This is a genomic window from Prevotella sp. PTAC, from assembly GCF_013166535.1.
Classification (GTDB): Bacteria; Bacteroidota; Bacteroidia; order Bacteroidales; family Bacteroidaceae; genus Prevotella.
In genome coordinates, this window is sequence record NZ_JABKKK010000005.1 from 1 (window position 1) to 230686 (window position 230686).

The 230686-nt window shown below is 44.3% G+C and carries 183 protein-coding genes, 1 tRNA gene, 2 other RNA genes and 1 pseudogene (1 of these 187 cut by a window edge); 73 read left to right on the forward strand and 114 right to left on the reverse strand.

Translation table 11 applies throughout. The annotated features are described in order from the left end of the window. Positions 1-482: 482 nt before the first annotated feature. The 3 genes from HPS53_RS04515 (at position 483) to HPS53_RS04525 (ending at position 4882) form a co-directional block, all read left to right on the forward strand. The gene (locus HPS53_RS04515; RefSeq protein WP_172204677.1) at positions 483-1922 is read left to right on the forward strand and encodes an alpha-amylase; all 1440 of its coding nucleotides are present in this window, start codon (positions 483-485) and stop codon (positions 1920-1922) included. 653 nt (positions 1923-2575) lie between these two features. Continuing rightward, entirely contained in the window at positions 2576-4141 is a 1566-nt protein-coding gene (locus HPS53_RS04520; RefSeq protein WP_172204679.1) for a sensor histidine kinase KdpD, read from the forward strand. A gap of 45 nt (positions 4142-4186) precedes the next feature. Then, positions 4187-4882, forward strand: a complete 696-nt coding sequence (locus HPS53_RS04525; protein ID WP_104368780.1) for a response regulator transcription factor — start codon at positions 4187-4189, stop codon at positions 4880-4882. 108 nt (positions 4883-4990) lie between these two features. Here the strand turns inward: HPS53_RS04525 and HPS53_RS04530 are convergent, their stop codons facing one another. Beyond that, on the reverse strand, positions 4991-5170 hold the full coding sequence (locus HPS53_RS04530) for a hypothetical protein (protein ID WP_172204681.1): 180 nt from the start codon (positions 5168-5170) through the stop codon (positions 4991-4993). A gap of 128 nt (positions 5171-5298) precedes the next feature. On the opposite strand from HPS53_RS04530, the gene rpsF reads away from it, so the two are divergent. The 3 genes from rpsF to rplI are packed head-to-tail and all read left to right on the forward strand — an operon-like array spanning position 5299 to position 6465. Beyond that, positions 5299-5643 carry a 30S ribosomal protein S6 gene (rpsF, locus tag HPS53_RS04535; RefSeq protein WP_104368782.1) on the forward strand — a complete coding sequence of 115 codons (345 nt, stop codon included), beginning with the start codon at positions 5299-5301 and terminating at the stop codon, positions 5641-5643. Between the two features lie 3 nt (positions 5644-5646). Next, a complete protein-coding gene (gene rpsR / locus HPS53_RS04540; protein WP_104368783.1) occupies positions 5647-5913 on the forward strand; it encodes a 30S ribosomal protein S18 in 267 nt (88 codons plus the stop codon). Between the two features lie 15 nt (positions 5914-5928). Continuing rightward, complete coding sequence (gene rplI, locus HPS53_RS04545; protein ID WP_172204683.1) at positions 5929-6465, forward strand: 50S ribosomal protein L9; 537 nt, start codon at positions 5929-5931, stop codon at positions 6463-6465. Between the two features lie 507 nt (positions 6466-6972). Here the strand turns inward: rplI and HPS53_RS04550 are convergent. Further along, complete coding sequence (locus HPS53_RS04550; RefSeq protein WP_172204685.1) at positions 6973-7146, reverse strand: hypothetical protein; 174 nt, start codon at positions 7144-7146, stop codon at positions 6973-6975. A 290-nt stretch (positions 7147-7436) separates the two neighbouring features. Between HPS53_RS04550 and mtaB the strand changes: the two genes are divergently transcribed. Together mtaB and HPS53_RS04560 are read left to right on the forward strand one after the other, a co-directional pair. Next, on the forward strand, positions 7437-8801 hold the full coding sequence (mtaB, locus tag HPS53_RS04555; protein ID WP_172204687.1) for a tRNA (N(6)-L-threonylcarbamoyladenosine(37)-C(2))-methylthiotransferase MtaB: 1365 nt from the start codon (positions 7437-7439) through the stop codon (positions 8799-8801). Beyond that, complete coding sequence (locus HPS53_RS04560) at positions 8789-9820, forward strand: glycosyltransferase family 2 protein (RefSeq protein ID WP_172204689.1); 1032 nt, start codon at positions 8789-8791, stop codon at positions 9818-9820. The genes mtaB and HPS53_RS04560 overlap by 13 nt, the downstream gene beginning before the upstream one ends. A 336-nt stretch (positions 9821-10156) precedes the next feature. Here the strand turns inward: HPS53_RS04560 and HPS53_RS04565 are convergent, their stop codons facing one another. Continuing rightward, positions 10157-11380 carry a DUF4861 domain-containing protein gene (locus HPS53_RS04565; protein WP_104368965.1) on the reverse strand — a complete coding sequence of 408 codons (1224 nt, stop codon included), beginning with the start codon at positions 11378-11380 and terminating at the stop codon, positions 10157-10159. 758 nt (positions 11381-12138) lie between these two features. On the opposite strand from HPS53_RS04565, the gene HPS53_RS04570 reads away from it, so the two are divergent. After that, entirely contained in the window at positions 12139-12942 is an 804-nt protein-coding gene (locus HPS53_RS04570; RefSeq protein ID WP_104368966.1) for a gliding motility protein GldB, read from the forward strand. On the opposite strand, the gene HPS53_RS04575 is transcribed toward HPS53_RS04570, so the two are convergent. The 9 genes from HPS53_RS04575 to HPS53_RS04615 all read right to left on the reverse strand — a co-directional run bounded on the left by HPS53_RS04575 (position 12936) and on the right by HPS53_RS04615 (position 23326). Continuing rightward, the gene (locus HPS53_RS04575; protein ID WP_172204691.1) at positions 12936-13859 is read right to left on the reverse strand and encodes a TIGR01212 family radical SAM protein; all 924 of its coding nucleotides are present in this window, start codon (positions 13857-13859) and stop codon (positions 12936-12938) included. The genes HPS53_RS04570 and HPS53_RS04575 overlap by 7 nt on opposite strands. Positions 13860-14181: 322 nt before the next feature. Then, complete coding sequence (locus HPS53_RS04580) at positions 14182-14523, reverse strand: hypothetical protein (RefSeq protein WP_172204693.1); 342 nt, start codon at positions 14521-14523, stop codon at positions 14182-14184. A gap of 220 nt (positions 14524-14743) precedes the next feature. Beyond that, positions 14744-15913, reverse strand: a complete 1170-nt coding sequence (locus HPS53_RS04585) for a GDP-L-fucose synthase (RefSeq protein ID WP_172204695.1) — start codon at positions 15911-15913, stop codon at positions 14744-14746. Next, complete coding sequence (gmd, locus tag HPS53_RS04590; protein WP_172204697.1) at positions 15913-17007, reverse strand: GDP-mannose 4,6-dehydratase; 1095 nt, start codon at positions 17005-17007, stop codon at positions 15913-15915. The genes HPS53_RS04585 and gmd overlap by 1 nt, the downstream gene beginning before the upstream one ends. Positions 17008-17041: 34 nt before the next feature. After that, entirely contained in the window at positions 17042-18109 is a 1068-nt protein-coding gene (locus HPS53_RS04595; protein WP_104368971.1) for a mannose-1-phosphate guanylyltransferase, read from the reverse strand. A gap of 21 nt (positions 18110-18130) precedes the next feature. Continuing rightward, positions 18131-18766, reverse strand: coding sequence for a DedA family protein (locus HPS53_RS04600; protein ID WP_104368972.1), 636 nt, complete (start codon positions 18764-18766; stop codon positions 18131-18133). A gap of 4 nt (positions 18767-18770) precedes the next feature. Then, complete coding sequence (locus HPS53_RS04605) at positions 18771-20192, reverse strand: lipopolysaccharide assembly protein LapB (RefSeq protein WP_172204699.1); 1422 nt, start codon at positions 20190-20192, stop codon at positions 18771-18773. A gap of 22 nt (positions 20193-20214) precedes the next feature. Further along, a complete protein-coding gene (locus tag HPS53_RS04610) occupies positions 20215-21930 on the reverse strand; it encodes a glutamine--tRNA ligase/YqeY domain fusion protein (RefSeq protein WP_172204701.1) in 1716 nt (571 codons plus the stop codon). Between the two features lie 109 nt (positions 21931-22039). Continuing rightward, positions 22040-23326, reverse strand: coding sequence for a clostripain-related cysteine peptidase (locus HPS53_RS04615; RefSeq protein ID WP_104368975.1), 1287 nt, complete (start codon positions 23324-23326; stop codon positions 22040-22042). 78 nt (positions 23327-23404) lie between these two features. Here HPS53_RS04615 and HPS53_RS04620 point away from each other — a divergent pair, with 78 nt between their 5' ends. Next, complete coding sequence (locus HPS53_RS04620) at positions 23405-24124, forward strand: GH25 family lysozyme (protein ID WP_172204703.1); 720 nt, start codon at positions 23405-23407, stop codon at positions 24122-24124. Between the two features lie 3 nt (positions 24125-24127). Beyond that, the gene (locus tag HPS53_RS04625) at positions 24128-25270 is read left to right on the forward strand and encodes a zinc ribbon domain-containing protein (RefSeq protein ID WP_172204705.1); all 1143 of its coding nucleotides are present in this window, start codon (positions 24128-24130) and stop codon (positions 25268-25270) included. 484 nt (positions 25271-25754) lie between these two features. Here HPS53_RS04625 and HPS53_RS04630 read toward each other — a convergent pair whose 3' ends face one another. The 4 genes from HPS53_RS04630 to HPS53_RS04645 form a co-directional block, all read right to left on the reverse strand. Beyond that, positions 25755-26876, reverse strand: a complete 1122-nt coding sequence (locus tag HPS53_RS04630; protein WP_216651885.1) for a nucleotidyltransferase family protein — start codon at positions 26874-26876, stop codon at positions 25755-25757. After that, on the reverse strand, positions 26873-28147 hold the full coding sequence (locus HPS53_RS04635; RefSeq protein ID WP_172204707.1) for a Na+/H+ antiporter NhaC family protein: 1275 nt from the start codon (positions 28145-28147) through the stop codon (positions 26873-26875). The genes HPS53_RS04630 and HPS53_RS04635 overlap by 4 nt, the downstream gene beginning before the upstream one ends. Positions 28148-28151: 4 nt before the next feature. After that, on the reverse strand, positions 28152-29645 hold the full coding sequence (locus HPS53_RS04640) for a UxaA family hydrolase (RefSeq protein WP_172204709.1): 1494 nt from the start codon (positions 29643-29645) through the stop codon (positions 28152-28154). A 137-nt stretch (positions 29646-29782) separates the two neighbouring features. Then, positions 29783-30850, reverse strand: a complete 1068-nt coding sequence (locus HPS53_RS04645) for a substrate-binding domain-containing protein (RefSeq protein WP_172204711.1) — start codon at positions 30848-30850, stop codon at positions 29783-29785. 189 nt (positions 30851-31039) lie between these two features. Between HPS53_RS04645 and HPS53_RS04650 the strand changes: the two genes are divergently transcribed. The 7 genes from HPS53_RS04650 to nth all read left to right on the forward strand — a co-directional run bounded on the left by HPS53_RS04650 (position 31040) and on the right by nth (position 42000). Then, the gene (locus HPS53_RS04650) at positions 31040-32062 is read left to right on the forward strand and encodes a sugar kinase (RefSeq protein ID WP_104368981.1); all 1023 of its coding nucleotides are present in this window, start codon (positions 31040-31042) and stop codon (positions 32060-32062) included. 53 nt (positions 32063-32115) lie between these two features. Then, complete coding sequence (locus HPS53_RS04655; RefSeq protein ID WP_104368982.1) at positions 32116-32784, forward strand: bifunctional 4-hydroxy-2-oxoglutarate aldolase/2-dehydro-3-deoxy-phosphogluconate aldolase; 669 nt, start codon at positions 32116-32118, stop codon at positions 32782-32784. 91 nt (positions 32785-32875) lie between these two features. Further along, entirely contained in the window at positions 32876-36247 is a 3372-nt protein-coding gene (locus HPS53_RS04660) for a DUF5112 domain-containing protein (protein ID WP_371741773.1), read from the forward strand. Between the two features lie 25 nt (positions 36248-36272). Beyond that, entirely contained in the window at positions 36273-36998 is a 726-nt protein-coding gene (locus HPS53_RS04665) for a DUF5932 domain-containing protein (RefSeq protein WP_104369122.1), read from the forward strand. Beyond that, positions 36988-37590, forward strand: a complete 603-nt coding sequence (locus HPS53_RS04670; protein WP_172204715.1) for an AbgT family transporter — start codon at positions 36988-36990, stop codon at positions 37588-37590. Before HPS53_RS04665 ends, HPS53_RS04670 begins: the two co-directional genes overlap by 11 nt. Before the next feature lie 882 nt (positions 37591-38472). After that, positions 38473-41112 carry a valine--tRNA ligase gene (locus HPS53_RS04675; RefSeq protein ID WP_172204717.1) on the forward strand — a complete coding sequence of 880 codons (2640 nt, stop codon included), beginning with the start codon at positions 38473-38475 and terminating at the stop codon, positions 41110-41112. A 237-nt stretch (positions 41113-41349) separates the two neighbouring features. Beyond that, positions 41350-42000: an endonuclease III gene (nth, locus tag HPS53_RS04680; RefSeq protein ID WP_104369123.1), complete on the forward strand. Its 651-nt coding sequence runs from the start codon at positions 41350-41352 to the stop codon at positions 41998-42000. Positions 42001-42178: 178 nt separating this feature from the next. On the opposite strand, the gene HPS53_RS04685 is transcribed toward nth, so the two are convergent. The 5 genes from HPS53_RS04685 to HPS53_RS04705 form a co-directional block, all read right to left on the reverse strand. Beyond that, positions 42179-42628 (reverse strand): hypothetical protein, encoded by a 450-nt coding sequence (locus tag HPS53_RS04685; protein ID WP_104368986.1) that lies wholly within the window; start codon positions 42626-42628, stop codon positions 42179-42181. Positions 42629-42643: 15 nt separating this feature from the next. Then, positions 42644-43012: a hypothetical protein gene (locus HPS53_RS04690; protein ID WP_172204719.1), complete on the reverse strand. Its 369-nt coding sequence runs from the start codon at positions 43010-43012 to the stop codon at positions 42644-42646. Between the two features lie 41 nt (positions 43013-43053). Further along, a complete protein-coding gene (locus tag HPS53_RS04695; RefSeq protein ID WP_371741774.1) occupies positions 43054-43605 on the reverse strand; it encodes an RNA polymerase sigma factor in 552 nt (183 codons plus the stop codon). A 120-nt stretch (positions 43606-43725) separates the two neighbouring features. Further along, positions 43726-45201 (reverse strand): L,D-transpeptidase family protein, encoded by a 1476-nt coding sequence (locus tag HPS53_RS04700; RefSeq protein ID WP_172204721.1) that lies wholly within the window; start codon positions 45199-45201, stop codon positions 43726-43728. Between the two features lie 74 nt (positions 45202-45275). Further along, positions 45276-45590, reverse strand: a complete 315-nt coding sequence (locus tag HPS53_RS04705; protein ID WP_233210169.1) for a T9SS type A sorting domain-containing protein — start codon at positions 45588-45590, stop codon at positions 45276-45278. Between the two features lie 209 nt (positions 45591-45799). On the opposite strand from HPS53_RS04705, the gene HPS53_RS04710 reads away from it, so the two are divergent. Continuing rightward, positions 45800-48052 carry an inorganic phosphate transporter gene (locus HPS53_RS04710; protein ID WP_172204723.1) on the forward strand — a complete coding sequence of 751 codons (2253 nt, stop codon included), beginning with the start codon at positions 45800-45802 and terminating at the stop codon, positions 48050-48052. A gap of 466 nt (positions 48053-48518) precedes the next feature. Here the strand turns inward: HPS53_RS04710 and HPS53_RS04715 are convergent, their stop codons facing one another. From HPS53_RS04715 to HPS53_RS04765, 11 genes are all read right to left on the reverse strand, one after another. Further along, on the reverse strand, positions 48519-49940 hold the full coding sequence (locus tag HPS53_RS04715; protein WP_253942815.1) for a cell wall metabolism sensor histidine kinase WalK: 1422 nt from the start codon (positions 49938-49940) through the stop codon (positions 48519-48521). Between the two features lies 1 nt (position 49941). Next, positions 49942-50625, reverse strand: coding sequence for a response regulator transcription factor (locus tag HPS53_RS04720; protein WP_172204727.1), 684 nt, complete (start codon positions 50623-50625; stop codon positions 49942-49944). Between the two features lie 86 nt (positions 50626-50711). Next, positions 50712-51626, reverse strand: a complete 915-nt coding sequence (locus HPS53_RS04725) for a ribonuclease Z (RefSeq protein WP_172204729.1) — start codon at positions 51624-51626, stop codon at positions 50712-50714. A gap of 29 nt (positions 51627-51655) precedes the next feature. Then, the gene (locus HPS53_RS04730) at positions 51656-52258 is read right to left on the reverse strand and encodes a lipocalin family protein (protein WP_172204731.1); all 603 of its coding nucleotides are present in this window, start codon (positions 52256-52258) and stop codon (positions 51656-51658) included. A 29-nt stretch (positions 52259-52287) separates the two neighbouring features. After that, positions 52288-53145, reverse strand: coding sequence for a nucleoside triphosphate pyrophosphohydrolase (gene mazG / locus HPS53_RS04735; RefSeq protein ID WP_104368995.1), 858 nt, complete (start codon positions 53143-53145; stop codon positions 52288-52290). Positions 53146-53152: 7 nt separating this feature from the next. Beyond that, the gene (dapA, locus tag HPS53_RS04740) at positions 53153-54040 is read right to left on the reverse strand and encodes a 4-hydroxy-tetrahydrodipicolinate synthase (protein WP_172204733.1); all 888 of its coding nucleotides are present in this window, start codon (positions 54038-54040) and stop codon (positions 53153-53155) included. A 187-nt stretch (positions 54041-54227) separates the two neighbouring features. Beyond that, a complete protein-coding gene (locus tag HPS53_RS04745; RefSeq protein WP_104368997.1) occupies positions 54228-55178 on the reverse strand; it encodes an SPFH domain-containing protein in 951 nt (316 codons plus the stop codon). Then, a complete protein-coding gene (locus HPS53_RS04750; RefSeq protein ID WP_216651886.1) occupies positions 55169-55582 on the reverse strand; it encodes an NfeD family protein in 414 nt (137 codons plus the stop codon). The genes HPS53_RS04745 and HPS53_RS04750 overlap by 10 nt, the downstream gene beginning before the upstream one ends. Before the next feature lie 175 nt (positions 55583-55757). After that, complete coding sequence (locus tag HPS53_RS04755; RefSeq protein WP_104368999.1) at positions 55758-56675, reverse strand: DMT family transporter; 918 nt, start codon at positions 56673-56675, stop codon at positions 55758-55760. Positions 56676-56693: 18 nt separating this feature from the next. Then, complete coding sequence (gene truA, locus HPS53_RS04760) at positions 56694-57422, reverse strand: tRNA pseudouridine(38-40) synthase TruA (RefSeq protein WP_104369000.1); 729 nt, start codon at positions 57420-57422, stop codon at positions 56694-56696. An 84-nt stretch (positions 57423-57506) separates the two neighbouring features. After that, positions 57507-57580, reverse strand: a tRNA-Arg gene (locus HPS53_RS04765). A gap of 373 nt (positions 57581-57953) precedes the next feature. Between HPS53_RS04765 and asnA the strand changes: the two genes are divergently transcribed. Then, the gene (gene asnA / locus HPS53_RS04770) at positions 57954-58991 is read left to right on the forward strand and encodes an aspartate--ammonia ligase (RefSeq protein ID WP_104369001.1); all 1038 of its coding nucleotides are present in this window, start codon (positions 57954-57956) and stop codon (positions 58989-58991) included. 121 nt (positions 58992-59112) lie between these two features. On the opposite strand, the gene HPS53_RS04775 is transcribed toward asnA, so the two are convergent. Next, the gene (locus HPS53_RS04775; RefSeq protein ID WP_172204735.1) at positions 59113-61002 is read right to left on the reverse strand and encodes a DNA polymerase III subunit gamma/tau; all 1890 of its coding nucleotides are present in this window, start codon (positions 61000-61002) and stop codon (positions 59113-59115) included. Between the two features lie 419 nt (positions 61003-61421). Here HPS53_RS04775 and HPS53_RS04780 point away from each other — a divergent pair, with 419 nt between their 5' ends. From HPS53_RS04780 to HPS53_RS04795, 4 genes are all read left to right on the forward strand, one after another. Beyond that, the gene (locus tag HPS53_RS04780) at positions 61422-61676 is read left to right on the forward strand and encodes a type B 50S ribosomal protein L31 (protein ID WP_104369003.1); all 255 of its coding nucleotides are present in this window, start codon (positions 61422-61424) and stop codon (positions 61674-61676) included. A gap of 797 nt (positions 61677-62473) precedes the next feature. After that, positions 62474-63025 (forward strand): glutathione peroxidase, encoded by a 552-nt coding sequence (locus HPS53_RS04785; RefSeq protein WP_104369004.1) that lies wholly within the window; start codon positions 62474-62476, stop codon positions 63023-63025. Positions 63026-63144: 119 nt separating this feature from the next. Next, a complete protein-coding gene (gene trxB / locus HPS53_RS04790; protein WP_172204737.1) occupies positions 63145-64095 on the forward strand; it encodes a thioredoxin-disulfide reductase in 951 nt (316 codons plus the stop codon). Positions 64096-64145: 50 nt separating this feature from the next. After that, on the forward strand, positions 64146-64586 hold the full coding sequence (locus HPS53_RS04795; RefSeq protein ID WP_104369006.1) for a hypothetical protein: 441 nt from the start codon (positions 64146-64148) through the stop codon (positions 64584-64586). Positions 64587-64823: 237 nt separating this feature from the next. On the opposite strand, the gene HPS53_RS04800 is transcribed toward HPS53_RS04795, so the two are convergent. Further along, positions 64824-65456, reverse strand: a complete 633-nt coding sequence (locus HPS53_RS04800) for an HAD family hydrolase (RefSeq protein ID WP_172204739.1) — start codon at positions 65454-65456, stop codon at positions 64824-64826. A 60-nt stretch (positions 65457-65516) separates the two neighbouring features. Beyond that, on the reverse strand, positions 65517-66950 hold the full coding sequence (locus HPS53_RS04805; protein WP_172204741.1) for a sodium:solute symporter: 1434 nt from the start codon (positions 66948-66950) through the stop codon (positions 65517-65519). 388 nt (positions 66951-67338) lie between these two features. Between HPS53_RS04805 and HPS53_RS04810 the strand changes: the two genes are divergently transcribed. After that, on the forward strand, positions 67339-68703 hold the full coding sequence (locus HPS53_RS04810; protein WP_172204742.1) for a TrpB-like pyridoxal phosphate-dependent enzyme: 1365 nt from the start codon (positions 67339-67341) through the stop codon (positions 68701-68703). Positions 68704-68822: 119 nt separating this feature from the next. On the opposite strand, the gene mfd is transcribed toward HPS53_RS04810, so the two are convergent. Both mfd and HPS53_RS04820 read right to left on the reverse strand, forming a co-directional pair. After that, positions 68823-72239: a transcription-repair coupling factor gene (gene mfd / locus HPS53_RS04815; RefSeq protein ID WP_172204906.1), complete on the reverse strand. Its 3417-nt coding sequence runs from the start codon at positions 72237-72239 to the stop codon at positions 68823-68825. A gap of 200 nt (positions 72240-72439) precedes the next feature. Continuing rightward, a complete protein-coding gene (locus tag HPS53_RS04820) occupies positions 72440-73207 on the reverse strand; it encodes a carboxymuconolactone decarboxylase family protein (protein ID WP_371741775.1) in 768 nt (255 codons plus the stop codon). Between the two features lie 849 nt (positions 73208-74056). On the opposite strand from HPS53_RS04820, the gene HPS53_RS04825 reads away from it, so the two are divergent. Then, positions 74057-74806, forward strand: a complete 750-nt coding sequence (locus HPS53_RS04825) for a polyprenol monophosphomannose synthase (protein WP_104369012.1) — start codon at positions 74057-74059, stop codon at positions 74804-74806. Positions 74807-74981: 175 nt separating this feature from the next. On the opposite strand, the gene HPS53_RS04830 is transcribed toward HPS53_RS04825, so the two are convergent. The 7 genes from HPS53_RS04830 to HPS53_RS04860 all read right to left on the reverse strand — a co-directional run bounded on the left by HPS53_RS04830 (position 74982) and on the right by HPS53_RS04860 (position 80727). After that, positions 74982-75710, reverse strand: a complete 729-nt coding sequence (locus HPS53_RS04830; RefSeq protein ID WP_172204746.1) for a 1-acyl-sn-glycerol-3-phosphate acyltransferase — start codon at positions 75708-75710, stop codon at positions 74982-74984. Between the two features lie 13 nt (positions 75711-75723). Beyond that, complete coding sequence (locus tag HPS53_RS04835; protein ID WP_172204748.1) at positions 75724-76902, reverse strand: metallophosphoesterase; 1179 nt, start codon at positions 76900-76902, stop codon at positions 75724-75726. 46 nt (positions 76903-76948) lie between these two features. Next, positions 76949-77743, reverse strand: coding sequence for a vitamin B12 dependent-methionine synthase activation domain-containing protein (locus HPS53_RS04840; RefSeq protein ID WP_172204750.1), 795 nt, complete (start codon positions 77741-77743; stop codon positions 76949-76951). Between the two features lie 25 nt (positions 77744-77768). Next, positions 77769-79088: a dihydroorotase gene (locus HPS53_RS04845; RefSeq protein WP_172204752.1), complete on the reverse strand. Its 1320-nt coding sequence runs from the start codon at positions 79086-79088 to the stop codon at positions 77769-77771. A 10-nt stretch (positions 79089-79098) separates the two neighbouring features. Then, positions 79099-79899: a DUF4369 domain-containing protein gene (locus tag HPS53_RS04850; RefSeq protein ID WP_104369016.1), complete on the reverse strand. Its 801-nt coding sequence runs from the start codon at positions 79897-79899 to the stop codon at positions 79099-79101. A gap of 95 nt (positions 79900-79994) precedes the next feature. Further along, positions 79995-80396 (reverse strand): hypothetical protein, encoded by a 402-nt coding sequence (locus HPS53_RS04855; protein ID WP_104369017.1) that lies wholly within the window; start codon positions 80394-80396, stop codon positions 79995-79997. Then, positions 80380-80727 carry a septum formation initiator family protein gene (locus HPS53_RS04860; protein ID WP_104369018.1) on the reverse strand — a complete coding sequence of 116 codons (348 nt, stop codon included), beginning with the start codon at positions 80725-80727 and terminating at the stop codon, positions 80380-80382. Before HPS53_RS04860 ends, HPS53_RS04855 begins: the two co-directional genes overlap by 17 nt. 324 nt (positions 80728-81051) lie before the next feature. Between HPS53_RS04860 and HPS53_RS04865 the strand changes: the two genes are divergently transcribed. Both HPS53_RS04865 and HPS53_RS04870 read left to right on the forward strand, forming a co-directional pair. Beyond that, positions 81052-84177, forward strand: a complete 3126-nt coding sequence (locus HPS53_RS04865; RefSeq protein WP_253942816.1) for a glycoside hydrolase family 98 domain-containing protein — start codon at positions 81052-81054, stop codon at positions 84175-84177. Between the two features lie 41 nt (positions 84178-84218). Next, positions 84219-86264, forward strand: coding sequence for a hypothetical protein (locus tag HPS53_RS04870; RefSeq protein ID WP_172204753.1), 2046 nt, complete (start codon positions 84219-84221; stop codon positions 86262-86264). Positions 86265-86418: 154 nt separating this feature from the next. Here HPS53_RS04870 and HPS53_RS04875 read toward each other — a convergent pair whose 3' ends face one another. The 4 genes from HPS53_RS04875 to HPS53_RS04890 form a co-directional block, all read right to left on the reverse strand. Beyond that, positions 86419-87360 carry a DNA/RNA non-specific endonuclease gene (locus HPS53_RS04875; protein WP_172204755.1) on the reverse strand — a complete coding sequence of 314 codons (942 nt, stop codon included), beginning with the start codon at positions 87358-87360 and terminating at the stop codon, positions 86419-86421. A 165-nt stretch (positions 87361-87525) separates the two neighbouring features. Beyond that, positions 87526-88878, reverse strand: coding sequence for a hypothetical protein (locus tag HPS53_RS04880; protein WP_216651887.1), 1353 nt, complete (start codon positions 88876-88878; stop codon positions 87526-87528). 40 nt (positions 88879-88918) lie between these two features. After that, the gene (locus tag HPS53_RS04885) at positions 88919-89845 is read right to left on the reverse strand and encodes a DUF5689 domain-containing protein (RefSeq protein WP_172204757.1); all 927 of its coding nucleotides are present in this window, start codon (positions 89843-89845) and stop codon (positions 88919-88921) included. A gap of 13 nt (positions 89846-89858) precedes the next feature. After that, positions 89859-92411 carry a TonB-dependent receptor gene (locus HPS53_RS04890; RefSeq protein ID WP_104369023.1) on the reverse strand — a complete coding sequence of 851 codons (2553 nt, stop codon included), beginning with the start codon at positions 92409-92411 and terminating at the stop codon, positions 89859-89861. 156 nt (positions 92412-92567) lie between these two features. On the opposite strand from HPS53_RS04890, the gene HPS53_RS04895 reads away from it, so the two are divergent. From HPS53_RS04895 to udk, 3 genes are all read left to right on the forward strand, one after another. Then, complete coding sequence (locus tag HPS53_RS04895; protein ID WP_172204759.1) at positions 92568-93623, forward strand: endonuclease/exonuclease/phosphatase family protein; 1056 nt, start codon at positions 92568-92570, stop codon at positions 93621-93623. A 20-nt stretch (positions 93624-93643) separates the two neighbouring features. Next, a complete protein-coding gene (locus HPS53_RS04900) occupies positions 93644-94228 on the forward strand; it encodes a uracil-DNA glycosylase family protein (RefSeq protein WP_104369129.1) in 585 nt (194 codons plus the stop codon). Positions 94229-94304: 76 nt separating this feature from the next. Further along, on the forward strand, positions 94305-94919 hold the full coding sequence (gene udk / locus HPS53_RS04905) for a uridine kinase (protein ID WP_104369024.1): 615 nt from the start codon (positions 94305-94307) through the stop codon (positions 94917-94919). Positions 94920-95048: 129 nt separating this feature from the next. Here udk and HPS53_RS04910 read toward each other — a convergent pair whose 3' ends face one another. Then, positions 95049-96014, reverse strand: coding sequence for an IS110 family transposase (locus tag HPS53_RS04910; RefSeq protein ID WP_172204761.1), 966 nt, complete (start codon positions 96012-96014; stop codon positions 95049-95051). A gap of 693 nt (positions 96015-96707) precedes the next feature. Continuing rightward, complete coding sequence (locus tag HPS53_RS04915) at positions 96708-97367, reverse strand: HdeD family acid-resistance protein (RefSeq protein ID WP_172204763.1); 660 nt, start codon at positions 97365-97367, stop codon at positions 96708-96710. 122 nt (positions 97368-97489) lie between these two features. Between HPS53_RS04915 and HPS53_RS04920 the strand changes: the two genes are divergently transcribed. Further along, the gene (locus tag HPS53_RS04920; protein WP_104369026.1) at positions 97490-97996 is read left to right on the forward strand and encodes a histidine phosphatase family protein; all 507 of its coding nucleotides are present in this window, start codon (positions 97490-97492) and stop codon (positions 97994-97996) included. Between the two features lie 18 nt (positions 97997-98014). Here HPS53_RS04920 and HPS53_RS12590 read toward each other — a convergent pair whose 3' ends face one another. Beyond that, the gene (locus HPS53_RS12590) at positions 98015-99043 is read right to left on the reverse strand and encodes a hypothetical protein (protein ID WP_253942817.1); all 1029 of its coding nucleotides are present in this window, start codon (positions 99041-99043) and stop codon (positions 98015-98017) included. Between the two features lie 253 nt (positions 99044-99296). On the opposite strand from HPS53_RS12590, the gene HPS53_RS04930 reads away from it, so the two are divergent. Together HPS53_RS04930 and HPS53_RS04935 are read left to right on the forward strand one after the other, a co-directional pair. Continuing rightward, complete coding sequence (locus HPS53_RS04930; RefSeq protein ID WP_172204765.1) at positions 99297-100883, forward strand: capsule assembly Wzi family protein; 1587 nt, start codon at positions 99297-99299, stop codon at positions 100881-100883. 6 nt (positions 100884-100889) lie between these two features. After that, positions 100890-101315, forward strand: a complete 426-nt coding sequence (locus HPS53_RS04935; protein ID WP_104369028.1) for a lipocalin-like domain-containing protein — start codon at positions 100890-100892, stop codon at positions 101313-101315. 172 nt (positions 101316-101487) lie between these two features. Here the strand turns inward: HPS53_RS04935 and HPS53_RS04940 are convergent, their stop codons facing one another. The 9 genes from HPS53_RS04940 to HPS53_RS04980 form a co-directional block, all read right to left on the reverse strand. Beyond that, complete coding sequence (locus HPS53_RS04940; protein ID WP_172204767.1) at positions 101488-102069, reverse strand: sugar transferase; 582 nt, start codon at positions 102067-102069, stop codon at positions 101488-101490. Then, positions 102056-103183 (reverse strand): glycosyltransferase family 4 protein, encoded by a 1128-nt coding sequence (locus HPS53_RS04945; protein ID WP_104369030.1) that lies wholly within the window; start codon positions 103181-103183, stop codon positions 102056-102058. The genes HPS53_RS04940 and HPS53_RS04945 overlap by 14 nt, the downstream gene beginning before the upstream one ends. Before the next feature lie 205 nt (positions 103184-103388). Next, positions 103389-104162 carry a glycosyltransferase family 2 protein gene (locus tag HPS53_RS04950; protein ID WP_104369031.1) on the reverse strand — a complete coding sequence of 258 codons (774 nt, stop codon included), beginning with the start codon at positions 104160-104162 and terminating at the stop codon, positions 103389-103391. 38 nt (positions 104163-104200) lie between these two features. Then, positions 104201-104911, reverse strand: coding sequence for a glycosyltransferase family 2 protein (locus HPS53_RS04955; protein WP_172204769.1), 711 nt, complete (start codon positions 104909-104911; stop codon positions 104201-104203). Then, the gene (locus tag HPS53_RS04960) at positions 104908-105678 is read right to left on the reverse strand and encodes a glycosyltransferase (protein ID WP_172204771.1); all 771 of its coding nucleotides are present in this window, start codon (positions 105676-105678) and stop codon (positions 104908-104910) included. Before HPS53_RS04960 ends, HPS53_RS04955 begins: the two co-directional genes overlap by 4 nt. Before the next feature lie 101 nt (positions 105679-105779). After that, positions 105780-106970 carry an O-antigen polymerase gene (locus HPS53_RS04965; protein WP_104369034.1) on the reverse strand — a complete coding sequence of 397 codons (1191 nt, stop codon included), beginning with the start codon at positions 106968-106970 and terminating at the stop codon, positions 105780-105782. A 19-nt stretch (positions 106971-106989) separates the two neighbouring features. Next, positions 106990-108327, reverse strand: coding sequence for a lipopolysaccharide biosynthesis protein (locus HPS53_RS04970; protein WP_172204775.1), 1338 nt, complete (start codon positions 108325-108327; stop codon positions 106990-106992). Beyond that, positions 108305-109357, reverse strand: a complete 1053-nt coding sequence (locus HPS53_RS04975; protein WP_104369036.1) for a chain-length determining protein — start codon at positions 109355-109357, stop codon at positions 108305-108307. Before HPS53_RS04975 ends, HPS53_RS04970 begins: the two co-directional genes overlap by 23 nt. Positions 109358-109395: 38 nt before the next feature. Continuing rightward, positions 109396-111939: an SLBB domain-containing protein gene (locus tag HPS53_RS04980; protein WP_172204777.1), complete on the reverse strand. Its 2544-nt coding sequence runs from the start codon at positions 111937-111939 to the stop codon at positions 109396-109398. 167 nt (positions 111940-112106) lie between these two features. Between HPS53_RS04980 and ssrA the strand changes: the two genes are divergently transcribed. Next, positions 112107-112507, forward strand: a transfer-messenger RNA (tmRNA) gene (gene ssrA / locus HPS53_RS04985). Between the two features lie 168 nt (positions 112508-112675). Here the strand turns inward: ssrA and HPS53_RS04990 are convergent. From HPS53_RS04990 to rho, 4 genes are all read right to left on the reverse strand, one after another. Continuing rightward, entirely contained in the window at positions 112676-113917 is a 1242-nt protein-coding gene (locus HPS53_RS04990) for a M64 family metallopeptidase (RefSeq protein WP_104369038.1), read from the reverse strand. Then, the gene (locus HPS53_RS04995; RefSeq protein WP_104369039.1) at positions 113914-114291 is read right to left on the reverse strand and encodes a 2-amino-4-hydroxy-6-hydroxymethyldihydropteridine diphosphokinase; all 378 of its coding nucleotides are present in this window, start codon (positions 114289-114291) and stop codon (positions 113914-113916) included. The genes HPS53_RS04990 and HPS53_RS04995 overlap by 4 nt, the downstream gene beginning before the upstream one ends. Next, positions 114291-115892, reverse strand: coding sequence for a GH25 family lysozyme (locus HPS53_RS05000; protein WP_253942818.1), 1602 nt, complete (start codon positions 115890-115892; stop codon positions 114291-114293). The genes HPS53_RS04995 and HPS53_RS05000 overlap by 1 nt, the downstream gene beginning before the upstream one ends. A 115-nt stretch (positions 115893-116007) precedes the next feature. Next, on the reverse strand, positions 116008-117966 hold the full coding sequence (gene rho, locus HPS53_RS05005; RefSeq protein ID WP_172204779.1) for a transcription termination factor Rho: 1959 nt from the start codon (positions 117964-117966) through the stop codon (positions 116008-116010). A 954-nt stretch (positions 117967-118920) separates the two neighbouring features. On the opposite strand from rho, the gene pyk reads away from it, so the two are divergent. Then, positions 118921-120372 carry a pyruvate kinase gene (gene pyk, locus HPS53_RS05010; protein WP_104369041.1) on the forward strand — a complete coding sequence of 484 codons (1452 nt, stop codon included), beginning with the start codon at positions 118921-118923 and terminating at the stop codon, positions 120370-120372. Positions 120373-120492: 120 nt separating this feature from the next. Here the strand turns inward: pyk and HPS53_RS05015 are convergent, their stop codons facing one another. The 16 genes from HPS53_RS05015 to HPS53_RS05090 form a co-directional block, all read right to left on the reverse strand. After that, positions 120493-120936 (reverse strand): RpiB/LacA/LacB family sugar-phosphate isomerase, encoded by a 444-nt coding sequence (locus HPS53_RS05015; protein WP_172204781.1) that lies wholly within the window; start codon positions 120934-120936, stop codon positions 120493-120495. Between the two features lie 65 nt (positions 120937-121001). After that, on the reverse strand, positions 121002-123017 hold the full coding sequence (locus tag HPS53_RS05020) for a transketolase (protein WP_172204783.1): 2016 nt from the start codon (positions 123015-123017) through the stop codon (positions 121002-121004). A 56-nt stretch (positions 123018-123073) separates the two neighbouring features. Next, positions 123074-124642 carry an alpha-N-arabinofuranosidase gene (locus HPS53_RS05025; protein ID WP_172204785.1) on the reverse strand — a complete coding sequence of 523 codons (1569 nt, stop codon included), beginning with the start codon at positions 124640-124642 and terminating at the stop codon, positions 123074-123076. A 5-nt stretch (positions 124643-124647) separates the two neighbouring features. Next, the gene (locus HPS53_RS05030; RefSeq protein WP_172204787.1) at positions 124648-126246 is read right to left on the reverse strand and encodes a xylulokinase; all 1599 of its coding nucleotides are present in this window, start codon (positions 126244-126246) and stop codon (positions 124648-124650) included. Positions 126247-126377: 131 nt separating this feature from the next. Then, on the reverse strand, positions 126378-127919 hold the full coding sequence (araA, locus tag HPS53_RS05035; RefSeq protein ID WP_172204789.1) for an L-arabinose isomerase: 1542 nt from the start codon (positions 127917-127919) through the stop codon (positions 126378-126380). Positions 127920-127946: 27 nt separating this feature from the next. Continuing rightward, positions 127947-128651, reverse strand: a complete 705-nt coding sequence (locus HPS53_RS05040) for an L-ribulose-5-phosphate 4-epimerase (protein WP_104369047.1) — start codon at positions 128649-128651, stop codon at positions 127947-127949. A gap of 21 nt (positions 128652-128672) precedes the next feature. Further along, positions 128673-129350 carry an NUDIX domain-containing protein gene (locus HPS53_RS05045; RefSeq protein ID WP_172204791.1) on the reverse strand — a complete coding sequence of 226 codons (678 nt, stop codon included), beginning with the start codon at positions 129348-129350 and terminating at the stop codon, positions 128673-128675. Positions 129351-129409: 59 nt separating this feature from the next. Then, on the reverse strand, positions 129410-131086 hold the full coding sequence (locus tag HPS53_RS05050; protein WP_172204793.1) for a sodium:solute symporter: 1677 nt from the start codon (positions 131084-131086) through the stop codon (positions 129410-129412). Between the two features lie 34 nt (positions 131087-131120). Next, positions 131121-132287, reverse strand: coding sequence for an aldose epimerase family protein (locus tag HPS53_RS05055; RefSeq protein ID WP_172204795.1), 1167 nt, complete (start codon positions 132285-132287; stop codon positions 131121-131123). 286 nt (positions 132288-132573) lie between these two features. After that, positions 132574-133734, reverse strand: a complete 1161-nt coding sequence (galK, locus tag HPS53_RS05060; protein WP_104369051.1) for a galactokinase — start codon at positions 133732-133734, stop codon at positions 132574-132576. Between the two features lie 36 nt (positions 133735-133770). Continuing rightward, positions 133771-135006, reverse strand: a complete 1236-nt coding sequence (gene gluP, locus HPS53_RS05065) for a glucose/galactose MFS transporter (protein ID WP_104369052.1) — start codon at positions 135004-135006, stop codon at positions 133771-133773. Between the two features lie 37 nt (positions 135007-135043). Continuing rightward, a complete protein-coding gene (locus tag HPS53_RS05070) occupies positions 135044-136135 on the reverse strand; it encodes an aldose epimerase family protein (protein WP_172204797.1) in 1092 nt (363 codons plus the stop codon). A 108-nt stretch (positions 136136-136243) separates the two neighbouring features. Further along, entirely contained in the window at positions 136244-137542 is a 1299-nt protein-coding gene (locus tag HPS53_RS05075) for a folylpolyglutamate synthase/dihydrofolate synthase family protein (protein ID WP_104369054.1), read from the reverse strand. Positions 137543-137592: 50 nt separating this feature from the next. Next, positions 137593-138747 (reverse strand): molecular chaperone DnaJ, encoded by a 1155-nt coding sequence (gene dnaJ, locus HPS53_RS05080; RefSeq protein ID WP_104369055.1) that lies wholly within the window; start codon positions 138745-138747, stop codon positions 137593-137595. Between the two features lie 4 nt (positions 138748-138751). After that, positions 138752-139351, reverse strand: coding sequence for a nucleotide exchange factor GrpE (locus tag HPS53_RS05085; RefSeq protein WP_172204799.1), 600 nt, complete (start codon positions 139349-139351; stop codon positions 138752-138754). A 64-nt stretch (positions 139352-139415) separates the two neighbouring features. Next, positions 139416-141032: an ABC-F family ATP-binding cassette domain-containing protein gene (locus HPS53_RS05090; protein WP_104369057.1), complete on the reverse strand. Its 1617-nt coding sequence runs from the start codon at positions 141030-141032 to the stop codon at positions 139416-139418. Positions 141033-141818: 786 nt separating this feature from the next. Here HPS53_RS05090 and HPS53_RS05095 point away from each other — a divergent pair. The 3 genes from HPS53_RS05095 to HPS53_RS05105 all read left to right on the forward strand — a co-directional run bounded on the left by HPS53_RS05095 (position 141819) and on the right by HPS53_RS05105 (position 144406). Continuing rightward, positions 141819-143264, forward strand: coding sequence for a lipopolysaccharide biosynthesis protein (locus HPS53_RS05095; protein WP_172204801.1), 1446 nt, complete (start codon positions 141819-141821; stop codon positions 143262-143264). A gap of 77 nt (positions 143265-143341) precedes the next feature. Further along, on the forward strand, positions 143342-144238 hold the full coding sequence (locus tag HPS53_RS05100) for an RluA family pseudouridine synthase (protein ID WP_104369060.1): 897 nt from the start codon (positions 143342-143344) through the stop codon (positions 144236-144238). A 15-nt stretch (positions 144239-144253) separates the two neighbouring features. Continuing rightward, a complete protein-coding gene (locus HPS53_RS05105; RefSeq protein WP_172204803.1) occupies positions 144254-144406 on the forward strand; it encodes a hypothetical protein in 153 nt (50 codons plus the stop codon). 121 nt (positions 144407-144527) lie between these two features. On the opposite strand, the gene menA is transcribed toward HPS53_RS05105, so the two are convergent. Then, positions 144528-145439, reverse strand: coding sequence for a 1,4-dihydroxy-2-naphthoate octaprenyltransferase (gene menA, locus HPS53_RS05110; RefSeq protein WP_172204805.1), 912 nt, complete (start codon positions 145437-145439; stop codon positions 144528-144530). 73 nt (positions 145440-145512) lie between these two features. Here menA and HPS53_RS05115 point away from each other — a divergent pair, with 73 nt between their 5' ends. Then, complete coding sequence (locus HPS53_RS05115) at positions 145513-146157, forward strand: HD domain-containing protein (protein WP_104369062.1); 645 nt, start codon at positions 145513-145515, stop codon at positions 146155-146157. A 214-nt stretch (positions 146158-146371) separates the two neighbouring features. On the opposite strand, the gene HPS53_RS05120 is transcribed toward HPS53_RS05115, so the two are convergent. The 4 genes from HPS53_RS05120 to HPS53_RS05135 all read right to left on the reverse strand — a co-directional run bounded on the left by HPS53_RS05120 (position 146372) and on the right by HPS53_RS05135 (position 150606). Further along, positions 146372-148735, reverse strand: a complete 2364-nt coding sequence (locus HPS53_RS05120) for a putative porin (protein ID WP_172204807.1) — start codon at positions 148733-148735, stop codon at positions 146372-146374. Beyond that, positions 148736-148963 carry a hypothetical protein gene (locus tag HPS53_RS05125; RefSeq protein WP_172204809.1) on the reverse strand — a complete coding sequence of 76 codons (228 nt, stop codon included), beginning with the start codon at positions 148961-148963 and terminating at the stop codon, positions 148736-148738. Positions 148964-148970: 7 nt separating this feature from the next. After that, positions 148971-149576 carry a DUF4468 domain-containing protein gene (locus tag HPS53_RS05130; RefSeq protein ID WP_104369065.1) on the reverse strand — a complete coding sequence of 202 codons (606 nt, stop codon included), beginning with the start codon at positions 149574-149576 and terminating at the stop codon, positions 148971-148973. Between the two features lie 106 nt (positions 149577-149682). Beyond that, positions 149683-150606, reverse strand: a complete 924-nt coding sequence (locus HPS53_RS05135) for a site-specific tyrosine recombinase (protein WP_104369066.1) — start codon at positions 150604-150606, stop codon at positions 149683-149685. Between the two features lie 49 nt (positions 150607-150655). Between HPS53_RS05135 and aroQ the strand changes: the two genes are divergently transcribed. Then, complete coding sequence (gene aroQ, locus HPS53_RS05140; protein ID WP_172204811.1) at positions 150656-151078, forward strand: type II 3-dehydroquinate dehydratase; 423 nt, start codon at positions 150656-150658, stop codon at positions 151076-151078. Between the two features lie 337 nt (positions 151079-151415). On the opposite strand, the gene uvrB is transcribed toward aroQ, so the two are convergent. Continuing rightward, positions 151416-153458 (reverse strand): excinuclease ABC subunit UvrB, encoded by a 2043-nt coding sequence (uvrB, locus tag HPS53_RS05145; protein WP_104369068.1) that lies wholly within the window; start codon positions 153456-153458, stop codon positions 151416-151418. Positions 153459-153583: 125 nt separating this feature from the next. Between uvrB and HPS53_RS05150 the strand changes: the two genes are divergently transcribed. Genes HPS53_RS05150 through HPS53_RS05160 form a run of 3 tightly spaced genes read left to right on the forward strand, consistent with a single transcriptional unit; the run spans position 153584 to position 155271 of the window. Continuing rightward, positions 153584-154408 carry an outer membrane protein assembly factor BamD gene (locus tag HPS53_RS05150; protein ID WP_172204813.1) on the forward strand — a complete coding sequence of 275 codons (825 nt, stop codon included), beginning with the start codon at positions 153584-153586 and terminating at the stop codon, positions 154406-154408. A 36-nt stretch (positions 154409-154444) separates the two neighbouring features. Beyond that, positions 154445-154792, forward strand: coding sequence for a DNA-directed RNA polymerase subunit omega (locus tag HPS53_RS05155; RefSeq protein WP_104369070.1), 348 nt, complete (start codon positions 154445-154447; stop codon positions 154790-154792). A 17-nt stretch (positions 154793-154809) separates the two neighbouring features. Continuing rightward, entirely contained in the window at positions 154810-155271 is a 462-nt protein-coding gene (locus HPS53_RS05160) for a DUF4293 domain-containing protein (RefSeq protein ID WP_104369071.1), read from the forward strand. 77 nt (positions 155272-155348) lie between these two features. On the opposite strand, the gene HPS53_RS05165 is transcribed toward HPS53_RS05160, so the two are convergent. Beyond that, the gene (locus HPS53_RS05165) at positions 155349-156686 is read right to left on the reverse strand and encodes an NADP-specific glutamate dehydrogenase (RefSeq protein WP_172204815.1); all 1338 of its coding nucleotides are present in this window, start codon (positions 156684-156686) and stop codon (positions 155349-155351) included. 245 nt (positions 156687-156931) lie between these two features. Further along, a complete protein-coding gene (locus HPS53_RS05170) occupies positions 156932-159229 on the reverse strand; it encodes an NADP-dependent malic enzyme (protein WP_104369073.1) in 2298 nt (765 codons plus the stop codon). Positions 159230-159392: 163 nt separating this feature from the next. Between HPS53_RS05170 and HPS53_RS05175 the strand changes: the two genes are divergently transcribed. The 3 genes from HPS53_RS05175 (at position 159393) to HPS53_RS05185 (ending at position 162921) form a co-directional block, all read left to right on the forward strand. Further along, the gene (locus tag HPS53_RS05175; protein ID WP_172204817.1) at positions 159393-160022 is read left to right on the forward strand and encodes a TetR/AcrR family transcriptional regulator; all 630 of its coding nucleotides are present in this window, start codon (positions 159393-159395) and stop codon (positions 160020-160022) included. 110 nt (positions 160023-160132) lie between these two features. Next, positions 160133-161431, forward strand: a complete 1299-nt coding sequence (locus tag HPS53_RS05180) for a hypothetical protein (RefSeq protein WP_253942819.1) — start codon at positions 160133-160135, stop codon at positions 161429-161431. A 2-nt stretch (positions 161432-161433) separates the two neighbouring features. Then, positions 161434-162921, forward strand: a complete 1488-nt coding sequence (locus HPS53_RS05185) for an MBOAT family protein (protein ID WP_172204915.1) — start codon at positions 161434-161436, stop codon at positions 162919-162921. Positions 162922-163043: 122 nt separating this feature from the next. On the opposite strand, the gene HPS53_RS05190 is transcribed toward HPS53_RS05185, so the two are convergent. The 6 genes from HPS53_RS05190 to HPS53_RS05215 all read right to left on the reverse strand — a co-directional run bounded on the left by HPS53_RS05190 (position 163044) and on the right by HPS53_RS05215 (position 169958). Beyond that, a complete protein-coding gene (locus HPS53_RS05190) occupies positions 163044-163868 on the reverse strand; it encodes a hypothetical protein (protein ID WP_104369076.1) in 825 nt (274 codons plus the stop codon). Beyond that, a complete protein-coding gene (locus tag HPS53_RS05195) occupies positions 163792-165750 on the reverse strand; it encodes a YgiQ family radical SAM protein (RefSeq protein WP_172204821.1) in 1959 nt (652 codons plus the stop codon). The genes HPS53_RS05190 and HPS53_RS05195 overlap by 77 nt, the downstream gene beginning before the upstream one ends. Positions 165751-165855: 105 nt before the next feature. Further along, entirely contained in the window at positions 165856-166164 is a 309-nt protein-coding gene (locus tag HPS53_RS05200; RefSeq protein ID WP_172204823.1) for a hypothetical protein, read from the reverse strand. Positions 166165-166195: 31 nt separating this feature from the next. Further along, positions 166196-169015, reverse strand: coding sequence for a xanthan lyase (locus HPS53_RS05205; RefSeq protein WP_371741778.1), 2820 nt, complete (start codon positions 169013-169015; stop codon positions 166196-166198). Between the two features lie 91 nt (positions 169016-169106). Beyond that, on the reverse strand, positions 169107-169661 hold the full coding sequence (locus tag HPS53_RS05210; RefSeq protein WP_172204825.1) for a 1-acyl-sn-glycerol-3-phosphate acyltransferase: 555 nt from the start codon (positions 169659-169661) through the stop codon (positions 169107-169109). A 24-nt stretch (positions 169662-169685) separates the two neighbouring features. Then, positions 169686-169958 (reverse strand): hypothetical protein, encoded by a 273-nt coding sequence (locus HPS53_RS05215; RefSeq protein ID WP_104369080.1) that lies wholly within the window; start codon positions 169956-169958, stop codon positions 169686-169688. Between the two features lie 204 nt (positions 169959-170162). Between HPS53_RS05215 and HPS53_RS05220 the strand changes: the two genes are divergently transcribed. Beyond that, the gene (locus tag HPS53_RS05220) at positions 170163-171806 is read left to right on the forward strand and encodes a diphosphate--fructose-6-phosphate 1-phosphotransferase (protein ID WP_172204827.1); all 1644 of its coding nucleotides are present in this window, start codon (positions 170163-170165) and stop codon (positions 171804-171806) included. An 84-nt stretch (positions 171807-171890) separates the two neighbouring features. Beyond that, the gene (locus HPS53_RS05225) at positions 171891-172790 is read left to right on the forward strand and encodes a glycoside hydrolase family 25 protein (RefSeq protein ID WP_104369082.1); all 900 of its coding nucleotides are present in this window, start codon (positions 171891-171893) and stop codon (positions 172788-172790) included. A 570-nt stretch (positions 172791-173360) separates the two neighbouring features. On the opposite strand, the gene prmA is transcribed toward HPS53_RS05225, so the two are convergent. Continuing rightward, positions 173361-174236 carry a 50S ribosomal protein L11 methyltransferase gene (gene prmA, locus HPS53_RS05230; RefSeq protein ID WP_172204829.1) on the reverse strand — a complete coding sequence of 292 codons (876 nt, stop codon included), beginning with the start codon at positions 174234-174236 and terminating at the stop codon, positions 173361-173363. Positions 174237-174372: 136 nt separating this feature from the next. On the opposite strand from prmA, the gene HPS53_RS05235 reads away from it, so the two are divergent. Both HPS53_RS05235 and HPS53_RS05240 read left to right on the forward strand, forming a co-directional pair. Then, a complete protein-coding gene (locus HPS53_RS05235; RefSeq protein ID WP_172204831.1) occupies positions 174373-175275 on the forward strand; it encodes a hypothetical protein in 903 nt (300 codons plus the stop codon). Positions 175276-175308: 33 nt separating this feature from the next. Further along, positions 175309-176898: an OmpP1/FadL family transporter gene (locus HPS53_RS05240; RefSeq protein ID WP_172204833.1), complete on the forward strand. Its 1590-nt coding sequence runs from the start codon at positions 175309-175311 to the stop codon at positions 176896-176898. A gap of 146 nt (positions 176899-177044) precedes the next feature. Here the strand turns inward: HPS53_RS05240 and HPS53_RS05245 are convergent, their stop codons facing one another. The 6 genes from HPS53_RS05245 to HPS53_RS05270 all read right to left on the reverse strand — a co-directional run bounded on the left by HPS53_RS05245 (position 177045) and on the right by HPS53_RS05270 (position 181807). Beyond that, positions 177045-177311, reverse strand: coding sequence for a PqqD family protein (locus HPS53_RS05245; protein ID WP_104369086.1), 267 nt, complete (start codon positions 177309-177311; stop codon positions 177045-177047). Between the two features lie 16 nt (positions 177312-177327). Further along, the gene (locus tag HPS53_RS05250) at positions 177328-177780 is read right to left on the reverse strand and encodes a S24/S26 family peptidase (protein WP_172204835.1); all 453 of its coding nucleotides are present in this window, start codon (positions 177778-177780) and stop codon (positions 177328-177330) included. 220 nt (positions 177781-178000) lie between these two features. Continuing rightward, positions 178001-178894: a hypothetical protein gene (locus HPS53_RS05255; RefSeq protein WP_172204837.1), complete on the reverse strand. Its 894-nt coding sequence runs from the start codon at positions 178892-178894 to the stop codon at positions 178001-178003. Then, positions 178891-179325: a hypothetical protein gene (locus HPS53_RS05260; RefSeq protein WP_172204839.1), complete on the reverse strand. Its 435-nt coding sequence runs from the start codon at positions 179323-179325 to the stop codon at positions 178891-178893. Before HPS53_RS05260 ends, HPS53_RS05255 begins: the two co-directional genes overlap by 4 nt. Before the next feature lie 7 nt (positions 179326-179332). After that, a complete protein-coding gene (locus HPS53_RS05265; protein ID WP_172204841.1) occupies positions 179333-180196 on the reverse strand; it encodes an RNA polymerase sigma factor RpoD/SigA in 864 nt (287 codons plus the stop codon). Positions 180197-180355: 159 nt separating this feature from the next. After that, positions 180356-181807, reverse strand: coding sequence for a Do family serine endopeptidase (locus tag HPS53_RS05270; protein WP_172204921.1), 1452 nt, complete (start codon positions 181805-181807; stop codon positions 180356-180358). 353 nt (positions 181808-182160) lie between these two features. Here HPS53_RS05270 and rnpB point away from each other — a divergent pair. Then, an RNA gene (gene rnpB / locus HPS53_RS05275) (RNase P RNA component class A) lies at positions 182161-182528 on the forward strand. Positions 182529-182563: 35 nt separating this feature from the next. After that, positions 182564-183883: a YihY/virulence factor BrkB family protein gene (locus HPS53_RS05280; RefSeq protein WP_172204843.1), complete on the forward strand. Its 1320-nt coding sequence runs from the start codon at positions 182564-182566 to the stop codon at positions 183881-183883. 177 nt (positions 183884-184060) lie between these two features. Here the strand turns inward: HPS53_RS05280 and thrC are convergent, their stop codons facing one another. The 3 genes from thrC to thrA all read right to left on the reverse strand — a co-directional run bounded on the left by thrC (position 184061) and on the right by thrA (position 189175). Next, positions 184061-185362, reverse strand: a complete 1302-nt coding sequence (thrC, locus tag HPS53_RS05285) for a threonine synthase (RefSeq protein WP_172204845.1) — start codon at positions 185360-185362, stop codon at positions 184061-184063. A 21-nt stretch (positions 185363-185383) separates the two neighbouring features. Continuing rightward, the gene (locus HPS53_RS05290) at positions 185384-186655 is read right to left on the reverse strand and encodes a cofactor-independent phosphoglycerate mutase (RefSeq protein ID WP_172204847.1); all 1272 of its coding nucleotides are present in this window, start codon (positions 186653-186655) and stop codon (positions 185384-185386) included. Positions 186656-186727: 72 nt separating this feature from the next. Beyond that, positions 186728-189175, reverse strand: a complete 2448-nt coding sequence (gene thrA, locus HPS53_RS05295) for a bifunctional aspartate kinase/homoserine dehydrogenase I (protein ID WP_172204849.1) — start codon at positions 189173-189175, stop codon at positions 186728-186730. Between the two features lie 187 nt (positions 189176-189362). Here thrA and HPS53_RS05300 point away from each other — a divergent pair, with 187 nt between their 5' ends. The 4 genes from HPS53_RS05300 (at position 189363) to HPS53_RS05315 (ending at position 194447) form a co-directional block, all read left to right on the forward strand. Continuing rightward, complete coding sequence (locus tag HPS53_RS05300; RefSeq protein ID WP_172204851.1) at positions 189363-189539, forward strand: hypothetical protein; 177 nt, start codon at positions 189363-189365, stop codon at positions 189537-189539. Positions 189540-189574: 35 nt separating this feature from the next. Further along, complete coding sequence (locus tag HPS53_RS05305; protein WP_172204853.1) at positions 189575-191140, forward strand: NAD(P)/FAD-dependent oxidoreductase; 1566 nt, start codon at positions 189575-189577, stop codon at positions 191138-191140. 101 nt (positions 191141-191241) lie between these two features. After that, positions 191242-193704 (forward strand): phenylalanine--tRNA ligase subunit beta, encoded by a 2463-nt coding sequence (gene pheT / locus HPS53_RS05310; RefSeq protein ID WP_172204855.1) that lies wholly within the window; start codon positions 191242-191244, stop codon positions 193702-193704. A gap of 11 nt (positions 193705-193715) precedes the next feature. Then, positions 193716-194447 carry a YebC/PmpR family DNA-binding transcriptional regulator gene (locus HPS53_RS05315; RefSeq protein WP_104369098.1) on the forward strand — a complete coding sequence of 244 codons (732 nt, stop codon included), beginning with the start codon at positions 193716-193718 and terminating at the stop codon, positions 194445-194447. 103 nt (positions 194448-194550) lie between these two features. On the opposite strand, the gene HPS53_RS05320 is transcribed toward HPS53_RS05315, so the two are convergent. Next, positions 194551-194940 carry a hypothetical protein gene (locus HPS53_RS05320; protein ID WP_104369099.1) on the reverse strand — a complete coding sequence of 130 codons (390 nt, stop codon included), beginning with the start codon at positions 194938-194940 and terminating at the stop codon, positions 194551-194553. Between the two features lie 234 nt (positions 194941-195174). On the opposite strand from HPS53_RS05320, the gene HPS53_RS05325 reads away from it, so the two are divergent. The 10 genes from HPS53_RS05325 to HPS53_RS05370 all read left to right on the forward strand — a co-directional run bounded on the left by HPS53_RS05325 (position 195175) and on the right by HPS53_RS05370 (position 211458). Continuing rightward, positions 195175-197112 carry an ABC-F family ATP-binding cassette domain-containing protein gene (locus HPS53_RS05325; RefSeq protein WP_104369100.1) on the forward strand — a complete coding sequence of 646 codons (1938 nt, stop codon included), beginning with the start codon at positions 195175-195177 and terminating at the stop codon, positions 197110-197112. A 12-nt stretch (positions 197113-197124) separates the two neighbouring features. After that, a complete protein-coding gene (locus HPS53_RS05330; protein ID WP_172204857.1) occupies positions 197125-199164 on the forward strand; it encodes a M13 family metallopeptidase in 2040 nt (679 codons plus the stop codon). 183 nt (positions 199165-199347) lie between these two features. After that, complete coding sequence (locus HPS53_RS05335; RefSeq protein ID WP_172204859.1) at positions 199348-200214, forward strand: zinc ribbon domain-containing protein; 867 nt, start codon at positions 199348-199350, stop codon at positions 200212-200214. Next, positions 200207-203161: a protein kinase family protein gene (locus HPS53_RS05340; RefSeq protein ID WP_104369103.1), complete on the forward strand. Its 2955-nt coding sequence runs from the start codon at positions 200207-200209 to the stop codon at positions 203159-203161. Before HPS53_RS05335 ends, HPS53_RS05340 begins: the two co-directional genes overlap by 8 nt. Positions 203162-203172: 11 nt before the next feature. Further along, positions 203173-206484 carry an AAA family ATPase gene (locus tag HPS53_RS05345; protein ID WP_172204861.1) on the forward strand — a complete coding sequence of 1104 codons (3312 nt, stop codon included), beginning with the start codon at positions 203173-203175 and terminating at the stop codon, positions 206482-206484. A 34-nt stretch (positions 206485-206518) separates the two neighbouring features. Next, the gene (locus tag HPS53_RS05350) at positions 206519-207001 is read left to right on the forward strand and encodes an FHA domain-containing protein (RefSeq protein ID WP_172204863.1); all 483 of its coding nucleotides are present in this window, start codon (positions 206519-206521) and stop codon (positions 206999-207001) included. Further along, entirely contained in the window at positions 206998-207741 is a 744-nt protein-coding gene (locus tag HPS53_RS05355) for a PP2C family serine/threonine-protein phosphatase (protein WP_104369106.1), read from the forward strand. The genes HPS53_RS05350 and HPS53_RS05355 overlap by 4 nt, the downstream gene beginning before the upstream one ends. A 17-nt stretch (positions 207742-207758) precedes the next feature. Continuing rightward, positions 207759-208676: a homoserine O-succinyltransferase gene (gene metA, locus HPS53_RS05360; RefSeq protein WP_172204865.1), complete on the forward strand. Its 918-nt coding sequence runs from the start codon at positions 207759-207761 to the stop codon at positions 208674-208676. Further along, positions 208673-210490, forward strand: a complete 1818-nt coding sequence (locus HPS53_RS05365) for a U32 family peptidase (RefSeq protein ID WP_172204867.1) — start codon at positions 208673-208675, stop codon at positions 210488-210490. Before metA ends, HPS53_RS05365 begins: the two co-directional genes overlap by 4 nt. Continuing rightward, positions 210487-211458 (forward strand): beta-carotene 15,15'-monooxygenase, encoded by a 972-nt coding sequence (locus HPS53_RS05370; protein ID WP_104369109.1) that lies wholly within the window; start codon positions 210487-210489, stop codon positions 211456-211458. Before HPS53_RS05365 ends, HPS53_RS05370 begins: the two co-directional genes overlap by 4 nt. 129 nt (positions 211459-211587) lie before the next feature. On the opposite strand, the gene HPS53_RS05375 is transcribed toward HPS53_RS05370, so the two are convergent. Genes HPS53_RS05375 through HPS53_RS05385 form a run of 3 tightly spaced genes read right to left on the reverse strand, consistent with a single transcriptional unit; the run spans position 211588 to position 214338 of the window. Further along, positions 211588-212724, reverse strand: coding sequence for a TlpA disulfide reductase family protein (locus HPS53_RS05375; protein ID WP_104369110.1), 1137 nt, complete (start codon positions 212722-212724; stop codon positions 211588-211590). A gap of 31 nt (positions 212725-212755) precedes the next feature. Beyond that, positions 212756-213694 (reverse strand): ribose-phosphate pyrophosphokinase, encoded by a 939-nt coding sequence (locus HPS53_RS05380; protein WP_172204869.1) that lies wholly within the window; start codon positions 213692-213694, stop codon positions 212756-212758. A 35-nt stretch (positions 213695-213729) separates the two neighbouring features. Next, positions 213730-214338 carry a thiamine phosphate synthase gene (locus tag HPS53_RS05385; RefSeq protein ID WP_104369112.1) on the reverse strand — a complete coding sequence of 203 codons (609 nt, stop codon included), beginning with the start codon at positions 214336-214338 and terminating at the stop codon, positions 213730-213732. Positions 214339-215230: 892 nt separating this feature from the next. On the opposite strand from HPS53_RS05385, the gene HPS53_RS05390 reads away from it, so the two are divergent. From HPS53_RS05390 to HPS53_RS05400, 3 genes are read left to right on the forward strand one after another with little or no spacing between them, the layout of a single operon-like run. Further along, positions 215231-216505, forward strand: a complete 1275-nt coding sequence (locus HPS53_RS05390) for a replication-associated recombination protein A (RefSeq protein WP_172204871.1) — start codon at positions 215231-215233, stop codon at positions 216503-216505. Between the two features lie 55 nt (positions 216506-216560). Continuing rightward, on the forward strand, positions 216561-217517 hold the full coding sequence (locus HPS53_RS05395; RefSeq protein WP_172204873.1) for a D-2-hydroxyacid dehydrogenase: 957 nt from the start codon (positions 216561-216563) through the stop codon (positions 217515-217517). Next, on the forward strand, positions 217514-218134 hold the full coding sequence (locus tag HPS53_RS05400) for a trimeric intracellular cation channel family protein (RefSeq protein ID WP_172204875.1): 621 nt from the start codon (positions 217514-217516) through the stop codon (positions 218132-218134). The genes HPS53_RS05395 and HPS53_RS05400 overlap by 4 nt, the downstream gene beginning before the upstream one ends. 138 nt (positions 218135-218272) lie before the next feature. Here HPS53_RS05400 and HPS53_RS05405 read toward each other — a convergent pair whose 3' ends face one another. From HPS53_RS05405 to HPS53_RS05425, 5 genes are all read right to left on the reverse strand, one after another. Beyond that, a complete protein-coding gene (locus tag HPS53_RS05405) occupies positions 218273-219532 on the reverse strand; it encodes a DEAD/DEAH box helicase (protein WP_172204877.1) in 1260 nt (419 codons plus the stop codon). Continuing rightward, the gene (locus HPS53_RS05410; RefSeq protein ID WP_104369117.1) at positions 219532-220740 is read right to left on the reverse strand and encodes an LptF/LptG family permease; all 1209 of its coding nucleotides are present in this window, start codon (positions 220738-220740) and stop codon (positions 219532-219534) included. The genes HPS53_RS05405 and HPS53_RS05410 overlap by 1 nt, the downstream gene beginning before the upstream one ends. 17 nt (positions 220741-220757) lie before the next feature. Next, positions 220758-221885, reverse strand: coding sequence for a tRNA guanosine(34) transglycosylase Tgt (gene tgt, locus HPS53_RS05415; RefSeq protein ID WP_172204879.1), 1128 nt, complete (start codon positions 221883-221885; stop codon positions 220758-220760). Then, complete coding sequence (gene lon, locus HPS53_RS05420; protein WP_253942820.1) at positions 221885-224332, reverse strand: endopeptidase La; 2448 nt, start codon at positions 224330-224332, stop codon at positions 221885-221887. The genes tgt and lon overlap by 1 nt, the downstream gene beginning before the upstream one ends. A 250-nt stretch (positions 224333-224582) precedes the next feature. Beyond that, positions 224583-226100: a DUF4301 family protein gene (locus HPS53_RS05425; RefSeq protein ID WP_104369119.1), complete on the reverse strand. Its 1518-nt coding sequence runs from the start codon at positions 226098-226100 to the stop codon at positions 224583-224585. A gap of 116 nt (positions 226101-226216) precedes the next feature. On the opposite strand from HPS53_RS05425, the gene HPS53_RS05430 reads away from it, so the two are divergent. The 3 genes and pseudogenes from HPS53_RS05430 (at position 226217) to HPS53_RS05440 (ending at position 230009) form a co-directional block, all read left to right on the forward strand. After that, complete coding sequence (locus HPS53_RS05430) at positions 226217-228427, forward strand: bifunctional (p)ppGpp synthetase/guanosine-3',5'-bis(diphosphate) 3'-pyrophosphohydrolase (RefSeq protein ID WP_104369120.1); 2211 nt, start codon at positions 226217-226219, stop codon at positions 228425-228427. A 238-nt stretch (positions 228428-228665) separates the two neighbouring features. Next, on the forward strand, positions 228666-229028 hold the full coding sequence (locus HPS53_RS05435; RefSeq protein WP_253942821.1) for a transposase family protein: 363 nt from the start codon (positions 228666-228668) through the stop codon (positions 229026-229028). 133 nt (positions 229029-229161) lie between these two features. Beyond that, positions 229162-230009: pseudogene (locus HPS53_RS05440) on the forward strand (transposase). A gap of 281 nt (positions 230010-230290) precedes the next feature. Here the strand turns inward: HPS53_RS05440 and HPS53_RS05445 are convergent. After that, positions 230291-230686: the final stretch of a virulence RhuM family protein gene (locus HPS53_RS05445; RefSeq protein ID WP_172204885.1), read on the reverse strand. The gene runs 603 nt beyond the window's last position; only the last 396 of its 999 coding nucleotides appear in the window; its start codon lies beyond the right edge, outside the window; it ends in the stop codon at positions 230291-230293.

The following is a 230686-nucleotide window of genomic DNA, read 5'->3' on the forward strand; positions in this document are numbered from 1 at the left end:
GGCAAGGACTTCGAGGACGGCCGTCTTACTCTTGAGCAGATCTACGAGTATGGCAGGCAGGTCGAGGAGCCTAAGCAGACGAGCGGCAAGCAGGAGAAGTATGAGACGATAGTGGCTCTTTACACGAAGTGATAAACATATAGTTTTTATAGCAATAAAATCTCCGCAAGCATGTCGGCTTGCGGAGATTTTATTTTGTCGTTGATCTTAACGTCCATACAACAATTGCGCTTTTGTGGTGCGTTAATTTGTTTTTCGGTTTCTGAAAAAGAGGCGTCCAATGGTTTTTTCTTATGAAAAAGGATTAAGACGTAACATCCGTTATGCTTTTTTATCTCGTTGTTTTTAGTATGTAAGGCTGTTTCGGGATATATTTGTACCTGTGATATCTGCCGGTGTGTTTTTGTGCGACCGTCGGTTATCGTTGGGACATTCCCTTGTGTATTATATAATAATGTGTAACATATTAAAATCAATGTACTATGAAAAATGGAGTAATGATGCAATATTTCGAATGGAATTTGCCGGACAACGGAGAATTGTGGAAACAGTTGAAAGAAGATGCCCGTCATTTGCATGACATAGGAGTTACCGCTGTATGGATACCGCCGGCATACAAGGGCTGCGGAAGCGAAGACGTGGGTTACGGCACTTACGACCTGTATGACCTGGGAGAGTTCGACCAGAAAGGGACAGTGCGCACGAAATACGGTACGAAGGAGGAAATGAGAGAGATGATAGACGCTTTGCATGAATGCGGCATATCCGTATATCTGGATGCGGTGATGAACCATAAGGCGGGAGCCGATCGTGTGGAAACCTGCATGGCCCGCCTTGTTGATCCCGACGACCGTGACCAGCCGCTTTGCGAGCCGTATGAAATAGACTGTTGGACCGGATTTGATTTTCCGGGACGAGGTGAACAGTATTCCGGCTTTAAATGGCATTGGTTCCATTTTTCCGGTACCGACTATAACGAGCGGGATAAAAAGACGGGAATATACCAGATTGTTAGTTACGGCAAGGCGTGGAGCGTCGGAGTGGATTGCGAAAACGGAAATTATGATTATCTTATGTTTTCAGATATCGATCTTGACCATCCCGATGTTATAGCCGAGTTGAACCGTTGGGGAGTATGGGTGACAAAGGAGATGAAACTTGACGGAATGCGTCTTGATGCCGTGAAACACATGAACGACAGGTTTGTGAAGCGGTTTCTCGAAGCCGTGAGAGCCGAGTGTGGAAAAGACTTCTATGCCGTCGGAGAATATTGGATAGACGATATAGACACGTTGGAAGGTTATTTGGCCAATGTAGGATATGGAATAGATCTTTTCGACGTATGCCTGCATTATAATATGAGCAAGGCCTCGAAAGAGGGGGCTGACTATGATTTGCGCACCCTTCTCGACGGCACTCTCGTGTCTCGTCATCCGGAGCTGGCGGTGACATTTGTCGATAATCATGATTCGCAACCGGGCAGTTCGTTGGAATCCTGTATAGATGATTGGTTCAAGCCTTCGGCATACGCCCTGATATTGTTGATGGAAAACGGCTATCCGTGTGTATTCTATGGCGACTATTACGGAATGTCAGGAAACGCGTCGCCACATAGGGAGGTGATAGACGCACTGCTGTCGGTGCGCAGGAGGTGTGCACATGGCATGCAGACTGATTATTTTGATTATCCGTGTACGATCGGTATCACTCGCCAGGGAGTGGAGGATAAACCTGGCTCAGGCCTTGCGTTGCTGATATCTAACGGAGAGGATGGCGAGAAGCTGATGAATGTGGGAGTACAGCATGCCGGAGAGGTATGGCGTGAAGTTACAGGAAACCGGACGGAAGAAGTGACTATCGATGCCGACGGTAACGGCATGTTCCTTGTGTCTGGAGGTAAAGTGGCGGTGTGGACGCCTTGATTGTGTAATGATAATATCATAAAAAACGTGCTTTCAATTTTTGTGAAATAGAAAATCAACTGTATATACATTGCGATATGCGATACGATATCGTGGTTGTCACATTGTGCCGGGAAGATGATTTTACCTGCAACGGGATACCCGTTGGAGAGTGTTTGGCAGGTGATTGCACGCCGTTTAGCCGCCCGTTGCAATCCAACGGGCGGCTAAATGCAGGGCAACGGGCATCTAAATGCAAAAATGGCTCATGCCGGAGAATTCAAATATGACAGTGACGTAAATGCTTTTGATGTATAGTGTTGATATTCAGGTTGTTGTGTGTGGATAGAAAATACGGAGATATTTCAGGCCGTCGTTTTTTTAAATTTTAAATGATTGAAATATAAAAGGCTTTTTGTAAATATTATTCATGACAACCGTTTTTATTTAGTTACGTGTATTTGCTCATGTCTTTATATGGAATACACAGCGAAGAACTTGTCTTTCCGGTATGGCTAAGGATTTTTTTTGATAAATAAAAACAAGTGTTTTTAACTGGTTTTAGTTTATTATTTATAATTAAAATGCTGTTTTTGGGTTAATAAGATAAAAATTAAAGAAATGTTTTAACTAAAATATTTTGACTTGCGATAAAAACATATACCTTTGCCGACATGAAGAAATCAACGATATGGACAATAGCGATAGTGATGGGATTTTCGTTCCTCGGACTACTCTTCATGCAACTGTCATATATAGAGGATATGGCAAAGATGAAGAAGGAGCAGTTTGATGAGTCTGTAAATCGCAGTCTGTATCAGGCATCGCGAAATCTGGAACTCACAGAGACGCTGCGTTTTCTTGAGCGGGATGTCAATGATACTGAGCGCAGAACATTCCGTCGCGATTCGGCAAGGCTGAGTCGTAGCGGCAAGGCCGGTTCGGTGGTTCCGCCCCGGCAGTATACACTGACAGGCAAGACCGGTGCCGTATATCCTTCGTTCCAGTTGAAGACGATAGCGACAAGTCCATCGTCTGTTCCTAAAGCGATGATATTGCGACCCGAAAAAGACGAGCATTTCGCCGTGTCGGAATCGTTGCGTGAAGTTGTCAGAAACAGGTATGTGTACCAGAAGGCACTGCTCGATGAGGTGGTATATAATATATTGTACACGGCAAGCGAGCGTTCGCTGAAAGAGCGTGTGAACTTCAAGTTGCTCGACCGTGACATTAGAACCGAGCTGCTCAACAACGGAATAAGCATACCTTATCATTTTACGGTCTCTATGTCGGACGGGCGTGAGATATACCGTTGTCTCGACTATACGGACGAAGGCAAGGAAAACAGCTATTCGCACGTGCTTTTCCGCAATGACCCCTCGTCTAACATGGGACTTGTGACAATACACTTTCCCGGAATAAACAACTATATATTTTCGAGTGTGAGGTTCATGATACCTTCGATAGTCTTCACGGGGGTACTTTTGATAACGTTTGTGCTCACGATAGTGCTCACTTTCCGCCAGAAGCGCTATTCGGAGATAAAGAACGACTTTATAAACAATATGACGCATGAATTGAAGACACCGATAGCGAGCATTTCGCTCGCGGCGCAGATGCTGAACGACGAAAGCATATCGAAGAGTCCGAGGATGCTCAAACATTTGGGAGGAGTGATTAACGACGAGTCGAAGCGTCTGAGGTTTCTTGTCGAAAAGGTGTTGCAGATGTCGATGTTCGAGCGCAAGAAGGCGGTACTCAAAAAGAAGGAGCTCGACCTGAACGAGCTGGTGGAGAGCGCGGCACACTCATTTTCTCTGCGTGTGGAGCATACCGGAGGTAAGATATATACACAGATAGAAGCGGTCTACTCGACCATATACGTGGATGAGATGCACTTCCAGAACGTGATTTTCAACCTGATGGACAATGCCGTGAAGTATTGTGACCCCAACAGGCCGCTCGACATATATCTAAAGACATGGAACGATGCCAACCGCCTTTACCTGTCGGTTCGGGATACCGGTATCGGAATAAAACGGGATAATCTGAAAAAGATATTCGATAAGTTTTACAGGGTCCACACCGGAAACAGGCATGATGTCAAGGGATTCGGCCTTGGTCTGGCCTATGTGAAAAAGATGGTGGACATGCATCAGGGAGAGATTTCGGTTGAAAGCGAGTATGGCAACGGTACAACGTTTGTAATATCGCTTCCGATAATAAAAAACGATAAATGAGAGAAAAAATAATATTATCATCAAACCATTAAAAATTTTATGATTATGGATGAAAATTTGAAGATTCTTCTTTGTGAAGACGATGAGAACTTGGGAATGTTGCTTCGTGAGTATTTGGCTGCAAAGGGCTACTCGGCAGAGTTGTGTCCCGACGGAGAGGCCGGATACAAGGCATTCTTGAAGAGCAAGTTTGATATTTGCGTGCTTGACGTGATGATGCCTAAGAAAGACGGTTTCACGCTGGCGCAGGAGATACGTTCGGCCAATGCCGAGATACCGATAATATTCCTTACAGCCAAGACACTGAAAGAGGATATTCTCGAGGGATTTAAGATAGGTGCGGATGACTATATAACAAAACCGTTCTCTATGGAAGAACTGGTGTTCCGTATAGAGGCTATTCTACGTCGTGTGCGTGGAAAGAAGAACAAGGAAAGCTCGGTATATCACATCGGCCGATTCACGTTCGACACACAGAAGCAATTGCTGTGTATCGGTGACAAGCAGACAAAGCTGACAACCAAGGAGAACGAACTGCTTGCGCTTCTTTGCAGCCATGCCAATGAGATTTTGCAACGCGATTTCGCTTTGAAGACTATCTGGATCGATGACAATTATTTCAACGCACGCTCAATGGATGTGTATATCACCAAACTGCGCAAGCACTTGAAAGACGATGATCAGATAGAAATCATAAACATTCACGGCAAGGGTTATAAATTGATTACTCCGGAAGAGTAAGCGGGATGCAGCTTCATTTAAGCCGATAGAATAGATAAAATGTAATGCCGCAGGTAAGCTTGTCTGACCTGCGGCATTTTCTATGTATTCCGTTTAGCGGCAGATTTTTCAGTATTTGCTGCCGTTTTTCATGAACGCTACATGTATTATTATACCTGCCGCTATTAGTGACAATGCCGCCAAAAGTATTCCATTGTCGTCTGACGAAAAGACTTTATCTTTTACGGCGAGTAATAAAACACCTGCCGACAAAAGCACGATACCTGCATGTTTTATATATTTATTCATGTAAAAAGCCGAATTTAGCGGCAAAAATAATAAAATAATTCGTAATCAGGTGCTTGTTATTCAATAATATTTAGTAACTTTGCACCGCAATTTTGCAAATTAACATTTAATTTTTTTATTTAAACAGTATGAATCAATACGAAACCGTTTTCATTTTGACTCCCGTTTTGTCTGATGAACAGATGAAGGAAACGGTCGCTAAATTCAAGAAGGTTCTCACCGACAACGGTGCGGAAATCTTGAACGAGGAGGCTTGGGGATTGAAGAAGATGGCTTATGCTATTCAGAAGAAATCTACCGGCTTCTATTGCTTGGTGGAGTTCAAGGCAGAGCCGACAGTAATCAAGACTCTTGATGTGGCCTATCGCCGCGATGAGAAAGTGATCCGTTACATGACGGTAAAACTCGATAAGTATGCTGCACAGTATGCTGAGAAGAGAAGAAACAAAACAGGTAAAAAAGAGGAGGCATAAGCAATGGCACAAGAATCAGAAATCAGATATTTGACTCCGCCCTCAGTGGACACAAAGAAAAAGAAGTATTGCCGTTTCAAGAAGAGCGGTATAAAGTATATCGACTATAAGGATCCTGAATTCCTGAAGAAATTTCTTAACGAGCAGGGTAAGATTCTTCCCCGTCGTATCACAGGTACTTCTTTGAAGTATCAGCGTCGTGTGGCTCAGGCTATAAAGCGTGCACGTCAGATAGCTTTGCTGCCTTATGTAACTGACTTGATGAAATAATAAGGAGGAGACAGAATGGAATTAATATTAAAAGAAGATATAATCGGACTTGGATTCAAGAACGATATCGTGGATGTAAAGCCAGGATACGGTCGTAACTACCTTATCCCCACTGGCAAGGCTATCATCGCTTCGGCATCTGCAAAGAAAGTTCTTGCTGAAAACCTCAGACAGCAGGCTCACAAGATCGCAGCTTTGAAAGCGGAAGCCGAGAAAAAAGCGGAAGCAATTAAGGATGTGGCTCTCGTGATTACCGCCAAGGTAAGTGCGACAGGTGTGACTTACGGCTCTGTAAATGCCGCTCATGTAGCAGAGGAATTGAAGAAGTTAGGACATGAGATAGACCGCAAGATTATTGTAATGCGCGATATCAAGACTGTTGGCGACTATATCGCTACTGTTCATTTCCATAAGGAAGTGGCCGTTGAGGTGCCTGTAAAGGTTGTAGCCGAGAACGCTCCCCAAGCAGAGAAAGCAGAAGAAGCTCCAGTGGCAGAGACTGTTTCTACAGAAGTTCCCGCTCAGGAAGTTGAGTCTCAGGAAGCAGAATAATTTTCGCTGTAAAGCAAAATCATTTTTATTATACGATAAAATCCCCGTCACCGTAAAGGATGGCGGGGATTTTTTTTGACTCATTTCATAATGTCTGTTTATATTGTGGCTGTGATTTTGTCTACTTTTTTTATGATATGACCGGTATTGTTATAGTCTGATATTTATTTCCCGGTCTTTAATGAATTATATTTGCTTGCAGAAATCATTTTCAATGAGAGGAAATTCGATAAATTATATATAATAAGCCGGTACTGTTGGATTTGGTGATTTGTCTTCAGGCTAGGATACGATGCTTCTGATTTATAAAAGGGGTACTCTTAATCTTGGTAGAAGTATTTTTGGGGTCTTGAATTAGGATTTTTTGTCCGATGAATAAGTATCTGTCTTGCTGTTAAGAAGAGTTCGTCTTGTGGATGGTAATGGGTTCTCGGGTATAAAAAATCCGCCGAGTATCATCTACTCAGCGGATTCTCTGTTCTTTCTTAGTTAGTTTGTAGCTAACAATTAAGCAACTGTATCAGCGGCAACTGTATCAGCGGCAACTGTATCAACAGCAGCGCTATCAACGTCAACAACAACAGTATCAGAATCTACGGGAGCAGCCTGATTTGTTTTGTTACCACAAGATGCGAAAGAGATAGCTGCAACAGCTACAAACATAAATACTAATTTTTTCATTTTCTTTGCTTTTTTAATTTCTGTAAAACAATCATTTGTTTATTAAAACGTTGCAAAGGTATACATTTTTTTGATACGTTGTTTGTTTTTTTATGACTTTTTTATGCCTGTAGTTGTAACTTTTTGGTAATGCACTGAAAATCAGTATGTTGCGAAGTGTTAAAAATGATGTATTTGTGATTGTTTGTGATAAATAGTATCATTTATATGTTGATTGGTAAAAAATGCGTATCTTTGTCTTGGTTAAATGACCCATCGACAGGATTTAAGATATACATTATTTTATATATATGATAGATACATCAGCTTTTCAAGGCAAAAAAGCGGCTTATTTCACTTTGGGGTGCAAGTTGAATTTCTCCGAGACATCTACATTTGGTAAGATGTTGCAGGATATGGGAGTATGCACGGTGAAGAAGGGGGAACAAGCTGATTTATGTCTTATAAACACATGTTCGGTCACAGAGGTGGCAGACCATAAATGCAGGCAGGCCATTCACCGGCTTGTGAGAAACAATCCGGGCGCGTTTGTCGTTGTGACCGGATGCTATGCACAGTTGGAGGCGGAGACGGTCAGCAAGATAGATGGCGTGGATCTTGTGCTTGGCTCAAATGAGAAAGCCAATCTTATACAGTTTCTATCTGAAGCGTGGAGTGGTAGATTGGCTATGAGTGATACTGGGTGTGAGAGTCTTCACCGTTTTCATAGAGTTAAGACAAAAGATATTAAGAGTTTTGCCCCAAGTTGTTCGCGTGGCAATCGCACACGATATTTCCTGAAAGTGCAGGACGGATGTGATTATTTCTGCACTTACTGCACCATTCCGTATGCCCGAGGGTTCAGTCGTAATCCCTCGGTGGCCTCTCTTGTGGCACAAGCGGAGGAAGCTGCCCGTGACGGGGGGCGGGAGATTGTGCTTACGGGTGTGAACATTGGAGATTTCGGCAAGACGACAGGCGAGAGTTTCACAGATCTTGTCATGGCGTTGGATAAAGTTGATGGAATAAAACGTTTCAGGATAAGCAGCCTTGAACCGGATTTGCTTTCAGACGAACTTATCGGCTATTGTGCGTCGAGCAGGGCTTTTATGCCTCATTTTCATATTCCGTTGCAGAGTGGCAGTGACACGGTGCTGAAACTCATGCACCGTCATTATGACACCGCATTGTTTGCGGATAAGATAGCTAAGATAAAGCAGGCCATGCCGGACGCATTCATTGGGGTAGACGTGATGGTGGGATGCAGAGGGGAGACTCCTGAGTGTTTTGAGGAAACTTACTGTTTTCTGAAATCACTTGATGTGACACAGTTGCATGTGTTTCCATACTCCGAGCGTCCTGGGACATCGGCTTTGAGCATCCCGTATATAGTGGACGACAAAACCAAGAAGCTGCGTAGCAAGCGTTTGCTCGAACTGTCGGAAGAGAAAACCCGTTCGTTTTATTCGCGTTATATAGGCCGTGAGGTCGAAGTTTTGTTTGAGAAAGCTCCTCGTGGAAAAGCCATGCATGGGTTTACTGATAATTATGTGCGTGTCGAGCTTTCTCCAGCCGATGCCAGGCCGGAATATGACAATATGCTGATGAGAGTGAGACTTGGTGATTTTAATCATGATAAAACGGCCTTAAAGGTTGATGGGATATGGACAAAATAGCTATAGTGATACTCAACTGGAATGGGGCTGATATGCTGAGGAAATATCTTCCTTCCGTGTTGGCAAATTCGGGAGATGGGGTGTCGGTATACGTGGCCGACAACAAGTCTTCCGATGACTCGTTGACTCTTTTACGCAATGAGTTTTCCGAATGCAGGATAATAGAACTTGAAAAAAACTGGGGCTTTGCCGAGGGATATAACAAGGCTTTGGCCGGGATAGATGCAGAGTACTATCTGTTGCTCAACTCAGATATTGAAGTGACGGAAAACTGGCTTCGTCCTCTTGTCACTTTCATGGATTCTCATCCTGATGTTGCGGCATGCCAGCCCAAGTTACTGTCCATATGCGACAGGGGAACTTTTGAATATGCCGGCGCGAGCGGCGGATTTATAGATAAGTATGGCTATCCTTTCTGTCGCGGACGCATATTTGACACCGTGGAGCGTGATGAAGGGCAGTATGACGGCAATATTGAGATTTTTTGGGCCACGGGAGCGGCGTTGATGGTGAGGGCCGACGATTATAATACTGTTGGCGGTCTTGACGGCCGGTTCTTTGCCCATAACGAGGAGATAGACCTGTGTTGGCGTCTTCGTATGCTCGGAAAGGGGATATATTGCATTCCGGAAAGCAAGGTATATCATGTGGGTGGAGGAACGCTTCCAAAGAGTAATCCGATGAAGACATACCTTAATTTCAGGAATAACCTTACCATGTTGTATAAATGTCTGCCGGAAGCAGAGATCAGACGTGTGATGCGTATTCGTATGTTACTCGACTATCTGGCGGCGTTCGAGATGTTGCTGCTGAAGCGCAGTCCCAAGGATTTTATGGCCGTGCTGCGTGCCCGCAGGGAGTTTGGCAGGTGGAAAAAGGATTTCAAGGCCGAAAGGGAACACATAATGGAAGCATGTATGGTGAAAAAAATACCAGGCAGGTTTGATTTCTCTATTCTTTGGCAGTATTATGTTAAAGGATATAAGCGTTTTTCCGATTTGCCCATGGCTGATGGATAGTGGGACACTGCCGATGGTTTATGATAATGGAATTACGGATTTAACACCTTGTTTTAGTGAAATATAATTGTCCGGTTCCTACATGCCACTATATTTAGTGTGGTGTTCCCGCCTATGTATGAGTTTGATATTCAACAGGATTAATTCAATAGGCCAAATCATTATGATTTGACCTATTGAATTAATTGTCCGGTACTTGTGTATATTGAAACGTTCAAGATACGTTTATTTGTGTCCGTGTGGATTTTATTCCAGAATTATCGAGGCTTGAAGTACCTTAATAATAATGGTATTTCTCGAATTCATATTTTGGGATAATTCTCTTTTCTTTCCTTGTCATTTGATTTCTATGGGAGTTTCAAGTTCTTTCTTCCACGCTTTCAGATGCTCGAACCATGCGTCGGCACTGTGAAAACCGAAAGTCTCGTTGGCAGAGCCGAAGGTTATGTTGTAGTGCAACTCGTCTGTTGCGTTTCCGATGACGTATGGGTAGTTGTCCTTGTTTGCGGGCAGTTCGCTTATCACGTTTGCCGCAGGAATGCAGATGCCGAGACCCACGGTCTCGCGCTTGTGGCCGGCCGAGTCTTTCTCGGATACGGGCCAGTCTGTTCCCCAGCAACCGCGCAGACCTTTGTTGTCGCTCATCTCAACCGAGTTTTTAACGTTTATGATACCGGTGGCAAATTGGTATTCCGGCACCGGTTTGTTGAACTTCACGTCCACGAAACAGTCGCGTCTTCCGGCGTAGAGCGTATATCTCATTGTCATGTCTATTTTGTCTTTGCCCGGGTTCATAGTATTCCATCCTTTGTCTATGACTTCTACAATGGTGCGCAACGGTCCGCGTGCCACGAGGCGCAATGTTCTGTGGTCTACGTCTTTGAGCATTTGGGGCGCGTTGCCGTTCCATCCGCGCAGCGTTCCCAGTCCGAGTGTCTCGCCGACCCACAGGATGTCATCTCCGAAACCGGCTGCTTTCTGAGCCTTGTCGGGGTAGAACTGTGTCTCTTTCAGTTCCAGTCCTTTCTTGTATTTGCCATATATGTCTACTGTCTGGCGGTGATCGAAGTATATCCTGTACGCCACCATTTCATTTTCGAATGCCGGGCCGTGGTGATGCAGCATCCAATATGGGTTCGTGCCGTTGTCTACGGTCAGGCTGCTAATGTAAAGGTTCTGCTTGTTGGAACTTTTCACCTTTTTGTTTGACATCAGCATCTCGGCGTATACCTGCGGCTTGTACTCGCGGGGCTTGCCGTCCGGCATCAGTCGCACGCTGAACTTAAGCTCGCTTTTCTTGCTTATGTCTGTTATGAAGCACAACTCGTCAAATATTCCGTCGCCGTTCAGATCATCGAGCTGAGACGGTATCTCAGTGCCGTCGCTCTGTACCAAGGCTGATTTAACGTCCATGCCGTATTTTTTGAGGTCCAAGACCACCGGAACGGCCTTACGGTCTGTCTTTGATTTGTTGATTACATTCACGTCGAATGTTTTTTGTGCCATTGTCGCCGATGCCATGACGGTCAGCAATGCAGTCACAAGAAAAGTTCTTTTCATAATTATATAAAATGCTTTAATAGTTAGTATTAATCAGAATACAAAGTTAAGGAAAATAGCTTGAAAAGCCAGTTCGTTTTTGCGGAAATAAACAATGGAATAGGTTTCGTATGTTCTTTTTTCACTTTTTTTAGCTTACTTCTTTGTTAATGATTTTTTTATTCGTATATCTACCCGCATAATAAAAAACTTGTTTCCTTATGATATAATACGGACAGAGCAATATCATAGCAGATTATAAATGCCGGTTTTCATCAATTCTCGTTCCCCGATGTATGTAAATCATATATGAGGAACAGGAAAACAACCGTTCAACTCAGCATTAATATCTTATCATTTGCCTACAATTAGTTTTATTTATAGTCTTAGAGTTGAAGACAAGTAATATTTTAAACTTAATATAGTATTTTACTGGTTTGGGTGTTTTGTGTCAGAATAGTGGATTGTTAGTGACTTTTGTATTATCTAATGTTTCTTAAAGTTTTTTATTTTATTTATGTTGTAAGACTGAGATTCGCAAATGGGAAAACGTATATATCCATAATGATATTATGGTAGATCCTGCAATCTGAACTGTATGTAACAATCATAGTCTTGACATGCCACGTATTGGCATGTACCACTATCTTTCGGTTTCATAAATTTTAATCGGGTGCCGATGTCTTTTAAAAAAGCGGCGGATTGTGCCGTATTTAATATTTTTTTACTATATTTGCGGTAGCTTTACGATTTAGCCAGGAATAGAAATCAAATATCAGGTGCATAGGATATATTATATATTGCTTATCGTTTTATTCACTTGTGTAGGTTGCGAGTGGAAGATGAAATGGGGAGACAGTGATACGGATTTGCTGTTGCGGGTGGAGCGATATGACAAAGTGGAGACAAAATATCTCACTACAGGGGATTTTTCCGCATTGCAGCAGATGAATACCGGATATCCAATGCAGACATGTACTTTGATTGAGGATGTGTTGAGGATTGGTTATGTGAATGAGCCGCAGATAAACGCCAGATTTTTGAATTACTATCAGGACAGCACGCTCCAAGGTGTTTTGGGTGAGGTTGGGGAGCAATATGCCGATATGACTGATATAGACAAAGATTTGTCAGATGCTTTCGGGCGTTTGAAAAGCATACTTCCAGACATGAAGATACCTTTAATCTACACCCAGATAGGTGCTTTTGACCAAAGTATTGTGGTAAACAATGGGATGATAGGCATATGTCTGGATAAGTACTTGGGTACCAAGTATCCTGTTTATTATAAGTATTATCCGGAGTCGCAACGCAAGCATATGGTGCGCTCGATGATTGTTCCTGATTGCGTTATGTTCTATGTTCTCAGTCTTTTTCCCGTTTCTCCAGAGGAAGATACATCCCATGCTCTTCATGATATGCACATAGGGAAAATACAGTGGGTGACGAACAAGATTGTCAGGCGGAATGTATTTGGAGGCAAATGTGTGTCAAAGGTGGAGAAATACATGCACAAGAACAGGCAGGTGACTCTGGAACAGTTGCTCAGACATGACAATTGTGCGTATATCTCGACCTATTGACCGTAATGTTTTTGCCCCTGAAATATGTTATTCCTTTTCAGATGATTGTTCAGAAGGTTGGTAAACTCGTGGTTTTTCAATCCCCACTGCGGGGCGACGAGCAGTTCTTTGGGCGATTGCGACACAAATCTTTCCAGTATCAGGTCGCTTCTCAGCATACTGATATACTCCGATATAAGTGTTACGTATTCCCCGGCAGTGTAAAGATGAAACGGTTTTTTATCGTAAATATCGGCCAGTCTTGTTCCTTTTATTATCTGCATCTGATGAATTTTAAGAATGTCGAGACGCAGGTCCGATATTAAAGGTGCTTGTCTGAGACTTTCGGCGCGGTCTTCTCCAGGCAGTCCTATGATGATATGTCCGCCGGTTGTTATCCCTCTTTCTGCCGTTCTCTCTATCGTTTCCTTTGCGCATTCAAACGTGTGGCCTCTGTTTATCTGCTTCAGGGTGTCGTTGTTGGCCGACTCTATGCCGTATTCCACGATGAGAAATGTCTGCCGGCTGAGCTGTTCCAGGTAGTCGAGCAGTTCTGTGGGCATGCAGTCGGGGCGCGTGCCGATTACTATTCCCACCACATCTTCCGTGCCCAGCGCCTCTTCATACAGCTCTTTCAGCTTGTCCACAGGGGCATAAGTATTCGTATATGCCTGGAAATAAGCCAGATATTTCATGTCGGGATATTTCCTTCCGAAAAACTTCTTTCCCTCTTCGAGTTGCAGCTTTATCGAGTCTTTCTTGTCGCAATACGACGGGTTGAAGGTACGGTTGTCGCAGAATATGCACCCGCCATGGCCTGTAAGCCCGTCTCTGTTGGGGCAGGAGAATCCGGCGTCGATGGATATTTTCTGTACTTTGAACGGGAATTTTGAGCGTATCCATGTCCCGAAGTCATTGTAGTGTGCGTCTGTTGTCATTGTCGCTTTGAAAAGAACAAAGTTACCGGTTTTTTCCTTAAAACTTGCATTCCGCTTCAAAATTTTGTATCTTTGCCACAGATATTAAACTATATATAATATTTACGATGTCTTTCAACAGACTGTCGTATTTATATGCCTTGAGATGTGCTTGCAGGGCTTCTTTGTAAAGATATTGCTTGCTGAAAATATATCCTTCTGTACGTTTATATTGCTTAAAAGCCGGTAGTTTCTGTTTTTGTTTAATTTATCTTCCGCCTTTTGATAGAAATCGATGGCGCGTGGAGCGTCGTTCAAATCACGGTATATGCTTCCGGCATAGTTATGCTTCGGGGAGAAAGCGTGTGTCGCCGGCGTTCTCGTAGTAGTCTACGAGTTTCATTATTGTGCTGTCCGACTTATGAGTTATGTATGTCTTGTCGGCAGCTTTGACGCGCAGCAACTCGTATAACATCCGTTCATGCTCCGGAGCTGCCGGCATTTCGGCTCTCATCGAGTCGAGCATGGATACCGGTTTTTCGGGATTTTCGGCCATGATGCTGTCTGCCGTGAGCAAATCCCGGCAATATTCGTAGTTGGTGCATGCATGCAATAACGACATGGCAGCAACAGCCGACACGGTATATAGTATGTGTATGATATGTTTGTAAAGCTGCGTTTTCATTTCGTCAGACCATTAATAGCCGTTCATCAGTATGCAAAGATAGTAAAAAAACGGACAACGGCAACTTCTTGTTGTTGTCATGCAATATGGGCTTAGAGTTTTCTTGTTCCGTTTTTTTATTCTTTTTCGTTAATAAAAAAGTCCTGTCGCAGTGGTCTTGGTTGAGATAACCTTTGCGACAGGACTTTCGTCTTATGCGTAAATAAATCTTTTGCCGGTGCTATTTCAGACTGTCTTTGTACCAATCGAAGAGTTTTTGCACTCCGTCCTCAATCTCAACCTTGTGTGTCCAGCCGAGAGAGTGCAGTTTTTCGACATCAATCAGTTTGCGGGGAGTGCCGTCCGGTTTAGAGCTGTCAAACTCAATGACTCCCTCGAAGCCCACCGTTTTCACCACGAGTTCCGATAACTCGCGTATGGTAAGCTCTTTTCCTGTGCCCACATTGATGTGGCAGTTGCGTATCTCGCCGAGTGCCGGTATCGCCCCGCCACGCCCTTCGCTGTTGTTGCGGTCTACATCGCCGTCGACAGATGCTCCGTGGAATACAGATGAGTATTTTTCTATGCCTATGATGTCTTTGAAATCAACGTTGAGCAGCACGTGAACGCTGGCATCCGCCATGTCTTCGCTCCACAGGAACTCGCGCAGCGGAGTGCCGGTGCCCCATAGTACGACCTTGTTATCTCCGATACCGTATTTTGCGAGCACGGCGAGTATATCGTCTTTTGTGTTGCTGCCAGTGACGCTTTCCACCGGCCGCTTGTCCATGTCGGTCTTGATGGCGTCCCAATTACTGTCGTGTATGAGTTTCGCCAGATACACTTTTCGCATCATTGCCGGCATCACATGACTGTTTTCCAAGTGGAAATTGTCATTCGGCCCGTAGAGGTTGGTCGGCATTACGGCGATGTAGTTCGTGCCGTATTGCAGGTTATAGCTCTCGCACATCTTCAATCCGGCAATCTTTGCTATCGCATATTCCTCGTTGCTGTATTCGAGTGGCGATGTCAGGAGGGCGTCTTCTTTCATCGGTTGCGGTGCGTTTTTGGGATATATGCACGTTGAACCGAGGAAAAGGAGTTTCTTCACACCGTGTGAGTAGGCGTTTCCAATGACGTTGCACTGCATCATCATGTTTTGCATGATGAAGTCGGCGCGGTATAATGAGTTTGCCATTATTCCGCCTACGAATGCAGCCGCAAGCACGACGGCATCAGGCCTTTCACTGTCGAAAAACTCTTTTACGGCTTTCTGGTCGGTGAGGTCGAGCTCTTTATGCGATCTGCCGATGAGATTTTTATAGCCTCTTGCATGCAGGTTATTCCAAATTGCGGAACCCACAAGCCCGTGGTGTCCCGCAATATATATCTTACTGTTCTTGTCCAACATTATTTCACGACTCCTTTTTCAAGATATTCGGCAAGGTTTGTTCTCATGACGCTGGCCACGTGGTCTGCCGCCACTTTCTGCATGTCATGCTTTACCATTATGTTGACGAGCTCTTCAAACGTGGTCTTCATCGGATCCCAGCCCAGTTCTTTCTTGGCTTTTGAGGGGTCGCCCCAAAGATTGACGACATCGGTAGGTCTGTAAAAGTCGGGTGACACCTCGATGAGGCATTTGCCTGTCTTGATGTCGTACCCTTTCTCGTCCATTCCTTCTCCTTTGAATTCCAGTTCTATTCCTGCGGCCTTGAAAGCGTATTGACAGAACTCACGCACCGAGTGCTGTACGCCCGTGGCTATTACGAAATCTTCCGGGGTGTCGTGTTGAAGAATCAGCCACATGCACTCCACATAATCTTTCGCATATCCCCAGTCGCGAAGTGACGACAGGTTGCCGAGATATAATTTCTCTTGTTTTCCTTGCGCGATACGTGCTGCGGCAAGGGTTATCTTGCGTGTGACGAAGGTCTCGCCACGGCGTTCGGACTCGTGATTGAACAGTATTCCCGAACAACAGAACATGTTGTATGCTTCCCGGTATTCCTTGATAATCCAAAAACCGTAGAGTTTTGCCACGGCATAGGGAGAGTACGGGTGGAAAGGTGTGTTCTCGTTTTGCGGTACCTCTTCTACTTTTCCATATAGTTCGGATGTGGATGCCTGATAGATACGGCATGTTTGTTCGAGATGATTGGCTCGAACGGCTTCCAAAACGCGAAGAACGCCGGTGGCATCAACATCAGCGGTGAACTCAGGAGAATCGAACGATACCTGGACGTGACTTTGGGCGGCAAGGTTATAAATCTCGGTCGGTTGTACTTTGCCAACCACTTTCACGAGAGACATCGAGTCACCCATGTCGGCATAGTGCAGGTGGAACTGCGGATGACCTTCAAGGTGGGCAATCCGTTCTCTGTAATCTACAGAGCTGCGGCGGATGATGCCATGTACATCGTATCCTTTCTTTATTAGAAATTCAGACAGGTAAGAGCCGTCCTGGCCTGTGACACCTGTGATTAATGCGACTTTTTTATTCATAATGCTTTGTTGATTGTTATTCTGTTGATATTGTTTAATTCTGTCCTGAGAATTGTTTTATGCGTTGTTCTTCCGATAGTTTACATATAAGGAGAGTGTCGTTGTTCTCCGCCACGATATAGCCGTCGAGCCCTTGGATGACCACTTTCTTTTCCTGCATGGTGTGGATCATGCAGTTGTGTGTCTCAAACAGGTTTATGTCTTTTCCTATGCAACTGTTTCCGTATAGGTCTTTCTTTGTCTGTGTGAGTAGGGATCCCCATGTGCCGAGATCGCTCCACCCGAAATCTGCCGGACAGATGAAAATCTCTTCGGCCTTTTCCATTATAGCGTAATCCACTGATATGTTCTCACACTCAGGAAACAGCCGGTTGATTTCTTTTTGCTCATTATCCGTATTGTATACAGGTATAAGCGATTCGAATATTTTTGCCATGGTTGGCTGGTATACTCTGAATGCGTTTACGATAGTGTTTACGTTCCAAATGAAGATACCTGCATTCCAGAAATAGTTTTTCTTCTGTATATATTGCTGTGCGGTTTGCAGATCGGGCTTTTCACGGAAAGAGTCTACTTTGTATATTTCTTTGTTTCTCAGTGAACTTGAAGACAGGTCGGCCTGTATGTATCCGTAGCCAGTTTCAGGACGTGAAGGTTTTATTCCAAGCGTGACTATGGCGTCGTTCTCGCTCGTGAACTTCATGCATCCGGAGATTACACGTGTGAATTCCGCTGTGTTTGTGACAATGTGGTCGCTTGGCGAAATCACGATATTGGCTTTGGGGTCTTTCGATTTTATTCTCCAACTTACATAAGCGATGCATGGTGCTGTGTTTCTTCTGCACGGTTCGCAAAGAATGTTGCTTTCGGGTATATCCGGAAGCTGTTCTTTCACGATGCCAATATATTTCTCGTTGGTTACAATCCATATATTGTCATGGTCGCATATATCTTTAAATCTCTCTACCGTGAGCTGTAACAGCGATTTTCCCACACCGAGGACATCGATAAACTGTTTCGGATTGTCCGTTGTGCTCATGGGCCAAAAACGGCTGCCTACGCCGCCTGCCATGATAACCAAGTGATTGTTGTTGGCTGCCATAATGATTAATTTGTTTAATTGTTATTTGGTGGATTTGCCGCGTTTGCTCATCATTCTTTTAATTACGAAGTAACCTACGGCGATGATAAACGCTACAATAATGAATAATTGAATCTGATGTGAGTATTCCGATATTTTATCATTGAGTTCGTTTTCCGGAACGATCGAATGCAGATACCAGCCGAGTGCGGCTAATATGCCGTTCCAGCAACCGGCTCCTATTGTTGTATAGAGCAGGAATTTCCAATAGTTCATCTTTGCCAGTCCGGCCGGAATGGATATTAATTGCCTTATTACAGGCAGCAGTCTTCCGGTCAGTGTCGCTACCGTGCCGTGATCATAAAAGTATTTTTCGCTTTTTTCCACTTTCTCCTGATTCAGTAAGCACATCTTTCCCCATCTGCTGTTGACAAATCTGTATATTATAGGTCTGCCTAGAAAATAAGCGGCAACATAATTTGCGGTAGCTCCAAGGTCAGCTCCGATGGTCGCAAATAGTATTACAAGAAAAATATCCAATTCACCTGCCGCGGCATGATATGCCGCTGGTGCCACCACTACCTCCGACGGAAAAGGTATGGCACTGCTTTCGATGAACATTAAAAAGAGAATCGTTCCGTAATTAAGGTTGTCTAACAGTGTCGAGATAATATTCATTCTATTATTTAATATTTAATTTGTTAATCATGTAATCAAAATAATTCTCAGGCTTGATATCTTTCGGGAAGATATTTGAAAGCACGTTTTCCGCTTCTTTCGGATTACGTTTTACTGCAATTTTAAGATAGTATAAAAACTCATCCGCTTTTTTCATATCCCAGCAGCAACGTGCCATATATGCGTATCCTTGATTGAAACCGTCTTCCGTTACTTCAAATAACTTTTTGAACATATTGTATGCCGCTTCGATGTATTTGTTATCGTATAATGATACTGTGATGCGTAATACAATCTCGGGATTGCTCTCAGATTTTATGATTGCTTGTTTGTATATGTCTTCCGCCTCTTCCAATCTGCCGTTTTCCAGTAATATATGTCCTTTAAGCACGTCTATATCAGCATGATTGCAGTCAATGCTTTTTGTCTTGTCGAGGACCTCCAGCGCTTTGTCTGGCATTTTTTTTGCGCTGTACGCAAAAGCGAGTTCCTGATAAATCTGCACTCTGTATGGTGAACTGGACTGTGCCGCGGCCTCAGCTTTAAGCAGGGCCTCTATTGCTTTGTCATATAAATCAAGATATGCGAGGCATGTACCAGTGTTTAGCCATCCGAATTCGTCATCGGGAACCACGTCGCAATATCTTTCATAATACTTCAATGCCTCTTCATAATTACCAAGACGGTACAGGCCGTTGGCCTTGGCTATCAGTCCGTCGGGGTCTGTCGGGTCGATGGCAATCGCATATTCGCTGCTCGTTATGGCATCGCTGAACTTCTCTTCCATGAACTGTGCGCTGGCCAAGGCATTCCAATAGTTCTTGGAATACGGATTTTCATCAATAAGCTCATTGAAAATATCGGCGCTGTCGCTGAATTTTCCCATTCCGAACAGTGCCCTTGCCATAAGTTCCTTATAGTCGGAACTGTGATGATTTTTTGCCCGCGTCATCCATTGATACGCCTTGTCGTTTATTCCATAGTCTATGTATATGTTTGCTATGTCAAGTACAAAATCGTCGTAATCATCCGGTTCAACGGTCATGAAATACTCATGAAGGAATTTTTCCGCTTTGTCGATTTCGTTTTTGGCTATCAATATTTCCGCTTCAAGATATTTATAGTCAGGTGTTTCTTTATCTGTGACACAGCCGGCAAGCTCTTCCGCATTTTCAATCCGGCCGTTTCTCAATTCTTCGCATGCTTTGAATATTAGCGGCGATGCGGCCTCGGGATACAATTCGAGCGCAAGCCCTATTGCTTCCCGAGACTTTGCCGCTTTGCCTTTGTAGTTATAATAGTCGGCAATATCAACCAAATCGTCAACATCCATAAAGGGAGTATCGCCCGATTCGATTGATTCTTCGTATGAGTTTAATACTTCCTTAAACTCTTTACTGTCGAAGTATTCGTCGTCTATTTGCATTACTTAAATATTCTTCGAGGCCTTATTTGTTCATTTTTGCCCATGTGTCTTTAAGTCCCACTGTGCGGTTGAATATCAACTTATCTTTTGTGGTATCCTTATCTATCGTGAAATATCCGATTCTCTGGAATTGCAGGAAGTCACCGACATTTTTTTCCGTGATGAATCTCTCCACATAACAATTGTTGAGTACTGTCAGTGATTTCGGATTGAGCAGTTCTCGGAAGTCACGATCATCGGCCGACGGATTTTCCACGCTGAACAGTCTGTCGTATAGGCGCACTTCGGCAGGCACACAGTGACCTGCGCTTAGCCAATGTAGCGTGCCTTTCACTTTTCTGTTTGCCCCGTCCATGCCGCTTTTACTCTGCGGGTCATACTCGGCATAGATTTCTTCTATCTCCCCGTTTGCGTTTTTTTTGCATCCGGTGCACATTATTATATAGGCGTTTTTGAGTCTCACTTCCTTTCCTGGTGTCATGCGGAAAAACTTCTTCGGAGCGTCTTCCATGAAGTCATCCCGTTCTATCCACAGTTCACGGCTGAACGTGATGGTATGGGTTCCCTCGGCTTCGTTTTCCGGATTGTTCACCGCTTCCATCTCTTCCGTCTTTCCTTCGGGATAGTTTGTGATGATAAGTTTCACGGGATTTATCACTGCCGATATGCGTGTAGCTCTCTTGTTGAGATCATCTCGAACGGCTGCTTCGAGCAGTGCGTAGTCGTTCAGTGCGTCAAACTTGGTGTAACCGATTGAGCGTATGAAATTTCTTATGCTCTCTGATGAATACCCGCGTCGTCTCATACCGCAGATGGTGGGCATTCGCGGGTCGTCCCATCCGTTTACGAGTTGTTCGTCCACGAGAGTGTGCAGTTTGCGCTTGCTCATCACTGTGTACGTGATGTTCAGGCGGTTAAACTCAATCTGTCTCGGACGGTAGCCTGACTCGTTTTCCGTTTTGTTTTCCGACTCTTTGAGCAGGTCTATGAACTTGTCGTATAGAGGGCGGTGAGGCACAAACTCCAGCGTGCATATAGAGTGGGTGACACCCTCGAAATAGTCGCTCTGTCCGTGTGCGAAGTCGTACATCGGGTAGGCGTGCCATTTCGTTCCGGTGCGGTGATGCGGAGTGTGGATGATGCGATACATTACCGGGTCGCGGAAGTGCATGTTGGGATTTGCCATGTCCATTTTGGCTCTCAGTACCATTGAACCTTCCACGGCCTCGGGTGTGTTCATCTTGGTGAACAGTTTGAGACTTTCCTCTATCGGGCGGTCACGGTACGGACTCGGCTTTCCCGGAGTGGTCGGAGTGCCTTTTTGTTCGGCAATCTGCTCCGATGTCTGTTCGTCTATGTATGCGAGATTGTTTTTTATCATCCATATTGCGAAATCCCAAAGTTGTGGGAAATAGTCGGATGCATAATAAACGTTGCCCCATTTAAAACCGAGCCACTTGATGTCGTTGAGTATCGAGTCAACATATTCGGTGTCTTCTTTCGAAGGATTGGTGTCGTCGAAGCGCAGATTGCATACTCCGCCGTATTTTTCCGCCACTCCGAAGTCCATACAGATGGCCTTGGCGTGTCCGATATGGATATATCCGTTTGGCTCGGGAGGAAATCGTGTCTGTATTTTTCCTCCGTTTTTCCCTTCCGCAAGGTCGTTTTCAACCATCTGTTCAACGAAGCTCAAGCTTTTTTTCTCTTCGTTTTCACTGCAATTTTTCTCAACCATAATAATCTTATGTTTTTTGTATTTGTGAATGCAAAGTTACTAAATATCATGGCACAAAGCCATCGTCATATAATAAAATATGTGGGATGCAAAGATACGAAATAAATGTCTAATAGATATTGTCAATATCTTTTTTTATGGATTTATTATAATAAAAATCCATTCCGGCGGCATAATACCATTCCAACCGTTTTATATCATTGTTGTAATCGTACCGTAAAACCCTGTCGTCATATATCTTTTGCGGCACGAAGACACTCATTCCGCCATATAGGCCTTCCGCGTCTTTGAAATCGAAATCAATATTGTATGACGTGGTCCATTTCCTCGTCCATTTCTTGTACACTACCGTTCTGTTGAGCTGTGCTTTCCATTCGTCGTATGCTTCGGCATACCGTATGTTTCCGCTCATTATGCAGTCTATATCGGTTAGAATCTTGATAACATCCGCTCTTGAACGTTCTCCATAATAAAAGATAGCATCTTCTGTTTTTATCGTTCCGTCTTCCGGCAGCAGTGCTATAATCCTGTTTGTGATGTAGGCCAGATACTCCATCTCGTTTGTCTTTATCACAGAGAGTGGCACTTTATTGCCGTAATAATCTTCTTGTTCGAAATATGTGTCTACGATTTTCTTATAGAAATCGTCTGATGTGCCGAACAGTAATGGCACTATTTTGTCGTAAGGCGCGCCGATAGCCGGTATTTCTGCCGGTGATCCTATTATGAAATCCGCGGTGTTGCGCAGTTCGTATGCGACTTCGGCCGACTGGAAGTTGCATATATCTGCGAGGATGAATTTGAATCGTATTCGAAGTCCTTCGAGAACATTTGCGAGAGTGGGTATGTTGATCCATTTTCGTCCGCCATTTCCGTCCATGTCCGCACCAGTATCATATCCGTAGGCCCTGCGTACCGTTTGGGAGGCTTGATGAGCGGTGCGGTATGCTATCGTGTCTTGTTCTATCAGCCATCCGCTTGCATGTCCCCATAGTACCAGTCCGTATTCTTCTGCCGGATACTCCGTAATGATTCTGCTCAGTATCTCGCTCATCTTTTGCGGGTCAGAGGCATAAAACTCATTTCCGGCACTGTTGTATCCCGTGTTCTTGCATATCTTTCCGCCTGCAATTCTTGCGATGTATGGAGGGTTGTTCCTGTCTGTATTGTCTACGAATGCCACCAGGTTTACATCGTCTGGAATGTTCTTCGACCCGGCTGCCATTTCTGTCAGGTCGGCAGTGGCGTTACCGGACAGATTGTTTTCAGCTATCATATATACAATCACTGTTTTCCTTGCGGCAGACGGGGGCTTGTGATTGTTAGGTATTTCATTATCATCGTTGCATGATATGAGCAGAAACACAGCCCAAATCATGGTTAATAAATACTTCATATATTAATATTTTTCGGCAAAGTTACATTTATTTTGTCAATAGTTAGTATCTTTGCAACCTAATTTTGCTATCATATAATGAAATATTTGACGATTATATTACTGCTTTTAATGTCCCTATACATGCGTGGTCAGGATTTTTACGAGCAGTGTGAGGATACTTGTACACACGTTCACGGAATAGACATGAGCCACTATCAGGGAGAAGTGTTCTGGGAGGCGGTGGGAGAAAACACCAAGATGGCATACGTGTACCTGAAAGCCACTGAGGGCGGTGACAGGATAGACTCGAGATATGAGCGTAACATAGAATTGGCCCACAGGCACGGACTGAAAGTGGGAAGCTATCATTTTTACCGCCCGAAGACCGAGCAGGCCAAGCAGTTGGAAAATTTCAAGACACAGTGTCTGCCGGGAGAACAGGATCTTATACCTATGATAGATATAGAGTCGACCGGCGGATACGGCACAGATGAGTTCTGCGACTCGCTTTTTAAGTTTCTTCGGCTTGTGGAAGAAGCATACCATCAGAAACCACTATTGTATACATATACCAATTTTTACAACAAGCATCTGTGTGGAAAAGTGGATGACTATCTTCTGATGATAGCCCAGTACACGGAGCGTGAGCCGGTATTGGCAGACGAGCGGGATATAGCCATGTGGCAGTATACCGGAAAAGGAAGCCTGAACGGGGTTAACGGGTATGTGGATAAAAGCAGGTTCATGGGAAATCACGGCCTGCGTGAAATCAGATACAGGCATAATGTCAAAGTTTCGGAAAAAATAAAAGAGTAGAATATGGCAATAATAAAGTGTCCGGAGTGTGGCCATCAGGTTAGCGACATGGCCAAGACGTGCCCGAGTTGTGGCATAGAGATAGCCGGAAAGGTGATGAAATGCCCCGATTGCGGAGAGGTCGTTTTTAATGATTTGGACTTGTGTCCGGGTTGTCATCATCAGTTGCACACCGTCAAGGCAACCCGAAATGATGGTGCCGGCAATGTAGGTGCACAGTCATCGGATGATTCAGTGGAATCTGTCGGTGCGGTTAATGCACCGAAGAAAAAGAAAACAGGGTATACTGTTTTTGCCGTTTGTTTTGTCATAGTTCTGATAGCCGTGTTCGTTGGCGTGTATTTTTATACTGGCGAGCAGCAGCGCAATGAGTTGGAGGCATACGAGAATGCCGTTTCGAGTGAAGAACCGGCTGTGTTGCAGACATATCTTGACATGTATGAGGACGCTCCGGCAGAGCATCGCGACTCGGTGAAAGCCTGTCTCGACAGGTTGGGCAAGATCGACGCAGAGTGGACCGATGCGGTTGTAAACGGAACGAAAACAGCTTTCGAGCGTTACATGAGGTTGCATCCTGGAAGTGTGCATAATGTGGAGGCAAAGATAAAGATAGACTCTCTCGACTGGATTTCGGCCACACAGACAGATACACGCGATTCGTACAGGAACTATATAGACGCGCATGCGGACGGAATGTATGTAGATGAGGCCCGTGACAGATTTGACCGCATGGAGGCAAAACGTGTGGACGATACAGACAAGACGGAGGTAAGCCGGTTGTTCACAGCTTTTTTCAACGCTCTTGCCACCGGTGACGAAGCCGGGCTGACTTCGTCTGTAAGTCCGGTAATGGACGATTTCTTGCACAAGGCAAATGCCACGAAGAGCGATGTCCTTGATTATATGGCACGCATACATGAGCCGGAAGACATAAATTCGATTGTATTCAGGCCTAATGGTGACTGGAAGATAAACAAGCAGGAGACGGCAGATGGAGGCCGTGAGTATGGCGTGATGTTCACGGTAGATATGAAGATAGACCGTAGTGACACAGAGAAAGAGACTTTCTGTACTTACAAGGTGGATGCGAAGATCACTTCCGACGGAAAGATAGGTGTGCTTAATATGAGGAAAATAGTGCAGTGACGAACATCCTCTCATCAGGCAGGTTTGATTGGTTGGATATATTTACAAAATCCTCTTGAATACTCGGTTGTTTTGAAATAAAACTCCAGTGGTCGAAAAAAACGTGTATTTTACGTTGTTTTGTTAAGTGTTTGATATACAGTGTATTACTGCTTGTTGGGTGTTGAGGGTTTGTTTCCCGCTTTGCAACGGGATACTTATTGGTCTGCATTTAGCCGCTCGTTGCGTTGCGTTTAGCAATCCGTTATCTTCCAATTGGCAACCGAATGCAAGGCTACAAGCACCTTAATGTATCCAAAGGTAGTAGCCAGTGTTAAATATATGTAAATTATGTGTTTGAAAACAGCATAATTATAGACATGTTTGGGTAAAACAGCGCCTTTGATTTTCTATTTTGCGGAAAATTAAAGGCGTTTTTTTATGATATTATTATTACATCAGATACAGGGCGTTTGCCGGTCTATGTATGCTTTTCCTTATTTTTTTATTCCTCGATGCGTGATAGTGAGCGGGCAAAAGAAGCGAAGAAATTGGTGAAAATCTCAGCTGGATAATATTTGAAGAATTTTGCGGTGTGACGGATGTGCCATAGCATGGCATTCGAGTTGCTTGTCGTGACGAACACATGTTTGCCCTGGGTAAAGAACCAGTCTACTGTATGGCTGCCGTTCATGTCGAAAATGTCGTCGGTTATTGTAGTGGTGTCCGTGTCGTTTTTGAAGTTTATGAACGGTAGCTCATCCTCATCAAATTTCATCAGCTTTACGAGAAGTGCTCCTTCGAGTAGTGCCATGTGTTGCAGCTGCAGTTTGCCGATCCATTTTTGCAGTTTTACGAAGTCCACCTTGTCTCCTTCTTTTCTGAGAAACATCCCGAAGTCGATAAGTTGTTTCAGGCTGATGCCTTCGTTCATGATATAGCGTGCCATGCGAACTATGATGATAAGAAGACTCAGTGTGTGAGGCACGATCTCTATCTTCGTTCCGTTTATGATGCGGTATGCGGAGTCGCAGCATCGTATTTCGCTATCTATAATCTTTTGTAAGCGCCTGTTGAGCAGTGTGTTTGTCAGATACATCATTTGCTTGTGATGTTCTATCTTAATGCCGTGACGGAAGTATTTCAGCATGTTTCTGTCACTCTCGTCTTTTTCTGTGCCATGCTCGATAGCCCATGCGTCGGCCTTTTCCGCTTGCGGTTTGTAAGGGAAATATATGTCTATGTCTCCTCCCGAGCGGTGGCCGGGTCGGTCGTATAGTGATGCGAAGCCCTGGCCTTTCAGTAATATAGGGCGCAGGTGGGCATGATTGAACGTGTCGAAAAGCTCGGCCAGGCACATGTCTGTCTCTTTGTTTCGCTCTTCCGTCTCTTCGGTAATTCTATGCCAGTTATCCTTTTGCCTGTCCGACAGTCGCAAGAAAAAATCATCCGAGTATGCTTTTATTCCGTCTGCCACGAGTGCGCCTACACCGTGCATGAGCGCCAGTTGGCACAGACGGTCCCATTTCCATTCGGACATGGGTTCCAATGGCTCGTCTTTTCTTCCGAAAGTTCCGCTGCGCAGGAGCCGGAAGAAGTTTCGCTGTATCACCGGCATTGTTTTCATGAGTATCGTTTCGGGTATCTGAATATGATGGCAAGTACGGCGGCTGCACCTATGCAGAAAGGATAATAAAGATATGGGATGAGGCTCATGGGGCTTGTCGAGGCTATTCCGGCTGCCAGTAGCAGGTGTGCCCCGTATGGCAGCAACCCTTGGGTGAAGCACGACATGGTGTCGAGGATGCTGGCGCATTTGCGATTGTCAAGGCCGAAACGTTGGCTTATGCGGCGGGCTATACCGCCGACGGTGATGATTGCCACCGTGTTGTTGGCCGTGCACATGGTCACTATGCTTACAAGTGCCGCTATCGACAGTTCGGCTCCGCGCTTGCCGGATATGCGGCGCGTCATGTTTTTGATGATGTAGTCTATACCACCGTTTACTTTTATCAGTTCGAGCATTCCTCCGGCGAGCATCGTTATTATTATAAGCTCGCCCATGCCTGTGATACCGTCGCCGATAGTCTTGAACCATCCGTAGGTGTCGAATGAGTTGTCGAGCAGTCCTATGAGTCCTGTGAGCGATATGCCGAGGGCGAGAACGGCCATGACATTAAGTCCGCACACAGCCGTGATAAGTACTACGATATACGGTATTACTTTCGTATACTCCACGTCCGGGATACTCTGAGGCGAGCTAATGTTGTTGCCGAGTAGTATGTATATGATGAGAATGAGGAACGCGGCCGGCATTACGAGAAATGAGTTGACCTTGAACTTATCGCTCATCTTGCATTCTTGAGTGGATGTGGATACGATGGTGGTATCGGAAATGAATGACAGGTTGTCGCCGAAAAAGGATCCTCCCACAACCACTGCCACCATCATCGGGACGCTTGCTCCCGTGGAATGTGCCAGACCTGAGGCAATCGGGGCGAGTGCCACGATGGTTCCGAAGCTCGTGCCGATAGACTGGGATATGAAGCATGACGCGAGAAAAAGACCGGCCAGGAGCATGTTTCCGGGGAGTATGGTCAGCATGAGGTTCACGGTGGCGTCTATGCTTCCCATCACCTTTGCGCTGTTTGCGAACGCTCCCGCCAGAATGAATATCCACAGCATCAGCATCATCTGTTCTGAGCCGGCTCCACGGCTGAAAATGTCGATGCGTTGGCGCAGTGTCCTGCCTCGGCTTATGATTACCGCATATACCGATGATGCCATGAACGCCACGGTAATCGGCACCTTGTAGAAATCACCTGCCACAATGGAGGTGACGAGATACAAGGTGACGAATACCAGTAACGGACTTAATGCTATGAGACCTTTGTTCAAATCGTTATAGTGTTACACCGTTTTTGAATATTGCTATCTCACGGTAGTCGTTTATTTCGTTGCGGGCTTTCTCTCCGCTTGCCACAGCGAGTATCTTGTCGATGAACTCAGGTACAAGTTCCTGCATGGTTTTGCCCTCGATGAGCTGGCCTGCGCTGAAATCGATCCAGTTAGGCTTGCGGGCGGCCAGGGTGGGGTTGGTGGCTATTTTCATTGTCGGAACGAATGTGCCGAACGGTGTGCCGCGGCCGGTGGTGAAAAGTACAATCTGGCATCCAGCGGAAGCGAGTGCCGTTGAGGCTACCAGGTCATTGCCGGGAGCAGATAGCAGGTTTAGGCCGTTGGTGTCGAGCCGTTCTCCATATTTGAGCACTCCGCTGACGGGAGCGCGTCCGCATTTCTGGGTGCAGCCGAGAGCTTTGTCCTCGAGGGTAGATATGCCTCCCGCCTTATTGCCCGGTGAGGGGTTTTCGCCCACGGGCTCGCCGTGGCTGAGGAAGTATTCTTTGAAATCATTTACCATGCTCACGGTTTTGCCGAACAGTTCAGCGGTCTCGCAACGGTTCATCAGAATCGTCTCGGCACCGAACATCTCCGGCACTTCGGTGAGTATTGATGTTCCGCCTTGGGCCACGAGCCAGTCGGAAAACTCGCCAACGAGCGGATTTGCAGTGATGCCGCTGAAACCGTCGCTGCCGCCGCACTTCAAGCCCACTCGCAACTTGCTTACACTCACATCCTCACGCTTGTCTTCCTTTGCCGTGGCGTAGAGACTGCGCAGAATATCCATTCCGGCCTCAATCTCATCGCCGTCAACCTTTTGGGTTACGAGGAATTTTATTCTTTCTTTATCATAGTCGCCGAGCAACTGCTCAAACAGTTCCGGCTGGTTGTTCTCGCATCCGAGTCCGAGCACGAGCACACCGCCAGCATTGGGGTGTAGGGCGATATCACGTAGCACGTTGCGTGTGTTCTCGTGGTCACCGCTGAGCTGTGAGCAGCCGTAATTGTGATGCCATGCATAGATATCGTCTATGCCTTCGCAGCCTGTCTCATGGCGCAGTTTGCCGGCAAGTTTCTCGGCAATGCCGTTGACACATCCCACGGTGGGCACGATCCATATCTCGTTTCTGGTGCCAACCTCGCCGTTTTTACGCATGTATCCCTTGAAGGTTCGTTTTTCATCCTTGATATCAAGAGTTTCTTTTACGGGGTTGTATGTATATTCGAGAGTTCCCGATAGATTGGTCTTCAAGTTGTTCTCATTGACCCAGTCGCCGGCTTTCAGGGGCTTGCAGGCGTGTCCTATCGGGTATCCGTATTTTATTATGTCGGCTCCTTCGGGGGTGTCGGTGATGAGGACTTTGTGTCCCGCCGGGGTGTCCTGGTTAAGGATGACGGTCTTGCCGTCTATTTCGATGGTGTCGCCTTTGCTTTTTTGTTGCAGGCAGACAACAACGGTGTCGGCCGGATTGATTTTGATGAATGTTTGTTCCATTTTAGTAGGTATTTTAAGTTATTGAAAATCATGATTGTTTGTCATGAATCGATATTCTTCATCCGTGAAGTCACGCTTTTTGCTCATTGGATTATATGTCTTCAGCGGTGATGTAGGGGATTTCATGGAATATGCGTTCATAGCTGTTGACGTCTGTAAAAGTCGACGTTTTCTTTTGTGAGAATTTCTATCGGCATATAGTTGATGGGTGTCACTTCTTTTTTTAGTACAATGGCTTCAAACAAAGTCTCGATACACGAGAAGCCTTGCATGTAGGCATGTTGTGCGATGAGGAACGAAATGGAACCTTGCTTTACACATTCAGCGTTTTTATTGACCATGTCATATCCCATGATTTGCACGTTACGTCTGTTGCTTTTCTGTAAAAACTCACCGACAAGATGTGCCTTTGAATTGAAAGTTATACAATGATGTACATGAGGGTGCTCTTTGAAGAAAGTGTCGAGAATGTCATCATATTGTTCACGCTCTTTGTTAAGAGGAAGATTTACCTCGGTTATTTTTACTTCGGGAAAATGATCCCGCATGTAATGCCGGAAGCCGGTCTCCCGGTTTTCCTGCTGCTTGCTCGCCACGTTGCCGTTTTTCATTTGTTTCATGAGCATTATCTCATTTTCTTTCGCTGCCAGCAGCATAAGCATGCGACCGGCAAAATATCCGCTGAAAAACGAGTCCTGCCCATAGAATGACAATGGTTTAAGATCCGGCATGTATGAGTCGAGGAGTATGAAAGGAATGTCTTGATCGTGCAAGATGTCGGTGAACTCGCGCATCACATCAAGTGTCGTCGGAACTATAATCACTCCGTCCGGCCTGTCTTTGAGACACTGCTCTGTGACCTGCACGAATGTGTTCTTGTCAAAGCGATTGTAATACATCATTTTCATGTTGATATTGAAGTCGCGGCGATGCTCGCACGCACTCATCGCTCCTTCCTCTATCTCTTCCCAATATGCTTCGGATTCATGCTTTGGGATTATGAAATCAAAATTGTATTTCTTGTTGTAGGCAAGCGCGCTGGCATACATGTTGGGATGGTAGTCCATCTCTTTCAGTGCTTTCTCCACTTTCTCACGCGCTGTTTTGGATACATTCGGACGGTTGTGTATAACCCTGTCCACCGTACCTACCGATACACCGGCGAGTTCGGCAACGTCCTTGATTCTTATTTTGTCGGCGGCCATGTCTTATCAGTAATTTTTTACAATGCAAAAATACCAATAAAAAATGAATTGTGTAAATGCACAGTTCAATATTTTACAAAATAAGAAAGATTTTGTCAGTTTTGTTTCGCCATTTGAGAAATAAGTACTATTTTTGTGCTCACAAACTGTAGATCTATCAAAACAATAATAATAAAAATATTTTAGAAAATGGCTAAGGTAGTTACATTGGGCGAGATAATGCTCCGCCTGTCTCCTAACGGCAATGACCGTTTCATTCAGACCGATTCTTTCCGTATCATTCCCGGTGGCGGAGAGGCTAACGTTGCGATAAGTTGCGCCAATTATGGACATGATGCGTATTTTGTCAGCAAGTTACCGGCTCACGAAATAGGTCAGATAGCGGTTAATTCATTGCGCCGTTACGGTGTAAATACACAGTTTATAGCACGTGGCGGAGAGCGTGTCGGGCTTTACTATGCCGAGACCGGAGCCTCAATGCGTCCGTCAAAGGTTATTTATGACCGTGCTCACAGTGCCATAGCTGACGCTGATCCGTCTGATTTCGATTTCGACGCAATTATGGAAGGTGCCGACTGGTTCCACTGGTCAGGTATCACTCCGGCCGTATCCGATAAAGCGGCAGAGTTGACAAAACTCGCTTGCGAGGCGGCAAAGCGTCATGGTGTTACTGTATCTGTTGACCTTAACTTCCGTAAGAAGCTTTGGACATCCGAGAAAGCAATCTCTATCATGCGCCCGTTGATGAAATATGTCGATGTATGTATAGGCAACGAGGAAGATGCAGAGCTTTGTTTAGGTTTCAAGCCGGATGCAGACGTTGAGGGAGGACAGACTGACGCTGCCGGATATGAGGGCATTTTCAAGCAGATGAAAGAAGAGTTCGGCTTTAAGTATGTTGTGTCAACATTGCGTGAGAGCTATTCGGCAACTTTCAACGGTTGGAAAGCGCTTATTTATAATGGTGAGGAGTTCTATCAGAGCAAGCGTTATGAAATCAACCCCATTATCGACCGTGTAGGCGGCGGTGACTCGTTCTCGGGCGGTCTTATCCACGGTCTGCTCACTAAGTCTACTCAGGGAGAGGCTCTTGAATTCGCTGTAGCCGCTTCGGCATTGAAGCATACAATCAACGGAGACTACAACCTTGTAAGCGTTGATGAGGTGGAGTCGCTTGCCGGAGGTAATGCCAACGGACGTGTGCAAAGATAACCTAATATTATTATAGTTTAAGAACATAAACTGATACGTTTAAATTTTAGATAATGGCAAAATTTGATAAAATAGCTGTTTTGGCAAAGATCGGCCAGACAGGAATGGTTCCTGTATTCTATCATAAGGACGCTGAGGTGGCAAAGAAGGTTGTGAAAGCTTGCTATGACGGCGGAGTACGTGCTTTTGAGTTTACCAATCGCGGTGATTTTGCTCACGAAGTGTTTGGGGAAGTGGTTAAATTTGCAGCCAAAGAGTGTCCGGAGCTGGCGCTTGGTGTCGGTTCTGTCGTAGATCCCGCCACGGCAGCTCTTTACATTCAGCTTGGTGCCTGCTTTATTGTAGGTCCGCTTTTCAATCCTGAAATATCCAAGATCTGTAACCGTCGTTTGGTTGCTTATACTCCCGGATGCGGTAGCGTGTCTGAGGTAGGAGCCGCTCAGGAGACAGGTTGCGATCTCTGCAAGATATTCCCCGGCGACGTTCTCGGTGCCAATCTCGTGAAAGGGCTTATGGCTCCGATGCCATGGTCTAAGCTGATGGTGACCGGTGGCGTATCTCCAGACGAGGCTAACCTTACATCGTGGATTAAAGCCGGTGTATATTGCGTCGGAATGGGTTCAAAGTTGTTCCCCAAAGACGTTATAGCGTCAGAGAATTGGCAGGCGATTACCGATAAATGTGTTGAGGCATTGGGATATATTGCTAAGGCACGCGGATAATGATATGACATTCACAAAAGGCTCCTTATGGCTTTTATGCCTGTGGAGCCTTTTGTTTTTTTCGGCATGTTCACGTTCCGATAGGCAGCAAGTGGACAAGTTGAATTCTATATCTTATGCCTATCATTATCGAAATCTCGATTCAACCTATTTTTATGCACGGCGTGCTTATGACATGTCTGCCGGTTACGGGGCGGGCAAGGCTGCCGCATTGAACAACATGGCATTTGTCAGTATTGCCAGGATGGATTATGAACTGGCGGAGAAGCAACTCGAAGAGGCTCTTGATGTTACCGATAATCAAATCGAATTGCTTGTAGCCGAGGTTCAGAAGATGCGTCTTTGCCAGCGAATGTCGCAAAACCGCAGGTTTTATGATTATCGGGAACGTGCCAACAGCCGTATATCCAGAATCAATGAGGAGCGTTTTGAACTGTCTGATGCCATGCTTCGACGTATGATATATGCGGAGACGGAATTTGCGATAGTCAATTCCACATACTATTTCTATGTAGGTCTGGAAAGGCAATCTATAGATGCCATATCCGTTATATCTCCTGATGGTGATATTAGGAAAGACACTGCGCAGTATTTGAATTATCTGTATAACATAGGTGTCGGCGGTATTATAACAGGCGGTTCGCAAGCAGAGATAAGCCAGCGTGAGTTTGACTATCTGATTAAATGCCTTATTATGGCCGGGCAGGGGAATTATCCGTTTTTTGTGGCCAACAGTCTTGAGGCTTTATCCGAGCACTTGTTAAAAATACGATACCGGAATAGACTGATAGAGGATAACGCTCCGGCCATGAAATACATCAATCCGACCAATGTTCCAGATTCTATTGTTCCGGAACTTTTGGCGAAAAGGTCACTTTCGATATTTCTTGATTATGGCGATGTGTACCAAACGGCGGGTGCTTACCGCACTTTGGCGTCATGTGTCATGGCTGTTGGCGACAATGCGGCGGCTTTGCAGTATCTTGATTCGGCCTTGGCTGATAGGAAAATATATCAGGCTCCCGATTTGGTGGCAAGTATCAGAGAACAGTTGAGCGTAACTTTTTCCGCTGTTAATGATAAGCAGGCAAGCGATTATAACCGTAATATCTATATAGACTTGCAGGAGCAGACGCGCCAGGACCGTTATTTGGAAGCCCGTGCAGACATGTATGATAAGGCTGCCAAACAGTTAAACATCATGATTATAGCCGTAATCGTGGCAATACTGGTGCTTGTATTCATGCTTTTGTTTTTTTATTATCTCAACAGAAAACGTCGTGATGAGTTTTCGATGGACATGCTTCTGCGTCCTTTGCGTTTATGGCAGCGGAAAGAGGAAGCGGAAATGAACCGGCTGACCGATTATGAGGAGGAGATAAAGGAAAGGCACGCCCTTCTCCTTTCACACATAGAATCAGGAGAGAGAGAGGCTCTTGAAAACAGGGCTAAAGTATTTCTTGTCAACAGTGTAATGCCGTTTATAGATAGGATAATAAACGAGGTGCGTATGTTGGAATGTAGAGATGAGCCGGATGATGTGCGTGCCGGTCGTTATACGTACATCTCAGAGCTGACCGACAGGATAAACGACTATAACGATGTGCTTACACATTGGATACGGATGCGTAGCGGCAGGCTTGGCTTGCGTATAGAGAGTTTCGCCCTTCAACCTCTCTTCGATATTGTGGGAAAGGGCGTATCCGGTTTCAGGATGAGCGGGATAGATTTGAAGGTGAAAGATACTTCGGCGGTAGTGAAAGCTGACAGGGCGCTGACTCTTTTTATGGTGAACACTCTTTCTGATAATGCCCGCAAGTTTACTCCTGCCGGCGGAACTGTCACCGTTAGCGCGAAAGAGACTGATGATTATGTCGAAATATCGGTTGAAGATACCGGTGATGGTCTTACGGCGGACGAATTGAACTCTGTTTTCGAGCGAAAAGTGTACAATGGTACTGGGTTCGGATTGCTGAACTGCCGCGGAATAATAGACAAGTACCGCAAGACAAGCCGTATATTCGATGTCTGTATCATATCGGCAGAGAGCGATAAAGGTACCGGCAGTCGTTTCTTTTTCCGTCTTCCTGTCGGTATACGCCGCTCCGTTACGGTCCTTTTATTACTCTTTATTTCTTTATTGTCATCCGTGGCGGAGCCTGTCTCAAACATTTTCATGGCCAAGGCTTATGCAGACAGCGCTTATTTCTCGAATATAGACGGCACATACGAGCTTACGCTTCGGTATGCAGATTCGTGTAGGGCGTATCTCAATCGGCATTACCTGTCGCTATATCCCGATGGGCGGCATCTAATGGTGAGGGAAGGGAATATCTCCGTCATGTCTCCGGAGATAATATGGTATCATGACAAGGTCGCAACTAATTACAGCATTGTGCTCGATATGAGAAACGAAAGTGCCGTCGCTGCCCTAGCTCTTCACCGGTGGACATTATATGACTATAATAATAAGGTATATACGCAACTGTTTAAAGAGATTTCGGCAGACAATACACTTGCTGACTATTGCAGGATGATGCAAAGTTCGCAGACCAACAAAAACATAGCCGTGATACTGCTTGTACTTGTTTTGGTAAGCATTTTGCCTGCTTATTATTTTCTTTATTACCGTCATCGGATTTATTATCGTTTCTGTTTAGAGCGTATAAATACTATCAATGAGATCCTTCTTGATGATATAACGCCGGCGGAGAAGCTCGGCAGGATTGATTTACTGGCAAAAGAGCGTTATCCTGATGATTTGCGGAAGATTGTGTGTGACATAAAGAAATCTCTTGCCATGGCCGTGGATTCCCGTAGCCGGCTTAGTGCTGATATAGAACTTGCCGATGACGAATGCCGCCGTGCCGAACTCGAATGCAACAATCTGCATGTGGCCAATTCGGTGACAGACAACAGCCTGTCGGCATTGAAGCATGAGACTATGTACTATCCGGGGCGTATACGCCGCATTGTGGATGAGCCGGAAGTTGACGTGCATGCTCTTGGAGAGCTGGCCTCATATTATAGGGAATTGTATTCGGTGATGAGCAGGCAGGCCATGCGTCAGACAGAGAGCGTCAAACCTCATGTCAGGCCGTTGCCTGTATCTGATATACTGCCGGGCGATGACAGCGGGCTTGTTTTTCTTGCCGATAGAAATCTTATTGTTTTTCTTTTCGACATATTGCGCCGGCAGAACGGCCGCCAACCGCTTGATGCCGTTGTGCGGGCCGCAGGTGTGAAATATATAGAAGTGACGCTTGGTATGCCTGGTGAATATGCTGTGCCTGGCACTGCCCCGGATATATTCACACCTGCGGCTGACAATATCCCGTATCTGCTCTGCCGACAGATTGTGCGCGACCACTCGGAAGCTACAAACCGCCACGGATGTGGAATAAAAGTGAGTGTAAAAGACGGGAAGGCGGTGATGGCGATAACGCTGCCAAGATATAAATAAATGAAAACGAATGACAAACAGACGTATGGATAAGTTTAAAGTGATAATCGTTGAAGACGTTCCGCTCGAACTGAAAGGTACCGAGGGAATAATACGCGGTGACATACCGGAAGCTGAGATTATAGGAACAGCAAGTACCGAGGCCGACTATTGGAGGCTGATGAAAGGGGATTTGCCCGACCTTGTACTGCTCGACCTCGGTCTCGGAGGTTCGACGACCGTGGGCGTTGAACTATGCCGTCATACGAAAGACACTCACCCTGAGATTAAAGTACTCATATTTACAGGTGAGATACTGAATGAGAAATTGTGGGTCGACGTTCTTGATGCCGGGGCAGACGGGATTATCCTTAAAAGTGGCGAACTGCTGACGAGAGTAGATGTGTGCCGCGTGATGGAAGGCAACCGCATGGTGTTCAACCAGCCGATATTGCAGAAAATAGTTGAGCGGTTCAAGTCTTCGGTAGGTAAGGAACTTGCTCGTCGGGAAGCTTTTGTCAATTATGAGATAGACGAGTATGATGAACGTTTTTTGCGTCATCTCGCTCTCGGATATACGAAAGAGCAAATAACAAACCTGCGTGGCATGCCGTTCGGTGTGAAGAGCCTTGAAAAACGCCAGAATGAGCTTTCACAGAAATTCTTTCCCGATGGGAACGGTGGTATGGGCATTAATGCCACGAGACTCGTGGTGCGTGCTTTCGAGATAGGAATACTCGACATTGATAACCTTGAGCCCGATGAGGAGTAGGATAACTGAATATTCTGTAGTGGCGCTGTGCCTGGTTCAACTTGTGCTTGTACCTTTGTCATGGTTACTCAGTGTGGCCGATGTGGGTTTTGAGGTGCGCAGCCTTATAAGCAGCGAGGGTATCAGGTGGTTTTTCGGACGTTTTGCCTCCATGTTGGCCTCTCCGTTTCTCGTCTGGCTTTTGCTGTTGTCAATGGCTTCCGGATGTATAAAAGCCTGCGGATTACCGGGTTTGTTTGTGCGCAGACCGTTGCTCTTGCGTTATCGGGAGCGTGTGGCATTGCTGTTCGGCGGGTTGTCTCTTCTGCTTCTGTCATGTGGCTATTCCATGCTTGTTTTTGTTCCTCATGCCGTATTGCGCGGTGTTACCGGCGATTTGTTGCCGTCTCCGTTTTCTGCTTCCGTCGTGCCGTCTGTCGCTTTCATCATTATTGTCGTCGGTATGGTATACGGGGCTGTGTCGGGCTGTTTTCATCGTGTCTCGGATGTTTGCCACTCGTTGTTTTCCGGAGTATCGTTCGCTGCTCCGTTGTTTCTATACTATATTTTGTTGATGCAGTTGTACCATTCCATAGTATTCGTTTTCGGTTGAAACGTTACTTTGAAGTATTGTGTGTTTAGGATATTAATTCATATTTTTTTCAATCGTTGATAACCGTATATATAAGATGGAAAGATGAATTGCCGGAAGTGATATGTGGATTAAGTCGAAGGAATTAACTTCATGACGTTTTTATGATTTTGAATTGACCGGACGTAAAATCGGTCAATTCTTTTTTTGTTTGTTGGATTGCTGTTTGTTAAGATAATTCGCGGTGGGCCGGGCTTTCTTAATAGTTGCGTTTTGGGTGTGAAAAAAATCATTTCCTGTGTAAAAACCATTGAGAAATGATAAAAAAATGCCAGCGTTCATGCTCGTTTTTATTTTTTCTGCGTTTGGATACCGAACGCAGAGCAACGGGTAGCCTATTAGAGGCTTGTTTGGCGTTGTTTTTCGGAAAATAAAAATCCCGTCGGTGCATGAATATGCACCGACGGGAACAATGCTCGGCCCTCACTGCTGTTCGCCGGGTGTCGACAGTCAAGACATTTATTCCTATTATGGAATGTGAGTGTTGCGCCGGTATGTTGCGGTATCAAATATTACAGTCGCTTTTTTGGGGCAGAATTTATTGCGGTTGTTATGGTGATTGTAAATATTTATCATGAAAGTTGTCATAAAAAGAGTTTTTGTTCATCACAAAGATAATATAAAACATGCCGTGAAAAAAGGATTGTCACGATACACTTTCATATACATGCGCATATGTCTGACTGTCTCGATTTATTTATTCCGCCATTGCGGTAATGTGGCACGGAGTATAAAAATTAGTCTTCCTATCGTTATTTAGGCGGTTCTGTAAACGGTTTTTCCGACGTTTTTTATTAATTTTGCATTGTTTTACACGATAAAAATAAAAACGATATATAGATTATGGAATTAGCAAGCAAGTACGACCCGCAAGCAGTGGAGTCGAAATGGTATCAGTATTGGCTTGACAACAAGCTGTTCAGCAGCAAGCCCGACGGTAGGAAACCATACACGATAGTGATTCCCCCGCCGAACGTGACGGGAGTGTTGCACATGGGGCATATGCTCAACAACACCATTCAAGATATCCTTGTGCGCCGTGCCCGCATGGAGGGTAAAAATGCTTGTTGGGTTCCCGGCACCGATCATGCATCTATTGCCACCGAGGCAAAGGTGGTGAACAGGCTCGCACAGCAGGGAATAAAGAAGACCGATCTTAGTCGTGACGAATTTCTGAGACATGCGTGGGAATGGACCGACGAGCACGGAGGTATAATATTGAAGCAGTTGCGCCGTCTGGGAGCGAGCTGTGATTGGGAACGCACGGCATTCACGATGGATGATACTCGCTCGGCAGGTGTTATAAAAGTGTTCTGTGACCTATATAAAAAAGGCCTTATCTACAGAGGCGCTCGTATGGTGAACTGGGATCCGCAGGCACAGACGGCTCTATCAGACGAAGAGGTAATATACAAGGAAGAGCAATCCAAACTCTATTATCTGCGCTATATGGTTGACGGCGAGCCTGGTAAGTATGCGGTGGTGGCTACCACGCGGCCGGAGACAATCATGGGCGATACGGCAATGTGCATCAATCCTGGCGATCCTAAAAATCAATGGCTTCGCGGCAAGCATGTGATTGTGCCGCTGGTGGGTCGCCGCATACCGGTGATAGAAGACGATTATGTGGATATTGAGTTCGGTACAGGTTGTCTGAAAGTCACTCCAGCGCATGACATTAACGACCATGCGCTCGGAATCAAGCATAATCTGGAAACGATAGATATATTCAACGACAACGGAACGATCAGTGAGGCTGCCGGAATGTATGTGGGAATGGACCGCATGGACGTGCGTGTCAAGATAGAGGATGACCTCAAAGCGGCCGGGCTGATGGAAAAAGTGGAAGACTATACCAACAAGGTGGGATGTTCAGAGCGTACCAATGTACCCATAGAACCTAAGCTGTCTACACAGTGGTTCCTGTCAATGAAGCATTTTGCTGATATAGCTCTGCCACCGGTGATGAACGATGAGATAAAGTTTTATCCGGTAAAATACAAGAATACGTACCGTCACTGGCTTGAAAATATCAAGGACTGGTGTATCAGCCGCCAGTTATGGTGGGGACACCGGATACCGGCTTACTATTTCACCACTGAAGACGGAAAACGTGATTTCGTTGTTGCCGAGAGCCGTGAGGAGGCTCTCATGATGGCACGGGAAAAGAACGCGGCTCTTGTCGAGGCTGATCTTGAGCAGGATGAGGACTGTCTCGACACGTGGTTCTCAAGCTGGTTGTGGCCGATGTCCGTGTTTGACGGAGTGAACAACCCTGACAATGAGGAGATAAACTATTATTATCCGACAAGCGACCTGGTGACAGGTCCGGATATTATATTCTTCTGGGTGGCGCGAATGATAATGGCCGGATATGAGTATCGTGGTACAATGCCGTTCAAGAATGTTTATTTCACGGGTATTGTCCGTGACAAACTCGGACGTAAGATGTCCAAGAGTCTCGGCAACTCGCCCGATCCGCTGCTGCTCATAGATAAGTATGGGGCGGACGGAGTGCGTATGGGCATGATGCTTTCGGCACCGGCCGGAAACGATATTCTCTTCGATGAGAGCCTGTGTGAGCAGGGACGCAACTTCAACAACAAGATATGGAATGCTTTCCGTCTTGTGAAGGGCTGGCAGGTAGCCGGCGTTGAGCAGCCAGAGGCAAACAGGATTGCCGTGGAATGGTTTGATGCGAAATTGCGCCAGACAAATGCAGAGATTAACGACCTGTTCCGCAAATACCGTATCAGTGAGGCTCTTATGGCCGTATATCGTCTTTTCTGGGATGAGTTTTCGAGTTGGTATCTCGAAATGATAAAGCCGGTTTACGGTCAGCCGATAGACAGCACGACGCTCGGTGCCACCTTGCGTTTCTTCGAGACGTTGCTGAAAATGCTTCATCCTTTCATGCCTTTCATCACCGAGGAACTGTGGCAGCATATTTATGATCGTCGTGACGGGGAGTCAATCATGAGCGACAAGCTCGAGATGGCGGAAATGACGGCAGCCGATGAGGCTCTGATTTCAGGAATAGAGAGCGTGAAGCAGATTGTGGGCGGTGTGCGCACGGTGCGTAACCAAAAGAACATAGCCCCAAAGGAGTCTTTGGCTTTGCAGGCAGTGAACGCCAACAGGTATGAGGCTTATAATAGTGTCATTGCCAAAATGGCCAATCTTGGTTCTATTGACATTGTTGAAGAGAAAGATGCCACTGCCGCTGCTTTCATGGTCGGGACAGATGAATTTGCCGTACCATTGGGCGATATGATAGATGTAGATGCAGAGATAGACAAGTTGGAAGGTCAGCTCAAGCATCTTGAAGGATTTCTTTCCGGAGTAAGGAAGAAACTGTCCAACGAGAAATTTGTGGCTCATGCTCCTGAGGCCGTAGTGGCTTTGGAACGCAAGAAGGAAAGTGACAGTGAGGAAAAGATAGCCGCAATAAAGGAGTCGCTTGCCGCATTGAGAAACAGATGATACATGGCCGGCTGGGTTAATGATGATACAATGTGCGTGGACAACCATCCACGCACATTTCATAAGTCTCGGTTACGGTAGTTGTAGTGTGGTGGTCTGGTGGCGAATAATAATGATTCGGATATCAATTACTGTTCGTCTCATTGTCTGAAATGTTTTATTCGCGCTGTTGATTGTAGATATACTCATTATCGGGCAGGAATAACGTTTTATGTATTTATAATGTTTATCAAGAAGATGAAGAAATCAGAAAGATATAAAGTTGTCTTGGAGTATTTCAGAAAGGAAATGCCCGATGTTGACACAGAGTTGCAGTTTGGCAGCATATTTCAGTTGCTTGTAGCCGTGATATTGAGTGCCCAATGTACCGATAAGCGTGTAAACCAGGTTACGCCGGCGCTGTTTCGGCGCTATCCTGCGGCAAAAGACATGGCAGTTGTTGAGCCAGAGGATGTGTTGGAATATGTGAAAAGTGTATCATACCCCAATGCCAAGGCTCGACACCTTGTGGAAATGGCGCGTTGTCTAATGGAAAAGCATGACGGTGAGGTACCGTCGGATCTGAAAGAACTGCTCGCTTTGCCGGGTGTGGGCCGCAAGACGGCGAATGTGATCCAAGCTGTCGCTTTCGGGAAACCTACAATGGCTGTCGATACGCATGTATTCAGGGTCAGTCACAGGCTCGGATTGGTATCGGATAAGGACGATACCCCTTATAAGGTGGAGCGGAATTTGATGAAATATATACCCGAAGATGATATACCATTGGCTCATCATTGGCTCTTGTTACATGGAAGATATGTATGTACATCAAGAAAGCCGCACTGTGAGAAGTGCGGCTTGGAGAGTATTTGTCCTAAAAATATAGATAATTCCAAACTTGGCTGAATATCAGTTGCTATATGGAGGGCATTCGGTTCTGATATAATGGGATATTCGTTCCTATATGACCGATATGGCAATTCTGATATAGCTGAAACCGGTTCCTGTACGACAGGTATTGAATCTGTTTGACAGAAGGCATGTTCCGATACAGCCGGTGTTCGATTTTAATATAATCGTAAATCTATTTTCTGCCTTTCTTTTGGTTGTTATCGTGCATTTTTTTCAGTGAACGCCTGTGAAACTTATTCTCCGCTTTTATGACATCAAGCAGTTTTCGTGCAGGTATGACGGTCAGAAACTTGTTGTGATATGACTGTTGTATCCTCTTCAGGTCTATTTCCAGTTTGTCGCACTGTTTGATTATATTCAGGCAGGCGGCATCGTCTGTCGGATTATTTCTGCTTAATTGGCGTATTCGGTCGAATTTCGCACGTTGGGCTTTTCTCATTTCATCGTATAGCGGAAAGAATTTCTCTGCCTCTTTGTTGGTCAGGCCGGCTTCTTTGATAATGAATTGTTCCAAATCAGCCTGAAATTTTTCTGGAGAGAACCCTTTCCCACGGTTATCCTGGGCACAGACAGACAGTGCAATGACCAATGAAACAAAACAAAGCAATAATCTTTTTCTCATATATTCCCTATTTTATTATTCGCTCATAAGGCAGGCATAAATGTCAGCATTGTCCATCATCGCATGGTCGATTATGGCATCTTCCGCCGTGTATGTATACCCCCCATTTGAGTGAGCAACGGATTCGCTTCGCATGGTGTCGTGTTGTGGCTCTGTTTTAGACAGATATACCGTGATGCCGAATATGGCGAGACACAAGCATGCTGCCGAGTAAAGTATCGGACGCAATATCTGTATGCGTGAGCGGCGACGGATTATCCTGTGTTCTTGCTCTGGCAATTTGTCGATAATTGTTGAGGCAAAATTGTCGAAATAGCCTGTCGGCACACGGAAATGATTATCCTTGCCAAACCGATTCTTTATGTACCTTTCTTCTTTTACCATAACTGTTCTTTATCTTTTTGATGTATAACAAACTGAAAAGTTTAATCATGCAGCTTGAAATACTCCGATATTTTCTTTACCGCAATGTGGTAAGAGGCTTTTAATGCGCCTTCGGATGTACTCAATATCTTACTTATTTCGCTGTATTTAAGTTCATCGTAATACCGCATGTTGAATACGCAACGCTGTACATCGGGCAGCTTGGATATCGCTTCCTGCAGCATCGCCTGGGTCTCGTCGCCGTCGAAATACTTATCTGCTATCAACTCATTGGCGACGTTGGTATCTTCGGCGTCAGCGCTTATCAGTGTCATTGTCTTGCGTTTCCTGAGAAAGCCGAGGCTTTCGTTTACGGCAATGCGGTAAAGCCATGTGGAGATCTTGGAGTCGTTACGGAACGAACCGAGATTGGTCCATGCTTTTAGGAACACATTCTGCATCACATCGTCTGCGTCTTCATGAGTGATGACTATACGGCGGATTTGCCAATACAGCTGCTCGCTATATTGGCGTACGACCATTTCAAAGGCGTTGCGCTGGGTTTTGGGGTCGGCCAGCAACAATGTTATATGTCGTTCGTCGTATTTTTCCACTTTATTCTTTGACGATTTATTTCATTAAAGGTTTAATACCGTTCCGGTAAATGCTTTATTATGCTTCATCAGGTGTCTGGCACGGCCTCGTGATATGCTCGATATGGTATAGTGAGGTGTTTAATCCTGTCTCATAAACGGTTTGATGTGCATGCTCATTATATTGTCGTATCCGTATACATCGGGATAGCTCCGTAAAGAGCCGTCCGGTTCTTCAAATATAGTATAATAAGTTATGGATATCGGCACGTTTGGTTTGACGGTCAATGAGCGTATCAGCCGGCGGTTGTTGTCTTCGTTTTGTATATATCTTCGCCCTTTGTTGGTCTCCGGTGCGATATCCATTGATATACGCAATCTGTCAAGCAGCCATTCGTCGGGATTGTCTAACAGGAATACCGCCAGGTCGAAAGGCCGTTGAACTCTCACGCATCCGTGTGAGACGCTACGGTTTTCCCTGCCGAAAACGCCACGGCTCGACGTGTCGTGAAGAAATACCGAGAAGTTGTTTGGGAACCTGAATATTATGCGTCCGAGCGAATTGCCTGCTCCGCCTTCTTGAATGACCGCATAATGCCCTGAGCGCAAGTTACCGGCCGTCAGATTCTCTATGTCAATTCTGTTTCCGGTTTTTCTCTCGATGATGTAGTAATTGTTTCTTTCGAAATATGAAGCGTCACCCGCATGCGGTGCGACTTCGTTTCTGATGATGCTCATCGGGATGTTCCATACGGGATTAACTTCCATCCAACCTATTGCGCTTGTGAGTAACGGGGTCTTTGTCTTAAAGGCTCCGCATCCTATTCGCATGTCAATCACGTTTCCACTGCCGTATGCGTATAAGTGATATGCCGGGATGTTTACGATGATGTGCTTTCCCGTTGTGTCGCGGACGCCGTTTTGCCGCCATCTGCATCGCTCCATATTGCATAATATCCGCATTCGTGATTTGGTGTCATTGTCATTTTCGGATGCGGCCAATTCCTTTTGCAGGCGTAGATACAGAGGGTTTGTAGGCTTCACGCTGCGCAGAAAACCTGATATGCTGTCGTTGGTGATTTGGCTTAAGGCATGTATGAAGAATTTATCATCAGGCCTGCGTATTTCAATGTCGAAAAGCCGGCGGTAGCCAAGTACACGCTTTGTCGAATCGTCGCTGATGGCATCCAGTTTGTTAAACATATAATAAGGGTTCGTAAACCCGAAACTCTGTCCGGTTACATAGCGAAGATACGCTTTTGTAAGTCGGAATTCCAAGCGGGCCATTACATCGTTAATGGTATTTCCGTCTTTATCGAAATCAAGGTTGCGTATGCGCTGTATATCGTTTTCGATGAGTTCGGCATCGAAAGAACGGCTTGTAAATCCTATGCTGTCTTCCACCGTTTTCAGAACGGTAAGCAGGCTGTCGGCGCAGCTTCCGACACCATATCTGTTTATCCATAAAAGCGAACCGTTGTTTACATAATGACTGCGTGTATGCCCGTCAGCGAATATAGTGTCAGTCTCAATGCGACAGATCTTGTCTATATTCTCTTTTATTTTATGTGAATTTATAACATATTCCTGCGTTCTCAAATCCGAAAACGCATCCATTGTTATATTATTATGATAATGATTGTGGCTGTTGTCACCGCACCCGGATATAATTGCCAACAGGCAAAACCAGATTAACGGATAGAGACTTTTCTTACAATCTTGCCGATTTTCAATATGTAGCAACCTTTGGGTACATTAAGTTCAACACGTTGTGCGGGGCTTTCTATCTTTATTTTCATCACAGGTTTGCCTGTGAGCGATACGACTTCGAGTATCAGCCCGTTCGCGCCTGTTACATGCACAGTAGCCTGTTCAACCGTTATGCTTATGGCCCGCTCATCAATCTGCTCCTGATAGCTCGCTTCCATCTCTGAGGCGAGTGCCGGTGAAGATGCCGCAAGTGTCATTATGGATATAATTGCAAGTATGAGTAGTCTTCTTGTCATATTCGATTTAATTTTATTTGCAAATATAATATTTTATATCCATACTGCAAAATATTTATTGTGAAAATACAATATAATCGTGAATGCAGAGTTGTATGGGGATGAAATTTTTATGCAATATTAAACAATCCTTTACGTAATATTAACCGAGATGAAACATTTATGAAATATAATGACTTTAATTTTGCATCGACAAAAGAAGTGAAATTATGGAATTAGTATTTTTAGGAATAATCATTACAATCTTTTTGCTGGCAGTCTTCGATCTCTCGGTGGGTGTAAGTAACGATGCGGTGAACTTTCTTAACTCCGCCATAGGCTCAAAGGCGGCATCATTCAGGGTCATTATAATCATCGCTTCGGTGGGTGTCTTCATCGGGGCGGCCATGAGTAACGGCATGATGGATATCGCGCGGCACGGTATTTTCCGTCCGGAGCATTTCTCTTTCTATGAGCTGATGTGTATTTTCATGGCGGTGATGGTCACAGACATCATTCTTCTTGACATTTTCAATTCAGTGGGGTTGCCCACGTCCACTACCGTTTCGCTTGTCTTTGAGTTGCTCGGTGCCGCGTTTGCCGTTGCCATCGTGAAGATAATCGGCGATGCGGGAGACTTGGGTATAAATGATTTGCTGAATACGGAGAAAGCGTTGTCTGTCATACTCGGTATATTCCTTTCTGTGGCCATCGCTTTTTTCTTCGGCACGGTTGTGCAGTTTATCACGAGAATGATATTCTCTTTCGGATATAAGAGTACGATGAAGTGGAAAATAGGGCTTTTCGGCGGTGTCGCCACCACGGCTATAATATACTTCCTGCTTCTTAAAGGTATAAAGGATATGGCCTTCATGACTCCTGAACTGAAAGGCTGCATACATGACAATACAATCGTCATTCTTGCTGTATGCTTCTTGTTTTTCACTGTCCTGATGCAGGTTTTATATTTTCTGAAGGTCAATGTGCTGAAAGTTGTGGTTCTTATCGGTACGTTCTCGCTGGCTATGGCGTTTGCAGGGAACGACTTGGTGAACTTTATAGGTGTGCCTCTCAGCGGATTGTCCTCTTACACGGACTACGTGACAAACGGTGCCGGTGATCCCCATTCGTTTATGATGGGGTCGTTGAACGCTCCTTCAGACACGCCGTTTTATTTCCTTGCCATTGCAGGCACGATAATGGTTATATCGCTTGCCACGTCCAAGAAAGCTCTTAACGTGTCGAAGACAGAGATAGGATTGGGCAGTCGTGATGCCGGCGACGAGATGTTCGGTTCGTCGCGTGCCGCCCGCAAGATTGTGCGTACGGTATTGTCTTTCAGTTCCTGGCTCAGGAGGTATATCCCCAAGCGTGTGCTGTCTTGGCTTAACGGTCGTTTTGATACTGAAAAAACAGAAATGGAGGACGGGGCGGCTTTCGATCTTATACGTGGAGCGGTAAATCTGACCCTGGCTGGAATGCTTATAGCCGTCGGTACGTCGCTGAAACTGCCTCTTTCCACTACTTTTGTCACTTTTATGGTGGCAATGGGTACGTCGCTTGCCGATAGGGCCTGGGGGCGTGAGAGTGCCGTCTTCCGCATAACGGGAGTCATATCTGTCATCGGTGGCTGGTTTATTACGGCCGGTGCGGCGTTTATCGGTGCGGCGGTGATAGTTCTTGTCATGCATCAGGGTGGTTATGTGGCAATGATAGCCGGTGCTGTGATAGCGGTAGTCTTGCTGATAAAGAGCAACATCAGGTTTAAGAACAGGAAGAAGGAAGACCAAAGCGACTCTCTCTTCCAGACCATTCTTACCACCAGGGACAAGAAGCAGGCTTGGAATCTGTTGTCGATATACATGGGTGAGCACCACAAAAAATTCCTGTTGCATGTAATCGAGACTTACAGTGACATCACATCCGGATTTATCAATGATAAGATAAACATGCTCAGCAAGAGCGAACGTGAACTGTACAGGCAGAAGTCTATATTGAAAGGTACGCGGAGGAGGGAGACTCTATGTCTCCGATATGTCAGCAAAGAGATTGCTATAGAGAAAAATACGTGGCTGCACCTTGCCAACAATTCTTGTATGGCGATGAACTATAATATGAGGCACATAAATGAAGTGTGCAAGGAGCATGTGGAAAACAATTTCAGGGTGCTTCCGTCGCAATATAAATCAGAGTTTGACGATATTCGCTCTGAAATAATGGATGTGCTGAACGAATCGTTGAGCGTGATAGATACGGACGGTTTTGAATACATAGCGATGATACGCAGGAAATGCGACAAGATAAAGGATGCCATATCTGTAAAATGCCGTCTTATGTTCGAACGTCTCAGAGATGGCGATCCGGCTGATATGGCTGTGCTGTACGTATATCTTAATATGCTACAGGAATCTCAGGAAATGATGTCAAATCTGCGTAAGTTGCTGCGCTCGGTAGACAAGTTGCACAGGCAGACCGGTTTTTAATCCGGCTGCCTGTGTTGCTTGGAAAAAATATTACAAAAAACCTTTTGTATTTCGGTTTTTCTGAATTTAAAATCCTGTGGACGGAAATACCGGTGTATTTTGTCGTTTAGTTTAATTCGTTGAAATTCAAACAGATAGGTTAAGAGGTGAATTGCGGCATGCTTTCCATCTGGTCTCAAAACGCTTTCCGGGTTGTGTTTAGCGTCTAATTGCGTTGCATTTAGCGTCTGATTGTCTTCCAACGGGCTGCTAACCGTGTTGCGGTTAGTTGCCCGATGCGTTCCAACGGGCATCCGGTTGCGGAAAAACTGTTTACAAATAGTATTCGGATGATTGTGCTATCGCAATGTATATGGCGACATGTATCGTTTTCGCAATTCTGGTTTGAGAAAAAAGACAGGGCTTTTTTTATGATATATTTCTTACATATCGGGATATGCCTGAACCATTGTTTCCGGTTATATGGCTACTTCCTGCTTATGGAGAAGTGGAATTCCAGTCCTCCGTCACGTCTGTTGTTCACCGAGATGGTGCCGCCGTGAAGTTGTACCGAGTTTTTGACGATGGATAGTCCGAGGCCTGTTCCGCCTGCCTTTCGTGAGCGGCCTTTATCTATACGGTAGAAACGTTCAAACAGGTGAGGTATGTGTTCGTCCGGAACGCCTATACCGTTGTCAGACACAGAAAAAAAGTATTTATCGCTGTCGCTTGCTGTCAGTTTTATTTTTATATTGTCGCCTTGCGAGTATGTGATGGCATTGTCTATCAGGTTTCTGAATATTGATTCGAGAAACGGTGCGTTGCCGCATACCGTTAGATTGTCTTTAACGTTGTTATTGATATTGAATCCATGTGTCTCAGCGTGCGGTTTCTCATCGGTCACCACACCCGCTATCAGCAAGTCGAGTCTCAGTTTTTCTTTCTCTATAAGTCTCGAACCGTCGTCCATGCGTGTTATTGACGATACATCGGCCATCAGTCTGCCAAGCCGTTCACAGTTGTCATGGCACATTCGGATGAATTTAGTGCGCTTTTCTTCCGGCAGTTCGGGATGGTCGAGCAGTGTTTCAAGGCATGCCAGCATTGATGAAACGGGAGTTTTAAGCTCGTGGTTTATATTGTTGGTAAGTTGCTTTTTTATTCTTATCTTCTCCTGTTCCTCGTGTATGGCAACCTTGTGCTCGTGTTTAAGGTCGGTCGTGGCTTGTTGCAGTCGGGCATACAGTCTGACTATATGGCTCGATATGCTGCCAAGTTCATCGCTCGGGAAGTATCCGTCATCGTAGATTTTCTCTCCTTTCTCTGCTTTTTCCGCAAAATCGTTGAGTCTGGTGATGGTGCGTCCGAGGCGCCGTGTGGCAAAATATCCTATTATGCTTATTCCGAGTGTTACGAAAAGCATGAACCACAGGAATGTGTTATCCGTTTTGAGCACGGCTTGCAGCGGCAAGGAGTAGGGCACGGCCGATCGTATGATGATGTCGCCGCCCCTTGTGGCAGAGTAGAAATATGTGTTGTCAGTGCTCTGTGAGTGTCGTCTCAGTGTGTAGTCGTGTCCGTATTTTATTGCGTTTGAGATCTCGGTGCGGCTGAGGTGGTTTTCAGACGGCAGGGTGTCGAGCGAGTTGTCGAATACCACATGTCCTGACAGGTCTGTGATTGTGACACGGATGTCGTCCATAGGCTTTCTTGAGTCGTTCAGAACCCGGTCTATGGGTGTGTCGGCAGATATGGCATCGAGCAGATGCACGTTGTATAGTTGCAGTTGGCTGTCCAGTTTGTCTATCTTGAACTGTTTTTCGCGTTCATACTGAAAAGCCACGAAGCAGACGACCATCAGCCATGAAAAGCCAAGCAATAGAATGAAAAGCTTCGTATGATATGACATTTTACCCCTTGAAACCATATCCGTATCCTACTCGTGTGAAAATATTTTTTCCGTATTCTCCTATTTTGGAGCGCAGGCGCGTGATATTCACGTCTACCACTCTGTCTGCCACGACAACTTCTTCCGGCCATACTTTTGAAAGTATTTCATGCCGCGAGAAAACCCTGCCTTGGTGTGTCAGCAACAGACAAAGTATTTCATATTCCTTTCGTGGTAGTATCACTTCCTTGTTGTCTACAAGACAGCGTTTAAGGGAAAGCTCGAGCGAAAGCCCTCTGTATGACAAAATGTCCGGATTGGTGTCGGCTGTGTGGCGGGTGCGTTTCAAAACCGTTTTTACCCTGGCCATAACATTCCGCACAGAGTACGGCTTGACTATGTAGTCATCGGCACCGATATTCAGTCCGGCCACCATGTCGTCTTCAGAGTCTTTTGCCGTGCAGAAAATGATTGGTATTCCGGCTGTTTCAGGTGCGTTTTTTAGTATGCGCGCCATTTTGAACCCGTTGATGTCGCCCATCATCACATCGAGCAGTATGAGTGAGTAGCGGCTTATGTCTTTTTCCAACGCTTCCTCTGCACTGTATGCCACATCGACTTCATAGCCCTCAACTTCGAGATTAAACTGCAAAACCTCGCAGAGAGTCTCTTCGTCGTCTACGACCAGTATTCTGTCTTTTTCCATTTTAGGTGGGTTTATATGCTGTTAATTCAGTAAAAAAACGGTAAAAGGCTGTATGGCGGCAAATATGATTTGCCTGAATGAAAGAGTCATACGTCGATGACAGCCATTTCATCGGATAGAATAGTGTTTTCAAATACGGCCCGTGCCTCGTTGAGCAATATGGTTTCGTCCTCGTATCGTGACGAGTAATGGCCCAGTACAAGTTGTTTCACTCCAGCGGCAAGTGCCGTACGGGCAGCTTCTTCGGCTGTGGAGTGCTTGTATTTGATAGCCATTCGCTGATTATCGTTGGCGTATGTACTTTCGTGGTAGAGAGTGCTTGCTCCAGATATGAGTTTATGAAGTCCGGGTATATAACGCGTATCGCTGCAATAAGCATAGCTGCGCACAGGGTCGGCCGGTGTCGTGAGCTTTGAGTTAGGTATGACATCCCCGTCTTCCGTGGTCCAGTCGTGTCCGTTTTTGATATTGTCTATCTGGCTTACCGGTATTCCGTAGAGATCGATGATGTCTCGCCTGATATGTGGCATGGTGGGTTTCTCTTTGAAAAGAAAGCCGCAACATGGCATACGGTGGTTTAGGGGGATTGTAGTTACGGTAAGGCTGCGGTCTTCATAGATGACGGTACTTTTTGCGGTGTCTATCGGGTGAAAGCATATTTCGTAGTCAAGTCCGGAGCAAAAGGCTGCCAGACTCGATTTCAGTATCGGGCCAAGTTCTTCCGTGGCGAAGATGTGCATGGGTGCCGTGCGGCCCAACATTCCGAACGTGGACAGCATTCCGATAAGGCCGAGGCAATGGTCGCCATGCAGGTGTGAAATGAATATGTGGTTTATCTTGGTAAATCGGATTCGGGAACGTCGCAGCTGCATCTGCGTTCCTTCTCCGCAATCTATCATGAAAAGTTTCTTGCGCACCTCGACAACTTGCGATGATGCGTAATGCTTAAGGGTGGGGAGGGCACTGCCGCATCCCAATATATGGACTTTAAACGGTTCCAAAAGCTGATCAGGATTTTTAATTATCCGGTTTATTTCTGACGGCAGTATTCAAAAATATCTTCGTCGTTTCCGAATACCAGCGAGTCGGCATCAAGCTTCTTTATGTCGTATACCTCGATTTCGTCCTCCTCGCTTCCTCCTTCCCGCATAAGTGTCAGTTCAAGGCGGCCATTGGTAATTCGCCATGCTTTATACACGATATTTGCCATGTCTATGCTTTCCGCTATACCGCCGTCTTTCAGGGCCATGCCAACTATCGAACTGCCGTCAAACGGGTCTGGCATAGTCCAATTGCCGAGCAGGGTTGTCTCGTTTATTACTTGCTTGGCTTCGGTTTTATCATCATTGAGCAATACGGCCATACGGTCTCCTATGCCGTAACCGCCAAATACATTGTTGTTTTCCTTGGCTTCGTTGACACTCAGAGACAATGTGTCGCCGCTGTCTGTTATCAATTGCAGGGTGTTCATGGCGGAAGCCTCTCCGCACATGCCGAATACGGTAAGTTCCTTGTTAATGACATTCTCAACCACATTTGTGCTGTCTTTCGGTGCTTGCCGGTCTGTCTTGTTGCCGCAACTGAAAAGTGTGGCCGCTACAGCTGTCACCATTAGTAATATTCTTTTGTCCATAAACTTTGATTTTAGTTGTTGGATAATCGTCATTCATTCTCATTTTTCTTGGCTTCGTTCCATAAGGCATCCATCTCTCCGAGAGTCATGTCTTTCAACGGTTTGCCTATTTTTATGCTGTGCTCCTCTATATAATTGAAACGACGGATAAACTTGTCGTTTGTCTTGTCAAGAGCGGTATCGGGATTGAGGTGATACAGGCGGCCGGCGTTTATTACGCTGAACAGGAAGTCTCCGAACTCGGCCTGCGCCCTTTGGGTGTCTTCACGTCTCAGTTCGGCTTCCAGTTCTTCGAGTTCCTCGCGTACTTTACCCCATACATCGCCTTTGTCTTCCCAATCGAAGCCTACGTTTCGTGCCTTGTCCTGAATGCGGTAGGCTTTTATCAGTGAGGGAAGTGATGTAGGAACACCGGACAGAACACTCTTGTTACCGTCTTTTTCAATCAACTTTATCTGTTCCCAGTTCTCCACTACTTGTTCGGCTGTTTTAGCATTTCGCATATCATCGCTCTTTTCACCGTTTTCTCCGTATGGTAATGGCTTGGGCGCAGCCGCGCCTACTTGCGACGGATGGTATACATGAGGATGCCGATATATTAGCTTGTCAACGAGCTTGTTGCAAACATCGGCTATGTCAAACTTGCCTTCCTCGCTGCCTATTTTAGCATAAAAACATATATGAAGCAATACATCGCCCAATTCTTTGCAAATATTCAGACTGTCATTTTTTAGCAGGGCATCGCACAGTTCGTATGTCTCCTCTATGGTATTGGGGCGTAGGCTTTCGTTTGTCTGCTTGTGGTCCCATGGGCATTTCTCCCTGAGTTGGTCAAGCACGTCAAGCAGTCTGCCGAAAGATTCCAACTGTTCTTCTCTTGTATGCATCGTGTTTTTATATTTTGAGTTCTTTCATTATCTCGCTCATTCGCTGTAATGTGGAGATTCTTGTTGGCACGAGCGGCAGTCGCAGTATATTGTTGATCATTCCCATCTCGTGAAGCATGGCCTTGACTCCGGCCGGATTGCCGTCTACGAACAGCAGGCTGAACAGGTCTGTAAACTTATGATGTATCTTTCTGGCTCCGTCGTATTCTCCTTTGAATTCAAGACGGATCATCTTTGAGAACTCACGTGGCAGCGCATTGCCTATAACGCTGATTACGCCCACGGCTCCACATGATATCATCGGGAATGTGAGAGCATCGTCTCCGCTTATCACATCAAAGTCGTTAGGTTTGTTCTTGATAATCTCGTCTACCTGTTCGAGGCTGCCACCGGCCTCTTTTATTGCAACGATATTATTGCAGTCGCGTGCCAGCCTTACTGTTGTGGCGGCGGTGATGTTGACTCCCGTACGTCCCGGAACATTGTAAAGCACGACGGGCAGTTTTGTTGCGCCGGCGATAGCTTTGAAATGTTGGTATATACCTTCTTGCGACGGTTTGTTATAATAAGGACAGACACTGAGTATACCGTCTATGCCGCGAAAGTCTCCTGTTTGCAGTTCGTTTACGATCATGGCTGTATTGTTACCTCCGCAACCCATAAGAATAGGTACCCGTCCGCCGACTTTATCCACTACAAGTTGTTTGATCTTATTTTTTTCTTCGGATGTGAGACATGGAGTCTCTGCCGTTGTGCCTAAAATGCAGAAAAAATCGGCACCGTTATTTAATTGATATTCCAGTAATTGGAGCAATGACGCATAATCAACGGAACCGTCTTCGTTGAACGGTGTGACCAACGCTATACCCAATCCCTTGAAAATATTATGTACCATAAAAAATAATGAAAGTCTGATTATGCCTACAAAATTATAAAAATTAATTGTAATCTGTTATTACAAATGTCACTTTTTTGATAAATCAATAATATAAAACATATATAAACAATAAGCCCGTGATATCAATGTGTCATAAAGACAACAGATATCACTGGCTTATTGTTTCATGATGATATTATGGTGCTTATTCGGCTTTGAAGAGTTCTTTTATACCTCCTATACTGCCCATGAGGTTTGTCGCCTCGTAAGGCATGTATACAGTCTTGGTCTTGTCGCCTTCAGCGATGGTTTGAAGCATCTGGATGTATTTCTGTGCGAGCAGGTAATTGGCAGGATTGCTGCTTTTGCCTACAGCTTCGGTTATCTTCTCAATGGCGATGGCTTCGGCTTCGGCTTTTCGTATTCTTGCCTGAGCTTCACCTTCGGCATGTAAAATGGCCTCTTGCTTGGCTGCTTCGGCACGGTTGATGGTAGCCATTTTTTCTCCTTCAGACTGCAATATTTCAGATGCTTTCTCTCCTTCACTTGTCAGGATGGCGGCACGTTTGTTGCGTTCGGCCTGCATTTGTTTTTCCATTGCTGCAAGTACGCTTGCAGGTGGAGTGATGTCTTGCAACTCTACACGGTTGACTTTTATTCCCCATTTGTTTGTGGCATCATCAAGCACGACACGTAGTTTGGTGTTGATTGTGTCACGGCTGGTCAATGTCTCGTCGAGTTCCAACTCTCCGATGATGTTTCGGAGCGTCGTTTGTGTGAGTTTCTCGATGGCGTTTGGCAGATTGCTTATCTCATATACAGCCTTGAACGGATCGACAATCTGGAAGTAAAGCAAAGCGTTGATCTCTGTCTGGACATTGTCTTTGGTAATCACGTTCTGCTTCGGGAAATCATAAACTTGCTCTCTTAAATCTATGGATGTCGTATACATATAACGACCGCGTGAGAGAATAACAATCTCTTTTGCCCTGTCGATAAATGGGATTATCAGATTTATACCGGGGTTTAGCGTCGCATAGTATTTACCGAGTCGCTCGATAATTTTTGTTTCTGACTGCGGAATGATCACCAAGGCCATTTTGGCAAATACCAAAATACATACTATTAGTACGATAAAAAAATACTCTATGAACATATTTTCTTTACTTTAAGGATTATACTTTCACGTCCTGTTACCATCACCTTTGCGCCGGCAGAGATGGTCGTGCCGTCTTCCGATTCAACTTTCCAGTTGTCGCCGTCTATCTCAATGCGGCCGTATCCGTCGCTCTCTATGGTCTGAACAACGAGGCCAGTGCGTCCTATGAGCGCATCGGCATTGCTTGGGCGCCATTTGCTGCCTGTATTTAGATAGCGGACCGCAAACGGCCTGACGAGGAATATGCTTATGGCCGAAACCACTGTGTATACAGTCAATTGTAGATATACGCCTCCGAAGAATGACGTTATCAAGGCGGATAAGGCTCCAACAGCAAAGCATGCGATGAAGAATCCGCTTGTGAAAATCTCAAATAAGATAGATATTAGTGCTACAATCAACCAAAGTTGCCACATGTTATCTATTAAATAGCCAATCCAAGACATAATAAACATTAGATTTTAAATTCACCGTAAAGATACGAATATTTATTTGTCATGATGCTTTTTTTATTCTTTTTTTACATAAACTATGCAAAAAAGAATTTTACCATTGTATTCTTTTTCAGATAAACGGTTATCGTGAGCCTATGTATAGGAATATCATGCCGAGAATGACCAATGTCAAATCAATGAATTTGGATTTGAGATTTTTTTCATGGAAAGCTATCGCTCCTATTAAGAAACTGACAATAACGCTGCCACGACGGATCATTGACACAATGCTTATCATGGCGTCCTGCTGACTTAACGAGTAGAAATAAACGAAATCTGCCGTACTTAGGAATATGCTGACGAATATAATGCTCCAATCCCAGTGGAATGGTGTGGTGGATTTGCGTTTGGGCCACCATAAAATCATCATCATTATTCCCATCATGAAGCATTGGTATATATTGTACCAGCTTTGTACCATCATTTTGTCAAGTCCTACTCCTCCGCTGCTTTCTGGTGCCATTAGATATTTATCGTATAGTCCGCTGATGGCTCCGAGAACGGCCGCGCCGACTATCATCCATATCCAGTGGTCGTGTTTGAAGTCTATCCCTTCTTTTTTGCCGCTGCGGCTGAGCATGAAAAATGATGCGATTGCAAGCAAGACACCTGTCCATTGCCATAAATTGAGCCTTTCTCCAAAGACAAGAAAAGCCCCGATGAGAACCATTACAGGGCGTGTGGCGTTGATAGGCCCGACGATTGTAAGCGGCAAATGTTTCATGCCGAAATATCCGAGAACCCAACTGCTGAGAACAATTATACTTTTAAGGATTATGTATTTATGTGCGTCCCAATTTCCGGATGCTACATGAAAGATAGTGGAATCGAAAACATCAGTGTTGTGGCTTAATATGATGAAAGGCAAAAATATGAGTGAGGAGAATAAGGTGTTGAGAAATAAAACAGGTATTACGGAATTGTTTCCGAGTGCTTTTTTCTTGAATGAATCGTAGAAGCCGAGTAGGGCGGCTGACATGAAAGCTAAGATTAACCACATAAATTATACAAATAGAACTTAATATTTTATGTCTTCCAGAAACAGAGCATTGCCTGGCATTGACTCTCCAGCCTCTGTTCGGCGCCGTCCTTCAATGACATTGCGGAACTCTTCTATTGTAAGGCGATGGCGTCCTACATCTACCAGTGTGCCGACAACAGCGCGGACCATGTTGCGAAGAAATCTGTTTGCGGTTATTTCGAAGTACCATGTTGTGGGTGACATGCGGTGCCATTCTGCTGATGTTACCTCGCATAATGTTGTCTTCACATCCGCATGGCTTTTACAGAATGCTCCAAAATCCTTATATTCAAGTAAAAGAGCGGCGGCTTCGTTCATTAAGTCAAAATCAAGTTGATAATGAAGCTCGCAGGAATAGGCTCTGAGGAATGGATTTTTGGCGGTGTGCACATAATAATGGTATGTGCGTGATGTGGCACTGAAACGAGCGTGCATATTGTTGCCGACAGGCTTTACTTCGCTAACGGAAATGTCTTTAGGTAAAAGCCTGTTCAGTTTGTATGCCAATTGCTGGCAGTTTAAATTTCTTTCAATATCAAAATGTGCAGTCATGAAACGTGCGTGTACGCCGGTATCGGTGCGTCCGGCACCAACTACGTTTATATCTTGGCGCAGCAAGATTGTCAATGCGCATTGAAGTTCGGCCTGGACTGTATTCCCGTTTGGCTGGATTTGCCATCCGTGATAGTTTGTTCCGTCATAACTGAGTGTTATAAAGTATCGCATATAAATCTTTTTACCATTTTAGCAAAGAAAGCCTTGTGCCATTTTTCAAGAAAAGAGATGCGGTAAGAACCTCATCTCTTTTTGTGATCCCGGAGGGATTCAAACCCTCGACCTTCAGAACCGGAATCTGACGCTCTATTCAGCTAAGCTACGGAACCAATGCGGATGCAAAGTTAATAAAAAGAATGGAAACTGCCTAATTTTTATACAGATAAATTCGTATCATAATATTTTTTGGCTGTACATGTCGGGGTGTTTGCGGCTTCTGCTTTTGGTTGCATGCCCATGCGGAAACGACTGCTTTCTGTCGACGCACGATTGCAATTATATATATTATACTGTGGCGATTTGTATTTTCAGTTTAATTGTACGGGATTTGTCAAAACGTTATAAATAAACAGCCTTTTCTTTCTTTTAATTTAAAATACAGGTGCTGTCGCTTGCGTATTGGAGTGAAAAAGACTATCTTTGCAAACGATAAATGAATTGTATGGAAGTACGAGAGTAATCACATATTTATAGTTGGAATATATGAGTGAATTGATAAAGCCGGCAGGCTATAAGGCATTGCTTGACATGAAGCAGACAGAACAGGGGATAAAACTGATTAAAGAATTCTTCCAGCAAAATCTGTCTACGGAATTAAGGCTTCGTCGTGTCACGGCGCCGCTTTTTGTTTTGAAAGGGCTTGGTATAAATGATGATTTGAATGGAGTGGAGCGTGCGGTGTCGTTTCCGATAAAAGATCTTGGAGATGCGGAGGCAGAGGTTGTCCATTCTCTTGCCAAGTGGAAGAGGCTGTCGCTCGCAGAGTATGATATAGAACCCGGATACGGAATATATACAGATATGAACGCTATCCGTGCCGATGAGGAATTGGATAATCTCCATTCGCTGTATGTCGATCAATGGGACTGGGAAGCTGTAATAACGGATAGTCAGCGCAGTGTGGCTTATCTGAAGAATGTGGTGGAACGTATTTATGCGGCAATTCGTCGTACAGAGTATCTCACTTGTGAGACATATCCGCAGTTGATTCCTTTTCTGCCGGAGACGATAACTTTCATTCATAGTGAGGAACTGAGACAGATGTATCCGGGGCTTTCTTCAAAAGAGCGTGAGGATGAGATATGTAGAAAATACGGTGCGGTATTTATAATAGGTATAGGAGGAGAATTGGGTGACGGAAAGAAGCATGATGGTCGTGCACCTGACTATGACGACTGGTCTACTGTTGGCGAGAATGGGCTTGCCGGCCTTAATGGCGACATTCTTATATGGTATCCGGTTCTTGGCCGTTCGTTTGAACTGTCGTCTATGGGTATCCGTGTTGATGGCGGGTCACTTTTGCGCCAGTTGGCAATGGAGGGTAAGGAAGAGCGGGCATCGCTTTATTTTCACAGGAAACTTCTTGCCGGAGAACTTCCGTTGAGTATAGGAGGTGGAATAGGACAGAGTCGTCTTTGTATGGTGCTGCTTCAAAAAGCGCATATCGGTGAAATTCAGGCAAGTATCTGGCCGGATGACATGAGGCGGGCTTGTCGGGAATGGGGTATGCAACTTATTTAGTAAATGTAAAAAGCATAGAGCTTAAAAGTAAAAGGTAAAAGGCCGGCGGTTGGTTTTTATATCAATACTTATAATATAATCATGCCGCCAGCCTTTTACCTTTTATGCTTTTTTGTATGTGTTATGCCAGTTCAAGGTCAAGCAGTGCCCGTAATTTCTCAATGGCCGGATTTTGCCGGCTCATCATTTCAAATTGTTCTCTTCTGGTTAATACTTTCACTTGTTCGTTCCGCTCGGCCATTTTCATATTGAACGTGATCTCACTGTTATGCAGATAAAGCTTCAGCGTGTTTACGACGCTTCCTCGTATGGCTTGTATCTGATCGAGCATGATTTGGTTTTCCACCGTAACTTCAATATTCGGAAATTCCGTTATTACGGGATTCATATTTTTCATCCGTGCGGCTATGCCGCTCAGTTTCTGCGGCATCCGGTTGCACATGGACATCCACTGAAATTCAAGCTCTTGTTGAGTGAATTCCTGATATTCGTTTTTATTTGTCGAGTTCGGATCGTCTGTTCCGAGTGTACCAGGAATGATTTGCATTTTCTTCGGTTTTGACATTTGCCGAAGATTATTCCATGAGTATCCTAATGCTCCTTTACTGTCTTTGAGCACAATGCGTGATGTCGTTTTTTGTGTAGGTGATATAGAGTTGCCCGATTGTACGGTTGTCGTTTGCGGTTGGACATCAATATCGGCATTGTCGGATTTGGTATTTGTATTTACTGATATCTCTTTTTCTGGAGTAGCCACATTGTCTGTGGCTACAGGCTTTGTTGATTTAGCAATGCTTGAATTTTGCCCGGCGGCGGCCACCTGCGGAGCCTCCATGTGTTGTCGGGATTGCTGAATCAGGTTCTTGAACAGGGATTTTAATCTCTTGGGGCAACGCCCCGCGGCAGGAGAGTCTTCGGGTTGTGTTATTTGTCCGATCTCTATCAGCGTAAGCTCCACTAAAAGACGCTTGTTGCTGCTTTGACGGTAGTTTATATCGCAGTTGTTCATTATTTTCAATGCCTGATACAAAAATCTTGTATCACAGCGCCCGGCTTGCTGTTTGTACATTTCCCTGCGGCTGTCGCTCACTTCAAGCAACGGGAGTGTGCTTTCATCTTTTGCCATCAGTACGTTGCGCACGTGCTTTGCCAGTCCGCCGATGAGCAGTCCACCGTCAAATCCATTGCTTATTAGATTGTTGAGCAATATCATTATTCCGCTGATATTGTTTTTGATACTCAGATCCACTATCTTGAAATAGTTGTCGGAATCAAGCACGTTGAGATCTTCGATAACTTTCTGGTATGTTATGTCGCCTTGGCAGAAACTTGCCGCCTGGTCGAATATGGAGAGGGCGTCCCGCATTCCTCCGTCAGCCTTATCTGCAATGACGGCCAACGCTTCCTCCTCATATTTGATGCCTTCGCTGTCTGCCACGTTTTTCAGATGTGCTATGGTGTCATGCACTGTCATACGCTCGAAGTCATAGATTTGGCATCTTGACAGAATTGTAGGCAGGATTTTGTGTTTTTCTGTGGTCGCGAGCACGAATATGACATGTGCGGGCGGCTCTTCAAGTGTTTTTAGAAAGGCGTTGAATGCCGCTGTGGACAGCATGTGGACCTCATCTATGATGAACACCTTGTATTTTCCTACTTGGGGCGGGATGCGTGTCTGCTCCATAAGGGTCTTTATATGCTCCACTGAGTTGTTGCTCGCTGCGTCAAGTTCGAATATGTTGAATGAGCGTTGTTCGCTGAAAGCCTTGCAACTCTCGCATTCGCCGCATGCTTCTCCATCTGCTGTCGGGGTCATGCAGTTTATTGCCTTGGCGAAAATTCGTGCACAAGTGGTCTTGCCGACTCCTCTCGGTCCGCAGAAAAGATAGGCATGTGCCAACTTGCCGCTCTTCACCGCATTCTTTAATGTTGTTGTCAGAGATTTCTGTCCAACCACAGTATCGAATGATGCCGGCCGGTATTTACGTGCCGAAACGATGTATTCTCCCATAAATATACCAATTTAAATATGCTTGCAAAGATAGTAATTAAACCGCAAAAATCAGCCTTTGGTATATTAAAAAAGAAATGTATATAGCCTTTTTGATACTGCCTTTTTTCGTAATGTCAGCTTATGTTTCTCACGTCAAGGTCATATTCCTTTATCGTTTTTATCCTGGTTGGAATGGTTTTGCCATGTGCTTTATACTTATTTGACAGGTTGGTCCTTGCTGGACGATATGCGTACTATATTATTCCGGAGTGGATAAAATCGTGTCAGTCTGTGGCTTCCCACTTATTGTTATCGCTTTTATATTGCTTTTAAAGGTAAAAAGCCTATGAAAGATTTTGCCATATCGGAAAATATTTGTAACTTTGCCGCCCGACAGTGAGTATAATCATTTATAACAATAATATTTTAAAACAACAATGAAACAAGGTATTCATCCAGAAAACTATCGCCCCGTCGTATTCAAGGATATGTCCAACGGCGATATGTTCCTTACACGTTCTACATGCAAGGCTACAGATACAGTAGAATTTGAAGGAGAAACTTACCCGGTGGTAAAAGTCGAAATCTCAAGCACATCTCACCCGTTCTATACAGGTAAGAGCAAGCTTGTTGACACGGCTGGTCGCGTAGATAAGTTCATGAGCCGCTACGGTAAGGCTGCGAAGAAATAAGATATATATTTATCTTTAAGAAATTACAAAGGATGCGTCGGTGTAGTTGCATATGCACAGACGCATCTTTTTTGGTTTATGGTATTGGCAGTCCCGTTTAATAGATGATAAAACCACGTCTGTTTATCAATTTTTTAAATCTTAGATCTTTAATGTTTGGAAGTGTCGTTCTATTTGTATGGTGATGTCCAATTGAATAATCAAAGCATATAAAATATTTATTATTGCATGGTGAGAACTTGTGTGGTACATTTAAAAACATTTTATTATAGTGGACGGTTGGAGTTGGACATGTGAAAAAAAGGATTGCTATATAGGGGGATATTTGTCTTTGAAATAAAAATGGCGGACCCACATCACCACGATGTAGGCCCGCCCGTTCATTTCTGCTAACTACTAGTTATAAAAATTACTCACTAAAAAACAAATATCTGCTCACGTAGGGCAAAATATCATTGTTTTCAATCTTATTTTTTTTAAAATAGTCAATACGTAAATATGTTTACAATTTATTGTTGTTTGATTTGAAAATCTTTTTATTTTAATTCCTGATTACAAATTTACAATTAATGATAAGTAAATAACAATCAAAACGTTATGAAAATATGAATATATCACGATTTTTGACATATATCAACACAATTATCTGACAATAATAAAAAGATATTCAGATTGTCAAAAACATCATAAAAAGAGAATAAACATTTGGGGGTAAAGCGGAAAATGAGTACTTTTGCGACACAAACAATAAACAATGTAAACATTTATAATCGGATATAAACATTAATAATAAGAAGATGAAAACAGTTTATGATTTCTCTGTCAAGGACAGAAAGGGCAAGGATGTATCACTCAAAGAATATGCCAATGAAGTGTTGCTGATTGTCAACACTGCCACAAAGTGCGGCTTCACACCGCAGTATGAAGAGTTGGAGAAGTTGTATGAGAAATATCACAGCATGGGATTTGAGATCCTTGACTTTCCGTGCAATCAGTTCGGACAGCAGGCTCCCGGTACAGACGAGGCTATACATAGCTTCTGCAAGCTTACTTACGGAACGGAGTTCCCTCGCTTCAAGAAAATCAAGGTTAACGGAGAGGATGCCGATCCGTTGTATAAGTTCTTGACAGAACGAAAGGGATTTGCCGGGTTTGATATGACTCACCCGATTGCGCCGAAGCTTGATGAGATATTATCCAATGAGGATCCGGATTATAAGGAGAAAGCGGATATAAAGTGGAACTTTACCAAGTTCCTTACAAATAAGAAAGGTGTTGTAGTGGCACGCTTCGAGCCGACAGAAAAGATAGAAAACATAGCCAAGCAGATAGAAGAACTGCTTGCATAGTCTTTCTGTCGGGAACCGCATGATGTGGATTGAATATCTGAACAGTCTTTAATATCATGCTTCCATAAAGTAATATTCGTAATTTACATAATAGGAATACTTCCCATAAATAAAAAGCAATGGAACAAAACCATACCGAACACGTCCGTTGCCTCATTGTAGGTAGCGGACCTGCCGGATACACGGCAGCCATATATGCGGCCAGGGCCAATCTCAATCCGGTGATATACTGCGGAATACAGCCGGGCGGGCAATTGACGCAAACAACTACCGTTGAGAATTTTCCGGGCTATCCACAAGGAGTTGACGGCAACCAGATGATGATGGATCTGCGTGAGCAGGCCGAGCGTTTCGGAACCGACATACGAGACGGTGAAATAGTTAAGGCTGATTTTTCGCAAGCTCCTTACACTCTAACGGCAGAGGGTGGAAAGACAATCAAAACCGATACGGTGATTATCGCTACCGGTGCGTCTGCCAAGTATCTCGGGCTCGATGACGAGAAGAAATACAACGGCATGGGAGTATCTGCATGCGCCACTTGCGACGGATTTTTCTATCGTAAGAAAAATGTTGCGGTAGTGGGTGGTGGCGATACGGCCTGCGAGGAAGCCATATATCTGTCAGGTCTTGCGGCAAAGGTATACTTGATTGTGCGTAAGCCGTATCTTCGTGCTTCGAAAGTGATGCAGGAGCGTGTGATGAAAACAGAGAATATTGAGGTGCTCTTCGAGCATAATACCCTTGGATTATTCGGTGAAAACGGTGTGGAAGGCGCTCATCTTGTGAAGCGTAAGGGTGAACCTGATGAAGAATTGGTTGATATCAGCATCGACGGTTTCTTCCTCGCTATAGGCCATAAGCCCAATAGCGATGTATTCAAGGAGTGGCTTGACACCGATGAGGTTGGCTATATAAAGAAGATAGACGGCACGCCGAAAACCAAGGTTCCTGGTGTTTTTGTTGCCGGCGACGTGGCGGACCCTCACTATCGTCAGGCCATTTCAGCTGCAGGTTCCGGATGTCAGGCGGCGATAGAGGCTGAAAGATATTTGTCTAACATGCAATAAGATAAATACGAATATTCATATTTTATTATAATTCATTAATAAAAATACAAATGAAAAAAACAATCAGACTTGTTGCGGTGGCTATGTTCTGTGCCGCAACTGCATTGACATCGTGCGGTGATTCAAAGAAACAATGCGATGCGCAAGGTGGCGAGGCTCAGACAGAACTTTCCACTTCTCAAAAGATAAAGTTGAGAGCTTTTGAGAAAGAGATGGAGAGGGTGAACAAGCAGTTGCCTATGGACATGGGGCAGGGGCTTACACTTGTGAAAGCAGAGATCAAAGACGGTTTCATGACCAATACTTATACGTATAAGAAAGGCACGGATATTACAATAGACAACACCGAAGAGTCGAAAAAGGCTATCAAAGGTGCTGTCGGTGAGTCTATCAACCGTTTGAAAGAACTTAATCTCGGTGTGAAATATATCTATAAGGAGGAAGGCTCAAACATAGAGAACGTTATAACAATCTCTCCAGATGAGATGTGATAAGACCGGCAGATGCCTATCGTGGCATGGTTGACGGACACAAAAAGACAAAGGGGTAAAGCCGCATAATGCGTAATCGCAGAATGAAGACTTTATCCCTTTGTTTTTTTTGTTTATGTCCCGTTTACTAAAAGCATTTTGTATTTCAGTGAAAGTATTCTTGGCTTTTACTAAAAACATTCCCGCCTTTAATTAAAACTTAGTATGTATTTCTGTAAAATGTTGCTTCTGTTACAGTCAGATGATGTCCAACAGTTCGCTGAAATCATCTATCACATAGTCCGCATTGCCGAAGTCTTCTTTTTTGCCGTTGCCATATGTCACGGCACATGTTTTCGTTCCTGCGCTGCGTCCCATATCGATGTCAAATGTCGTGTCGCCCACCACAAGTGCCTCGTCGGCTCGTCCGCCTGTAGCTTCCAGTATCTTGTATACCATTTCGGGTGCCGGTTTGGCTTCTGTCACGTCCCATGCCGATACGATGTATGAGATATATGGTTCAAGTCCCATATCGTGTACAAACGCCACAAGCGTGTCCCGTCCTCTGCTGCTGGCTATGGTGAGTGTCAATCCGCGGTCGTGCATCTTTTTCAGGGTCTCCACCACGTTCGGGAATAAAGGTACTGCACCCGGCACGTTGTTTATGTCGAACAGTCTGGCGTAAGTCTCTTCGCACTTTTTTCCTGTCTTCTCATCCATCGGTATCAGTTCCGTGAAAGTGCGGCGTAGCGGCAGGCCTATCATTGCCGCACACTCATCATTTGTTCTTTCCGGTAATCCGAGCTTGGCTATCGTCTGCTGCATCGTTTTCACTATCAGTGAGTTGGTGTCGCCCATCGTACCGTCGAAATCCAGAATAATAGTCTTCATATCGTTTTTTTATTTATCAGTTGTATATATTGTTTTGCCTTTCACCTGCCGTTGTCATGTTCATTTCTTAATGTTCTGCCTGCCAATTCCCGACGCATACAGTCCGCAGAAAGTCAGCATACCGTTCATCATCAGCAATTCATAACCGAATTTATATCCGGTTAGCCACTGTGTAAGCATATCTATTGCAAAACAAAGCAGCGGTGATGCTATGGCGATATAAGGTGTCCATGCGTCGTTCACGTTCCTTCGAGTTGCCAGTCCGAAGGCGAACAGTCCCAACAGTGGGCCGTAGCTGTATGAACATATTATATATATGGCATCTATCACGTTGGTGGAGTTGACTGTCTTGAACAGCAGTATGCACGCCACGAAAAGAATGCACATTGCTATATGCGTGCGTCGGCGAAGCGTTTCATCACCGTATCGCCGTCTGATATCCACACAATAGCTTGTGGTCAGCGATGTCAGAGCCGAGTCGGCACTGCTGAACGATGCCGCCACCATGCCGATTGTGAAAAGGATGACGACCGGTACTCCGAGGTTGCCTGTGGCGGCGAACAGAGGCAGAATGTCATCTGTGGCAGAAGGTAATGCCACTCCCTGCCTCTCGGCGAGCGTCACGAGCAGAACGCCGAGAGAGAGAAACATGAGATTGACCGGAACAAAGGCAAAACCGTATGTGCACACGTCTTTGCGGGCTTCGCGCAAAGTCTTGCACGTAAGGTTTTTCTGCATCATGTCCTGATCAAGCCCCGTCATTACTATAACGATGAATATTCCGCTTATAAACTGTTTCCAGAAATTTTGTTTCGACATCCAGTCGTCGAAGACAAAAATACGGCTCATGTCGCTGTTCGCTACCGTATGCACGGCCTCGCGGAAAGTAAGTCCGAGGGCATCGGCGACATTGACGAATATGAGAATGATGGCTGTAAACAGGCACACTGTCTGGAATGTGTCCGTCCATACAAGTGTCTTTATTCCTCCGCGATACGTGTACAGCCATATCAGTGCCACCATACAAATCACGGTGACAGCAAAGGGAATGCCGGCAGCGCCGAAGACAAACCGTTGCAGGATTATGCATACAACGTAGAATCTCACGGAGGCCATGGTCATCTTGGTGACGAGAAAGAACCATGATCCGGTCTTATAAGACCTGTCGCCAAGCCTTCTGCCGAGATAAGTGTAAATGGAAGTCAGGTTATGCTTGTAATAGAGAGGCAAGAGAACAAGCGCTATGGTGAAATATCCGAGTATGAAACCGAGGCATGTCTGTATATATGTCATGTCGGAATGTACCACCATGCCGGGCACCGACACAAATGTTATTCCGCTGATAGAGGCGCCAATCATGCCGAAGGCCACCATGTACCATGGCGAGCGACGTCCTGCCCTGTAAAAAGTCTCGTTTGTAGCTCCGCGCCCTGTTATCCTGCTTACAACGAATAGTACAAGGAAATATACCAATACGGTGATGATGATTATCATGCCGCAAAGTTACTTTAATTCGTGCATTCGGCAAAGAAAAACGCCAAGAATACATGGATGATATGATGAAAAAGCCAGGTAACGATAATGTACCGACAGGCGATGTTGTCTGAAACTGTGATGATACAGTCGCTAATTTGCACTTTCTCTGTCTTTCAGTATCCGTATCTATTATAAAGCAAAAAAACGATAAGTGGTAAGTAATGGACTGATAACCTGTTTTTACAGATTGTCAGTTTTATTGTGGTATATTATTTGATTTATATCATAAAACATGTTATTTGAGTGTTGATTTAGTATTAAAACAATAAAAATAATAACAAAAACGATGTATAATGCAATAAAAATAATATACCTTTGCACTATTCAAACCAATAAACGAACATATATGTCGAAGCAAAAGAAATTCATTCTGGAAGAAAACAGTATACCCACCCGGTGGTATAATATACAGGCTGATATGCCCACCAAACCGTTGCCGCCGCTTAATCCGGCAACGAAGCGGCCGATGACGGTAGAGGAACTGGGCCGTGTTTTCGCTTTGGAGTGCTGCAAACAGGAACTCGATACCGAGCATGCGTGGATAGACATTCCGGAGGAGGTGCTCGACAAGTACAGGTATTACCGCTCTACACCGCTTGTGAGGGCTTACGCCCTTGAAAAAGCACTCGGCACACCGGCGCATATTTATTTCAAGAACGAGAGCGCCAACCCACTGGGCAGCCATAAGATAAACTCGGCGATTCCCCAGTGCTACTATTGCCGTGAGGAGGGAACGACCAATGTCACCACCGAGACGGGTGCCGGGCAGTGGGGCGCGGCTCTGTCGTATGCCGCAAAGATATACGGTCTTGAAGCCGCTGTGTATCAGGTAAAGATAAGCATGCAGCAGAAACCCTATAGAAGTTCGATAATGCGCACGTTCGGAGCCACGGTCACCGGATCACCGTCTATGTCCACCCGTGCCGGCAAGGATATCATCACTGCCGATCCTACTCATCCCGGCTCGCTTGGAACGGCAATATCCGAAGCCGTCGAACTGGCCACCACCACACCCGGTTGTAAGTATACGCTTGGTTCGGTGCTCAGTCATGTGACGCTGCACCAGACCATAATAGGTCTTGAGGCGGAGAGGCAGATGGAGATGGCTGATGAGTATCCTGACATGGTGATAGCCTGTTTTGGCGGCGGGTCGAATTTCGGAGGAACGGCATTCCCATTCATGCGGCATAACATAAAGGACGGAAAAACAACGGAATTTATAGCTGCCGAGCCTGCAAGTTGCCCCAAATTGACGCGCGGCGTGTTCAGATACGACTTTGGAGACGAGGCGGGATACACACCGCTTCTGCCGATGTTCACGCTCGGGCATGGTTTCAAGCCCGCCAACATCCATGCCGGTGGTCTGCGTTATCATGGTGCGGGAACGATAGTAAGCCAACTGTTGAAAGACGGAATGATGCGTGGTGTGGATATACCGCAGCTCGAGTCTTTCGATGCCGGAATGCTCTTTGCCCGCACTGAGGGCATAATACCCGCACCTGAGAGTTGCCACGCCATTGCGGCGACCGTCAGGGAGGCAGTGAGATGCCGTGAGGCGGGTGAGAAGAAGACCATTCTGTTCTGTCTTTCGGGGCATGGTCTGATAGACATGACTTCCTACGACAGATATATCGACGGGGATCTGCAAAATTATTCCATTGCCGATGAAGACATAGAGAAGAACACGGCAGACCTGCTTCATGTGGAGTAGTGGGGAAGTAAAGGTCGTTTGATAAAGATAAAACGCCATGCACGGAAATGTGGTGGATATGTCACTTATAGTGAGATAGCCATGCGTTTTCGTGCATATGCGTTATTATAGATTTAATTTCAAGATTCGCTTGTCTTGTTTTTTATTTCCGAGAGTATCTCCACTCCTGCCGCTACGGTCTTTACATCGGTGATGATTATCGAGCGTTTGCCGTTCTGTTCTCTAAGATTACAGCGGCGGGGATTGTGAGATATGTAGCCGAGTATGCTGTCGAAAGCAGTGCTGCGATAGTAAGGACTGTTTGCGTTGCTAACGAAGAAAAGCGTCATGCGGTGCTGTTTTATCATTATCTTCTCGCAACCAAGGCTTTTGCCGAGACGACGCAGCGGTACCACGTTCATCAGTTCCTCGGCCACGGCAGGCACGGCTCCGAAGCGGTCGCACAGTCGCAGACGGTATTTGGCTATCTCGTCATCGTCGCGCAGGTTGTCAAGTTCACGGTAGAGAAGCATTCGTTCGCTGTCGCTTGGCACGTAACTGTCGGGGAAATACATCTCGATATCACTCTCAAAGGCGCAATCGTCCACGAAGTCGCCACCTTCGGCTATCGCTTCTTCGGCATATAGATCGGCAAACTCGTCATTCTTTAACTCGGCTACCGCCTGGTTTAAAATCTTCTGATATGTCTCATAACCCAGATCAGCGATGAATCCGCTCTGTTCCGCTCCGAGCAGATTACCGGCTCCGCGTATGTCGAGATCCTGCATGGCAATGTTTATTCCGCTGCCAAGGTCGGAGAAGTTTTCGAGTGCTTCGAGGCGACGGCGGGATTCCCGGCTGAGCGACGACAACGGCGGCGCGAGCAGATAGCAGAAAGCCTTGCGGTTGCCGCGCCCCACACGTCCGCGCATTTGGTGCAGGTCGCTAAGGCCGAAGTTGTGGGCTCCGTTTATTATGATGGTATTTGCGTTTGGTATGTCTATGCCGCTCTCAACTATAGTAGTGGATATGAGCATATCGTAGTCATGGTTGGAGAAGTCGATAAGGATGTGTTCGAGGTCTTCGGGTTTCATCTGTCCGTGCCCGATGGCTATCCGTGCGTCAGGAACATACTTGTGCACCATGTCGGCTATACGTGTAAGGTCGCTTATGCGGTTGTTTACAAAGTATACCTGACCGTTGCGGCTCATCTCGAAATTCACCGCATCGGCAATCACTTCAGGGTCAAACGTGTGTATTTCTGTATTTATCGGATATCGGTTTGGCGGCGGAGTCTGTATTATGCTGAGGTCTCTTGCGCCAACCAGAGAGAACTGCAAGGTGCGTGGTATTGGTGTGGCACTCATCGTCAGCGTGTCTACGTTGACTTTTATCTGTCTCAATTTCTCTTTCGTAGATACTCCGAATTTCTGTTCTTCGTCTATAATCAACAGGCCGAGATCCTTGAATTTCACCGTCTTGCCTATCAGTTTATGCGTTCCTATTAGTATGTCTATCTTGCCGTCGGCAAGGTCTTTGAGCACTTCTTTCGTCTGTTTTGCCGATCGTGCCCTTGTAAGATAGTCTACCCTGACAGGGAAATTCTTCAATCTGCCGCTGAAAGTGCGGAAGTGCTGATAGGCCAATACGGTTGTCGGGACGAGCACTGCCACCTGTTTTGAGTCGCATGCGGCCTTGAACGCCGCCCGAACGGCCACTTCCGTCTTGCCGAATCCTACATCACCGCATACCAGGCGGTCCATCGGACGGCGCCGTTCCATGTCCGCTTTTACGTCGTTGGTGGCTTTAAGCTGGTCGGGAGTGTCTTCATATAGAAATCCTGCTTCAAGCTCATGCTGCATGAATGAGTCTGAGCTGAAGGCGAAGCCCTGCTCTTGTTTGCGCCGTGCGTATAGTTTTATGAGGTCGCGCGCGATGTCTTTGAGCTTGTTCTTCGTCCGTTCTTTAAGCCGCTCCCACTGTCCGGTGCCCAAGTGGCTCAGTCTCGGTGCCTCGCCGTTGTCCTGCGCTTTGTATTTCGACACTTTATATAGTGAATGTATCGACACATATATGGAGTCGCCGTGCTGATACTGTATTTTTATCATCTCCTGATAACTGTCGCCTTGCGGCATTCGTACCAGTCCGCCGAAACGTCCTATGCCGTGGTCTACATGCACTACGTAGTCACCCGGTTCAAACTGGCGTATCTCTTTGAGCGTAAGAGCTACTTTTCCGCCTCGTGCCCTGTCGGAGCGAAGGTTGTATTTATGGAAGCGATCGAATATCTGGTGGTCTGTGAAGAAGCATACCCGCAGGTCGTTGTCGGCAAAGCCCTCATGCAGTGTCTTGTCAACGGGTGTAAACTCTATCGTCTTGCCGTTTCCTGTGCGATTTTCTCCGCTGCCGAATATCTCTTTGAGACGTTCGTTCTGCTTGCGGCTGTCGGCAAGAATGAATAGTCGGTAGCCCCGAAGCAGATAGTCTTCGAGCGAACGTGTGATTAAATCGAAGTTCTTGTGAAAGAGCGGTTGCGGTGAGATGTCGAACTTGATGGTGGCATCCGGTTGGATGACAGGCCTGCGGCCAATCTCTATTATGCGGAAATCTGCGGTATCCTGTGCGAATCGGGAACCGCTGACCAGTTGCAGGTCTTTGCGCAACCGGCGGCTTATCTCCTGCTGTTCCATTTCCGTGGCTCCTTCCATCTGCTCCATCACGGCTTGCTGTGAGAAGCCCTCGTCGTAGATCCGGCTGACAGCGTGACGTATAAACTCGCTGTCTTTCATCACAAGCAACGTGTCGGCAGGCAGAAAGGACAACAACGGTACGCGGTCTTCGGCTATCCGTGCGAGTTCGGGCATTATGTCGATACACTCCTTACGCTCCCGCGACAACTGTGTCTCAACCTCAAATGTGCGTATTGAGTCAATCTCGTCGCCGAAGAAATCAAGGCGGAACGGATATTCGCAACTGTATGAATACACATCGAGAATGCTGCCTCGGAGAGCGAATTGCCCCGGCTCATATACATAATCGACCTCCCGAAAACCGAAATCGCGCAGTGTCCGCATCATGTCGGGCATGTCGGCGGTCTGTCCTTGTCTTAAAGATAATGTGCGGCTGTCGAGCCGTTTGCGTGAAACCACAAGCTCGGCCACTGCTTCCGGGTATGTGACGACATATAAGGGTGCGGTGTCTTCTGCTTTTCTGGCTGCCAGCCTGGACAGTGTCTCTGTGCGCAATATCTCGCTGGCGGCGTCTCTTTGGCCGTATTTCACTGCCCGTTTGTATGATGACGGGAAATAAAGCACGGTCTCGCCGCCCGTCACCTGCGTGAGATCATGATAGAAATAACCCGCCTCGTCGGCGTCTTGCAGAATGAAAAGAACGGCAGATAGGCACTTGGAGGCAAGTGCTCCGAAGACCATTGGCGCGGCCGATGCCATGAGCCCGTCAAGGAAAACCGTCTTCACCGACTTGTCTTCCAATGTCTTTGCCAGCGCTCCAATTTTTGGAAGCCCGGCATACATAGTTTGTAAATCCTGTATGTTCATCGAGAATAGTAACGGCAAAGGTAATATTTTTTGGCCGTTCAACCAAAAAAAGAGCAGAATCAACACCGGCATGTACAGATAAAAAGGAATTAAAGGAGACGCGGTTGCGGCCTGTCGTTCCTTTAATTCCACCACAATTCACCAAAAGGATAAGGTATAGATATCTGGTTCCAGTCAGTTACGCATGTCTTGTACTTATCTCATTCCCATTTCAGCTTGTCGTACTCTTGGTCCGTCATCTCCTCAAGCCACTCGTTTGATGTGTTTTCTCCCGGTATCTCAAAAGCGAGGTGTGCAAACCAACTGTCAGATGCGGCTCCATGCCAGTGTTTAACGTTGGCGGGTATGTGTACCACATCGCTGGGCTTCATCATCCGTGCCGGTTTTCCCTCTTCCTGGTACCAGCCTCGTCCGGCCACGCATACGAGCGTCTGGCCTCCGCCTTTGGTCGCGTGGTGTATGTGCCAGTTGTTTCTGCACCGTGGTTCGAATGTTACGTTGCTGAACGGTATCTGGCTTGCCGACACACGTGCCAGATAGCTTTTGCCCTTGAAGTACTTTGCGTATTCGGTGTTGGGCTCGCCTATCGGAAATATCATCTCATGCTGAAAAGCCGCTTTTGCGTCTTCGTTTGTCGTTTCGTCTCTCCATATATCTTTTGCAAGTCGGAATGCTCCCCATGCGTTTGGCCAGCCGGCATAAAAGGCGATGTGGGTCAGCGTCTCCGATATTTCCGTTCTGGTGACACCGTTTGACTTGGCAAATTGCAGATGATGACTGAGCGAAGAGTCGATGATGCCTTTACCGACAAGGGTTGCCACGGTTACCATGCTGCGGTCGTGGGCACTGAGTCCGGGGCGGTTCCATACTTCACCGAACAAAACGTCGTCATTAAGCTCGGCGAATTTCGGAGCCAGGTCGCCGAGCTGGGTTTGTCCGGCGGTTTGTGTGATCTTTTTCTGTGCCATTATTGAATGTGTGACTGTTAATGCTGTAAAAAGAAAAAATGTGATTATAAGTCTTTTCATGTTATACTTTTTTGATTTGCAATGTATGCCTTCGGTTGCAAAATTACAACCGTACCGTAAAATTCCTTGTGCACATTTTCGTGAAAGATTTACCATATTCACGGTTTTGCCTGTGTCAATGAGGTTTATGCCTTTCATGCAGGGGCATATATGTGAGGATGAGAATATATTTTGTGGGCATGTCCGGTTATATGGCAAGGCGATTTTGAATAATTCTGACAAAAAGTTGTTTGTAATTCGCTTGTTTATAAATAAAAATCCGCAGGCCGAGAATATCAGCGTATTTCAAAGGTTTTTGCAAATGCTTGTACGTCAGTTGTATACGTTCTCGGTTGCTAAAATTGACTCTAAGCAAAATGTATATTCTCATGCTCGTTCTTGCAATGGGACGCTCGTTGGCCTGCGTTTAGCGTCCCGTTGGAACGCAACGGGACGCTAAACGGCTCGCAATTACTTGCCGAACACGGACCAACGGGTGTCCCGTTGCGAAAAAACTCATGAATTTACATATAGCGGAAGGTACTTCACTGCACTGTGTATAGCGATGTATATCGTGATCTCAGCTCTATTTCGACAAAAAAGAAAGTGTTAAATCCGTGACTTTATTATTACATATTTTACGGCAATGGGTTTAGGATGTATGAGCAAATACAAAATTTTGATAAATAAAATCGAATAAAGCAGTTTATCTTTGGCCGTTAAACGGCTTTGAAGTATCTTTGCGACTATAAAATAACACGTCCGACAATATAATATATAAATATTTGCGGCATAAAAAGACGTAGCATCATGAACAGTAGCGACAGCATAGTAATAATACCGACATACAACGAGAAAGAGAACATCGAGAAAATTATACGTGCGGTGTTTTCGCTTGACAAGTGTTTTCATATCCTCGTGATAGACGACGGATCACCAGACGGCACAGCGGGTATCGTTCACCGGATGATTGATACCGAGTTTGACGGCAGGCTCTTTATAATTGAGCGCACCGGTAAGCTTGGACTCGGTACGGCATATATCATGGGATTTAAGTGGGCGTTGGAACACGGGTACGATTATGTCTTTGAGATGGACGCTGATTTCAGTCATGATCCCAATGACCTTCCCCGACTGTATGCCGCCTGTCATGACGAGGGCTACGATGTGGCCATCGGGTCGCGTTATGTAAGCGGAGTGAATGTAGTCAACTGGCCAATAGGTCGAGTGCTGATGAGCTATTTTGCGTCTAAGTACGTGCGGTTGGTGACCGGTTTCAAAGTTAACGACACCACGGCCGGTTTCAAGTGCTACAAGCGCAGGGTACTCGAGACCATTGAACTTGACAAGATTCGTTTCAAGGGCTATGGGTTTCAGATAGAGATGAAGTTTACCGCCTACAAAATAGGATTTAGGATAAAGGAGGTTCCTGTGATATTCGTAAACCGTCGTGAAGGAGTGTCGAAGATGAGTGGAGGAATATTCGGGGAGGCATTCTTCGGGGTTATGCGTCTCAGATGGGACGGTTGGACGAGAAAATATCCCAAGATAGCACATTGAGACTTATTTCAACTCATGGTTGTTAGTGATGGGTGAATAGCCATGATTACAGCATGTGAATGCCTTTTGTACTGATGCGGTTACTGAACGGCATCGAGACTATGGCTGGTTATGCTCCGGAATCTATCGGTAATCACGGCTATTTATTTTGTACTATCCGCTCTAATACCGTAAACTATCGGGCATCGAGGGCGCTTGCCACTGAGTCATAGCTCTGTCGAAGCGTTGCCAAAACATTCTCCTGTCCCTTGCCCACCGGATATATAGGTTGATGGATTGTGAGGCGGAGCGGATGCCATGAAATCCAATGCCAGTCTTTCATGCGGGGTAGAACATCGAACGAACCGTTTATCGTAAGCGGTACGATGGGCAGTTGCAGTTCGTCTGATAGCATGAAAGCACCTTTCTTGAAGTCGCGCATCTGTCCGGTAAACGTGCGGGCACCCTCAGGAAAGACAACCAGGCTCATACCGCTGCTCAGCGTTTCGCGGGCCATGCCGTATGTCTCTCTTACCTTACCCGGATTTCGCTTGTCCACAAATATGAAGCGGGCTTTGCGGCAGGCATATCCCACGAAAGGGATTCTTTCCAGTTCGCGTTTCATCATCCACTTGAAGTTCCGCCCGAGATAGCCGTAGATAAGGAATATATCGAACGCTCCCTGATGGTTGGCTACGAATACATACGACTGCTCTGGTTCAAGGTTTTCGCGTCCCTCTACTGTCACAGGCAGCAGGAATATGCGTACCATGAGTTTAGACCACCACTTGCCGGGATAATACCCCCAGAAATGTCCGTTGCCGACTGTACAGCCTATAATAACGGTAACGGCTGTTGCCACTGTCGAAATAAAAGCCACGGGCAATGACACCAAAAGTTGGAAAGCACGGTATAAGTATTTCATCTTTGCGTTATTTTTAATGTAATTGTTTCGTTCCTTTATGCAATGTGATTACGACAATCTCTCCCGGAACGCCGAAGCGGAAAGGAATGAAGCCGCCAAGCCCCGTGCTGACGTTGATGGCACGGGTATTCTCATAGTACATGCCGCCCCACTCGGAGTATTTAAAGGCTACCGGCGACCATCCGAACAGTTCGAACTGCATGGCATGGGTATGGCCGCTGAGTGTCAAAGCCGCGTTAGAATGAGGTAATATACGGTTGCGCCATGATGTGGGGTCGTGTTCGAGCATGACGACAAAAGCACTGTCTGACACTCCTGCGAGCGTCTTTCCGATGTCTCCCTTTCTCGGGAAATGCTTTCCGTCTCCGTCGTTTTCCATTCCGGCTATGACGATGCTGTCTGTTCCGCGGAATATCGCACGGTTTTCGTTTCTGAGCAATGTCCACCCCATACGGGTCTGCAATTCGACAGTCTCACGCTCATTGGCTTCCTTCACACTTTGAGGAGCCGCTATGTAATCGGCATAGTCATGGTTGCCAAGCACAGAGAACACACCGTCATGTGCTTTTAATCGGTTGAGTACCGGTATGTGTGGGCGTATCTCTCCGGGATGCATGTTTTGCAAATCGCCAGTGAAAACAATCATGTCCGGCTGCCTGGCATTGATGCTGTCGACCGCACGGCTCAGCAGTCCGGTGCGGCTTCGACCGTATGTGCCCACATGGGCATCGGAAAACTGTACAATCCTGTACCCGTCGAACGATGCCGGCAACGTGTCGGAATAGTAATCTATATGGCGTACATCAAGTTTGCCGAAACCTATGAAAGAGCCGTAAAACAGGACATAAAGGCTTCCTGCGGCAAGAAAGACACCCATTGCCATACCGTAATTGCGGCGCATTCGGAACACCTTTTGCAAGGCAAGGCCCGCAGATGAGAACATGGCAAAGACAAGTTTGGGCACTACTGTAAGGCCGAGCAGAAACAGATATACGTTTAGTATGGCATTGTCTCTCGGAGCGAAATCGCGCATACATCCCATACAGACAGTGTATATCACCATCGATAGGGATGGCAGCCACCACAACAGTCGCAGCGGCAGGCGTGTCTTGGCACGGATATGGTTCAGATATATGTATATATCCGGTACCAAAATCATGAGTAACAGCGGTATTACTATCTTTGCAATCATGATACTTTTATCTATGATACATTTGTGTTTGTTGTTTTCTTATGTCTCAATCCACATTGGCGGCGAGAAATCTACGCATCATTTCCAACGGCACGCCGCGTCGCCTTGAATAATCGCGCAACTGGTCTTCGCCAATTTTTCCGATGCTGAAATAACGGGCGGCAGGGTGGGCGATGATCAGTCCGGAAACGCTTGCATGCGGTTTCATGGCGCCGCTTTCAGTCAGTCTTATGCCGATGTCGGCCATGCCGATAAGCCCGGCGATAATAAAGTTGATACCGGTGTCGGGCAAAGAGGGATATCCCACTGCCGGACGGATGCCGGCAAAACGTTCGGCGTGCATCTCTTCAATTGTCAGGCACTCATCGGGGGCATACCCCCAAAGGTTTTTCCGCACCTGTTCATGTAGGCGTTCGGCGGCCGCTTCGGCCAGACGGTCGGCCAGAAGTCTGGTCATCATCTTCATATATCCGTCGGACTCGAAGTCGGTTTCAAGCCCGATGTCCACCGTAGTGGCAAATACGCCCATGCTATCTTTTGCTCCAGATGACGCAGGACGCACGAAATCGGCAAGACAAAGGCAGTGTCCGGCAGTTCCTGCGGCATGTTGTTGGCGGAGCATCGGTATACGGACATCGCCTATGATAATGTCGTCTCCATCGCTCGCGGCATTGTCAATGACAACAATTCCATGGACGCGGTAATGCCCGTCAAGCCGTGACAGTATGTTCTCGGCCTCTATGCGTATGCGGGTTTGCTCTTCATGGTCGCGCAATTGCCATGCGAAATAGAAATAAGGCCAGTTGATGTAAGGTACAAGCTCGCCTATCTCATATCTCATTATATGTCTTGTCACTGTATCCCGGTTATCTGAAATCCACCGCACGGCCGACACGGCAACTGTCCACACGGCCATTCTCATATACTGTATGGCCGTTGCATATAGTGGCGGCTACGGTCCAGCCGAATGTCATTCCCTCAACGGGACTCCATCCGCACTTGCTCTCTATCATGTCTGCGGTGACGGTCATCGGTGTGTGCCGTACTATTGTTATATCGGCCTTATATCCCTCACGGATGAAACCGCGGTCACGGACACCGAACAGGCGTGCCGGATTATGACACATAAGTTCCACCATCCTTTCGCGGGTGAGGATGCCGGCATCCGTAAGAGTGAGCATTGCCGGTAGCGAGAACTGTATCATAGGCATACCGGACGCAGCCTTGTCGCACCCTCCTTCCTTATCGCATGACAGATGCGGGGCATGGTCTGTGGCCACTGTGTATATGCGGCCGTCGGTAAGCGCATGTCGCAAAGCATCCCTGTCGGACATGGTCTTTATTGCAGGATTAACCTTTATGCGTGCCCCGAGTCGCGAATAGTCCTCATTGCAGAACAACAAATGGCCGACGACAACTTCAGCGGTGATTTTAGTTCCGGTGGAGAAAAGTTCGAGTTCACGGGCTGTGGTAAGATGGGCCACGTGTAAACGGGCGTCATACTGTCGGGCAAGAGATACTGCCAGGGACGTACTTTGATAGCAACTCTCGGCCGAGCGTATTTCGGGATGAAGGGAAATGTCGGGAAAGCGTTGATCGGATAAACGTGCCTGCTCCATGTTTCGGTCGATAATGGACGTGTCTTCGCAATGTGCCATGAGTGGTAAACGTGCCGTTCGGAATATCTGTTCGAGTGCTTCGCGGCGGTCTACGAGCATGTTTCCGGTTGAAGAGCCCATGAATAGTTTTATGCCCGGAATGTGATGGGTGTCAAGATGGTCGAAAAGCGTCTGATTGTCGTTTGTGGCTCCGAAAAAGAACGAGTAGTTGACATAGCTGCTGCGTGAGGCAATGGCAAACTTCTCGTCGAGCGCTTCGAGCGTTGTTGTCTGCGGCACGGTGTTGGGCATGTCGAAATATGTCGTCACTCCACCTGCTGCCGCTGCTCTGCTCTCGCTCTCCATGTCGGCTTTGGCGGTCAATCCCGGTTCACGGAAATGCACATGAGTGTCTATCACACCGGGAATAACGAGACAGCCCGACGCATCTATCGTTTTGTCGACAGGTACACCGGGCTGTTGTTTGTTATTGTTTATTTGTAATATATAATCGTCTTCGATGATTATTGAACCTGAGAATGCTTTATTCTCGTTGACGATAGTCGCGTTTTCTATTAATGTTCTCATTGTCGTTTTATCACTGGATGTCGCCGGACAACTCTGTGTTTTCCGTCGAATCAACCGAAGATTCAGGCATCGTCTGTTCTTCTTCCGCTATCGGTGCCGGCATTTCATCCGACGGGTCGAGACCTTGCATGCGGTTCTCGTTATCGGTTGCGGTCTGATAATAGTCCTTTACGTATGGATTGTTTTTGAACTTTTCCGTGGCTTTGCTCATGATATCCTCTATCTGCGGTGTGAGGATAGGGTATCTGTAACCGCTGGTTATCATCATGAATACTCCCGGTCCGAGCACGTTGTCGAAGTTTTCAACAATGAAAGTGGTGACAAGTTTGTCTTCTTCCTTGGCTATCTTGCCGGCCTCACGTGACAACTCTTCGTTGATAATGTGTTCTTCTATGCCTTCAAGCATCATCTGGCTTTGGCGGTGAGACAGTTCGCTCATGCGGTTGTCGAGTTGATTGTGCTTTTTGAGAAACTGGTATAACTTCTCATTCAGCGGTGTTCCGCTGACTGTTTGTGTCGCATTGTCTATCTTGATTGTTATTTGCCCGCTTTCGAGTACTACCGGCATGACACTTTCATCACCGATGAACAGTGTTGCCATGCGCACGGTGTCGAGGACTCCGGAAAGTTGGAAACGGCCGTGCACGACATCACAGGAGTCAATTGTCTTTATCTCGTTTGACTTGACGGTTCTGAGATACATCATGTTTCCGTCAAGCGACGATATGGAAGAAGAGCCCTGTACGTTATAGGATTCGGCACATGATACCATCATTACCACAACAGCCAGTGCGTATAAGATTTTATTCATAGAAACAATTTTGTTCATTTGTCTTCGACAAAATTACAATGATATATCGACGTACGGAATTTTTTTTATGCTATTTAAAACATTTAGCCTTTCTTTTATATTTTTTTTGCCTCTTTATCGAGTTCTTTGCTTATCCTGTGCACCACATAAAACTGTAAAACAGCGGCGACAAGAAGAGTCACGACCCAGTTGTTATGAATATATTTAATATAGGTAAGCATGTCAAGCTTGAAAGGATTGCCGTGTCCGGCATACATGAGTAGGGCCGAAGCGAGCAATAAGACATCACTGAAAATCATTATACGGCGCAATCGTTGTATAGCGATGTTTCGTCCTTCGTATTTCTGGCGGAACTGCATCAAGACAAAAGCGATGGCTCCCATGGCGAATAAATACGGTGCCCATGAGTACATAAATATACTTGCCACGCTGCCAATGACCATCATTAAAGCTCCGAGAAGCAGGATTATGTTTTCTATTTTATTCAGTTGTTTCATCGGTTGGAATGTGTGTTGTCGGTTTGTCGTCACTTAACACGAAGATGTCCTCATCGTCCATTTTCATAAAATAACGCTCCCTTGCTATTTTCTCTATTGCCTTTGGGTTTCTGTCCAGTTCTCTCAGGCGGGTCTTGTCGCGTTCATAATCGGCGGTATAGCGCTCTATGTCACTTTTCAACTCGTTTATTTTCTGCTTATTCCTGAAATGATTCCAGACACTGTTCTCGTCGGCAAAGCCCACAATGGCAATCGCTCCGATTACAACCACGACATATTTCAGCGAATGGGAGCGGCGTATATAATTGAAAACGGTCTTGACGATTCTCATTATTTCCTGTTATATATTTCTGCAAAGATAATGTTTTTTTCGGAATTTTCAGTCTTTGCATATCAACATTAAGGTTTCTTAAAAACTGACGCTTATAGAGGCTTAAGCGTATATACATGGAAATAAGTCCGGTATGGTGATCGGAATATAACTTGATTTAGATGTATTGGGAAACAAATCCGGCTTTGAAACAATTCCGAAAGAGTATGAAACAAACGTCAAAGAATGTACAATGTATTTATATTAATTTTGTGGACAGAATGAGACGCGGTGGTGTCTTTAAAGGGAATAATGGAGTTTAATATACCATAATATATTTGAAATATGAAAATACGACTGTTTAAAATGTTTATTATGCTTGCTGTTTTCTTGTTGACGGCAGGCAAGGTCTCGGCGCAGGAACGGCGCCCCGTGGATGACAGACATCCGCTTTGGTTGATACATGTGGATGTATGGAATCAGGCTGATCCGCAAAAGATTATCAATCTTATTCCTGACGACATAAAACCGTATGTATGCCTTAACCTGTCTTTGTCGTGCAGCTATGATAAAGAAAAGGATGTGTATATGAGGCCGCAGAGTGCCGTTCGCACGTTTAAATCGTGGGCTACGGTATGTCAGGCCAATAAGATGTGGTTCTCGTGCCAGCCTGCCAGTGGCGGCCATACCCATATAAAGGATGACGACTTGGAAACGTTCGAGTATTTCTACAAGCGTTACCCAAACTTTCTCGGGTGGAACTTCGCTGAGCAGTTTTGGGGCTTCGACGAACCGAACGATAAGAGTTCCAGTACGCAGCTTGATCGGTTGGAGCTTTTCTCCAAGTTAGTGCCGATGGCGCATAAGTATGGCGGCTTCCTTACTATCAGTTTCTGCGGAAACATCTGGTCGCACGGCCTCAACCCGGTGGGCATGATGAAGCGCAATGCCGCATTATTGCAGGCGTGCAGAGACTATCCCGAGGCAATATTATGGCTCTATAAGTATACTACATCATCGTGCTTCTATAACAACGAGAGTGTGACTTTCTCGCCGTTCATCTCCGGATTGGCAAAGAACTATGGCGTTCGGTATGACAATTGCGGATATAATGGTGCGCTTGGTGATATACTTGGTGAAGGGCACGGACGCAAATATCCCATTGCTGCCGGCATAGGTACCGTGATGGAGCAGACCTGTGTTAACGGTGGTGCGGTATGGGACGGCCCGGAACTGATATGGACAGAGGATTTCCAGAACCTTAGCAACTCTACTGTTGACGGATATACACGGCGTAACTGGGGCACGTTCCCCGGATTTGACAACGCATGGATAGACATGTTCCGCAAGATAATAGACGGTACAATGTACATTCCTACACGGGAGGAAGTTGTGAAACGCACAAAGATTGTTGTCGTAAATGATGTCGAGAATGGCAGCGATGAGGATAAATACGCTTCGTGGGGAACTCTTTATGACGGACTTTACAAGCAGGACGACCCGTTCAACAAGGACAACGGGCAATGGCATAACAACTATTGGTACTTGAAGAAGACCGCCAGATATGGCACCATTCCCGTGGCTGTGGAGCTTTATGACGATTTGGCGAAAGCTATTCCGGTGGTAGTTAAAAAGTCGGAACGTTCAACAAGGTGGTCTACGGAAGGGAAAAAGGTTGAAGAATACAATAAGATGTATCCGGAAATGAGTTCCGGCGACCTGTTTGTGTCACGACATAGGAACCAGCTTGTCGTATATACCCCTTATACATATTTAAATAGTAAGACTACGGCTTCGGCAACTGTTCCGTTGGAATATAATACTTGCGACAGGCTGCAACTTACTTTCGGGCAGTTGTGCAGTGGCGTTATACGTGAATATGCGGACCATATAGACTGCTACTTGAATAATTATCGCACGGACGTGACAACGAATGTGGTTGATAAAATCGTGTTGGAAGGAGTGGCATCCGAGCCGTCTTATAAAATGACCAAGCGTGGAAAAGCAACGGCGTTGGCAACAGCAAAATGGGATGAGGCAAACGGTGTGTATACATTGGATGTGAAGCACAATGGACCTGTCGATGTGACAATAGACTGTGCCGGTGCGGCGACGGGGCGTAATACGGATGTGTTGCCTGCAAACGCTTTGACGGATAATCTTCCGAAACAGCCGGGAGAATATGCAGGTGAGCTTATTATAGAAGCGGAAGACATGGACTTTAAATATATAAAGGAGTGCGTCGTGCTGCCTTATTACAATCGTCCGAATGTCAGGGGATTCAGTGGCAATGGCTTTATGGAGATGGGGACGAACCGTTCGGGCAGTCTGCGGCACACTACTGATAAGCTGCAGGCGGGTACTTATGACATAACAGTGCGATATAGTTCTCCAAACAAGGCCGGCCGACTGAAAGCTTCCATAGGAGGGAAGGAATACACTTTGTCTTGTGAGAAGACTGGGACCAACCAGTGGCAAAAAGCAACATTTACAGCTGAAATTGCGGGAGGTTCCAACAGGCTGACCATTACCAATACGGATGGAGCGGATATGATGATAGATCAGGTGGTATATGCGCCTCAGGGAACTCCGGAAGAGGAATATCTCGTGACAATACGTGATGTGGAGCATGGCAAGGCGACGGCCAGTGTAAGCAAGGCGGCAGAAGGTTCAGAGGTAATGCTTACTGTACAGGCAGATGAAGGATATGCGCTTGCGGGTTGGGAGGTTATTCACGGCAATGTGTCGATAGGTGATGACCTTACATTTACCATGCCTGATGATAATGTTACGTTGCGTCCGTTGTTCGTAGATGTATCTTCCGTATATAAGCTTGACTTTGCAAAGGTGGGTACAGGTGCGATGCCGGAGGGATGGCGTGCTGTGCAAGGTAGCGGTGAAGTGCATGAGTATCCCAATACTTACGGTCAAGGTTCGCGTGCATTCTCTGGTTTCAACGGCTATCAAGGCAAGGCATTGTATTGGCGTGAGAACTGTGCCGAGTACGGTCGTCAGGATGCTTATCCACTTACACTGTCGCCCGGCACTTACAAGTTGTCGTATGCCGTCGCGGCATGGAAGGGCCAGCCGGGTTATAGAGTTGCCGTGCTTGATGCTGCCGGCAACGCCGTGGCGACATCATCGGTTCATACAGCGACTCCGAATGCCAATGGAAGTACTACAGCCAATGTGAGTGCGGCCGTATGTTATGAGCTTGATGTGAATATAAATAAAGAAGGTAAATACATTATCAGTTTCCAAAATTCAGGTGATGGTTTCAATGAATACCTGCTCTTGGAATGTAAATTGTCAAATGAAGACTTGGTAAATATCAGTCAGATCGTGGATGATGCCGATGAAGACGTGATTGGAATTTATAGTATAGATGGTGTGAAACGTTCCGGTTTGCAGAAAGGATTGAACATATTGCAGCTTCGTGGAGGAAAGACCAGAAAAGTGATATGCAGATAATAATAAGGAAATAAAAAAACAATACTTAAATAATAACGATAATGAAGAAAATCAGTTTAATTTTATGGGCTGTACTATCTGTCGTGACGATGACGGCACAGAACCCTTATCTGCCACTGTGGGAACATCTTCCCGATGGTGAGCCTCGTGTGTTTGAGGATCCGGATCGTCCTGGTAAGTATCGTGCTTATATCATCGGGTCGCACGACGTGACTTATTCCGCCTATTGCGGTAATGACATCCGTATGTGGTCGGCACCGGTAGAAGACCTTAGTCAATGGCGTGACGAAGGTCCTATCTTCACCTGGTTTGTCGATGGGCAGTGGGACACGATGTTCGCTCCCGACCTCGTGGAAGTGAAAGATCGTAAGACGGGAAAGAAGACATATTATCTCTATCCTCATTCGCGCGGTTGGCGTCGTGTCGCCATGGTTTGCAAAGGAGACAGGCCGAACGGTCCTTTCACTCCCGTTAACCTCACTGACGATGGCCGGCAGTGCCTTCCCGGTTCGCTTATAGATTTTGACCCGTCGGTATTTATCGAGAATATAACCGATAAACGCGATAAAGACTACGACCGTGGCTTCCGTGCATACGTGTTTTATGGTTTCCGCCACAGCACGGCATACGAGCTTGATCAGGATAACATGTATGCTGTCCGTCCGGGTACGGAGGTTCATGACTATTTCATTCCTGCCAGTGAGCGTTACGGAGTGGTGCGCGACCCGGAAGGAACGCAATATCCGGCGTTGTATAAAGACCAGAACCCCGGCGACTTTAACTTCTTTGAAGCGTCATCAATTCGACAGGTTGGTAATAAGTATGTGATGGTATTCTCCGGATACAGCGGTCCCGATTACGGACTTGGCTCAACCAATTCCGCTCTGCGTTATGCTTTCGGTGATTCTCCGTTAGGGCCTTGGCGCTCGGGCGGTGTGTTGGTAGATTCGCGTGGTGTGGTGCCGAATGAAGACGGAACGTGCCTTGTAACCACCAATGCCGCTCACAATACTCACGGCTCTTTGCAGGAAATAAACGGTCAGTGGTATGTGTTCTATCATCGTCCGCCGCGTGGTTTCGGTAATGCCCGTCAGGCAATGGTCGCTCCTGTGAAGATTACATGGGACAAGAAGAAAGTGGCAGACGGCGGTATGGTGCGCATCACGGCATACGATCCATATACTAAGAACAATGAATGGACGGCTTCTGCGTCCAATGGCATGACCTATACCGGTGCGGAAGTGACCAGCGAGGGCTTCCAGATATTCGGTCTTCCGCCATACCGTTACTATTCGGCCGGCTTGGCTTGCTATATGACAGGCAACGAGTGGATGCAGGATAATCACGACGTATGGAATGATGGCATGGATTTGGCTGGTATCAATAATCGTGGTATTGTGGGATTTAAGTATTTCGGTTTCGGTGGATTGGATAAGGACACAAAGGGTGTCAAGGCTTTCACCGGAACGAAAAAGGGCAATGGCACGTCTCTTTGTCTTGACTTGACTCCGGGTGGAAACGGTGCGTTTACTATTCGTGTGATGCTCGACGGACCCTATGCCAACGATACATGGAAAGGCCGTGAGATTGGTTCAATCGACATTCCGGCCGGTGCACGCCGTGAGCGCACCGTTTATAATATACCTGTTCCGGAGGTGGACGGATTGAAAGGCAAGCATGCCATATATCTTGTGGCAGAGGGACCGGAAGTAAAACAACCCAAACAGGATTCTCGCGCTCAGCGTCAGCCCCGTCAGCCTCAGCGTCCTGTCGGATTGTTCGACCTTCACGGTATAGGTTTTTCCAAGTCTGACATGCCGTTCAAGCGTCCTGTCGTTCCTACTGTTACCATTATGGCCGATGGCAAGACTCTCAATATTCCTGCCACTCCGATACGTACCAGCAATGCGAACGGACTTACGGATGCCATCCGTTATCAGGTATACGCTCCGCTTACGGCCGGTTCCAAGATTACCGTTAAGGCGTCAGACCCGTCTGTAAAGGCTGAGGTAAGCCCCGTAATTGAGGGACGTGCAACTGTAAAGTGCACTTATAATGGTAAGGAGAAGATATATCTGATAAACTAATATTTGGCATAATATTGGATAAAGACTGAAATTTATCTATAAAACCGGAAATGGGAGCGTCATCGGTGGCGCTCCCATTTCCGGTTTATTATCCCAATGTCGTTGTGTGATTGCGGCGGTATAAGACTATATCGGCATTCCGATTTCATTTTTATTATCTTATTCCCCAGTAATTATAAGCGACTTTGCTTTCTACTTTGTACTCTATTCCGTCCGGCAGATTACAGAAGAAGTCTATGCCAGTGCGGGCTTCAAGCTCGTCGATTGTTATCACATAGTTGCGTAAATTGTCTTTCGACTGGTCTGTGTTTTTGTGCTCTGCCCAAAAAGCGAGAGCTGAATACTTGCCCTTTTTCTTTGATAGTAACGCCATGTAGAAATATTTCGGTACAATCATTTTGCCTTGGATGCGTGTCAGTATCTGGCTCTCGTTGTCTATTGTGCCGCCTTTGCACACAAATAGGGTATCCCCGATAGTATTCGGAGTCCAGTCCCTTACTTTCTGTTCCATTACAGCCCATAGTTTGGCATTGAACGCGTTTCGTTGCGGTTGCATATTTGTCATGTAGAAAGTCTGATAGTTTGCCTCTTTTGAATACTGACGGTCGGCAGACGGGCATATATGGCCGTGGTCATATCCGGAGCGCACAAATAAATCGTCGCTCCATCTGTATTGTGCCGGTAGTTGCGGGTCGTATGGGTATTGTCGCTCGTTTGGATGATTACCGGGGTTTTTGTTAGGGTCATATCGCCCGGCATTGCCTTTGTATGTGTGCTGTTTGTCATAGTTGGAGTGGTGATGATCCACCATCATGTAGCACGACCAGCGTTGCGATTTCTTCTCCGTGTCCCATTCCACGCAGTAGTTTAGGCCGTAAGTATCGCCTGAATAATACTTCAGTATGATGCTCTTTCCGTTTTTTGCTTTAGGAAATTCCAGTCGTGCGAGTTCCGGATTAGCCGCTGTTACAATGTTTTTGTTCACGTTTGCATTATAATCAATGCCTCCATTATCATCATCGTCATTACATGATGTGAATGTGAAAGTGATTGCTGCGTAAACTAACAATGTCGATACTTTGAATAATCTATTCATATTTGTTATTTATATAGAAACAGACTGCAAAATTAAGTGTAATTTTGCAGTCTGCCAAATATAATTATATTTCTGTTGTAAAAATATTATATATAAGTTTCAAGGAATAAAAATCCCGATGCGTATTTAATACGCATCGGGATTTTTGTTATGGATATAAACGTATTATTCTGCGTATGAAATAGCCATTGATTTTATACGGAATTGAGATGCGGTGCCTTTACCTTCATGGGCATTCTTGATGACAAATTTGTTGTTGCCGATGCTTTCAATCTTTACTATATTATCTTTGAATGATACATTTCCGCTTGTGCATGTAACTTTTTCTTCGGCGTTACATGTGATATTATTATATACATCTACTGTTACGGTAATATCTTTGACCGGTTTAACAGCATTTATGTCAATGGAATTTTGCGGATACATCCGGAATGTACCGCCGCCCCCTGTGTAATATGCGGGAGCCGTAGCTCCGTCACCTTTACTGAATGTGAGCGTTGTTCCATCTGTTAATGTAAGTGTGGTTAGTAAAGTCTGGTTTGTCAATCCAAATGAGTTGGGATCTACGATGAATGCGTTCGGGTCATCAATGTCGCCTCCGCCTGTACTTCCGCCGTTCTTTGTCAATGAATACAGATAACTTTCGTTTGGAACGGTTTCGGGAGTTGGGATGCCCTGTGTACCTACATATTTAGTTAGTTTTCCGCATACTACGACATCGTCTCCGACAGCGATGTTCTCACCTTCAGTATACTTCACGTTGCCCAGATAGAGAGTGCGGAATACGTAGAACTGATTGTTTGTTGTGCCATCGTCAGAGATATTGAATGTGGCATTACCAAATTGAGTGCTGAATGTCTCTTTTATAGAAGAAATCTTACCCTTGATGTAGACTACTTCAGATTGCTCGTTGTCGCCTAGCGACATTGCGAGTTGGTTGGCTGCTACACTGTTGAATGGATTTTCAAGCGTACCGTCTCCTTTGGCTTCCCCTGTTATCGGTGGCTGGCCACCTTCCGAAGATGTTTTGCCGTTTATTGAGTAGATATATGCTTTATTCTGCACTGTCTCAGGAGTGTTACCCATATAGTTTGTAACTTTTCCGCATACAACCACCTCGTCACCTTCTTTGAGCAAATCTCCACTTGTGTATTTCTTGTTGCCAAGGTATAAAGCACGGAATATGTAGAACTTGTTCGTGCTTGTTTCCGTATCTGCGATATAGAAAGCGGCGTTACCGAATTGTGTAGTGAAGTTTTCCTTTATTGATACAACTTTTCCTTTGATGTATATATCTGTGGCTGATTCCTCACCGGAAGCCAATTTAGATGTATATTCATTTGCGGCAATTGCATTGAATGGATTTGCCAATGTTCCGTCTCCGGTCGGCTCTTCTGTTGATGGCGTTTCCTCTCCGCTTCCTCCGGGAATATCATACGGTTCTGGTACATCTTCACAGCTTGTGAATGTGCATGTCGCCATTGCTATGGCGAATATTGAATATAATATCTTTTTCATAAATGTTTGTTTTAATGTATTTATTATAATTATGATACGTTTAATTACCGTTTTCGTTGTTTATAACCTCAACATCGCTTCCTTCGCGCAGCAGTATCTGCCATGTATATCCGTATTTTTTAGGGTCGTTGGCGTATACGGTGAATATACCGGTAAGGTTTATTTTCCCTGTCGGCATCACCTGGGCGGCGAAGTCGGCGTATGTGCTTGAACGCACCACAAACGACGCATAGCTGCCGCTCATGGGCACTTTCCCGTTCACTGCGATAGAGCGGCTCACACCGTTGCCGGCGTCTTTTTCAGCATCGCTTGCCCAGACTTTTGTACCGTCGGCCTCGGCCATTGTCACGCCTTTCACGGTCATGAGCTTGCCGCGGCACGCTTTCACGTAGTCGGCATCCTGCATGCGCGTCACATCAAACACCTCGGGTACGACAACCTCTGTCTTTGACGGATTCACATATTTGAAATGGCGTTGCCACAGCACACGGCTCATACGGCTGGGGAAAGTCTTTCCCGATGCGTTGGTATATGAAACGCCGATTTGCGGCTGGTTGCCATACAGGCCTATGTGCAGGCCTTTGAGGTCTACGAGTATCTCCTTGCCGACAGGCAGGTAGCCGTACAGGCCGCCTTGGGCTATGCAGATAAGTATCGCGCCCGTGGCGTCTTTCACCGCCACCTCGTTGTAGATATTGCCTTCAATGTCGTTTCCGGTAATCACTACTTTTATTTGCACGTCATCTTTGATGAGAACAGTATCGTTGGCGTTTGTCATCGGGTTGACATACCGCTGCAAAAGCTCGGCCACAGTGATGACGTTTGTTTCTTTCAGCTCCGGGTTCCCGTATGCGTTCTGAGTGTCGGGAGCGGTCCAGTCGGTGTCAAATCCATAATCTTCTCCGCCCATGCACCCTGTAAGCACCGCACAGGCGAAAGCCGCGAGAATATATTTTATCTTTTTCATGTTCGTAGCTGTTTTAGAATTTATATGTAATGTTCAGCATACCGTTTGTTCCGTAGGCATAGAACTTCATCGGGTTCTTCGAGAACCTGTATGTTCTCGTGTTTCCGCTTTGCGTGTAGTCGCTGCGGCTCTGTTCATATCCTCCGGTGACAATGTCGCGGTTGTTGAGCACGTTGGTCACCATCAGGTTGATAGACAGAGAGCCTTTTTTGAGGTATATGCTGCGGCCGATGGACGCGTCGAGCATAAATCCGCCTTTGCCCTTGGTCTGGTCAAGTACTCCCGGGAGGATGTTGCCTTCATTGTCGAATATCTCCAAGCCTGCGTCATGACGGTTTTGCAGCGAGCTTTCGTAGCGGTAGCTCGGAGAGTAAGACAGGTATATGCGGTCATAGTAGTTTCCGTTCAGGTCTATGTACCATCCGTTAGAGTGGTAGCTCAGTCCGAGACTCAGTGCCGTGAGTGGAGTTCCGTTCTCGCGCATATCCTTGTTGTAGCATATTTCCTCGGTATACTTGGCCGATGTGGAGTTCATGTAGCGCACGTTCGAGTTGTCTGCATACTTTGCCTCGCTCATCTGTCCGAGCAGTTTCACGCTGAATGCCGAGTTGATCTTCACGTTTGCTCCAAGCTCCACTCCGTAATACTCTTTCTCCACGTCTGTGAACGAAATATATGTGAACGAGTTTACGTCGTCATAATAGAAGTTCTGCCATTCCGTTCCGTCGGTGATTTTGGAGTAGTATCCGCTTAGCGAGAGGTTGAGCCATGACGAGCGCAACTGGTATCCAACCTCGGCAGACATCACTTTCTCGTTTTTCAGGTTTGTCACGAAGTCGTTGTTGATTTCCGGTGCGGCAAAGGCAGCCGACGGAGTGGGGGTGCGCAGTTCGTAACCTACACCGAGTGCCACCGTGTTTCCTCGTCCGAGGTTTATGTTGGCTCCCGCTTTAGCTCCGCCGTCGAGGAAGCGTGCCGTGCCGCTCTTTCCGTAAGAGTTGTTCTTTGCCAGTCCGTTGCGCATCTTTCCGTCACGCTGCATTGATGTAGCGCCCACGCGTCCGCTGACGAAAGCGTGTACCGACTTGATGTTTGTCTTATATGTGGCCCATGCGTTTGCCTTGTCTACGAGTATGTTGTAGTTGTATCCGAACTTGTCTCCCTCGCGCACTTCTGCGTTCGGGTTGTTCATGTCATACTGCACCTCGTCTGAACCTGTCGGGTATGTACCCAGCGCATAGCTGTTTATATTATGGTAGATGTTCGCTCCGAGCAGGTCCTCCATTGTCTGGTAGTGCATGCCTTTTGTTGTCGACAGCGCTATACCGAGGTCGAGCGACGAGTTCTTCGTCAGTTCGGTTTTGAGCGATGACGACAGGTTGAATGCCAGCTGGTCGTTGTTCTTGGCCTGTATGTAGTACATGGCGTCCTTGCCTTGGGCCGCGAGCTGCTGGTTGCTGTAGTACAGTCTGTCCCAGTTTATCTGGCGGTTGGCTTTCGATGCCGTCCAAAAATCGTATGACGCGCGCCAGTCAGCGAGGTTCTGCTCCGTGCGGTTGGTAACATCGTTTTCATCCCATACGTTATAGAAGCTCGACGGCAGGTTTTTCCAGTAGTTAGGGTGCGGGTTGTCCGAGTTGCTGTAGTTCAGCTTCGTGCTCTTGTAGTGGCTGTACTTTCCGCTCAGTGCCGTCGTCAGCTTCATATAGTCGTTGATTTTATAGTCCCATGTGAGCAGAGCCGTAGGCGCAAAGTCATTGACTATTCGCGAATTGCGCTTCTTGCCGTTCTGGTATCCCCAGTTGGGGTTGTAGTAACGGTCGTTTGCCAGCCAGTAAGCCTCATCGGTGGCTGCGCCCTGCGACGCACGTTCCGTAGGGTTACCCCATGTCACGAGCGATACGGTGTGTTGGTCGTTTATGATTTTCTCCACGCCGAGGAAATAGGACAGGGAGTTGTAGAACGTGCCTTCCACGTATCCCCTGTTTGCCCAGCGATACATCACTCCGGCCGAGTATGCCCATCCGTTTGCGTTCACTCCCGAGTTGTAGGTGTAGCCTCCGCGCAGTGTGTAGCTGCGGTTGGCGCCGCTCAGTGTGAGCCTGTGGCCGGTGGGCTGTGCCGACGGGCGGAAGTTATAGTTGTTCGAGCCGCCCATTGCCGACATCGAGAAACTGTTCGCCTCGAACGGTAACGCAAACTCCATGTTCCGTGTCTGTGCGTTCAGTCCGCCTATCATTGAGTAGCGAAACTGTCCCGACTCGACATCGTTCATCGGCGCTCCGTTGATGTAAATCTCGTTGTACTTCTGGTTGAAAGCCCGGTATCTGAATCTCACCGGACTGAACAGGTATCCCACCTGGCTTGCGTAGAGGTTGCTGTTAGAGTTGATAATCGTCACGTTCTGCGACATGTCATCGTCTTCTCCCAGTTGAGCCTCGGTGAAAGTGAAGGCCGATTCTCCCGTGTCGACAGGCTTTTGTCCCTCCGTCTCGGTGGTGTTCTGGGCGAAAGCGGTTGCCGAACAGCAGATAGCCATCATTGCTAATCTCAGCTTTTTCTGCATAATTTATAAATTTGTTTGTTTATTATTTTCGCTACAAAGTAACTAAATAAAAATTGAATAATGGTATAAAAGTAGAATAAAATTAGATTAAAAAACATTCAAAAAGTGTATATTGTCATTTTATTTCCCGATATTTGCACAAAAATATACATGACCATGAACAGATTTATTTCATTATTGGCGTTTCTGCTCATCATTGTCGGTAGCGGAGCGCAGGCTCAAGAGAGGAAATTCTCCGTATATGCGGTAGGATTCTATAATCTTGAAAACCTTTTCGACACTTGTCATGACGAGGGAAAACGCGACTACGATTTTCTTCCAGAAGGGGCATATAAGTGGAACGGACGCAAGTATGCCAGCAAGCTCGACAACCTTGCCCGTGTGCTTGCCGACATGGGGACCGACGTGTTGCCCAAATCCGTAGGTTGCGCGGTAATAGGAGTGAGCGAGGTTGAGAACGCGAAAGTTCTCGACGACCTCACGGCCCGGAAGCCACTGGCAGACCGAGGATATAAGTATTGCCATAACGAAGGGCCCGACAGCCGCGGCGTCGATTGCGCGTTGCTCTACAATCCTCGTATTTTCACCGTGCGCGATGTAAAGCTCGTGCCGTACGTGCAGTCTCTCGCCAAGGACAGCAACTTCCATACCAGAGGCTTTCTCACGGTGAGCGGCACTATGGCCGGCGAGCACGTCACGGTGGTGGTGAACCATCTGCCCAGCCGTTTCAACGGCTCTTTCTATCGTGAGCAGGGCGGCCGCCAGTTGCGTCAGCTGAAAGACTCGCTGCTTCGTGAAGATCCGGCGGTGAAAGTGATTGTCATGGGTGACATGAACGATGACCCGATGGACAAGTCGATGGCCGTGGAGCTGGGTGCAAAGCGTAATATTAAAGATGTCGGTGACGGTGACATGTACAATCCATGGTGGGATATACTGGCAAAAGAGGGGCGTGGCACGCTTATGTATAACGGCGGATGGAATCTCTTTGACCAGATAATCCTTTCTCCGTCTCTTCTATGCCGTGACGGAAAGAAAGACTACTCCACACTCAAATATTTCAAGCATCAGATATTCACGCGCGACTATCTGTTCCAGCAGACCGGCAAATACAAGGGCAACCCGCTGCGCACCCATGCCGGCGGAGTGTGGCTCAACGGCTACAGCGACCACCTGCCCACTATCGTTTACCTTGTGAAAGAACAGAAATAGAGTATCGTATGCAAGGCGACATGACGATAGAGACACACCCGTTCGAGCCTTTTCTGCCGGCAGATGCGTGCCTGCTTATGTTGGGGACGTTTCCACCGGCAGAGAAACGGTGGTGCATGCCTTTCTATTACCCCAACTATCTTAACGACATGTGGCGTATTTTCGGTATCTGCTTTTTCGGAGACAAATCACATTTTGTCATCGGTGAAGAGAAGCGTTTCGATCTCGATGCCATCGTCCCGTTCCTGCGAAGTAAGGGAATAGCCCTTTTCGATACGGCTCAGAAGGTATGCCGAACCAAGAACACCGCCTCCGACAAAGATCTGGAAATAATAGAGCCGTCAGACCTCGACGGTATGCTTGAGGCCCTGCCTCTGTGCCGTGCCGTGATTACGGCCGGGCAGTTGGCTACGGATACTTTCTGTTCACACTACGGCATCGCGGCTCCAAAGGTTGGAGAGTATGCCGTTTTCAATTTCAGTGGAAGGGATATCAGGCTCTACCGCATGCCCAGTTCCTCACGGGCATATCCAATGCGTGTAGAGCGCAAGGCCGGGTATTATGACAGGGTGTTCGCCTATCTTGGGCTTACCGACGCTTTATGACGAGCAAGTACGTGCCCCTGCCGCTGTTACGGCAGGGGCGATATGGAAAAAGATAACTTGAAAACAATCCCAAACAATGACTATAATAGGAATAGCCGGCGGTACCGGTTCTGGAAAAACCACCGTCGTGAGAAAAATAGCCGAGGCCTGTCCGCCTCATTATGTGACAGTGGTGCCTCTCGACTCGTATTATAACGACACATCGCACATGACAGAGGAAGAGCGGCATGCCATAAACTTCGACCATCCTGATGCGTTCGACTGGAAACTGCTCACCGAACATATCAGGCAGCTCAAATCGGGAAATGCCGTCGAGCAGCCTACATATTCGTATATCAAGTGCAACAGGCTGCCGGAGACGGTGCATGTGGAGCCGAAGCCCGTGATAATAATCGAGGGCATAATGACGCTTCTGAACAAAAAGTTGCGTGAGATGATGGATCTTAAAATATTCGTCGACACCGACCCCGACGAGCGTTTGATAAGGAATATCCGTCGCGACGTGGTGGAGCGCGGACGTACCGTTGAGATGGTGATAGACCGTTATCTCGACGTGCTCAAGCCGATGCACGAGCAGTTTATAGAGCCGACCAAGAAGTATGCCGACCTGATTGTGCCTCAGGGAGGAGACAACAAGACGGGCATAAGCATTCTGAAAGCATACATAGAAGGCATAGTGACAAGAATATGAACTATAATAAGAAAATTGAATACGGTTAACGATAATTAGCATAATCATGCAGGTTATCGTGCATGGAAAGCTCGTCGGGGCTGACTGCTCAGCCCCTTGCCGCATGGCGTTCCCTCCGCAGATGAGTATTTATGGTCTTTCGGACTTGAACCCATCGACATACGGTATTCCTTGCTTGACCACCGCAAAGGCTTGCCTTACAAGTTTGTTGGCTACAGCGACGACCGCCACCTTACCCGGCTTGCCATTAGACCGCAAACGGTCGAAACATTCCTTGCACTCGGTATTACACCTGAGTGATGAGAATGCCGCTACATAAAGCTGGCTTCTGAGGTTTGAATCCCCGTTCCGGTTGATGTGACCTTTGACATTGACTGACGTACCGGATTGTTGGTAAGTAGGTGACAAGCCCAGATAACGGGTCAGTTGCTTGGCGTTATCAAAGTAGGTGAATCCTCCGGTGGCTACGATGAGTGCGGCTGCCAACGTGACACCGATACCTTTGATGGAAGTGAGCAAGTCCATCTGTTTCTTGTACTCGCCTCGCGCCAAGGAAGTGATTTTCTCTTCCATTGCCTTGATTTGTTTCTCGAGGAAAGCAATTGTCTTTTCGATGGTTTTCTTGCATTCAGGGTCGAAAGAAGGAAGAACTTCCAGCGAGCCTTTGAGGTTGCGTGTTGCCACAAGTTGCTTTTTAAGCTGGCGTAGCACCGTGCGCTTCTGCTTCAAAACGAGGATCGAATCGCTGCGTAGCTTGTAAGGTACAGGCTGCATCCTCTCACCGTACAGGGCTATCAGGCGGGCATCAATCTCGTCCGTCTTGGTGACGGTTAGCATGGCACGGGCGAAGTTCTTTATCTTCAGCGGATTCTCAAGGCTGACGGTTATCCCGGCTTCGGAAAGCAGATAAACGAGCAGCGCACTGTAATTGCCGGTGGCTTCCAGAACGCAATGATGCTCTGCTGCCGAAATAGTCTGGATGAACTCATGGACACCTTTGACGGTGTTCTTGAATGTTTTTGTCCTGCCTGTCCTGGCAGACGAATAAGAGACAACGAAAGTCGCCTTGCTGACATCGATTCCAATGTAGGTCATAGTCTATAAACTTTAATTAAACAACATCATTACATCGTGAGCCATCATTGCGAATGCGGGGTCTGAAAGCCCATTGAACTATCCGGTTTCTGATGTAAGAGTATGGGGGCGAAACATATTCTACGGTCTTTATGACTAATGAAAACTCTGCCTTATTCCACACTCCGATGTTGAAACTTTATGCAAAAGTATAACGATTAAATAATATACAATGAAATATATTGGAAACACTCGGAATAATATTTACAAAGTGCTCCTCATATTTCGTTTGTTTTAAAATATAAAACCGGTGGCCGCAAATAAGCGGGTTTTAGACGTTTTTGCGTAACTGACTGGCAATAAGAGCAATAGGTCAAATCATAACGATTTGACCTGTTTTTGTATGTCCGTCTGAGCGGAACTTTTCATCAATTAGATGCTTATTGGTTTGCATTGGGGTGCTTATTGGAAGCCAACGAGCCGCTAAACGCATTGCGTTTACCTGCTAAATGCGTTCCAACGAGTATCCCGTTGCGTAAAAACGGTTGCCTGGAAGTGTATGTTTCAATGGGCTATCGCGTAGCGTATAGTGATGCGTAGCGTGCGGGCATTTCTATTTCACGGAAAAACGAAGTGTTAAATCCGTGACTTTATCATTACATCCGCACGTTGAGATCAGGCTTTGCTTCCGGTAATCATAGCCCATTCTCCGGCTCATTGTGCATCGTCTTTTATCTCTGTGGCATTATCTTTTATTTCAACGGCATCATCGATGTCAAGTTTACGCCCCTTGGCCATGTATCGTTCTATTTTCTTGCGGTGAGCGTTTATTTTCAACTCGTTCACCACCTCTGTCACTCCATAGAGCAGCAGGCACCAGCCGATAATCACGAGCGGCGCTCCCGCTATCCACATGGGTTTGATGATGGCTATCATTCCAATGATGAGCACAAGCACCGGACTTATCCATAGAGCCGGGGTGATGCGGCCGAGCCTTCCTGCGGCGATGATGTTGAGCATCTGGTTGATGGTGCCGAGGATGAGTATTCCACCGAGTATGTAAGACAGGAAGTTAATCACCATGGCGGGAGAGATGACGAGCAGCAGACCGAGGGCCACGCTGCCCACTCCCACAATGGGGAATGTGGGGCGGTTGCAGGCAATCACCCGTCCGTCGCTGTCGAAGACCGTTGCCGTGTCGTCACGCCTTGTCACGAAAAAATAAGAAATGCACGATATTATGCCTGACAGAAGGAACAGGCCTCCTATTGCCATTGTGAGCCACACGGCAGTGTCGTCGGGATATTTTATCAGTAACGCTCCCACTGCTATCGAGCATATCGCACGGAAAATACTGCTTTGTATTGCTTTCATTGTTGTAAAGTTTAAGTTTTTGAAAATGACGTGTCTGTGCGTCGATATCGTTTGCAAAAGTACGCAATATAAATATGAAAAAGTAATTATTTTACTACTTTTGCAGAATAAAAACATTGATTATGACAACTCTATATCTTGTAAGGCATGGTGAGACGGAAGACAATGCGGCCATGATAATGCAGGGGCAGACACAGGGACGGCTGAGCCGGGAGGGGGAGAGGCAGGCTCGGCAACTGGCCGAACGGCTCGACGGCACGCACATAGACGCTTTTGTGTCGAGTGATTTGAGGCGCGCTTTCGATACGGCCGCCATAATAGCCGGCCGCCGCCGGATGGCAGTCGCCGTGACACCGCTGCTGCGCGAGCGTGATTGGGGCGATTTCACGGGCAGGTATATTCCCGATCTGAAAGACGAGCCGTGGCCCGAGAACGTGGAAACGGCGGACAGCCTCTGTGAGCGTGCCCGCCGTTTTATCGGTTATATAAAGAGAGAATATCCAGGAAAGTGTGTACTGGCCGTGGGGCATGGGATAATAAACAAGGCTGTCCAGGCCGTCTGTCACGGCAGGCCTATGAGCGGGATAGCCCGCATGGATAATGCCGAGGTCAGGGTGCTGGTGTTCTGACGCTTCATGTCGGTAGGGTTATCTGCTGCCTCCGAAGCGGCCTTTTGCTCCTCCTCCGTGACTCTTGCCGGCGTTTCCGCCTCCCTTCATCGCCGCTCCTGCCGATGAGTGCCTGCTCATTTTCGTGGCACTCTTGTTGACGGTAGGCGTGCTTCTGCTAATTTTGGATGTGTTTTGTTTCATCGTCGGCATGTTTCTGTCGAGCTTGCCCGTGTTGCGGTTGAGGTTGTCAATGCGTGAGCCGGTTGTTTCTTTTTTGCGGATGTCCGTTCCTTTGCTTATGCTGAAGCCCGGGTGTTTGCCGCTTACGGTTGTCGTGTGGCTTTCCTTGTTCAGGTCGAGCGTGCGCTTTTTTATTGTTGTTATGTTCGTTTTGTTGTCTTTTAATGTCACGTTAGTGCGGCTTCCGCCAAATCCGTTACCGTTTTTCCCGTTACCGTTGATGTGCTTGTCGGTATTGTGCTTGTCGCCTCGTTTTGCTGTCACGTGCGTCGAACTGAGTTTTCCGTGTCCGTTGTTTTTGTTGAAATCGCCTTTGTCCCACTTGTCTCGCATGCCGTGATGTCCGTCGCCGCGGTGAAAGTCGTGCTTGCGTCCGTGATAGTAGCTGCGTCCGCCGTTGCTTCGCCAACTGTGTCCTCCTCTGTATGATATGTATACCGTGGGGCGACCGAAGTAGAAGTAATCTCGTCTGGGATAGCGGGCGTAGATGCCGAACCGCCAGTAGCCGCCGTGCCAGTATAGCGGACGGTAGAAATATGTGGCCGCCCTGAAAGCTCTCCACTGCCAGTCGAGCAGAATATAGCTTATGTCAAGATTGCGTCGTGTCCAGTATGTGCCGAAAACATCGTCGCGCCCGGTGACACCCATAAGGTAATCGAGGTTTATCTCGTATGCGGCGTCATACTGCTCATTTGTCAGGTTTAGTTCATAGGCCATCTTGTCCGTGAGGAAGAGGGCCTCTCTCCGTGCCTGGTCGTAACTCATCGCCGTGGCCGATACCGTTATTGTCAGCATTGCCATTATCGCTATTATCATCCGTTTCATAATCGTATGGTTTTATATGGGTTAAACATCGTTGTTTGTTTTCTCAGTGGCAAAGTAACGGATTTTTCTTCGTTCCGGCAAAGGATTTTCCCTAAATGGAGGTGGGAAAATCCCTATCATGGCATATTTGCCGTATTTTATGGATGTAAAGTGCTGTTTTTTCACTACCTTTGCAGAAGTTATAATTCGTCTTCGGGTGATGTGTTATTACTATTACCGGAAAAAGAATTAAGCCAACAGTAAAGACTCAATCATGAACAGAACGATAAAAATGTTGTTGTCGGCGGTCGCCTTTTTCTCGTGTCATGCCATGGCGGTTCATGCGCAGCAGGAGAGAACGCTGCTTGACGGACTTGAATATAAAGTGTCGGCCGAGGCTTCGGCTACCCACGGAGACCGCACCCCGTTGTGGTTGAACGCCAACAAATATGGTCTCAGCTCTCTTGAAAAGTATAACGGCCATGTCAGGGCGGGAGTGATAAGACCTCTTGCCGTCGACTCGGCGAGAAAATGGGGAGTGGGCTATGGCATAGACGTGGCCGGAGCGTTCCGCTATACGAGCAAGGCCATAGTGCAGCAGGCTTTTGTCGAGGGGCGGTGGCATAGGGGAGTACTGACCGTAGGAAGCAAGGAATATCCTATGGAATTGAAGAACGGAAAGTTGAGCAGCGGCTCGCAGGCGCTCGGAATAAACGCACGGCCTGTTCCGCAGGTGCGTATAGCGCTGCCACAATACTGGCCGTTGCCGTTCACAAACGGGTGGGTGAGCCTGAAAGGACATATCGCTTACGGCATGACTACCGACGGAGGATGGCAGCTCGACTTCACGCAGGGCAAGACTAAATACACTTCAAACACGCTGTATCACAGCAAGGCCGGATACATCAAGATCGGAAACAGCTACCGTTTTCTTCCCGTATCTCTTGAACTTGGGCTGGAAATGGCGGCGCAGTTTGGCGGCACGTCGTATAACGTGGGTGGAGTTGAAGGCGGTTTGCGGAATGAGGTAAAGAACGACGGCGGCATTAAAGCTTTCTGGAACGTGTTCATCCCCGGAGGCTCTGACGCTCCGGAAGATGTGTATCGGAACATGTCGGGTAATCAACTCGGCACATGGATGATGCGACTGAACTTCGATTACGAGAACTGGTATCTGGGATTTTATGCCGAACACTATTTCGAGGACCAGTCGGCAATGTTCCATCTTGACTACGACGGATATGGAACAGGTGATAACTGGAACGTGAAGGAGAAGCGCCGCTATCTTTTGTACTCGCTGAAAGACATGATGCTTGGAATGGAACTGAAACTGAAGGGAAACAGATTGTACGTCAATGACATAGTCTTTGAGTATCTGTACTCAAAGTATCAGAGCGGACCTATATATCATGACAGAAACGTGAATATATCAGACCATATAGGGGGGAACGACAATTACTACAATCATTCCATCTTCACAGGGTGGCAGCACTGGGGGCAGGTGATGGGAAACCCGCTATATACGTCGCCTATATATAACGGAGACGGAACAATAGAGGTGAAGAACAACCGTTTCTACGCTTTCCACCTCGGAATAGGCGGTGAACCGTCTTATGACCTCAGCTATCGTCTGCTGGCTACATATCAAAGGGGATTCGGGCAGTATAACAATCCGTATCCGGACCCGAGTGACAATATCAGTGTGATGGCCGAGGCTCTTTACACTTTTGCCGAGGGTACGAGGCTTGACGGTTGGAGTGTTAAAGCGGCGTTCGGAATGGACAAGGGAAAACTGCTCGGCGACAACTATGGCGTGCAATTGACGGTGACGAAGAGAGGGTTGCTGAATTTTAGGAAATAGAACGAGATGAAAAAGATATTCTTTTTATTATTTGCGTGTGGGGCGTTCGCGGCCTGCGAGCTTGAAACATCCGGTAATGGCGATCTCGACGGCTTCTGGCAGTTGAAGAGCGTGGACACACTGGCTACGGGAACATCGGCAGACATGCGTGAAAGCGGTGTATACTGGGCGTTCCAGAACAAGATGATGTCTGTGAAGAAGATAAACCATGTGTCGGCTTTCCTGCGCTTCAATCATTCCGGTGACTCGCTGTTCCTCTCGGAACCGTATATAGACAACCGCGATTCTTCCGATATAGTGATTGATGATGTGGAGCTGCTCAGACCTGTAGGTATAAACGAGTTGGAGGAGCGTTTCGGTGTATCTCAACTTGATGGCGGCACGATGGTTCTTAAATCGAAGACTCTGAGGCTACGGTTCAGAAAGTATTGAGCCGTGTAATGGCTTGAACGGTTTTGGGGATAGACACAAAAACAAGTGTGGAGATACGGATTTTTTATCGTATCAGCGATATTGGTATTCCGTACTGTCGTGCATGCAGTGTATCTTCAAATGTTTTCAGGCTGTGTATTAACCTTATATCCGTATTGTATTACTGGGTGTTTCAGAATTTCTTTCCGGCGATAACGGAAAGGAACGTGTTTGCCACTATTTTCATGTCGAGCAGCAACGAGAAGTTGTTGAGATAGTCGAGATCCATGTCGAGCCGTCTTATCATCTTCTCCATAGTGTTTGTATATCCGTTGTAGAGGGTTGCCATGGAGGTTATTCCAGGCCGCATACGGTATAGCTCGGCATAATCGGGGCGTTGGGTCATGATCTTGTCTATGAAGTATTTGCGCTCCGGGCGGTAGCCTACAAACGACATGTCGCCTTTCAGTACGTTCCATAGCTGTGGCAGTTCGTCGATATGATGCTCGCGAAGGTACTTCCCGAACGTTGTCAGTCGCTCGTCGTTAACCTCGGCCAGGAGCGGTATCCCGTCTTCCTCGGTATTCGGAACCATTGTCCTGAACTTGTAGATGTCAAACGGTTTGCCGCCTTTTCCTATTCTTTCCTGTTTGAATATGGCGGGGCCTCGGCTTGTGATTTTCAGTATTATGTATATAACGATGTATGCGGGGATAAAGAAAATTATCCCGATAAGAGAGCAAACAATATCAAAAAAACGTTTAATTATCGTCATATTCCTTTTCAATATAAAAGACTTCTCCGCCTTTTTTCTTTATATAGTGGTTTATAGTCAGGTGAAACAAGACCCATATCATGATGTCCGTAATCAGTATCATGCTGAAATCGAGATAGTTGTATGCTGATATGTTCAGGATGATATAAAAGCATGCGAGTCCAAGAATGAGAATGAGGGCATTGTGCTGGCTCATCCCTGTGCGCATTATTTTATGGTGTATGTGGTTCTTGTCGGCATCGAATATGGCTTTTCCGTGTTTCAACCGCACGAACGTGATTCTGAAAACATCGAATATCGGCACTATGAGCAGGCTGCCGGCAAGAAGCAGGTTGTTGTGCGGCAGGGTTATTACATCGGGATTTTTCATTGACAGTTTTACCAAAAGGAAACTCAAGATGAAGCCAAGCGTGAGGCTGCCGGAATCGCCCATGAATATTTTTGTGCCCTTTTCTGTGGTTCCGAAGATATTGAAATAAAGAAATGATATGAGCACTCCCATGAGTCCGGCAATCAGAATGCTGTAAACCCAGATGCCGCCGAGCATGAAATAGACAAGAAAGCCCATGAGGGCGATGAGTGAAAGCCCGGCTGACAAGCCGTCTATACCGTCGATAAGGTTTATGGCGTTGTTTATGAACACTATAGTGAGTACGGTGAACGGAGCACCGATGAAAAACGGGATGTCGTGTATTCCGAAGAGACCGTACAGGTCGTTGATATATAATCCGGAAAGTGGCAGGATACTGGCGGCGATGATTTGGAAGATGAACTTGGTCCTGGCGTTAAGTCCGAGGACGTCATCTACGAAACCGACAGTATATATGATAATCATGCTTACAAAGAAAAAGCAGGACCACAGGCTTATCGTTATTTGTCCGTTTGTACCAACGGTGTTGAAAACGGACATGGCAAGAAAGAATGCCGCAATCATGCTTGGCAGGAAACTGATGCCCCCGAGGCGTGGGATGCCTGTCTTGTGTATCTTCCGCACGCCGGGCAAATCATACAGTTTGCGTTTTTTGCAGAAACGGTTTATGATGGGAATGAATACGACCCCGCATATAAAACTTACAAAAAATGATCCTAATATATATAGTATATATCTATTCATACAATAGAGCAGTTGTTAAATATATAACTATATATGTGGTCTAAATATTGTATAAGAAAAGGAAAACTTTTCAACTTGGTTACTCTGTTGCGTACAAACGATGTGGCGGTATATTTCCGTATGTATGTGCATGTTGACCGATAACAATCTGAGTAATAATAAATTCCCTCGGATATGGCGGTTAACGGAATGAAATGTTTTGACGTTACGCCTGTTTACGGGAGGGAAAGAGAAAACCGAAAATCTTGTAAAGATACTTCACCGAGATGAAAGCGGTGTTCGTGTACATCCCGTTCCGGCGGCATGCGATCACGTCTTCGCGTGTTATGATAAGTCGGTTCTTGACATTCTTTGTACTCAGTCCGCCTGTGCGCATGGTGACAAAATCTTTCGATATGTATTTGGCTTTTATGTGGTGCTTGTGAAAAAGTCTCACCATCATGTCGTAATCGGCCGCTATCTTATAGTCGGTGGCATAGCCGCCATAATCGGCGTATACTTGTTTACGGACATAAAAAGAAGGGTGGGCCGGCATGAAACCGAAGCGGAGCAGGAACGGGCGGAACAGTTTTGATGAGTAATATCTCGTGATTTTGTCCGGTTCTCCGTCTCGGATGAAGTGTATGTCGCCATATACGGCGTCTATGTCATTGCGTGAAAACTCGTGGGCGATGCGCTCCACAACATCGTCCGATGTGTAATAATCATCGGAATTGAGTATTCCTATAACATCACCTGTACATAGTGCGATGCCTTTGTTCATCGCGTCATAGATACCTTTGTCAGGTTCTGATACATAACGCATGCGTCCCTCGAATTCCGGCTGTGCCTTGCGGAGTATCTCTTGTGTCCCGTCAGACGAGTTGCCGTCTATGACAATATATTCAATATCCTTGTATGTCTGTGACAGCACCGACTTTATGGTGTCACCGACGGTAGCCGCACTGTTATATGTTATGGTGATTATCGAGATCTTCATTATTGGTTGTTCTTTTCCTGTCGGTTACGACATTATTGTCATTTACTTTTCTTATTCATAGTGATAATATCCATTATTATATTTATTCTGAACATTATCTTTTGGATTATGGAATAATCACTTTTACTTGCAGTAGTTGAATTATTATGCCCATGTCTTCTGAACAGAATCAGTTTATCGGATATAAACTTTACTTTATATTTTGAGGAGGCAACATTTCCTATCCAAATATCGTGCATTGGTATATTTTTCGGGAAAGGAAGAGATTTTTCAAGTATATTTCTTCGGAAAGCCATACAGCATCCTAAATAACCGTTTTTGATTAGAAGATTATATGTGATACCTGTTTTTGTTTTGTTTGAATGGAAGAAAGATGGTGATGTTTGGTTCAGATTACCGTCAACTACGATGGCATCACTTATGATACAATCGTATTTTTTTAGATTTTCCATCATGATACAAACTTTATTTTCAAGCCAAACATCATCTTGATCGGCAAGAAATATATAGTCTCCACTTGCTCGTTTCAATGCATTTTCGAAATTCCATATAGGTGAACCTTTATGTGGTCCTTCTATTATTGTAATTCTTTTGTCTTGGAAACTTTTTATGATATTGATGGTTTCATCGTCAGAGCCATCATCCGAAATGATAATTTCATCTTTTTCTTCCAGTTGTTTCAGGATAGATGCTATTTGCTCTTTAATGTATTTTTCTCCATTATATGTTGCTATACAAACTGAAATCATTTCTTGAATAAGTATTTATTAATATAATATTTTATGAAAATGAACTTTTTTGTTCGTAATGTCAGTGATATAGTGTGTCTCAGGACATGGAATGAACACTTTGATTTGAAAGATGTATTAAGCGCTCCTTTTATATATAATATATACCGGCAGAAAAGTTTCTCAGTATCAGTTTCTTCGTTAGAGAAATCTTGACAAGCCGTACTATCCATGAGAAAGAATTTATCTGAGTACTTTTTCAATCTCATGAAAAAATCGAAATCTGCAAAGTCAAGTTTTATTTTCTCATTATATCCGGATACGGTTATAAAAGAATTTAGATTAATGCATGCACCACTATTTACCGGAATGTACTTGTTTAGTGATAAAATTCCACTTTCAATATCAATACCTTTCAATGTCATATATTTAAACAGTACAGGTGAGAAAGAACGATTTTTACCATATTTGATTTTCGGTACGAAAACATTTATATCTTTGTATATATTCACACAATTTTCCAATTTATCTATATAATCTTTTTCAAAGATTGTATCTTGATCCAGTAACAATATAAAATCAAAGCATCCAAGCCGTTTGGCTTCTTTTGCTCCGTAGTTATATGCGCGTGAGACGCCACCATTATTTTTATCATGGAAATACAAAGTTTTTTTGTTCTTGTATTTTGCGTTTATGGGTATAGGTGAGTTGTCATATATTAACATTGGTCTTTCCGCATAATGACATATAAGGGATTTATAAGTATTACAATCCTTTATATCTGTCATGTATGTTACTATTATTGGAAAGATACGCATTTCTTGTGAATTATTACAAAGTTAAATAAATTATTTTATATATCCTATTACGTGTATTGTATTGTTTAATACTATACATTCAATGTTTTTTTACGTAAACTGATATTTGTGTGGCATATTATTATTATTATTATTGTTTGCAATATAGCTGATATGCCTTGCATTATCAATTCATCAAAAAACTGCATTATCAGCAATGTAAATATGTAAGCATACAAATATGTCATTATATTACATCCACTCTTTGAGTATTTATATATTGCACCGATGGCAATCCCTTCTAATAATGCGAATATAAAGATACCTTCAAAACCAAAATCCTTGTAGTATGGAAACATTACAGTATATACATTGGTTGGCATTGGAACAAGTTCAAAGTCTTGCAAAGCCTCAGTCGGCATGACATTAAATCCGAGACCATGCAATATATTGTAGAAAGGACGGAATGTCGTTTCTCCCCATTGCATGGAAGAATATGGTGTTATTGTTCCGAATGCAATGATTGATGATATTGTATAAATCAAAAGAATATTTCCAATCATTTCACCGTCTGTATTATTGTCTCCTCCTTGGCGCAATAATTGCATTATGGGAACCAATGATATGATGAAAAAGATGAATAAGGCAATTGGTTTTAGAGAAATCCTTTTCTTATTGTATAATATGTATAGGCCAGAGAATATATACATTAGTAATGTTAATTTAGCCATTGTTGCAATGAAAAACAGTATGCATAAAATTACAATCAATGACAATCTCCTTTTTCTGATTTTATCACGATTTAGCTCTATAATTAATAGCACGTTTATCACATAAATGAAATATTTAACAATACCTAATTGATTTTCTTCAGGATTTACGGCTTGTTCTCTTAAAGTATAAAACAATCCTTCTGGAGAAGCCATCATAACGGCATGTTGTATAGCTTTATATACGGCAAAAGGGACAAGAATCAGTGTCATTAATGTAATTATATCCACATTTTTCTCACACACAGCCCAAGGTCTTTTTTTATATTTTGGAAAAAAACTGTAAGCGATGAATGATGCTCCTGAGAATGTAAGAACCCATATCGTTATTCCGGTAACAAATTGCGTTGGAACAGCATATAATTCATCTTTGACACAAATATAAAGAAACAGAATTACTGCCCATATAAATGGGGTTATGCTCCATGGTGACAGTATTTGATGTTTTAATATCAGTGATACTGTCACAATCAGTGAAAAGATTATTATTAAAAATACAATATTTGTCAGCATGTTTTTCTTTTCGGTTATGTTATTTATTCCATATCCCGTCAGCCTTTCCCGTCAGCAGTTTGTTCAATTGGATGTTATTTGTAATAGAACATATAATATTTACTGTAATTAAAGCCAATACCACTCCCTCAATACCCAAATGTTTACTGAGATATATTGCCAATGGTATATATATAATGGCTTCTATGATTGTTATAATCGTTATTAATCTTATTTTCCCAATTCCAAACAGCATATTCGAATAGCATGTGCTGTATATGAGTATAATTATGTATAGTGCCATATATGTTGACATTTCCCATGTAATGTTTATTTGTTTTCCAATCCAGATATTATATGCTATTTGTGATAATGTTAGCATTATTCCTATACATACGAAAAACAACAACATAACTATCCTCATTCTTCTTAATGTTTTTTTTATCCATTCCATATCTTTATGGGAGTATGCATCGGTTGTTGCAGACCATAATGGAGCGGCAATGATGGTAAATATCATTATCGCAAGGCTGAAATATCTATATGATATTTGATAAGGAGTTACTTCTGACGGTGAAAAGAGATTTGATATAAGAACATTAGATGATGAAAAAATTACGATACCTGCTAATTGTACCATGAAAAAGTTTATACCTAAATCAAATAATCCTTTTAGTTCAGTTTTATCAAATAGTCTTATACGGGGTCTTAAATATTTATATTTTGTGAATGTTATAGGGTATGATATTATATACACAAATAATGGAGAAAGTGTATATATACAGGCAACACTGTATAATGATGAGACTTCTGTTTTACTCAATATAGCTATTCCTATTAGGGATACTGTCTGACCGGAGACAATCAGTAGATTATTTATGGCCGGTAATTGTAATCCCAAATAAATGTTTCCGATGAATTTGAATACAAATGTCATACAGATAATAGCAAATGAAAGTATCAAAATACCTTTAAGATTTGGTATTATGTCGGGATTGACATTCAACAATGTATGGCAATTGTTATATGTTATAAATAAGTATACTGCGATGAACACAGGCACCATTATCATAATGAGCATTACAAATGTGGTACTGATTTGTATTTGGCCTTTGTGTATGTCATTGATAGCAATGGATTCTGCAAGTTTGTTACGCAATCCATTTCCAAGACCGATATCGAAAGAATCAATCCATATAAGTATAGAATTGATGGTGAGCCATATTCCATATTCATATTGATTGAGGCAATTAAGAGTCAATGGAACTAAAAGGAGTTGTATGATGCAACTCCATCCCTTGATGAGAAAAGAATATAGTATGTTTTTTTTCACAAGGGAAGTTCTTGGGTCTCCCTTAAATATCTTTTCTATAAACATAAATAGAGGTTCCACAAAATGTCACGAAGAGCCAGAACATTACAAAAAACATCCTTTTAGGGCTTGATGGACGTAATGGTACCGATGCGCTTTGCAGCGTGGTGAAAGCAGGAGTACGTTCTTGAAGTTTCGCTTTTGCTAATTGCAGTTGTAGAGCTGTCTGCTGATAATTATTGAATAACAATTGCATTTCATTTTCAAGTTCGTCACGTTTCGCCTTAAAGCTTTCAAGTGCCAGTCCTTCATTGGCGTCAGCATAGGCTGCATACAGTTTTTGCGCTTTTAGGTATGATTGCTTTGCCTCAATGTTTAGTCTCTTAGCATAAGCAAGGTCTATTCTTGCTTTACTTGTTCTATAATTAGTGATAAACTGTTGTAATTTCACTCTTGCGGAGTCGGCAATAGTTGCACAGACAAGCGGGTCTTGATCCTCTACATTTATTGTGATGACATCAGTTTTCTTATCAACATTGCATTTTATCTTTCCTTCAATAATCTTTGCAATGTCGTTTTGGCTTTTTGACATCATGAACGGATTAACTTTATTTGACTGTCCATTTCCGGATATTTCTTCTTCATCTTTAGTGAACTTTGATAATATCCAAATAATGGCATAATCCCAATATGCGAATTTTTGATTGTTTTTCAAATAGTCAAAGTATGTTGTGTTAATTTTCCCGTTTTTTGTTGTTACTTTTACATCGAACATACTCACACGGAAATCGGTCGATTTCATGAGGTCAGGGTATAATTCTGGTATTATTGCATCTTGATTTGTCATGTTTCCGATGTTCATGCCAAGCGAGGATGCAATAGAACTTAAACCACCGATGTTCGGAGAACTTGATTCCGGAGCAAGTTTCACTTCACAGATATATGTCCTTGGAATACAAATAACAATAAGACTGCTTATTACCAATGCAATCGGTAGAGTAAATAGAAAATATTTTTTACCCTTTATTATTTTTCTTATCAGTTCCGCTATATTTATTTCTCTTAAATAGGGGAGTCCCTGATTTACCTCTTTCATATCGTTAAGAAGTTATATAAATAGTATCTTGTATTTTATTACTTAATCAAATTCGCTATTGTTGCAATCATGGTTGCTACCGAAGCCGTTCCGGAACCTATTGCTACCATTTCGGCTACAGACATCTTTTGAGCCTTTTGTTTTGTCGGTACGATAATCTCGCATCCGGGGAGCGGTTTGGTTTTGTAGCCCACTTGTGCTTTCGTTCCGTTCATGTATACAATGAATGTTCTGCTCTTCTTGGCTCTGTTGCCCCATCCACCGGCCTGGTCCACGTAGTAGTTTACGCCCTTGCCCTCTCTGTAGGCCACAGTGGTGGGTGACATTACATCGCCGCTGATTTTCACTGTACTTGAAAATTCGGGTACAATGATGCGATCTCCTTCACGCAGTATCACGTCGTAGTTGCTGCCGGGATTTTCCATTGCCTTGTCAAGGTCTATCGCCACGTAATATGTCTCACCGAAGTCGAGTTTCTTGGTGTCGAGCGTATCTTTCTCTCCGCTTTGCGTGATGAGCATCTTTCTCACGTCTTCCATCTTCAGCCTCTCCTCGGGAGTGATTGTCCTTTCCAGTCGTGCGCCTTTTATGTAGGCCGTTTTTGTGAAACCGCCTGCTTGTTTTATTATCTCACTAACTCGCTGGCTTTTCTTTTCCAGTGTGTATGTACCGCTGTAGAGCACTTCGCCTTCCACTTTCACGTTCTGCTGTTTTGAGTATCCGGGGCTTGTTCTTACGTACACTTCATCATATGGTCTCAACACAAAGCCCTGCTCGCCGTCTATCACGAAGCCGTCTTTTATGGCAAACGAGTACGTTCTCGCTATCGTGTCAGACGATGTTGTGGCGTTGGGATCGCTTATTCTCCGTGCCACGTCGACTTTCATCACGGATGCAGCGGCATTAAGTCCGCCTGCTTGCAATATGAGGTCTTCTATCGTCTCGTTGTCGGCATACTTGTATACACCGGGGTAGATAACCTCACCGTGTATCGTTAAGGTCTGCTCCTCGAGCAGTTCTTTCTTGCTTGGGATATACAGAACGTCCTCATTGCGCAGCGGAATGTCGGGCACCCTGCCGCTCATGATGCCGGCCACGTCTACCGACAGCACTTCAAGCGTGCGGTCGGGTTTCATGCGGTGCATCACTCCTCGGGCTGTGAAAGCCTCTTCCGTCACACCTTCGGCAGTCTCGATTAGCGAGCGAACCGAGTTTATGTCACCACCCACCTGATACATGCCGGGGCGGAACACAGCTCCCTTTATCTCAGCCATATTCGAGTATCGTGGCAGTATGGAGTCGACGCTTAGCGAGTCTTCATCGTCAAGGCGGAACGAGTTCATGTCAAACTCGCCCACGTTGTATACCGAGTATTGTGTGCCGGCCTTGCGTATCAGTCTTATCGATTTCTTATATGCGTCGCCAGTGAATCCTCCCGAGTATTTGAGCAGCGTACCCACGCTCTCGCTCTTCTTCATCTCGTAGAACATCGGGCGCTTAACCTTTCCGGTAATGTTGACCAGGCAGTCGTAAGGCCCTACCACTATAACGTCGTTGTCTGTCAGACGCACGTTCCCTCTCAGATTTCCGTTCAGTATATAGTCGTATATGTCGACTGTAGTCACGAGTCTGTTGTTGCGGTATACCTTTATGTTTCGCAGTGTTCCGATGTCGTTTATTCCGCCTGCCATGTAGAGTGCGTGGAATACTGTGGCGAAGGCCGATAGAGTGTATGTGCCAGGTGTGGTTACTTCGCCCATCACGTTGACGGAAATCGTGCGTGTCTGTCCTACGGTGAGAGTTATTTTCGAACTGCTGTATCTTGATCCGAGTGTCGAGCGAAGGCGCGAGTTGGCCTGTTCGACTGTCAGTCCGCTAACGTTCACAGGGCCGTAGCCGTCTATGACTACCATACCGTCGGGTGACACAGTGCTTTCTATAGTCTTTTGCGACGCTCCGTAAATGTCTATAAACACGGCGTCACCCGGACCGAGCCGGTAGCTCTGCGGTGTGGCTATGTTCATGTTGGGTTCGAAAGTGAGGTCTTTATTGTTGAAGATATCCCGTCCGAACACCTTTCGCTTGTTCTTGTCCTTCTCTTTGTCTTTCATCATCATTTCGAGATATTTGCGGTCGTATATCTCGTCAGAGTCGGGCATGAAAGTGTTCAGTTCGCGCTGCATCAGCAGGTAGTCTTTGTCTTCCTCATCGAAAGTATGCGTGGTTTGCGGCTTTATTTTTCCATCCTTTACACGGTATTTCGATACGTTCCTGTCTTTTCCCGTTTTTTTGTCACCGTTGTTTTTCCTTGTGCGGTCTTCCTTGCCTGGCGTTGTAGTCAGGTTTCTGGCGCCGAGCGCCTCGTTGCCAGTCTCCTTTTCATATTTCTTTTTCACTCGGCGTATTTGGTCGATGGTGACTCCTTTCTGTATCAATTGTGTCACTATCTGCGATTGCGATGTTCCTTTCTGGTGTTCTTCTATCACGTATTCCATCACGGCCTGGTCGGTCATGGACGATTGGGCGAACGATGACGTTGCCGACGCAAGCATCATAAAAATAGAGATGATATATTTTTTCATGTTTCTTTTTGAAATCCTTGACTTGTGTTATAAATCCATATAGGATATAACTTTATTTTTACGAAATTGTTGCAAAGATAGCAAAATAATTTAAATAAAGGCCCGTCGTTTTGCATAAAATGCCTATCTTTGCAAAAGTTTCAAGCGTGAGACGCACGTAACATTTCGGGGTTGACTGGATTTGACAGCGGGTTGAGATGGTACGTAAGCATGCGGAGTGGCGGCTGTACACTCCATAATCCATTCGGTCAAAAATTTATCTGGCGAAAACAAGTATGCTCTCGCTGCCTAATCGAAGTACAGTAGATTATCGGCTTTATCCCGCTACAAGGTAGAGGGACGAGACATCGCTCAAAAGCTGTTGTTCCGAAGCTCTTTGGTAAAGCGGTGCAGTTAAATCGGGAATAGCCTCGTCGTGCCCCGTCGGCGTGGTGAAGTTTTTGGGGATAAGGTCGCGATCGGTGGTCCGGGTCTTGTCGCGACTCGAAAATCGAAGTCCGGAATAAGCATGTAGAAAGCGTATGGTTTCCCTGTTTGGACGAGGGTTCGATTCCCTCCAGCTCCACAATATGCTTGGAAATAAATCGGAAAACCAGGTGAAAATTCCGGAACCACCATGTGGCTCCGGTTTTTTGTGTGTCTTGAACCGTTTTTCCGAGAGTGTCGGTTTAGTTTTGATGTCTCGTTCGTTGTGTTGCGTACGGCTGTTTATGATGGCCGGAGGTTATATTTTCACTTATTCCGTATAGAATTTTATGAGTCTTGTCAATGCCTGTTGGCATACAAGGCAGAAATCTGGAACGTCGTTTGTACGCATTCTGCAATTCTCAAATCCTCTGAAAACTCCTTTCGGTTGATACCCGCCGCCTTCTATTAAGCCTGCTTTTTTCTCTTTTACCAGATTTTCCCATTTACCTTTAAATCCATGCTTTGTTGTAAGGTTGGGTTCCCACGGTTCCATATCCGGAAAATACATCGGGTCGTCATTGCCGTAATCGTATTCGTCGCCAAGTCCTCCGAAGCTGTGGCCGAACTCATGGACGACGACCGGTTTGAAGTGGCTTCCTTTCGTATATGACAGATTGTATGAGTTATAGATACCGCCACCTCCGTATTTTTCGGTGTTTACGAGTATGATTATATGCTCGTATGGTGTTCCGGCGAGTATGTTGTGGAGTGCTTTAATATTTAGTGTTGTGAGGTATCTGTCTGAATAGAACGTGTTGAAGTGCGAATGCAGGGCTGTGTTTTTCCATATATTTTTGCCCGGTTCGCTCGCTCCGCTGTCCTTGGATGGAGACATGACCGCCGTTACATGAAACCTGTTACGCATGGCTTTAAACGGTTCGTGGGCGAATAACGCGTCTGTGGCAGACTTTGCGTCGCTTATGAAAGCATCCATTTCTTCTTTCTTGTAGCCTTCCGCCACATACGATATGTGTATACATTTCGATGTGTCGGCAGCTGTTTGCAGGGTGATGTACGGCGTTATGTCTTGCTCGCCGAGGTGTCTGATCAGAATATCTTCCGGACAAACGCTGTGTGTCATCGTAGCGGTGATATTGCCGTGATAGTCATGTAATTCCACGGTTATATCGGCATCGTGCCTCGGATATGGCACAAGGAAAACATTTTGGAATGATTTTTGTGTCTGTTTCGCTTCTTTTGTGGCAAGCCATTCTTGGAATAGGGTGGAGAAAGAGTGTCTGTATATTGTCCGTTGGCTCTTTCTGTCTCTCACAGTGATCACTCCGTTGCCTTTCAATGGCAGTTCCGCAAGTCTGTCTCGCCTGCCATACCATCGTGGTATCACGTTGAGCTCGTCCACATATATTGCCTGGTGGCTTGTGTCTCCGGCAAATATATAGTCCAGTCGCAAGGTGTTGTCCGTGAAGTAATCATCGAACCCTTGCGCCTTGGTTGCCGTGCAGGCAGACAGCAACAAGGCAGTAAAGATCAGTTTGGATAGCCTTTTCATATTTCTTTAATTAATGTTTTTATGTATTCCCGTTCCCAGTCTGCCGGATGTTCTTTTCGTTTGTCGTATTTAAGAATGTCTATGTCTATTTTCACTATGTGCTTTTTCTTGTCATCGTGGTTTCTTCCGCATTTTTTCTCGATATTCTTTATGGCGGAATAAAGGTCTTCCAATTCAAGGGCGCAACTGCCCGAAACAATCATGTTCATGAACATATCGCACGTCATGTCTATCGGAGTGGTCCATAGCCTTCGGCTTTGTCTCATTCCGGTTATGATGTCTCCAAGCATGCATACAGCCTTGTCCATGTTGGGTTTATGGTCGGTGTTGGTACCCAGTGCAATGATGACTTCGTGCATTTCCTGTTCCGTCATTACTTGATACGCTCTGTTTTGATGAATGAATCGAAGCTGTCTTCATAGCCGTTGAATACGTTTATATCCACGTCCCCATGTATTCCGTTGACTCTTCCGTCAGGACTTAGTTGCCAGTATATCAGTTTGATGTCGGGCTTATATTCTCCATATCTAGCAATCCATATATTATAGTCTTTTTTAATGTCGGGAGCCGCATTCAGATATTTGTTCACGAAGTTCTGGCTTACATACAGTACAGGCTTCACGCCTGTGTGTTGCCTCACAATTCTCATCCATGTACGTATGGCATTGAACAAAGCTGTCTCTCCTCCCATCTTTACGATTTGTTTATGTGTCGGTTCCACGTCGAGTACGGGCGGCAGGTCGCCTTTTTTGAAAAACGAGTTTCTTATGAAATATCTTGCTTGTGCCGTTGCGCTTGTCTTGGTTGAGAAGAAGTGATATGCGCCACAGTGAAAGCCGTGTTTTCTTGCCTGTTTGTAGTCGGCGGCATAGTAGCGGTTGCGTATTGATATTCCTTCGGTAGACTTGATGTAAACGAAAGATACGGGATAATTTACCACACCGCTGACGTTTTTCTTGCTTAGCCGTCCAAGGTCGGTTATCCTCAGCCTGTTCCAGTATATCGGATAATACTTGCGGCCTTTTCCGTGTTGATACCGTGAAATGTCAATACCATATATTCGTTCGGAAGTATAGCTTATGCGCTCTCCTTTATAAACGCCGTTCATCCATTCGCCGGCTTTCATGTGGCTGCGTCCCAATTCAAAACCGAACCCGTTTCGTAAGCCGCCTACCCATCTTCCTTCATAATACGTGCCGTCGGCTGCGGCAAAACTTCCGTGTCCTTCCGCTTCTTTTTCCTTGTTGAAATGTCCGTGGTATGTTCCTTTCCCGTCTGTTCTGCGTCCCTCCACTATTGTGTCGGCATTCCATGTGCCGCATATCAGGTTGCCTTTTCCGTCATGCGATATTCCTTTTCCTTCGCGTTTGGTGCGCAGCCATGTGCCGTAACGCCATATACCGCCGTCGGTCTCTACGAATATTCCGGAGTATGGTTTGCGCCCGGTGTCTTCGTATGATACTTTTCTTGATATTTCGAGTCTCGTACTGTCGGTTATTACGCTGAGCGTGTTGATTATTTTGCCCACTGCGATGCTTTCTTCCGACAGTTTATCGTAGTGTTTCGCAATCATGTCGAATCCTTCATCCCTCACGTTGTGTCTCTTGATGAAGTAGTCCATCTCGGCTTCTTTTTCGGTCAGTTCGATTTGCCGGTCCTTCAGGAACGCCTTATACCGTTTGACAATGCTGTGCAAGTCTTTCTCACTCACTGTGATTTTACTGCCGTATCTGATGTTGTCCGGCTTTATGTCGGCGTCACGTAATATGGAATCTTTTGTGATGTCCCTGAAAAATAATATGCTTTTTCCGTTTGCTTTAAGTATATTGTAAGACATTGTCTCGACTATTGCAGGCTTATGTCTTGTTTCGGATGGATGCCGGAACATGAGCACCACGGCTGCTGTCATCAATGTGATGGCGGCCATGCTGCATCCGAAAGCTGTTTTTTTCTTTATCAGAATATAGTCTTTCATCTGTTGATGAGTATAGAATGAAAAACCTGCGCAGTCTCCTTTTGCATGTTCATGGAGAGTGCGCAGTTTTTCAGTATGTTTTTATATATGTCTTTTTGGGGAAGACATACGTTTCCTATCCGTTCATGGACATGAGGAACTCTTCGTTGTTTCTTGCTTGCACGAGCCTGTCGCGTACGGTGTTCATGGCCTCTATCGGGTTCATCTCGCTGATGAACTTTCGTATGATCCACATTCTGTTCAGTGTGGTCGGGTCTTGCAGCAGATCGTCGCGGCGTGTGCTTGACTGCACAAGGTTTACTGCCGGGAATATGCGTTTGTTGCTCAGTGAGCGTTCGAGCAGTAATTCCATGTTGCCGGTACCCTTGAACTCCTCAAAGATGACCTCGTCCATCTTCGAGCCAGTGTCTATCAATGCGGTGGCGATGATGGTCAGCGAGCCTCCGTTCTCTATGTTACGGGCTGCTCCGAAAAATCTTTTCGGCTTTTGCAGGGCGTTTGCGTCAACACCGCCGGTGAGTACTTTTCCGCTTGCCGGACTCACTGTGTTGTATGCCCGTGCGAGGCGTGTGATGGAGTCGAGGAATATCACTACGTCGTGTCCGCACTCAACCATCCGCTTTGCCTTTTCAAGCACTATGCCGGCTATTTTCACATGGCGGTCGGCCGGCTCGTCGAATGTGGAAGCTATGACCTCGGCGTTCACCGTGCGGCTCATGTCTGTCACTTCCTCCGGGCGTTCGTCGATGAGCAGCATCATCAGATATGCCTCCGGATGATTTGCCGCGATGGCATTGGCGATGTCTTTCATGAGTATGGTCTTACCAGTTTTCGGCTGTGCCACAATCAGTGCTCTCTGTCCTTTGCCTATCGGAGAGAAAAGGTCCACTATGCGTACGCTTGGGTTGCTTGTCTCCTTGTCGCCGCACAGAGAGAATTTCTCTTCGGGGAAGAGCGGGGTTAGGTGTTCGAAAGACACACGGTCGCGTACCTCGTTCGGGTCGCGTCCGTTAATGGCGTTGATGTTGCTCAGTGCAAAATACTTTTCGTTGTCGTGTGGCGGACGCACAGTGCAGTCGACCACGTCTCCTGTTTTCAGGCCGTATTTCTTTATCTGCTGCGGTGATACATATATGTCGTCTGGTGATGACAGATAGTTGTAGTCGCTTGAACGCAAGAAACCGTAACCGTCGGAGAGTACTTCCAGAACGCCGTTTCCGGATATGATGTCTGAGAAATCGAATGTTGGTTTCTGCTGGATGGCAGGCATCGTGTTGTGTATCGGCTCAATCTCCTGTTGGGGCACGGTGGGTCTGTCGAACATGTCGAGCGTGGGCATCGCTCCCTGGTCTTCGATGGGAATGTCTACTACGGTGATGAAGTCGGTACCGTCTCCCGGGTCTCCTTCCCATACGGCAGCGGCGGTATCGTTTTTTTCTTCGTCCTGATTATGCTTTGACAGCTTTTCCTGTAATTGTTCCAGAAGTCCGATGTTGTCGTTGTTGTTTGTCTCATCATCGGAAAATTCGGCTTCGGGAACAGCCGCTTCCGTGTAGTTGTCGTCGTCAGTGGTTTCTGCGGCTTGTTCGATAACGGGTTCTTCCTCGTTTTTCTCGGTCTGTTCGCTTTCTGCGGCGGTTTCTTCCTGTTCGTATTTTGGCTTGCGTCCTCTGCGTTTCGGAGTGGTTTTCTCCTGTGGCTCTGTTTTTTCTGTGCTTGCCGTCTCCTCGGCTATGCTCTCTGCCGTTGTTTCCGTGTCGTTGCTGACAGGGAGTTCACCGAACAGTGATGCCGGTTTCTCTGTTGTCTTGCCGTGCCTGTTCTTGACATCAAAGTTTTCACCTTCCTTGCCGTTAACGGTATAGACTTTATTTGTGTCTTTTTTCACTATTCTTGTTCTTTTTCTTTTGGGAGCCGTGGCAGCGTTTGCGGCGGTTTCTTCCGCGGCTTTGTCTAAAATGGAATAGACCACGGTCTCATGTTCGTCATTGGGCGAAACTTTTACGCCCAATTGGTCTGCGATACCCATCAACTGTGGAATATCCATAGATTCTAATTCTTCTTTTGTATACATACTATGATGCTATAAGTATATTACCGGATATGTAAATTCGAGGTAAAAACGTTTCGCGGATGGAAACGCTATTTTCTAAAACGGTGCAAATTTACGGTTTTTTTTTGAAACCGCCAAATAAAAGACGGTATAAATAATGTACAATACCGATATTCGTGTTTATGTATTTTGCGGCACGTGCGGTGGAGTTCTGTTGCCTTTTCATTTTTATGTGGATGTATATATGGAAGTGTATCGTGCTGATGTTTGCGTTATATTGATTTAATGTGTATATTTGTTTCCGATTTTATATAAAAAGGAGGTGATGATTATGATATTTATTTACAAAATTGCATGTGGCAGAGAAGTTTTTATGCTGTTTTTTAGTACCGTGAATTTTGATATTTGTGTTTTGGAAAATTAAAAAAAGGTTGATGTGACACATTTATATGTTATTTGCATAAAGCCGCCCTTGACATAAGCATGCTGTTATAATGCCGTCAAGGTTATGCCGGAAAGGAAGAGGATGTGTGTGGTTGTTTGTAATAATGTTATTTTTTTGTGATAACGAGGCTCTTGTTGCTCTGCAACGGGAGCCTCGTTGCTTTATAATGGGATACTCGTTGCATTGCGTTTAGTATCTAAATGGAATGTAACGGGTATCCCGTTGCGTAGAGAGTGGAGACAGAGCCTGCCTTGTCGGATTTTCTGTCATTTTTCGATGCAATATGTGTTGTTTTTTTATCGTTTTTGAATAAAACATTAATATAGGAAATATTGCGGGTTTTATGAATTTTATTTACAAAACAAGGCCGTTGCGACAAGTTGTCGTCTGTGGCCTGCGTATGGTTTTCGGGACGTTTGCCGCATATTTTCCGTATTTTTTGTATTTATCATACAGCCTGAAAATTTTGTAGTATCGAATAAATGATGTAACTTTGCCTTTTAAAAAAGAAAATAACGAGACGTAAGAAAATGAAACAGACAAAGATTGTAGCTTCCATCAGTGACAGACGGTGTGATGTCGATTTTATTCGCCAGCTTTTTGACGCAGGAGTGAATGTGATAAGAATGAATACCGCCCACGCCACTCCGGATGGAATAAGGATGATAATCAGAAACACAAGGAGTGTGTCTCGCCACATCGGAATATTGATAGATACGAAAGGTCCTGAAATCAGGACTACGGGATGTGACAATCCCATTGAATACAAGACGGGAGACGTGGTGAAGATATTCGGCAGGCCTGATGTGGACACAGAGCATGATATAATTAATCTGTCGTATGTCAATTTCGTTGATGATGTCCAGATTGGAAATCATATACTTTTCGATGATGGGGCGCTTGATATGGAAATTATCGGTATCAACGGTCCGGCCGTCATCGCACAGGTCAAGAATGACGGCACGCTCGGTTCGCATAAGAGTGTGAATGTGCCTGGTGTGCATATCGATCTGCCCGCACTCACTGAGAAGGACAAGGCAAACATCAACCTTGCCATCGACGAGGATATAGACTTCATTGCCCATTCGTTTGTGCGCAGTGCGGCGGACGTGAAGGCAGTGCAGGATATACTCGACGAGCGTGGAAGCGACATAAAGATAATCTCGAAGATAGAAAATCAGGAAGGTGTAGACAATATCGATGAGATTATAGAGGCGTCGTATGGTATAATGATAGCCCGTGGCGACCTCGGAATAGAGGTCCCGATAGAGCGTATACCGGGTATACAGCGCAAGATCGTGCGCAAGTGCATGCTTGCCAAGAAACCGGTGATTGTGGCTACACAGATGCTGCACACCATGATAAACAATCCGCGCCCCACACGTGCGGAGGTGACAGATATTGCCAATGCAATATATTACCGTACTGATGCCCTGATGCTTAGCGGTGAGACCGCGAGCGGCAAGTATCCGGTGGAGGCGGTGAAAACGATGGCCGCCATTGCCGAACAGGCGGAGAAGGACAGGGCTTACAATATGGAATATGACATTCCGATAACCGAGAACACCGATATCGCAGAGTTTCTGTCGAGAAGCGCCATCGAGGCGACTGAGCGTCTGGGCGTTAAAGGTATCATAACAGACAGCAAGACAGGATATACAGCCCGTAATCTTGCCGCTTTCCGCGGTCCGAACCCCGTGTTGGCAATATGCTACAAAGAGAAGACCCAACGGTGGCTGGCGCTGAGTTACGGAGTCATTCCTGTTGCGCAGCATGAGCAGATAGGCCCGGAGGAGCAGTTTCTCGCAGCATTGCGAATGCTTCGCCAGAAAGGCTACCTGAGCATGGAAGACAAGGTCGCGCACCTGAGCGGAAGTTTTCATGAGGGAGGAGGAACCACATTCCTTGAAATAAATAGGGTAGGCGAGGTATTTGAGCGTTCGTATACGTTCCACATGCCAGAGGCTAAAAAAAACGCATAAATTCTTTTTTTTGAGATACTGAGAATATAAAAAATAATGGCAGAGAACGATTGTTCTCTGCCATTATTTTTATATATCATCCCTCAAACCATCGGCGGGTGAGGGTAGTGCCGAGTAGTTTTATTTGTCTATCGGCATCTTGTCTATTCTCTTTTGGTGTCTTCCGCCCTCAAAAGTGGTCTTGAAAAATTCATCCATGATTTTTTCGGCAGTATTGTTGTCCACAAACCGTCCAGGCATCACTAATACGTTGGCATCGTTGTGCTGGCGTATGAGATGGGCAATCTCTGGTATCCATGCCAATCCGGCACGTACTCCCTTGTGCTTGTTGAGAGTCATGCTTATTCCTTCGCCGCTTCCGCATATTCCGATACCGGGGTATACCTCGCCGCTTTCGATGCCTTCGGCCAGCGCATGCCCGAAGTCGCTGTAGTCACAACTCATGTCACTGTAAGTGCCATAATCCTTATAATCGTATCCATGGTTTTCAAGATACTGAATGACGAATTTCTTTAAGGCAAACCCTGCGTGGTCGCAGGCTATTCCGATTCTTTTTATTTCCATATCCGTTGAATTTGAGTTTGGAAAAAATGTCATGGACACCACTGGTGTCCATGACCTGATTATTTTTATGCAAGCATTTCTTTTACTTGCTTGTAAACGTTCTCACCGGTATATCCGAGTTTCTCGTCGAGCACTTTGTATGGAGCCGAAAAACCGAAGCTCTGCATACCGAACACACGGCCGTTTGCACCTACAAGGCCTTCGAGTGTGACTGGCAGGCCGGCTGTCATGCCGAAGATCTTTGAACCGGTGGGGAGTATACTTTCCTGATACTCCTTGCTTTGGTTGCGGAACAGTCCCTCTGAGGGTACGCTCACGATGCGGATTTTCACGCCGTCTTTGCGCAACAGCTCGGCACCGGCGACAAGTGTGGATACTTCCGAACCGCTGGCGAGCAGTATGACATCGAAGTCTTCGTCTGAACCGGCCACGATGTAAGCACCCTTGCGGGCCTGCTCATAATCCGTGCCGGCAGGAAGTTTGGTAATGTTCTGACGGGATAGTACAAGGGCGGTCGGGGTTTCCATGTTTTCCATGGCCATCGCCCAGCATACGGTTGTCTCGTCGGCATCGGCCGGGCGGAATACACGCACGCTGTCTTTACCGTGGTGGTTTTTCAATTTCTCCATCAATCGGATTTGTGCTTCTTGCTCAACCGGCTCATGTGTAGGTCCGTCTTCGCCGACACGGAAAGCGTCGTGAGTCCAGATAAACTTGATGGGCACTTCCATCAAGGCAGCCATGCGTACGGCAGGTTTCATGTAGTCGGAGAAAACGAAGAATGTACCGCATGCGGGAATGACACCGCCATGGAGATACATGCCGATACACATGCAAGCCATGGTCAATTCGCTGACACCGGCCTGGAAGAATGCGCCTTCGAAACTGTCGGCTTGGAGTGATGTCGTTTTCTTCAGGAAACCGTCTGTCTTGTCAGAGTTGGACAGGTCGGCGGAAGCGCAAATCATGTTGGGTACCTGCTCGGCAAGCACGCCGAGGCATGCCGCGCTGGCCGCACGTGTGGCAGAGTTCTCTTTCTGTATGAGAGCGCTCCAATCCACTTTCGGAGCATTTCCGCTGAACCACTCTTTCAACAAAGCGGCTTTCTCGGGGTTGGCTTTGGTCCATTCGGCCTCGGCGGCATGGCGCTCGGCAACGATCTTCTTCAATTCCTCTTTGCGGTCTGCATAGAGTTTTTCCACTTCTGGGAAGATTACAAACGGGTTTGTGGGGTCTCCGCCGAGATTATTTATGGTGTTGACGTATGCGTCTCCGCCGAGTGGAGCACCGTGTGTTCCGATATTATGCTCGAAGCTCGAGCCGTCAGCTTTGAGAGCACCTTTGCCCATTACTGTCTTTCCGATAATCAAAGTAGGGCGCTTCTCTTCCTTTTGAGCGGCTTGTAGCGCTTTGCGGATTTCATCGGGATCATTGCCGTTTATGTTGATGACATTCCACCCCCACGCCTTATATTTGGCTTCAGTGTCTTCCTGCATCACGACATTGCACTCGGTTGAAAGCTGTATGTCGTTGCTATCGTAGAACATGATAAGGTTGTTGAGGCCGAGTATTCCGGCGATGCGGCCTGTTCCCTGTGAGATTTCCTCCTCTATGCCGCCATCGGAGATATAGGCATATATCTTATGGTTGACTACTTCTTTGCCAAGACGGGCTTCGAGGAACTTCTCTGCGATGGCCGCTCCGGCTCCGAATGTGTGGCCCTGACCAAGCGGTCCGCTGGTATTCTCGATGCCACGCTCGATATCACGTTCGGGGTGACCGGGGGTGGGAGAGCCCCACTGGCGGAATTCTTTTAGTTCTTCGAGCGTGAACTTGCCTTGCAGTGCCAATGCAGAATAAAGCATCGGAGACATGTGGCCGGGGTCGAGGAAGAAGCGGTCACGTCCTTCCCATGAAGGATTTTCGGGATCATAAACCAAAAATTCAGAGAAAAGCACATTGATGAAGTCCGCGCCTCCCATGGCTCCGCCGGGATGGCCGGAATTGGCTTTCTCTACCATTGATGCCGCAAGTATGCGGATATTGTCCGCAGCCTTGATCATTAGATTCTTGTCGTTCATATTCTTTTATTATAAAATTGTTTTTGATAATGTTTTTATTTATCGTATTGAAGATTTTATTTCACGTTTAATACAACGATTGACTTGGCGGGAATCTCAGCCGTAATGATATTCTTCTTCAGTTTTGCTTTTTTGAACTCCATCGGTTTTATGACATCAGGGTGCTCAAAGTCATTATAGTCTGTGACATTTTTTGACGTGAGTATGCGGCCTGTGATGTTCTTTGCGGCAAATCCTTTCAGGTCTATCGAAATAGTCTGATCCTTGTCGAGACTGATGTTAGACAAGGAGATGATAAGCGAACCGTCGGTTTGTTTTGCGGCTGAAGTATTGAGAACGGGTATCTTACGGCCGTCTTTTGCGTGTTGGTCTCCACGGACAGCGATACTGTCGCATGTAATATCCATAGGCAGGTATGTGGCTTCCTGAAATCCTTTGTACATGTCGAACACATGATATGTAGGTGTGAGAACCATGTGGCCTGTGCCTTTTTGGTCAGTGAGTATCATTGACTGTAATACGTTTACGATTTGTGCGATGTTGGCCATGCGCACACGATCGGTATGACGATGGAATACATTGAGCGATAGTGCTGCCACGAAAGCATCCCTCAGGGCGTTTTGCTGATACAGGTGCCCGGCTATCGTTCCCGGTTCTTCGTCCCACCATGTTCCCCATTCGTCAACGAGGAGACCTATTTTTTTTTGCGGGTCTTTGGCGTCCATGAGTTTTGAATGTTTTATTATCACGTCCTCAATGCCGAGGCATTTGCCCATTGTCCAATAGTAATCATCGTCATTAAACTTTGTAGCCGACCCTTTGCTGCCGCTCCATCCAGTTACGGTATAGTAGTGCAGGGATACTCCGTCCATGCGGTTACCGATGTTGTTCATCAGCACCTTGGTCCAGGTATAATCGTAATCACTCGCGCCACTGGCAATCTTGTAGAGTTTATTTCCATCATAATTACGGCAATAGACCGAATAGCGGCGATACAAATCGGCATAATACTCCGGACGCATGTTGCCGCCGCATCCCCAGCTCTCGTTGCCGACACCGAGGAATTTTACTTTCCATGCTTTGTCCCTGCCGTTTTTACGACGTAATTTTGCCATTGGTGTATCACCGTCGCTTGTCATATATTCAACCCATTTGGCAAGTTCCTCCACGGTTCCGCTTCCGACATTTCCGCTTATGTAAGGCTCGCAACCGAGCATTTCGCACAAGTTAAGGAATTCATGGGTGCCGAATGAGTTGTCTTCGATGGTTCCGCCCCAATTGTTATTCTGCATTTTCGGACGGTTCTCTTTCGGACCGATTCCATCCATCCAATGGTATTCATCGGCGAAACATCCGCCCGGCCAGCGTAATACTGGTACTTGCAGGTTTTTGAGGGCATCGAAAACATCTTTACGATAACCGTTGATGTTCGGGATTACGGAGTTTTCACCGACCCAGAGTCCTCCGTATATACATGAGCCGAGGTGCTCGGCAAACTGACCGTATATCTCTTTATGTATTTTCTGACTCCCTTGTTTGATGTCGATGGTGGCTTTGGCGTCTTCCGCGGACATTGTCAAAGTACAGCCCAGCATTATGGCTGTTGTTATAAATACTTTTCTCATATATGTTATTTCTTGACGTTTACGGCCGCTTCTTCAATTGCCAGACAATTCCGATAATTCTCTATATATTTGTTGAAACCTGCCACTTCTTCTTCAGTTGGAGAAATTTCAACTCCAGATTCGCCGGTGAACACCTTGTATTCCAAAAAGTCGGCGAGTGAAAGTTGGCTGTTATTGTTTACAAGATACGATGCAAGCAGTGCTATACCCCATGCTCCTCCTTCTCCGGCGGTTTCCATGACAGAGATTGGAGAGTTGATGGCTGCGGCAAGTATTCGTTGCCCTACGCCTTTGGTCTTGAACAGACCGCCATGTCCTGTTATCCTGTCAACTTTGACTTGCTCGTCCTTAAAGAGGATGTCATTGCCTATTTTGAGTACACAAATGGAGGCATATAAGTGAGAGCGCATGAAGTTGGCAAGGTTGAACTTGTCGTTTGCCGAGCGGACAAACAACGGCCTGCCTTCCGAAAGGCCTGTTACAGGCTCACCGGAGAAATAGTTGTATGCGATAAGACCTCCGCAGTCAGTGTCGCCTTTTAACGCGTTGTTGTACAGTTTGCCGTATATCTCATTCATATCTACCGGAATACCGAGCAGTTCCTGGTATTCTTTGAAAATGTTGACCCATGCGTTCAAGTCGGACGTACAGTTGTTGCAATGGACCATTGCTACTGGGCTGCCATCAGGCGTGGTGACCATGTCTATCATCTCGTATGGCTTGGATAAGTCTTTTTCCAATACGATCATGGAGAACGAGGAGGTTCCGGCCGAGACATTACCTGTGCGGACTTTTACCGCATTTGTGGCAACCATTCCCGTTCCAGCGTCTCCTTCTGGCGGGCAGACGGGAATGCCGGCTTTCAAATGGCCGGAGATATCAAGACGTTTTGCTCCTTCTTCCGTCAGGAAACCGGCATTTTCTCCGGCAAGTAAAATCTCCGGCAGGATATCCGTAAGTTTCCAGGCATATCCTTTATCGGCAATGAGGCTGTTGAATTTGGCAGTCATATCGGCCGAGTAGTTTTTCGTTTCAGGATCAATCGGGAGCATGCCGGAGGCGTCTCCGATGCCTAATACTTTTTTGCCCGTTATCTGCCAGTGGATATATCCGGCAAGGGTAGTGATGAAGTCAATGTCTCTGACGTGTTCTTCCTTATCCAAGATAGCCTGGTACAGATGGGATATACTCCATCTGAGAGGGATGTTGTATACGAAAAGTTCGGATAATTCGGCAGCGGCCTTGGCTGTATTGGTGTTTCTCCATGTCCTGAAAGGCACGAGAATTTCCTGTTTTTTGTTGAAAGGCATATAACCGTGCATCATGGCACTTATTCCAATGGCCCCAAGTAGCTCTATCTCCGTATCATAGAGTTTCTTCACGTTGGATCGAAGGTCTGCGTAGCAATTTTGCAAACCGTTCCAAATGGCTTCTATGCTGTAGGTCCACAGACCGTCGATCAACTGATTTTCCCACTCATGGCTTCCTTGGGCTATAGGGTTGTTGTTTTGATCTATGAGTACAGCTTTGATTCTTGTGGAGCCAAACTCTATTCCAAGGATCGCTTTGCCGCTGTCTATGGTGGATTTCGCTTCTGAATTCATTATGTATGTATTAATAGTTTCTTGTGGTTAATAAAGATTTAAACATTAAGAGTCAAGATGTAAGGAATATTTTGTTGCCGTGGCAAGGGAAATGTATATTCTTATATCTTAACTCTTAATATTTATTATAATCAGCTCAATGCTTTGTTAAGCATGTAATAAACCTCATTGAACCGCAGTTCTTTGCGGAAATTGTCGACAGTGGTATCGTTGTTAATGAAAAGGCATTCTATTCCGGCTATCTCAGCATAGTCTTGCCAGTACTCATCTGTCAGATCATAAGAGAAACAGCTATGGTGTGTTCCGCCGGCATATATCCAGCATCCGGCACCTACCTCAAAGTTTGGTTGGGGAATCCATAATGCCGATGCGACAGGAAGTTTGGGCAGTGGTTTGGGCTCAATGCAATCAACATCATTCACTATCAGACGGAAGCGGTTTCCCATGTCGACAACCGTAGCGGTTACGCCTTTTCCAACCTTTGATGTGAACACAAGGCGTGCCGTTTTGCTCTTACGGATGCCGATGCCGAGGAAATGGACTTCGAGTCTTGGTCTTGAAGCTGCGATGAGAGGACATACTTCAAGCATGTGCGATTGAAGTATGGAACTTTGATCGCCATTGAAGTTTAGCGTATAGTCTTCGAGGAATGAACATCCGCCTTGCAGTCCTTGGTTCATGACCCATACACTGCGGTATAATGCAGCGGATTTCCAGTCGCCTTCCGCACCGAAGCCATAGCCCTCGGCCATAAGGCGCTGTGAAGCAAGACCTGGAATTTGATCAAAACCTTTTCCTGTCTCATTAACATTAATGTCTCCGAGATCATCAAAGTTGGTTGTGAACCCCTTTGCTCCTTTGGCTTTCAGTATGGCACGTAATGCCAACTCGGCCTTTGCGGAGTTCCATACTTTTTGATAATCCTCTGTTGTCTTGTCTTCAAGTGATGCGTCGTGTTCATAAAGAGCGAAATACTCTGTGACAAGTGAATTTACATCTTCATCCTTGACTTCATTGAAATAGCCCATGACTTCACTGAACGGGCAGTAGTCGACATGGTAGCCTAAAACTTGTTCGGCCGCTACTTTGTCGCCATCGGTGACGGCAACATTGTTCATTTGATCTCCGAAACGAAGAATGAGCATATCCTGTGAGTCAGCCCAGGCTGCACAGACACGCTCCCATATTGCGATGTGTTCTTGTGTTTTTGCTTCTTTCCAATATCCGACCACAAGTTTTCTGCGGATGCGCATTCGTGAAATAATGTGGCCGAACTCACGGTCTCCGTGCGCACTTTGATTTAGGTTCATGAAGTCCATATCGATGTCATTCCATGGAATCTCTTCATTGAATTGTGTGTGCAGGTGGAGCAGTGGTTTATGGAGAATTTGAAGACCGTGTATCCACATCTTAGCCGGTGAGAAGGTGTGCATCCATGTTATTACACCTACACACTTCTTCTCATTATTCGCTTGTGCAAATATATCGGCAACTTCTTTTGAACTGTTTGCCGTTCCTTTGTAAATTACTTTTATAGGTAGTCTTCCTGATTCATTGAGTCCTTCTACCATCTTTTTAGAGTGGTTGTCAACTTGTAATACTGCATCTCCTCCATAAAGAAGTTGTGCACCGGTGACGAACCAAACCTCCATGTTCTCAAAAGCTTTGACCATATTATATAATATTTTAAGTTATATGATTTATTGTTTTTTCTTTTGTCCGTAATATGCATTTGGGCCATGTTTACGACTGAAATGCTTTTCTATTAATAGGGGATTCATTGTCGTGCATGGATTTACGGAATATGAGATAAATGCCATTTTGGCAACTTGTTCCATGACAACGGAATTATACACGGCATTATCTGCGTCTTTTCCCCACGAGAAAGGACCATGATTTTTCACTAACACTCCCGGAGTATGCATAGGGTTGATATTTGCAGCCTTGATTCTTTTTACTATTACGTTCCCTGTTTCCAACTCATAGTCACCCTTGACTTCTTTTTCTGTCATGTCATCGGTGCATGGAATGGAATCGTGGAAGTAATCGGCATGGGTTGTCCCTATGTTCGGTATGTCTTTGCCTGCCTGTGCCCATGCAGTGGCATAGGTGGAGTGTGTATGTACTATTCCTCCTATTTCGGTAAATTCTCTATATAAAGCAAGGTGCGTGGGTGTGTCTGATGATGGATTTAATTCTCCTTCCACGACTTCACCCGTATTTAAATCTACAACCACCATATCTGATGCTTTCATCTCATCATAGCTGACCCCGGACGGTTTAATGACAACCAATCCTTTTTCTCTGTCTATTCCAGATACATTGCCCCATGTAAAAATAACAAGATTATGTTTTACCAAATCAAGGTTGGCACGGAATACTTTTTCTTTCAGTTCTTCTAACATAAGTGATTGAATAATTATTTGTTATAGTTTAAAATTGGGATCTTCCTTATATGCTTTCTTGTTGAATCTATATAAGTATGCCCCGCGTTTTGAACTTGTTTTATCTATAAGCTCGGTTTTTTCAATAAAGTCCATTTCTTTTATGCGCTTACGGAAGTTGCGCTTGTCTACTTCCTCTCCGCATACAGCCTCATACACTTTCTGTAGTTGGGTAAGAGTGAAGAGATTGGGCAGTAAGCGAAAACTAATTGGCTCACGGGAAATTTTGTCTTTCATCATTTTGTGGGCTTTTCTTACCATCTCATTATGGTCGGAGTATAATTCCGGTAGGTCATTTATGTTTACCCAATGCACATCGTGCTGTTTTTGTTGCATGCTGTCATAGTCCGTTGTATTTATCAGCGCATAGTATACAATTGATATGACGCGTTCTCCCGGATCACGGTCAACCTGTCCGAATGCACCCACTTGTTGCATGTATAAATTTCTTAAGCCGGTAAGTCCCAATAGCACTCTATTGGCAGCCTCGTCAACACTCTCGTTGTTTCTGACAAATCCTCCATAAAGAGAATCTTTCCCTAATCCGGGTTCCATCTTGCGTTTGCCGATAAGAACTCGGAGTTCTCCCTCATTAAATCCGAAGATAATACAGTCAACAGAAACAAGAACTTTAGAATACTCGTTATAGAATTTTGTCATTTCAAAGAATTAAAGAGTGAAAAGAACGGAGGATATATTAAATCCTCCATTCTTTTTATTTACCAGAAATAGTAATAGAATGCAACAGTTATGGCTAAAATGATAGATGTGTGGATAATATCCCATTTATTCCAGCTTGCTCGTGTCTCGGCACGTTGTTCCGGAGTGGATGTTCCAAACACAAGACCACGTATCTTGTCTTCGGAAGGTGCTTCTGTCATTAGGCTGACGATAATAACAACGAGGCAGCATACGACCAGCATTACTCCACAGAAATACAGCCAGTTGAAATCATAGAACAACCATTTGAACCAGCAATCTGATGCATCAGTGTTATTGCTGTAATAAACTTTTGCTCCAAGGCGTGTGAGACCGATGACCATACCGGACAACAATCCCCACATTCCTCCTTTTGCGGAAGCGCGTTTCCATGTGATACCAAGTAGGAAGGCTGCTGCAATACCTGGGGCAAGTACCGATTGTACGTCTTGCAGGTAATTATATAGCACATCACCAACTGATTTCATGATAGGAATCCATAAAATTCCCAGAATAACGATGACAACAGTGGCCGCTTGTCCGATTTTCACCAGGGCTTTCTCTGATGTGTTGGGTTTAAAACGTTTATAGAAGTCTATGGTGAAGAGCATCGCCGAAGAATTGAAAAGTGATGCCAAAGAAGACATTAGGGCAGCAAGGATACCGCAGACAACAAGTCCTTTTACTCCTGCCGGTAACAACTTGGCTACCAATGACGGGAATGCGGCATCAGCACTGGGGAGAACATATACGCCTGTTGCAAGTTCTATTTGATTTTTTGACATTGCAAAGGCAATCATTCCGGGAATGAGGAACAGGAACACGGGGAGAAGCTTTAGATAAGCGCCAAAGATGGTTCCACGGCGCGCTTCTTTCTCATTCTTTCCAGATAGTACACGTTGTACAATGAATTGGTCTGTACACCAATACCAAAAACCGATGACTGCAGAACCGACCAATGCGCCGAGCCAAGGATAGTCTTTGTCACGAAGGTCGCGTATAAGGTCTGTCATGTGGTCGCCATATTGATTTACTTCAACGGCTTTGCATGTTTCCATCATCACATCCCAGCCTCCAAGTGCGCGAAGTCCTAAGACGAGGATGATGAGAGAGCCCAGCAATAATATAGGAGTTTGTAATACAGACGTGTAAAGGACCGATTTCATACCTCCGAGAATGGTGTATAGGGCTGTTATGATAACAAGTCCGATGGCTGCGATCCAGAAGAAGTCTATGCCCCAAAGTTCTTTGATACCGAATACCTGTTGGAACACAAGGCCACCGGCATAAACTGTTACAGCAACTTTTGTGAGCACATAGGAAATCAATGAGATTACGGAGAGTATGGTGCGGCTGGCCGCATTGTATCGTCTTTCAAGGAACTCTGGCATTGTGTAAACCATAGACCGAGTGTAGAATGGAACGAATACCCATCCGAGAATAAGGATCATCCAGCCTTGAATTTCCCAATGTGCCATTGCCATACCGGATGAAGCTCCGGCTCCGGCAAGTCCTATCAAGTGTTCGGAACCTATGTTGGAAGCAAATATGGAAGCTCCGATTGCGATCCATGTCGCGTCTTTACCTCCAAGAAAATAATCTGCCGAGTTGTTGTTTTTTTGGCTGATGACCCAGATGACAATGCCAATTAGCGCAATGCAAAAGACACCAATTACAATCCAATCTAAAAGTGCCATAATTTATGTTTTAGTTTTTTTGTTTGAACTTGAATTATTTGATAGAAAATTTATAAGCAACGTGGCTGTAATACTTTTCGCCCGGTTTCAGATAAGGGCTTGGCCAGTCTTTTTTATTCGGCGAGTCGGGGTATTTCTGACTTTCGAGACATACAGATACATGCTTGGGGTATTTAGTATTGTTCTTGCATGTAATGCCTGTGCCTTGGAAGTTACCTGTGTAGACTTGCACTCCGGGTTCGTTGGTAAACATTTCAAGGAATATTCCAGTTGAAGGAGAATAAAGGCTGGCACATACTTGAGTGTCATCGCCTTTACCGTCTTTATATGTATTTAAGCACCAGTTATGATCATATCCGGTCGCATTCTTTATCTGTTGGAAAGTGGTATCATTTATAGTTTCGCTTATAGCGTGCGGCTTACGGAAGTCCATAGGGGTGTTCTCGACCGTAGCTATTTCTCCTGTTGTCATGTATGTCTCGTCAGCCGGTGTGAAATTATCAGCGTTCACGTATAAAACCATGTCTGTTCCTTCACGGGACGGATCACCGTTAAGGTTAAAGTAAGAATGGTTTGTCATATTAATCACTGTCTCTTTGTCTGTTGTGGCTTCGAATACAATGTCTAATGTGTTGTCGCTTAACAGTGTGTATGTGGTTGTTGCATTTATTGTACCCGGGAAGCCGTTATCTCCATCCGGTGAGACGATAGTCAGTTTCAGTGTCGAGTCATTTGGATGTTCGGCATCATATACTTGATACATCCATCCGGAGTTACCGCCATGCAGGCAGTGTCCGAAGTTGTTTTGTGGTAATTGATATTCTTTTCCTTCGACAGTTATTTTGCCTTTGTTGATGCGGTTTGCATAACGTCCGACAGATGAGCCGTAGTCACTTGGTGAATTGACCGTATCTGCGTATTGGGCGATATTATCATATCCTAATACAACATCGGTCATGTTTCCGTTTTTATCAGGAACCATAATAGATACCACTCTTCCGCCGAAGTTGGTTATGCATACTTCCATCCCGTTGTTGTTTTTTATAGTAAACAAGGATGTTTTTTTGCCGTTGATGACAGAATCAAAAGCGGTAGGATTTAATCCGGATAAGGTGGTAAGCTCTTTTTGGCTCGTGGAGCAACCGGCAAGTAGCAGGGCTGCAAAGCCAAATCCCAAACAGGTCTTTTTAAGGTTTTTCATTATCAGAATGTTTTTAATAATTTTATTATAGATTATATTATTTAGGCGTAAAGTTACTATTTAAATTTTAAATCGCAACATAAAAAAGCATATTTTTTCACGCATAGTGTTTTCTTTACACTTAAAGGCGGTTTATTTAACGTACTATAACATATTTGTTGCATGATATTTATTATCAGGATACTATTAATCGTGTTGATGGATAAAGATTTGTATCTCTTGATATTCATGCAAAAAGGCACTTACAATCCTGTAAGTGCCTTTTTGCATGAATATTATGGGGTTATTAGCAGACTTTTCTTGAACCGTCACTTATGACGATGTCATATACTTTCGGAGCGTGTCCGAATTTGGCTGCAAACTTCTCTTTTGCATCGGCGATGAACTTGTCGTATAGTTCTTCTTTTACGAGGTTGATTGTACATCCTCCGAAGCCTCCTCCCATTATTCGGCTTCCGGTTACACCGTTTGCTTTTGCCAATTCATTGAGATAATCAAGCTCTTCGCATGATACTTCATATTCTTTTGATAATCCGTGATGAGTTTCGTACATTTTTTTACCTACTGTTTCATAATCTCCGGCATTGAGAGCATCGCATACGGCCAATACGCGGTCTTTTTCACCAAGCACGAACTTGGCGCGGCTGTAATCCTCTGCGCCGACCTCATCTTTGACCTCTTCAAGTTGTTCCCATGTGCAGTCCCGTAATGTTTCGAATTTTCCTTCAGGATGTTTTTCCGCAATGTGTTTAACAACGTTCTCGCAACTGTTTCTACGGTCATTATACGGTGAGCCGGCCAATTCGTGCTTGACAACAGAATCCAACAATACCAGTTTGTAGCCGACCGGATTGAACGGGAAATACTCGAATTCGCGGCTGCGGCAGTCAAGACGCATCAAACATCCTTCCTTTCCAAATACGCTTGCAAATTGGTCCATTATACCACAATTGACACCGCAATAGTTATGTTCTGTCGCTTGACCAGCCAATGCCATATCCCATTTGCTCACCTTGTTGTCTCCAAACAAATCGTTTAGGGCGAGAGCGTAGCAACTTTCCAATGCTGCGGATGAGGACATGCCAGCTCCAAGTGGCACATCGCCTGCAAATGCGGTGTTAAATCCTTTGACATCCACGCCCAGTTTTTTCATTTCCTGGACGATTCCATAAATATAACGTGCCCAACTTGCCCGTGGGCCTTTCGGATCGTCAACCTTAAACTCTACGCGGTCTTTCAGGTCAATGGCGTATGCCATTATCGTGTCTGTTCCGTTAGGACGGATTTCACACATTATACCTTTGTCTACTGCTCCGGGGAATACAAATCCTCCGTTATAGTCGGTATGCTCGCCTATCAGGTTAATACGTCCGGGTGATGTATATATATTACCCGTTTTGCCGTCAAAGTGCTTGATGAAGCGGCTTCTTACAAATTCAATATCCATAGTTTTCAGGTTTTATAAAGTTATGAATGCTTTTTCTTATTTGCTTAATCCTATTCTGCTTCCCCAGTTGCAGAACCAGAATATATATAGGTAGTAGATGAACATCATGGCGATTGCGACTCCAACCCCAAGCCCCGGGTTGTCTACTACACGTCCCATTATTAATGGCAGTGTAGCGGCTCCGACGACACCAAGATTGATTATTCCGGAAGCCGCTTTCGTGTGAGGTCCGAGTTCTTGCAACCCGAGATTGAATATGAGCGGCCACATGACAGAGTGGAAAAGGCCGGCAGCGAGCATTGTGTATACAGCGGCCATTCCGCTAAGTGCGAATGAAGCGGCTACACAAACAGCTCCAAGAATCAGGCATACCGAGAGAATCTTGCGCGGTTCGAACTTACTGAGCACTCCGGCACCCACGAAACGTCCAACCATCATGCCCCCCCAGTATAACCACAGGAAGTCTGTAGCGTTGCCAAGTGACGGGTCTGCCTTGAAATATGCTGGAAGCATGGAAGGAATACCGATCTCAACCCCCATATACATAAATATGCCTAATGCGCCGAGCCACACATGTGGATATTTGAAAACGCTGTTTTTATATTCGCGTTTCACGTCTCCGGTTTCTGCATCCTGTTCTTCTTCATTGATATTTGGTAATTTGAGGAAATAAAGAATGATGCACAATAATATTGTAAATAATCCGAGTCCTAAATAAGGATATGGTATATCGGATGGTACAGCTTCTTTTGCGTCTTTGCCGTTTAGGATGACATTGAGGATAAATATCGGTGCTACGGTGGTGGCAACAGAGTTGAGAGCCTGCGATAGGGTCATGCGGAACGCTCCTTTCTCAGGACTTCCAAGTACCATTACGTATGGGTTTGCCACGAGTTGCAGCATGACTATACCCAATGCGACAATGAACATGCAGGCCAAAAACATCCAGTATATAGATGCCGTACTGCCGTTTAAATTGCCGCTGATACAGAAATAGTTTATTACGAAACCTATGCCGACAACGGCAAGACCGAGAACCAGCGTGGCTTTATAGCCGATCTTATTCATCATGAATGCAAACGGTATCGACATTGCGTATGCGCCATAGAATGCCGAGTTAACCAATTGCCCTTGTGTCTCATTTAGGTTGAAAGCGTTTTTGCAAAACTCAATCATCGAATTGTTCATCGTTGTGACAAAACCGATGAGGAAGCATACGATAATTACGATTGTAAGAGCGAACGTATAGTTCGGTGTTTGTTTTTGATTCATTTTTTATAATGATTCTGATTGGTTATTTTAGTTAGATTTATTTCTCTATACCGAATTTGTATATTGTCTTCTGCTTGTATTGCTCGTTCGGATTGAGTATTACGGACGGGAAATAAGGATGGTTGGGGGTGTCAGGAAAATGCTGGCATTCGAAGCATATAGCGCTTCTGCGTGGGAAAGTGGCACCGTGTTGTCCGGTATATCCGTCTGCCCAGTTGTCGGTATAAACCTGTACTCCGGGTTCTGTGGTGTATACCTCCATTGTACGCCCGCTTGCCGGCTCTGTTATCTTTGCCGCATAACTTAACTCTCCTTCTTCTTCCTTGTTCAGGACGAAGCAATGATCATATCCGGCACCGTTCTTAATCTGTTCGTCATCGGCGTCAATGTCTTTTCCGACAGGTTTAGGCATTCTGAAATCGAAAGGTGTGCCCTTTACCAAACGAATTTCACCGGTAGGTATTGAAGTGTCGTCGATCGGCAGATAGTAATCGGCGTTAATCTCGCATATCAGATTGTCTATTGTCGGTGTCGGGTTTGCGATTCCGGCAAGACTGAAAAATCCGTGATGTGTCAGGTTTATGACAGTTTTCTTATTTGTTGTGGCAAGATACTCTATAATGAGTTCATTGTTGTCCGTGAATGTAAATTCCACTGTCACACGGCATTCACCGGTAAACCCTTCTTCTCCGTATGCAGATACATAGTTTAAGGCTAATGAGCGCGGCCCCATTTGTCTTGCGTCCCATACGCGGGCGTGAAAACCTGACGGGCCGCCGTGCAGGGCATTCGGGCCATTGTTGATTGCGAGTTGGTATTCCTTGGCGTTCAGTTTGAACTGTCCTCGACGGATGCGGTTCCCGTATCTGCCGATGAGAGTGGACAGGAATGGTTCGGGACTGTTGATGACATCCTGGATGTTGTCATGGCCTTGAATGACATTGGCGACGTTGCCATCTTTGTCCGGTACCATTATCGCAACGATGGCTCCTCCGTAGTTTGTTATGGCTACTTCGTATCCTTTTCTGTTTCTCAATATGTATAAGTCCGTTTTCTTACCATTTAAAGTGGTCTGAAAATCTTTGCGGTTAAGGCCGCATAAATTGGTGTTTCCCGCTGTGTTCGTCATTATTCGTTTGTTTTAAGTTATTGATTATGTATTTGCAAAGTAACCTAAAAAAAACGATAATAACGAACGAATGTTTAAAAAAAACGTAATGCTCTTAGTTAAAAACACCTAAAAACAAGTTTTCATAAAGTCTGAAATGATATAGCAACTTCCGCCTATAAAAATCAAATCTTCGGGTTGTGCTGTGGCCTTTGCTGAACTATAAGCTTCCTTTATTGTGCTGAAACATTTTCCGTTTAATCCGTATGCGGCGGCGATGCTTTTTATTTTGTTTTCGTTTAATGCTCGTTTGTTGTCAGGTTTAGTGAAGTAGTAGCGCGCACCGGCCGGCATCAGTCTTATCACTCCTTCTATATCTTTATCGTCAACCATCCCGAACACGATGTGTATATTTCCTTTTCCGGCATTGCTGAGCTGCCGGCCTATGTATTCCCAGCCTCCGGTGTTATGCCCGGCATCACATATTACGGTCGGTCTTTCTTCTATTTTTTGCCATCTTCCCGTCAGTCCGGTAAGACTGGTCACTTCCATGAATGATTTTTTTATTATATTGTTTATGTCTTTGTTTTTTATGATGTGATTTCCCGCTATTAGTTCTTTAATTGCCGTAAGGATTGTTCTTGTGTTTTTTATTTGGTAATCTCCGCTTAGTTCGCCTTCGAATTTTCCGAATGAAAGTGTGTCGTATTCAATGCGCCCGTCTGCTGTGTGTGCCGCTTTTAATATTTCGGCTGTGTCTTCTGCAAATACGGTTTTTACCCCTGTGTCCTGTGCCTTGTTTTTAAATACTTGGCGAGTGTCTTCCGTTGTCTCTCCTATGACAACCGGGACGCCTGGCTTCATTATCCCGGCTTTTTCACCTGCAATTTTTGCCAATGTGTTTCCTAAAAACTGTGTGTGGTCAAGGCTGATGTTAGTTATTACCGATAGGATGGGGGTTATGATGTTGGTACAGTCGAGCCGCCCTCCGAGTCCAACCTCAATTACGGCAATGTCAACTTGCATGTCACTGAAGTACTTGAAAGCCATTGCTGTTGTCACTTCGAAGAACGACGGGTGTAGCGGTTCGAAGAAGCCTCGTTCCTGCTCAACAAAATCTACGATATATTCTTCGCTTATCGTGATGCCGTTTATTCTTATCCTTTCCCGGAAGTCGATTATATGCGGCGAAGTGTATAATCCTACTTTGTATCCCATGTTTTGCAGTATTGCCGCTATGGTATGGGCGCACGAACCTTTTCCGTTTGTACCGGCAATGTGTATGGTTTTGTAGTTCCGGTGAGGATGCCCGAAGTGTGCGTCAAGTGTCATGGTGTTGTCGAGTCCTTCTTTGTACCCGGCTTTTCCCTGCTTCTCGAACATCGGCATCTGGTTGAATAAGTATTCGGTTGTTTCTTTGTATGTCATGGCATAATGTTAAAAAGCGGAAAGCATGTCTGTGCTTTCCGCTTTGTTTATCAGTTGAAATAATTTTTGAAGCGTTCGAATATCGATCGTTTGGTCGATGAGTCGCCCTTGAAATTATCACTGTCCTTGAATTGTGTTAGAGCGTCTTTCTCTTCCCTGCTTAGAGTTTTCGGCACATATACGCTGATGTTCACTATCAGGTCGCCCATGCCGTGGCCGTATCCTTGCACAGCCGGCAGTCCTTTCCCCCGCAGGCGCAGGGTCTTTCCCGGTTGTGTTCCGTTATCAATCTTTACTTTCAGTCTTGTACCCTCTATGGTCGGTATCTCAACGTCGCCTCCGAGTGCGGCCGTGGGGAAGTCGAGCAGCAGGTTGTATATCAGGTTGTTGCCGTCCCGTACAAATATATCGTTGTCTTCTTCGTCAATGAATACCTGTATGTCGCCGCTTATTCCGTTTCGCATACCGGCGTTACCTTTGCCTGGAACGTTTACGACCATGCCCTCGGCAACACCTGCAGGGATGTTTATTTCCACCACTTCTTCTCCTTTGACCACTCCCGAGCCTCCGCAGTGTTTGCACTTGTTTTTGATTACATGGCCCTCACCGTTACACGTAGGGCAGACTCCTTGTGTCTGCATCATGCCGAAGATGCTTTGTGTGGTATGCGTGATGACTCCTGATCCGTGGCATGTCTGGCATGTCTCCGTACCGCTTCCGGCCTCGGCGCCGCTTCCGTGACAGTGTGAACAGGTGATGTCTTTACGTACCTTGAATTTCTTTGTCACACCGTTTGCCACTTCATTGAGCGAGAGTTTTACTTTCAGTCTCAGATCGCTTCCACGATGCTGTTGCGGTCGGCGTTGTCCGCCTCCGAAGCCTCCGAAGCCGGCTCTTCCGCCGAATATGTCACCGAACATGGAGAAAATGTCATCCATGTTCATTCCTGCACCTCCAAAGCCTCCGAACCCGCCGGCTCCCGCCGGGCCGTCGAAACCGAACTGGTCATACTGCTGGCGTTTCTGATTGTCGTGCAATACATCGTAAGCCTCCGCCGCTTCCTTGAATTTCTCCTCGGCTTCTTTGTTGCCGGGATTACGATCAGGATGGTATTTAATGGCTATCTTTCGGTAAGCCTTTTTTATTTCGTCCTCTGATGCGTTTTTGTTGACGCCCAGCACTTCGTAGTAATCTCTCTTTGCCATAATATTATTGTCCTACTGCCACTTTGGCGTGACGTATTACTTTATCGTTCAGTTTATAACCTGTCTGCACACAGTCGAGAACCTTGCCTTTCTTGTCGTCTCCCATGCCCGGAACCATGGCTATGGCTTCGTGTACGTCCGTGTCGAAATCGGCGTCTGTTGTTTCGATTTTGCTTACTCCGAGTGTTTCAAGTGTTTTCTGAAACTTCGCAAAAATCAGTTCCATGCCTTCTCTCAGCACTTCGGGTTCTTCCGTCTTTGCTCCGTTGGCTATGGCGCGTTCCATGTCATCGAGTACCGGCAGTATTGCCGATATGGCTTTCTCGCCACCGTTCAATATTAGTTCGGTTTTCTCTTTGAGCGTGCGTTTGCGGTAGTTGTCAAACTCAGCCACAGTGCGCAGATACTTGTCTTTAAGCTCTTCAATCTTTTCGTTAGCTGCCTCAAGCGGGTCTTTTTCTTGCTTTTCGGCATCTTCCGCATTGTTTTCGGCTGTCTCTTTGGCGCAGTTCGCTTCTGTTTCGGATGCCGTTTCGTTATTCTCGTCGTTCAGCGGCTCTTTATCGAGAGTCTCGTTCTCGTTCATATTTGTTTTTTCTTTCATTCTACCGTTTGTTATTTGTTAGCATGAAGGTTGTAGCAAAAAGCGTGCCTGTCGCACGCTTTTCTTATACCTCGTACATTTTGGCTTTCTGGGCCTTGATGTTTTCATCATATATGTACTGGTCGTATTCCATCAGTTTGTCGATGGTGCCAGATGGGGTGAGTTCTATTATGCGGTCGGCCACGGTCTGTATGAACTCGTGGTCGTGGCTGGCGAATAGTATGTTTCCCTTGAATCCAACCAAGTTGTTGTTGAAGGCCTGAATGCTTTCGAGGTCGAGGTGGTTTGTCGGTGTGTCGAGTATTAGGCAGTTGGCGTTTTTCATCTGCATGCGTGCTATCATGCAGCGCATTTTCTCGCCTCCGCTGAGCACGTTTACTTTCTTCTGTACATCCTCGTCCTTGAACAGCATGCGGCCGAGAAAACTCTTCATCTGTACCTCATTGCCTTTGCCGAACTGGCTCAGCCAGTCTACCAGGTTCAGTTCGCTGTCAAAGAACTCGGTATTGTCGAGCGGCAGATAGGCCGTGGTGATTGTCACTCCCCATTTGTATTCTCCCGCATCGGCCTGGCGGTTGCCGTTGATTATCTCGAACAGTGCGGTCATGGCCTTGGGATTATGGCTGAGGAACACTGTCTTCTGGCCTTTTTCTATTGTGAAGTTGATGTGGTCAAATAGTACTGTTCCGTCTGTATCTACTGCTTTCAGGTCTTGCACTTCGAGTATCTGTGTGCCCGGTTCGCGCTCCATTTGGAATATGATGCCCGGATATTTGCGTGAAGAGGGGCGTATTTCCTCTACATTGAGCTTTTCCAACATCTTCTTGCGGCTTGTCGTCTGCTTGCTCTTTGCCACATTGGCAGAGAAGCGGCGGATAAACTCTTCAAGTTCCTTGCGCTTCTCATCGGCTCTTTGCTTCTGGTTCTGAGCCTGGCGCAGAGCCAACTGTGAACTTTCGTACCAGAACGAGTAGTTACCCGAGAACACAGTTACCTTTCCGAAGTCAATGTCAACTGTCTGTGTGCTGACGGCATCGAGGAAGTGGCGGTCGTGGCTGACCACGAGCACGGTCTGCTCGACATTGCTCAGATACTCTTCGAGCCACATCACGGTGTCAAGGTCGAGGTCGTTGGTAGGCTCGTCGAGCAGCAGGTTGTCGGGGTGACCGAACAAAGCTTTGGCAAGCATGACGCGCACTTTCTCATTGTTCGAAAGCTCGCTCATCATCTTGTCATGCATGTTGTCTTTTATGCCGAGGTTTGTCAGCATCTGGTCGGCGTCACTCTCGGCGTTCCATCCGTCCATCTGTGCGAACTTGTCTTCGAGTTCCGCGACTTTGATACCGTCCTCCTCGTTGAAGTCGGGTTTCATGTAGAGGGCCTCGCGCTCTTTCATGTTTTGCCAGAGCGGCTGATGCCCCATGAGCACAGTGTCGCGAACGCTGTATTCGTCGTATTTGAAGTGATCCTGCTCCAATACGGACAGACGCTCTCCCGGCCCGAGGTCGACAGAGCCCTTGTTCGGTTCAAGTTCGCCGCTGATGGCTCTCAGCAGTGTTGATTTTCCGGCGCCGTTGGCACCGATTATTCCATAAATGTTACCCGGAGTGAATTTCAGGTTTACGTCCTTGTAGAGTACTTTTTTGCCGAATTGGATAGCAAGATTTGTTACTGTTATCATTATTTAATAATTATTTTATTTTTTGCGGATGCAAAGATACTCAATTTCAATGTAAAAAATGAACGTATTTGAAGAAATAACGCAAATTTGATTGTAAATGAGGCATTTAACGTATGAGAAGGTTTGGGAAGTTGTGAATCCGCTTGCTTTTTATCGGTTGTATCGTGATGTATATCGTGAACATGCTTGTTCGGTCGTGCTTTTTTATTTAACTTTGTACTCGGATAATACAAATTGAGATATGATGAAAGTAGTAAATATTTACAATATGGCATATCGTGATTGCATATTTATACGGTTTCGCAAATCATTGATTTTTGATATGGGACGATGTTTTAAGTATCGTTTCCGGTTTTTTTCGTGTCTTAATATTCATTGATAATTGATAAGTGTATGCCGGCCGTGGCATCAGGTCTTGCGGGCAGGGGTTCACCATAGTGTGAAGTCCTGCCCGTTCTTCTTTTTCGCAAATGAATATTTATGCAAAATAATGTTTTTTCGTGCTGTAATCGGATACCGGTTGCTGCGCATTCGGTATCCCGTTGCGATGTAACGGGATACTCGTTGCATCGCAACGGGTATCTAAATGCAGGATAACGGATGTCCGGTTGCGGATGAAGTCTTATACCGGTGTCTGCAAACTGCTTTTTTATCAAAAAATAATGTTTTTGTTGCTCTTCTGAAGTCGGTTTTTGCATAAATATTCATTTTCGGCAGTGTTAAATTGAATATAAAAATCTTTACTGTGAACTAATAGTACTACCTTTGCAGGAAAATAAAGAAAGGATGGAAAATCTGAAAGATAAGACGGCCAAGGGATTGTTGTGGGGTGGCTTTGGTAATGGTATGCAGCAGTTCTTGGGATTGGCTGCGGGCATCGTGCTCGGCCGGTTGTTGTCTCCCGACGATTATGGACTGATGGCGATGATTGTTGTCTTTTCGCTTATAGCCAATGAGTTGCAGAATAGCGGTTTTAAGGTTGCTCTTACAAATCTTGACACTCCTACGTCCCGTGATTATAACTCCGTGTTTTGGTTTAACACGATGATGGGCGCCTTGATGTATGTCATCTTGTTTTTCAGTGCCCCGCTGATAGCCGGTTATTATCGCCGTCCTGAGCTGATACCGCTTTGCCGCTATGCTTTCTTGGGGTTTGTGTTTTCAAGTTTCGGAGTGGTGCAGTCAGCCTATCTGTTTAAGAACTTGATGGCTCGGCAACAGGCTCAGGCTAATATAATGGCCACGTTGGTGTCTGTTGCGGTGGGTGTGGGTACGGCCTGGCTCGGTTTCGGCTATTGGGCGATAGCCTCACAGAATGTTGTTTACATAGGTACAAACACGTTGCTATTATGGCATTACTCGTCATGGCGGCCTTCTTTCAGCATTGATTTCGGACCGGTAAGAAAGATGTTCCGTTTCAGTTGCAAGATTCTTCTGTCAGGAATATTCACCATATTGAACAACAACATACTTAATGTTTTGCTCGGGCGTTATTTTTCTGCCCATGCCACAGGCGTGTATAATCAGGCATATCAATGGCACTCGAAGGTTTTTTATCTCATTCAAGGCTCTGTTCAGGTCGTGGCACAGCCCGTATTTGTGGATTTGCGCAGTGAGAAAGAGCGTCAGTTGAAGGCCCTTCGCAAATTCATGCGCTTCACTTCTTTTCTCGCTTTCCCGATGATGTTCGGTTTCGGCCTTGTATCGGAAGAGTTTATCGTGCTCACCATAACCGAGGTATGGCGGCCCAGTGCCATCCTGATAAAGTATCTTAGCGTTAGCGGAGCATTCGTTCCGTTGAGTTTCCTGTTGTCAAATGTAATCATGAGCAAAGGTAAGTCGGGTGTGTACATGTGGTCTACGATATGCCTCGGTGTCATTCAGGTATTGCTGATGATAGCCCTTCATTCATACGGCATACACACGATGGTGGTGGCATACGTTTGTGTTACTATTGCCTGGTTCTTTGTCTGGCATCATCTTGCCGGCCGCTATACCGGATACGGGGTTTTGATGGTACTTTCCGACGTGCTGCCTTTCTGTCTTTCTGCTTTCGCCGTAATGGCGCTAACGTATTTTATGACATCGGGAATAACCAATCTTTATCTTCTTCTCATCTCCCGGGTGGTGATAGCCGCGGCGCTGTATTATTTCGTGAGACGGGCGTTGAGGTGCGAGATACTTAACGAATGCATCGGGTTCGCAAAGTCGAGAATAAAGCGGAAACAGTAATATTCGTTGCCGGTGATGGTGTCGGAATAGCGAAAAAGTAGTAACTTTGCAGCCGTACAGATAAAAGACATTTTAACATGAGATATAATACAGCTTATAAGCGTGAGGGGGATTACGAGCATTTTACGGTGAATGAGAAGTCGGGACTGCTCGATTTTCTTCTTGCGAACGTGAAAGAAAGCCGCTCCAAGATAAAGGCCACGTTGCAAGGACGCGGAATAAAGGTAGATGGTAAGTGCGTCACACAGTTTGACTATATGCTTGAACCGGGGATGAAGGTATCCGTGAGCAAGACCAAGCGTAACCAGAACGGTTTTAAGAGCCGTTATGTGAAAATTGTATATGAGGACCGCTGGCTTGTGGTGGTAGAGAAGAACATCGGTATATTGTCTATGGCTGCGGGACACTCGTCTCTAAATGTGAAATCGGTGCTTGACAATTATTTTTCGAAATCACGCCAGCGCTGCCGCGCACATGTGGTGCATAGGCTCGACAGGGATACAAGCGGTTTGATGGTATATGCGAAAGACATGGATACTGAGCAGATTTTCGAACGAAACTGGCACGATATCGTTTATGACAGGCGTTATGTCGCCGTGGTAAGCGGAGAGATGGAGAATGAAGGCGGGACTGTCGCCAACTGGCTGAAAGACAACAAAGCGTACGTTACTTATTCGTCTCCAGTGGATAATGGTGGCAAATATGCTGTCACACATTATCATGTTTTGGACCGCACTACGGAACATTCACTCGTTGAGTTTAAGTTGGAGACAGGACGGAAGAATCAGATAAGGGTACACACGGCGGATATGGGACATCCCGTTTGCGGTGACGTGAAATACGGAAATGGTGACGATCCGTTGCACAGGCTCTGTCTCCATGCGTTCCTGCTTTGCTTCACCCATCCCGTTACGGGGGAGCGAATGGAGTTTGAGACTCCTGTTCCTACGTCATTTCGCAGGATATTTAAATAATACAGGGTTATCGCAATGACAGATATTACATATTATATTGCGCTTTTGCTGATGATAATCGTCGGCTTTATCATTGTGAAAAAGGTTGCCGGTTGTCTCATACGCACGGTAGTAATAGTGACGCTCGGAGGCGTGCTTGGTTGTCTTTATTATTTCTATTTCAGGTGATAGGCATTTGATTTATACCTGAGGCAATCGGGGTATCATGTATAAGTCTTTCACGCCAAATGCGTGAAAGACTTTTTTATTATATGCAGGAAGAGCGTCTTTATATGTGACGAGGTTTTCTTTATGCGAGAAGAATACCGGCGGATACGCAAATTCCATATATGAACATATTGCGGGCAGTCTCGCCAAGGCATATATTGAGAGCTTTTCCCCGATGTATACGTTTGATTTTCATATATGTAAAGAAATGAAGAACGAGGTATATGAGTGGAAGGACAAAGGCGAGAATGTGATTCTCCAATATAAAAACACCCCCGATGAGACATGCGGAGACTCCTGTCATCAGGTAGGCATACAATCCGGTGTTTTCGCCGAAGCGTACTACAATGGTCCTTTTTCCGGTGTCACGGTCGTTATCGCGGTCACGATAGTTGTTTATAATCAGCAGACTGTCAATGACAAGCCCGCAGGCTATTGAAGCTACGAACACTTCAAGAGTGAAAGTGTGAAGTTGTATGTAATATGATACGCATACGGGAATAATCCCAAAAAATACTATTACCAATGCGTCTCCAAGTCCCATATACGACAAATGGGTGGTATAGAGGAAACAGAAAACAACGCATACGCACCCAATGAGAATCATTTCCAGACCACCGTAAAGAATAAGTGGTAGGCCAATGATGCATGCCGCGCACGTGGTAAGTGCTATCGCACGCTTCATGGCATCGGTGCTTATCCATCCTTGGGCGCAGGCGCGACGCGGACCGAGTCGTTTTTCTATGTCATCGGTTCCCTTTGCGTAGTCGAAAAAATCATTGATGAAGTTTGCGTCTATTTGCATTATGAAAGCAAACAGGAAACATAAGACGGCCGCAGTCATACTGAAAGTGTCTTGGGGATATTCTCGTGAGTCGGCAAACGCAAGCGCGATGCCGATCATCACCGGAACGGCCGCTCCGGAAAGGGTTTTCGGGCGGGCGGCAAGAATCCATGCTTTTAGTGAGTTTTGTCTTATATCGGTTTCTGGCATGCTTTTGTTTTGTAAGTTCTTGCAAAAATACAATTAATTCACTATATTTGCAAAAATATTAATTTATTTTATCATGATGGGTAATACGGCAAGTCTCGACCTTGTTGAATTTATAGAGACGAGCATTCTTCCGATGTATGCGGCATTCGATAAGGCTCACAACATGGAGCATGTGACAAGGGTTATAAGGCGTTCTCTTGATCTTGCACGTAGGACCGGAGCCAATATAAATATGGTATATGCGATTGCGGCATACCATGACATTGGTATGTCGGGACCTCGGGCTATACACCACATCACGGGCGGTAAGATGCTTATGCGTGATGCCCGATTAAAGAAATGGTTCTCGTCGGAGCAGATTAAGATAATGAAAGAGGCGGTTGAGGACCACAGGGCGTCGGCATCGCATGCCCCTCGCAGTGTATATGGTAAGATTGTGGCCGAAGCCGACAGGGATTTGGATGCGGAAGTGGTGTTCCGTAGAACGGTACAGTTCGGGCTGGCCAACTATCCCGAGCTGGATAAGGAGCACCAGTGGATAAGGTTTAAAGAGCATATGGCGAACAAGTATTCTGTTCATGGGTATATAAAGCTGTGGATACCGGGTTCCGATAATGAGAAAAAGCTGAATGTCTTGCGTTCGTATATAGCTTCTCCGAATGAGCTTCGGGATATTTTTGAGCGAATGTACAATGAGGAAACGGAAGCGAAAGGATAGGTGATTTGGATTAAAAGTACGAGCAGATGGGATTGAGTATGTTGTCAACTAAGATAATAAGTATAAGTAATTGAAAGAACAATAGGAACTGGTGTATGAAATAATACGGGCTGTAGACTAAACGGTTGTCTGCAGCCAGTATTTTTTTTATTATATAAAACCAATAAGATTGCTGTTTAGAGTAATTATATACGGATGTTTATGGCGGTGTGTTTTAATTGAAGAAGTTCCATGACACTCCGATCCTTAGTATTCTTCCGTTCTGCGGATAATGTGGTGTGAGGAAGTACATCTTGTCTCCATTGCCTGCCGTGGCATGGCTGAACATGACGAAGAAGCGTGCGTGTTTCAGGTGCATGTTGGCATAAACGTCTACAAACGGGTAGCCTCCGAGTTTAAGACGGCTGTCATTGTTTTCCTGAACAGCAAACTGATTGAGCTGCGGACAGAAGTCGGGGGCATAGTATTTGGTGAAGAAATAGGCGTCGCCTCCAAGCTCTACCAATAGTTCGTTTACTATTTTAAACTTTATATATAAGTTGGTAAACATGTTTAGGGCAGGCAGGGGGAGTACGTCCTGATTGCTGGAATTCTGGTATGTAACCACATTTTCCCAGTTTAGAATGCCCAATCGGAAATTCTGCATCAGTTGGGCGGTGAGCAAATTGATGTTGGAACCGTACTGTCTTACACCAGCCGAAAGGCTTGTTCTTGCGTCTTCGGATGCATTGTATTTCATGCCGAAGTATGTATAGTTCTGTATTTCCTCAATTGCTACTCTTAAAGTTGTTTTTGTTTTCTTGTAGGAGAACAATCCTTCAAGGCGTGTTCTGGTTTCTTTGCTCATGTCGTTGCGATCCCACCAGAAATGCTTTGAGTGATAATTCCTTTGATAAAAGGATGGGTTGATGCGATAGAAGAAAGCTTTGGCGGCCAATGTCACAGTGTCTCCGAACAGCGGGAAGTTAAGATCTGTGCTGAAATCGATCTTTAATTGTCCGGCATCCTCACCCGCAAGCCATGTCTCTGCCATGAGATTGTAGTGCAAAGTGTTGCCTTGTGTTTTGGAAATTTGTCCACCGATACTTATAGTATGTTCATTAAATGATGTCAGACGTGAATATGACAGTGGGCCTTCTCCAATGATTTCTGGCATTTTGAACTTTCTCATTTCATGACTTGCGAATACTTTCAGTCCGGCTTTCGCATATTTGTTGAAGCCTTCGAGCAATGCTACCGCAAGCGTATTCTTTATCGAGTGATGCTTGGTCTGGTCGTAAATGGAGTCGCCTCCGTATGTTGAGCCGTCCGTGTAGTTGTAGAATGTGTCGGCATAGTAATTTTCAGGTGTATCGTATGCCTGATAAATGCGGTCGTGTGTGTTGTAGTCGATGGTATGTATAAAGCTTGTCACCGGAACAAACTCTTCTCTTGTGGTTGCGTCCAAAGAGTCCTTTAATGCTTTTGCGGCTAAAAGACTGTCCATTTTTGCCTGGCTATCAACACTTATACGTGTGGTATCATCCTTTGAAACATTCTCTATTTGAGGCTCATTGCCGGCTATAGCCGCTCCGTCGGGTCTTCCGGCTGGTTCGCTGTCAGATTCTTTAATACTGTTACGCTTCCTTGAACGGACGGTGCTTTCATCATACTTGTCTTTCTTTCTACTGCTTGCATTCTCTTTTCTTGATGCCGCCGCGAATTGTCTTGCCTTTATTTCATCCTCTGTCAGTTTGACACGTTTATAAAAGCCGAGGCAGTATCTGTGGGTCAAGAAGAAGTGCAGGTTATTGTTCCTATTCCAATTTTGGTTTAATATAGTTGGTATTTCGTTTTCGCTGTATGAGTCCTCAAAACTCTCCGGGTGCGTAATGTAATTATCGTTGGTTATTCCACCGTTTTCAGACACTTTCTGGTGGTAAGTGGAGAACATGGCATGCATCTTGTATTTGTCACCCAAATATGAGGCATAGAATGTCGCTCCGAAATGTGACGCACTTTGATTGGCATAATACCCACGGGCGTATGCATAATTGAGATCAAAGCCCATGCCGAGTCTCCGGCCGGAATTTACAGCGAATTTAGCTTCTATATGGTCTTCACCGTTGGTCTTGTCTCCGCAATTGTCGTATGATAGGTTTGTGACCGGCGACAAAGTGTTGGTGAAATGCAACTGGTCCGGTTCTTTTATAATGTAGCTATATGGCCTGGTAAAAACGAACTGTCCCAAAAGCGGACGGTTGATGAATATTCTGCTTTCCCTTGCTGTGTAGTTATTACCGGTCGTATTGTATTCTCCGTATATTCCCGTGTTGAGTGTTGTGTTTGGGTATAAATGCGGGACAGTATCCGGAACGGCTTTCGTTATGTCGCCAAATTTCCGGTCTATCGTCCAGACATACAGCCCTTTGGGTATTTCCTTGTTTTTTGTTGTGTCGTTGTTGTGTTTGTTGAAGTTCCTATTCGTATTTTGGTCAAATTGCGTTATCTGTCCGTTTTCATCTATTTGATTGAATTCCTGTGCGCAGACCGTGACAAAAAACAAACTCAACAAAAAAGCTGAGAATATACTTTTCATTTATATTCGTAAAAGTCTTATTGCAGATTCCGTTATTTTGAAAGGTATGGCGGCCAACATTATATACATTCCTGTTTCTTTGTCGGAACTCATGTATATGATGATTCCCACTATGGCGGTAAGCATGAATATGATATTCAGCGCGTTTCTGATTATCAGTATCATGTTCTTTTTGGGCCGATGGTGTCTCTCCCTGTTGCCTATATTGTTTGTGTCTTCGTTTGTCATGATAACCCTATTTAAGTAAAGCCTCAAATCTGTCGAACAAATAGTCTTTTCTGTCTATTGTCTTGCGACGGAATCTGCCGGTCACCCGTGATAGTTTCTCCTTACTTTTTTTCAGTCCGTATTCATCGGTAATCCATTCTTCGGCTCTTAATGTCTGAGGCTCGCGTTCCTCATCATATAAGTAGTATATGCGTGTCATCTTGATGTCGGCTTTGCCATCTTCGCATTTTACGAACAGGTTGTACATAAGCCGTGTGCGGTCGAGCACTAATGCTGTACTTTTAAACACAAGCCATTCCTGATAGAAACCGCCTATTTCATGAGTAACGGAGTCTTTATATGTGATTCTGCTTTGTTCAAACTGATTGTCTTCCTTTGTCAACTCGGTCATGAACTTCAGGGCAATGTCGTAAATCTGTGCGGCGGTTTTACCTTTGGCATCTATCGTTTTCTCGAAAATCACTTTCCCGTCAGCCACTGGTACGGCTCCGGCGAGATATTTTTGGTCAGGGTTAGGTTTCGTCTTGCCTGTGGCATCTTTCATTTCCCATGTATTCTGTGCCATGGCCATAAGGGGCAGGCAAGATATGATCAGCATATAAATCTTTTTCATATATTCGTTATCTTTTTATAATTTGCCAAAATTACAAAATATATTGGTATTAGCATCTGCGATCACAGAGATTAACACACTTTTTTGCTTTTTTTTGCAACGTGACTCATTTTGAATGTTTCTTGATGTTTCTGGGGTGGTGTTCCAGTATTGCCTGCCTCAGCATAGTAGTGTCTATGTGTGTGTATATCTCGGTGGTGTCTATGCTCTCATGTCCGAGCATATCCTGGATAACACGCAGGTCGGCTCCGCCTTCGAGCAAGGCTGTGGCGAACGAGTGCCGCAGTGTGTGCGGACTTATTGTCTTCTGTATTCCAGCCGTCTTGGCCTGGCGTTTTATCATTATCAGTATCATGGTTCTTGTGAGGTGTCCTCCTCGGCGGTTGAGGAACACATAATCCTCTTCGCCTGGTTTGACGTTCATCCCTTTTCGGCATTCGAACCAGTTATTGAGCTCTTGTATGGCCCGGGGGGATATGGGGACAAGCCGTTCTTTTTTTCCTTTTCCGAACACACGTATGAACTGTTCTTTGAAATATAAGTTGGAGAGTCTCAGATTTACCAGTTCGGTTACGCGCAAACCACAGGAAAAAAGAGTCTCTATGATGGCTCGGTTGCGATGCCCCTCCCATTTGGACAAGTCGATAGAGTTTTCAAGTTCGTCTATTTCGTCTGTCGACAGCACTTCGGGCAGGTGCAATCCAAGTTGTGGTGATTCCAAAAACTCGGTAGGGTCATCGTCACGGTAATCGTTTAATAGAAGAAACTTGAAAAAAGACCGCACACCGCTGAGTATGCGGCATTGTGAAGAAGCTCCTATGCCTGCATCGTGAAGCCCGGCCGCAAATGTCTGAAGATCTTCCAGTTTTACATCGAACGGGCTGATTTTCACGCTTGACAGATAACCGTCCAGCTTCATCAGGTCTCTGTGGTATGCGTCGAGCGTATTTGGTGAGAAACTGCGTTCCAGTTTCAGGTATCGCATGTATTCTTCTACTATATTAGCATGGCTTTTCTTGTCAATATCCATTTATTTTAGTATTTTTGCCGAGACAAAGGTAGTAAAAATATTCGTAAACATGAAAATACAGATTATTAACGGACCGAATCTGAACATGCTTGGAGTCCGTGAGCCGGGGATTTACGGAAGTAGTTCTTTCGACACCTATCTTATGAAGCTGAGAGACATGTATCCTGATGTGGAAATAGAGTATTACCAAAGTAATATTGAGGGCGAACTGATAGACAGGATGCAGAAAACAGGTTTCGATAGCGACGGGATAGTACTCAATGCAGGAGCGTATACCCACACGAGTATCGCCCTGCAAGATTGCATACGTTCATTGAAATGTCCTGTGGTGGAGGTTCATATATCCAATGTACATAAGCGTGAGGAATTCCGTCATCATTCGTTTATCAGTTGCGTGTGCCGAGGGGTGATATGCGGTTTCGGGCTCGATTCATACCGCCTTGCGATAGAAAGTCTTTTGGTCGCAGAGTGATAGGTTTAAATTGTATTGCTACGTGTCTTATGACGCATGTTGTTTTCTTATTTGTAATCTTTTATCTTTGTTGGCGAAAAGTTGATTACAGGCAATGAGAAAAATAATGTTTACAAATAAAGTGTCGGATACGGTGTGTATACAGGTCGGGAATGTATATTCATGCCTTTTCCGATGGCTTAGGAAAAAGGCTCCCGACATATTGCGTAAAGAGCCTTTTTCTTTGAAATAGTCTGCTTTTTGTATTGTAGAAAGATACTTGTTGTGTTGCATTCCATTGGGTATCTAAATTAATTGTAACGGGTATCTTTTGGATATACCTTGCTTCAATGTTACGTCAGTCTTTGAGCTCAAGTTCTTTTTGCAGTCTTATGATTTCGTCGCGGTATTGTGCCGCTTGTAGGAAATCGAGTTTCTTGGCTGCTTCCTTCATTAGTTTTGTTGTGTTTGCAATGCTCTTTTCGAGTTGCTGTCTTGTCATGCGCTCCACAATCGGGTCGGCTGCGAAAACACTTTCTTCCGGTCCGATATACGCTGTATGTACAGGATGGTTGTCTCCGTTATCTCTGTCGTTTGATATTTCAGTCCTAAGGAAACTTTGTTTCAGTGATTTCCTTATCTGTGTGGGTGTGATGCCGTTTTCTTCATTGTAGCGCATTTGTTTCGTTCGCCTGCGCATTGTCTCGTCAATGGTCTGCTGCATGCTGTCTGTTATGGTGTCGGCATACATTATTACCTTGCCGTTAACGTTTCGTGCGGCACGTCCCGCCGTCTGTGTCAGGCTTCGCCGGCTTCGCAGAAAGCCTTCCTTGTCAGCGTCAAGTATTGCCACGAGAGAAACTTCTGGCAAATCAAGGCCTTCGCGCAGCAGATTTACACCTACCAATACGTCGTATACTCCTTGTCGCAGGTCTTCGAGTATTTTCACTCTGTCGAGTGTGGCAACATCGCTGTGGATGTATGCCGTCCTTATATTATGGTTCAGTAGGTATTCCGACAGTTCCTCGGCCATTCGTTTGGTAAGGGTGGTGATGAGTACCCTTTCCTCACGTTCGATACGTGTTCTTATTTCTTCCATTAGGTCATCGATCTGGTTCTCGCTCGGTCTTACCTCTATTTCGGGGTCGAGCAGTCCGGTAGGTCGTATTATTTGCTCGACAACCACACCTTCAGCTTCCTGCAATTCAAAATCGGCCGGCGTGGCAGATACATAGATGATCTGGTTTATCATATTGTGAAATTCATCGAATGTCAACGGCCTGTTATCAAAAGCCGCCGGAAGTCTGAAACCGTATTCCACGAGGTTTGTCTTTCTCGCCCTGTCGCCTCCGTACATGGCATTGATTTGCGGTACGCTTACATGACTTTCGTCGATGACCATCAGATAGTCGTCAGGGAAGAAGTCGAGCAGACAGTAAGGTCGTTCGCCGGCTTTCCGTCCGTCGAAGTATCTCGAATAGTTTTCTATTCCCGAACAGTGTCCCAACTCTTTTATCATCTCCATGTCGTATTCCACACGCTCTTTTATTCTCTGGGCCTTGATGCCGTCTCCCAGTTCGGTGAAAAACTCTACCTGTTTCACCAGATCATCCTGAATGTTTCTTATGGCGATGTTGGTCTGTTCCTGTGTGGTCATGAAGAGATTGGCCGGATATAGCTTGTATTCGTCGAACGATGCGAGCCTGTCCATCGTCACCGCGTCCAATTCTTCAATGGCATCTATCTCGTCGTCCCAGAATGTTATGCGTAGTATGACTTCGTTGTAGGCCATGGCAATGTCTACCGTGTCGCCTTTCACGCGGAAGTTTCCACGTTGCAGTTCTATGTCGTTGCGGACGTACAGTGCCTGCACGAGTTTTCTCAGCAGTGCGTTACGCTCGATGCTCTGGTTTCTGCGTATCTCTATTATATTCTCGTTGAGTGCCACCGGGCTTCCCATACCGTATAGACAACTGACGGACGAAACTACAACAACGTCTTTTCTACCTGAAAGCAACGATGATACAGCCCGTAGGCGCAGTTTGTCTATTTCCTCATTGATGACGAGATCTTTCTCGATGTATGTATCTGTGGTTGGGAGGTATGCTTCGGGTTGGTAGTAGTCGTAGTAACTCACATAATATTCCACAGCGTTTTCAGGGAAGAAGCTGCGCATCTCTTCGTATAGCTGTGCTGCCAAAGTCTTGTTGTGGCTCAATATCAGGGTAGGGCGGTTGATATTTGCAATGACGTTTGCGACAGTGAAAGTCTTGCCCGAGCCTGTGACTCCGAGCAGCACTTGCGCATGGGCGCCACGTTTCAATCCTTCGGTCAAATCCCTTATTGCTTCCGGTTGGTCACCGGTTGGCTTGTATTTTGATGTAAGTTTGAAATCGCTCATATCGTGCAAAATTACTTATTTCCGGTGTAATAAACGTTATAATCAGATGTATTTTGGTAAAAAAGGTTTTAAATGCTTTGAAATTAAAGGAAAAATAACTATTTTTGCACTTCAAATTTCGAGAAATGAAGAAGTCTTTGTTCATATCGGCGTGTACCGTTCTGTTGATGACTGGGTGTGCAGCCGAGTTTAACAGGGTTTACAAATCCGCCGATTACGATTATAAGTATGAATTTGCCAAGCAGTGTTTTGCCGAAGGAAAGTTCAATCAGTCAATATCATTGTTGCAGGAACTGGTAACCGTTCAAAAGGGAACGGAGAATGCTCAGGAGAGTCTTTATATGCTGGCAATGGCAGAATATTGCGATCGTGACTATGAGGCGGCTTCCGCTACGTTCAGGAAGTATTGCTCTTCTTATCCGAAAGGCGTATATGCGGAACAGGCGTCATATTACATCGGTCAGTCGCTATATGAGAGTACCCCCGAGCCTCGTCTCGACCAAACACCCACAGTGGGAGCTATAAATGCATATCAGGAGTTTCTTGACCTGTATCCGGATTCAAAAATGAGGCCGATGGCTCAGAAGAAACTGTTTGACTTGCAGGATAAGTTGGTACAGAAAGAATATCTTTCGGCACGATTGTATTATAATCTCGGTGACTATTTTGGAAATTGTACTTTTGGCGGATCTAATTATGAAGCTTGTATAATAACGGCACAAAATGCGTTGAAGACTTATCCGTACAGCAATATGAGAGAGGACTTTGCCGTGCTTATAATGAAAAGCAAGTTTGAACTGGCTCAGCGAAGCGTTGAGGAGAAGCGTTTGGAAAGGTATCGTGATGCGGAGGACGAGTGCTATGGTTTCCTGAATGAGTATCCCGATAGCAAGGAGCGTGACACGGCAGAGAAGTTTATTGCCAAATGCAAGAAAGTGACAAAGAATTAAAAGATAAAAGAAATATTTAAACATATATAAGGTAATATGGATTACAAGAAATCAAAGGCACCGGTAAACACCGTAACCCGCAACATTATGGATCTTTGCCAGGATACAGGCAATATCTATGAAAGCGTAGCTATTATCTCAAAGCGCTCCAATCAAATCTCAACCCAGATTAAGGAGGATTTAAGTAAGAAGTTGGCAGAGTTCGCTTCATATAACGATAGCCTTGAAGAAGTATTCGAGAACCGTGAGCAGATAGAAATATCACGCTATTATGAGAAACTTCCTAAGCCAACATTGCTCGCTACTCAGGAGTTTGTGGACGATAAAGTGTATTGGCGCGATGCGGTTCGTGATGCACAGTTGCAAGGCGAAGAGCGGTTATAATGTAAATCTGTTTGTTTATGATACAGCGTATACAGACTGTATATATTGTGATAGCCGTGATGCTGACCCTTGCCAGCCTGTGCTTGCAGATAGGCTATTTCAATTTGGAAGGGTTGACGGTAGCACGTGAATACAATCTTTGGATAATCGACGAGACTGGTAAGTGTGACTTTATCACATGGCCTCTGTTTGCTATCCTTGTGCCTTCAGCCGCATTGGGGATATATACTGTTTTCGCATATAACAACAGAAAGAGTCAGGCTCGTATGTGTATATTCAATGTGTTGCTGATTGTAGGTTGGTATATATTGTATGGAGTTTATAGTCGTGTGCTTCCTGGAGATACTGTTCGTCAGTCCGATTTTGTTCCGACTGTATTTGCGGCCTTTCCTGCTTTGTCTGCCCTTTTTTATGTTTTGGCTAACAGAGGAATTGTGGCGGATGAGCGACTTGTTCGTGCGGCAGACAGAATAAGATAAGTTTTATATACAAAATAAAAGAGGCGGATATCCAATTGGATATCCGCCTCTTTTATTTTGTTTTGATGTGTTGTATATTATACAATTCCTTGTCCCATCATTGCTTTTGCAACTTTCATGAAACCTGCGACATTAGCGCCTTTCACATAGTTAATGTAGCCGTCTGCCTCGGTACCATACTTCACGCAGTTCTCGTGAATGTCGTTCATGATAATCTTCAACCGGTTGTCAACTTCTTCGGATGTCCAGCTCAGGCGTTCTGAGTTTTGGCTCATTTCAAGACCTGATACCGATACACCGCCGGCGTTTGATGCTTTGCCTGGAGCATAGAGTATCTTGGCATCCTGGAAAACTTTGGTCGCTTCGGGAGTGGAAGGCATGTTTGCTCCTTCGGCAACAGCTATAACCCCATTACCAATAAGGGTTCGTGCATCGTCACCGTTTATTTCGTTTTGGGTAGCGCATGGAAGTGCGATGTCTGCCTTTTCGTTCCAAGGGCGCTCTCCTGCATGGTATACAGCGTTGGGATACTCTTCCGCATATTCTTTGATGCGTCCGCGCTCGATATTCTTCAACTCCATAACGAAATCAAGTTTGTCGCGGTCTATTCCGTCAGGATCATAGATATAGCCGTCTGAATCGGAGAGAGTGAGAACTTTTGCGCCTAACTGGATGCATTTTTCAGTGGCATATTGGGCAACGTTTCCTGAGCCTGATATAAGAACACTCTTGCCTTTCAGTTCAATGCCTCTTGTCTCAAGCATGGATAACAGGAAGTAAACAGTTCCGTATCCTGTAGCTTCCGGGCGGATGAGCGACCCGCCAAATTCACGACCTTTGCCGGTAAGAACGCCGCTCCATTCATGTTTCAGTTTCTTGTATTGACCGAATAGATAACCGACTTCACGTCCGCCTACACCAATGTCACCGGCAGGAACATCTACATCGGGGCCGATATGGCGGTACAGTTCGTTCATGAAAGCTTGGCAGAAACGCATAACCTCGCCATCGCTTTTACCGCGTGGAGAGAAGTCGGATCCTCCTTTTGCCCCTCCCATGGGGAGTGTGGTGAGTGAGTTTTTGAATGTCTGCTCGAATGCAAGGAACTTCAATATACCGAGATTAACGGATTTATGAAAGCGGAGACCGCCTTTGTAAGGGCCTATCACATTATTATGCTGTACACGGTAACCCATATTTGTCTGTACGTTTCCTTTGTCGTCAACCCATGTCACACGGAATTGGATGATTCTGTCCGGAATGCAAAGGCGTTCAACGAGGTTTGATTTTTCAAACTCTGGATGTTTGTTATACTCTTCCTCAATAGTGGGAAGAACCTGACTTACTGCCTGAATGTATTCCGGCTCATTGGGAAATCTAAGTTTAAGATCCTCTACAACTTTAGCTGCATTCATGTTCTTTTACCTTTTTAGTTGTTTACTATTTAGTGATTTAAATATTTGCAAGCAATATTTGATTATCGAGTGCAAAGATAAAGCATTTTTGTGAAATAACAAACTTTTTATCTGGTAAATTGCAAAATAAATATCTTTTTGTTATAATTCGGGCTGGTTTATTGACGAAATACATTTGTTATTAAGATTTTGGCTATCAAAAAAGACCATGGTTGATAATTGCCATGGTCTTTTTGATTTGTTATTTATTCTTCGCAGTCTCCTTGTTTTAATTTATCGACGTATGCGTCAATTACAGCTACCGCTGTTATGTTCACCACATCACGAACCGAACATTCGAAATCGGTGAAGTGAATGGGTTTGTTAAGACCCATTTGAATCGGGCCGATGATTTCCGTGTCAGGGTCTAACGACTGTAACAATTTATAGGCACCGTTGGCACTGCTTAGATTTGGGAAGACAAGCGTGTTGACATCAAGTCCTTTTAATCGGCTGAACGGATACTTGCTGTCTCTTAATTCCTTATTCATCGCAAAGTTAACCTGCATCTCTCCATCGATGGCCAAATCGGGATATTCACGTTGCATCTCCTCAACTGCTTGATGGACTTGTACTGGACTTCCCGTTTCTTCCGTTCCGAAATTGCTGTAACTGATCATTGCCATTCTCGGTTCGTCGTTAAAAAAGCGGACGGTCATGGCGCTGAGTTTGGCTATGTCTACGAGTGTTTCTTTATCTGGATGCCTGTTTATCAGCGTATCGGTTATATAATATGTTCCCTTTTTAGAGTTGAGTATATGCATGGTTCCGAAATGTTTGTATTCGGGACGTATGCCGATAACTTCTTTCGCCACTTTAATCGTATTTGAATACTTTGTATACAATCCGGTAATGAAAGCGTCGGCTTCGCCCGTTTCCACCATCATCATTCCGAAATAGTTGCGCTCGAACATCTTGTCATTGGCTTCTTGCTCCGTATATCCCATGCGCTGACGTTTCTCGGCCAGTATCTTCGCATAGCGTTCGCGGCGCTCAGCTTGATTGTCGTGACGCAGGTTGACTATTTCTATGCCGTCAAGATTAAGGTCAAGTTCCTTTGCCAGTTTCTCAATGCGTTCATCGTTGCCGAGCAGTATTGGATGGCATATCTTCTCGGCTTTGGCCTGTACGGCAGCTTTCAGCATCGTGGGGTGTATACCTTCAGCGAATACCACACGTTGCGGATGATTGCGTGCCGTATCATATAATTTCTGTGTCAGTTTTGTCTCTTGTCCAAGCAACTCACGAAGATGGTTCTTATATGCCGTCCAATCGGTTATTTCCTTTCTGGCTACACCGCTTTCAATTGCTGCTTTGGCCACTGCGGCGGAAACTTCTGTAATTAATCGCGGGTCAACAGGTTTCGGAATGAAGTATGACGGGCCGAAAGTGAGATTGTTTACGTGGTAGACATCGTTGACAACGTCTGGTACCGGCTGCTTGGCTATTTCCGCAATGGCGTTTACTGCGGCCATTTTCATTTCTTCGTTAATGGCTGTCGCATGTACGTCGAGTGCTCCGCGGAATATGTATGGGAAACCAATTACGTTGTTTATTTGGTTCGGATAATCAGAGCGTCCGGTAGACATGAGTACATCGGGGCGGCTCGCCATGGCCTCTTCATAACTGATTTCGGGGACGGGGTTTGCCAATGCGAATACGATTGGCTGTTCGGCCATCGAGCGTATCATGTCCTGTGACAGAATGTTTCCTTTTGACAGTCCGACAAAAACATCGGCGCCTTTTATCGCTTCTTCAAGTGTGTGTATGTCTTTACGGTCGGTTGCGAAAAACTTCTTCTGCTCTGTGAGGTTCGGACGGTCATTGGTTATCACGCCTTTAGAGTCGAGCATCACTATGTTCTCTCGTCTTGCGCCTAATGCCATGTATAATTTTGTACATGAAATAGCGGCGGCTCCGGCTCCGTTTACCACGATTTTGACCTTTGAAATATCTTTACCGTTTACTTCAAGTGCGTTTTTAAGCCCTGCGGCTGATATTATGGCTGTACCGTGCTGGTCATCGTGCATCACAGGAATATCCAATGTCTTTTTGAGTCTTTCTTCTATATAAAAGCACTCAGGAGCTTTAATGTCTTCCAGATTGATACCTCCAAAGGTAGGGGCAATCTTTTCTACCGCTTCGCAAAATTTCTCGGGATCTTTCTCTGCGACTTCGATATCAAATACGTCAATACCTCCATATATTTTAAATAGAAGTCCCTTTCCCTCCATGACCGGTTTGCCGCTCAATGCGCCGATATCTCCAAGTCCGAGTACAGCAGTGCCGTTGCTTATCACTGCGACAAGATTTCCTTTTGCCGTATACTTATAAGCGTCATTCGCGTTCTGTTGTATTTCAAGGCACGGATAGGCTACACCGGGTGAGTAGGCTAAACTTAAATCTGTTTGTGTGCGGTAAGATTTGGTTGGTTTTACTTCTATCTTACCCGGTCTTCCGTTCTCGTGGTATTCAAGAGCGGCTTCTTTGGATATTTTTACCATATTATTTATTATAAAGTTGGATTATTATCTTTAGTAATAGTTTGTCAAAGCAGGTTTTCTTTGTTAATATTGAATATACAGAGGCAAAGTTAATAAAAAAATATTCAAAATGTTTCTTTTTTTTATTATTTTAGTAACTTTGCAACCTAATTAAGGTTAGGTCATGCAAGAGGTTAAAAATCTTTCCATATACAGGCAGTCTTTGCGGGACAGAATATTGGAAACAGCTATATCATTGTTCATGAAGAACGGTATTCGTGCCGTTAAAATGGATGATATAGCCAATGTCATGTCTGTCTCAAAGCGTACATTATACGAAATGTATAGTGACAAGGAGCATTTGCTTTATGAGGGGATTAAGAAAGACCATATAATGAGGCGTGAGCATTTGAAGGAATTCGCTTCGAAAAGCGACAGTGTAATGGATGTGATATTATATGCTTACAAATTGAATATAGAGAAATTCCGCGAGGCAAATCCCCTGTTCTTTTCTGATATGGAAAAGTATCCTGATGTGATAGGTTATCTGAATGAAGAGAAGATTTATTCCGGAACGCAATTCGTTGATTTTCTTAATCGTGGTATTGAAGAAGGATATTTCAGGAGCGATATTAACTGTAAGCTTATTGTCTGCTTGTTTGACGCATTGGGCGATTATTTTAAGTCGGCCCAATTATATAAGCAATATACTTGGGAGGAAATAATGATGAATATTGTCTTTGTTTCTTTGAGGGGTATATGTACATCCAAGGGGGGGGAAAATATTGGATGGTTTTTTGTTGACTTACAATAGGTAAGAGCATAGATTGGTTATAGGATATGAATCACGGTGCGCGGACCTTTATATTGACAGGGTTGGTTGTTGTTGTCCTTTTGGCTCTGCATCAGTTACCTACTATTTATTTGAATGACTCCGAGATGCGTCATGTCAATATTCTCAGTGATATTATTCCTGAAGTATACGGAAACAGTGAAACCGAGGATACCATTCCGCTTTTGAAAGAAATGCCAGACTCAGTTGCTCAGGCGGATACGGTGTCGATACCTTCGAGGCAGGTGATACCTGATGGGGTGACGATGATTGACGACTACTCCGGAGGCGCACCCGGAGGCATGAGGCATTTTTATGAGATGCTTAACTGTGTCAAGTCTTTGGGACGTCCGGTTCGGATAGCTTATTTCGGCGATTCTTTTATAGAAGGTGATATTCTTACATGTGATATAAGGGAACGGCTGCAACGGCGTTTCGGCGGAAATGGTGTAGGATGGGTTGACTGCGGCAATAAGATAAACGGGTTCAGGCCGACGATAAGCCAAAAGTTCAGTGGATTCTCTGGCTATGAGGTAGTGAAGAAACCTTATAATCATAACAATGCTGGCATAAACCAGAGATATTTCATTCCGTCGGAAAATGCTGTCGTATGGACGGGGGGCACAAAGTACCGCAAGCATTCATCAGGTTGGAATGTAGCCCGGCTGTTTCTTCGTACCGGCAGTGGCCTGTCTCTGCATACAAGCATTAACGGAAGGTCGGAAACCGTTCGGGTGATAGACTCGGCGTCTGTTGTCAGGATGATAGAAGACCGCGACTCCATGAGAAATATATCATATCGCTTCACCGGTGTTGGCCATGATACATTTATATACGGCATGGCACTGGAGTCTGATTATGGTGTGGTGCTTGATAATTTCAGTATGCGTGGTTCGGCGGGATTTACGATTGCCAATATCCCGCATTCTGTTTTGGCAGATTTTGCCCGTCTGCGTCCTTACGACCTCATCATATTGCATTTCGGTTTGAATGTGGTGAGTGAGAAAAGTCGTTCGGCCAATTACAAGGCATACATCAAGAGGATGACGCGTGCCGTGGAAAAACTTCGCGGTGCATATCCTGAGGCGTCGATACTGATAGTAAGTGTTCCTGATAGAAACCAGCGCACAGCAGACGGAATAAAGACGATGCCAGGTATAGAGTCGCTTTCTGCCTATCAGCAGATAATGGCGTCTGAGTGCAAGGTGGCATATTTCAACTTGTTCAAGGCTATGGGCGGCAGGGAAAGCATGAAGGCACTGGTGGAGAGAAAATTGGCAAACAAAGATTATACCCATCTTAGTTTTGGTGGCGGAGCCTGTCTTGCCGGGTATTTCTACGATTCTTTCATGGCTGGATACGACAATTATAAATACAGTATTGGTGAATGAACATGTTGGATAGAATATCAAGTATGCTTGCATATAATCCCGAGGAGCCGTTGCTTTTCAGTTCGGGGTTGTTCCTGTTTCTTTTTCTTGGTTTCTCGTTTGTATATATGCTGCTCAATAAGCAGCGTACTTTGCGGCTTCTGTTTGTGACCGCTTTCTCATACTACTTCTATTATAAGAGCAGTGGTACGTATTTCTTTTTGTTGGCTATAGTGACAGTTTCCGATTATTTGATAGCCCGATGTATATGGAATTACAGGCAGAAAAGTCCGCAGAGTATGTTTGTTCCTCGGTTTTTGGTCACTTTGAGTTTGCTGATAGATCTTGGGATGCTTGGCTATTTCAAGTACACCAACTTTTTTGTCGGGATGTTCGAGCACATGATTGGGAATAATTTCCAGCCATGGGATATATTCCTTCCTGTGGGAATAAGTTTCTTTACATTTCAGAGTCTTAGCTATACGATAGACGTGTACCGTGGAAACCTTAGGCCGTTGGGCCATATTCTCGATTATGCTTTTTATGTTTCTTTCTTCCCGCAGCTCGTTGCCGGACCGATTGTCAGGGCGCGGGATTTCGTGCCGCAGATACATCATCCGCTCATAGTCACCCGCGAGATGTTCTCACGTGGTGTTTACCTTATAATTATAGGACTGTTCAAGAAATCTGTGATAAGCGATTATATCAGTCTCAACTTTGTAGACCGTATATTCGATAATCCGGGGCTTTATACAGGAGTGGAGAATTTGTTGGGGCTTTATGGTTATGCTATGCAGATCTATTGCGATTTCAGCGGTTATAGCGATATGGCGATAGGCATAGCTTTATTGCTTGGCTTTCATTTTCCTCTTAATTTCGATGCCCCTTATCGCAGTTGTAGTATAACCGAGTTTTGGCGGCGTTGGCACATCTCTCTGTCATCATGGATTCGCGATTATATTTATATATCGTTTGGCGGCAACCGCAAAGGAGCCGTGAGGACGTACGTAAATCTGATGGTTACCATGCTTCTTGGCGGCTTATGGCATGGCGCGAGTCTCAATTTCGTGGCATGGGGCGGGCTTCACGGGTTGGCTTTGGCAGCCCATAAATATGCGAGCGCTAATATATTCCGCCATGAAAAGAATTATGTCTCGCATGGAATGCGTAGGTTTTTCGGTTGTTTATTTACATTCCATTTTGTTTGTTTCGCATGGATTTTCTTTCGCAATACCGATTTCTCGGCGAGCATGATGATGCTTAACCGTATATTCACGGATTTTCATTCCGAGTTATTCATGCAAGTTATCGGGAGTTATCAATATGTGTTCGGTCTTATAGTTTTCGGATATGTCACTCATTTTATTCCCGACAGTTGGCAGGATGGAATTATAAAACTGCTTACCCGTGGCAATGTCTTGGTTGACGCTTTATTGGTTTCGGCAGTGATATATATAGTCATTCAGGTCAAGAGCAGTACTATACAACCGTTCATTTATTTCCAGTTCTGAGCGGTTGGGGGATAATCTAAATGGAGAACCTCTTTGATAAAATACATGTTTTGACGGCTTGTGACACTAATCCGTTGTTGTGAAAAATCTTATAAAAGTCCTTTTGGTATTATCACTTTTTGCTATAAGTAGTTTGCTGAGTATCTGAAACGTATGTATGTGCGGTCGTCAAATGAATTATTTCCGTCCATAAAGGCCTTGGTAGCCTTGAACGTTTTAATGTTCAGCGGATCATTGGTGAGCTGTTGATGAAGAGCTTCCTCCGACAGAGAAAGGGTGGGGCACAGGAACGGATATCCGTCGCTTGCCAATACCACGGTACCTTCATTGTCAGCGAGTGATATTCTTTTTACTTTGTCCATGGGGATAGGAAAACCGTCGACCACGGAGTATGTTTTGTTTTGGTTTTCCATGTTCCTTATCATATCCGGTATTATGGCTTTCCGGCCGATGTCGTTATTTCTTATGTCGTCAATGGTATGTGTCTTTTCCGCCAGGGCTTTGCTTATGATTTCTGCCCGATGTCCGGCAAGGATGCTTTCATCCGGTTTGGGATTTTCATAAAGCTTTCCGTCTATCAGGCACTGGCAGTCTCCAATCATCCATATCTCCCGCCTTTTTTTGCTGAACACTATGCAACTTGCCGTGATTCTTTCTTCCGGATGAGATTTGGCATGTTCTTTTGTGTCTTTGTCATATACACTATTGACACATGAGGTTACACCGGAGCAAAAGCCATTGATATCGATGTCTGCGTCGACACTCCTGATATATTCGCTTATCAGCAACATGCAGTATCTCCCGTTGGAGTGCTGGGGAGATATGCGTTTGGCCGTTTTACTTGTGCTTCCGTCTATTACGGCGATGAAATCATCTGTGATTACGATCCCGTCTTCCGGCTCTGTTGTCTTGCTTTTCGCTGTTATGCTTTGCTCTATTATTTCCATTTCTGTTCTGTGAGGCGGTCTTTTGCCGTGTCTCTCTGTGGTGTTGGTAAACCATTTGCGGTTGTGACCATAATTCGCTGATTAGTTCCGGTCGCCCTATACGTCTGAGAGACTGCTCTATACCGCGCCTTTCTTCTGGCTTGTACCAAAAGAAAAACTGGCGCTGGGCAAGTTTTTCCCGTTGCGATTTTGCGCTGTATACCTGTTCCATGGTGTACGGGTCGTAGCCTGTATACCATGTCTCGGTGCTTACCGTCATTGGAGTGGGCGTGAAGTCTTGTATCTGTTCGAGGTGGAAATCCAGCTTTTTTGTCTTCACTGCCAGTTCCGCCATGTCGGCTTCGCTGCATCCCGGATGGCTGCTGATGAAGTAAGGGATTATCTGCTGGTTCAAGTTCTCTTCACGGTTTATTCTGTCAAATATGCGTTTGAACTCGTCAAACTGTCTGAACGGCGGTTTGCGCATCAGCCGCAGCACGTTGTCCGACGTGTGCTCGGGAGCCACTTTTAGCCGGCCGCTCACGTGTTTGCAAATCAATTCGCGCGTATACTCGGCTGCCGCCTTGTTTGTTTTCTCGTTGTCGCTTCTATGCAACAGCAGATCGTAGCGCACGCCGCTGCCGATGAAACTCTTTTTTATTCCGGGAAGTTTATCCACCGTCCGGTAAATGTCTGTCAGTGCGCTGTGGTCGGTATTCAGGTTAGGGCATATCTGCGGGTTTATGCAACTCGGACGTTTGCACTTCTCACATATATTAATGTTTCGCCCTCTCATTCCATACATGTTTGCCGACGGACCGCCGAGATCAGACAGATAGCCCTTGAAGTCGGGCATGTCAATGACTTGCCTCACTTCTTTTATAATACTTTCTTTGGAGCGGCAGGTAATGAACTTTCCTTGATGTGCCGATATGGTACAAAACGCACATCCGCCGAAACATCCGCGATGTATGTTTACAGAGAATTTTATCATCTCGTAGGCCGGAATACGCTTGTTTTTATATTTGGGATGCGGGACACGGGTATAGGGCAGGTCAAACGATGCGTCCAGTTCTTTTGATGTCATGGGAGGATATGGAGGGTTGACAACGGCTAATCTCCCGTTCACCTCCTGTATAAGGCGTCGGGCATGGATTTTATTCGATTCTTCTTCGATATGCCTGAAATTTTCGGCTTGCGCTTTTTTGTCTTTTACGCATGTCTCATGGCTGTGCAGCAGTATGTCGTCTTTTGATATGCCGCCAGGTAGATCGTTTTTGTTTGTTAGGTAAACGGTCTGTGGAATGTCCGTAATCATTTTTATCGGCATTCCGCTTTCGAGCTGTCGGCATAGCTCCACTATAGGTTTCTCGCCCATACCATATACTATAAGGTCGGCTCCGCTGTCGCACAGGATACATCTGCGCAGCGAATCCTGCCAGTAGTCGTAATGCGTCAGTCGGCGCAATGATGCCTCAATGCCTCCAAGGATGATAGGAACATCAGGGTACAACTGTCTGAGTATCTTTGAGTATACGATGGTAGGATATTCCGGTCTCATGTCATGTCGGCCTTCTGGACTGTATGCATCTTCAGAGCGTAGTCGCTTGTTGGCGGTATACTTGTTTACCATTGAGTCCATACAACCGGGAGAGATGCCGAAGAAGAGTCTCGGACGACCGAGTTTTTTGAAATCACGGAAGTCTCCATGCCAGTCCGGTTGAGGAACGACGGCCACTTTATATCCTGCCGCTTCAAGTGTCCGGCCTATTACCGCCGCTCCGAAAGAGGGGTGGTCTACATAAGCATCGGCTGAAAACAGAATGATGTCAGCCTCTTGCCATCCGCGAATATCCATTTCCTTTTTTGTCGTTGGCAGGAAATCCGATAGTTTATATTCCATATTGTTCGCCCTTGTATAATACTTGCTGGCTTTATGTCTGTATTGTTATTATTCGAAATGCGCAATCAGCCGGTTGGAGATGTCGGTGCGGTTGATTTGTTTTACTTACTCTGCCTGAGGGTCTTTGTCTTTCCATTCGATGAAAAGCTGCACCAGTTTTTGCAGTCCGAACGCTTTCATATTGGGATGATAAATGACATCGAGGCAAAGGTCGAGCAGTGCCTTATCGTTATTCCCGCTTGATTCGAGAAGTGAGCGGGTGTTCAGTCTCAGTTTGTCGAGCACTTGTTCGTCCACGTATCCATTGCTGTCTATCAAATCTCTGAACAGCAGATATTTGTCTATTGTTTGCAGATGTTCCTCGCTTATGCAGATGTACCGTGTACCGGATAGGTTTGCTTGAATCTTGAACATAATCTTAATGTATTTGTTACAGTTATTGAACTTATTTCATGAGGAAATCCATTATTCCCCTCATGATAGAATGTTTCTTTTGGTTTTCTTTGATGCATTCGAACGGAATGCCCATAGTGAACGAGCGATAGTCGCTTCCTCTATATGCGATGGCGGCATTTCCTCCGTTGTTATAGCATAGTGCGGCGTATGCATGTCCGTGCGGTGTGAATGCGTCGTGCTTTGTTGCGGCATAGTGTTCCTCATTGATGGCGTTGTGATAAGGAATGGTTGTGTTCATGCCGTATATGAAGTCATTTTGGCTTGTGTGGCTTCCAGCATAGCTGCATTTCAGTGTCTCTTTCAGGAAGAGTTGCTCTTCCGGGGCTGTCATATCGCTACCGATGTACGCTCCGGAGACCAGCAACCTTCCGCCACGTTTGGTAAATGCACGCAGTTGGTCACGTATCAGCAAGGGAAAGGTTTTGTAGTATTTGAGGCTGTGCCCGTCATTGCGTTCGAGTCCAAGTACCATATCTGCCAGTTTATACCGTGACAAGTCTATTTTTCCTGTTTCCAAGGCTTCACTTGAACAGCTTGCTATATTGTAACTGCCGGATGCTTGTATCGCTTCGGCATGAGTGCGGACATGGTTCCTGTCGTTGCCTGCAATGAACATACCTGTAAATTCATCGCCTGACCATCCCAACCCGCTTTCGTCTTCGATGCCAATTCTGTCACGGTTGTAACATAATTGCCTGCCGACCCAACCGGCAGTTGGACCGAGAGATACGCCAGGGTCGTCATCAAAGTCAAATCCTTGCTCAAAGACATTGTCACGGATAGCGGGCGAAGAGAGTCTGTGAAAGCCGTCTATGATTATTATATTGTCGGCGTATTCGCTGTCAGAGTTGTATAGGGCGCATAGCGTTTCTGTGGTAAAACTCTTTCCGCCTTTGTTTGCCGCTGCGACTTTGAAACTGTAGAGCACGCCACGTTCCAACTTAACCTTGTGATAATTTGAGCCTTTTATGTATGTTCCGTTGTCGAAACCGGCACTTCCAACGCTTGTATATACGATGTATCCTGTCGGCCGTGAGGTGGCCTCTTGCGGGTCTTCGACCGGTTCCCATGCCAGTTTTACTTCATTACCATCCGTAAACTCTATGCGAAAATTGTTTGGTGTCATAGGAGTTACGATGTATGACCGGTCGTGCGAGTTGCATATCTGGCGCAAAACAGTTTTGTATATAGAACGTGCAAGGGTAAATTTGAAGTTGGGATCTTGCCCGTAACGCATGTCTGGGAAGTTCTGGTGAGACATGGTTTCTATTATGGCGCTTGGTATTTCCGGTATGCGCGTTTCCGAAAAGTTCCTGTCATATATTTCCCTTTCCACCCATTTGCCGTATTTATATCTTATGTCTTGCGTAATATTTGTGAGCAATGATTTGGCGAAATCGAGGGAGACCGTACGCGAAATGCCGGAGTTGAGCATACCGTTGCCAAATCCTGTGGTGCATATAGCCAGTGAACCGATAAGTCCTGTGCCGTTTGCTGAGTATCCGGCGTCGCTGTGAACGGCTAATGACAGTTCCAACGGAACTTTACGCCCCTCGACGGTCGGCATGTAACAGGAACCTCCGCCGAGATGATTGGTCATGTATGAGCGTGTGTTTATGTCGTCGCGGTAGTCGTCCGTACCGGATTTTGTACTGTATACGTAATATGGCATGCCTGCCCATTGGGCATAATATCTGGCACCTTCAAGGCAACGGGGTAACCCGCTGGTTGCGTTTCCACGCATGATATTTCCCATACCGCCGCCGAAACGCACTGCATCTGACGTTACAACGCCTTTGCGTGCACTTTGATTGGTTATCACGACCCTGTTGAATTCATTGCTTCCCTTGTCGAACTCGAACGTGCCGAGATATACCCATGTGCCGTTTCCCATTTTCTGATTGACCTTAAATACCGTTTTCTCACCTTTATGCCAAACAGTATAGCATGCGTCATCTATACTGTTTGGCAATGTTTGATAGCTCACGTAAACGGCATATTTCCCCTCTTTTGGCAATTTGGGCTGGTAAGAGATAAGACTGTAACTGTTTGATTTTCTTGTTGTTTTTGCCATTCGTGCCGTACCGGCGGTGAACGGGTTTTCTCCGTCCGTGTAATATCCGGGATGTTTGGCAAATCCCTTGATACCGGTATTTTTCCATGAGTGTTGCGAACTGACTTCTATATAGCTCGTCCCGACCATGTTGTCATCATTATCCACAATGACTTCGTTTTTCTGCCAGTCTCGTTCGCGTGGTGTAAAGACGATTGCTCCGGCGTTTTCAAGCATGGGGATGAGATACGGAACGACGATCGTTTGGGTAAATAAATCCTCAGTCGTACCGAAAAGTTTGGGCCTTTGCCATTTCCATAAGTTTTTATTGTTGTCATAATACCGTCCGTGGCTTGCCCATACCGATATGTGTCGATTTTGCAATCCGTGTGTTATTTGTGTTGGATCGGAAATGTTCTTGACCCATGGATTGCCTTTATAATCTATATTTATTCTGCCGGAAGGCCTTTTACCGGCCTCCGATTTTATGTTTGGCGCAAGGTTGTCTATAGACAGTCCGTTTGAGATTATCGTTATCTTATGGTTCCGGTATCTTTTATCGAGTCTTTTGCTTATTCCTTCATATATCTTTCTTGTCGTTTTAGCGGAAAACTCCTGCATGGCAAAAGTCTCGTCAACTGTTATTCTTACAGTCCGTTTGCTATTGTCAACTTTATAGTCCAGAATAACAGGTGTCTGGCTTTTGTCCTTGTTGTTGACCTTGTATTTCTTGAGAAACTTTTCTATTTTCTTCACCGTTTTAACGTCAATCCGCGAAGGTTGGGCGCTTATGGCGATGGAATACAAGAACGATAATAATATAAAAAAATGCCTTATTCTCATAGGCTTATATCTCCCCGACAGTGAATTTTTCCGGAATTTTCCCCTTGAAGTCTTTGAAATATAGTTTTATCTCTTTCATCTGATTGTCAACATCTCCGTTTGGGATAATTGTTTTCTTGCATTGTATGATGCGCTTTTCATAGTCGGCTCCATATAATAATATGGGAATGCCGGCTTTCATTGCAATGAAATAGAATCCTTTTTTCCATTCTGGATTAAGCGAGCGTGTACCCTCGGGAGTGACACACAGGTGGAAACTGCTCGACTTTTTGGCTGTTTCGGCTAAGTTGTCTGTCATGCTTGTTCTTTTCGTGCGCCATACAGGAATGCCGCCCAAACGTCTGAAAATGCCACCCAACGGCCAAAAGAACCATTCTTTTTTCATCAAAAAGTTACTTTTCAGCCCTTCGGCGCCGGAATATAACTGCCCGATGAGAAAATCCCAGTTACTTGTGTGCGGTGCGAGACATATAATATATTTATCGGGATGAGGCTCGGTCACGTCGGCAACCCATCCCATTTGTTTGTATAACAGCCATCTGCAAAATGCTTTCCACATATATATTATTCTCTTGCTCCGTGATTAATTGAAATTATTTATTTGGTCGATGGTCTCATTGACACCTGCATGGAATTTGTCAATGAGGTCTTTAAAATATGTTTTTGCTTTCATTCCTGGCTCTGGATGTGATATTCTTCTGATAAAACAGCTTTCCAGCTTCAGTATCGAGAACATCAATGCTTTCACATTATCATCGTTTGTCTTTGCGCTATAAAGCGATACTGCCACACACTCGGCGAGTAAATCCGCGCAACTTGAATTGATGTACTTTTTTAGTTTTCTTTTGTTTGTCATAATAATAGCCTCCTTGTCTTTTCGATTTATAATTACTTCGTCAAAGATACGGAAAAAAAGCGAATGACGATAAGTTTTTGTTATGAAAATTAATTAAATATTTGATTTTATACAGTTTCTTTCTTATTTCTGTATGAAAATTGTTATTTTTGCATTCATGAAATAAGCGATTAGTTCATTATTCATATAAAATATTAATTATTTATGGAAAAGAGTGCTTTGCAAATTGCAAGGGCTGCTTATCAGCCGAAGTTGCCGAAAGCCCTTCAAGGTGCAGTGAAAGTAAAAGAAGGAGCTCCCACACAGAGTGTGGACAATCAGGAAGAAATTAAAAAGTTATTCCCCAACACTTATGGTATGCCGGTCGTTGAGTTTGTTCCGAGCGATGAGGCAAACACAAAAAAAATCAATGTAGGTGTGATTTTGAGCGGAGGACAGGCGCCCGGAGGTCATAATGTAATCACCGGCCTGTTTGACCAACTTAAAAAGCTGAATCCAGACAACAGGCTCTATGGATTTATTCTCGGCCCCGGAGGGCTTGTAGACCATAATTACAAAGAACTTACAAAAGAGGTTATTGACGAGTATCGCAACACCGGCGGTTTCGACATGATTGGTTCCGGACGCACAAAACTCGAAGAGGAGGATCAGTTTGAGAAAGGTATCGAGATTATCCGTGAGCTGGACATTAAGGCAATAGTAATTATAGGCGGAGACGATTCAAACACAAACGCTTGCGTACTGGCGGAGTATTATGCCGCAAAGAAATATGGGGTACAGGTAATCGGCTGCCCCAAGACAATAGATGGAGACCTTAAAAACACACAGATAGAGACCAGTTTCGGTTTCGACACGGCAACAAAGACTTATTCGGAGCTTATAGGAAATATTGAGCGCGATTGCAATTCGGCTCGCAAGTATTGGCATTTTATCAAGGTTATGGGACGTTCGGCGAGCCATATAGCATTGGAGTGCGCTTTGCAGTGCCAGCCTAATGTTTGCCTTGTATCGGAAGAGGTTGAGAGCAAAGACATGACGCTTAACCAGATTGTTGAAAACCTCTGTGAGGTGATTGCCCGCCGTGCTGAAGACGGCAATAATTTCGGAACAGTGATCGTGCCTGAGGGCCTGATTGAGTTCATACCGGCGATAGGCCGCCTTATTCAGGAACTAAACGACCTGCTTGCCGCTCATGGTGACGAATACAAGGATTTGGACAAAGACGCTCAGCGCGAGTACATCATGGCCCATCTGTCTGCCGAGAACGCATCCACGTTCGCAACTCTGCCGGAAGGCGTGGCAAGTCAGCTTTCTCTCGACCGCGACCCCCACGGAAATGTGCAGGTTTCGCTCATTGAGACAGAAAAACTGCTTTCCGATATGTGTGAGGCCAAGTTGGCCCAATGGAAAGATGAGGGTAAATACACTGGAAAATTCTCGGCATTACATCATTTCTTCGGATATGAGGGACGCTGTGCCATACCGTCAAATTTCGATGCCGACTACTGCTATGCTCTCGGTTCGAGTGCGGTGCAGCTCATTGCTAACGGAAAGACCGGCTATATGGCTATCGTGAAGAACACTACGGCTCCGGCCGACGAGTGGATAGCCGGAGGTGTGCCAATCACTATGATGATGAATATGGAGCGCCGCAACGGAGAGATGAAGCCTGTAATCAGAAAGGCTCTTGTGGAACTTGATGGTGAGCCTTTCAAGGCGTTTGTCGCAATGCGTGATGAGTGGGCAAGGAAAACTTGTTATGTATATCCCGGTCCGATACAGTATTGGGGACCGACGGAAGTTTGCGACAAGCCGACTATGACTTTGGCCTTGGAGCAGAATAAATAAGATACTCTACCGCAAGTTGCATTGGTAATACGGTTGACATGGTATGTACCGTTACCAGTGTGACTTGCGGTTTATATTTTCAGCATGCCGAATACAGTAAAACGACGCCCCAATAGAAAATCAACGAGAAAGAAATATCACAGTCCCGTGCGCAGGAACAAGCCGGGATTGCTGACCCGCATACTTCAAAAGATGCCCGGCTGGGCTTGGTGGATAGGTGGCGGACTCGTCGTTTTGGGATATGTATGGGCTTTTTATTATTTTTTTGTCGGCCCGTTCGGTTTCCGTTGGCGTGCTCTGTACGGTGATGTCTCTTATCCGGAAGGATATGAGATACACGGAATAGACATAAGCCACTATCAGGGCACGATTGATTGGGGTGATCTCAGGAACAACGGCATGATAGAGAGATGTCCCGTGCGGTTTGTCATGATAAAGGCTACCGAAGGCGCAAGCCGTATAGACAATCGTTTCAAAGATAATTTCTATCAGGCCCGTGAGTACGGTTTCATTCGCGGAGCATACCACTTTTGGAGTACACGCTCTACGGGAAAGGCTCAGGCCGAACATTTCATACGTAACGTGAAACTTGAAGAGGGCGATCTTCCTCCTGTACTTGATGTGGAGCATAAGGCGAAAGAACAAAGTCCGGAAGAGTTCAAGAAAAGCGTTCTCACATGGCTTGACATTGTAGAGAGGCATTATAATGTGAAACCGATAATCTATACTTATTATAAGTTCAAGACGGCCTATCTCAGCGATTCCATATTCGATCAATATCCTTATTGGATCGCTCACTATTATGTTGACAAGATTGAGTATAAGGGTAAATGGAAGTTCTGGCAGCATACGGATTGCGGTAAGTTGCCCGGAATAAAGGGATATGTGGATTTCAATATATACAATGGCAGCTATTATGACTTGCGTCGCCTTACTATCGGTAATGAAGAGGGATCGGATGAGCCAGACTATTATCCACATTGACAGTCAGGAAGCGGTCATTTTTCAGGGCGTTTTTTGGGGGAGATGGTAGTGTAAGCCATTCCGTTGCCTGATATCATGTGCTCTTTGATATTGAGAATGTAATAATAAAGTCACGAATTTAACACTTTGCTTTTCTTCATTCTACGTTGGCAATGCGATATACATCGCTATACATAATGCGTCGGCATAATCATTTCATGACTATTATTTTACCTTTTTTCTGCAACGGGATATCCGTTGGAGTCTGTTCGGCAAGTAATTGCAAGACGTTTAGCCGCCCGTTACATTCTAACGGGCGGCTAAATGCAGACCAAAGAGCGTCCCGTTGCGGAAAACTTGATGAATAATGATGATAATGTTTCCTGTTATATCAGCTTGAAGTGCGTATATACTTGATAAATAGTATGTTATGTGAAATGGTGAAATACGGTGATATTTCAGGTCTACGGATTTTCATTACCAAATAATCGAAATACAAAACGTCTTTTGTCAATATTATTCCGAATGAGAAAGCGGCTGCGATAGTTTTATATGACATATCGGAGCCGCTTTTTTATATATTCTTGTGGTTTAGCGTTTGTTGTCGGAAATGAACGATATGCATGCCCAGTCTCCGTCATTTTTCTCCTGTTTAGGAGTGAGGCCGATACTTTTGCCTTTAGTTTTGAGAGTGTCGGTGTCTTCTTTGTAAAATCCGCTCATAATCAATTCTCCATCGTCTTTCATCACGCTTCGGAATCGTTCCATGTCGTTCAACAGTATGTTTCGATTGATGTTAGCCACTACTATATCAAACTTCATGTCTGTATCATCGAGTACCGAGGCATCTCCAAGGATGGATTTGAATTTGTCATCCACATTGTTTATCACCGCATTGTGGCGTGCGTTGTCCACGCTCCATTCGTCAATGTCGTAGCCTACGGTTTTCGCTGCTCCGCCTTTCAGGGCCGCTATGCCGAGTATTCCCGTGCCGCAGCCGCAGTCGAGCACACTCTTTCCTGTAAGGTCTTCGGCCAGCAGCGTGGCAACCATCATCCGTGTCGTCTCGTGTGTGCCTGTTCCGAACGCCATGCGGGCATCTATTTCTATTGAAATGTCGAAATTACCTTCCGGCAGGTGCCTGCCGTCGTGTATCACGCATTTGTCAGCTATTGTAACGGGCATGAATCCTTCGTTTTCCCATTGCTCGTTCCAATCCTTGTATTCGGCTTCCTTCACATTATATGTAATGTCTGTTCCCTCCATCGGTATATTGTCTATGGCCTGTTTCAAGGCTTCCTCATCATACATGGAGGTCTGTATATAGCCTTTAATGCCGTTGTCTGTTTCCTCGAATGTCTCGAAACCCGCCTCTCCGGCAAAAGCCGCTATCAGGTCGCGCACGTCCTGAATATCGGCTCCGGACGTTCCGGTTGTTATTTTAAAATCAACTTCGTAATATCTCATAATAATATGAATTTGATGCAAAAATAACAAAAATAGGGAAATTCCTATAACTATTTAGGGCTTTTCCATGTGATAATAGGTTTAATATGATTATTTTTGTATCATGAATGAAGTAAACAATAAAAAAGGAGCGATTATGAGAAAGTTTATTCTTATGTCAATGTTTGTGTTGGCTATGCCGGCAAGCATGATTGCGCAAGACGATATGTACTTCGTTCCGACGAAGAAAAGCGTAGCCGAAAGTACCGCCGATTTCGGAATACCGCGCGGCACGTATTATTCGGGGAGCGATCGTGACGTCGATGAGTACAACCGGCAAGGCAGTTCTGTGCATCAGATTGACTCGGCCGGAAATGACGTTATAGAGTTTGACAGTGTGGCGGGTGTATATCCGTCTGTGGTGCAAAACTCGGACGATGACTATGCATATACCCGCCTGATGAGCCGTTTCGACGGTTATCATTGGTCTGATTCCTATTGGGCCGGTTATAATGACGGCCGTTTTGACGCTTGGGGATGGGGGAGTCCTTGGTATTATTCGAGCTGGTATCACAGTCCATGGCATTATTCAGGTTGGTTTTATGACCCTTGGTATCACAGTTGGTATGATCCCTGGTATCACGGTTGGCACGGACATTGGTGGGGCGGTCCTATCTATGTTGGCAGTTCCGGCGGTCACACGGGTACAAAGAATCATCTTAACGGTACTGGACGTCGTCCGCTTGCGGGCTATGGCAACGGCAACGCTACAAGTACGGGACGTGTGACGACAGGTCATTCGAGAAACTCAGGATTTGGAAATCGTAAGTTTAACGCATCCGAGCGGTTCGGAACAAACAGGACAAATACAGCAAACAGACCCAATACCGTCAACAGGAATGATAATAAAACCGTGCGCCCGGTAACTCCGCCGCGCAATACCAACTCTTCGTTTGGCAGTGGAAACGGTTTTGGAGGCAGTAGGTCCGGTGGAGGAGGCTTCGGTGGCGGAAGCCGTTCCGGAGGCAGCCGTTCCGGAGGATTTGGCGGGCGCAGATAGTAATAAGGTAATAATATTAAAAGAACAACTGATATGAAAGTAAGATATTATTTGGCTGTTGCCTTGATGTGCGGGCTTATGCCGGCAGCGGCTCAGGAGACTTATGAGAATGCCAACATTGCGACGGGCGATTTGAATGGTACGGCGCGATATGTGGGAATGGGTGGAGCGATGGACGCTCTCGGAGCCGACATATCCACGATTGCCACCAACCCAGCGGGTATAGGACTTTTCAGACACTCGACGGCAAGCATGTCTTTCGGTCTCGTGTCTCAGGATGGAGCGGAAGACTTCTCAACCGGCAATAAGACAAACCTGAGTTTCGACCAGATAGGATTTGTATACTCGAACCGTTTGGGACGTAGTTCGTTTGTGAACTTCGGTTTCAACTATCACAAGAGCCGTAATTTCAACCATATACTGAAAGCTGCCGGGCGTATGGCTGCCGACGCATCGCAGAACAAGATGTCGTATAACAAGGATGTTGCGGCTGCGGAGAACGGTTGGGACTTCGTAGAGATAAAAGACGATGAAGTAATATCGAATGACCTTGCGTATAGTGTGACGGACTATTTGTACTACAATACGATATTGTATAATCCTCTGATAGACCCCAGCGGAAAAGATATATATCATTACTGTCCCTCTGAGCGCTATATGATGGACAGGGCAAGCAAAGGATATATAGGCGAATACGATTTCAATATCAGTGGAAACATAAACGACAGGGTTTATCTTGGACTTACGGTGGGGCTTCACGACGTTCACTATAAAAGCTATTCGGAATATGCGGAGCTGTTCGCCCCAAACCATAAAGGGCTTGGAGGTACTCTGCTTGAAGACTCTCGTGAAATCACCGGACTGGGTTTCGACTTGAAAGCAGGTGTGATATTCCGTCCGTTTGAGAACTCGCCCTTCAGAATAGGTATGTCTATTGCCACGCCTACGTGGTACGACCTTACGACCCGTAACTACACGACACTCCTGATAGACGACACTAATGCCAATCCGGAGACATATCGCGGGCTTGGTTCTCTCAGCCTGTCGGAAAGCTATGACTTCAAGCTTTATACTCCATGGCGGTTCGGATTAAGTCTCGGACATACGATAGGAAACTACCTTGCCCTCGGCGCTTCGTACGAATATGCCGATTATGGCAATCTTGACAGTCGTGTAAACGACGGGTATGACTATTATGGCAATGAGACAAGCGTATCCGACGAATGGATGAACGAACACACCAAAAACACTCTTAAAGGTATATCGACATTGAAACTGGGTGCCGAGTTCAAGCCCGATCCCGCCATTGCCGTTCGTCTCGGTTTTAATTATGTATCGCCGATGTACGAGAAAAACGGGATGAAAGACGGCACACTCGACTCTTACGGGGTTATGTATCAGTCGGCGACAGACTGCACGAACTGGAAAGATACATACCGTGTGACGGCCGGTATCGGGTATCGTATAGACAAACTGTCTCTTGACCTTGCATATCAGTATAGTCAGACAGATGGCACTTTCCGTCCGTTTACAGATGTTCTCGATGCTTTGAATGTCGCTGATGCGGTAGATATAAGCAATAAGCGTAATCAGTTGCTGTTCACTGTAGGGTATACTTTCTGATGATTTGTGTCAATGTATTGTTGTGTCAAGCTGCATAATGGCACTGAGCGGTGATAATTTAGTGTAGAACGGAACATATATAAACCCACAGCCGCACTTCAAATAAAGATTTTGAAGTGCGGCTGTGGATTTTGGTTGAAATGTTATTATTCTATTATTCCGGCTTCATGCCATTTTAATATCATGGCTTCAACATCTTTTTGAGCGGTTGGCTGTTCCACATCGTATTCCTTGGTTAGCAACAGCACAAGTTCGTCTGTCGTGAATTCACGGCCTTGAACTTGTTGCCACAGGTACGCGGCGGTCTCGTTCATGCTTATTATCTTGCTGAAATCGATATTCTCTTTTCCCTCGGCCACGATGATATGCTCACCGCAAATTGTGCGCAGATTAAATCCTTTCTTCGTTATCATAATATTAATTGACTTATTATTGTTTTATGAATAAATGCCTGTGTAAGTACAGTAGGTATCGGCGGATAGGGTAGAGGCGTGTCCATAGCCATGAGTATATTAGCCATTTTGTTCCGTTTGTGTAATCCGCTGTGATTTTGTTCTTACGATAAAAACCTACGGCAGTGGCTTTGATATCATCCAGATGGCAGTATTCCACTCCCAGATTTCCGTCTCCGCGGAGAGTGGCTACATCGTCGTAAATATTTACTATGCGGTGGAGCACAAAATTACCCTCACTGATTTCCGCCAGAACAACATCGCCGACTTTTGCCTTTTTTGCTTTCGTTAGGAGGGCTTTATCACGTCCGTCTTCAAGAAACGGCCTCATACTGTATCCGCGTAATGGTAATGTGACGGTGTGCCCGGCTTCTATAATCTTAATGACTTCTGGTATAAATGTCGCATTTGGCATTTGTTTTGTTGTCATAAGGCTGTTTCTTTCATGTTTTGTCTGTTTGTTATTTAGTGCTTGTCGGATATATGTTGGCGAACATTTGGCATTCTGTTGATTTATTACGATTTTCTTTATTGCCCTTTATTCTGTTAGCGGTTTCTGTTTGTTTAAATACATTGTTGCCTTTATTCAAATAACTGTTCCTTATTCGTTTGATTGACAATCTGTTTGCTTATATATGATAAATTACTTTTTAGGAGCCGCTTCCAGCTATTCCTTTATGACAGACCAGGGCTGCTTCTTTATCAGGCAGGCAGTGCATGGTGAACATCGGCACTGTTTCGACAAGTCGGGTGATTATGTTACAGATATTATTATAAATAATGCTGTCCCATTTCATTGAAGAGCATGAAGGGAGCATTGATGCAAATGCCTGAACTGGGCGTAGCCTTTCTATACGGTTTGCGGGTGCCCGGTCAATTCTTGTTACAGCTCCCAAGGGCGCTTTTATATCTTTATAACACGGAGTCTTGCCGCTCCATGGTGAACCGTATAGGAATGGTTTACCATCAATAATTCTTATTATGGGATTGTCATCATTCATTAATTCCGTGCCTTGGATATGCTTCAGCCACAGGCTTGAATGGGTGCTTTTACCGGTTCCGCTCTTGGCAATGAAAGGATAGGCATAGCCGCTGTGGCTAACGCATGATGCATGGATTAGAAGTGTGTCTTGATGACTGCCCCGGAACGCGAAAATCAACATAAGGGCATCATTTAATCCAAAGCTGCGCATCGTCGCCGTCCCGTTCAATGCGCAGGTGCACAGGCTGAAGTCTTTGTTTGTGTGCAGTAAACAGCACGGATTATTGTATATGTCTTTTATGATATACTGATAGCCGCCGTCAGGCAGTGTATATACCAAAGTATCTCCGTTGCCGGTGTCACATTTCTTTATATGCTCTTTTTCCTGTGCCGGCTGCAGATTGTCGTCTACCGTGAGGGTAAACAACAGACAATCCGTTTCCGGCTGTTCGGTTTCAAAAACGGAGAAAGAAGGCAGCAAAGAAATGCTGTTTTGGTTTGAGTCTTCAAAAACTATGGATATATAAAAGTCCGCGATACGGAAGAAGTGCCGCTTTTTCATTCTACTTCTTCTATGCTCATGTCAATCCCTTTGAATTTGAATTCGCCTGTTTCCAGAAAACGAACATCAAACGGAGTCTTGGCTTTGACGGTATATTTGTTTTTCAATTTTATCAGTTTTTTCTCCACATCCTTTTTCTTTTGTCCGAAGAATACCACGCATGTTCTTGCCGGCATATTCTTCTGTTGGGCGAAGTAATTCTTTAACTGATAAGAGTAGTTGTCACGACCGAGCAGGAATTTGCTTTTTGTGTCGATCCAAACGCTATCTACCGTTTGTACATTCGTAAAGTAAACGACCGAGTCTGTAAATGCGGCAGAAAAGCCGAACATGTATGCCTTTGGCAGCATTTTTTTCTTTGCGGAAACCTCTCCCACGGAAAAAAATGAGATTAATATTGCCGCAATTGTAACGTATTTAAGTGATTTCATTATTCTTTTATTGTCCTAAATATGATTTTAACAGTATATTATTCGTATTATTTCTCAATTGCCTGATGGCTTTCTCCTTTATCTGTCGCACACGTTCTCGTGTAAGTCCGTATTTTGTTCCTATCTCATCGAGGGTCATTTCATTCATGTTAATGCCGAAAAAGGCTTTGAGGATGTTCCTTTCCTTTTCACTCAGACATTTCAGAATTTCGTTTATTTCCGTGCGTAACGATTCCGCTACCAGCTCTTTGTCTGCCATTGTCGAGTCGTTAGAGGCCATGGTATCGAGCAGTGTGTTCTCTTCTCCGTCCGTGAACGGGGCATCTACCGATACATGATGGCTGCCGACCGTCAGGACATCGTTTATTTTGTCTTGTGGCATGTCTGTCCTTTCTGATATTTCTTCTGCCGAAGGCCGTCTTTCAAACTCTTGTTCGAATTTGTTCAACTCCTTGTTTATCTTGTTTACCGAGCCGATTTGGTTCAAAGGCAACCTCACCATTCTGCTCTGTTCCGCGATGGCTTGAAGTATGCTTTGGCGTATCCACCACACAGCGTATGATATGAACTTAAATCCCCGTGTCTCGTCAAACTTCTCCGCGGCTTTTATCAGTCCTACGTTACCTTCGTTTATGAGATCGGGCAGACTCAGACCTTGATTTTGATATTGTTTTGCCACGGACACGACAAACCTCAGATTGGCTTTTACAAGTCTTTCGAGCGCTTTTCTGTCACCGTCATGGATACGTCTTGCGAGTTCCACTTCCTCATCGACCGATACCAGTTCCTCGCGACCTATTTCTTGAAGATATTTGTCGAGAGTGACATTGTCTCTATTGGTGATAGACTTGTTTATTTTTAGTTGTCTCATAGTCGTGTGGGTTATAGTTGATGCAAAGTTAAAGTTTTTTTCCGAAATGCCAAATTAATGTGCAATAAAAAGAAAAAGGAAAGAGGCGAAGAGCAGGTAAGCACAGTGTTTTTTTGCCTTCCTTGCTTTTCACCTCTTTATAGTGTCAAATGATTGTTGTCATTCGTTTTGCAACGGAACGGCAAAGTATGCTTTCTTACCTGTCGGGTAGATACCTTGTATGTATAGCACAGGATCCTTGCTCGTAGAGGCGTCTTTGACAACTTTCTGCATGTCGTCTATCGTCTTAATAGTCTCGTCGTTGACTCTCTGTATTATAAATCCGCGGGCTATTCCGGTCTCTTTAAGTTTACCGTTGTTAACCTTTATGACCTCAATACCGTAGCTTATGCTGAGTTGTTTTTTCTGAGCCTCGGTGATTTCGCGGAAGTTTGCTCCCAATACATCAAGATCGGCATTCTTTACCACTTTGGTATTTCCCTGCTCGTTTTTGAGCACTACAGTTTCGGTTATCTTTTTCTTATTGTGCAGGTAGGTGATTGTCAGCTTGTCGCCGGGGCGTTTCTTGCTGATAATCTCTTGGAGTTCGGCCATTCGTGTCACTTTTTGTCCGTCTGCCGAGATTATCACGTCACCTTTCTTTATTCCTGCGTCGAATGCCGCTCCCTCGTCCATCACTTCGTCAACGTAGATGCCTTCCATCGTTCCGAGGTCAACTTCCTTGCCTTGTTCTTTTTGCGCATCTACATAGTTTTTCACGTCTCCGCCTTTAATTCCTATCCAAGCGCGCTGTACCACACCGAATTTTTTCAGGTCTTCCACAATCTTGTTCATTATCGTAGTAGGTATGGCAAATCCATAACCGCTATAAGAACCAGTCGGAGAGTAGAGCATGGCGTTGATACCAACGAGCTCACCGCGTGTGTTTACCAATGCGCCTCCTGAGTTGCCGGCATTGATGGCGGCATCTGTCTGGATGAAAGACTCTACATTGTTGGCGCCGAGCGAGCGGGCCTTTGCGCTTACTATACCTGCTGTGACAGTATTGTTGAGGCCGAGCGGATTGCCTACGGCAAGTACCCATTCGCCGATTTTAAGGTCTTCGCTGTTTGCTATAGTTATAGCTGGCAGGTTTTTGCCGTCTATCTTTATTAGCGCAAGGTCTGTGGTCTTGTCTGTTCCGATTATTCTCGCCGAGTGTTCTTGGTTGTCATTAAGTGTTACTGTCAGTTCGTCGGCTCCCTCAACCACGTGGTTGTTGGTTACGATATATCCGTCGGTAGAGATGATGACACCCGAACCGGTGGCCGTTTTCTTCGGAGTCTGTACCTGGCGCTTCTGTGTTCCACCGTTGCCACGTCCGAAAAATCCTCCGAACGGGTCTGAGAAGAAATCGCTGAACGGGTCGCTCTGAACCTCTACCGTCTTTATCTTGCTGTTCTGTACATATTTGATATGTACAACTGAGGGCAGCGCTTTTTCGGCTGCATAAGTAAGGTCAACCGGTTGTCCAGCCGGAGTTGCAGCACCGGCTTTGTTGAAAGCGGCAACAGAAAAAATGATTGCCACCATGCAGATTGCCGGAAGTAAATAGTTTACGATCTTTTTCATCATAGAAATGTTTTTATGTTACATTAGTTATCAAATTATTATCGCTTATTTTAAACGTTGCAAATATATCAGCAATTTTTGTTTTTCTGCCATTTTGGCATTTTAATTTGTCGCAATTTAACAGTTATAAAACTGCCGTTAACGGCTGTTTGCGTTGAATGCTGTCAATTTTACAAATCTTTAAAATAACAAATCGTTACAGAGGCCTTTTAGAAGTGTTTCGTGATTATGCTTGTTTGGAGCGGTTTTATTTCTATAATCCGATAATGACTGCCTGATAACTGTTTGCCGTTCTTAAAAAGACTTTATTGTTTTGCCGTTTCGATATTTTGCAGTACTTTTGCAGAATGAAAGCAGTGCTCCGGTCTGTCGCCGGCACCGTCATTGGTGCGGGAGGAAAGTCCGGGCAGCGTAGGGCGCTCAGCTTCCGAAAACAGAAGCCATTGGCGACAGTGGGATATGGCAGAAGAGAATGACCGCCGCGCCGAAAGGGGCGGTAAGGGTGAGAAGGTGGTGTAAGAGACTACCGGCCGGCGGGTGATCGTCGGGCCGTGCCATCCTGAGGCTGCAAGTTCGCGTATACCGTCGTTTGAGGGTTGCCCGCCCGAAAATATCCGACGGAGGGTAGAATGCTTGAGCCGCGTGGTGACATGCGGATTAGATAAATGACGGACACCGCTGTATGGTGGTACAGAACCCGGCTTATAGGGGCAGTGCTTTCTTTATTTTGAATGTTGGTGTTTCTTGATTTTGGGTATGAAAGAGAAGTTGATGGATTTGGTGAGATTTCTTAAAGTTGACATCTGGCAGATATCAACAGGTGATGTCTCACCACTGAGATATCTACTTTATAGCATTGTCAAGAAACTGATGATCACTATACGTTTTTTCACGACGAAGCGTGTGATGAACCATGCCTCCGCACTTACTTATTCGACACTCTTGGCTATTGTCCCGATTTTGGCTGTCGTGTTTGCGATAGCTCGCGGATTCGGATATAACAGATATATAGAGACATGGTTTAGAGGTACATTCGAGTCGCAGCCTCAAGCTGCCGATGTGATTGTTGGGTTTGTCAACAGTTATCTTGTACATACGAAGAGCGGAATATTTCTTGGTGTCGGTCTTGTATTTATGTTGTATACTGTCTTGATGCTTGTAAGCAATATAGAGGTGACTTTCAATGAGATATGGCAGGTTAAGAAGCCGAGAAGCATATTCCGGACGTTTACCGACTATCTTGCCATGTTGCTGCTATTCCCTATTATAATAGTGCTGACATCAGGATTGTCTATTTTCATGGCTACCATAGCCGACAGCATGCCCGACATATTGTTGCTCGGACCTATGATGCGTTTTATCATTGCCTTGTTGCCTTATGTGCTGATGTCTGCCATGTTCATTGGGCTTTATATCTTCATGCCAAACACACACGTGAAATTCAGGTATGTGGTGGTGCCTGGAATTTTGGCCGGAGTGGCTATGCAATGGTTACAGTTGTTCTATATACATTCTCAGATGTGGGTGAGCAGCTATAATGCCATTTACGGTTCGTTTGCGGCACTGCCGTTATTTATGTTGTGGATGCAGATTTCATGGACGATATGTTTGTTTGGGGCGACATTGTGCTATGCCAATCAAAATCTCAGTTATTATGATTATAACACCAAGACATCGAATATAAGCCATCGCTATCAGATAATGCTCAGCGCATTGCTTGCCGCTCGTATATGCCGCAGATTTGACAAAGGTCAGCAGCCATATACGGCAATGGAACTGCGTGCCGAGACCGGTATACCGATAAGGGTGGTGAATGATTTGCTTTATGAAATGATCGATTCCCGCCTGCTTATCGAGATTACGTCAGACGAGAAAGGAGAACCGTCGCAGTTTGTTCCGGCGGAGAATGTTGAGAATTTGAGTCTTGGTGTTCTCATAGACCGATTGGAATCTCGGGGTCGCTGGAAAATAGACCTTCCGTTAGATGACTTTTATAATGATAATTGGCGGCAGGCATTTGAAGAACGACGCATATATTTAAGAAAATCAAGAAGTATATTACTTAAAAACATGTAGTATGGGTACATGTTAATGGAGAATAATTGTCTGTTGGTTACGGTATAATCATGTAGTAAAAAAACAGGTGAAGACTTAATAAATAGTCTTCACCTGTTTTCTTTATTCGGTTTTCTTCAGTCATATTTATTTGAGAATTTATGTATAATGGTGTAATTACACATAATACATGGAGGCTTATCGGCTCATGAGAAACTCCTTGAAAGCGCTGAATTCTTTTGGCATTACAATGCTCCGTTTCTCACCTCTCATGAAAGCTGCGAGTCGTGAGGGGATTTTAATTTCGCATCCAATGACTGGTTCTACGGTATCTTTGAACTTTGCCGGATGCGCTGTTTCGCAGAAAACACCGGTTTCCCTTTCTTTAAGCAGGTCTTTCAGTGCCTGATAACCGCACGCTCCATGAGGATCGAGGATATATCCGGTTGTTTTATAGCATTCGGCTATGGTCTCTTTGATACTCTCGTCGCTATACGTAGCTCCACTGACAAGTGCTTTTATTGAGCTATGATCATATTCATATAAATCATATATGCGGGCAAAATTGCTCGGGTCGCCTACATCCATAGCATTTGCTATGGTCTGTCTGCTCGGCATCGGCTCGTATTTTCCGGTTTGAAGGTATTTATAGAAAATGTCGTTTGCGTTGTTGGCGGCGATAAATCGCTTTATAGGTAGCCCCATACGGTGCCCGAACAGGGCGGCGGTAATGTTCCCGAAGTTGCCGCTTGGCACGCACATTACCAGGTTGTCTGTCTTCCCTAGTTCTTTCATCCGTGCATAAGCATTGAAATAGTAGAAAGCCTGTGGCAGAAAACGGGCGACATTTATCGAGTTTGCCGATGTCAGTTTCATGTGCTCATTCAGTTCTTTATCCATGAAAGCGCTCTTTACTAAGGCTTGACAATCATCGAAAACGCCTTCTACTTCAATTGCCGTTATGTTCTGTCCGAGTGTAGTGAACTGGCATTCCTGTATCTTACTTACTTTTCCTTTGGGGTAAAGCACGTATACATGTATTCCATCTACGCCAAAAAAACCATTGGCAACAGCGGAGCCGGTGTCTCCGCTTGTGGCTACGAGGACGTTTACTTGTTCTCGCTTTTCCTTGCGTATGAAATATTGCAGGAGTCTGGCCATGAACCGTGCTCCTACGTCTTTGAACGCAAGGGTGGGGCCGTGGAAAAGTTCCAAGCTGTAAATATTGTCTTCAACTTTCTCTACCGGACAATCGAATTCCAAAGTCTCATATACTATTTTGCGTAACTCGTCATACTCAACGTCATCTCCGAAAAATGCGTCAGCCACCTTATATGCAATTTCTTGGAATGTCATTGTCTCGATAGTATCGAAAAAATCGGAAGGCATTGCCTTTATCTTCTCAGGCATATAAAGTCCTCTGTCACTCGCCAGACCTTTTACCACCGCTTCATGTAGTGTGGCATTGGGGGCTTGTCGGTTTGTACTGTAATATTTCATATATTGTTTTTATTCATTATATTATTTGTCAATGGCCATAAACTCATGCATAAATTCGCTGAGTCTTAACAGGCCGTAACTACCGTCCACACAGCTTTGTTCATTGTATTGATGTACATTGTCTGGCATTATGTTCTTATGCCATATTAAGAATGGTACAGGTTCGTTCATGTGTGTACGTATTTCCACAGGTGTGGGATGGTCGGGGAGTATGGCTATGCACACGTTTTCTCCCTTCCATTTCATTATTTCATCATATATCGGTTTGATTATTCGGCTGTCGAGATCTTCTATTGTTCTCAGTTTTAATTCAAGATCACCGTCGTGTCCGGCCTCATCGCTAGCTTCTATGTGAAGGAAAACAAAGTCGTCTCCTTCTTTCAAGGCGTTTATCGCAGCTTGTGCCTTGCCTTCGTAGTTGGTATCGGCTTGTCCGGTCATGCCGTCAACGACAATATTTTTCAGTCCGGCATATTTTCCAATGCCTCTGATTAGGTCTACAGCGGAGATTACGGAGCCGTTTTTTATTTGCGGATACATTTTTTGTAATGTTTTCATGCGCGGTCTGTATCCGCCGCTCCACGGCCATATACTGTTTGCTTTCTCTTTGCGTCCTTGATTGAAAGGATGCGATTCAAGCAATTCTTGCGACTTTAATATCAGTCTGTTTATCAGTTCAGCAGTTTCTACAGCGGTCAATCTTTGTAACGGCTGGGCTGAATCCGCGTTTTTGTTCTCGTCTGTTTTTGCTGTATCATTATTGTCAGCCTTAACTAATAACGGTCTCCATGGTTCTTCCGGATGATCATGTGGCGGAGCACAGACAATATTTTTGTTACCTCCTTTTATTACAAGTAAATGCCGATATTGTATTCCGGTGATGAATCTAATGCGATTATTTCCGAGCTTTTCGTTCAGAAAGGCGATAAGCGTATCGCTTTCTTCGGTTGTGAGATGTCCTCCGTGATGATTTTTTATTTCTCCGTCTTTAATGGTTATGATGTTGCACCGCATTGCAAGATCGTCTTCTTGCATATCATAACCGATGCTTGCGGCTTCGAGAGGGCCTCTTCCCTCGTATACCTCATCAAGGTCATATCCAAGTATAGCAGTGTTGGCCACCTCACTGCCTGGACTGTATCCTTCCGGTACGGTAATCAGTTTGCCTGTTCGTCCGCTTTTTGCAAGCATGTTCATGTATTTCGGGCGAGTGTATTCCAGCAGTGTTTTACCGCCGAGCCGCCCGATAGGATGGTCGGCCATACCGTCTCCCAATATAATAAGGTGTTTCATTTCTTTACTCTGTTTTTACTCATTAACTACATGTTCATCATATTCAGGCTTCTCACATTGTGTCTCCTTTAATCATATATTCGCAATTGACATGATGTTTGCGAAAACTCCGGCAGCAGTAACTCCGGCTCCGGCTCCATATCCTTGTATCTGCATAGGATACTCACGATAGCGTTCTGTTGTTAGCAGTACAATGTTGTTGGATCCTTCCAGGCCATAGAACGGATGCCCGACAGGAACAGCTTCAAGACTTACGCTTGTCTTTCCCATGTCCATTTTTGCCACAAATCGCCATCGTTTGTTTTCTCTTTCAATAATTTCCCGTTTACGTTCAAACTCATTATCGAGTGAAGGCAATGCTTTCCAAAAGTCATTCAAACTGCCTTTCAGCAGTTCGTTCGGTATGAAGAGATTTTTCTCCACGTCGTCTTGTTCCACTTTGTAGCCGGCCTCTCTTGCCAATATGACAAGTTTGCGAACCACATCCTTGCCGCTCAAGTCTATGCGTGGGTCTGGTTCGCTGTATCCCTGCTCCTTGGCACGCCGTACGGTTTCAGAAAAAGGCACGTCTGCCGCTATTTCGTTGAAAATGAAATTGAGCGTTCCACTGAGCACGGCTTCTATCTTTAATATTTTATCTCCCGAACTGCAGAGGTCACCTATTGTTCCTATTATTGGTAAACCGGCTCCTACGTTGGTTTCGAACAGAAATTTTACTCCACGGCGCAATGCCGTGTCTTTGAGTTTGCGATAGCTCTCGTAGTCGCCAGATGCCGCTATTTTATTTGCCGCCACCACGCTGACATTGTGTTCAAGCAGGGTCTTGTATATGCCTGCGACTTCTTCGCTTGCAGTGCAGTCAACAAAAACGCTGTTGAAAATGTTCATTCCTGTAATTTCATTTACGAGCCGTCTCATATCGCTTGGCTGAGCATCGGCGAGTGCTTTTCTATAAGTACTCAGATCTATTCCATCTCGTGAAAACAGGGCTTTGCTGCTTGATGAAATGCCGACAACATTCAACTTCAACCTTCTTGTGCGCATCAATTCATCGTATTGGGTGCGTATCTGTTCTATCAGATTGCCGCCAACTGTGCCAATACCGCAGATAAATAGGTTGAGTACTTTGTATTCGCTAAGGAAAAATGAATCGTGAAGAACATTGAGGGACTTTCTAAGGTATTTTGAGCTAACCACGAACGATATGTTTGTCTCTGAAGCACCCTGTGCGCAGGCAATAACGCTGATACCGCTACGGCCCAGTGTGCCGAACAGTTTTCCGGCGATGCCGGGCGTGTGTTTCATGTTTTCGCCTACGATCGCAATAGTGGCCAGGCCGCTTTCTGCGTGCATTGGGAACATGGCTCCTGTTTCTATCTCTTTGACAAACTCGCTGTCAAGAACTTTCACAGCCTCATCAGCATCCTCGTCCCGTACACCTATGGATGTTGAGTTTTCCGAAGAAGCTTGACTGACCATGAACACAGATATGCCGTGATCGGCCAATGCGGTGAATATTCGCCTGTTGACCCCAATGACACCGACCATAGAAAGACCGGTGACAGTGATGAGTGTAGTACCTCCGATACTTGAAATACCCTTAATGGGCTTGCTGTCGTTGGTTACCTTGTTTTTTATTATCGTTCCGGGATTTTCGGGGTTAAATGTGTTTTTTACTATTATCGGTATGTTCTTTACACATACTGGATATATCGTCGGCGGATATATAACCTTGGCTCCGAAGTTGCAAAGCTCCATCGCTTCTACATAGCTCAGTTCGGCAATTGTATATGCTGTGGGTATCACTCTTGGATCGGCAGTCATGAAGCCGTTAACGTCAGTCCATATTTCAAGTGTCTCTGCGTCCAATGCTGCAGCGATTATAGCTGCAGTATAATCACTTCCGCCGCGTCCGAGATTGGTTGTTTCGCCGGTGTTCTTATCAGTACTGATAAATCCAGGAACCACACATACCTTTGATGATATGGTCTTGTTGTCATTCGCCATAAAAGCGTCTTTTACAAGCTTCGCTGTCAGTTCGCTGTCGAGAGTATTTTTGCCGTGTTTCAGTTCTGTTTTGATAAACTCGCGTGAATCAAACCACTGTGCATCCTTCATGATTGCCGCTGTGATTCGGCTGCTCATGCGTTCCCCATAGCTCACGATTGCGGCCAGGGTTTTCGGGCTTAAATCCTTTATCAAAAACAGACCGTAATATATGGAACGTAGTTCTTCTGCCAATTTGTTGATGTCTGTTTTCAATATACGGCACTGTTCCAGATCTGTGAATACGGAATCAATCATATCGTGATGCCTATGCACAATATCGGTAAATTCATCCTTATACCGTTCGTCGCCATGCATTGCAAGTCTCGATGTGGCGATTAGTTTGTCTGTTATGCCACCGAGTGCACTTACCACTACTATTACCTGCTGTTCCTGTCGCTCAACGATGCGTTTGAGATTCAGGATGCTCTCTGCGGAACCTACGGATGTTCCACCGAACTTCAATACTTTCATTCTCTTCCTGTTTGTCTTTGTTTATATGTATCCCTGTTACAAACCGGGGATTTTATTTCAAAATGCGAGTAATAAGCCACAAATTTAATAAGATTAATCGGTATAACCAACAAAATTACTGTGTTAATGAAACTTTTACGTTATATTTGCTTATAATTTGTAATTATGACAGTGAAGCTGATAATGTATGCCTGCAATAGATGTTGGTGTTTTTGTAAATATGTTCATGTACTTTGTTGTAAAGATACTGTATGGTAGAAATGTTCATACAAGCTTTTTACTTTGTCATTTATTGATTATCTTTGCAACGGATAGAGCTGGAGGTTATTTTCCCCAATTTAAGGTGGAAGGCGAAAAACCTTGAAGTTTCGGTTTTATTGTAATGAAATTAATATTTTAATGATAAACGAATATCAAATACGTGTATTGCCACATGTGGCGGCTTCAGAGCAAGGCATACGTGAATATGTGGCTCGTGAAAATGGATTGGATGTGCGTACGATGACATCTGTCAGAGTGCTCAAACGTAGCATAGATGCCCGTCAAAGAATAATATATGTGAATCTAAGGGTGAGGGTGTATATAAATGAGATGCCTGTCGATGATGCTTTCGAACGTACAGACTACTTCGATGTTTCACAGGCAAAGCGTGTGGTTGTGGTAGGTGAGGGGCCTGGTGGACTTTTTGCCGCTCTAAGGCTTATAGAACTCGGTTTATGTCCAGTCGTGATTGAGCGTGGGAAAAATGTTCGTGACCGTAAAGCTGATCTTGCGAAAATATCGCGTGAACAAAATGTAGATTGTGAAAGCAACTACTGCTTCGGAGAGGGTGGTGCCGGTGCATACTCCGATGGTAAGTTATATACTCGCAGCAAGAAACGCGGTAATACGGTGAAGATTCTAAATGTTTTCTGTCAGCATGGAGCGCCGGTGTCCATACTTGCCGATGCTCATCCCCATATAGGGACAGACAGGTTGCCGCGTGTCATTGAAAATATGCGTAATACAATCCTTAAATCAGGTGGCGAAGTGCATCACCAGACGAAAATGACACGGTTTGTAATCAATGGTGATGAGGTTGTGGGGGTTGAGGCGCTCGACTTGATAACGGGAAAGGAACTTATATTCCGTGGTCCTGTCATATTGGCTACAGGCCACTCTGCACGAGATGTTTACAACTATTTGCATGAAGAAAAAGTTGAACTTGAGGCAAAAGGTATAGCTGTTGGTGTGAGGTTGGAACATCCTTCTGAAATGATAGACCAGATACAGTATCATAATAGGCAGGGACGCGGCCGGTGGTTGCCTGCTGCCGAATATTCTTTTGTAACCCAAGTTGATGGTCGTGGAGTGTATTCGTTCTGTATGTGTCCCGGTGGGTTTGTTATTCCTGCGGCTACAGGAAAGCAACAAATTGTAGTCAACGGTATGAGCCCGAGCAATCGTGGTGGTCGGTGGTCTAACAGTGGTATGGTAGTGGAGATACGTCCAGAGGATATAGGGGGCAATGATCCGTTGCGCATGATGAATTGGCAGGAAGGTATTGAGCGAGATTGTTGGCAGCAGGGCAATATGCGTCAGACGGCTCCTGCACAGCGAATGGCGGATTTTGCCAATAATAGGCTGAGCTATGATTTACCGCCAACGTCTTATTCTCCTGGTCTTATATCGTCACCACTTCACTTTTGGATGCCTAAACTTGTTGTTACACGTTTACAACAAGGATTCCGCCAGTTTGGGAAAATGAGTCACGGTTTTCTAACTAATGAGGCTGTGATGATAGCGGCGGAAACACGTACATCAGCTCCAGTGCGTATATTGCGTGACAGTGGTACGTTGATGCATGTTCGTTTGCGCGGACTTTTCCCTTGTGGTGAAGGTGCCGGATATGCCGGCGGTATAGTGTCTGCCGGTGTGGATGGCGAGCGTTGTGCCGAGATGTGCGCAGAATATGTGGGCGTATAACACAAATCTTTGAGTTAATACGGTGGAAAAACTTGCGTGGCTAATGGATTTTTAGTAAATTTGCACGACATTTTTATAGTATACTAAATAAAATCATTATAATGAATATTTCCTATAAATGGTTAAAGGAATACGTTGATTTTGAACTTTCACCGCAACAAGTGTGTGATGCTTTGACATCAACGGGTCTTGAAGTAGGTGCTCTTGAAGAGGTACAGACTGTCAAAGGTGGCCTGAAAGGGCTTTATGTCGGCAAGGTGCTGACATGCGATATACATCCAAATTCGGATCATCTTCATGTCACTACGGTAGATTTGGGGCATGAGACTCCCTCACAGATTGTTTGCGGTGCACCTAATGTGGCTGTCGGTCAGAAAGTTATCGTGGCTGATTTGGGGTGTGTGCTTTACGATGGCGATAGTGAGTTTGTTATAAAAAAGTCGAAACTCCGTGGAGTAGAGAGTTATGGTATGATATGTGCCGAAGATGAAATAGGAGTCGGTGCAAGTCATGACGGTATTATTGTTTTGCCGGAAGATGCTCCTGTGGGACAGCCGGCGGCGGAGTATTACAATTTGGAAAGTGACTGGCTGATAGAAGTGGATATCACTCCAAATCGTGCTGATGCATTGTCGCATTGGGGGGTGGCGCGCGATCTTTATGCATGGTTGCGGAGCAACGGATATGAAACAAGTCTGCATCGTCCGGATTGTTTGAAGTTTACGGTAGATAATACGGAACATCCGGTTGATGTGGTTATAGAGAATACGGAAGCATGTAAACGATATGCGTGTGTGAGCATAACCGGATGTGAGGTAAAAGAAAGTCCGGAATGGTTGCAGAATAAACTGAAAGTGATAGGTCTGCGCCCAATAAACAATATCGTGGACATAACCAATTATATCATGATGGCTTATGGGCAACCGTTGCACTGTTTTGATGCAGATATGGTAACGGGTAACAAGATTGTTGTTCGTACACAGCCAGAGGGAACCAAGTTTATAACGCTTGATGGTGTGGAACACGTTCTTGGAGCACATGATTTGAGTATCTGCAATGATAAAGAGCCTATGTGCATAGCTGGAATATTCGGAGGAAAAGGCAGTGGAACATATGAGACAACGCATAGTGTGGTTCTTGAAAGTGCATATTTTCATCCTACATGGATTCGCAAGAGTGCACGCAGGCATGGTCTTAGTACGGATGCTTCATTCCGTTTTGAACGTGGTGTAGATCCCAATGGGATTATTTATGCATTGAAGCAAGCTGCGATAATGTGCAAGGAACTTGCTGGAGGTCAGGTGTCTATGGAGATAAAAGATGTCTATCCGGTTCCGATTGAGAATGCGAGAGCTAGACTTGAATATGATTATGTTAACACATTGATTGGCAAGGATATATCAGCTGATACGGTAAAGAGTATTTGTACCAGTCTTGAAATGGAGATATCCGCTGAGGATGCAGCAGGAATAGACCTTGAAATACCGGCATACAGAGTGGATGTGCAGAGACCGTGTGATGTTGTTGAAGATATACTCCGTATTTACGGATATAATAATGTAGAGATACCGATGCAACTGAAGAGTTGTCTTGTGGTGAAAGGTGATGAAGACCGTAAGCATTGCCTGGCGGATTTAGTGAGTGAGCAACTTGTAGGGTGTGGTTTTAATGAGATATTGAACAATTCTATAACCAAGGCTACTTATTACGAAAAAAGTGCCGCATATGCAGTTGATGAGTGCGTTAAGATAATGAATCCGTTGAGTTCAGATCTTAACGTAATGCGTCAGACGTTGCTATTCGGTGGTTTGGAGAGTTTGGAGCATAATATCAAACGCAGGAATGCCAACCTTAAATTCTTTGAGTTTGGAAATGTATATCATTTTAATCCTGAGAAGAAAAACGAGGAAAATCCCATTGCCGCATATAGCGAGAACCATCATATGGCATTGTGGCTGACAGGTAAACGTGTGCAAGGCAGTTGGATACATGCGGATGAGGATACAAGTTATTTTGAGTTGGAGGCTTATATTCGCAATATACTGAGCCGTATCGGAATGCTGGAAGGCATGGTAGTAAGAAAGAAGAGTGACAATGAGATATTCTCGTCAGGCGTGGCATTGGAAAACAGAGGGGGAAGAAAACTTGTTGAAATGGGTTGCCTTTCTAAGAATGTGCTCAAAGCGGCAGATATTGATATGCCGGTATATTATGCTGAATTGGATTGGGACGCATTGATGAAAGCGACTGTCAAGAATAAGGTTCTGTATAAAGAGATTTGCAAATATCCTGCCGTAAGTCGCGACCTCGCCCTTTTGATAGACAAGAATATTGAGTTTGCGCAGATAGTGGAAATAGCCCGTCAGACGGAAAAGAAACTGCTGAAAAACGTTGAACTTTTTGATGTTTATGAGGGGAAGAATCTTCCGGAAAGCAAAAAGAGTTATGCCGTGAATTTTATTTTGCAGGATGAGACAAAGACATTGAATGACAAACAGATAGATGTCATAATGAATAAGTTGATAACAAATTTAAAGAATAAACTTGGAGCAGAGCTCCGTTAAAACTAATTCCAATGGGAAGAGCATTTGAATATCGTAAGGCAGCAAAGCTGAAAAGATGGGGACACATGGCCCGTACATTCACAAAGATTGGTAAGCAGATAGCCATAGCGGTGAAAGCCGGAGGTCCGGAACCGGAGAACAATCCTACACTGAGAGCTATCATTGCGAACGCAAAGCGTGAGAACATGCCCAAGGATAATATTGAGCGTGCAATCAAAAATGCGATGGGTAAGGATCAGAGTGAATACAAAGAAGTGACTTATGAGGGATATGGCCCTCATGGTATCGCCGTATTCGTTGAGACTCTGACCGACAATACAACGCGTACTGTCGGTGATGTGCGTTCGGTGTTTAATAAGTTTAATGGTAATCTTGGAACACAAGGCAGTCTCTCGTTCCTTTTTGACCACAAGAGTGTGTTCACGTTCAAGAAAAAGGACGGTATTGATATGGACGAAATGATTCTTGACCTTATTGACTATGGTGTGGAGGATGAGTATGATGAGGATGAAGAAAGTGGTGAAATAACCATTTATGGAGACCCGAAAAGTTTTGGTGAAATACAGAAACATTTGGAGACAGAAGGTTTTGATGTTACAGGGGCCGAATTTACGCGCATACCGAATGACCAAAAAGAAGTTACGGCAGAAGAGCGTGAGACGATAGACAAGATGGTGGAGCGTCTTGAAGAGTTTGACGATGTGCAAACGGTTTATACAAATATGAAACCAGCTGAAGAGTAAATAGTTAATTTCCAAAATTTAATCGGGTGTAAAAGAACTGTCTTTTACACCCGATTAAATTTTGGAAATATGTATTTATTGGCATTTGTTCATCTTATGATAGCTATTTATAGTCTTTTTCTGTAAATGTGGCATTGAATAAAACTTTACCTTTATCTTTTCCTGATAAATATGTATATGCGAAATTATAGCCATTGTCCTTGTATGCTTTTATTGACGTGGAATTTTTTACTTCGTCAAGAAGAATTTTGCGTATGTCGACCGAGGAAAACACCCCCATATTATCCGCATTTCCGGTTAGAGTGTAATAGTAATGCAATGTGTGACTTTCTCTCTCGAATATCAAGCTATCAATTGTCGTATTCTCACCAAGCTTAGCAGGACATTTCTTTTCGGTGTATGACATGGCTTCTCGTGCACATCTATCTTCAAGTGATTCTTGGCAGGATACGAATAATAATGTAAAGATGGAAATATAAAAAAGTTTTTTCATATTAAATGTTTTTTATTATCATGCAAAATTAATCAATTAATTGAAATAATAAACTTTATGTATTACTTTTTTATTTGGCAAAGAATTCAATATGGTATTCTGCCAAATGTTTTTTCTATGGATTATATTTGTCTATAATATTAGAAAACTTCTTAAAATATCTATTGTTCGCACTTTTTTCCTTACCTTTGCTGTTCCAATTTATATAAAATCAGGTTTTACAGAATTATTATAATGTTATCAGTAGAAGGATTAAAGGTTGAGTTCGGTATAAAACCATTGTTCGGTGATGTTAGTTTCGTTGTAAATCCACGTGATCGTATAGCACTTGTCGGTAAGAATGGTGCGGGAAAATCTACAATGCTCAAAATATTGTGCGGACAGCAAAAACCAACATCTGGTGTTGTTTCGGTTCCTAACGATACAACTGTTGGCTATTTGCCGCAAGTAATGAAGTTGCAGGATAATACGACAGTACGCGAAGAGACACGTAAGGCTTTTGCTGGTATAACGGCTCTGAAAGAGAAAGTAGAAGAACTAAACAACCTGCTGATGGAGCGTACCGATTATGAGAGTGAGGAATATATGGAATTAGTACAGAAGTTCACTCAGGAGCATGAGAGGTACATGATGATGGGAGCAGAGAATTATGAGGCGGAAATAGAACGCACATTATGTGGCCTTGGATTTGTGCGAACAGATTTAGAGCGTCCGACAAGCGAGTTCAGTGGCGGGTGGAGAATGCGAATAGAATTGGCAAAAATACTGTTGCAGAAGCCAGATGTACTGCTTCTTGATGAGCCGACTAATCATCTTGATATTGAGAGTATTCAATGGCTGGAACAATTTCTTACACAGTCGTCGGGAGCTGTTGTCTTGGTGAGTCATGACAGAGCTTTTATCAACAATGTAACTAATCGTACGCTTGAAATATCATGCGGTAAAGTGATTGACTATCGTGTGAAATATGATGAATACGTAGAGTTGCGTAAAGAGCGTCGTGAACAGCAATTGCGTGCATATGAAAATCAGCAGAAAGAGATTGCTGAGATGAAAAATTTTATAGAAAAGTTCAGATATAAACCCACAAAAGCGGTTCAAGTGCAAAGCAGAATAAAGCAACTGGCAAAGATTGTTCCAATTGAGATAGATGAAGTAGACAATTCTGCACTGCACTTGAAGTTTCCGCCATGTTTGAGAAGTGGAGATTATCCGATAATATGCGAAGATGTTCGTAAGGATTATGGCGAACATTTGGTATTTGATAATGTTATATTTACTATAAAGCGTGGCGAAAAAGTTGCTTTTGTAGGAAAAAACGGTGAAGGTAAGTCAACGCTTGTGAAATGTATAATGAATGAAATACCATATACAGGAAATCTCAAAATAGGTCATAATGTACAGATAGGTTATTTTGCACAAAATCAAGCTCAGATGCTTGATGAGGATATTACCGTTTTTGAAACCATAGATAATGTAGCCAAAGGTGAGATAAGATTGAAGATAAATAATATCCTTGGCGCTTTTATGTTCGGTGGAGAAGCATCAGATAAAAAGGTGAAAGTGTTGAGTGGTGGTGAACGTAGTCGTTTGGCAATGATAAAACTGTTGCTTGAACCGGTAAATCTTCTTATATTGGATGAACCCACCAATCATCTTGACATGCAGTCGAAAGATGTTCTTAAAGAAGCAATAAGGGCTTTTGACGGAACGGCAATAATAGTAAGCCATGATCGTGAATTTCTTGATGGGTTGGTGACAAAAATATATGAATTTGGAGGAGGAAAAGTAAAAGAGCATATTGGAGGAATATATGATTTCTTGAAAGAGCACAATATAGACTCACTTAATCAGTTGGAAAATGCCTGTCAGGTTATTGAAGAAAAGAAGGCAGAGACGTCAGTGACAAAAAATAAGTTAAGTTATTCGGAGCATAAAGAACAGCAGAAAAGAATACGTAAAGCAGAGAGAGCTATTGCGGAGTCAGAATTAAAAATTTCTCAAAAGGAAAAGCGGTTAAAGGAGCTTGATTTAATTCTCAGTTTGCCGGAAAATGCGTCTAATATGGAGTATATAGCGGAATATACTGAGACCAGGCGAGAACTTGATGAGGAGGTGGAGCGTTGGGAACATTTTTCTGAAGAATTGGAAAGTATAAACATTAATAATTAAGAATATATTAAGATGAAAATTAAACGAATTTTGCCTGTTGTCGCTTTTGCATCAATGTCTATTGCGACGATGGCACAGGAGCAATTGAAATCGGGAATAGACTTATCGAATCTTAATCGTGAAGCTAATCCGGCGACGGATTTTTATGAGTTTGCTTGTGGAGGATGGATGAGAAACAATCCGTTGCCGGCAGCATATTCTCGGTTTGGTAGTTTTGACCAACTTGGCGAAAATAACAATAAACGTATTAATTCCATATTGAATGATTTGAGAAATAATACTTATGCATCAGGAACTACAGAATGCAAATTAAGTGATCTGTATAAATTGGCGATGGATTCCGTGCGACGTAATAAAGATGGTGTTAAGCCGATTATGCCAATAATACGTAAACTGGAAAAAGCAAAGACTGTAGATGCGCTTTTTAAAATCCAATTGGAGTTAGCAGCCAATGGTGATAATGAGTTTTTCTCCGCTTACATTGGTGCAGATGATAAGAATGCGAGTATGAACATTTTGAACATAAATCAGGGTGGAATTACTTTGAGACAAAAAGAGTATTATCTTGATGAAGATACGGCGACAGTAGTAATTCGTGATGCATATAAGAAGCATATCGTGAGAATGTTTAAGTTATTCGGATTCAGTGAAAAAGCTGCAATATTGAAGATGAAGAACATAATGAAACTTGAAACAGAATTGGCAAAGTCTTCAAAATCAATGACAGAATTGCGTAATCCCGAAGCAAATTATAATAAAATATCATTAAAGGATTTTAAGATAAAATACCCTCATATTAAATTGGTTGAAATATCTAATGCCTCTGGTTTGAAAACGGAACATATTCAGGAACTGGTGGTTGGACAACCCGATTTTATTGAGTGTGTCGATAAATTGATTGCTAATATTTCTCTTGATGAATATCGTGATTACATGGAGTGGGGGCAAATAATCAGCTATGCCAATTATTTAAGTGATGATGTTGTAGAGGCTAATTTTGACTTTTTCGGTAAAACAATGTCAGGTCGCAAAGAAAATCATCCGTTATGGAAACGGGCAACCGGACAAGTTGAGAATGTTATGGGGCAGGCGTTGGGAAAAATATATGTAGATAAGTATTTTCCCTCATCATCAAAAGAACGTATGCAGAAATTGGTGCGCAATCTTCAAATATCTCTTGGTGAGAGAATAAAAGCACAAGAATGGATGAGTGAGTTGACAAAGCAGAATGCACTTGATAAACTTTCTGCTTTTTATGTTAAAATAGGATATCCTGATGAGTGGATTGATTTTTCAGATTTAAAGATAGATAATACAAAGTCTTATTTGGAGAATATTATAGAATGTCAGAGATTCTGGAATAAGTGGACAGTTGACAATAAAGCTGGTAAGCCTGTTAATCGTGATGAATGGTATATGTATCCTCAAACGGTAAATGCCTATTACAATCCGACAACGAATGAAATTTGTTTTCCGGCAGGAATACTACAGCCGCCTTTTTTTGATCCAGAAGCGGATGATGCCTTTAATTATGGAGCTATCGGTGTTGTAATCGGTCATGAAATGACTCACGGATTTGATGATCAGGGCCGTCATTATGATAAAAACGGAAATATGAAGGATTGGTGGACCGAATCAGATGGAAAGAATTTTACTGAACGTGCAGATGAATATGCTGATTATTTCTCAAATATCAAGGTGTTACCGGATTTGAATGCTAACGGTCGTTTTACGTTGGGTGAGAATTTGGCAGATCATGGTGGATTGCAAGTTGCTTATTATGGATTTGTGAATGCAACAAAAGATATGAAACTTGATGTTATAGATGGTTTTACCCCAGAACAACGCTTCTTTTTGGCTTATTCTGGTGTATGGGCTGCTAATATAACGGAAGCTGAAATCCGAAATCGGACAAAAAGCGATCCTCATTCATTAGGTCGTTGGCGTGTTAATGGAGCTTTGCCACATATAGATATGTGGTACGACGCATTCAATATCAAAGAAGGAGACTCTATGTTTATTCCCAAAGAAAAGCGTTTGTCTTTATGGTGATTTGAAACTTATCTTTTGTATATTAGACTGTCGTATAATTATTTACGGCAGTCTTTTGTTTTTATAATAAAATATTCGTATCTTTGCCAAAAGAGTATAATCCTAATGCAATGAAAAAACGAAATTGCCGGGAGATAAGAACGATTTCTAAATAAAACAAGGAAATATAAGCAATAATTATATATGGCAGATGTCAATGTAAATGATTTGGAACAAAACGGTCATATAGAGAAAACTTTGCGACCAGAAAGGATGCCAGAATCGGGATATAAAATAGAACCGACTCCGTTTAATCAATATACACAAAGAATGGAGGCATCTTTATGCCCTATTTGCGGTGCATCTATGGATGGTGATGCAGATTATTGTGAATCATGTCAGAATTATGTCCGAAAAGATATTTGTTCGTATTGCGGAGCGCTTTTGGATGATTCTGCTTCTTATTGCTCTGAATGTGGTTGTCCTCGTGAAGGGATAACTTGTCCGTATTGTAACAAAGTCAATAATTTTTCTTTTTGTAGGCAATGCGGAATGCCGTTAACCGATGATGCACGTTTGTTATTTGAAAGTAAACATGCAGATTCCGATTATAAAGAGTTAGGTTTGTTGATTAGGGGATTAGTTGATTTGGAGAACATAATTCCTTATGAATCAGAAAATGATGTTGTAAAGGATAAAGATACGGAAAAGTTACGTATTAGGGTTTTGGAATTATTAGCCAAAGACAAGGGAATAACGGAGCCGTTAATAGAAAAACGTGTTTCGCGGCGTATGACGAAAGAAGAATTGGATAAGAGAAAAAAAAGCCAATTAAGTCTGATGACAGAAGTATTGGAGCGAATGGCTTTAAAACCAATACCATCTCCTGTAAAGGCACGAAATTTTGTAATGGCAACGAAACCGATGGGAGTTAAAGTTGCTTGGAAATGTAATTATAAGCAAGCATTGCATAGCAACCCTTGTGGGTGTGCTAAACCTCATCTTGGTGGTAAATGGGTTGTGTTAGGTTATAATAATACAGAACAGATTAAGGATGATATAAATGATTAAGGATGATATTACGATACGCTATGATGCTATAGGGGATAGAAACGTGCAGTCGGATCAAAATGCTGGTGATGTGTGTCGGACCCTAAGGGTCAATTCTATTGCAGAATCTTCGGATATAAGCGAGAATGAATTCGTTTTACGTGGTGTAACATATTATAAAGTCCGTACTCTTAGTAATAATTCTGGTGAAGCTCAAGTTTTTCTTGTTAATAATAACGGAAAAGATTATGTATTAAAATTGTATTATTCTGATGTAGACATCAAGCATAAAGCACTTAAAGTAATTTCAAATATAGATTTTGATATGATTGTCAATATCTATGATTTCGGATATATATATGTTGGAGGCAAGAAGCGTTTTTATGAATTGATGGAATATCTTTGTGGGGGAACGTTGGCGGATATAAGTATCAATGGAGATATAGATTTGTTTCGTCGTATATCTTTACAAGCGGCGGCAGCATTGGCTTGTTGTCATAGCAATGGTATTATACACAAAGATATAAAGCCAAGTAATTTCTTTTTTCGGGATGTTGGGCATTCGGAATTGGTACTTGGAGATTTTGGAATATCGTCAATAATAACCAAAGAAGGTTTTTTGCATTGTACGACGCAGGCTCGCACACCTTTATATGCGGCTCCGGAAATGTATAATGATGTTATAGATGGAGCCGTAGAGATTTCAACTGCGGCTGATTATTATTCTTTGGGAATAACATTATTGAATCTTTGGATTGGTATGAATAACCTTAATACTAATGAAAGGTTAATAATAAAGCATAAAAAAGAAGGACGAATTCCTGGAATATCAGAATTACCAAATCGAATAAAAATAATAATACAGGGATTAACTTCCGTTAATACTGAATCTCGTTGGAAATATAAAGAAGTTGAACAGTGGTTTTTAGGAGAGAATCCTAAGGTTGATATATCATCTCCATATCTTAAATACGGCTCTTTTGTTGTAGATCCGGATAAGAATTTGATTGCGGAAAATGTTAATGAATTAATACCGATGTTGCTTGATAACGAGCGTATTGCTTGTAATTATCTATATGGAGGACAATTAAAGGAATGGTTTGAACATAGTGGCAATACAAAGTTAAGCGTAGCATTGGATGATATAGTCAAGAATAAATATCCGACAGAGCAAATGGCTGGTCTGATGGTTGCGGTATATACAATGGATCCAACATACCCTTACCATGACATCCATGGTAATTCATGTAATACGATTCATGATGTTGCAAAGTCATTGTTGAATTATTCAGATGAATATATTGTATCTTTAAAAGATTTTAGAGATAATTTTTGGTTGTATTTGGAGACTCATACACGATTGGATATAAACAGGCTGCAAAGTTATATTCAGATTAGCAGTGAGGGTAATGATGGACGCAAAGCTTTAAAAAGAATTGTATATGAGATAGATCCAGAAATGCCTTTTTTTGAATTATATCAGTCTTCAACAATATCTGATATAATCAGGTGTTTTGGTTATGAGCATCTTACGGAAGATGATTGGCATAGTATAACTGATGGACGTCTGTTATCTTGGATGTATAGCCATGCCGACTTTATGACATGTGAGACTCTTCGTGAGATAACGAAGGGACAATCTTACTCAAAAGATTTGGTTTACAAAGTATTCTACAGTATAGACAGTAGTGTTGCTTATGATTTGAAAGATGCTGATACACCTCAAAAGATTGGTGAATTGCTAAATGAACAATTAGTGTGTTGGCAGAATGTAGATGAGGCTGAATTTGAAAATCTTATAACTGAGTATTCTGATCTTGATGGTCGTTTTGTGTTTTTTGCTAAACGACATGGTTGGTTGGAGTTCGTGGATGAAGCAAAAAGATGTTTTAACGTAGACAGTGAGGATAATAGGGAGCGTTTATGTTTGTATGATTTACGTACCGCTGCATATCGAATGTGTTTAATATTAAATGTAAGTCCAAGTTATAAACTTCCTGATGGCGTAAGATTGACCAATGGGTTGGAGATTGACAATAAATATAGGTCAGAGATAAGAAGTGAAATCCGTTCTGGAGCTTTTTCACAGTGGTTGTCCGTTTATTATCATGAAGATCCTTATAAGGATTTTAATGAGACTTATAGTTATGAGAAGGCATTAGAGAAATGGATAAATGTTATAGGTCTTTTTGATGCTCAAAATGTTTATTATAAAAGATTTATTAAAGCAAAAGAGGAACGTGAAGAGAAGTATAAAGAATTGTTTGGTGAGCATAAAATGTTAAGTATACGTGAAAACAGTTGGCGTTGGGCATTCTATGTAATATGTATAATTTGGTTATTTCTTGTGATTATCTTTGGTGTAGGTGACAGAAATCATGTATTGGGTCATTATTGGTTTACAATCGGAATACCGGTTGGAGTCACATCAGCTTTGATACTTGGAACAAAAATATTTTTTAAAGGCTATGGGCTGTTATTATCTTCTATTTTTGGGGTATTGGGCTTTTTGTCTATATTTATACCGGTTGGACTATTGAAATATATTGAGAATAACATTCCTGTATTGTTTGTTCCAATGATAGTTGTTTTGACATTGTTATATATGATGACATGTCATTATACTGATTCTCGTAAAACGGTGATAGAGACGAAACAACTTGTAAATGAAATATTAGAAGATGATATAAGAACAGCGTTGATAGAACCTTTATATTATGCATTAAAAGTAAAGTCGTACAAGTTTATTGGTTCCAAATTTGGTGCATTGGATGAAATACGAAACAATATTCGTACCGTTTCCGGTGAAAGGGTTCTTCATTATTTTTTATGGAGTCTTATGGGGATATTGTTGGTTTTGGAAATGATTATATATAATCCGAATTTGCTTGATGTAAATCCCCCTTTCTTAAATGACAGGAAAGTTAATCCTGTAAAAATTATAAATCAGATAAAGCACGATGCATAGTAGTCAAGGCAATGAACTGTAAGTATTGTAATAAAAAGAATCGTGATATAGCAAAGTATTGTAAATGGTGTGGACGCCCGTTTGCAGAACATGATTTGCTTGATGAGATTGTCGGTCTTGACGAAATGAAGCAACAGCTTAAATCAGTTGTTGATACTTATACTTATTTGCGTTCGCGTAAGGATGTAAATAATGTAAGGTTGAGTGTAAATGCTATTATCATAGGAGAGACTGGAACGGGAAAAACAATGCTTTCTACAATAATTCGTGATTATTTTTATCAACATAAGATAATAAGCAAACCCAAATTGACGGTAGTTGACGCAGTTGACTATCAACGGTTTGTAGATAAATGGGATGATAATATAAAGAAGTCTCGTGGTGGATTGCTTTTCTTCGATAATGTCCAAAAACTATTGCCGGACAGATATGCCAATCAAGTAAATCCGCTTGATAAGTTATTTGTGGAAATGGAACATTGGAATGATGATCCTATTGTAATCATTTCCGGATTGAATAAAGGATTAGACGAATTTTTGGTGAATAATCCAGCCATTGCCAATAGATTTAAGTACCGTTTTCAACTTCCTGCTCCCGGATATAAGGAATTATATGAAATTTGTAGGAAAGTATTACAAAAGAAATATGGAATAACCAATTATTCTACTGATGCGGAGAAAAAACTACAAAGTTTTTTCAAATATAGTGTAAAGATTAAGGATGAGAGTTTTGGGTACGCTCATTTGGCAACCAAGACCGCTGAAGATATTTTTACTTCTTTTATCACCAGAGGTGCAGAGGCTGTTCGGGTTGAAAAAGATGATATACGAGGATATGTTCCAGAAGAAAGACAGCTTGAGGAAATATTAGCTGACATGGATTGTTATATCGGTATGAATGAGGTCAAACGTGCAGTGCGGGAAATAGCATATTCGGTAAAAAACAATTCAGAGCGTCTTGAACGTGGACTGGGAGATCGGAACAAAATGGGAATGCATATTGTTCTTACAGGAAATCCCGGTACAGGAAAAACAACAATAGCCCGTAAGTTAGGTGAGATATTGGCATCTATTGGATATCTTGATAGCGGTCATGTCGTTGAGACAGACCGTTCAGGTATGGTAAGCCCTTATCAAGGAGAGACCCCTAAGATGGTTGATAGATTGTGTGAAAAAGCATTGGGAGGTATTCTTTTTATAGACGAAGCCTATACCTTGGCTCCTTTAAACCGTTCTGGTGAATATGACAGCCAAGGAACCCAAGCCTTAGAAAAATTAATGAAACGTATGGAGGATGACAGGAATAAATTTGTTGTCATTTTAGCCGGGTATAGGATGGAGATGGATAATCTATTCCGTGTCAATCCAGGTTTCAGAAGTCGATTTAATTATTTTCTTAATATAGAGGATTATTCTCCGGAAGAATTGTTTAATATATTGCTTGCGTTTGCGAAAGAGAAGAAATACATATTGTCAGAGCAGGCTGAGCTACTTGTGCGGGATAAGATAAAAGAAATGTATGAACAGAGGGACAAAGATTTTGCCAATGGCAGAACAATGCGCCTTTTGTTCGATTCAATTTGTAAGAATCAGGCACAACGTTTAGAATGTTCTAATTTACAGACGATTACGGATGAGCAATTAATGACAATAGAGGCAGATGACATTCCTTATGATAAACCTAAAATAATAGATTTTAATGATTGCTTGAAGCAGTTCGATGGTCTGGTCGGATTACAATCGGTCAAGACGGAAATATCTAACCTTGCTTCATTCCTTAATTTACAAATTAGACGTGGTGAGGCAAATACGTTTCAAGGGAAACACTATATTTTTACGGGAAGTCCGGGTACAGGCAAGACAACTGTTGCTCGAATTATGGCAGAGGTATTCAAGACATTGGGGATATTGTCAAGAGGGCATCTTGTAGAGGCTGATAGAAGTAAACTTGTTGCAGGGTATAGCGGGCAGACAGCAATAAAGACAAATCAACTGATAGATTCCGCCATCGGTGGTGTCTTGTTTATTGATGAAGCGTATACATTAAAGTCAAATGATAATGATTCATTTGGAACAGAAGCTATCGATACATTATTGAAGCGTTTGGAAGATGAGCGTGGAAAGTTTGTATGTATTGTTGCGGGATATACGGATCAGATGCATGATTTCATCAATTCCAATCCAGGTTTGAAAAGTCGTTTTACACAAACGATACATTTTGATGATTATACTCCCGAAGAGTTAAAGGAGATATTCATGAAAATGAGTGATGCGAGGAAGTTTATATTAGATTCAGATACCGAGTTGTCCGTTCAGAGAATATTTGAACAGTTATATCTTAGGCGCGATAAAAATTTTGGAAATGCCCGTGAAGTTCGTCGTATTTTTGATGAGACGGTTGAAAGGCAGAGCCGGCGTTTGATGACAAATATAGGAAGTGCTGATTTCGTTGAGGATGATATGTATCGTATTATGGTAGACGATCTGCCCGTATCGCAGCATGGAAAAGCCCGTTCATTGGATGAAGTTCTTAATGAGTTGGATAAGTTTATCGGCATGCGTTCGGTTAAGAATATGATACGACGTTTGGCTGTACAGAATATGTTTATGAAGCAACGTACAGCTAATGGTGTAGGGAGAGTGCAGCAAATGGCATTGAATTTTGTACTAACTGGAAATCCAGGTACAGGAAAGACAACTATTGCCAGGAAAATGGGTGAGGTGTTGCAAAGTATGGATATCTTGCCTTCTTGTAATGTCATAGAAGTCAGTCGTGCAGATCTTGTGGGGAAATATATGGGAGAGACACCTAAAATAGTAAACAATGTCTGTGATAAAGCAATCGGTGGTGTCTTGTTTATAGATGAGGCTTATACTTTGAGTGGTGAAAATGATACTTATGGGAAAGAGGCAATAGATACTCTCATGAAACGTATGGAGGATGATCGTGGAAAGTTTGTTGTCATAGCCACCGGATATAAAGATTTGATGGATGAATTTCTTTCTGTTAATAGTGGATTGGCGTCGCGTTTCACTCATCGTATGCATATTGATGATTATGATGAGAATGAGCTTCTTGCCATATTTAAGCAAATAGCTTCTATGGAGCAATATGTATTATCTCCAACTGCGGAGTTTAAATTAATGGATTTGATTTTCCATAAAGTAATGAATAAAGACAGTTCTTTTGGAAATGCTCGTGAGATGCGTAATGTTTTTGATTTAACAATTCAACAATTATCAGTCCGAGTGTCATCCATGCCTCAATCTCAAGTAACAGATGAGACTTATCGGTTAATAACTCCGGAAGATATACCGAACTGATGTTTATCCAATGATATAAAAAGAAGTGTGAGATATGATAATATGCCCGAATTGCAAAGAAGAGATAGATGATGACTCACTATACTGCGATCAGTGTGGCCAGATGCTTTTATTCTGTGAAACTTGTGGTCATGTGGGTATAGGGAAACGATGCACAAATTGTGGTGGCTTTATGGGTAGTTCTAAATCTTCTGATGAAGAACTGAAAAGTATTCCATTGTCAGATCTGGTTTTGTCAAATGCACAGCAATGTATTAGTATGTCTGTATCTAATGGTGATATAATAGGACGTAGAGTTGGAGTGCATAAACACTTGTTTGAGAACAATATGTACATTTCCGGTCAGCATGCACAGTTTGTTTATTCTTCATCAGATGGGTGGGGAGTCGTTGATAAGAATTCATCGAATGGAACAATGGTCAATGGAAATAAATTATTACCAGATAAAATTCATATACTGAAAGACGGTGATTTGTTGATGATTGCCAATTTGAAATTGCAAGTAAGCATAGTATGAGATATATAAATGTTTCTGCGTCATGCCATATCGGTAATATACGGGATCATAACGAAGATATGATTCTCGTTGCCGATAAATTCATACGAGACAATAGTCTCGACATGAATTTATCTTTATTGGATTCCAATCGGTTTGTCATTGCGTTGGCTGATGGTTTGGGGGGATATAATTCTGGTGATATTGCAAGTGCGGAAACATTGTCTAATTTAAAGTTTTTTATAGATGATTTACCGGATTTATTGACAACAGACGGTTTAAAGAATTTGTTGAATAATTGGTTAGGTTCAATAAACCAGATCGTATCTTCGCAGGGTTATGTAAACCCACGATTATCTAAAACGGGAACGACATTGGTCGGTATAATATTTTATGGAAATAAATTCTTTTGGATGAATTGTGGTGACAGCCGTTTATATCGTCTGCGAAACGATGAGATCGTACAGATTTCCACAGACCATTCAAGTTCCGTTGTAGATACCGATAATCCGGTGAAAGGTGTTACCAATTGTATTGGTGGCGGGTGTAAAACCACATATCTTGATATAAACGAATTTACCGACATTATTGAAGATGGAGATATTTATGTCTTGTGCTCCGATGGTCTAAGTGATATGCTTTCCGATACAGAGATAAGAAGAATTTTGATGAGAGGCGGTAATGCCGATGTATTAAGCGCTGTGGCTATTGCGGCAGGTGGTTATGATAATGTATCGGTATGTGTAATGAAGATTGTTTAAAAATATAATATAAGAAAATGCCATTAAGATTACCGGACAGGCTGCCGGCCATAGAACTTTTAAAGCGAGAGAATATTTTTGTGATGGATGATTCACGTGCCACTTCTCAGGATATAAGGCCGTTGAAAATAGTCATCCTCAATCTTATGCCTTTGAAGATAACGACAGAGACAGATCTTGTTCGTCTTTTATCTAATACTCCTTTGCAGTTGGATATCAGTTTCATGAGGTTAAAGAGTCATACGCCTAAAAATACGCCGATAGAGCACATGTTAATGTTTTATCGTGATTTTGAAGATATGTCGAAAGAAAAATTCGATGGTATGATAATAACCGGAGCTCCGGTAGAGACGTATGAATATGAAGATGTGACATATTGGGATGAGATTAAAGTTATTTTTGAGTGGGCCAAAAGTCATGTCACTTCTACGCTTTATATATGTTGGGCTGCACAGGCCGGTCTTTATTATCATTATGGAATTCCCAAGTATCCGCTTGCGAAAAAGAAATTCGGTATATTCAGTCAGTATGCTATGAATCCAAGGTTACCTATATTCAGGGGATTTGATGATATTTTCAATATGCCTCACAGTCGTCATACCGAAATTCGCCGTGGTGATATATTAGCTACCCCCGAGTTGTCTCTTATAGCGGAATCATCTGAGAGTGGTGTCGGTATAGTCATGGCGCGTAATGGTCGTGAGTTTTTCATAACGGGCCATTTCGAGTATGCTCCCGATACATTGGATAACGAGTATAAACGCGATAAGTATGTGCGCGACGATGTGGACATGCCGATAAATTATTATCGTGATGACAATCCATCCAATCCGCCGCTTATGACATGGAGCGCACATGCCAATTTGTTTTATAATAATTGGATAAACTATTACGTTTATCAGGAGACACCGTTTGATATAAATAATATAAAGTGATAGAGTTAGAACTTCTTGCCCCTGCGAGAGATTTAGAGTGTGGTAAGGCCGCCATAGATCATGGCGCAGATGCAGTGTATATCGGTGCCGAGCGTTTTGGTGCCCGTGCTGCCGTTGGTAATTCCGTAAGTGATATAGGCGAGTTGTGCCGTTATGCCCACCGCTTTGCGGCAAAGGTGTATGTTACGGTAAATACTATAATTTATGATAACGAATTAGATGATACCAGTAGTCTCATTGAACAGTTGGAGAATGTTGGTGTTGATGCGGTGCTTGTTCAGGATATGGCGGTTATGGGCATGGTGAAAAAGGCGGCAAGACATGCCAGTACGCAAACGGATAATCGGACGCCTGAAAAAGTACGGTGGCTGAGAGATATTGGTTTCCGTAGGGTCGTCCTGGCGCGTGAGCTGTCCATATCGGAGATAGCGGAAATACATGATAAGGTTCCGGATGTTGAGCTTGAAGTGTTCGTTCATGGCGCTTTATGTGTTGCTTATAGTGGCTTGTGCTATGCTTCGCAATATTGTTTTAATCGTTCGGCAAATAGGGGTGAGTGTGCCCAGTTTTGTCGTTTAAAGTTCGATTTGTCCGATTCTTCAGGCAAAGTAATAGAGCGAAATCGTCATCTTCTGTCATTAAAAGATATGAATCAGAGTGCCAATCTTGAAAGACTTGTCGATGCGGGGGCGACTTCTTTCAAGATAGAAGGCAGACTGAAAGACATATCTTATGTGAAGAATGTCACGGCGGCATATAGTCGTTTGCTGGATGATATTGTTCGCAGGAATAATGGAAAATATCGCAGGGCATCGCTCGGGCATTGTAATCATGGTTTTAATCCGGAACTTTCAAAGTCGTTTAATCGTGGTTTTACAACATATTTTGCCGATGGCCGTCAATCGGATATGGCATCAATGGACACTCCGAAATCAATCGGCGAATTTGTCGGAACGGTCAAGGAAATACGTGGGACTTCATTTAATGTTGCGGGGGTGTCAAGTTTTGCGAATGGTGATGGGATATGTTTTATTAATGATAATCATGAACTTGAAGGTTTTCGTATCAATAGAGTAGAGGGTAACAGGCTTTTCCCCCTGAAAATGCCTTGTAATCTCCATGCCGGAATGAAACTTTACCGTAATAATGATGTCGTTTTTGAACGACTATTGTCTAAGTCCGGTCAGATAAGGAAAATACCGGTTGCAATGTTTTTGACGTCCACCGAAGATGGATTTGTCTTGAATGCCGAGATAAAAGGGCTGTGTGCTGCATCGTTTGTACTCAAGGCAGAACATCAACCGGCATTAACTTCTCAGAGAGAGAATATAATTCGTCAACTGTCAAAACTCGGAAATACAGTTTATGAATGTTCGGAAATTATTGTGCCGGATGATTTTGATTATTTCATTCCTTCAAGTATTCTTTCCGAAATGCGGCGCTCCGTTATAGACAAATTGGAACGTATGAGCGGTTCTTTTCCGGTAAATGGCAATTGTTTGGATGAGTCAAAGGTGTCTTCCGTGCCTGAGTATCCAGATGCCGTGATGTATAATATATCCAATAGCCGGTCACGTACGTTTTATGAAAGGAAAGGTAAGACATCTTTGAAACAGGCTTTTGAGCTTCAACGAGATACAGATGTTCCAATAATGCAATGCAGGTATTGCCTGCGTCATGCGTTAGGATTTTGTATGAAAAATGGAGGGAAAAAAGCACAATGGCACGAACCGCTTTATCTGTCTTTACCGGATGGTCGTCGTTTTCGTTTAGAGTTTGATTGTCGTAACTGTCAGATGAATATATATAAATGAAAAAGATAGTTTTTTATATTTGTTTTTTGTTGTTGTCGGTTTCTTGTTACAATTCATCGACACCAACTCCTGACGCATGGAGCACCACTGATTTGCGACAGATAGACTCTGTCTCTTTTTTCACTACGCATCATTACTCTCAGAACTATAACTTTCTTGTTAAAGCCGATACATTGCGGTTGGTGTGCCAGGCACCTGATGAATTGCCTTTTGATTCTGCTTCGGTTACTCGTGGAGATCGCGTTGTCGTTGCGGACATAATGATAATGCCTGCTGATACCATTGATTCTGTATGGGTGAAGATTGCTCGTGACCAAGCCACCCAAGGGTGGGTGCGCGAGGTCGCCATGTTGCCTGCTGTGCAACCGGATGATCCTATATCACAGTTTATTGATGTCTTTTCAGATACACATCTGCTTATTTTTCTTGCTTTTGCTGTCATCGTGACGGCCATTTATTTATTACGGCTTATAATGAGGCGTCATGCTCATATCGTTCATTTTCACGATATAAATTCATTTTATCCGATGTTATTGGCATTGCTCGTGTCGGCATCGGCTGTTTTCTATGCCACTATCCAGTTGTTCGGCAATGAATCTTGGCGGCATTTTTATTATCATCCTTCCCTTAATCCGTTTGGATTGCCGTTTCATCTTGGTATATTCGTCACTTCTGTTTGGGCTATAGTTATTGTAGGAATAGCGACTGTCGACGATGTTTTCCGTAAACTTCCTTTTGCAGATGCGTTATTATATGTCAGTGGGCTGATGGCTGTTTGTGCAGTTGATTATGTGGTTTTCAGTATATCCGCATTATATTATGTAGGCTATCTGTTACTTGTGGTATATATTATTTGGGCCGTTTCACAATATTTGAAAAAATCGCGTACAAGATATTATTGTGGTAATTGTGGAAGGGAGATGACAGAAAAGGGATTATGCGGTTTTTGTGGTGCGGTTAACGAATGATTGATTTATTTATAATAGAGAAGAGAAATAGAAAACAGTGTTTCCATTAAACAATAATCTTTAATGGAAACACTGTTGTATTTTACGGGTTTTCCTGATGATTATCCCTTATTATTTGGGGATCCCCGATTATTTCAATTTTGATTGTACAAAAGATTCAAGTTCGGCACCTCGTAGCCCTTTAGCTATTATAGTACCCTTATTGTCTACTATAATAGTTTGTGGAATGGAGCGGACGTTCATCATTTTTGCGGCAGCGTTGTTCCAACCTTCCAAGTCAGAGAGCTGAACCCATTTAATGCCAAGATTTTTGGTTGCGTTTTCCCAATCTTGCTGTTTCTTATCGAGAGAGATACCTATTATCCCGAGCCCTTTGGAGTTATAATCGTTATATAGTTTGACGACGTTCGGCATTTCTTGACGGCATGGTCCGCACCAACTTGCCCAGAAATCGATAACGGTAAGCTTGTGTTTTGCTATTTCACTCATTATGCTTTGGGGTTTGCCGTTGATGTCATTCATCGTGAAGTCGTTTATTTTCTTGCCGATTGCCGTGGTCTGTTCTTTTTCAAGTCGTTGACTGAGCATTTTTATTGTGCTCCTCTGTCTCACTTTCTCCGGCAGAAGGTTTACCAATTCGAGATGTGTGACCGGGTCAAGAACTCCTTCATAATATATGACAATAAAATATCCGAGCTCATTCTTTATATTCTTTTTTGCATAATCGACAATAATATTTTTGAAGTCGTTTCTTAACGCCTTTATTTCTTTTTCCTTTGCGTCAAGTTCGTCTTTGCCTAATTTGTTCTCATAAATAAGCTGTCCTATTCGTTCTATTTTCTGTGCGAGTACGGTCGAACTGTCTACCACTTTCTGCCATTCATTGTTTATAGAGGTACCGGATACTTTTGTGACCGGTCGTTCAGACAAGTATTGTCCGGAAATGGCGGACTGTCGGTCTTTTGATATTTCAATCTTGATTGTACCGGGTTCGATGAAAAAAGGAATGACGAATTTCCGCCGGTATTGGTCTTGGATGGCACAGAGTATGACAGAATCTGCTTGCCCTTCCAGTTCGAATGTTCCGTCTTTCACTACAATTGTATCGCCGGGAATGCCTTTTTCTACATCTGTAATCAGATACAGGATATCTCCGTCGGTCAGTGCCGTACCGCTTCCTTTTATGTGGTATGTATCAGACTGGCAGGCTGCAAACATACAACTTGCAGCCACCAATCCGATGAATGTCATGAAAAATTTGCTCATAAATAAATTTTTGTTATTAAAACTTATCGTATTATACTAAATACAGATTACTGATGCTTTCATTATGGATAACTCTTCTGATAGCTTCGGCAAACATGTCCGCAACGGAAATCTGCTTTACTTTTGCACAACGGTTCGTGTATGGTATTGAGTCTGTGAATACAATCTCTTCCAATGATGAGTTTTGTACGCGCTCACTGGCCGGCCCGCTCATCACGCAGTGGGATGCACAAGCGCGCACGGTCAGTGCGCCGGCCTCTTTCATTATGTCGGCTGCCTTTGTTATTGTGCCGGCCGTGTCCACCATATCGTCAATGATAATCACATTTTTGTTTTTGACATCTCCGATGATCTGCATGCTCTCAACCACGTTGGCTCGTGCACGTGTTTTATTGCATAGCACGAGCGGACATCCAAAATATTTGGCATAAGTGTTGGCACGTTTTGAACCTCCCACATCCGGTGAGGCGATAACCATGTCTTTGAGTTTTAGACTTTGCAGATATGGCATGATTACACCTGAGGCATACAGATGATCGACTGGTACGTCGAAGAAGCCTTGGATTTGGTCCGCATGCAGGTCCATGGTTATCAGTCTGTCTATTCCGGCGACGCTGAGTAGGTCGGCAATGAGTTTTGCGCCGATGCTTACTCTTGGCTTGTCCTTGCGGTCTTGTCTTGCCCATCCGAAATATGGGATTACTGCATTGATAGTGCGTGCCGAGGCTCTTTTGGCTGCGTCTATCATCAGCAGAAGTTCCATCAGATTGTCTGAGTTGGGGAATGTGCTCTGAACGAGGAATACATCGCGGCCGCGAATAGATTCCTCATAAGATACCGAAAACTCGCCATCTGAAAATTTGGTGATGACAAGCTGCCCCAATGGGCAATCCAAACTTTGGCAGATTTTTTCTGCCAAATATCTCGTGCTTGTTCCCGAGAAAACCAAGTAAGAGTTTTTTGTACTCATTGTTTTGTTTGTTATATTCTTTAATAATTTGCTAATCAGTTGATTATCTTACGAAGCCTTTCGAAATGGTTTATCAGTTCCTTGTAGTCAAGTTCGTGATGGATGTTGAACTTGTTCCATAAGTCTTCGCATATTACTACGCCTCCAAATCCGAGGTCTTTTGCCATATATGAGTTTTCCGGGTTTATACCACCTAGGGCATAAACTTTTTTATCTATAAGTCCTTTGCGTGATGCCTCTTTAAGTTCTTCTGCTGAGAATGCGCCTTTTATGCTTTCCCCATTCCGGCAGTCAAACACATTATTAAGAAAAACATAGTCGGATTTCTTTTTAGCGTCTTTGAGCTCTTCTATCGAATGGCATGTGCGGCATACTCGTCCCTTGTATCCTTGTGGTACGGGTTTTATGGCATCATCGATGTGAATGCCCCGTAAGCGATATTCCTCTTTCAGGTAGAAATGCTCATGAACGGTTATCTTACAGTGATAATCATCGTTAAGCAATGTCAGAAGTCGTTCTGAGTATATAGGTGTAGAGTTTGGTTTATATAAATGTAGATTGTCCAAACCCTCATCAAAAAGTGATGTGAGTATCTTGTCTTCTTCCACGAAAAATGTGGGTTGGGTCATGATAATGAGTTTCATATCCGGATATACTCTTTTCGATGTGCAAACTTACACATTTTTTTCGACTTAACGTTAGTCTTTACTTAAAAAAAAGCGTGGCTTTATAGGAATTGCTGTTTTTAAACGGTTTGGGTTCAAAGTATTCTCAATATTATTTTATATTTGTTTTGTAAATTAAATGTCACATATTTTTCAAATTAGTGTTTGTATATTTATGCGTTTCTTCTTATTATATAAGTGTTTGTATATTTGATGATAAAAGAAAGTACTTTGTTTTTTGATAGGTTATTTGTCTTTTTACATTTGCGTTATGCTTGTTTTGCATTCGGTAACCGGTTGCACTGCGTTTAGTATCCCGTTGCACTGCGTTTAGTATCCCGTTGCATTGCGTTTAGTATCCCGTTGTAACACAAAAAGCCTCCCAAAGCAGTGCGTTGGGAGGCTTGTAATATGTGGGCTGTAGATATGTGTTATTACAGTCATGTGGTGTACCGGCTATTATAGGTCATACGCCGGTGGCAGCATGGTGCGCATGTGCTTATGATAAATAATGATACAAACGTGTTGTTCGGCTTGTATTCAATGGCAAGAGATTGTGTTTTTTATGATGATTATCATTTTTTACGGTAGGTGATGATTGCATAAACATGCATTTTTCAGGTTTGGTGTCATGTGGCTTTTGTGATTGTTTGTAAAGATATATCATGTCTGGGGATTTTGGGTGGATTTTGTTTAAATCAAAGTTACAAAAAAACTAATGTCTGTGCAAGCCGTATTACTATATATATTATGATATAATATTATGGAGCGGCAATAATTTTTTTCGTGTTGCGTTTGTGAGGCCGGTATGTAAATATTAACCTGTTTCTTTTGGTGTAGTCTTTGATTTGAGTTAACTTTGCAATTAATTATGTCACAACCGTTAGCAGAAAGATTGAGGCCGGGGACACTCGATGACTATATAGGCCAAAAGCATATAGTGGGAGAGGGGGCGGTATTGCGCAGAATGATAGATTCAGGGCGCATATCTTCGTTTATTCTTTGGGGGCCTCCCGGGGTGGGCAAGACCACTTTGGCGCAGATAATAGCAAATAAACTTGAGACACCGTTCTACACACTAAGTGCTGTCACAAGTGGAGTGAAAGATGTGCGTGATGTCATTGAAAAAGCGGGGAAAGGCCGATTTTTCAATGAAGCGTCTCCTATATTGTTTATAGACGAGATACACCGTTTCAACAAGTCACAGCAAGATTCTCTGCTTGGTGCCGTGGAGAAAGGCACTATCACTTTGATTGGAGCCACGACGGAAAATCCCTCGTTTGAGGTTATACGGCCTTTGCTTTCGAGATGCCAGTTGTATGTTTTGAAATCTCTTGAGAAGGAGGATCTGCTCGAACTTCTTGATAGGGCTTTGAAGAAAGACATAGTGTTGAAAGAGCGCAATATTGAGTTGAAAGAGACAGACGCACTATTGCGTTATAGCGGTGGGGATGCCCGCAAACTGTTAAACATACTTGAAATAGTAGTGGAGTCTTCATCGGATTGCGATGTTGTGATAACGGATGATATGGTGGTGGACAGGCTCCAACAAAATCCGCTTGCCTACGATAAGGACGGTGAGATGCACTATGACATAATATCAGCGTTTATAAAGAGCATACGTGGAAGCGATCCGGATGCGGCGCTTTATTGGCTCGCACGGATGATAGAGGGAGGAGAGGATCCTAAATTTATAGCCCGCCGGCTTGTGATCAGTGCAGCTGAGGATATAGGACTGGCCAACCCTAATGCTTTGTTGCTGGCTAACACGGCTTTTGAAGCGGTGAATAAAATAGGATGGCCGGAAGGACGTATACCGTTGGCCGAAGCTACGGTATATCTGGCCACAAGTCCTAAAAGCAACTCGGCTTATCTGGGAATCGATTCGGCTTTGGGGGTGGTGCGCAAGACCGGCAACCTGCCTGTGCCGCTACATCTTAGAAACGCTCCCACCAGACTTATGAAAGACATCGGTTATAGTGACGGATATGTTTATCCGCATGATTATCCAGGTAATTTTGCCGCCCAGCAATATTTGCCTGACGAGATATCGGCATTGCGTCTTTGGCACGGTCAGCATAACTCTGCGGAGGAGAAGCATTTGGCGAAGATGCGTTCATGTTGGGGAGAAAGATTTGATGATTGACAGCATGAAATGAGAGAAAAGACAAAAAACAGATGTATTAAGAAACATGTAAAAGATGAAGATTGTAGTATTAGACGGATATAGCGTTAACCCGGGAGACTTGTCATGGGAACCGTTTGAAGACTTGGGTGAACTGACGGTATATCCGAGTACAAAATCGGAAGAGACGATAGCGCGTTCTCTCGGAGCGGAAATTCTTCTTACAAATAAGGTGATTATAGATAAAAATGTGATGGATGCTTTGCCGGATCTGAAATATATAGGTGTCTTGGCAACAGGATATAATGTCGTGGATACGGAAGAGGCGGGAAAACGCGGGATCGTAGTGACCAATATCCCGGCGTATAGTACAGACAGTGTCGCGCAGATGACATTCGCACATTTGCTGAACATAACGAACCGTATTGGTCATTATGCAACTGAAAATAGAAAGGGACGGTGGAGCGGAAACAGGGATTTTTGTTATTGGGATACACAGATACCTGAGCTGTCGGGAAAGACGCTTGGTATTGTCGGGCTTGGAAATATTGGTTTGAAAGTGGCGGAGATAGCCCGTATTTTTGGTATGGACGTATTCGCTTTCACTCATCGTGACGCAAGCTCGATGCCTTCCGGTATTCAGAAAACCACTCTTGACGGACTGTTGTCCACAAGTGATATTCTCACTTTGCATTGTCCGCTTACGGCGGAGACATGTGAGATGATAAACAGTGATACGATAATGAAAATGAAGCGCGGTGCTATATTGATAAACACGGGGCGTGGAAGGCTGGTTAATGAGCGTGATGTGGCTGAAGCTCTTGTAAGCGGCCAACTTGCAGCGTATGGTGCCGATGTTATGTGCGAAGAGCCTCCGTCATCCGATAATCCGTTGTTTGGTGCTCCAAATGCGTTTATAACTCCCCACATAGCATGGGCAACATTAGAAGCTCGCATGAGGTTGATGACTGTCGCGGCAGGAAACGTAAAAGCTTTTATGGATGGATTACCAGTAAATGTAGTTAACGGATGAACGAAGAGATAAACCTTTCAGCTGTACCTTATATAATAGAGTTTCTCGGAACGTTCGCTTTTGCCATATCGGGTATCAGGCATGCGGCAGCCAAGCATTTCGATTGGTTCGGCGGTTATGTGTGCGGCATAGCAGTGGCAATAGGTGGTGGCACGATACGTGACGTGATGTTGGGTGTCACCCCTTTTTGGATGACAGATCCGATATATATGGTTTGTACGGCATTGGCTCTGTGTGTGGTTATTGTGTTTTCGAAGCACATGGAACGGTTGAATAATACTTGGTTTGTGTTTGACACTTTGGGACTGGCTCTTTTTACAATATCCGGGATACAGAAAAGCCAGGCATGCGGACAGCCGTTCTGGGTGGCGATAATAATGGGATGTATAACAGGATCGGCAGGTGGGGTGATACGCGATGTGTTGCTTAATAATGAACCGGTGATATTCAGAAAAGAGATTTATGCGATGGCATGTCTGCTTGGAGGAATAACGTATTGGGGACTGTCAGAAATTGATTTTCCGGTCGAGGTAACTGTTATGGCAAGTTTTATTGTAACATGTACAATACGTTTTATTGCGGTGAAATATCATATATCATTGCCGCATCTTAAATGAGAAAGTTATAAATCACCCCATGTCTCAAAAGTTAGCGGAACTTTTGAGACATGGGGTGATTTATATATGTTAGTGAAATCTTCTTTTGGGGGTCAGTTCATTTGCGGATTATATTTCTAACGGTAGTAGGATTTACGGTTATTTCTTTTGGGGCTTTTTCCCGCCACGTCTGCGTCCGTTTCCCTTTCCGTTCCCTCTGCCATGGCGTCTTGTCCCACATCTGTTTGACTGAGTGTTCTTTTCCACCTTATACTCCGGACCTTTACCGAGATTTTCAGGAAGCGGATTTTTAGTAATCACTTTCTCAAGGAATTCCTCAATCTGCTGGAACTTATAAATCTCTTTTTCGTTCACGAATGTTATTGCCGCTCCGTCCCTGTCTGCTCTTGCGGTTCGTCCGATGCGGTGAACGTAGTCTTCGCAGTCGTGTGGGACATCGTAGTTTATCACCATTAATATGTCATCAATGTCTATACCTCTGGAAACTATATCTGTGGCTACGAGTACGTCTTTCATTCCAGCCTTGAATTTGAACATCACTTCGTCTCGTTCTTGCTGTGTGAGATCGCTGTGCATCTGGCAGCAGTTTATTTTCAGGTTTCGCAGTTCGCGGGCAATATCTTTTACTTTGTCTTTCTTACCGGAGAAAATAATGACCCTTTTTAATTGGTTTGTAGCAAAAAGATGTTTTATTATTCCAATTTTCTGTGTGTCATAGCAAACGTATGCCGATTGTTTTATTTTTTCGGCCGGCTTGCTCACCGCTATCTTAATCTCAACAGGATTATTGAGAATAGTACGTGCAAGTTGCTGTATTTTATCCGGCATCGTGGCGGAGAACATGATTGTTTGTCGTTCTTTCGGCAGTTTGGCGACAATTTGCATTATATCATCGCTGAATCCCATATCAAGCATACGGTCAGCCTCATCGAGTACAAAAAAACTTACTTTACTCAAATCTATGTGTCCCATTCGGATATGGCTGAGCAGTCGTCCAGGAGTAGCTATTACAACATCAGCACCCATCCGCAGACTTTTCATCTCTTGATCGTATCTGTTTCCGTCGTTTCCTCCATATACGGCAACGCTGCTTATGCTGTCAAGATAATAACCGAAGCCTTGCATTGCCTGGTCTATTTGTTGGGCAAGCTCTCTTGTCGGTGACATAATAATGCAGTTAATGGCGTCTTTGGGATATTCGCCATCATCGAGCATGCTTAATATCGGCAGCAAATATGCAGCTGTCTTACCGGTTCCTGTCTGTGCAACTCCAATGACATCGTTGTAATCCAATATTTCAGGTATACACTTTTCTTGTATCGGTGTACAATCCTCAAAACGCATGTCATAGAGTGCGTCCAGTATGTTGTCATTTAAATATGTATCTTCAAATTTCATTAATTAGGTGCTTTTTTATAACAAAAATATGCAATTATAAAATATAATAGGTTTGGAATCCATGCAGCAATTACCGGTGGGGTATTTGCGTTGATGGCAAAAGTGGAACTTACTGTTTGCAGAAGTATATAAGAAAAACTCAAAATCAGACCGATACCGAGATATAACCCCATTCCGCCCTTGCGCTTTCTGGCACTAAGGCTCAGTCCTATGATGGTGAGAATGAACGATGCGAAACACGTGGCTATTCGCTTGTGATACTCTACCTCATATTGAACTACATTACCGGAGCCGCGGTCTTTTTGTTTAGATATGTAGCGTTTGAGTTCTGGACTTGTGAAAGTTTCTTGTTGTCCCTTGCTGAAAACGAGATCCATAGGCTCCATCATTATTGTTGTGTCTTTCTCAAATCCGGATGTGATATGTTCCTTCATTCCTTTTAATGTTCTTATTTTGTAGCTGATGGCTTTCCAGTGATAGCGTGAATCGGATATGGTGTCGTATTTGATCACATTGGCTGTCATTTGACTTACAAGTTTTTTGTTCTCGAATTTGTATAGCGAGAAACCAAATCCGGTCTTTGTCTTGTCGTCGTATTGAGCTATATATGCAATAACTCCTTTACCCACTTGAAGTTGTATGTTTGTGGCTGACGTTTGTTTTTTGCTGTTCTTATATTGAGATTCGAAGTTATGGCGTATTACAGTACCTTTGGGAATGATGTAAGAACCAAGATAAAAATTCAATACGGATATCATCGCGGCCGAAATCATGTATGGTCTTAGCAGGCGCTTAAAACTCATGCCACATGCCAACATCGCTATAATCTCTGAGTTACCGGCAAGTTTGGATGTGAAAAAAATAACGGCAATGAAAACGAACAACGGACTGAACAGGTTGGCGTAGTATGGCACGAAATTAGCATAGTAGTCAAAGATTATGGCTCGTAAAGGTGCGTGATATACGCTGAACTTGGCCAGATTATCATTAATATCCAATACAATGGCTATACTTATGATAAGGAATATTGAATAGATATATGTTCCGATGAACTTTTTTATGATATATCTGTCGAGACGTTTGATATACCTGAATGGATTGAAAATGCCAAGTTTGTGTATGACATGACTGTAACATCCGTTGTATTGGTCTGTCGAATGCCGGAATTTTAGTATCTTATGCAATGGGTTACTATTATAGAATCTCATGTCTATAAAAACAGTTATTAAACTCTTCGGCCTAAATCATCTATGACACTACGCTTCCATGCAACAAAATCTCCTTGTTCGATATGGTGTCTTGCGTCGGTAACGAGTCTTATATAGAAAGCAAGATTATGGATGCTGGCTATTTGCATGGCGAGAAGTTCCTGTGCCTTGAACAAATGATGAAGATATGCTTTTGTATATATACGGTCAGTTTCACATCCATCCTGGTCTATAGGTGAAAAGTCGTCTTCCCATTTTTTATTGCGCATGTTCATTGTTCCGTTGTATGTAAAGAGCATCGCATTTCGTCCGTTGCGTGTTGGCATGACGCAATCGAACATATCTACGCCGCGCTCAATAGCTTCGAGAATGTTCTGTGGGGTCCCTACGCCCATCAAATATCTTGGCTTTTCTTTTGGAAGAACCTCATTGACAACTTCAATCATATCGTACATGACTTCTGTCGGTTCGCCAACAGCCAGACCTCCGATGGCATTTCCGTCAGCATCTTTGTCTGCAATGTATTTTGCCGCATCACGACGCAAATCTTTAAACGTGCATCCTTGAACTATGGGAAATAAAGTTTGCTCATATCCGTACAAAGGCTCGGTTTCATTGAAACGTTTTATACACCTGTCAAGCCAGCGTTGTGTGAGTGCCAGGCTCTTTTTCGCATATTGATAATCACTGTTTCCGGGAGGACATTCATCAAATGCCATTATGATGTCAGCACCGATGGCACGTTCAGTATCCATAACGTTTTCCGGAGTAAAGATATGTTTTGAGCCATCTATGTGTGATCTGAATTCACATCCTTCCTCACGCAGTTTTCGTATACCAGTGAGCGAAAAGACTTGAAATCCGCCAGAATCCGTTAATATAGGTCTGTCCCATCCTCCGAAACGGTGAAGACCTCCCGCCTTTTTAAGAATATCAAGTCCGGGACGCAGATACAGATGATATGTATTGCCTAATATTATTTGGGCTTTGACTTGCTCTCTCAACTCTGAGAAATGAACACCTTTCACACTGCCACAAGTTCCTACCGGCATGAAGATAGGTGTTTTTATCACGCCGTGTGCAGTGGTGATAATACCTGTTCGTGCGTCTGACGAACTGTCGGTATGCAGTAATTGGAATTTCATTATTTCTTATCTTCCTCTATTTCAAATATTAAAGGATTGTCAACAGTTTCCTCTGTGAGGGCAAAGTCCCATACGTCTTGGACATTTTCCACATAATGGAAAGTGATACCTTTAAGGTAGACATCAGGAATTTCATCTATGTCTTTCTTGTTTTCGCGACACATTAAAATATCCGTTATGCCGGCTCTTTTGGCTGCTAATATCTTTTCTTTTATTCCTCCGACAGGCAATACTTTTCCTCTCAGTGTTATTTCACCTGTCATGGCCGTATTCTTTCTTACTTTGCGTTGGGTAAGTGCCGATGCTATAGATGTTGCAATGGTTATTCCGGCAGAAGGCCCGTCCTTGGGAGTGGCGCCTTCAGGGACATGAATGTGAATGTTCCAATTATCGAAAATCCTGTAGTCGATATTCAATTTGTCAGCATGTGCTTTTACGTATTCCAGTGCGAGTACAGCCGACTCTTTCATTACGTCTCCCAGATTTCCGGTAAGTGTAAGCTTGGTTCCTTTTCCTTTGCTCATGCTTGTCTCTATGAACAATATCTCTCCGCCCACACTTGTCCATGCCAAACCGGTTACGACTCCCGCATAAGAGTTTCCCTGATAAATATCCCGATAGTAGGGGGGCTTTCCGAGAAGGCTTTCAATTTCAGTAGGAGAAATCTTATTATATGGCAATAAGCCTTCTTTGGCTTTTGTGAAAGCGAGTTTTCTCAAAGCCTTGTTTATTTGCTTTTCAAGTTGACGAACTCCGCTTTCTCTTGTGTATTGCTCTATTATTTTTTCAATCGCAGACTTATTGAAAGCCAATTTTTTTTCATCCAACAGGCCGGTACTGTCTTTTTCTTTTGGAATAAGATGCCTTTTGGCAATCTCGATCTTCTCTTCTGTGATATAACCGCTTACCTCTATAATTTCCATGCGGTCAAGCAATGGTCTTGGTATTGTATTAAGTTCATTTGCCGTAGCAATGAAGAGTACTTTCGACAGATCATAGTCCACATCGAGATAATTATCGTGAAAAGCTGTATTTTGTTCAGGATCGAGAACTTCGAGCAATGCTGAAGCTGGATCTCCATTGACTGTATTTTGTGTTACTTTGTCAATTTCATCAAGAATGAAAACCGGATTGGAAGAGCCTGCTTTTTGTATGTTCTTTATTATTCTTCCGGCCATGGCACCGATATATGTACGCCTGTGACCTCTTATTTCGGCTTCATCGTGTAATCCGCCAAGAGACATACGCACATATTTCCTGTTCATTGCATCGGCGATACTTTTTCCGAGACTGGTTTTTCCGACTCCCGGAGGTCCATAGAGGCACAAGATGGGTGATTTCAGGTCTCTGCGTAGACTCAAAACGGCAATGTATTCAAGGATTCTTTCCTTTACTTTCTCCATTCCATAATGGTCTTTATCAAGGACTTTCTGTGCTTTTGTTATGTTTAGGTCGTCTTCTGTATATTCATTCCAAGGAAGTGAGACAAATGTCTGGAGATAAGTGAGTTGTATGTTGTACTCCGGGCTTTGTGGATTTAATTGGTCGAGTTTGTCCAGTTCCTTCATGAATATAGTCTCGACATCCTCATTCCAAAGTTTTGTTGCAGCTTTATCCAGTAACTCTTTTCTTTCCGGTGAGCCGTCGCCGTTACCTATCTCAGCCTGGATATTCTTTATCTGTTGTTGTAAAAAGTAGTTTTTCTGTTGCTCGTCTATGTCATCACGAGTCTTATTTCTTATATCCTGTTTAAGACTCTGAAGCGCAAGTTCTCTGTTTATTATTCTCAAAGTATAGAAGAGCCTGTCTTTGATGGAGTCCATTTCCAATAATTCCATCTTTTCTTTTATCGAGAATAGCATATTGGAACATATAAAGTTCAATGCCATGACATCGTTGTTCACATTCTTGATGGCAAAGGTTGCCTCTTCTGGAATATCGTCGTTGATTTTTACGTATTCGGCAGTAGTGTTACGTAAATCTTCTATTGCGGTTGTAAACTCACTGTCGTTATTATCAGGAAAAGTTTCATGCGCAACTTCAACCTTACCTGTAAGATAAGGTTTTTTGCGTATGATAGAAGTTAGTTTCAGTCTGCCTAACCCTTGTATAATTGCAGTGATATTATTATTTGGCAGGCTGAGAATCTTTACTACTTTTGCAAAAACTCCGTATTCGTAAAGGTCATTTTTGGAGGGTTCGTCTATATCCGGATCTTTTTGGCATACAATGCCTATGGGTGTACCGGAAGCTTCTGCTTTTTTTATCAACGTCATGCTTGATTCCCTACCGATAAGTATAGGAGAAACCACACCAGGGAAAAGCACAAGATTTCTTACAGCAAGTATGGGCATGCTTTCCGGCATGTTTATATTGGAAAGGTCGCTGAAATCGCCTTCTATATCGGCAATCATTGAGAATGCCTTGTTATTTTGCTTATTACTCATTACTTATTTAATAATTCAAAAGTGCAAAGTTACTAAATATCAGCGGAAAAACAGAAAAAAAAGGTAAAGAATGAAATGAAAGCGTGTAAATATCTTGTAAAGTACTTGTTTGGTTTATACAAAAGCATGTAATGTGGATAGTGTATTTAAATACATATACTATATGTGCCCGTACTTGAAAAAATAATTCATGTACGGGCACAAAGCACTGTAAGTTTGTATTGTTTGTTCTAGTAAAACCGTTTTTTATTTATTGGTGTTGCTCACGTAATAAATCATTAACTGTTTTTACCGGATTGAATGTTGATAGCGGTACTTCTACGAATATCGTATTCCAATCGCTCATAGCACCGTTCCACAGTCCTGGCAGTTCAAGTGCTTTCAGTTCTTTGCCGTCCTTGCTCTTACTGCTGATAAATCCTGTCGCCTTGTCAACGAAATCTGGTAGGTTGAAAGATTTTCCTTTATAGTCTTTTACGGCACACACAAGGTCGACAGGATTGAAATGTGTTCCAGTAGTAAACATTTTCATATATTCTTGATTGTTCTTGTCAATCTGGCTGCTTTCCAATATTTGGAGGCTTACGGTACCGTCTTGATTGTAAGTAAGGAATGGACCTCCACCGGGTTCACCTACGTTTTTGACAACACCGCATACACGCATAGGACGATTGAGCTTTTCTTTGAGATAAATCACAAGTTCCGTATCTTCAAGATGCTTTATGTCTGATTTTCTACAGCATAATTCTTGCTGTACGAAACGTATTATCTCTTCAAGTTTTTCGTGGTTATATTTGCCGGAGTCAAGCGTGTTTAGGTGCTCGAATGCCTTTTTCTGCAATGAGACGAGAATGCCGGCAATGACTTGCTTGTATTCAATTGTGTCTGCTTTTAACCTGTCCGGTACTACATTATCGATGTTCTTGATGAATATTACGTCTGCGTCAATGTCGTTGAGGTTCTCTATCAGAGCTCCGTGTCCTCCAGGACGGAACAGAAGGCGTCCGTCGGTGGTTCTGAACGGAGTGTTGTCCGCATTTGCCGCAATGGTGTCTGTACTTGATTTCTGTTCAGAGAAAGTTATATTGTAATTAATATTGTATTTTTTTGCATATTTGTCTGATTGTTGAGATACTTTTTTCTCAAAAAACTCCATGTGTTCGTTGCTTACAGTGAAATGTACATTTGCTTCTCCATTACTTGCCGCATATAGAGCACCTTCTACAAGATGTTCTTCCATGGGAGTGCGTGCCCCATCCTCATATTTGTGGAAAATCAGCATGCCTTTTGGAAGTTGGCCATAGTTAAGTCCTTTACTTTCAAGCATGTTGGAAACAACAGCTTTATAGTTGTTCTCGCTTATAAGTTCTTTTATTCCTTTTTTCTCGTTTTTGAGACAGATGTCATCAAGTGCGTCATAGAATGCGAATTTTTCTATATTATTGAAGTAATGCTTCTCAAAATCGGTTGACGGTGTATCATAATCGGAGGTAAGGAAAGTGAACATATCTTTAAACATGCGGCTTGCCGCTCCCGAGGCAGGGACGAACTTTACGATTTTATGACCTTCGGCTTTGTAGTTGTTCCATTTTTTTTCGAAATCGGAACGCTCATCGGTGTTTGGTGAGATTATTCCTTGTGAGATGCTTGCCGCAGCTTCCAACTTAAGGAATGGAAATCCCGTTTTGAATTGTTTTAACTGTGTCTCGATTTGTTCAGCAGTCATGCCTTTGGCGGCAATTTGTTTAAGGTCTTCTTGTGATAACATAATTTATTGTGTTATTAGTAATAATGCAGCAAATGTAGTAACTTTTTATCTAAAAACCGAATAAATCGGATAAAAATCGTATCTTTGCAATAATATATTAACATACGGGTGTAATTATGGTTGAAAGATTGGATTTTACGGCAGAGGAACTAAAAAAAACGCTTGATATATATAAAAATATTAAGGTAGTTATTGGTTCTTCTCTTATTGATGGTGATGAAGAAAAAGTACGTAAACATTTGATAAACTCTATTGAATGCAATCAGGTGGGGCGTGATGCTTTTGGGCTTAATCCGATACTTTTTAGTTTTCAGGCAGCTCAGATTGTTGTTGATGAGATTGGATTGAAGCGTGATGCCGTGCTTGCAGTCTTGTTGCATCCGAGTGTATCCGGTGGATTTGTTTCTATAGAAGAAGTCAATTGGGAATTTGGTGAGGCTGTGTCACGTATTCTTCATGGTTTGCAGCGAATTTCAGATTTGTACTCCAAAAATCCGGTTATCGAGAGTGAGAATTTCCGTAATCTTCTTCTGTCGTTTGCCGAAGATATGCAGGTTATTCTTATTATGATAGCGTCTCGTGTCAATCTTATGCGTCAGATAAGGGATTGTCAGAACATGGAAAGCAAATCAAGGGTATCGGAAGAAGCGGCTTATTTATATGCTCCGTTGGCCCATAAACTTGGGTTGTATAAGTTGAAGAGTGAGCTTGAAGATTTGTCATTGAAGTATCTTGAACATGATGCTTATTATATGATAAAAGATAAATTGAGTGCCACGAAAGCTGCGCGTGATAAATATATAGAGAGCTTTATTGGTCCGATTGAAGAGAAACTGGCTCTTGCCGGATTAAGATTTCACATGAAAGGCCGTACCAAGAGTATCCATTCTATCTGGCAGAAGATGAAGAAACAGAAGTGCGGTTTCGAGGGGATATATGACCTTTTCGCCATTCGTATTATTATAGATACCGATGTTGAGAAAGAGAAAATGCAGTGCTGGCAGGCCTATTCGATAGTTACTGATATGTATCAGCCCAATCCGAAACGTTTGCGTGACTGGCTTTCCGTTCCGAAATCAAATGGATATGAGAGTCTGCATATAACGGTGCTCGGTCCGGAACAGAAATGGGTGGAGGTGCAGATACGTACCGAACGTATGGATGAGGTTGCCGAGCGCGGTGTGGCAGCCCATTGGAGATACAAAGGTATAAAGGGTGAGACAGGCTTGGACGAGTGGCTGACAAATATCCGTAATATACTTGAGACGAGCGATGGCTTGCAGGTGATGGATCAGTTTAAGATGGATCTTTATGAGGATGAGGTGTTTGTCTTTACACCGAGAGGAGATCTGTTTAAATTTCCTAAAGGTTCTACCGTGCTTGATTTCGCATATCATATCCATTCGAAAATTGGAAATAGCTGTACCGGCGCTCGAATAAACAATAAGGTAGTATCACTGCGTGAGAGGTTGCAGAGTGGAGATCAGGTGGAGATAATGACATCAACTACTCAGAAGCCGAAGCAGGACTGGCTTAATATCGTAAAGACATCAAGGGCAAAGTCAAAAATACGTCTTGCGTTAAAGGAGACACAAGTTAAGGAAGGGTTGTTTGCCAAGGAGATGATAGAGCGCAAATTTAAGAATCGTAAGATTGAGATAGAAGAGTCTTTGATGGCCCGTCTTATTAAGAAACTCGGGTTTAAGGAAGTAAGTGATTTCTACAAGCAGATATCCGACGGTTCTCTTGATGTCAATACCATAATAGATAAATATCTTGAAATACAGGCTCGTGATACGGGTCTGGTATCTGACGGTCCGTCAAGAAGTGCCGAGGAGTTTAATTTTCAGAATGAGACTGAACAGAAAAACAAGATAAACGATGATGTTCTCGTAATCGATAGAAACCTGAAAGGACTTGATTATCAGCTTTCCAGGTGTTGCCAGCCAATATACGGAGACGACGTCTTTGGCTTTGTCACTGTCAGTGGCGGTATCAAGATACATCGTTGCGATTGTCCTAACGCCGCAGAGCTACGCAAGCGTTTTGGCTACCGTATCGTAAAGGCGAGGTGGAGTGGCAAGGGTGCGTCTCAGTATTCAATAACCTTGCGTGTCATAGGAAATGATGATATAGGCATCGTGAACAATCTTACAAGTATAATCAGTAAGGACGAGAAACTGACATTGCGCAGCATCAGCATAGACAGTAACGACGGTCTGTTTAGGGGCAATCTGGTTATAATGATTGATGATACGTCTAAGTTGGAGGCTCTTATTAGAAAACTGCGTACCGTGAAAGGTGTGAAACTTGTTGAGCGAATATAGTTTTTATATGTCGGCTATGCTAAAGTAGGCGGCTTTCTCTTTATGGTGTATGGCGCTCTTGTCCCTATGCCTGAAATATTAATTGAATTAAGAATGAAAAGAACAGTGAAATTTTATGTTTCTTTGCCATGCTGTTCTGTTTTGCAAGTATGGATGCGGAAAAGGGGGCAGTGCGAAAACCCTGTGAGTATGTTATGTTAATACTCATCTTTGCGTTCAAATTAAAATTATTTGCCCAATGCCTTCCAATCGCAACCTACATAAGTTATTACGAGTCATCTTCCCCGAAGTTTTAATGGAGTATTTCGAGATCTCCGGTTGGTATGACGACTCTGTCAAAATCGAAGTCTGGCTTGATGAAAAACACCACATGGAACGTTCAGATTACAAGAGTGGAACCGTGATCTCACATGGTTTTACCGATGAGAAAGTGATTCAGGACTTTCCTCTGCGTGGTAAACCTGTTTATCTCCACGTAAGACGTCGTCGCCGGTATGACAAAGCTACCGGGGAAACTTTTTCCTATACCTACGATGATCTTACGGCCGAAGGAACGAAACCCACTCCCGAGTCCGTCGCTTTTTTTAAAGAAGAAGATTGAAACTACCGCTGCCGGCATAACCTCCATAGCAGCTGCTTGTGGGGTAAACGGTAAACAGTTAACTTCACAGTACAAGGCCTTTATCAGCCAATACAGAGAATGGGACCGGTTAGATCATGCCTCAGAATATGTCCTGTTCAAACAAAACATAGGTCCCAGCCTTTGTATTGACGAGACTTCTTTGAGCTGTGGAGAATTATATACCGTTGTCACTAACCGTGCGGGACGTGGTGGCAGAGGTACACACTTGTGGCCATGATACGTGGCACGAAGTCTGAAGAAGTCATAAAGGTGCTTGAAATGATTCATGTCTCCAAGCGTAAGAGAGTCAAAGAGGTCACTTTGGATCTTTCACCGGCCATGATGCGGATTGTCCGGACTGCTTTTCCCAACGCCACTATGACCAATGACCGTTTTCATGTACAGAAACTCTTTTATGAGGCAATTGATGAACTTAGGATTACTTATCGCTGGATGGCACGGGATTTGGAGAACGATGAAATTCAGCGGTGCAGAGAGCAATATATAGAGTATGTTCCGTTTCGATATGCCAATGGTGATACCCGTAAGCAGCTGCTGGCAAGGGCTAAATATGTACTTGTCAAGCATTATAGTAAATGGACTGAATCCCAAATAATACGTGCGGAAATCATATTCGCATATTATCCGGAACTGAAATCAGTTTACGGCTTGGCTATAGAGTTGACCGATATATATAATAAGCACTATGACAAGGATGTGGCACGTGGAAAGCTTGCCTTGTGGTATAATAAAATAGAAAAGCTTGGATACGGATGTTTCAGAACCGTAACAAATACCATGCAGAACTATTATGAAACAATATTAAACTATTTCGTTAATAGGGAAACCAATGCGTTTGCAGAATCATTCAATGCAAAAATTAAAGCGTTCAGAGCACAGTTTAGGGGAGTTGGAGATATACCATTCTTTATTTTTAGATTATGCAAACTAACAGGGTAAATTTAACATACCAACAGTTTTTTGGACTGACCCAATATTCTGCCGTTTTTTGCGTTCCTTCGGGAAACAAAAAATCCCGATTTCGTTTGGAAATCAGGATTTTACTGTCTTTTGCTTCTCTTCTAAGTGGTGCCACCAGGAATCGTAATCCTTCTTCAAGTGGCTGAATATCATTATTTTCTAAAAGCTACTCAATTGTAATCTCCTCCGATTGCTCCACCAATGACTTGCGTTGTTTTGCGCAAGGTTGCGTGAAGGTTTCCAAAGGCAAAGGTAGTGAATTAGTTTGAACTTTTACCATTGTTATCTTTCAATTTCTTGATTTCCTTATCAAAATCGCTTTCAAGTAGTTCCATTTCACGCTTGCGATAGATAGCAAACTCCTTTTCTGCCTTCTCAATCGCTTGTTTATGCGAAATGTTTCCCTTGCCAATCAAAACCTTTCGCTTGTGTGCTATAATTTGGTTGTCCAGTGCTTCTATCCAATCTTTCATTGTCATAGGATTCATTTCCAATGCTTGGAACTCGGCAAAGTCCAGGAAACCGGAAACAAGCAGATTCAGACGTTGAAGTTCAATCTCAGACAAATAGTTCTTGGCAATCTTTACATCATCCTTAGTCACATAGTTTCCCTTGAAGTTTGTCATACCCACAAACGGCTTCTCATTGTCCACACG

Bases quoted from the DNA above. Each gene is read 5' to 3' on its own strand.
- HPS53_RS05375 (WP_104369110.1), bottom strand. From the start codon at position 212,724: ATGAGCAAATTTTTCATGACATTCATCGGATTGGTGGCTGCAAGTTGT.
- HPS53_RS04980 (WP_172204777.1), bottom strand. From the start codon at position 111,939: ATGAAAAAATATATCATCTCTATTTTTATGATGCTTGCGTCGGCAACG.
- HPS53_RS04730 (WP_172204731.1), bottom strand. From the start codon at position 52,258: ATGGACAAAAGAATATTACTAATGGTGACAGCTGTAGCGGCCACACTT.
- HPS53_RS05050 (WP_172204793.1), bottom strand. From the start codon at position 131,086: ATGGCACTTTTAGATTGGATTGTAATTGGTGTCTTTTGCATTGCGCTA.
- HPS53_RS05305 (WP_172204853.1), top strand. From the start codon at position 189,575: ATGATAAACGAATATCAAATACGTGTATTGCCACATGTGGCGGCTTCA.
- HPS53_RS05270 (WP_172204921.1), bottom strand. From the start codon at position 181,807: ATGAAAAAGATCGTAAACTATTTACTTCCGGCAATCTGCATGGTGGCA.
- HPS53_RS05125 (WP_172204809.1), bottom strand. From the start codon at position 148,963: ATGACAAACGAAGACACAAACAATATAGGCAACAGGGAGAGACACCAT.
- rpsF (WP_104368782.1), top strand. From the start codon at position 5,299: ATGAATCAATACGAAACCGTTTTCATTTTGACTCCCGTTTTGTCTGAT.
- HPS53_RS04840 (WP_172204750.1), bottom strand. From the start codon at position 77,743: ATGAGATATGAGATAGGCGAGCTTGTACCTTACATCAACTGGCCTTAT.
- HPS53_RS04920 (WP_104369026.1), top strand. From the start codon at position 97,490: ATGACAACTCTATATCTTGTAAGGCATGGTGAGACGGAAGACAATGCG.
- HPS53_RS04565 (WP_104368965.1), bottom strand. From the start codon at position 11,380: ATGAAAAGAACTTTTCTTGTGACTGCATTGCTGACCGTCATGGCATCG.
- rplI (WP_172204683.1), top strand. From the start codon at position 5,929: ATGGAATTAATATTAAAAGAAGATATAATCGGACTTGGATTCAAGAAC.
- HPS53_RS04810 (WP_172204742.1), top strand. From the start codon at position 67,339: ATGTCGAAGCAAAAGAAATTCATTCTGGAAGAAAACAGTATACCCACC.
- HPS53_RS04595 (WP_104368971.1), bottom strand. From the start codon at position 18,109: ATGGCAGCCAACAACAATCACTTGGTTATCATGGCAGGCGGCGTAGGC.
- HPS53_RS05025 (WP_172204785.1), bottom strand. From the start codon at position 124,642: ATGAGAAAAGTATTTATAACAACAGCCATAATGCTGGGCTGTACTTTG.
- HPS53_RS05220 (WP_172204827.1), top strand. From the start codon at position 170,163: ATGGAAAAGAGTGCTTTGCAAATTGCAAGGGCTGCTTATCAGCCGAAG.
- gluP (WP_104369052.1), bottom strand. From the start codon at position 135,006: ATGAATCAAAAACAAACACCGAACTATACGTTCGCTCTTACAATCGTA.
- HPS53_RS05045 (WP_172204791.1), bottom strand. From the start codon at position 129,350: ATGACAAAATTCTATAACGAGTATTCTAAAGTTCTTGTTTCTGTTGAC.
- HPS53_RS04965 (WP_104369034.1), bottom strand. From the start codon at position 106,970: ATGCTGACAAATATTGTATTTTTAATAATAATCTTTTCACTGATTGTG.
- HPS53_RS05175 (WP_172204817.1), top strand. From the start codon at position 159,393: ATGCAAGAGGTTAAAAATCTTTCCATATACAGGCAGTCTTTGCGGGAC.
- HPS53_RS05215 (WP_104369080.1), bottom strand. From the start codon at position 169,958: ATGACAAACAAAAGAAAACTAAAAAAGTACATCAATTCAAGTTGCGCG.
- HPS53_RS04855 (WP_104369017.1), bottom strand. From the start codon at position 80,396: ATGAAACAACTGAATAAAATAGAAAACATAATCCTGCTTCTCGGAGCT.
- HPS53_RS05290 (WP_172204847.1), bottom strand. From the start codon at position 186,655: ATGAAACACCTTATTATATTGGGAGACGGTATGGCCGACCATCCTATC.
- HPS53_RS04835 (WP_172204748.1), bottom strand. From the start codon at position 76,902: ATGATTGCAAAGATAGTAATACCGCTGTTACTCATGATTTTGGTACCG.
- HPS53_RS04785 (WP_104369004.1), top strand. From the start codon at position 62,474: ATGAAAACAGTTTATGATTTCTCTGTCAAGGACAGAAAGGGCAAGGAT.
- HPS53_RS04670 (WP_172204715.1), top strand. From the start codon at position 36,988: ATGAGGAGTAGGATAACTGAATATTCTGTAGTGGCGCTGTGCCTGGTT.
- HPS53_RS04550 (WP_172204685.1), bottom strand. From the start codon at position 7,146: ATGAAAAAATTAGTATTTATGTTTGTAGCTGTTGCAGCTATCTCTTTC.
- HPS53_RS04520 (WP_172204679.1), top strand. From the start codon at position 2,576: ATGAAGAAATCAACGATATGGACAATAGCGATAGTGATGGGATTTTCG.
- HPS53_RS04620 (WP_172204703.1), top strand. From the start codon at position 23,405: ATGAAATATTTGACGATTATATTACTGCTTTTAATGTCCCTATACATG.
- HPS53_RS04805 (WP_172204741.1), bottom strand. From the start codon at position 66,950: ATGATAATCATCATCACCGTATTGGTATATTTCCTTGTACTATTCGTT.
- thrC (WP_172204845.1), bottom strand. From the start codon at position 185,362: ATGAAATATTACAGTACAAACCGACAAGCCCCCAATGCCACACTACAT.
- HPS53_RS04625 (WP_172204705.1), top strand. From the start codon at position 24,128: ATGGCAATAATAAAGTGTCCGGAGTGTGGCCATCAGGTTAGCGACATG.
- asnA (WP_104369001.1), top strand. From the start codon at position 57,954: ATGAGTGAATTGATAAAGCCGGCAGGCTATAAGGCATTGCTTGACATG.
- mfd (WP_172204906.1), bottom strand. From the start codon at position 72,239: ATGAACATACAGGATTTACAAACTATGTATGCCGGGCTTCCAAAAATT.
- HPS53_RS04645 (WP_172204711.1), bottom strand. From the start codon at position 30,850: ATGGCCGCCGACAAAATAAGAATCAAGGACGTTGCCGAACTCGCCGGT.
- HPS53_RS04935 (WP_104369028.1), top strand. From the start codon at position 100,890: ATGAAAAAGATATTCTTTTTATTATTTGCGTGTGGGGCGTTCGCGGCC.
- HPS53_RS04995 (WP_104369039.1), bottom strand. From the start codon at position 114,291: ATGACGGAACAGGAAATGCACGAAGTCATCATTGCACTGGGTACCAAC.
- HPS53_RS05345 (WP_172204861.1), top strand. From the start codon at position 203,173: ATGAACTGTAAGTATTGTAATAAAAAGAATCGTGATATAGCAAAGTAT.
- HPS53_RS05085 (WP_172204799.1), bottom strand. From the start codon at position 139,351: ATGAAAGAAAAAACAAATATGAACGAGAACGAGACTCTCGATAAAGAG.
- HPS53_RS04910 (WP_172204761.1), bottom strand. From the start codon at position 96,014: ATGACCTACATTGGAATCGATGTCAGCAAGGCGACTTTCGTTGTCTCT.
- HPS53_RS05430 (WP_104369120.1), top strand. From the start codon at position 226,217: ATGGTTGAAAGATTGGATTTTACGGCAGAGGAACTAAAAAAAACGCTT.
- HPS53_RS05165 (WP_172204815.1), bottom strand. From the start codon at position 156,686: ATGAATGCAGCTAAAGTTGTAGAGGATCTTAAACTTAGATTTCCCAAT.
- HPS53_RS05250 (WP_172204835.1), bottom strand. From the start codon at position 177,780: ATGACAACAAAACAAATGCCAAATGCGACATTTATACCAGAAGTCATT.
- udk (WP_104369024.1), top strand. From the start codon at position 94,305: ATGACTATAATAGGAATAGCCGGCGGTACCGGTTCTGGAAAAACCACC.
- HPS53_RS04585 (WP_172204695.1), bottom strand. From the start codon at position 15,913: ATGTTGGACAAGAACAGTAAGATATATATTGCGGGACACCACGGGCTT.
- HPS53_RS05265 (WP_172204841.1), bottom strand. From the start codon at position 180,196: ATGAGACAACTAAAAATAAACAAGTCTATCACCAATAGAGACAATGTC.
- HPS53_RS04575 (WP_172204691.1), bottom strand. From the start codon at position 13,859: ATGACAACAGACGCACACTACAATGACTTCGGGACATGGATACGCTCA.
- nth (WP_104369123.1), top strand. From the start codon at position 41,350: ATGAAGAAATCAGAAAGATATAAAGTTGTCTTGGAGTATTTCAGAAAG.
- prmA (WP_172204829.1), bottom strand. From the start codon at position 174,236: ATGAGATATTACGAAGTTGATTTTAAAATAACAACCGGAACGTCCGGA.
- HPS53_RS04745 (WP_104368997.1), bottom strand. From the start codon at position 55,178: ATGTTCATAGAGTATTTTTTTATCGTACTAATAGTATGTATTTTGGTA.
- HPS53_RS04720 (WP_172204727.1), bottom strand. From the start codon at position 50,625: ATGGAAAAAGACAGAATACTGGTCGTAGACGACGAAGAGACTCTCTGC.
- HPS53_RS04665 (WP_104369122.1), top strand. From the start codon at position 36,273: ATGGATAAGTTTAAAGTGATAATCGTTGAAGACGTTCCGCTCGAACTG.
- HPS53_RS04900 (WP_104369129.1), top strand. From the start codon at position 93,644: ATGACGATAGAGACACACCCGTTCGAGCCTTTTCTGCCGGCAGATGCG.
- truA (WP_104369000.1), bottom strand. From the start codon at position 57,422: ATGCGATACTTTATAACACTCAGTTATGACGGAACAAACTATCACGGA.
- dnaJ (WP_104369055.1), bottom strand. From the start codon at position 138,747: ATGGCAAAGAGAGATTACTACGAAGTGCTGGGCGTCAACAAAAACGCA.
- HPS53_RS05090 (WP_104369057.1), bottom strand. From the start codon at position 141,032: ATGATAACAGTAACAAATCTTGCTATCCAATTCGGCAAAAAAGTACTC.
- HPS53_RS04640 (WP_172204709.1), bottom strand. From the start codon at position 29,645: ATGGAACAAACATTCATCAAAATCAATCCGGCCGACACCGTTGTTGTC.
- mazG (WP_104368995.1), bottom strand. From the start codon at position 53,145: ATGCATACAAGAGAAGAACAGTTGGAATCTTTCGGCAGACTGCTTGAC.
- HPS53_RS04945 (WP_104369030.1), bottom strand. From the start codon at position 103,183: ATGAATAGATATATACTATATATATTAGGATCATTTTTTGTAAGTTTT.
- HPS53_RS04850 (WP_104369016.1), bottom strand. From the start codon at position 79,899: ATGAATAAAATCTTATACGCACTGGCTGTTGTGGTAATGATGGTATCA.
- uvrB (WP_104369068.1), bottom strand. From the start codon at position 153,458: ATGAGCGATTTCAAACTTACATCAAAATACAAGCCAACCGGTGACCAA.
- HPS53_RS05400 (WP_172204875.1), top strand. From the start codon at position 217,514: ATGAACGAAGAGATAAACCTTTCAGCTGTACCTTATATAATAGAGTTT.
- HPS53_RS05070 (WP_172204797.1), bottom strand. From the start codon at position 136,135: ATGACGAACACAGCGGGAAACACCAATTTATGCGGCCTTAACCGCAAA.
- HPS53_RS04780 (WP_104369003.1), top strand. From the start codon at position 61,422: ATGAAACAAGGTATTCATCCAGAAAACTATCGCCCCGTCGTATTCAAG.
- HPS53_RS04880 (WP_216651887.1), bottom strand. From the start codon at position 88,878: ATGAAAAAGATATTATATTCAATATTCGCCATAGCAATGGCGACATGC.
- HPS53_RS04700 (WP_172204721.1), bottom strand. From the start codon at position 45,201: ATGGATGCGTTTTCGGATTTGAGAACGCAGGAATATGTTATAAATTCA.
- HPS53_RS04930 (WP_172204765.1), top strand. From the start codon at position 99,297: ATGAACAGAACGATAAAAATGTTGTTGTCGGCGGTCGCCTTTTTCTCG.
- mtaB (WP_172204687.1), top strand. From the start codon at position 7,437: ATGATAGATACATCAGCTTTTCAAGGCAAAAAAGCGGCTTATTTCACT.
- galK (WP_104369051.1), bottom strand. From the start codon at position 133,734: ATGGATATTGAATTTGTAAGAAGCCGCTTCATCAAGCACTTTGACGGC.
- HPS53_RS05385 (WP_104369112.1), bottom strand. From the start codon at position 214,338: ATGAAACTCATTATCATGACCCAACCCACATTTTTCGTGGAAGAAGAC.
- HPS53_RS05020 (WP_172204783.1), bottom strand. From the start codon at position 123,017: ATGAACGACAAGAATCTAATGATCAAGGCTGCGGACAATATCCGCATA.
- gmd (WP_172204697.1), bottom strand. From the start codon at position 17,007: ATGAATAAAAAAGTCGCATTAATCACAGGTGTCACAGGCCAGGACGGC.
- HPS53_RS05240 (WP_172204833.1), top strand. From the start codon at position 175,309: ATGAAAGTAAGATATTATTTGGCTGTTGCCTTGATGTGCGGGCTTATG.
- HPS53_RS04715 (WP_253942815.1), bottom strand. From the start codon at position 49,940: ATGTCATATCATACGAAGCTTTTCATTCTATTGCTTGGCTTTTCATGG.
- HPS53_RS05235 (WP_172204831.1), top strand. From the start codon at position 174,373: ATGAGAAAGTTTATTCTTATGTCAATGTTTGTGTTGGCTATGCCGGCA.
- HPS53_RS04955 (WP_172204769.1), bottom strand. From the start codon at position 104,911: ATGATTTCAGTTTGTATAGCAACATATAATGGAGAAAAATACATTAAA.
- HPS53_RS05210 (WP_172204825.1), bottom strand. From the start codon at position 169,661: ATGTGGAAAGCATTTTGCAGATGGCTGTTATACAAACAAATGGGATGG.
- HPS53_RS04895 (WP_172204759.1), top strand. From the start codon at position 92,568: ATGAACAGATTTATTTCATTATTGGCGTTTCTGCTCATCATTGTCGGT.
- HPS53_RS04580 (WP_172204693.1), bottom strand. From the start codon at position 14,523: ATGAAAACGCAGCTTTACAAACATATCATACACATACTATATACCGTG.
- HPS53_RS05195 (WP_172204821.1), bottom strand. From the start codon at position 165,750: ATGGAATATAAACTATCGGATTTCCTGCCAACGACAAAAAAGGAAATG.
- HPS53_RS05190 (WP_104369076.1), bottom strand. From the start codon at position 163,868: ATGGAAATAATAGAGCAAAGCATAACAGCGAAAAGCAAGACAACAGAG.
- HPS53_RS04605 (WP_172204699.1), bottom strand. From the start codon at position 20,192: ATGCAAATAGACGACGAATACTTCGACAGTAAAGAGTTTAAGGAAGTA.
- HPS53_RS05330 (WP_172204857.1), top strand. From the start codon at position 197,125: ATGAAAATTAAACGAATTTTGCCTGTTGTCGCTTTTGCATCAATGTCT.
- HPS53_RS05260 (WP_172204839.1), bottom strand. From the start codon at position 179,325: ATGAAATCACTTAAATACGTTACAATTGCGGCAATATTAATCTCATTT.
- metA (WP_172204865.1), top strand. From the start codon at position 207,759: ATGCCATTAAGATTACCGGACAGGCTGCCGGCCATAGAACTTTTAAAG.
- HPS53_RS04630 (WP_216651885.1), bottom strand. From the start codon at position 26,876: ATGAAAACAATGCCGGTGATACAGCGAAACTTCTTCCGGCTCCTGCGC.
- rho (WP_172204779.1), bottom strand. From the start codon at position 117,966: ATGTATACAAAAGAAGAATTAGAATCTATGGATATTCCACAGTTGATG.
- tgt (WP_172204879.1), bottom strand. From the start codon at position 221,885: ATGAAATTCCAATTACTGCATACCGACAGTTCGTCAGACGCACGAACA.
- HPS53_RS04530 (WP_172204681.1), bottom strand. From the start codon at position 5,170: ATGAATAAATATATAAAACATGCAGGTATCGTGCTTTTGTCGGCAGGT.
- HPS53_RS04775 (WP_172204735.1), bottom strand. From the start codon at position 61,002: ATGGGAGAATACATCGTTTCGGCACGTAAATACCGGCCGGCATCATTC.
- pheT (WP_172204855.1), top strand. From the start codon at position 191,242: ATGAATATTTCCTATAAATGGTTAAAGGAATACGTTGATTTTGAACTT.
- HPS53_RS04610 (WP_172204701.1), bottom strand. From the start codon at position 21,930: ATGGTTGAGAAAAATTGCAGTGAAAACGAAGAGAAAAAAAGCTTGAGC.
- HPS53_RS04795 (WP_104369006.1), top strand. From the start codon at position 64,146: ATGAAAAAAACAATCAGACTTGTTGCGGTGGCTATGTTCTGTGCCGCA.
- thrA (WP_172204849.1), bottom strand. From the start codon at position 189,175: ATGAAAGTATTGAAGTTCGGTGGAACATCCGTAGGTTCCGCAGAGAGC.
- HPS53_RS05105 (WP_172204803.1), top strand. From the start codon at position 144,254: ATGACAGATATTACATATTATATTGCGCTTTTGCTGATGATAATCGTC.
- HPS53_RS04825 (WP_104369012.1), top strand. From the start codon at position 74,057: ATGAACAGTAGCGACAGCATAGTAATAATACCGACATACAACGAGAAA.
- HPS53_RS04865 (WP_253942816.1), top strand. From the start codon at position 81,052: ATGAAAATACGACTGTTTAAAATGTTTATTATGCTTGCTGTTTTCTTG.
- aroQ (WP_172204811.1), top strand. From the start codon at position 150,656: ATGAAAATACAGATTATTAACGGACCGAATCTGAACATGCTTGGAGTC.
- HPS53_RS04600 (WP_104368972.1), bottom strand. From the start codon at position 18,766: ATGAATATTATCTCGACACTGTTAGACAACCTTAATTACGGAACGATT.
- HPS53_RS05425 (WP_104369119.1), bottom strand. From the start codon at position 226,100: ATGTTATCACAAGAAGACCTTAAACAAATTGCCGCCAAAGGCATGACT.
- HPS53_RS05435 (WP_253942821.1), top strand. From the start codon at position 228,666: ATGCCTTCCAATCGCAACCTACATAAGTTATTACGAGTCATCTTCCCC.
- HPS53_RS05225 (WP_104369082.1), top strand. From the start codon at position 171,891: ATGCCGAATACAGTAAAACGACGCCCCAATAGAAAATCAACGAGAAAG.
- HPS53_RS04755 (WP_104368999.1), bottom strand. From the start codon at position 56,675: ATGTGGTTAATCTTAGCTTTCATGTCAGCCGCCCTACTCGGCTTCTAC.
- HPS53_RS05000 (WP_253942818.1), bottom strand. From the start codon at position 115,892: ATGAAAGACTATATTCTGATAAAGAAAAAAACAGCTTTCGGATGCAGC.
- HPS53_RS04970 (WP_172204775.1), bottom strand. From the start codon at position 108,327: ATGTTTATAGAAAAGATATTTAAGGGAGACCCAAGAACTTCCCTTGTG.
- HPS53_RS04675 (WP_172204717.1), top strand. From the start codon at position 38,473: ATGGAATTAGCAAGCAAGTACGACCCGCAAGCAGTGGAGTCGAAATGG.
- HPS53_RS04885 (WP_172204757.1), bottom strand. From the start codon at position 89,845: ATGAAAAAGATAAAATATATTCTCGCGGCTTTCGCCTGTGCGGTGCTT.
- HPS53_RS04845 (WP_172204752.1), bottom strand. From the start codon at position 79,088: ATGAGAACATTAATAGAAAACGCGACTATCGTCAACGAGAATAAAGCA.
- HPS53_RS04615 (WP_104368975.1), bottom strand. From the start codon at position 23,326: ATGAAGTATTTATTAACCATGATTTGGGCTGTGTTTCTGCTCATATCA.
- HPS53_RS05370 (WP_104369109.1), top strand. From the start codon at position 210,487: ATGAAAAAGATAGTTTTTTATATTTGTTTTTTGTTGTTGTCGGTTTCT.
- HPS53_RS05405 (WP_172204877.1), bottom strand. From the start codon at position 219,532: ATGAAATTTGAAGATACATATTTAAATGACAACATACTGGACGCACTC.
- HPS53_RS04800 (WP_172204739.1), bottom strand. From the start codon at position 65,456: ATGAAGACTATTATTCTGGATTTCGACGGTACGATGGGCGACACCAAC.
- HPS53_RS05380 (WP_172204869.1), bottom strand. From the start codon at position 213,694: ATGAGTACAAAAAACTCTTACTTGGTTTTCTCGGGAACAAGCACGAGA.
- HPS53_RS04525 (WP_104368780.1), top strand. From the start codon at position 4,187: ATGGATGAAAATTTGAAGATTCTTCTTTGTGAAGACGATGAGAACTTG.
- HPS53_RS12590 (WP_253942817.1), bottom strand. From the start codon at position 99,043: ATGAAACGGATGATAATAGCGATAATGGCAATGCTGACAATAACGGTA.
- HPS53_RS04875 (WP_172204755.1), bottom strand. From the start codon at position 87,360: ATGAATAGATTATTCAAAGTATCGACATTGTTAGTTTACGCAGCAATC.
- dapA (WP_172204733.1), bottom strand. From the start codon at position 54,040: ATGGTACATAATATTTTCAAGGGATTGGGTATAGCGTTGGTCACACCG.
- HPS53_RS04710 (WP_172204723.1), top strand. From the start codon at position 45,800: ATGGAATTAGTATTTTTAGGAATAATCATTACAATCTTTTTGCTGGCA.
- HPS53_RS05350 (WP_172204863.1), top strand. From the start codon at position 206,519: ATGATAATATGCCCGAATTGCAAAGAAGAGATAGATGATGACTCACTA.
- HPS53_RS04515 (WP_172204677.1), top strand. From the start codon at position 483: ATGAAAAATGGAGTAATGATGCAATATTTCGAATGGAATTTGCCGGAC.
- HPS53_RS05155 (WP_104369070.1), top strand. From the start codon at position 154,445: ATGGATTACAAGAAATCAAAGGCACCGGTAAACACCGTAACCCGCAAC.
- menA (WP_172204805.1), bottom strand. From the start codon at position 145,439: ATGCCAGAAACCGATATAAGACAAAACTCACTAAAAGCATGGATTCTT.
- HPS53_RS04655 (WP_104368982.1), top strand. From the start codon at position 32,116: ATGGCAAAATTTGATAAAATAGCTGTTTTGGCAAAGATCGGCCAGACA.
- HPS53_RS05255 (WP_172204837.1), bottom strand. From the start codon at position 178,894: ATGAAAAAGCGGCACTTCTTCCGTATCGCGGACTTTTATATATCCATA.
- HPS53_RS04975 (WP_104369036.1), bottom strand. From the start codon at position 109,357: ATGAAAGAGGTAAATCAGGGACTCCCCTATTTAAGAGAAATAAATATA.
- HPS53_RS05395 (WP_172204873.1), top strand. From the start codon at position 216,561: ATGAAGATTGTAGTATTAGACGGATATAGCGTTAACCCGGGAGACTTG.
- HPS53_RS05340 (WP_104369103.1), top strand. From the start codon at position 200,207: ATGATTAAGGATGATATTACGATACGCTATGATGCTATAGGGGATAGA.
- HPS53_RS05040 (WP_104369047.1), bottom strand. From the start codon at position 128,651: ATGTTAGAAGAACTGAAAGAAAAAGTATTCCGTGCCAACCTTGATTTG.
- HPS53_RS04990 (WP_104369038.1), bottom strand. From the start codon at position 113,917: ATGAAAAGGCTATCCAAACTGATCTTTACTGCCTTGTTGCTGTCTGCC.
- HPS53_RS05130 (WP_104369065.1), bottom strand. From the start codon at position 149,576: ATGAAAAAGATTTATATGCTGATCATATCTTGCCTGCCCCTTATGGCC.
- HPS53_RS05135 (WP_104369066.1), bottom strand. From the start codon at position 150,606: ATGGATATTGACAAGAAAAGCCATGCTAATATAGTAGAAGAATACATG.
- HPS53_RS05075 (WP_104369054.1), bottom strand. From the start codon at position 137,542: ATGACATACAAAGAAACAACCGAATACTTATTCAACCAGATGCCGATG.
- HPS53_RS05160 (WP_104369071.1), top strand. From the start codon at position 154,810: ATGATACAGCGTATACAGACTGTATATATTGTGATAGCCGTGATGCTG.
- HPS53_RS04650 (WP_104368981.1), top strand. From the start codon at position 31,040: ATGGCTAAGGTAGTTACATTGGGCGAGATAATGCTCCGCCTGTCTCCT.
- HPS53_RS05120 (WP_172204807.1), bottom strand. From the start codon at position 148,735: ATGAAAAGTATATTCTCAGCTTTTTTGTTGAGTTTGTTTTTTGTCACG.
- HPS53_RS04870 (WP_172204753.1), top strand. From the start codon at position 84,219: ATGAAGAAAATCAGTTTAATTTTATGGGCTGTACTATCTGTCGTGACG.
- HPS53_RS05320 (WP_104369099.1), bottom strand. From the start codon at position 194,940: ATGAAAAAACTTTTTTATATTTCCATCTTTACATTATTATTCGTATCC.
- rpsR (WP_104368783.1), top strand. From the start codon at position 5,647: ATGGCACAAGAATCAGAAATCAGATATTTGACTCCGCCCTCAGTGGAC.
- HPS53_RS05355 (WP_104369106.1), top strand. From the start codon at position 206,998: ATGAGATATATAAATGTTTCTGCGTCATGCCATATCGGTAATATACGG.
- HPS53_RS04940 (WP_172204767.1), bottom strand. From the start codon at position 102,069: ATGACGATAATTAAACGTTTTTTTGATATTGTTTGCTCTCTTATCGGG.
- araA (WP_172204789.1), bottom strand. From the start codon at position 127,919: ATGGTCAAAGCTTTTGAGAACATGGAGGTTTGGTTCGTCACCGGTGCA.
- HPS53_RS04560 (WP_172204689.1), top strand. From the start codon at position 8,789: ATGGACAAAATAGCTATAGTGATACTCAACTGGAATGGGGCTGATATG.
- HPS53_RS04860 (WP_104369018.1), bottom strand. From the start codon at position 80,727: ATGAGAATCGTCAAGACCGTTTTCAATTATATACGCCGCTCCCATTCG.
- HPS53_RS04950 (WP_104369031.1), bottom strand. From the start codon at position 104,162: ATGAAGATCTCGATAATCACCATAACATATAACAGTGCGGCTACCGTC.
- HPS53_RS05300 (WP_172204851.1), top strand. From the start codon at position 189,363: ATGCCTGCAATAGATGTTGGTGTTTTTGTAAATATGTTCATGTACTTT.
- HPS53_RS05150 (WP_172204813.1), top strand. From the start codon at position 153,584: ATGAAGAAGTCTTTGTTCATATCGGCGTGTACCGTTCTGTTGATGACT.
- HPS53_RS05410 (WP_104369117.1), bottom strand. From the start codon at position 220,740: ATGAGATTCTATAATAGTAACCCATTGCATAAGATACTAAAATTCCGG.
- lon (WP_253942820.1), bottom strand. From the start codon at position 224,332: ATGAGTAATAAGCAAAATAACAAGGCATTCTCAATGATTGCCGATATA.
- HPS53_RS04690 (WP_172204719.1), bottom strand. From the start codon at position 43,012: ATGGTAAAAGAAGAAAGGTACATAAAGAATCGGTTTGGCAAGGATAAT.
- HPS53_RS05245 (WP_104369086.1), bottom strand. From the start codon at position 177,311: ATGATAACGAAGAAAGGATTTAATCTGCGCACAATTTGCGGTGAGCAT.
- HPS53_RS05185 (WP_172204915.1), top strand. From the start codon at position 161,434: ATGTTGGATAGAATATCAAGTATGCTTGCATATAATCCCGAGGAGCCG.
- HPS53_RS05280 (WP_172204843.1), top strand. From the start codon at position 182,564: ATGAAAGAGAAGTTGATGGATTTGGTGAGATTTCTTAAAGTTGACATC.
- HPS53_RS04820 (WP_371741775.1), bottom strand. From the start codon at position 73,207: ATGGCACAGAAAAAGATCACACAAACCGCCGGACAAACCCAGCTCGGC.
- HPS53_RS04915 (WP_172204763.1), bottom strand. From the start codon at position 97,367: ATGAAAGCAATACAAAGCAGTATTTTCCGTGCGATATGCTCGATAGCA.
- HPS53_RS05335 (WP_172204859.1), top strand. From the start codon at position 199,348: ATGGCAGATGTCAATGTAAATGATTTGGAACAAAACGGTCATATAGAG.
- HPS53_RS05315 (WP_104369098.1), top strand. From the start codon at position 193,716: ATGGGAAGAGCATTTGAATATCGTAAGGCAGCAAAGCTGAAAAGATGG.
- HPS53_RS05390 (WP_172204871.1), top strand. From the start codon at position 215,231: ATGTCACAACCGTTAGCAGAAAGATTGAGGCCGGGGACACTCGATGAC.
- HPS53_RS05095 (WP_172204801.1), top strand. From the start codon at position 141,819: ATGGAAAATCTGAAAGATAAGACGGCCAAGGGATTGTTGTGGGGTGGC.
- HPS53_RS04705 (WP_233210169.1), bottom strand. From the start codon at position 45,590: ATGACAAGAAGACTACTCATACTTGCAATTATATCCATAATGACACTT.
- trxB (WP_172204737.1), top strand. From the start codon at position 63,145: ATGGAACAAAACCATACCGAACACGTCCGTTGCCTCATTGTAGGTAGC.
- HPS53_RS04830 (WP_172204746.1), bottom strand. From the start codon at position 75,710: ATGAAATACTTATACCGTGCTTTCCAACTTTTGGTGTCATTGCCCGTG.
- HPS53_RS04960 (WP_172204771.1), bottom strand. From the start codon at position 105,678: ATGACAGATATAAAGGATTGTAATACTTATAAATCCCTTATATGTCAT.
- HPS53_RS05115 (WP_104369062.1), top strand. From the start codon at position 145,513: ATGATGGGTAATACGGCAAGTCTCGACCTTGTTGAATTTATAGAGACG.
- HPS53_RS05055 (WP_172204795.1), bottom strand. From the start codon at position 132,287: ATGAAAAACCTTAAAAAGACCTGTTTGGGATTTGGCTTTGCAGCCCTG.
- HPS53_RS05325 (WP_104369100.1), top strand. From the start codon at position 195,175: ATGTTATCAGTAGAAGGATTAAAGGTTGAGTTCGGTATAAAACCATTG.
- pyk (WP_104369041.1), top strand. From the start codon at position 118,921: ATGAAACAGACAAAGATTGTAGCTTCCATCAGTGACAGACGGTGTGAT.
- HPS53_RS05030 (WP_172204787.1), bottom strand. From the start codon at position 126,246: ATGAATTCAGAAGCGAAATCCACCATAGACAGCGGCAAAGCGATCCTT.
- HPS53_RS04890 (WP_104369023.1), bottom strand. From the start codon at position 92,411: ATGCAGAAAAAGCTGAGATTAGCAATGATGGCTATCTGCTGTTCGGCA.
- HPS53_RS05170 (WP_104369073.1), bottom strand. From the start codon at position 159,229: ATGGTAAAAATATCCAAAGAAGCCGCTCTTGAATACCACGAGAACGGA.
- HPS53_RS05015 (WP_172204781.1), bottom strand. From the start codon at position 120,936: ATGGAAATAAAAAGAATCGGAATAGCCTGCGACCACGCAGGGTTTGCC.
- HPS53_RS05100 (WP_104369060.1), top strand. From the start codon at position 143,342: ATGAGATATAATACAGCTTATAAGCGTGAGGGGGATTACGAGCATTTT.
- HPS53_RS05200 (WP_172204823.1), bottom strand. From the start codon at position 166,164: ATGTTCAAGATTCAAGCAAACCTATCCGGTACACGGTACATCTGCATA.
- HPS53_RS04685 (WP_104368986.1), bottom strand. From the start codon at position 42,628: ATGAGAAAAAGATTATTGCTTTGTTTTGTTTCATTGGTCATTGCACTG.